The following is a 168009-nucleotide window of genomic DNA, read 5'->3' as shown; positions in this document are numbered from 1 at the left end:
CCAATCAAACTCGGAAATAGCTGGTTCTCCGCGAAATCTATTTAGGTAGAGCGTCGAGCGAATACCCCCGGGGGTAGAGCACTGGATGGGCTATGGGGACTCACCGTCTTACTGATCCTAACCAAACTCCGAATACCGGGGAGTACTACTCGGCAGACACACGGCGGGTGCTAACGTCCGTCGTGAAAAGGGCAACAACCCTAACCTCCAGCTAAGGTCCCCAAGTCATGGCTAAGTGGGAAAGGATGTGAGGATCCCAAAACAACCAGGATGTTGGCTTAGAAGCAGCCATCATTTAAAGAAAGCGTAACAGCTCACTGGTCTAAATAAGGGTCTTTGCGCCGAAAATGTAACGGGGCTGAAGCCATGCACCGAAGCTGAGGATTTGCAGTAATGCAAGTGGTAGCGGAGCGTTCCGTAAGCTGATGAAGGGAGACCCGTGAGGGCTCCTGGAGGTATCGGAAGTGCGAATGTTGACATGAGTAACGATAAAGAGGGTGAGAGACCCTCTCGCCGAAAGACCAAGGGTTCCTGCTTAAAGTTAATCTGAGCAGGGTTAGCCGGCCCCTAAGGCGAGGCAGAAATGCGTAGTCGATGGGAACCACGTTAATATTCGTGGGCCTGGTGGTAGTGACGGATTGCACAAGTTGTTCATTCTAATTGGATTGGATGGGCAGCGGAGCGGTTCCAGGAAATAGCTCCACCGTATAGACCGTACCCGAAACCGACACAGGTGGTCAGGTAGAGTATACCAAGGCGCTTGAGAGAACTATGTTGAAGGAACTCGGCAAATTGCACGCGTAACTTCGGAAGAAGCGTGACCCCATGCTAGGCAACTATTATGGGGTGGCACAGACCAGGGGGTAGCGACTGTTTATCAAAAACACAGGGCTCTGCGAAGTCGCAAGACGACGTATAGGGTCTGACGCCTGCCCGGTGCTGGAAGGTTAAGAGGAGAGGTGCAAGCTTTGAATCGAAGCCCCAGTAAACGGCGGCCGTAACTATAACGGTCCTAAGGTAGCGAAATTCCTTGTCGGGTAAGTTCCGACCTGCACGAATGGCGTAACGACTTCCCCGCTGTCTCCAACATAGACTCAGTGAAATTGAATTCCCCGTGAAGATGCGGGGTTCCTGCGGTCAGACGGAAAGACCCCGTGCACCTTTACTATAGCTTTACACTGGCATTCGTGTCGGCATGTGTAGGATAGGTGGTAGGCTTTGAAGCGGGGACGCCAGTTTCCGTGGAGCCATCCTTGAAATACCACCCTTATCGTCATGGATGTCTAACCGCGGCCCGTCATCCGGGTCCGGGACAGTGTATGGTGGGTAGTTTGACTGGGGCGGTCGCCTCCGAAAGAGTAACGGAGGCGCGCGATGGTGGGCTCAGACCGGTCGGAAATCGGTCGTCGAGTGCAATGGCATAAGCCCGCCTGACTGCGAGACTGACAAGTCGAGCAGAGACGAAAGTCGGTCATAGTGATCCGGTGGTCCCGCGTGGAAGGGCCATCGCTCAACGGATAAAAGGTACGCCGGGGATAACAGGCTGATGACCCCCAAGAGTCCATATCGACGGGGTTGTTTGGCACCTCGATGTCGGCTCATCGCATCCTGGGGCTGGAGCAGGTCCCAAGGGTTTGGCTGTTCGCCAATTAAAGCGGTACGTGAGCTGGGTTCAGAACGTCGTGAGACAGTTCGGTCCCTATCTGCCGTGGGTGTAGGAATATTGACAGGATCTGTCCCTAGTACGAGAGGACCGGGATGGACATATCTCTGGTGGACCTGTTGTCCTGCCAAGGGCATAGCAGGGTAGCTACATATGGACGGGATAACCGCTGAAGGCATCTAAGCGGGAAACCCACCTGAAAACGAGTATTCCCTATCAGAGCCGTGGAAGACGACCACGTTGATAGGCCGGGTGTGGAAGTGCGGCAACGCATGAAGCTTACCGGTACTAATAGCTCGATCGGCTTGATCGTTCTCATTGACTATGCTCATCTCAAGGCGACCGCAAAGCGGTCGTCCTGACAAGGCGAAGGCGCCAGCCTTTGCCCGGTCCCGGCGAACACGAAGTGTTCGTCCGGTTGGAGCTCTAAAACGTGTTCAAAAACGAAGTCATAGGACTTCACCAGCTTCTCAAAACAACAAAGTTGCGCTTTGCCGACCTGGTGGTTATGGCGGGGTGGCTGCACCCGTTCCCTTTCCGAACACGGCCGTGAAACGCCCCTGCGCCCATGGTACTTCGTCTTAAGACGCGGGAGAGTAGGTCGCTGCCAGGTCTGCAAAACGCAACTATGTAAAACAATCTTCTCATTCACAGCCAACGGCCCAAAGCCGAAACAAAGGGCCGCTCACAAAGCGGCCTTTCGTGTTATAATACCGAAGCAAATCTCAAAGATTTGCACATGGCGCGGGGTGGAGCAGCCCGGTAGCTCGTCAGGCTCATAACCTGAAGGCCGCAGGTTCAAATCCTGCCCCCGCAACCAGATACACAAAAGCCCGCCTCGTGCGGGCTTTGTCGTATCTCGTAACGGGTCGAGGATTTAACGCCTCTTCAGGGCCTGCAAGAAGGCGAAGCCGACGCAGCGGGACAGAAAACAACAAATCCTGCCCCCGCAACCCAATAGATACTCCCAAGCCCCTGTCATGCAGGGGCTTTTTGCGTTCCAGAAAACAGCAATATCGCTGGCGCGAAGACTTCATCTTCGCTGGCGATGGTAGCTCCTCGTCCTGCGGACCATAACCTGAAGGGTGAGCGGTCGATCGCGCCTGCCAGATAAAACAGTCCAGTGGACTGGTTTAAGACCCGAACGGGGCAAAGCCTGCCCGGCCCCCGCAACCAACGATACCTGCAAATTTGCCCATGCAAGTCGCTTGACAGAAAGCTCCTCGACATAACCCTTGATAAGCTTTTTACGTTTCTGCTGGGTGTCCAGCTCCCCGGACGCCAACTGGCCCGCCACGGACTTTCATCCGGCAGCGATGAGAGCCTCGGCGGTTTTTTACGCAAGATGGCGCGGTGCAACCGGCGGAAACGCGAGGCTTTCATCTTGCACAGCGAAACCACTCGTCTCAAAACGTCCTGAGCCCGGACACATCATAGCCAGCGATGACATAACTGCGACGGCATTGTATGAGGTGCGTCGCCGTTGTACCATGTAGTCTGACAAGTGCGCGCAGTGCTCATTGTATAGCCGGAGCCAAAGTCCGGTCGTGCGCTTCAACCCGATGAATAAGTAGCCGGGATCATGGAACTTATCGTCGCCCTTGGCCTGATCGTCTTGAAGGTCGCGTTGCTGATTGCGATCCTGCTGTTGCTACCCTTGCCGCTAACCTGGCTGGAACGCAAGATCGCCGGGCACATGCAGCAGCGGATGGGGCCGATGCGCGTGGGATGGCACGGGCTGTTGCAGCCGGTGGCGGACGGAATCAAGCTCCTGACCAAAGAGGATCACATCCCGGCCGAGGCCGACCGGTTCCTGTTCAAACTGGCGCCAATCCTGGCGCTCGCCCCGCCCTTTGTGGTGTTCGTCGCGATCCCCTTCGGCGAAACTGTCTCGGTCCTCGGCCACGAGATCACGCTCTACGTCTCCAACATGAATGTGGCGCTCCTTTTTGTTTTCTCGGTGATCGGGATCGAGGTTTATGGCGTCATCTTCGGCGGCTGGGCCTCCAACAGCAAATACGCTGTCCTAGGCAGCCTCAGGACCTGCGCGCAGATGATCAGCTACGAAATCCCGATGGGGTTCGCGGTCATCGGCGTGGTCATGCTGGCGCAATCCATGAGCCTTCTCGAGATCGTGCGGGCGCAGGCCGATGTCTGGAACATCGTCTACCAACCGGTCGGATTCTTCGTGTTCTTCGTCGCCGGATTGGCCGAAGCGCAGCGCATTCCCTTCGACCTGGCGGAAGCGGAAGGCGATCTAGGGGCCGGGTTCCACACCGAATACAGCGGTATCCGCTTTGCCTTCTTCATGGTCAGCGAATATGCCATCGTATTGCTTGTGTCGGTCCTGGTGGTGATACTGTTCTTCGGCGGTTGGAACGGAGTTCTGATTCCCTTGCCACCGCTCCTGTGGTTTGTGCTCAAGGTCGCGTTCTTCGTCTATGTGTTTATCTGGTTCCGCTTCACTTTCCCGCGCTACCGCTACGACCAATTGATGGCGATCGGATGGAAAGTCTTGCTTCCTCTTTCAATGGCGAACATAATTATAACCGGTGTAGTTTTAGGGGTCGTAGCGGCTCCGTAGCGAGGCGGCGATGTCGCGCGCGCAGGACAGAGTTGGAACATGGATTGGTTGGGCGTTCTTTGCCGATCTGGCGAGCGCCTTGGCTCTGACCTTCGGCTACATGTTCTCCAGATCCGTGACCATGCAGTATCCGGACAAGGAAAAGTGGCTGCCCTACTCCCGCTATCGCGGGCATCACTTCCTGACGCGTGATGAAGAGGGCGAGATCAAGTGCGTGGCCTGCGAACTCTGCGCGCGGATCTGTCCCTGCGACTGTATCGAAGTCGTCCCCTACGAGGACGAGAAGGGCAAGCGGCACCCGGCCAAATTCGAGATCGACACGGCCCGCTGCCTGTTCTGCGGGCTGTGCGAGGACGCCTGCCCGGCGGACGCGATCGCGCTTGGCCAACAATACGAATTCTCGAGTTTTTCCTCAGCTGACCTGGTGATCGGGCGCGATGATCTGCTCGCCAAGCCGGGTAAGGCGGCAACCGGCGGCGGCGTTGTTGCCGCGCGCCTGAATACGAAGAAGGACGTACTTGTCGAGACGAAAGAGACGCAGGGCTATAACTGGTGGCGGAATATCCGGCGAACATGAACGCGCGCCAGCTGTCAAACCGAAGCGCTCGGAAGGAGGCTCAGATGTTTGTCGGTGAAATCATGAAAAATAAGGGTGTCGGTGTCATCGCAGTTGCTCCCGATCAGACGATGGTGGAGGTACTGCGGCTGTTTCGAGACAACAATATCGGCTTCGTCGTCGTCAGGCGATCGAACGGCAAATACCTCGGTACGCTGTCGGAGCGGGACTGCTGCAAAGCGGTGGCGGAATACGGGGCCGAGGCGGCGGCAAAGCGGGTCGCGGACATCATGAACCGCAATGTGGCGACCTGTTCGACACAGGATTTGCTGCCCGTCGCGATGGGGATCATGACCCAGCGGCGTACGCGCCATGTGCTGGTCACGGATGGAGGCGACGTTGTCGGGGTGGTCAGCATCGGCGACGTGGTTAAACACAGGCTCGACGAAGCGCAGCGTACAGAGCAGGATCTGCAGGATTACATATGCGGGACCAGGTATCACTGACGTCGCCAACTCGATGTGAAGACGCCGGGGCGGGCAGCTTGCCGCGGAGCCTTGCGGTGCCCCGACCCCAAATCTTCAGACCCCACGCCAGATCCGGCCTGGGCGGTCGATCTCAAGAGTGGCATGCGCCTTCTGGACTTCCACCGCGCATGGATATTCGCCTCGCCGCAGCAGGCTGTTGAGACGCAAGGCTCTATAGTTTTCCGGAACGAAGACGAGGCCCTTGGGAAACCGCCTGTCGACCTTGAGCTGCGCCGTCAATTCGCCCTGGCCGGAACGCACGATTACCTGATCGCCATCCGAAAGGCCAAGCTCCGCGGTATCCTGCGCGCTCATCGCGACATAGGGATCGTTAGCGACCGTGTTCAGGATGTCCGACCGTTCGGAAAGATATCCGTTGTGGAACAGGCAGTCGCCGGTGATCAGCATGAGCCGGTCGGCTGCTGTTGGAACGGGCGGCGGCGCAAGGAACACGCCAGCTGGTAATGTTGGCACCGCCTTGGTGAATGCGCCGTCGGCGCCAAGCCCGTCCTGCGTCAACCCCTGATAGGCCGGAACCAGCCGGGCAATCTCGTCGAAAATTTCGGCTTGCGTCGATGGCCGCAGCGCCTGGTTGCGTAGCGCCGCGACGAAGTCGACAATCGCCAGATTGCCTCGCGCCTCGAAAACGGGCTCACGGAATTTGCGAACATTCTGGATCCGGCCCTCGTTGTTGGTGAACGTTCCGGATTCCTCGCCGTAGCCCGCCGCGGGCAAGACGACCTCGGCCATGCCCGCCGTATCCGTGAGGAACGCGTCCTGCACGATCAGGAGATCAGCGGCGCCAAGCGCCCGCGTCACAAAGTCCCGGTCGGGATAGGCAACCAGGGGGTCGGTTCCGACGATGTAGAGAGCGCCCATCCGCCCACCGACGCAGAGCTCCAGCATGGCGTCGAGATCCGCGCCGGGTTCAGACGGGATTTCGGCGCCCCAGTTTCGTGCAAGAGTTGCGCGCGCCGCGTCATCAGCGACCGCCCGCAGCCCCGGCAGAGCCGCCGGCAGGACCCCCATGTCCCAGGCGCCCATCTGGTTGGCACGGTCGAAGAGAAACTGCATCGCCGGGCCCTTGCCTAGCAGGCGGAGAACGTGCAGCAGGTTGTTGAGCTGCTGCAGCGTCGCACGCGCTTCGGGTGATCTCAGGAGGTCGACGCTGACAAGCACGGTGACGCTGCGGCCTTCCTTGAGCGCGGCGGCCAGGCGATCCGGCCCGTCACTGTCGGCGCCCGTCGCCGGCCTGCCGATTGCCGCGTCGATGTCCGCAAAAGCGCCGCCCGGCAAGGCCTGACCAGCTGCCGCTACGAGACCGGCGACCACCGCCGCAAGGCTCGCCGCTTCTCCGCCCGGAGGCACACGGACCACCACCCTGGCATCGGCGTCCAGACGCGATGGCCGCGCCGATAGCATGAGCAATCCGGTCTGCCGCCGCCGCGCGCCGTCCCGCAGCAGGTATTCGGTGACCGGGTTCTCCTCGGTTATATTGCCTCCGAGGACAAGCACGCAGTCGTTGCCGATTACGTCGTCCAGCGGCGTGCGGCTGTAGAAAGTTCCCAATAGCGGGCCGAGAGTATCGAAGGGCGCGGCCCAGCGTGACGAACAATCAATGTTGTTGGTCCGGAATCCTGTTCGCATCAGCTTCTGGAACTGATAAAGCACCTCGTTGGGCAGGCGAGGCGAGGCCAGCCCGCCGGCATCCTTGCTCTCGACGGCCAACAGTCGCCGGCGCAGATAGTCCCCCGCTTCGTCCCAGGAAACCGGAACCAGGGCGCCATCGTGACGGATCATTGGCTGCTTGATCCGGTCCCGGCTTGCAACGAAATCGAGGCCGAAGCGTCCTCGCACGCAGAGCGTTTCGTGGTTGACACCTTCGTCCCACTTCGAGCGCACCCGCATGAACTCGCCCTTGCGCGTGCCCACCGTCAGCTGGCAACCGGTGCCACAATGCGGGCAGACCGTGTCGGTCTCTACGAGATCCCAGGGGCGCGCCTTGTAGCGATAGGGGAAGCTCATCAGCGCGCCGACCGGGCAGACCTCGACGCAATTGCCGCACTGGTCGCAACTTGCCAGACTGCCCTCGAAGCCGGTGACGGCGGTATCCATGCCTTTTTCGACGGTGCCCAGCGCCACCGCGCCGACGACCTCCTCACACATCCGGACGCAGCGCTGGCACTGGATGCAGCGGTTGACGTTCATGATGATGACCGGGCTCAGACGAATGTCCTCGGAGTGGAACACACGTTTGTCATCGCGGAATTGGCTTTCGCGGGGCCCGTAGGCCATTACCATGTCCTGAAGCTCGCATTCGCCGCCCTTGTCGCAGATCGGGCAGTCGAGGGGGTGGTTGGCGAGCAGCATGTCGAGCATGGAAGAGCGCGTTTCCTCGATCTGAGGCGTGTTCGTCCGCACCACCATGCCGTCGGTGACCGTGGTGGCGCAGGACGGCTGCAACCGCCGCAGCCCCTCGATCTCGACCAGACACATGCGGCAGGAGGCCAGCGCCGGCAGGCGCTTCATATAGCAGAAGGTCGGGATATCGATACTCAAATGCTGGGCAGCCTGCAGCACCGTCGAACCGGGCTCGACTTCCAGTATTTGCCCATCGATCGTAACGCTAACCATACTTCCTCGCATCTGTGCCACGCAATCCTTCAGTGAAACGGGCACCTTCGTTCCTCAACATGGGCGACGAACTCTTCGCGGAAATGCTTAAGGGCTGCCCGCAATCCCATCGCGGCGCCATCACCCAAAGCACAAAACGTATTGCCGAAAATGCCTTTGCAGAGCATGTCCAACTGCTCCAGATCGCCGGGTGCGCCATCCCCGCTTTCAACCCGGCGCAGGACCTTCACGACCCAGTTCAATCCTTCCCGGCAGGGCGTGCACTTGCCGCAGGACTCATGGTGGAAGAACTCGATGATCCTGGTGGCGACCTTGACCATGCAGGTGCTATCGTCGATCACGATAACGCCAGCCGAACCGAGCATCGAGCCGGCGGCAGCCAGCGAGTCGAAATCCATACCCACGTCCAGCCCATGCTCCGGGATGACCGGTGCCGATACACCGCCGGGGATCACCGCTTTGATCTTGCGCCCCGGTGGAGGGCCGCCGGCGTGATCGACCAGTTCGCGCAGCGGTATGCCCATCGGCAACTCGTAGAGGCCGGGTTTGCGGACCTGCCCGCTGACGCAGTAGAGCTTCGGGCCGGGGCTCTTATCCGGGCCGATGTCCCGAAACCAGTCCGGCCCCCGCACAACGATATGCGGCACGCAGGCGAGCGTCTCGACATTGTTGATGACTGTGGGGCTGGCGTAGAGCCCGGCCACGGCCGGAAAGGGCGGCTTCAATCGCGGCTGCGCCCGCTTGCCCTCGAGGGACTCGAGCATCGCGGTCTCCTCGCCACAGATATAGGCGCCGGCGCCGCAGTGGATGTGGACGGTGAAATTGAAATCCGAGCCTAGAATGCGCGATCCCAGATAACCCTTCGCGTGAGCCTCGGCGATCGCCTCCTCAAGGTGACGGATCGCCGTCACATATTCTCCGCGGATGTAAACATAGGCGATTTCGGCCCCGATCGCGTAAGCGCTTACCGCCAGTCCCTCGATGAGCTGGTGCGGATCGCGCTCCATGAGGATCCGGTCCTTGAAGGTGCCTGGCTCGCCCTCATCGGCGTTGCAGCAGAGATATTTCGGCTTGCCCGACTGCTTCGGCACGAAACTCCATTTCATGCCCGTCGGGAATCCGGCACCGCCGCGACCGCGCAGGTTGGACTGTTTGACGAGGTTAACGACCTCGTCAGGCGTGTATTCGCGCAGCGCCTTCGCCAGTGCCTGGTAGCCGCCGCCAGCCTCGTAGGTCGACAGCAGGTGACTGTCCGGCACGGCGACATTCTTGAGGAGAACCGGCTCGAACATGGCGCTACTCTCCGGGCGGTGTGGCGGCGAGATCGACACCTGTCGCTTGCCCCGCCTCAGTCCGCAACCTGTCAAGAAGCGCGTCGATACTCGCGACATCAAGGGCGCCGTGGTAATCGTCGCCGACCTGCATCACCGGAGCCATCTCGCAGGCACCGAGGCACTCGACGGAGGAAAGCGTGAACAGCCCGTCCGGCGTGGTGTCGCCCTTGCTGATCGCCAGCGCCGTTTCCAGATGCTTCAGCAGGTCCTCGGCTCCGCACAGCATGCAGGAAACATTGTCGCAGAGTTGCAGGTGGAACATGCCCACCGGCTCGGTATGGAAGAGCGTATAAAAGGTCGCCAGCTCGTAGACCCAGATCCGTTCGACTCCGAGAGTGTCGGCGACTTCTTCCAGCACCTGACCAGGCAGATGGCCATGCTCCCTCTGCGCGATCAGAAGCGCGGGCATGATCGCAGAGCGCTGGTTGGGATACCGCGCCGCTGCCTCTTTTATCTTTTCGCGCATGGTCATTGCATTCAAATCCCTGCTACTTGTCCACCTCCGCCATCACCGGGTCGAGACTGCCGAGCACGGCGATCATGTCGGCCAGATAACGGGCGTTGGTCACCCCGAACAGTCCCTGAAGGTTGACGAACGAGGGTGCCCGCACCTTCATGCGGAATGGTTTTGGCGACCCGTCGCTGATGATGTAGAAGCCGAGCTCGCCCTTTGGCGCCTCGATCGCCGAATAGACCTCGCCCTTCTGCACCTTGAAGCCATAGGCCGACAGGTCGAAATGCTGGATCAGTGCTTCCATCGAGCAATGCACCTTGTCCTTGTCCACCGGAAAGGCGATTGTCGGCATGTCGATCTGGAACGGCCCTTCGGGCATCTGGTCGAGGCATTGCTCGATGATCCGGATGCTCTCGCGCATCTCCTCGACGCGGCATTGCCAGCGTGCATAGCAGTCGCCCTCGTCGCGGGTGATGACATTGAAGTCGAGCCGGTCGTAAATCTCATAGGGCTCGTCGCGGCGGATGTCCCAGTCGACGCCCGAGGCGCGCAGGTTCGGGCCGCTCAGTCCGAGATCGATGGCGTCCTCGGCGGAGATCACGCCGATCCCCTGCGTGCGCTTCAGGAATACCCGGTTGTTTTCGAGCAACCGCTCATAGTCGCGGATCCGGTTCGGGAAGATGTCGCAGAACTCCCTGATCTTGGGAAGGAAACCGTCAGGCAGGTCCTCGCGCACTCCGCCGACCCTGCAGAAGGACGTGTGCATGCGCGCACCGCTGATCATTTCCAGGAGATCCATGATCATTTCACGCTCCCGCATGGCGTAAAGCAAGGCGGTCATGGCGCCGAGGTCCATCGGCAGCGCGCCGGTGATCAAGACATGGCCGGAGATCCGCGCCAGCTCGGCCATCATCACGCGGATATATTGTGCGCGAATCGGTGCTTCTATGCCGAGGAGTTTCTCCACCGCCAGCGCGAAGGCGAGGTTGTTCGACGGTGGACAGAGGTAGTCGAGCCGGTCGGTGAGCGGAAAAATCTGGGTGTAGGTGAAGCTCTCCGCCAGTTTTTCGGTGCCGCGATGGAGGTAGCCGATGTGTGGATCCACGCGCTTGACGTACTCGCCGTCCAATTCCAGGACGAGCCGAAGAACCCCATGCGTGCTGGGGTGCTGGGGGCCGAGATTGAGAAGCACCTCCTTGGTGTCGAACGCTTCGCCTTGCGGGCTGATCAGTTCGGTGACTTCGGTCATTTTAAGTTCCCGGCGTGGAGCGGCCTCCCTTATGGAATGTTCTTGGTGGCGAGGTCGGGCTGCGTCGGCGGCGTGCCTTCGGCGCCAAACGGGTTCAGCTTGTCCTTGTAGCCACGGAGCGGAAAATCCTTGCGCTGCGGGAAGCCCTCGAACCCTTCCCACATGTAGATCCGGCGCAAATCGGGGTGGCCCTCGAACCTGATCCCGTACATGTCCCAGGCTTCGCGCTCATGCCAATTGGCGGTTCGCCAGACCCCCGTCACCGACGGGACCCGCGGCGGATCGGCGAGGCGGCATTTGATGCGAACGCGCCATTTGTTCGGTAGCGAATAGAGGTGGTACACCGTCTCGTAGCGTGGCATCTCAGGATAATGATCGACCCCGCAGATGTCCGACAGGAAGTTGAACCGCAACGCCGGGTGTTCCTTCAGAAACCGGCAAAGCTCGACGATCATGTCAGGCGGAGCGGCGAAGGCATGTACACCATGCGCGAAGCCAAGATCGTCGATTGCCTCGCCGAAACGCTCCGTGATCGTAGTGCGGATGAGGGGCGTCTCCACACTCATGACGCTGCAACCCGATCCAGAGGAGTCCCGGCCAGTGCTCGGGATTTTTTGATCTTCTCCTGAAGTAGCAGGAATCCATGCATCAGCGCCTCGGGCCGCGGCGGGCAGCCGGGCACATGCACGTCCACCGGCACGAAGGTCTCCGCTCCCTGCACCACCGCGTAGGTGTTGTAGACCCCGCCCGAGATAGCGCAGGTGCCCATGGCGATGACCCAGCGGGGCTCCGGCATCTGGTCATAGAGGCGGCGCACCACGGGCGCGAACTTCCGCGTTACTGTGCCGGCGATGATCATCACATCGGACTGGCGGGGCGATGGCCGGAACACCACGCCGAACCGGTCGAGATCATAGCGGGCGCACCCCGCCGAGATCATCTCGATGGCGCAGCAGGCAATTCCGAAAGTTTCGGGCCACAGCGCCGAGCTTCGGCTCCAGTTGATAACGCTCTCGGCCGTGGTGAACAGCACGCTGTCGCGGATCGCGTTGTTTACGCCTCCCATTCGAGTGCTCCCTTCAGCCAGGCGTAGGCGAAGCCCACAAGAAGCAGCAATATGAAGACGAACATCTCGACAAAGCCGACCAGCCCGATGTCTTTCAGGACGACGGCCCAGGGAAAGAGGAACATCGTCTCGACATCGAAGACGACCAGCAGGATCGCAAGGATAAAAAACGGCACTCTGAAGCGCCCCGCGGCGGCCTCACCCGCGGCGTCCATGCCGCACTCATAGGGCATGTTCTTTTCGGGATAGGGATTGGACGGACGCAGCAGCGAGGAGACAAAAAGCGTCGCCCCCGTCACCAGAACGACTCCGACGATCATAAAAAGAACCGGCAAGAATTCCATCGCAGCCATATCGCACTGCACCGGTTGCCCACTGAGAGCTTTCCTCAGGCCGCGACCGTCCTGTTCAGGACCGTAATGCGGTCGCCCCGGGAAGCAACTTGGGCAATCCTTTCTTGAGCTTTGAGTTTATTCCGTCGGACAGATCATTGCAAATTCAATCGGTCAGCCGCCAACACGGAATGCTGGGCAAGTCTTAAAAACCATGCGGGAAACAGGCCGATGCCGATGGTGCCGGCAGCAGTGAAGGCGAGCGTCGCGCGCACCAAGGGCGTCAGCGCCGGGTCGAACGTCCTTTCCGGCTCGCGCATGTAGATCACCATGACGATGCGGATATAAAAGTAGGCGGCAACAGCACTCAGCAGCACTGCGATCACCGCCAGCATGACGAACCCTCGCTCGACGAGCGCGACCAGCACGTAGAACTTGGCGAAGAACCCGGCCGTTGGCGGAATGCCGGCCAGCGAGAACAGATAGAGCAGCATCAGAAGTGCCAGCCCCGGATGCGACTTGGCGAGACCCGCATAGTCTTCGATAACCTCGCCGGAAAAATCGCCGCTCCGCATCAGGATGACGATGCCGAAAATGCCGAGATTCATGAGCGAGTAGATCAGCAGATAGATCATCACGCTGGCGATCCCGTCCGCCCCGCCGGCCACCACGCCGAAAAGAGCGAACCCGGCATGGGCGATGCTGGAATAGGCCAGCAGGCGCTTGAAATTATCCTGCACCAGTGCAACGAAACTCCCTAGCGCCATCGTCACCACAGCAATGACCGCGACGATGATCCAAACGTTGGAGGTTGCGACCAGAGGGTTGAGGAACACCCGCAGGATCACCGCGAACCCCGCCGCCTTGGGCCCCACGGACATGAAGGCGGTAATCGTCGTCGGCGCGCCTTCATAGACGTCCGGCACCCACATGTGGAACGGCACCGCGCCGACCTTGAAGACCAGCCCCGCGACGATGAAGACCACCGCCAGCAGCAAGCCGGGGTCGCGCGGAGCGCCGGTCACGGCCGCAGCCATACCGTCCAATTGCGTCGTGCCGGTGAGCCCGTAGACCAGCGAAACGCCGTAGAGGAAAATTCCGGTCGAGACCGCACCAAGGATTACGTATTTCAGCGCCGCTTCGTTCGATCGCCGCTCATGCCGCAGAAAGCCGGTCAGCACGTAGGTGCAAAGCACCATCAGCTCGAGGCCCACGTAGATCGACAGGAGATCGGTCGCCGAGGCCATGATCATCATTCCCGAAAGGGCAAAAAGCAGCAGGACATAATATTCGCTGCTCCCGATCCCTTCGATTTCGGCATATTTCCGCGAAAGCAGGAATGTCAGAATGGTGGCTATGTAGAACACGAACTTGAAGAAGACCGCGAAGCGGTCGGCGATGAACATGCCAGTATAGGCCGGCCGCACTTCTCCCGCCAGCAGCAGTGTCGCCAAGGCGGCAATCAGCACGACCGCGACGGAAGCCCAGACCAGGAAATACTTCTGCCCCTTGCGCAAAAACTGTCCCAGGATCAGCAGGATGCAGGCTCCAGTAATCACCACGATCTCGGGCAGGCTTGCGAGAGCCGACTGGAAAAGTGCGGCGACGATCATTGGCCGCTCCCCTTGGCATGCACCTGCACCAGCAGATGTTCCACCGAAGCGTCCATGATATTGAGAAAGGGCTTCGGATAGAGCCCGACCCACAGCACGAAGACGGCCAGCGGCAGGGTCGCTGCCAGCTCGCGGGCGTTCACGTCGCGTATCTTGAACCGGACGCCGACGCTGGCCGGACCAAGCGCGACTTTCCTATACATGCCAAGCAGATAGGCCGCGCCAAGCAACGCGCCCAAAACGGCGGCCGCGCCGATGGCCAGGTTGGCCGCAAACCCGCCCGACAGGACCAGCAACTCGCCGACGAACGAATTCGTTCCCGGCAGCGCCATCGACGACAGAGTAAACAGCGCAAGAAACGCGGTATAGACGGGTGCTGCCTTTATCAGCCCGCCATAATCAGCGATGCTGCGGGTATGGGTCCGCTCGTAAATCAAGCCGACGAACAGGAACAACGCGCCCGTCGTCACGCCGTGATTGAACATTTGCAGGATACCTCCTTGGAGCCCGCGGAGGTTCAGCGCAAAAATCCCCATGGTCACGAAGCCCATGTGGCTGATGCTGGAATAGGCCACCAGTTTCTTCAGATCGTCCTGTGCCAGCGCGAGCAACCCGCCATAGACGATCGCAAGCGCTGAAAGCGAAAGCATCAGTGTCGAATAATATACCGACGCCTCTGGCAGCATCGGCAGCGAGAACCGCAGGAATCCATAGGCGCCCATCTTCAGGAGTACGCCCGCGAGGATGATGCTGCCCGCGGTCGGCGCTTGTACATGGGCGTCCGGCAGCCAGGTATGGACCGGGACCATCGGCACCTTGACCGCGAAGGCGATCAGGAAGGCGAAAAACAGCCAGGATTGGTCCCGGAATGGCAAATCCTGTGCAGTGAGGGCGAGGATGTCGAAGGTCTCGCCGCCGTTGAAATAGAGCACGATGACACCGACCAGGAACAGGACACTGCCCGCCAGAGTGTAGAGGAAGAACTTGAACGCCGCATAGATCCGGCCGTCGCCGCCCCAGACGCCGATGATCAGGTACATCGGGATCAGCATCGCTTCCCAGAAAACGTAGAACAGGAACAGGTCGAGTGCGCAGAACACCCCCAGCATCAGCGCCTGCATGGAAAGCAGACTGACCATGAACGCCTTCACCTTGCGGTCGATCGCAACCCACGAGGCGAGCACACAGATCGAACCCAGCAACGCGGTCAGGAACACGAAGAGCGCGCTTATCCCGTCGATACCAAGCGCATAAGTGATTCCGAGCGCGGGCACCCAAGGGCGCTTCTCTGTGAACTGCATCTCGTGGGTCGTGGTGTCGAATCCGGCCAGCATGGCGATGCAGAGGGCGAGGTCGAGGATTGTGACACCCAGCGCTGTCCAGCGCACCGCATCGTCGCCGCGGAGAAACATCAGAACCGCTGCCCCGGCGACGGGCGTGAAAATTATGAAGCTCAGAAGCGGCAATCCCATCGCGCCCCCTACCGCCATACCACGGCGAAGACCACGGCGGCTGCGATCACACCAGCGATCATCGCCAGCGCGTAATGGGTCACGACGCCGGTCTGGAGCCGCCGGAGCCGCCCGCCGGCGCGCAGGATCGAGCGGGCGACGCCGTTCACGACGGCGTCCACGCCGGTGAGATCGATCCACAGTCCCGCCCGTGCCGTCCCATGCAGGAAGGGTAGCGCGGCTGTCTCGGACACGTTGCTTACCGCCTTCTCATAGCGCGCCAGCGGTTTTTCGGCGAACCACATGAAGAGCCGCCCGCCCTTGCGGTAGAACCAGTCGGTGTCGATGCTGATCGTGTTCTCGGGGTCGAGCGCCCTGAGGAACAGCACGAATCCCAGTGCGGTGAACATCAACAAGCTGAGGCTCTCGGTGAGATGGACGCCCGTATAGGGTTCGAAGTCGACCGGATAAGGAAGGAGAGCGTAAAGCGGCTGCGGGAATACCCCGATCGCAATGCAGAGCACCGCCGCCATGCCCATCGCAACCAGCATGTTGCGCGGCGGCTCCCGCGCCTCCAGTTTCCGGTCCACGCCGAAAAACATGTAATACGGGAGCTTCAGGCCCGTGTGCAGGAACGTCCCCGACGACGCCATCGTCAACGCCACCACCACCAGCGCCCGATGATCCTGTCCGGCGGCGGCAATCACCATCGATTTGGTGACAAAGCCTGAGAAGAACGGAAACGCCGAGATTGCGAAGGCGCCGACCATATAGAGCGCCACCGTTATCGGCATGGTCCTGTAGAGCCCGCCAAGTTCGGTGAGCTTGCGGCGGCCGGTCACGTGGATCACCGCTCCTGCGCCCATGAATAGCAGTGCCTTGTAGAGGATATGCGCGAAGGCGTGGCTGGAGGCGCCGTTCACTGCCATCTCGGTGCCGATGCCGATACCCGCCACCATGTAGCCCACTTGGCTGACGATATGATAGGCGAGCAGCCGCCGGCAGTCGTTCTCCAGCACCGCGTAGATGACACCGTAAAGCGCCATTGCAGTGCCGAGCCAAACCAGAAGCTCGGTCCCCGGAAACGTCCGCGCCAGGACATAGACGGCGGTCTTCGTGGTGAAGGCGCTCATAAACACCGCCCCGGTGACAGTCGCCTCCGGGTAAGCATCAGTCAGCCAAGCGTTAAGGGGCGGCACCGCGGCGTTGAGCATGAACCCGGCAAGGATCAGGTAGGCGCCGACGCCCATCCCCCCCGCGATCGGGCCGAGGAGCAGCGAACCCGTGGCGAGCCCGTGGAGAATGACGCCACCGAGCAGAACGACGCCGCCGGTGATGTGGACCATGAGATAGCGGAAACCGGCGGCAACCGCCTGCCGGTCGCCCTGGGCGAAAACCAGATAGGCAGAGGCAAACGCCATGCCTTCCCAGAACAGGTACAAGGTCAGGTAGTCGCCGGCGAAAACCACGCCAAGCGCGCTGCCGACATAAACGAACGCAGCGACATGCTGGCCGGGGCGCGTCAAGTGCAGAGCGTAGACCGTTCCGATCAGCGCCATAATGGTGAAGACCGTTGCGAAGACGATGCTCAGCTTGTCGACCTTCGCGATGAGGATTTCCTGCCCGATGAACGATGCCGCGCCGTAGCTGCCTGGCTGCATCGTGAGCATGGTGAGGATCGCAAGTATCGGGATCAGCAGCAGATAGGCCTTGCGGATCGACCCGTTCAGAAAGGGGATCGGCAGGGCACCGAGAATGAACAGCAGGGCGGGATGGACGAAGTCAGTCATAATAGTCCTCGCGCCGCATGAGCCCAGCCCGATGACCGAGGAACTTGGAAACGAAAATCAGCAGCACGCAGGATAAGAAGCCGTAGACGGCCGACCAGCCCGGCAGACGGTCCCACGGGTATTCGGCGTGTTCGCGCGGCACCAGGAAGTCGGCGATGACGATCAGGACGAGCACCAGATAGAAAAGCCGACGCCGTTCGGTCGCATACTTTCCGTCGCCAAAGAAATCGACCACGCGCTTTATCACCTGACAACTCCTTCCGCTAAGGCGACGAAATAGTCGGGGAAGATGCCCATCGCCACCGACAGGATGGCGGTCGCAACTAGCGGGATCGTCACCATCGGAATTTCACGGACCGTTGCCGGGCTCCCTTGCGCCTCCGTCCCGAAAAAGGCGACATAGCTGACCGGCAGGAAATAAGCGGCGTTGAGAACCGAACTCGCTAGGAGCACGATCAGGAACGCGATTTCCCCCGCCTCCACCGCGCCTCGCGCCAGATACCACTTGCTCACGAACCCCGCAGTCGGTGGCACGCCGATCATGCTGAGTGAGCCGACGAAGAACGCCCCCATCGTCCAGGGCAACCGGCGGCCGATACCAGCCATGTCGCTGATGTTGCGCTTGCCAGACGCGCAATAGATCGACCCGGCGCAGAAAAACAGTGTGATTTTTGAGAATGCATGCGCTGCGATGTGGATGATCCCACCGACCATCGCGACCGGCGAGAGCAGAACTGCCCCCAGCACGATGTAGGAGAGCTGGCTGACCGTCGAATAGGCGAGCCGCGCCTTCAGGTCGTCCCGCGTCAGGGCGTAGACCGACGCCATCAGAATCGTGAACGAGACCAGATAGGCCGTGGCGATGCCCAGTCCTAGCCCGTCCACCAGCCCCGTGCCGAACACATGGAACACCAACCGCAGCACGCAAAACACGCCCATCTTGACCACGGCCACGGCATGCAGGAGCGCACTCACCGGTGTCGGCGCCACCATCGCGGCAGGCAGCCATGCGTGCATCGGCATCACCGCAGCCTTGGCGAAGCCGAAGAGGTAGCAGAAATAGACGACTGTCAGCAGCGCCGCCGAAGCATCGCTCCCTGCCAGCAGACCCCCCGTGACAAAGTCGAGCGATCCCGCAATGTGGTAGGTCAGCGCCAGCGCGGCGAGAAGCACGCTCTTTGACGCTCCCATCAAATAGACCACGTACTTGCGGCTGCCCGCCCATCCCTCTTCGTCTTCGTGGTGGTAAACGAGCGGATAGGTCACGAGGGTGAGCATCTCGTAGAAGATCACCAGCGTGAACAGATTGGCGGCGAAGGCGCCTCCGACCGCTGCCGCGAGACTGGCGGCAAAGCAGGCGAAGAACCGGGTCTGCGCATGCTCGTTCAAGTGCCGCATGTAGCCGATGGAATAGATCGCCGCGACAATCCACAGCAGCGACGAGACGGTGGCAAACACCATGCCGAGCGCATCGACCCGGAAAGCCAAGTCAATCCCCGGCAGAACCTCAAACAGGCGCAATTCGACCGTCCCGCCCGCCAGCACCGTGGGCGCCATCGAGACGACAATTGCGAACATGGCGATTGCCGCCAATGGCGAGACGATATCGCGGAGTTTCTCGCGGTTGTTCAGGAGAAGAACTGCAAGGGCCGCCAGGCCCGCGACGGCGACGGCAAGTAGCGGCCGGATCGATATCACCGGGTCCAAGCCACTATCCTTTCATCATGGTCACGTCGTCGACCTTGAGGGTAGATTTGTTCCTCACGAGGGCGACCAGGATTCCGAGGGCGACGGCAACCTCCGCCGCGGTGATTGCGATGACGAAGATCGCGAAGATCTGACCGCGGAAATCGGCGTAGTAACGTCCGAAAGCGATGAAATTGATGTTGACCGAGTTGAGCAACAGCTCCAGCGACATCAGCACGACCAGAATGTTGCGCCTGAGCAGCACGCCCGCCGCTCCGATCACGAACAGCGCCACTCCGAGCAAAATATACCACCAGAGCGGAACCATCACCGCTGCTCCTTCTGCGCCAGCACGATGGCCCCGATCAGGGCGGCCAGCAGGATGACGGACGCAACTTCAAACGGCAGGAGATAGTCGGCGAACAGCGTTGTGCTGAGCTGCCTGACCTGATCGCCACCGCGCACGGTGACGGGCTGCGTGAGCGAAAAGCGGCCGCTCCAGAGCACCAGCGCAACCATCTCGATCCCAAGCAGGACGAGCAATACCAGAGCCGCCATGTTGCCGCCCGGCAAGAACCGTTGCAAGACCGCTTCGCGCACATCGATCATCATGATCACGAAGACGAACAGGACCATAATCGCGCCGACATAGACAAAGATCTGGATGACCGCGAGCAGCGGCGCCTCGAGCAAGACGAAGATTGCCGATATCTGCAGGAAGCACGCCATCAACGCCAATGCGCTGTGAACCGGATTGCGCGCCATGACCAGCGTCAAGGCGGTGATCACGGACACCGTAGCGAACAGAAGAAAGAACCCCTGATCCATCGACGCCGACCCTCCGACGCGAACTGCTACCCGGCGCGAGACGGCCGGATTTGAGATTGCGCCGCAACTTCCGATGCGTTCACAAATTGTGCCCTAAAATCGGATTTTTCACAAGATTATTGTCATTGGCGGCACATCAGCGGCTTATCCTGGTTAAGGCGTCGGTTCACGCCCCTTCAAGAGCATTAAACGGGCGGGCCTCGGCTGAGTCGTACCGATTTGCAACGATTGATTCGAGTCTTTCTCGCAACACCTGAGTGGGAACTGTCATCTTGGACGGATTTGGCTGGATTAGAGCGTTTCAGTTACGGTATCCGTAAGACTGCGAAGCGATTTGCGCGAGCGGGACAGCTAGAGACAGCACGTCCGCATCTCCTAAAGCAGGATCTTGATGAACGCGGATATGATAGCCGCCTGGGCGGTGGAAAATGGATTCCATGCGATGGATTCCCGGAATTATCGTCGCCATGACAATGCAGGCGTGATCACGATCGAGATAAAGAGGATGTCATTCCTCCTCATCGATGAGAGGCAAGGCTTGCAACCGCGCCTCATATCGCGGTTGTTCAAAGATATATCCCTCACAAGCGGGAGCGGCCGCTTGCAGGGTCTTCTTCGTGACCGCAATCCCAATCATTGAGCGCTCACGCCATCCCCCAGCCCAGCCAATTCAGGTGGCGGATCATGGCTGACGCCGATGAGCACCGTCGCAAACGTTCTACACTTTCAATATTTCTTCTTGCGAACGATCTTATTGCCGCGGGGTCCGCTCACGACAGGTGTTCGGTCGCGGTTTTCGGCAAGCAGGTTCCGCCAGCGTTCCAGGCGATCGGCGACCAGAGCACCGCTTGCGACAGCTGCCTGGACCGCGCACCCAGGTTCATGGGCATGCGTGCAATCGCGAAAGCGGCAAAGCGGCGCCAGTTCAGTTATTTCAGCAAATAGGGTGTCTATACCGTCGGCAACATCACTCACGTAAAGCGTTCTTATTCCCGGCGTATCGATGACCCAGCCGCCGCCTGAAATTGCATGCAGGGATCGCGCCGTGGTTGTGTGTCGGCCCTGCGCGTCATATTCTCGAATGGTGCCTGTCTTTTGCTTTGTGTCAGATTCAGGCCCGGTCATCGTGTTCACCAGCGTTGATTTTCCGACACCAGAAGATCCCACCAACGCAACCGTCTGGCCAACGCCGCACCAGGGCCTCAACAGGGAAACGGCATCCGCGGAGCGCCCATTCAAGGCAATGACAGGCAGATCGCGCTGCAAAGCCTCGGCTTGCGCCTGGAACATGCCGGCATCTTCCGCAGTGTCAGCCTTCGTCAGCACAATCACCGGATTGCTCCCGGCCTGGTTGGCCATGATCAGGTAACGTTCCAGCCGAGCAAGATTACAATCGGCATTGCACGAGGTCACGATCAACAGGGTGTCGATGTTGGCGGCAACAAGTTGCTGGCCACGCCCGCCTTCCGGGCGTCGTTGAAAGACGCTTTTTCGGTCGAGACGTCTGATAAGCATGTCAGTCAGTGCATCGGCAAGAACCCAGTCGCCCACCGCGTAATCACCAGTACTGGTATTGGATGGAAATTCGAGTCCGACCGGCCCGGTGACATCGATTGCCTCGATGCGTGCCCGGTGAACTGAAGCGATGCGTCGGGGAATCAAATCCGCTTCGCTGGGCTGGACCTGGTCCGCGAAGAATTCAGACCACCCAAGCAGTTCCAGCGGTGAAGAAAGTTGGGAGCTGGTCAAATCTTGTTCCACTTTCAGTAAGGCTGCCATAAAGGGTTTTTGAATGATCTTCAGCGGCGTTTCGCCTAGCTGCGTGGATGATCCCGTTTTGGCAACGAGGTTGCGTAAGCAGCAGCTTCGCCGGGGTAGGGGAAATCGTCCCCGAGCTGACGGTCGCCATCGTAGACTTTGAAGGCAGGCCCCTCAACTTCAACGATCTTATAGCCATTCACGTATTCGATCTTCGGTGTTTTCCAGCCCATCAAAAGCTCTCCAGTCCGGTCCGAGGGTTGTCTCTGAGGATGGTGCCACCTCATACACAGCGGTCTATGACCTATCAGGTGCTTCGCGATTAGCCAACGCCGCTTCGATCCCGTTCAAGACCACCTTTCCTCTGCAAGTTCGGCGAAGCGTCACCGCCAGGCTGGTTTAAAGGTGATCAATGGGCCACGAGTGGCGAGGACGATCGCCTAATCGACGTGGTCGAGCACGCCGGCTCAGGTACCTTTGCCGTCGACAAACTCGTCGGCAAGCAAGTAGCCTCGCCTGCGCCCGCATTTCCCTCGACCAGACGCGCGACTGGCCTTCAATCTCGCAAGGCGATCTATTCCGACCTGCAGTGGCAGCAGTATTGCTTAGGGAGAGCACCATGCACGCCGCCAATACGTGCTCGCTTGGGTTTTCACCGAACCAATCGCGCGGCCAAAAACCGGCAGCACAATAAGTCACCCGTTGACGCTCCGAGCAGTCGCAGCGCTACCGCCGCCGGCAGCCCGGCGCGTAGCGAGCGCCTTGGCCGAAAAGAGCGCGTAAATGATCAGCGGAAGACAGACGAGATAGGATGTCCGGATGCCAGCATGTTCGGCAATGAAACCGAGCAGCGGCGGCGCCAGGAAAAAGACGACAAAGCTCATCTGGCCAAGGGCGGCGACGTTGAGATACGCCGCGCGATCTGTGCGTTGGGCCGCTGCCGAAACGGCGAGAGGATAGACCGCGCTGCAGCCGGCGCCCATCAAGGCAAAGCCCGCCAGCGCGACATAGGGATGCGGCGCCCCCGACACGGCGCAGATGCCGATGGCCGAAAGAACAAGCAACATCGTGGCGACGGCCCGCGCGCCAAACCGATCGACCAGCGGATCGACGAACAGGCGTGCCAGCGCCATGCAGAAGGTAAAGAGCGTCAATCCCAGTCCGCCAATGAAGGGTTCGACCGAAAACACATCGCGCATATAGATCGCCGACCAGTCGATCCCGGCGCCTTCGACGAGGAAGGCCGCGATGCCGATCACGCAGAGCGGCATCAGACCCCAGGTGGGAAGCGCTACCAGCGGTGCCTTACCTTCATGCAACACGAGCCGCGCCGGCGCACTCCGCATGCCGGAAATCGCCCAGATGCCGATGACAAGTACCGCGACAAAGGTCACGGCGAGATGGAGTTCCATCGAAATGCCAGCTTGGCGGACGACTGAGGACACAAGCGCCGTGACGAAGAAGCCGAGGCTCCAGAAGCCATGCGCCCTGTTCATCACGCCGCGCCCCAGCTGCGCTTCGATGCGGTCGATCTCAACATTGAGATTGATCTCCAGCGCCCCGGCGAGCAGCCCTTCGACGAAGAGCACACAGAACACGACCGGCGCCGCACCGATCCACGGCACCAGCGATAGCAGCGCAGCCGTGCCGAGAACAGTAATGAACGCCGTCGTCCGCGCGCCGAGCCGGGCGATCAAGGGCGAAGATAAAGTCAACGAAATCAGGGCGCCGATCGCAGCCCCTATCAGCGTTAACCCAAGCTCGGACTTATTGACGCCAAGCGCAACCTGCAAATCCGGCATCCTCGACAGCAGCGCCCCCAGCGACACAGCGAAGAGAAAGAAGCAGACATAGATCCGCTGCTGCGGTGCGATTTTCATGATGCAACTCCGGGGATTGACGCGTCGAAGCAAAACACGCGCGCATGGACCGGTGATGTCTATCTCACAGGGCCTAAGATCGAAACTTGTTTCTGAGGGAATGTTTCGGAGAAGGTGATCTTGGGGACCGGCGCGATTTGCCTAGCCGCGGTGACGTGCGCGTGCCGTTTGACCAAGCTTGCAAACTACGCCGCCGCGATTCTGAACGCGAGCTTCCCTTCGCCGGCAGATACAGTTCCGTCACTTGAGATTACAGATCGCTTTCTGCATCAACAAGGTTGAACTCTGCGCCGCCGAGCCGCCAGCCCCAGAGAATCCACCAATGTCCCGTCGTCATTCCCATGGTGGTTTGCCGCGAACGCCAGGATCGCCTGCCTACCGCTCTTGAACCTTGCCTTCCCGTTCAACGCAATCTATATTCTGTTCAACACAGGGGAATCTTATGGGTACCCAACCACGAACTGCTGCGGAACGCGAAGCGAAAGTCGCGTTGGCCCGCAATAAGCTCGTACTCGAGCAAGCGAAGGCCGTCGGTCTCCTTGGCACGGCGAAGAATACCCGCTTGTCGGGGCGAGTGCCGTCGGAGTTGATCGAGGCAGCCAAGAAGCGTGCCCATGTTACCTCCGACACCGAACTGCTGGAATTGGCGCTTTCACGGCTGGCTCTCGAAGACGACTTTGGCGCGCGTCTGGTGGGTCGCAAGGGCCGCATCCCGACGGACATCGATGTTGGGATTTGATCTCTCTGAAACCCTCCGATCACTAAAGCCCCAGAAGCACGTCGGGACGCTCGAGCGCAGGCCCGACGAAGATCTTCCTTGGGTTGCTGACGAACCGGCAATCGGAGGACCTCTGTTCCTGGATACCAGCGTCTATCTGGATGTGCTTCAAGGGCGCTCGCCGGTGGAGGTCGATAGGCTGATTACGTATCGCCTATGCCACCATTCGGCGGTCTGCCTGTCTGAGTTGACCCATGCCTTCGGCCGACTGGACCCCAAGCACGCCTCTACAAAGGCGGTGCTCGAAACGGTCGCGGCGACGATCGAAGACATTCCGGAACACCGACTTCACGCCCCAGAGGCAGCCGTCTGGGGACATGCCGGCGTGTTGGCGGGTCTGCTCTTTCGCTTGAGCAACCTGCCAAAGGGGGAGGGACATGAGCGCCGCTTCGTCAATGACGCCATGGTTTTCTTGCAGGCACGGCAGCTGGGTGCGAGCGTGCTGACTGGCAATGTTCGCGACTTTGATTTCCTCTCACAGATCATACCGACCGGTCGGGTGATCCTCTATCGAGCCCCAGTGGAGGCGCGATCATCATGAACGCCGAACTCTCACCCTCGGTCGCCGGAGCGGACGATCAATCATCGCTCGCTTCAAGCTTGCCAGTTCCAGAGGGACATTCAATTCGCTTGGGAGCCGGGATCCTGTCAGCGAGCGCCGTAAAGCTGCCACTACGGCGATCGCAGCCTCCCGCACGGTCCGGGACGACCAGGAGGCCGCGAGCCGCGTTCTCAGTGCCTTCATGCGCGCAGGCTGCCGACTGCTGGCCTTCGCCAATTCCGAGGTAGGCACGCCGAGCCTGGCGGAGATTGGTATCGACGATCTGTGCCCGGAGGGATCATCGCCTTCAATCGCAAGAACCTCTCCTCCACCGAGCGATACTTCAACGAGAAGTTCGAGGAATACGATCTGACCGGCAACATCGCCTATAGCTGCGACGACACCTATTCGCTGGTGTCGCTGGTCTCGGCCGGGCTTGGCATCGGCTTTGCGCCGGAATAGACCGAGGGCTTGCCGAACCGGGCCTTCGATATCCTGATCATATTGGCCTATTTGCCTCCCATAAGACACACTTCGCCCGTCGATCCGATCAATTTCGGAAGACGAATGATGTTGTAGGCGGCAAGGGCGAAGATGAAGACCGCCTTCACCTTGTCCAATCCGCGCACCTTGAGCTGTGAGAGACCGCCGGTCGTCTTGACCCAGCCGAAGACTTCCTCGATCCGCTTGCGGCAGCGCAGGCTGATCGCATAGCCGGCGCTTTGCGCTACCTGCGGCGGCACCGCCGTCTTGCGTACCTTGCCTGTCTTGCTCACCGTGTCGTTGATCGCCACGTGCGGCACGATCTTGCGCGCCTTCAACGCTTCGACGAAGGCTTCCACGTCGTAGGCCTTGTCGGCACCCAACGTCACCCCTTCGCCGGGACCCTCGCTCAGTTTGGTGGCCGCCTCCCGCTCGCCCGTGCCGGTCGCATGCGTCATCGCACCGTCGACCACAAGTCCATTGCGGTTCTCCATCAACGCATGCCCCAGATAGGCCAGCCGGCTCTCCTGGCCCTTGCCCTTGCGGTAGAGCCGGGCATCCGGGTCGGTCGTCGAGGCGTGCGTCTCGTTCGAGCGCTTCTCCTTGCGGAAGTCACGCTCGCCATTGCGCCCGCCCTCCGGCGGCTCGCCGTCGTCGCCACCTGCGCCATCCTTGGCGCGAAAGCTCTTCATCGAGGCAAACGCCTTCAGCATCGTCCCGTCGACCGAGAAGTGCTCCGCACTCAAAAGCGTCTTCACCGCCGGCTGTGTAAGCAGCGCCGACAGGAAGCCTTGCGCCACCTCCGTCGTCAGAACCCGGTCGCGATTATGCGTGAACACTGTCGGATGCCACACCCCATCATCGATCCCAAGACCCACGAACCAGCGGAACAATAGGTCGAACTCAAGCCGTTCCATCAATTGCCGCTCGGAGCGGATCGAATACAGCATCTGCAGCAGCACCATCCGCAACAGCCGTTCCGGCGCGGTCGACGGCCGACCCGTCTTGGCATAGAGCCCGTCGAACGACCCATCCAGCGCCGCAAGCGATGCGTTCACCAACCGCAGCATCGCACGAAGCGGATGCCCTGCCGGAACCCGTGCCTCAAGGTCGACATATGAAAACAGCGATCCCGTCCGCTCATCCCCGCCACGCATGCAAATCAATGCCCGCTGTTGCAACCCCAGGGAATCATAGCGGCAACCCAAAAGTCCGAGGATTTTGCAGCAGCCTGCTAGATCTGCTGCCCGCGCGAATTTGCGACAGTTTGCGACAAATTCCCCATGCCGCGGCACAGTTGTGCGACAGCGATGAGCTATTCCTGGCGAGTAACCGCCGCGCCCAGACATGGTTTGAAAGTCCAGCAGGAGAGCACAAATGGCAGAGCAAAGTCCCGCAGATCCTCAAGGCGTTGGTGTGACTCGTCGAGCCGTCCTTGGCACGGGTGCCGGTGTGGCAGTCGCAACGATACTTCCACTGCAATCCGCTGCCGCCCAGGAGACTTCCGTTTCGAATGAAACGGGCACAACTCTCTTCGTTTCGACGACGGTGAATGGACGGGCCGTCGCTCTCGATATTGACTCACGCGCATCGCTTCTTGACCTGCTGCGCGAGCGCCTTGGCTTCTCGGGAACAAAAAAAGGCTGCGATCACGGCCAGTGCGGTGCATGCACGGTGCACCTCGACGGCCGAACGGTAGTGTCCTGTCTGACGCTTGCGGCGAAAGTGGCGGGGCGTCAGGTGACGACCATCGAAGGGCTGGCCGACGGGGATACACTTCATCCGATGCAGACCGCCTTCATCGATCACGATGCATTGCAGTGCGGATACTGCACGCCGGGCCAGATCATGTCCGCCGTCGCATGCGTTCGACATGGTCATGCAACGGACAAAGCCTCGATCCGCCAATTTATGAGTGGAAACATCTGTCGTTGCGGCGCGTATGCCGGGATCGTCGCTGCCATCGAAGATGTGGCAGCCAATTCGAAGGAGGGCTGAAGATGCGAGCTATCGATTACACCCGGGCGGACAGCCTCGAAGCAGCCGTCGAAGCCTTTGCTGCGGTTGGCCTGGACGCGCGCTACATCGCCGGCGGCACAACGCTCTATGATCTGATGAAGCTCGGCGTGGAGCGGCCAGCGCATCTTATCGACGTTACCGGCATCATGGGCCTCGACACGATCGACACCGACGGCGACATACTGCGGTTCGGTGCCTTGGCGCTAATGAGCGACGTTGCTTACACGCCGGCGGTGCAGGAAGGATATCCCATCCTGTCTGAGAGCCTGCTGAAAGCAGCCTCGCAGCAACTGCGCAATATGGCCACAGTTGGCGGCAACCTGCTTCAGCGAACCCGCTGTCCCTATTTCCGCAACGGCGCCGGGTCACTGTCTACGGTCGGCGTGTACCCCTGCAACAAGCGTGTCCCCGGTTCCGGTTGCGCGGCAATCGGCGGGTTGGACCGAGGCCATGCGATCCTTGGAGTGAGTGACGCTTGCATCGCGGTCTCACCGGGCGACTGGCCAGTGGCGTTGACGGCGATGGGCGCATCGGTCGAAATTCATGGACCCGCAGGAACGCGCACTGTTCCGATTTCGGACTTCTACAGGCTGCCCGGCAATACCCCACATCTGGAATTCAATATAGCCCCAGCCGAATTGATCACGGCCATTATCGTCCCGAAAGCGCCAAGCCGTTCCTCGACTTATCACAAGATTCGCGACCGGGAGAGTTTTGCGTTCGCGGTGGCATCCGCCGCAGTCGTGGTCGAAATGGAAGGAGCCGATGTCCGAACGGCGCGCATTGCACTTGGCGGGGTCGCAACGATCCCATGGCGAGCGCAGAGTGCCGAAGAGACGCTGCGCGGCAAGCAATTAACGCCCGAGCTCGCTCTTGAAGCTGGCCGGGCCGCATTCAAGGATGCGCGCCCGGGTCAGCACAATGCCTTCAAGTCCGATCTGGGAGCCCGGGTTGTTGCCGATGCCTTGATGATTGCCGCGGAAAGGAGAGCGTGATGCCGTCACAAACCTTCTCGGAAATCGCCCGCGTCGACGCCAGGGATAAGGTACAGGGCCGCACGAAGTACGCAGCCGATATCCGGCTGCCGGGTATGCTGCATGCGATGCTGGTCCCTGCCACCATCGCGAAAGGCAAGGTCACAAAAGTTGACGTCACCGCCGCGACCAAAATCCCCGGTGTCGTTCATGTCCTGTCCATCGGCGATTTTCCCTCACTTCGTCCACAAATATCGTTTCGCGGGCAGCCCATCGCACTGGTCGTCGCTGAGACGATCGAGGCCGCGATCGAGGGTGCTGAAGCCGTGTCTGCTGACTACGAAGCGGCGCCATTTCTGCCCTTGATGACCAGTCCCGGCGCACAACGCGTCCCGGCAGAAGGCTTTAATACAGGCGACGTCGACAAAGCGTTTGAAAATGCAGGCGTAATCGTCGAGGGCACTTTCGAGACGCCAACCCAGCACCATAACCCCATGGAATTGTTCGGGACGGTCGCGGAATGGTCTAACGGGCGACTGACGGTCCATGAGGGCTGCCAGAATATTGAAGCGGCGAAGGGCGCACTCGTTAAAGCGCTAGGCCTTACTCCGGGCCAGGTTGCGGTCAAATCCGAACATGTCGGAGGAGGGTTCGGGCAGAAGTCTCCTCCCAAGCTTCAATCCGCGTTGGTTGCCCATGCTGCCAGGCTCACAGGGCGGCCGGTTAAGCTGGTCACGCCTCGTGGGCAGCTTTTCCATATCGCCAACTACCGGCCGCGCAGTGTTCACAATATCCGTCTCGCCGCCGATGCGGAGGGCCGCCTGGACGCCATCCTCTATGATGTGGTGCAAGAAAATATCCCCGACGGCGGATTCCGCTCAAGCGGTTACCATGAGGATATCGCGCGTCTTTATGCCATCGAAAATTTTCGAGCGACGGCCGGCGATATCCATATCGACCGCCAGATGCCGCGACACACCCGCGGGACGCATCCGTTCCCTGCCGGGTTTGCGCTGGAGAGCCTGATCGACGAGATGGCCTACAAGCTCGGCAAAGATCCAGTTCAACTTCGTCTCGAGCATGAAGCAAAGAACGACATCATTGCTGGGCAGTCGCTGTCGCCGCATTTCCTGAATGACTGCCTGCGGGAAGGTGCAAGGCGCTTCGGCTGGAGCCGGCGAACACCTGAACCGGGATCGATGCGACTGGATGACGGCACGATGGTCGGATACGGTGTCGCATGCGGGATTTTCGGGGCGTCGGGGTCAGCTGCCGAGACGACACTGCGGGTACGTGCGGACGGCACGACACGGGTGATTTCGTCCGGACATGAAATGGGCCAGGGTATCCGGACTGCGGTCGCAAACACGATCATCCAAGGACTCGACATCAACCCCGATCGTCTGGAGATTTTGCTTGGGGATACGACTGTCGGTCCGCAGATGATGACTGTTGGTGAGCGGGGCACGGCCAGCATCATCCCTGTCACGGCGAAGGCTGTCAGGGCGTTGCGCGCCCGCTTTGATGAGCTTGCGGGACCGAACCCGCCGGCGGGCAATTTGCATGAGCAATTGGCGCGCCTGAAACGTCCCCAGATCGAAGTGGTGGTTTCGGAGCTCGCGCCCGGTCAGGACGCCTCCGCACTTGAAGCCTTTCGAACCGGGGGTCGTGCAGGTGCAGGCCCTGAATACCCGGGCTTTACATCAATGAGTTACATCGCTCAGTTCGTCGAAATTCATATCCAACCCAGAACGGGCCGCATCCGCATGCCGCGGGTGGTCAGCATTGCCGATGTCGGCCGGGTCGTCAGTCCGGTGACCGCTCGTGGACAGATGTATGGCGGCGTTGTCTGGGGTTTCAGCACGGCGCTTCGCGAGGAGACAGACGTCGATCCGCGTTTTGCCGGCTACCTCAACGCTGACTTGGCCGAATACCTCATGGCGGTTAACGCCGACATCGGTGACATCGACGTTGGCTTCATCGACAAACCGGACACGATGGTCAATTCGGTCGGCGTCAAGGGCATGGGCGAGCTCGTCATGCTTGGCACTGCTCCTGCGATAGCCAATGCGATTTATCACGCGACGGGCAAGCGCGTCAGAAAGCTGCCGATCCGCATCGAAGATGTCCTTTGAAGAAATCGGCCGCCAAGCGGTGCAAATGACTATTCTGTATTGGTCGACGGATCGCCTCTTGGCCGAACCGCTGTGAAACTTTGATACACTTTTTTCGATGCGAACCGCGCTCTCTTCTGTAAAAATAGCTCAAGAGGTTATGCAGATGCAGAATTCATCGCATGTCGTGGTTGTCGACGATCACAGCGATATCCGGGATCTGGTTCGACAGTATCTCGAGCAGCAAGGCTACAAGGTGAGCGTGGCAGAAAGCGGCGCGGCCCTTCGACGCCTGCTCGAACGCGAGCGCCAGGTGGTGGACCTGATCATTCTCGATGTCATGATGCCGGGCGAGGACGGATTGAGCGTGTGCCGTCAGGTGCGGGCCGCGACTGACATCCCGATCATTTTCCTGACCGCATTGGTCGAAGATACCGATCGTATCATCGGACTGGAACTTGGTGCTGACGACTACGTCGTGAAACCATTCAACCCCCGCGAACTCCTGGCTCGCATCAGAGCGGTGCTTCGGCGTGCGAGCAATCCGCTGACACAGCAGCGCATGACACAGCAGCAACGGGCCGTCCGTATCGGCCAGTGGCGCGTCAACATGGGACGTCAGGAAATTTCTGGTAGCGACGGCGTTGGAATACCCTTGAGCACTGCTGAATTCCGTCTGCTGAAAGTCTTCATCGAAAGGCCCGGCCTGATCCTGAGCCGCGAACAGCTGCTTGATCTGACCGTCGGCAGGACGGCCGACATCTTCGATCGCAGCATCGACAATCAGGTGAGCCGGCTGCGCAAGAAAATCGAAGAGAACCCTAAAAATCCGTCGATCATCAAGACGCATTGGGGCGGCGGCTACAGCTTGGCTGCCGAGGTGGCGTTCGAATGAACCACCTCTGGAACAGAAGCCTGGCAACGCAACTTATCGCGTTTACGCTTGCGGCTTTGATCATTTCCCAGGCGCTGACGTTTCTAATCTCCTGGAAGGAGCATTCCAAAGCTCTCGACGCTGCAGCCAAGAGCGAATTCCTCAGTCGAGCGCGCACGCTGACCCGACTGGTGGAAACCGTACCGCCCGAATATCAAAAGCAGGCTCTGCTGGCGAGCGAGACGAGGGACTCGCGCTTTTGGGTGACCGATCGTGAAGCGGAAGACCCCGCCGCCTGGCGCCTGACGGCTGCGGCCGAGTTTTCCCGACCTCTGGAAAACTTCGTGGACCTCGTCAGGATCTTTCAAGACGGTTCAGCCAAGACGCAGATCCCTGATGCGAAGAGAGTCGCAGCGTCAAACGCCGGTGAGGGGTGGCGCGTTCCAATGCAGAGCCTCTGGGCGCTCCCGCAGCCGATCAAATATGTCTATTTCGACGGCTCGCGGGGCTATGGCCTTGTCATCAAGGTCGATGAGAGGACCTGGCTGAACGCAGCCTTCTATATGCGACAGACTGGAGGCTGGTGGACCTCCACGTCGCTCGCCTCACTCAGCCTGACGGCACTCATCCTGGCTCTGCTCGGTGTGTTCTTCGCCAGCCGCATATCAAGGCCGTTGCGACATCTTGCGACCTCGGCCGAAGCCTTGGGGCGGGGAGAAAACCTGCCGCCGCTTTCGGAAGAAGGACCGGAAGAGGTCCGGCGCACCGCCGAAGCCTTTAACAAGATGCAAGGCCGGCTGCACCGTTTCCTTGAAGACAGAACGAAGATGCTGGCCGCGATCGGTCACGATCTGCGAACGCCCCTGACGACCTTGAGACTGAGGACCGAATTCGTGCAGGATCAGGAGATCCAGCGAAAAATGCTGTCGACGATCGATGAACTTCAGGGCATGACCGAGGCCGCGATTTCTTTTGCGCGTGGCGAATCGACGGAAGAGGAAACGCGCGACATCGATCTGGAAGCGCTGGTTGGAAGCATCTGTGATGACCAGTCCGATCTTGGCAAGCCTGTCAGTTTTGTCGAAGGCGTGAAAATGACCTATCGCTGCCGGCCAGATGGTCTCAGACGCGCGGTGCGAAATCTCGTTGAAAACGCCGTGCGCTATGGCGGAGAGGCACAGGTCTTCATCCGGCACACGGCTGCGACCATCGACATCGTCGTCGAAGACCGCGGTCCAGGCATTCCCGACCTTATGAAGGAAAAGGTGTTCACGCCGTTTTTCCGGCTCGAGGCTTCGCGCAACCGCGACACCGGCGGGATTGGACTTGGACTGTCGATTGCGCGTGCTGCAGCAAGGCAGCATGGCGGTGACATTTCCTTCCTAACAGGAGACGGCGGTATGCAAGCCGTTCTTTCTCTGCCACGCGATGGCCGTGTGGACACGCCTGCTGTCCCCAAGGGGCGCGACTGGAAATCCCTGCGCGGGTCGATTGGGCTCCGTGCCCCGAACCTTGCCGAGAAGCCGACAAAGCCGCGGACGCAACATTGATCTCGGCGCCGTTGCACCTCCATTGTCATCCTCGGCAGGCGGCAGCCACCATCCACGTTCATGCGTATCGATCGAAAGTGCACCTTTGACAGCTATTTTCGTAGCGGTCCCGCGGCCTCTGGGCTCATGCTGCGACACTTGATTACATTTTGACTCGTCTGCGGCAAAGCTCTGCGACAAGGCCGAACTAACCTTCCCCTCATCAAGCACAAGGCGCGAACAAGACGCGCGTCTTTCAATCGTCGCTTCGACGATCGTCGGTTGGCCGCCCTACGCTTCCAGCCGCCGATGGAGACCACGGGCCGATCGACCGACGCGCGATCAACATGGAAAGGAATGGTCATGGCAGATCAGAACAACAGCTACAGAGTCGAACAACACAGCATTTCGGCGATCGCCAGAGGAGTGTTGGCCGACATTATTCTGTTTGCCTCCCTCATCTCACTGACGGCCGCCATCAGCCTGGCCGGCAATTGATGGTGGTTGATACACTTGGTTACAGTTTTGGTCGCGTTCGGCACACCCGTGCGACAGAGCCGGCTTAATTTCCCGCCGATCGCGATCCTGGTGCGGCGCAAAAGGGCGCCGCCTCGCGTGAAGACCGTTCACAGCCGCGCAAAGGTGTTCGATGATGCGAGCCAAATGCTTTTCGACCGTCTATGTTGCCATGATTTTTTGCCTCCCAGCCTTGCTTTCAAGTTGCAACGCCGACGTGGCGGCACAGGAGCGGCCAGCTCGTTCGAAACCTGAAGTCAGCGCGCAGACCCTGCATCGCCAAGCAGTGACCCTGACGACAGAATTGGCGGGCCGTACCGGTGCACAGATGGTTTCGGAGGTCCGCCCTCGCGTATCCGGCATCATTCTCAAGCAAAGTTTTGAGGAGGGCGGCTTGGTGAAAGCCGGCGACATCCTTTACGAACTTGACCCGATGCCTTTTGAGGCCTCCTACCGCAATGCCGAGGCTGCTATGCAGCGAGCCGAAAGTGCCCTCCCGAGCGCTCGAGCGCGCTCGCAGCGCTATGAGAGCCTGAGTGCGAACAGTGTCGTCAGCCGCCAGGATTTCGACGAGGCACGAACACAGATGCTGCAGGCCGAGGCGGACGTCGCCGCTGCCAGGGCAGCTCTTGAAACCGCCCGCATCGAACTCGAATATACCAAGGTTCGCGCCCCAATCGGCGGGCGTGTCGACGCTTCAAATGTCACCGAGGGTGCGCTGGTTACCGAAGACCAGGCGTCTCCAATGACGACAATTCGCCAGACGGACATCATCAATGTCGACCTTGTGCGCTCGAGCGCCAGCCTTCTCGCGCTCAACAAGGCGCTCGCGTCGCAGGATATCAAGCCACAGGAAGGCACGGTGACTGTCGAACTCCGGCTCGAGGACGGCAGCAAATACGGCCATCCCGGAAAGTTGCAGTTCCGCAACGGCGCCGTATCGCAAACGACCGGCATGGTTCTGCTGCGCGCCGTCTTCCCCAATCCGGAAGGCGCGCTCCTGCCCGGGATGTATGTGCGGGCACTCGTTGAAGACGGCTATGTCGAAGATGGCGTGCTCATTCCGCAGCGCGCGGTCTCGCGCAATAGCCGCGGAGAGGCCACGGCGCGTTTCATCAGCGCCGACGGGAAGATCGAGGAACGTGTTCTGGCCGTCGAGCGCGGCATCGGCAACAATTGGTTGGTGACCGCAGGCGTCGGGGAGGGTGATCGTGTCGTCGTCGAGGGCCTCCAGAGGGCGGCGATCGGCGAAGAGGTCCAAGTCACCGCAGTGACCGTCGATAACGAGACGGGGGAGTTCGTTGCCGTCGCCGAGGCGGGTCGGCCACCTGCAGGAAAACCCGCAGAGGTTTCCGTGCGGTTGCCTGACGCCGTAACGCGGTGAGGCGGCGCCATGTCGCGTTTCTTCATCAGCCGCCCGATCTTCGCATGGGTGCTTGCAATCGCCGTCATGATGACAGGTGCGATCGCAATCACGACCTTGTCCATATCGCAGTATCCGCAGATTGCTCCCACATCGGTTCGCATCACCGCCAATTATCCGGGCGCCGACGCGAAGACCGTCGAGGACTCGGTGACTAAGGTGATCGAGCAGGGCATGACGGGCATCGAAAATCTGGACTATGTGTCCTCGAACTCGTCCTCCACCGGCGAGGCGTCGATCACATTGACCTTTACGAGCGCCGCCGACCCCGATGTCGCACAGATGCAGGTCCAGAACAATCTCCAGCTCGTCCAGGCACGTTTGCCGAGCGCGGTCCAGGACACGGGGCTGACGGTATCGAAGTCGACGTCCAGTTTCTTCCTGATCGCCTCCTTCCTGTCTGAGGACGACAGTCTGTCCGGAACGGATATCGCCGACTTTGTCGACAGCTCCCTCATGGACTCGTTGCGGCGCGTGCCAGGCATTGGCGAGGTGCAACTGCTTGGCTCCTCCCGCTATGCCATGCGCATCTGGCTTGACCCCGACCGGCTCGCCCAGCATGGGCTTATGGTCACTGATGTGACGCAAGCGATCAGAGCGCAAAACACGCAGGTGTCCGCCGGTCAATTCGGGGCTCTGCCGCAGCGGCGGGGCCAACAGCTCAATGCCACCGTGACTGCGGGAAGCCGTCTCCAGAGCAAGGAGCAGTTCGAGGCAATCATCCTCGCGCGCGCTTCCGATGGCTCGGTCGTGACATTGAATGACGTTGCTGAGGTCGAACTTGGCTCCGAGAGTTATACCACGAGCGGAACCTATAGCGGTCATCCCTCCGCAGGCGTCGGCTTCCGCCTGGCGGCCGGCGCAAATGCGCTTGAAGCTGCAGAGGCGGTGCGCGCCGAGATCGAAAGCTACAGAGGTAGCTTCCCTCCAGGCGTAGAGGTCAAATATCCCCTCGACACGTCTCCTTCCGTGCGCCTGTCGATCGAGAGCGTCGTGGTGACATTGATCGAGGCTGTCATCCTCGTCTTCATCGTCATGTTCGTTTTCCTGCAGAACCTGCGCGCGACGATCATCCCGACGCTTGCGGTACCTGTGGTGCTGTTGGGGACCTTTGCTGTCATGGCTGTGTTCGGTTACTCGATCAACACACTCACCATGTTCGGCATCGTTCTTGCGATCGGCCTTCTCGTTGATGACGCGATCGTCGTCGTCGAGAATGTCGAGCGGGTCATGGAAGAAGAGGGGCTCGGGCCGCGCGAGGCGACCTTGAAGTCCATGGGTGAAATCAGCGGCGCCCTGATCGGTATCACGACCGTGCTGTCGGCGGTTTTCATCCCCATGGCCTTCTTCTCTGGTTCTGTTGGGATCATCTACCGGCAGTTCTCGATCACTATCGTCTCGGCAATGGTGCTTTCCGTGCTGGTGGCCCTGGTTTTCACGCCGGCGCTCTGCGCCACGATCCTCAGACCGCCCGGATCCGGATCCGAAAAGGCCGCGCCGTTTCGCTGGTTCAATGCCGGCTTCCAGAGGTTTACCGCACTTTACCAGCGCGCCACGCTTTCGATCGTCCGCCGGATCGGCGTGGCGCTCGTCCTGTTTGCGGCGCTATCGGGCGCGACCGTCCTGCTTTTCGCGAGGTTGCCGACCGCTTTTCTGCCGGAGGAGGACCAAGGCAGACTGATGACCTCTATCCAGCTTCCGCCGGGAGCGACGGCTGACCGGACGCGGAGGGTGCTGGACCAGGTGCTCGAATACTACCTGACCAGCGAGGCAAGCTACGTCGACGGCGTATTCGGCGCTACCGGCTTCAGCTTCGGTGGCCAAGGTCAAAATGTTGCGACAGTGTTCGTCGCTTTGAAGGATTTCGATCAGCGCTCGGCACCCGAAGCCTCTGCGCAGGCGATTGCCGGACGTGCGATGGCAGCCTTCGGCGCAATTCGCGATGCGCGTGTCATTGCCTTGTCGCCACCCGCCCTGCCGGGCTTCGGAAACAATAGCGGCTTCGATTTCTTCCTGCGAGACACCGGTGGCGCCGGGCATGAGGCGCTGATGGCGGCTCGTAACCAATTTCTGAGGACAGCTGCGGCGAATGAGAGGTTGTCGGGGACCAGGCCGAACGGCCAGGAGGATACACCGCAATATTCCGTTTCGATCGATCGCGGGCGGGCGAGCGCGCTCGGCATTACGCTTTCCGATATCGATGCGACGCTGTCGACGGCTTGGGGAGGCAGCTATGTGAACGACTTCGTCGACCGCGGGCGGGTCAAACGTGTCTATGTTCAGTCGGATGCGTCTTTTCGCATGCAGCCTGCCGATTTCGACCGCTGGCATGTCCGCAACGATCGCGGGGAGATGGTGCCGATTTCGGTCTTCTCGACAGGACGGTGGGATTACGGCTCGCCGCGGCTTGAGCGATACAATGGCGTGTCAGCGGTACAGCTTCAGGGCGCGGCGGCCGTAGGAATAAGCTCAGGTCAGGCGATGGCGGAGATCGACCGTATGGTGGGAGAGCTGCCTGCGGGTTTTTCGCACCAATGGACGAGCCTTTCGGCTCAGGAACGGCTTTCCGGCAATCAGGCCGTCTACCTCTATGCCATTTCCGTCGTGGTCGTCTTCCTGGCGCTTGCGGCGCTCTACGAGAGCTGGACGGTGCCATTCTCCGTCATGCTTGCCATTCCCGTCGGGGTCTTCGGGGCACTGGTTGCGGCAAGTACTTTCGGACAGGCCAATGACGTCTATTTCAAGGTCGGGCTTTTGACGACGATCGGTCTTGCGGCGAAGAACGCCATCCTGATCGTGGAATTTGCCATTACCGAGGAAGCCGGCGGGAAGGGATTGGTGGAGGCGACGCTTGAGGCCGCGCGCCAGCGGTTGCGGCCGATCCTGATGACATCCTTCGCTTTCATCCTTGGCGTCCTCCCGCTCGCCATCGCCGACGGCGCGGGTTCCGGTTCCCAAAACTCGATCGGTATAGGTGTCATGGGCGGCATGATATCGGCGACGCTTCTCGGCATATTCTTCATCCCCATGCTCTTCATCGTGACCCGGCGATTGTTCAGCCGCGGACCGCATCCCAAGCCTTACGCGGATGCGGGAGTAAGCGCTCCCGCCGAATAGGAGAGCATATCGACCGTCGGCGAGCGGCGCCCGCGAAGCCGCACTCTTCGACTTTCTTGAATACGCTTCGCCAGATGAGGATCACGAACATGCAGATGGCATTTCTCCACGGCGCGGCACCGCAGTTGCTCAGCGTTTTGCGCATCATCGCCGCCACGTCATTCTTCACGCATGGAATGATGAAATTGTTCGGTTGGCCGGCGCCGTTCGAATATCCGCTGAATGCGCTGCTTCTGGCGGCCGGCTTTCTTGAAGTCATCGGTGGTGTGCTTCTGGTGATTGGTCTGTTTTCTCGCCAGGTCGCTTTCCTGCTCTCCGGCCAGATGGCCTTTGCTTATTTTATTGGACACGGCTCACAAGGCTTCTTTCCCGCCCTCAACGGAGGGGAGACCGCAATGTTGTTGTGCTTCCTCTTCCTCTACATCGCCGCCGCCGGCCCGGGACCATGGAGCCTCGACGAGGTGGCTTCGAAGGCGCCTCCCGTGCAGCAGGGAGGTCCGTCTAACTGACTTTTGCGGGCGAGGTGGCGCTTGATTTATGTCATCGACGGTCCGCTAAGGTTCTCCACGGGCGAGCGCGCCCTCCGCGGATGTGCGACAGATTGATACAAAGTGCGCGATCACTGACAAATCCATCAGACAAGTTCGCGCTAGATTTCGGTCGGACCGGTTCCTTCATCCCCCACAACCAAGGGACCGGGTTCCCCCGCATCGGCAGCCTGACCCCACGGTTGCCGATGCCCCTTCAAGACGAAGCAAACCTGCCGTTGCTCCGGACCTCGAGAGGATCTGATATGAACGAGATGGTAGCCATCACTCCGCTTCCTGCACCCGTCCAAGCGAGAATGTCGGACGATCCGTCAGAGATTTTGCGCTTTGCCCTTGAGTGCTTCGACCGAGGAGAGGTCGCGATCGCAACACTCGTCGACATTCGAGGCGGGGCAGCTCGTTCTCTGGGTTCGCTGGTTGCGGTCGCTGTTGACGGCAGCTACTGCGGCTATGTCTCCGGCGGCTGCGTGGAGGCTGCGGTTGCTTTCGACGCACTCCTTGCGATTGCCGCGGGTCGGGATCGGACTATGATGTTCGGCCAAGGCTCTCCCTTCTTCGACATAGCCCTGCCGTGCGGCGGCGGCATCACCGTTGCACTCCATGTCTTGCGCGACATTTCGGCGATCCGGCTTGTCCTCGAACGCCTGGAACGGAGGCAGCCGGTTGGCCTTCGTTATGTGCCGTCCAATCAGTCTCTCGTGGCAGTGGATCCGCCTGTTCAATCTGGTTGGTTTGAAGACGAGTTTCTGTCGATATTCCTTCCGCGAACCCGCATCCTGATCTCGGGTCGTTCGCTCGAGGCGCGGGCCACGGCGCGCTGTGCAACGATCCTGGGCTACGATGTGATCCGGATCGAGAACGGCAATCCCCACTATGTCGCGAAAATGATCGACGCCTTCACGGCCGTGGTGCTTTTGCATCATGATCTCGAGGCTGAAGCGCCGCTACTCGGACTGGCGCTCAGTTCGCCGGCATTCTACATCGGTGCCTTGGGCAGCATGAAAACGCACAGCAGGCGTGTCGAAATGCTGACGAGATCTGGTTTTGCCAGAACCGACATCGATCGAATCAAGGCACCGATCGGGCTGTTCGGCCCGGCGCGAGACTCGACCTCCCTTGCCCTTTCGGTGCTCGCCGACATTGCAGCGATGAGGCAAGGCATCCGTGAGTCGTGAGGCCATTGACATCGAACTCGCCCTTGCTCTCGCCGAAACACCTTATTTGCCCTGTTCGCCCGTCTGTCGGCATGGAAGCTCGCCCCGAAGAAAGTGCCGATAGTCAGATCTGCTGTTCCATCTCCATCATGCTGTTGGCTGTAGGCACGGACGAGGATGATCCCGGTCACGATTGCAGCCGGCCGACACGAACGACACCATGTGGTTGGAGTAGCGGCCGTCATAGATTGTCCAGCGGCACCCTTGGACGCCAGGGCATTACGACGCGGCAGCCCGCGCTGAGCGGGTAGCTCGGTTCTCGCAATGTCCACGTTTCAGGCTGAACTTGACCGCTTGTCGGCTAGTGATCAAGCAATGACAAGGAATCTCCTGTTTTTGTGCTGTCGCACGGATCTTGCGATCCCTCTCGAAAGTTCTTAGGTCACCCGAGGTCTTTGCATTCTGCAAATTCCGTGATCGAGAGACCGACATGATCCTCACCCTCGCAGGCGTCAGAAAATCCTATTCCACTGCCGAGGGCCGGATCGAAATCCTGAAGGGCATCGATCTGGAAGTCGCCGCGGGCGAAACTGTTGCGCTCACCGGAGAGTCCGGCAGTGGCAAAAGCACATTGCTGCATCTGGCAGGCGGGCTCGACCGTGCAGACAGCGGCTCGGTCGTGATGGATGGCAGCGATCTCGCGCTATTTGCAGAAACCGATCGGGCCCGATACCGGAGAACCAAGGTGGGCCTGGTTTTTCAACAGTTTAACCTCATCCCATCCCTGAGCGTTGCAGCCAACATTTCATTTCACGCCAAGCTTGCAGACCGGTACGATCACGCTTGGGAAAGGCAGTTGATCGAGGAACTGGGGCTGGAAGAATACACCGCCCGATATCCCGAGCAGCTTTCCGGAGGGCAACAGCAGCGCGTTGCAATCGGGAGAACCTTGGCTGCTCGACCCCCTCTCATCCTTGCGGACGAGCCAACCGGCAACCTGGATGAGCAGACGGGCGATGCCGTCCTCGATCTGATGCTCAATCTCGCCCGGACAGTGGGATCGGCTCTGCTTCTCGTCACTCACTCCACGAGGCTCGCTGCTCGTCTGGACCGAACGGTGGTCCTTCGCGGTGGGAAGATTGCCGAATGAACGTCGTTGCATTCGCAGCCCTGCTATCACACTGGCGTCGGAGACCTCTCCAGCTTCTCACACTGGTCATGGGGATTGCGCTTGCGACAGCGCTCTGGTCCGGTGTTCAGGCTATCAACGCCGAGGCGAGAGCGAGCTATACCCGGGCAGCATCAGTTCTGGAGCAAGGCAACCTCCGGCAGATCGTTGCCAAGGACGGTGACGGCATAGCGACTGAGGTCTATGGCAGCCTGCGTCGAGCGGGTCTGAATGTTTCGCCCGTGATTGAGGGCAGCTACCGCTTCGGAAGCATAAGGGTCCGTTTGGTCGGCATCGAGCCTCTGACGATGCCAAGGGACACCCAGAATGCGACGATCGCCAGCGGTTCAGATCTGTCCGGCTTCTTTTCAGCCAGCGGACAGTTGCTCGTGTCGAGCGCCACTGCCGAGCGGCTTCGTGGCGCCACGAACATGAGCATCAAAATCAATGGCAACGTTCCCGACGGCGCCGCCTTCGTCGATATAGCGGTCGCCGATCGATTGCTCGAGAAGCACGGGAAGATCGACCGACTGGTGGTCGCAGCCGATCAAAAGATCACCCCCGAAGCAATCGATCAGGCGAGATTGACGATCCGCGAACCGGCGGAACAACCAGACGTCGCTCGCCTCACCGACAGCTTTCACCTCAACCTGACAGCCTTCGGGTTCCTTTCATTCATCGTCGGGCTCTTCATCGTGTATTCCGCCACGGGCCTGAGCTTCGAACAGCGTCGAGGCACTTTTCGTACACTTCAATCGCTTGGCGTCTCTCTCCGAGCATTGACCACGATGCTCCTGATCGAGCTTTCGATGCTGGCGCTGATATCCGGCCTGATCGGCGTCATACTCGGCTACGTCATTGCGTGGCTCCTGATGCCGGGTGTCGCCGCGACCCTCAGGGGCCTCTATGGCGCGAGTGTGTCAGGCTCGCTTTCCATTCGGCCGGAATGGTGGTTGGCTGGACTGGCAATTGCTCTCGGAGGAACCGCTGTCTCGTCAGCTCAGAGCCTGTGGCGGGTTTGGAAGCTGCCGATTTTGGCTGCCGCCCAGCCGCGGGCGTGGGCGAGACAATCCGCCGGGTTCCTTGCCTATCAGGCGGGAACCGGCGGGTTTCTGCTGATCCTGGCGGCTGCCCTTGCGATAACTGCGTCCGGGCTGGTAGCGGGCTTTGCGGTTCTTGGCTGCCTGCTTCTGGGAACAGCTCTGATACTGCCTGGACTTCTTGCGGTCATCCTGACCGCAGCGCAGCGAACGGCGCGGAGCGCCCTCATGGAATGGTTCTGGGCAGACACCCGCATACAGCTTCCCGGCCTGTCGCTGGCTTTGATGGCTCTGCTACTGGCATTGTCGGCGAACATCGGCGTCGGCACGATGGTATCCAGTTTCCGGTTGACGTTCATCGGCTGGCTGGATCAACGGCTGGCCGCCGAGCTTTACGTGACGGCCAAGGACGAGGAGGAAGCTGCACGGCTCCGCGCTTGGCTTCCGCAACGCTCGACGGCAGTCCTGCCCATCTGGAGCGTCGATGGTGAGGTGCTTGGCGAACAGATCCAGATCTTTGGTGTCGCGGACGATCCAACTTACCGAGAGCACTGGCCCTTGATCGCTTCCGACAATGACGTTTGGGATAAGGTCGCTGCCGGTCAGGGCGCTCTCATCAACGAACAGATGTGGCGTCGTGGCGCAAGTAAGATCGGCCAGCCATTGGTCATGCCTGGAGGTTGGAGTGTAACCGTTGCCGGTGTGTACTCAGACTATGGGAACCCGAATGGGCAAGTGATCGTCGGGATCAATAACCTGGTCGATCATTACCCCGATGTCCCCAAACTTCGCTACGGTGTCCGTGTGGCTCCCGAGCGAGCTCAGGATCTCAAGCGCCAGTTGGTCGAGGAATTTGGTCTGTCGGATACCGCGATCGTTGACCAGGCTTCGCTCAAGCGACAATCGAGAGCGATCTTCGACCAGACATTCAAGGTGACGAGCGCGTTAAACGTCCTCACCCTTGCTGTGGCAGGATTTGCCATGTTCTCAAGTCTTCTGACACTGTCCGGTATTCGGCTTCCTCAGCTCGCGCCAGTGTGGGCCATGGGTGTACGGCGACGGGATCTAGCGCTTTATGAAGTTGCCCGGACACTTGCGCTCTGGTTCACAACATTTGTGGCGGCCGTCCCGGTCGGTCTTGCCCTGGCGTGGGTCCTGGTTGCGATTGTCAACGTGGAGGCCTTCGGTTGGAGATTGCCAATGACGGTGTTTCCAATGGATTGGCTTTGGCTGGGAGCAACCGCTTTCATAGCGGCATCGCTGTCGGTGCTGGTGCCGGTTCAGCGCCTGGCCTCGATCAATCCTGCGGACCTGCTGAGGATTTTCGCCAATGAACGTTAGCAAGTTGGCGTTCCTCCTGATGGCGGCAGCTATGATCTGCGTAAGCGGTCAGGCGTTCGCACAGGGCTTCGCCGGATTGGGATCGGATGCGCAAGGTTTCGCGATCCCGGAGCGTGGCAATGGTCTTTATTTCCCCGCCGACCATGGCGCTCATCCTGATTACCGCATTGAGTGGTGGTATGTGACCGCCAATCTCAACGGTGATGATGGCAAACAATATGGTGCGCAGTGGACGCTGTTTCGCTCTGCGCTGGCTCCGGGAAACAAGACAGGTTTCGCAGATCCGCAAGTCTGGATCGGGCATGCAGCGATCACCAGCCAGGGCCATCACTATGTAGCGGAGCGCTTGGGCCGGGGAGGCGTCGGGCAGGCGGGCGTTCAGGCAACGCCATTTCGCGCGTGGATAGACGACTGGCGGATGGAGGACACCGGGCAAAGCGGCTCGGACTCCTTTGGCAACCTTTCAGCCTTCGCCGGCGGGCCGGACTTCAGTTATACCTTAGACCTCAAGGCCAATGGGCCACTCGTTTTCCAAGGTGACAAAGGCTTTTCGGTAAAGTCGGCGAACGGACAGGCGAGCTACTACTACTCGCAGCCTTTCTATGAGGTGGCGGGGACGATCATGACGTCCGGATCGCCGGTTAAGGTCTCCGGCAAAGCTTGGCTGGACCGGGAGTGGTCGTCGCAGCCGCTTGCATCCAATCAGACGGGCTGGGACTGGTTCTCACTGCACCTGAATTCCGGCGAAAAACTGATGGCTTTCCGCCTTCGTGACGACAAGGACGGGTTCATCTCCGCGAACTGGATATCCGCGGACGGGAGAACGACACCTCTGTCGAAAGACGACATCCAACTGGAGCCAACTCGGAACGCAGCCGTCGATGGACGCCAAATGCCGGTAGAGTGGCGTATACGCGTGCCGGGTAAGTCGCTCGATATCACGACCAAACCGTTGAACGACCAGTCCTGGATGGCGACCTCGACGCCTTATTGGGAGGGGCCGATCAACTTCACTGGCTCTACGTCAGGTGTCGGATATCTTGAGATGACCGGGTACTAGAGCGGTTCAGCTTTTAACGGAAGCGAAGAACCGCTCTATCCTTTTGTTTTTACGCAATTCCAGGAAAACCGCTTCGCACTTTTCCTGGAATTGCTCTAGCTGTTACCTTTCACCGATAGGTATCAGCTCCTTCGTTGAAGGATGCAAGCTCGCCAGCCCTTCAGCAAATTCCTACAGGATCGATCGGCGTCTGGCCTATTCAGTAAGCGTCCGGTGGTGTGTTGATCAGCGGGCGGCCAAGCGTTGACGAAGGTCCTGAAGCGGTCGATGAGGCTCTTGTTCGCCGGCGTGTCGGCTCCCGACCTGCCAGGGACAGCGGCCAGCGACGGGCAACCGATGCCGGCCGGCCTTTGATGTAGCATGGCGGGCGGGACACGTAGTGGTCTTTGCTGAGGCCGATGCGGCGTGTCGGTATCGGCGAGCTGTTGTACGACGGCGAGCTCGTGCGAAGAGTATGATCGCAGCCGCCACTCGGCGCCTCATAGATTTTCTCTGGTGGCGCAGGTGTATTCGAAGGCATGGGCCTAGCGTTCGCCATTGGCGATCGCATCTTTGATCAGCGGCACAGCCGACCCTCCAGCGCCGGGCCTGATGAACTGTATCCCGTGAGCACGGTGTGGATCTTGTAGGCCGTCGATCATCTAAGAGCTCGGGATTTCAACCGTCGCGCGTCGTGCGGGAGAGATCATCAGCCGGATCACTTCTCGTTCAAAAAATGTTGCGATGCAAAATCCGGAGAGCCTCTTTTATCGGGTTCTCGCCACCCCTTATTGTGCGCGTGCGAACAGATCGCTTCTGCAACCCGCCGGATGAGAGATTTTCCCGCTCCGACGTCCGGCCAGAAAGAGGATCCGAATATGGGTGATCTCCTGAAAGGTATCTCCAGTTTTCGCGGCGCCGTATTCCCGACCCATTCGGCGCTTTACCGCAAACTCGCTCGCGAAGGTCAGCAGCCCCATGCCCTGATGATATCTTGCGCCGACAGCCGCGTGATGCCGGAAACGATAACGCAGTCCGGCCCCGGCGATCTCTTCGTCTGCCGCAATGCAGGCAATATCGTTCCCCCCTTCTCGACCCTCAATGGTGGGGTCTCTTCCGCGATCGAATATGCCATTCTGGCGCTCGGCGTCAGTGACATTGTCGTCTGCGGTCACTCCGATTGCGGGGCGATGAAAGGGCTGTGCCACCCACAAATGCTGGAACCAATGCCTAATGTCGCAGCCTGGCTGCGGCACAGCCACGCCGCCTATTCGATTGTTTGCCAAGCCTATCCCGACGACCTTTCCGACGCTGAGCGTGTGCGTGCGGTAGCGATGGAAAATGTTGTCGTACAGATTGACCACCTGAAGACCCATCCATCAGTGGCGGCAAAGCTCGCGACCAGCGAAATCACACTCCACGGCTGGTTCTTCGACATCGAGACGGGTGAGGTCCAGGTCTATGACGGAGCATTGGCAGCATTTACCGAGGTGAGGGAGAATGAGCCGCTGCCAGTCGCTGTTACGGGGCGTGATCGCCCGCATGTCATGCCGCGCGTCGCGGCTACGCTAGCCGGAGAATAGTGCCATGATAAACAACGGCTCTGCCTTGTCGCGCGACCTCGCTTCTTCCGTGGTCGTTTTTCTTGTCGCCATTCCACTTTGCCTGGGAATTGCGATCGCCTCCGGAGTGCCCGCAGCCATGGGCCTGATCTCCGGTATTGTCGGCGGCTTGGCCGTCGGCCTTCTTGCTGGCTCACCTCTTCAGGTCTCCGGGCCTGCCGCCGGTCTTGCCGTGATCGTCTTCGGCTTCGTCGAACAGCATGGCATTGCCATGCTCGGTCCTGTGCTGCTCGTTGTCGGACTTCTGCAGATCGCGGCGGGTTTCCTGAGAATCGGCTCCTGGTTCAGAGCGATTTCTCCGGCGGTGGTTCATGGGATGCTGGCCGGCATCGGCATTTTGATCATCCTGGGACAGATCCATGTTCTCATGGGTGCCAAGCCCGCAGCAGGCGGCATAGAGAACGTCACCGCCATCGACGAGAGCGTCAGCCGGTTAACGGGCACCAATGTCACCAACGAGGCCGTCGCACTGTTGGTCGGCCTCATCGCTCTTCTTGCGATGGTGTGTTGGGAGAAATTCCGCCCGAAATCACTGTCGCTGGTCCCGGGAGCTCTTGTCGGTGTTGCTGCCGCTACAATCTTGACAATCACGCTTGAACTCCCGATCGCCCGCGTGGACGTGCCCGCCTCTCTAGTTGACAGCATATCCTTTCCGACGGCCGGGAATTTCGCCCAGCTTGTGCAGCCGGGCATTATTTTAATGACGTTGATGATTGCCGTCATTGCAAGCGCCGAAACGCTTCTTTCCGCGGCCGCCGTCGACCGAATGCACGATGGAGAACGTACCCGCTTCAACAAGGAACTATTCGCCCAAGGCGTCGGTAACGGCCTTTGTGGATTGCTCGGGGCATTGCCGATCACGGGTGTCATTGTTCGATCATCGGCCAATATCCAGGCTGGAGCTCGCACGCGCACCTCGGCAATATTACATGGCGTTTGGATACTGGCGTTGGTGGCGCTTTTACCGGGCGTGTTGGGAATGGTGCCGTTGACGGCGCTTGCCGCCGTTCTGCTCGTCACTGGCTGGAGGCTGATCAGTCTCCACCATGTGCGTCACTTGTTCGAGCACCATGGTCTCGTACCGGTCGGAATCTGGGCAGTGACGGTGGCCATGGTCGTCCTGCAGGATTTGCTGGTCGGCGTGGCGCTCGGTCTTGCGCTGTCGATTCTGGAAATTCTCCCCTATCTGCGCCGAAAGCTTGTGATCAGGCATGCTGAGATCGACGACGAAATTCATGTCCGTTTGCGCGGGGCGGTCACCTGCAAAGACGTGCCGGCGTTACTCAGCACGTTCGAAGGGCTACCCGACGGCCGCAAAGTCAATATCATCGGCAAACATCTGTTTTACATGGATCACACCAGTGCGGAGACAATCAGCGACTGGCTCAGGCGCGAGACGAAATCTGGCCGAATCGTCGAGATCCACCCGCCCCGGTCCGCCCGACATCCCCGCCTGAAGCCGCTATTTGCACGGCTCTCCGCCGAAGCCGCCTGATCGTTTGCGGGAGAGCAATTCAATTGCTCTCCCGCCTCGCAGCCCCGATCGAGGGCTGAACTTGACGATCAATAACACCGTGCCCAGCGCGGATTCATTCCGCTCAAACGATGTCGACGTCCTGCGAGGCCGACTATTCGTTGAGAAACTGCGGATAGGGTTTTTGCGGCCAGCCGATCGGCGAAGCTGCCGTAGCTCTTTTGCGCGTTTCGGGATCGGCGTGCGCGGAGGCGAAGATCGAGCGAACGCCGAAGGCAGCGTACAATTCGACCGCCGCTTGGATGCCATCCGTGCGATCGGCCAGGCGGATGTCCATGATCGCAAGAGCGGGGGTTGCCTGCTGCTGCGATGGACATCGCCTCACCGGCCGTGGCCGCGATGCCAATGACTTCAAAACTCGCGTCGCGCGCAGGCGGTTTCCCAGCTCGAGCGCTATCAGATACTCATCCTCCACGATGAGAATGCGTGACGGCGTTTCAACACCTGCCCTTGCTTGCTCCTATCCACGGCTCTTGCGTCGGCGCCACGCGGGTCATGAAGCGAGGCCATATTTTGCTAATTTCTATGCCGTTAAATTCTATATTATTATCATATTGATAGACTAGGCTTGGCGGAACCGTTTGCCGGTATAATTGCCGGTTAGTTTCGCTGCCTTCAACCTGACGACGCGGCAAGTGCTGGAGGGGTGGTTGGATGCGCAAAGCTTCGAACCGGAGGTCGAGTATCTAAAGATTCCCCCGCAAAATGATGGTCGCAGTAGAACCTATGTCTCCGGCAGATTTTGCCCGGTCTCACGAATTCTTGAACGCGGCGCGGTTATCAAGGCCCGATGCTTGCCCCATATGCGCAGCGACGGAGGCGGACGGCACACGATGCTCAGATGAAGCCGGTGCGGCTCCGTCATTGAACCAGCGAGATGCCGCAATGTCATTCAAACCGCTACTTGGTGACGGACGGATTCGGAGCCAGGAGGAGAGGTCTGAGCCGCTGCAAACGGCGTCATGGGCCGGATCGTCGATCGTTTTCGACAATCGGCGGTGGGCGTGCCGGGAGGCGGAACTTCGCTGGACAGCTCCTCATCATCTGGTCGTCCTGACCGAGGAAGGGGGAACGTCTCAAACGTCTATCCGGCATGAGGCAAAATCCGTGTACGACGGACAGGATCGCCCAGGGGCCCTCACCTTCGTGCCCGCGGGTGCCGAGCGATTCGGCTTCTACCGGAACGTGGACCTCACCTACTCGGCCCTATGGATCGATCCCGACGCCAGGATTTCAGGATGTGAAAGCTTGGGGGATTTGCCGATCCTGGTGAACAAGAAAGACCCGGTCATCGCCACGCTCGTGGGCTCGCTTCACGACGAGATGGCGCTCGGCCATAAGCCGGACACCGCCTATGTCGAGCATCTGGCCGCCCTTGTTGGCCTCCGCGTGGCGACCTTGAACAAGGAGCACAACTCGGTTCAGGGTCACGGCTGCCTCAGCCGTCGGGCGCTTGGTCGCGTTCGGGACTATATCGAGGCACACATGAATTCCGACATTTCGCTGAGCGCACTGGCAGCCGTCGCAGACATGGCCGTCGACAGTTTCGCACGCCGCTTCAAAGCGACGACCGGCCTTGCGCCCTATGCATATGTGATCGAGGAACGTGTGTGGCGAGCTGAGACGCTGCTACGCGAAACAGGTTTGTCGATCGGCACGATTGCCTTTCGGCTCGGCTTTTCAAGTCAGAGCCACTTCACAACGACATTTCGGCGTCTGAGGGGCATGACCCCTCGGGTCTATCGGATGCATTTTTCTCCGGGATCCTGACATTGCTGCCGATTTCCTGAAAGAAAGCCGCCGCACGCCTCTCCACCTCCAGTATCGATGAGTAGCACCACCCGAGACGCACGCTATCGGGTCGGTTGCCGTCAACGTTTTTCATTGCGATTGGGAGATCATGCATGGCTGAAACAGACCACAGGAAGGGGCCGACGCGTCGAACAGTATTGCAAGGCGGAGTCGCGACCGGCTTGTTCCTGGCAACCGGGATGCCGGTTGCCGCCGAGCAGGCGGACACCGCCACGGCCGCCGCATCGCCCACGCCAACACCGACCACGCCGATGTCCTTGCGGATCAACGCGAAGGACTTTGCCGTTGAGCTCGACCCGCGCACGACGCTGCTCGACGCCTTGCGCAACCATCTCGGCCTCAGCGGCTCGAAGAAAGGCTGCGACCACGGCCAGTGCGGTGCATGCACGGTGCTTATTGATGGGCGCCGGATCAATTCCTGCCTGACGCTTGCCGCAATGCACCAGGGCGACGAGATAACCACCATCGAGGGCCTTGCCGAGGGCGATCAGCTGAACCCGGTCCAGGTCGCCTTCATCGCCCGCGATGGTTTCCAGTGCGGCTACTGCACGCCAGGCCAGATCTGTTCCGCGGTCGGCATGCTGAGTGAAGCCAAGGCAGGCTGGCCTAGCCATGCGAGCGCCGACGTGGCAGCGGCTTCCATCGCTCTCACCGATGCCGAGATCCGTGAGCGGATGAGCGGCAACATCTGCCGTTGCGCCGCTTATCCGAACATCGTCGCCGCGATCCGCGACGCGGCAGGGGAGGCGTGAGCAAATGCAATCTTTTACTTATCAACGCGCGGAAAGCGTCGAGCAGGCGGCCGCTGCGGTCGCGACCCGGCCGGACGCCAGGTTCATCAGCGGCGGCACCAACCTTCTCGACCTGATGAAGCTCGAGATCGAGCGGCCGGCACATCTCGTCGATATCAGCCGCTTGCCGCTCGATCGGATCGAGGAAACGGATGAGGGCGGGCTTCGGATCGGTGCCCAGGTCCGCAACAGCGATCTCGCGGCTGATCCGCGGGTAAGGTCACGCTATCCAATGCTCACACAAGCGCTGCTGGCGGGAGCTTCCGGCCAGATACGCAACAAGGCCTCGACCGCCGGCAATCTCCTGCAGCGCACGCGCTGCCCCTACTTCTACGACCGCAGCATGCCTTGCAACAAGCGCGAGCAGGGTTCGGGCTGTGCGGCGCTTCAGGGCTTCAATCGCATGCATGCGGTATTCGGCGCGAGCCAAGCCTGCATCGCGGTCCATCCCTCCGACATGGCGGTCGCCATGTCCGGGCTGGATGCCAGGATCGAAACCATATCGTCCGGCAACAAGACTCGCACGATCCCGATCGGCGATCTCCATCGATTGCCCGGTACGACGCCTGACGTGGAGACCGTGCTCGACCATGGCGAGATGATCGCCGCGGTTACCCTGCCGCCTCCACCACCTGGCCGTCAGGTCTACCGCAAGGTGCGCGACCGAGCGTCCTTCGCCTTCGCGCGGGTCTCGGTGGCTGCGATCGTCGAGAAAAGCGGCGACCGCATCCGAAGCGCCCGGATCATCCTGGGCGGCGTGGCAGGCAAGCCTTGGTGCGCAACGGGGGCCGAGCAAAGGCTTGCGGGAGCGGTGACGTCCGATGCCGCCATTACCGACGCGGCCGAGGCAGCACTCGCCGGAGCGGTCGGGCATGGCGGCAATGATTTCAAGATCCCGCTGGCCAAACGAACCGTGCGGCACACGCTCGCCGCCGCCATCGAACGTGCATGAGGTGATGCGATGACAGAGACGACGACCCCGAACGACTGTTCTCAGATGCAGGCGCCTAACAGGAGATCGGCATGAAACTTACGCGACGCGCCGTTGCCGCCTCGGGTGGCGCCCTTTTCGTCTCTGCCGCCGCAGCTTGGGGCGCCACATCTGATCCGGGAGCTCGACGCATGCTTGAGGCGGCCGTCGACGCCTTCTTTACCGGCTGGGCTTCCGGCGACTGGACGGCATTCCTCGATTGTTGCGATGAGACGATGACCTTCCAATTCCCTATCGGCGAACAACGAGGTCGACCACGGACCCCCCGAGGGCAAGCGGGCACTAATAGCCTGGACCGCCGCGCATCAAGCGCAGGGAAACAGGATCACGGAATCGACAGTCGATCTCAAGCTCTTCGCCGCCGACTGGGTCATCGTCTGCGATCGCGGCAGCGGGACAATTGGTGGCGCGCCGTACACTGGCCTGCATGCGATCTTCATGCGAGCCGACTCGACAGGGAAGCTGGTTGAGTTTCGCGAGTATTTCGGCGAAATCGCCGCGTGAGCCCGGCCACCGCGCGATGAACATGAAGGTGCGAGGATGAGGCATCGTCGCGGCCTCCATACCTTCGAACGCCAAAATGAAAAAGCTCAAGGTGACTTATGAACGAGACCAAACCTGGACTGCCTGCCGATTCGACCGGCTCCGCCACCCATTCAAGTGTGAAGCCTCGTCCCAATGCTGGCTTCATCGGCCGGTCAATCGACCGCGTCGACGGCCCGCTCAAGGTGACGGGGCGGGCCACCTACGCCTATGAGCACATGCTGGACGGCATGGCCTATGGCTATATTCTCGGCGCCGCCGTCGCCAAGGGCCGCATCGCCGAGATCGACACGGCCGAAGCCGAGCGGGCGCCGGGCGTGCTCCACGTCATGACGCACCGCAATGCGCCGGCCCAGCCGGATTTCGGGCCGGCCGCCACGTCGACCGTGCCGGAGGTCTTCACACGCGCCCGGCCAGCGCTCAACAGCGACCGGGTGCGGTACCATGACGAGCCAATCGCGCTGGTTGTCGCGGAGACCTTCGAGGCGGCACGTGCAGCGGCGGGCCTCATCGGAGTACGCTATGAGGAGGATCCGGGTCGATACGATTTCCGGACGCGTATCGCCAACGCCTATAGACCAAAACGGACCAACGCCGGCCTACAGACCGACAGCGTGATCGGCGACTTTGATAGCGCTTTTGCGGCGGCTCCGGTCACGATCGATGCAAGCTACCGAACACCGTTCGAACATCATAATCCGATGGAGCCCCATGCGACGCTCGCCGCCTGGTCGGGCAACGAGTTGACGATCTACACGTCGGCGCAGACCCTGGCGAACTTCCGGGCGGGCGTCGCCAGCACGCTCGGCATTGCGCCGGAGCGCGTGCGCATCGTCAGCCCCTTCATCGGCGGAGGCTTTGGCAGTAAGTTGATCGCCCATGCCGACACGATACTGGCCGCACTCGCGGCGCAGGCCCTGCAGCGTCCGGTGAAGATCGCGCTTACGCGACAACAGATGTTCGCCAATGCCGGGCACCGCGCGGAGATGATCCAGCAAGTGCGTCTTGGCGCGGACAATGACGGCCGGCTCGCCGGGATCGCACACGACGTTTGGTCCGCGACATCCAGCTTCGAGGAGTACTGCGAGCAAACGGCAGCCTTTACTCGCTCGCTCTATGCGGCGCCGAACCGTATCACTCGCCACCGGCTGGTTCCGCTGGATATCAACCGTGGTGAGTGGATGCGCTCGCCCGGTGAAGCGCCCGGCATGCTGGCTTTCGAATGCGCCATGGATGAGCTCTCCGAGCGGCTCGGCCTCGATCCGATCGAACTCAGGATCCGCAATGAACCGGCGCAGGATCCCGAACGCGGCGTGCCCTTCTCCACCCGCAACCTCGTCGCCTGCATGGAGGAAGGCGCGCGTCGCTTCGGCTGGCAGCGCAGAGACCCGACACCGGGCCGCGTCCTGGAGGACCGCAAGCTCATTGGCTACGGCATGGCGGCTGCGATCCGTCCGAACTACATCGGCGCGGCGACAGCGCGGGTCGCAATCGACCGGGACGGCCAGGTGACGGCTCGCCTCGACATGACCGACATCGGCACAGGCACCTATACGATCCTGACCCAGATTGCCGCGGAGAACCTCGGCCTACCGATCGCGTCGGTCAAGGTGAAGCTCGCGACAGCCGCTTCCCGCGCACCGCCGGCTCCGGCGGCTCCTGGGGTGCGGCAAGCGCGGGGTCAGCGCTGCATAACGCGTGCGACGCCCTCAAGCAGCGGATTCTGGAGGCGGCGCGGACGAGCGAAGCTTTACACACAGCGAATGCCACCGAGACAAGGTTTGTCGACGGCGAGGTCACGGTCGGCCAAAGGTCGGCAAGCCTGGTCGATCTCATCCGCAAGATCGCTCCCGACGGGTTCGAGGCCGAAGGCTCCGTGGCCGCGGGCGCTACCACCGAGTCATACAAGGCCTACTCCCAGCATTCCTATGGAGCCCATTTCGCCGAGGTTGAAGTCGATTGCGATACCGGCGAGATCCGTATGCGCCGCATGCTGGCTGTAATGGCCGCAGGCCGCATCCTCAACGCCAAGACCGCGCGCTCGCAAATCCTCGGCGGCATGACCTGGGGCATCGGCGCGGCGCTTATGGAAGAGACCGTGCTCGATCCGCGCTTCGGCCACTTCGTCAATCACGACCTTGCCGAGTATCACGTCCCGGTCAATGGCGACGTTACAGCGATGGAGGTCGTGTTCCTCGAAGAACATGACGACAAGGCCAACCCGCTCGGCGCAAAGGGCCTCGGCGAGCTCGGCGTCTGCGGTGCGGGCGCTGCCGTAGCCAACGCCGTCTACAATGCGACCGGGGTTCGGGTACGCGAATTTCCCATCACCTTGGACAAAGTGCTGCCTGCCTTGCCGTTGACTTCCATTTGATGCCGGAAAATCGATCTCGCCATCACCGCGCAGGTTGCCGTGACCTCATGAACAGCTTAGCCGATTGACGCTCCCCTTGGGAGCAGCACGTTGAAGATTGTGGTGGCTAGAACAGGATGATTTTAGGCCGGGTCGGCCTAAAATCTGAATCCTGTTCTACATTATATAGTTAGAGCATGATGTCGTCCGAAAACCGCTCACACTTTTCGGCATCATGCTCTAGACGCGGACGATTATCTGCGGCTGCGCTTGTCTGCCCGCGGGCATGTTATGCCGGTGTCCCCGGCCGGTTCCGTTACCCGCTCTACCAGGCTTCGACCGTCGCTGGAATTGTGAGGACTGGATGACAATTTATTTCTGAAGCGGTTCTTCAGGTTTCAATGAGTATTCAACCGTTCGAGATGGGCCGAGTTGGTCATTCGCTGCGAAGTTTGACCAAGGGATCAAGTGCGATCCTGCCGCCGCCGTACACCACAAGGGTCAGCGCCATGGCGGCCCATGGAAGATGGAAGTTGGCCCAGCCGTCCGGAATAGTGAGCTGGATCACTGCCGTCATCGCGAGCAGGCCAAGAGCCGCATAGCGGGTGAAAAGGCCCAGGACCAGCAGGACGGGCAGGGCAAGTTCGGCAATCCCGGCCGCGGCCGCCATCGCCAACGGCATAGGGTAGGAGAATTGGCTGCCGAAGATGTGCAGCTTGAATTCCTGTTCGAACAGAAATCTGGCGCCGGTCGAGAGGGTCAGGAAGCCGTCCCACTTCGTCAGCCCCGATTTGAAGAACGGGATTGCCAGGCCGATGCGCAGCGCCAGCAACGGCAGTGACTGTGGAATTAATGCGAGCAGGTGTTCGGCGCGATGGTGAAGCGAGACGAGTGCTACGCCGAGACCGCGGGAGGAAGCACGTTCGATGGTCATGGAAGTTCTCCTTCAACAGGTTCAAAGGCGCTGAATACGCCAAGGCCGATCAGACCGATCAAAGCCGATCCGAAATCGAAATCGGGCGCGGCGGCGAATGCCGTCTGCGCCGCCTCGCCGAGGGTCGCCCCCTCAAGGAGGGAGGCCGCAAACGCCGCGTCCCGTGGAGGTAGGACATGTACCTCGACGTGCATTGCCGGCCGCACGACCAGCACCGCTTCGGGATGCCACTCGGCTACCGTTGCCACGGTCTCGCTCTGGTGGGCGCTCCAGATGGCGCCGGCCGGAAAGTCCGACCGCACGAGCCGGGCCGAGGGATGCGGAACGAGCGCCATGTCGGAAATTCGTTCTGGCGCCACGCTGGCAAGTGCGGTGACGTCGAGCGGTAGGCTATCCGCCGCATGATAGGCCCGCGTCCAGGCAGCCTCGATCCGGGCGATATCGGGAAGGTAAGGGAGAGAAGCCGCGGGCGGAAACACTGCGACGAAATCCGGGAAATCATCGCCATAGTGCATGATCAGCGGTGAGGCCGGCTTATGATCTGCGGCATAGGCACGGGCCATGCCGGCGAAGAAGTCGGAGCCGACGAGCCGCTTCGTCACCGGAAAGCGCTGTCCGAGTGCCGTCGTCAGCCCGACATAGACATTGTTGCGGTAGACGGCGAAGCGCGATGAATCGGTCACGCCGCGGGCGGTAGTGATGCCTTGCGGAGGCGGCCAATCCGGATGCAGCAGGGCGGCCGCGAAGGCATCCTGGCTTTCGGTGAGACCCATGGTCATGCCGCCCGGGTGGCGCCGCGATCCAGGACCGCGGCGGCCAGCATGGCATCGGCGCGAACTGCTTCGGCGTGAAGGGTGGCAAAATCCGGGACGTCGTTGTCCCACTCGATCAATGTCGGCAGGGGGGCTCTCCGGGACAACGTGTGTCGGTAGAGCTCCACAACATCGGTTCTGACGGTGCTGCCATGGGCGTCGATCAGCAGCCGGTCACCCACGCTGTCGACGGTTTCGTCATAGCCGGCTAGGTGGATTTCACCAACCAGTTCGATCGGGAAACGGTTGATATAGGCGACCGGATCGAGATGGTGGTTTACAGCCGAAACCATGACATTGTTGACATCGAGCAGCAGCCCGCATTCGGTTCGGCTTACGATTTCGGCCAGGAAATCCACTTCGTCTATGGTGCTCTCGGAAAACAACAGGTAGGTCGAGGGGTTTTCGAGCAACATTTGCCGGCCGAGCCATTGTTGGGTCTCATCGACATGGTCGACGACCCGAGCCAAGGTTTCGGGCGTATAGGGCAACGGCAGGAGGTCGTTGAGGAATCCGGTCTCGTGGGTCGACCAGGCCAGATGTTCCGAAAAGCTCTGTGGCCGGTAACGGTCGATGAGGCCGCGAAGCCGCTTCAGATGTTCTCTGTCGAGGTCGCGCGCTGCACCGATCGACAGGCCTACGCCATGGAGCGAGAGCGGATAGAGATCGGCGACGGCCTCGAGATAGCGGTGCGGCGGCCCGCCAGCACCCATGTAGTTTTCGGCATGAATCTCGAAAAAGCCGACATCCGGCCTATTGGCGAGAATGGTTTCGTAATGCTCCGGCTTGAGGCTGAGGCCGGCGCGTGGCGGCAAGGCAGTGGCGCGGCTTGCGGAAGTGGTCATTGCTGTTCTCCCTGTATCGACGGATAAGTCGGAGGCCCGGCCAAACCGGGCCTCCGGGTCGGGGTCAACCCTTCATGGGCTCCAGCATGCCTTTATGGCCATTGACATTCATCGAGGTGCAGGTGCCGGCGGGGACGGCCTTCCAGGCATTTCCCTGATAGTCGACCGTCGAGGTGCCTGCGCAGGTGGTGCCGGGGCCGGCGGCGCAATCGTTCTGACCCTTCAGTGCGATGCCATAGCATTTCTCGTTGCCGACCATCTTTTCCGGCGCCAGCGGTGCGGCGAAGGAAACGGATGCGATTGCCGATGCGAGCGAGCCGGCGAGGGCGAGGGTGAGCGTGGAACGGTTCATGGATGATCTCCTCTTGAAGTCCGCAGGCCGGTGATCGGCTGCGTAACCACCTATTCGATGGTAAGAGCCCCGACGTTACGCTTTGCCGCGAACACAAGTTCGTGAGCGCTGGCGGCTTACGGGCTCGCAACCGGGTGAGGGAAGTTTCGCCGGTCCAAACCAGCTCTGCGCGTCATAGCGGACAGCAAAGGAAAGAGAGTTTAGTCCATAACACGTCGAGGGGGACGGGCATCGCGCCAGAGCGCCTTGGCCTTCCCTTCGCGTCATTCGTTGAGACCGCTTTCGGCGAAGCACCGTGGAACAGCAGCATATGGATCTGGATTACCGGACATTTTCCCGCCGCATCGTCGCCGATAGCAAAGCGCTGCTACGCCAGGAATGTATATCAAGGAGGGCCGGTTTTGTGGTCGCCCATCCCGGCGTAGAGCATCATGCGATGCAGCACCTCTTTAAGAGTGAACTTGCTCACAGACGATATTGCAAGTCTCCGTGCCATCAGGCCCCCGCAACCAAATTCCAAGATACACATACTCAAAAGCCCGCCTCGTGCGGGTTTTTTGCGTTGCCAAAAGTGGGTCGAGGCAGGCATCCAGGATACAGTAATCCGGATCCTTCAGTTCAATTCACTCCGGGCCAGGAATTCTGCTGCCTGTATTGTATCCAAGGCACTCGCTGTCTCCTTGAAGTAAGGCAGGGTTTCCCAGAGGCTGCGATCGCCGACGATATAGAGTGGAGAGAGGTTCAGTCGAAGAAGCCCGCATCCTCTTCCCTGAGATATCTCCTGGCCGCCTCGGCGTCGATATCGAGGCCCAACCCTGGCGCTTCCAATAGGTCCACCATGCTGTCCTTCACGATCTGCGGCGGCAAGCCGATTACCAAGTCCTCCCACCAGGGGTCGGAGGCGGTCGGATATTCGAAGGCGATGTAATTTGCCGGCAACGTGGCGCAGACATTGATCAATGCGCCGAGGCCCAGCAGGCCGTTAGCGGTGCCGTGCGGTGCCATCAGGATCGAGTGCATGTAGGCGTGCTCGGCGACCCATTTGAGCTCGGCAATGCCGCCAACATCGGCTGGATCGGGGCCGATGACGCGTACCGCCTGCGTCTCGATCAATTCCTTGAAATTGTGCCGCAGATAGATCTGCTCACCAGTGTGGATTGGCGTCGAGGTGGAAGTCGTCAGTTCCCGATAGGCCTGCGGATTGACCCACGGCACGTAGTCGCCAGTCAGCATGTCCTCGAGCCACATCAAATTGTACTTCTCGACCGCGCGAGCGAACTTGATCGCATCGGGCAGCATCCAGCCCGGGCCGCAGTCGAGCGCCAGGCTGACTTTGTCGCCCAGCACTTCTTTCATCGCGATCACGCAGTCGAGCATGTGATTGAAACCGCGCTCGCTGATCATGCCCTGATCCATGGCACCGTGATAGCCGGCCTTCTTCTGCGTCACGCCGTAGTGAAAGCCCTCGACGGTGTCCTTCATGTTGGAGTGGAACGAGATTCCTTGCTTGACCATGAAGAAGTTCTGCGGCTGCTCCATCATCCATTTGACGTCGGCGGCGTAATCCTCCGGCCGGTCGCCCGCACGTTTCTGGCGAATCGAACCATTGTAGACGCGCACCTTGTCCCGCACCTTGCCGCCGAGCAGCTTATAAGCGGGCACGCCCGCGGCCTTGCCAGCAATGTCCCACAGCGCATGCTCGATTGCGCTGACCGCCGCGCCGTACGGCTTGAAAGAGCCGCGTTGACGGATCTTCAACATTACTCTTTCGACGTCGGTCGGGTCCTCGCCGATCAGCGCCTCGCGGAAATGCAGCACCCAGGGCTTGAGGTAGGTCTTGGTGAATTCGACTTCGCCCAAGCCATAGAGGCCCTCGTCCGTGACGATGCGGACGATCGGATGTCTGCCGATGACGGCGCAGCGGAGATCGGTGATCTTCATCTTCGTTCCTTTTCGCCTCAGCTCCAGGTGCGATCCCAGGAATACTCATCGTCCCAGTGATCCGTAGGCAGCCAGATGCCGGTGATACCCGGCTGCAGATGCTCCGAGATCACCTCGTCGACGACGTCGTCAATCCCCAGGCCCGGCTTGTCCGAAACAGTGATGAAGCCGTCCTTCACCAGCGGCTTGGGAAGACCCGTGACGATATCGTCCCACCAGTCGACATCGGCGGAATGGTATTCGAGCGCCATGAAGTTTTCAGTCGCGGTCGCGATATGTGCCGCGGCCATTGCGGCGATTGGACTTTCTGCCATGTGGATGGCCATGGCGACACCATGGTCCTGCGCCATGTCGCCGATCTTCTTGGTCTCGAGGATGCCCCCGCTGGTGAGCAGGTCCGGGTGGATAACGGAGACGCCGCCGCTCTTGAGCAGAGGCTCGAAGCCTTCCTTGAGGTATATGTCCTCGCCAGTGCAGATGGGCACTGTGGTGGCGTCCTGCAGCTGTCGGTATTGATCGGTATACTGCCACGGGATCACATCCTCGATCCAGGCTGGCACGTATTTTTCAATTCGCCTGGCAAGGCGAATGCCGTTCTGCATCGAGATATGGCCGATATGGTCGATTGCGAGCGGCACATCCATGCCGATGACCTCACGAACCTCGGCAATGTATTGCTCAAGGAAGTCGAGGCCCTTATCGGAAAAGTGGAGCCCGGTAAACGGGTGTGGGACGTTATGCAAATCGTATGCAGCGTTGCGGACGCGCCGCTCTTCAATGGTCTTCAGCGGACCGCGGCCGGGGTGGTTGCGGTAGCCTTCAAGTGAGCCGGCAGGAGACACGACCGCCCCTGGCACATCCGCGATCTGCATCAGCCCCAGATCCATCTTGAGGAAGGTGAAGCCGAGCTCCATGCGCTGCTTGAGGCGCCTGCCGGTCTCGGTGCCGCTGGGCACGGTGGCATCGGTGTCGCAATAGACGCGCACTTTGTCCCGAAACCGGCCCCCGAGCATCTGGTAGATGGGGACGCCATAGGCTTTGCCGGCGAGATCCCACAACGCGATTTCGACCGCCGATACGCCGCCGCCTTGGCGGCCGTGCCCGCCGAATTGCTTGATCCGGCGAAACAGGCGGTCGATGTCACAAGGGTTCTCGCCAAGCAACCGGCTCTTCAACATCAGCGCGTAGGTGGCGCTGGCACCGTCGCGCACCTCGCCAAGCCCGACAATGCCCTGGTTGGTGTAAATCTTAAGCAGCACCGAGGTGAACGGCGCGCCGATAATTTCGGCTACCCGCATGTCGGTGATGCGAAGGTCGGACGGCCTGGAATGCGTGTTCACACGATCGAGCGCCTCATCGGCTCCATCTGCCTCTAGCATGATTCATCCTCGTTTTAGTCGGGGGGCTCGCCGTCGCACACGCTGGGACGGCGTAGGGCGCTAATCCAGCTCTATCTCGTGGCTTTGAAGGTAGTCGCGGTTCATTTCAACGCCGAGACCAGGCTTGGGCGTAAGCTTGAGGCTGCCGTTCGAAACATCGAGTGGGCTGTCGATGAGGTGATCGTATTTGCCCAAGTTCCACTCCGACGTTTCGAGTTTGTAGAAATTGGGAACGGTCATCATCACCTGCGCTCCCGCAACCACGTTGATTGGGCCTGCGGCGTCATGTGGCGAGACGGGGATGTAGTAGGCTTCGCATAGGGCAGAAATCTTCTTGAGTTCGGTAATGCCGCCGGTCCATGTGACATCAGGCATAATGTAATCAGCTAGTCTGTTCTCGAGCACCGCCACGAAATCCCATTTCGTATGGCCGCGCTCGCCCCACGAGATAGCGGCGCTGACCTTCTCACGGACCTGTCTAAGCGCATTGAGGCTCTCCGGTGGGCAGGGCTCCTCGAACCAGTCGATCTGACCGGCTTCCTCGAGGCTCCGACAAAGGCGAATGGCGGTGGGAACGTCGAACCGGCCATGCGCATCGATGAGGATGTCGACATCAGAGCCCGCCGTTTCGCGGATCAGAGCCGTGAGTTCGGCGGCTTCGCGCTCATCCTTGCGGGTCATGCTGCCATCGAGGTAGCCGTCTCGCTGTTCGCGAGGCTGTCCATCGGCGGCGCGGCCTTGTTGGGGGAAAGGATCGAACTTGAGCGCAGTGTGGCCGGATTCGACGATGTCTCGAATTTCGCGGACAACAGCCTCATTGCTGGTAAATTTAGCCTGATTGGGGTGGGTGTAGAGCGCAATTTCATCGCGTACCGGCCCGCCTAACAGCTCGTAAATCGGCTTACCCAAGACTTTGCCTTGGATGTCCCAGAGGGCTATGTCAATGGCGCTCACGCATTCGACCGCGGCCCCGCGACTGCCCATGTAGGTGAAGCTGCGGAATATCTTATGCCACAAATACTCGATACGCGCCGGGTCCTCGCCTGTCACAGCGGCACCGATCTGCCTCAGGATCGTGCAGAGGGCGCGATTGGCGAGCCTCGTCGTGGTGGTGATCTCTCCCCAGCCGCTCACCCCCTCATCGGTCGTTACTTCGACGAACAGAAACTCTCCCCAGTAAGAAGCATCGGACTTGATGAGCCACGGCCGAACGCTGGTGATTTTCATCTCACTGCCCTTATCTGAGGTGGTCGGTATAGCGATATTTCCGGCCAGGTATTCTATCCTGCCCGAGCGGCGTTACGCGCACGCATGTGTTCGAGGATGTGCCGGCCGGAGCCTTCGACATGGCGTGCAATGAGTTCGCCTGCCTCGTTCGCATTTCCTGCCTTTACATGCGCGATGAGCTCGCGATGCTCGCTCAGGATCGCGGCACGCCGGGCGAGCGTGAAGTTGAAACGCCGGCTCACGGCTCGAAGCACTTCGCGATGCTTCCACCAAAGCTCGGCGGCATGGCGGTTGTAGTGCCTTTGGTACATTACGGTGTGAAAGGCGGTGTCCAGTTCGCTGTGCCTCAACGTGTCGGCGAAGTTGTTCTCTTCGATCAAGCCTTGGATGCGTTCGAGTTCTGCAATGTCCTCGACGGTGGCCATGTTCACAAACCATCGCGTCAGGGCCGGCTCGATCAAGACCCCTATCTCGTAGATGTCCCGAACAAAATCCTGATCTATGGGCCGGACGCGCGCTCCGCGGTTGGGAAAGAAGGTGACAAAGCCCTCACCGCGCAACAGTTGCAAAGCCTCGCGCACGGGGTTGGTCGAGGTGCCGTGGCGCCGGGCGAGATCGGTGACCACAAGCCGCTCGTTGGCAGCGAGCCGCCCTTCGATGATGTCGTCCCTGATCAATTGATAAAGCGAGGCGCCCTCGCTGGAGGCCCCGATAGCGTCAATTCCTTCTGGTGGCTGCGCTTTAAATTCGCTTGTCTCGGCCAAGGCAATCCCCATTCAATACATACATTTCTCCGATATCACGCGAGATTTCTCTAAACAATGTACGATTTCTCTTATTGACAGGAAATCTGCTATCTGAAAACGTATGATGAGGTCAAAGGGATACATTGGGTGGAAAGTCCCGCGGCCGGGGAGCAAAGACCGCTCGCTTCGACGCAGAGCGGCATGGGAGAACCTGGAGGATACCCTATGACGAGGATTTCACTCGGCGGTGCCGTCCTGCGCGGCACTGTATCGACTGCTTTGATGGTATCACTGATGTCGGCGTCGGCGCTCGGCGCGCCGGTCGACTTGAGCAAGTGGTCGCCGCAATATGTGCGCTCCATTGCCGGTACAGAGAACTTTGACACGGCAGCTGATTGTGGCAAGGTCACTCCCCTCGACTACAAGGGGCGACTGACTTTCTGGTATCAGGGCGTGTTCGAGGGCGACCCCGACCTGCTGCGCCAGTATTACAAGGATTTCTTCGCGACCTTTCGCAAGACCTATCCAAACATCCAGCTTGAGGAGCAAGCCCTCACCTATAACGACCTCTTGGACAAGTTCCGCACCGCGCTGCTTGGCAATGCCGCGCCCATGGCGGTCCGCCTGCAAATCCTGGGCGGCACCGAGTTCGCCTCAAAGGGATATTTGGAGCCGCTCAAACCTGAGGATGTAGGGTATTCGACCGAGGATTTCTGGCCCGGCGCCATGAAGGCTGTAACCTGGGAGGATGTCACCTACGGCATTCCAACCAACAACGAGACGATGGCGTTCATCTGGAACGCCGACATCTTCAAGCGTGCAGGCCTTGATCCGGACAAGGCCCCAGCAACGTGGGAGGACGTCGTCAAGTATTCCAAGCAGATCCACGACAAGCTCGGCATTGCCGGTTACGGCCTCGTGGCTCGCAAAAATGCCGGCAATACGCCTTACCGCTTCATGCCGCAGCTGTGGGCCTATGGGGGCGGCGTCTTCGATGAGGCCACCGCCGATCCGACCTATAAGGAGGTCCAGCTCGATAGCCCGCAGAGCAAGGCGGCATTGCAAGCCTCCTACGATATGTACGTCCGCGACAAGTCGGTACCGGTTTCGGCGCTGACCAACCAGCAGGCCGACAACCAGCCCCTTTTCCTGGCTGGCCAGCTTGGCATGATGATTTCGCATCCGTCCGATTACGACGTTATGCTTGACCTGCAGAAAAAGGCGACGGACACCGACAAGGAGAAGGCGCAGACCGTTATCGACAATATGCGGTACGGCCTGATCCCGACCGGCCCTGACGGTAAGCGTGCCGTGGTATTTGGCGGCTCAAACATTCACATCCTCAAGCCCGAATATGTGGAGGGCGGCAAGGTAGACGAGCCGGCGGCAAAAGCTATCATCTGCATGTGGACGAGCCCCGAATGGTCCCTAAAGATGGCTTACGCCGGCTCGAACCCGGGAAACCTCAACGGCTTCAAGACGAAGTGGATGAAGGAACGTCTGGACAGCATCAAGTTCCTTGATGTCACGACCTCGATGCTGCCTTACGGCATCCCGTTCCCAGCATTGCCACAGGCCCCCGAGATCATGAACATCATCATCCCGGACATGCTCCAGAATGCTCTGACTGGGGCCATGACCGTCGACCAGGCAGCGGACGACGCGGCCAAGAAGGTCAAAGACCTGATGGACGGTGGGCTCTAGTCCAAGTCCGACGATCTGACCGGCTGCGCATCGATCGCAGCCGGTTTCGTTCCCAAGGATGAGGGCTCTGCACAGTGACGATCTTGACTGCGAAGGCCGAGGTTCCCCGACGACTGCAACCTCGTAGGTCTGGAGTGCTACGAAAAATCTGGGAGCATCGCGCTGACTACGCGTACGTGCTTCCTGCGATCGCCGTCATGCTCATCGTCATAGCCTACCCTATCTATTACACGATCGAGCTGTCGTTCTTCAATACGCCGCCTGGCCTGCAGCTTCGGGACAAGATTTTCGTCGGTTTCGACAACTACACATCCATCCTCAAAAGCCCGGTGTTCTGGACGGTTACCTCGAACACTCTTATCTGGACATTGGGATCGACCATCATCGCGTTTGTCCTGGGGTTCGGTTGCGCCCTCGCACTTCATCGTGACTTTGCCGGCCGCGCCATCCTGCGCGCCGTCCTGATCATTCCATGGGTCATCAGCGCGGTTGCCGCGTCCTATATCTGGAAGTGGATCTACCATTCGGACTTTGGGATCATTGGCGCAGTGTTGGTTGGCCTGGGATTGAGCGACCGGCCCCCGAATTTCATCGACAGCGTCAGTACCGTGCTGCCCTCGCTGATCGTCGTGAATATCTGGCGAGAGTTTCCGTTCGCCATGATCATGATGATGGCTGGCCTGCAGACGGTTCCCGACCAGTTGCTGCGCGCCGCAAAAGTCGATGGAGCCAATGCATGGCAGCGGTTCTGGCACGTCACCTTTCCGCACTTGAGAAACGTCTCGACGGTGACGATCCTTCTGCTGGCTGTGGCCAACTTCAACTCTTTCATCATCCCCTGGATCATGACCGGCGGCGGGCCGTCGAATGCATCGCATATCTGGATCACCCACATTTACGAACTCGCCTTCGGCCGCCAGCGCTGGGGAGTGGCATCGGCCTATTCGGTGCTGCTGTTCCTGATCCTGATGTCGCTCGGCTACTTCTACGTTCGTGCGCTGAGCGGCAATGACCAGAAGGGTGGGAGCGAATGAGCACGATTGCCGAGACTGCTTCTCGAGGCCAGGCCCGTCACCGTATGCGCATCGATGGGTGGCGGTGGGGCGGACGTATCTTCCTTGTGTTCATGCTGCTTTACACCGCATTGCCGATGATCTGGATGCTGATCACCTCGATCAAGTCCGGTTTCGCGGCCATGCAATTCCCGCCGCAATGGTGGCCGGACCAACCCACTCTTGCCAGCTACCAGAAGCTGCTCGATCCGCAAAACAGCGTCGGCCAGGACTTCCTTCGTTTCTTCTGGAACAGCCTTTTCGTCTCCACTGCCACGACCATCCTTTCGGTGATCGTGGCGGTTCCGGCGGCCTACGCGTTTTCGCGCTTCACCTTCCCGGGCCGGAACTTTCTGTTCTTCGCCGTCTTGCTTCGCAACATGTTCCCGGCGGTGATCTTTCTCGTGCCGCTCTTCATCCTGATGCGCGCAATCGGGCTGGTGAATACGCATGGGTCGCTCGTCCTCACCTACCTCACATTCGGACTGCCGCTGGCAATCTGGCTGCTCAAGGGCTTCTACGACAATATCCCGGTGCAACTCGAGCAGGCCGCGCGCATCGACGGCGCGACGCGGTTACAGGCCTTTCTCCTGATCGTGATGCCGCTCTCGGCGCCAGGAATCATCGCCACGGCGATCTATTCCTTCATCGGCGCGTGGAACGAGTACATCTACGCCTACACCTTCCTCTCCAAGAACGAGCAGCTGACACTGCCGGTCGGCATTCAGCGCTTCTTCTCAGAAAATACGACGGACTTTCCCGGCCTTATGGCGGCCAGCTTTATGATGAGCGTGCCCGTCGTGGTCCTGTTCCTCGTCCTGCAACGATACTTCGTACGCGCCCTCACTGAGGGCGCAGTCAAGCACTAGGGAGTTGCCGGTGGCCCACGTGGTCCTCAAAGATCTTGTCAAGACTTATGGCAGCTTCAAAGCTGTCAACGATGTTTCGCTGACGGTCAACGACGGCGAATTTGTTGCGCTCGTCGGTCCTTCAGGCTGCGGCAAAACAACCACGCTCAATCTTGTGGCGGGGCTCATCCCCATCACATCTGGCGACATCGTCATCGGCGACCGGGTGGTCAACGACCTCGACCCCAAGGACCGCGACATCGCAATGGTGTTCCAGAACTACGCGCTCTATCCGCAGAAATCTGTCTATAAAAATCTGGCTTTCCCGCTGCAGATGCGCAAACTGCCAAGGGACGAGATCGACAAGAAGGTCAAGGAAGCAGCGCGCGTGCTCGACATGACGCAGTTGCTCGAGCGCAAGCCGCGCGAACTTTCGGGCGGTCAGCAGCAGCGCGTGGCCCTGGGCCGTGCCCTGGTTCGCGATCCGGCGGTATTCCTGATGGACGAACCACTCTCCAACCTCGACGCGAAGTTGCGCGTGCAGATGCGGTCAGAGATCAAGCGCTTCCACCAGGACCTCAAGGCGACGATCATCTATGTGACGCACGACCAACTCGAAGCCGTGACCATGGCCGACAGGATGGCGGTGATGAACGGCGGCTACCTGCAGCAATACGATTCACCGGCGCAGGTCTTTGCCCATCCGGTGAACATGTTCGTCGCCAGCTTCGTCGGCAGCCCGGCAATGAGTCTTGTTCCGCTGGAGGCATCAACGGCCAGCGGCAACACTGTGTTGACGAGTGCGGAAGGCTGGCGCCTCGAGCTCTCGCCAGAAAACGCTCAGAAGGTCGCGAGGGCAACAACCAAGAAAGTCGTGCTCGGCGCACGTCACTCGACGATCAAGCTGCACAAGAGTGCGGTGCCAGGCAGCATTCCGGCCAAGGCCTATACGGTCGAGCCGACCGGAGACGTCACCTTCGTTCAGGCGTTTTTGTCTGGCGCCATCGTCAACGTCAGCGTGCCGCCCACCATTGCCGTCGCGCCCGACGAACAGATTTGGCTCGAGTTCGATCAGGAGCGGATGCATCTGTTCGACGGCGAAACAGAAATGGCCCTCAAGGCCCAATGAGACAGAGCCGATGCGTGCGAAATGAGGGCGTGAATGACGACGAAGCTTAAGATCACGGCAATCAAGCCCTATCCGGTATGGGTGGGAACGCGCAACCAGATGCTGGTCAAGGTCGAGACCGACAGCGGCATCTTCGGCTGGGGCGAGAGCGGATTGAGCGGTCGCGAGAAGGCCGTGGCCGGCGCGATCGAGCACTATCGCGAGTTTCTCATCGGCCGCGATCCGATGCAGATTGGTCGGATCTGGCAAGAAGTTTATCGCAGCCAATACTTCGAAGGCGGGCGCGTTCTGCAGGCGGCGATTTCCGCCATCGACATTGCCCTTCACGACATCAAGGGCAAGGCGCTGGGCGTGCCGGCCTACGAACTGTTGGGCGGTAAGCAGCGCGACCGAATTCCTACCTTCGCCTCGACCGGTGACGAGGCCGAGGGCGATGTTGCCATCGAACGAGCCCGCGAACTACGCGAACAAGGGTGGCAAGCGATCCGCTTCTTCCCCGTCGGGCAAAACAGCAAGGACATCTTTGAGCCGCGCCAGTCGATCGGCGCGACCGCAACGATGCTGAATAAGGCGCGCGAGGCACTGGGCGACGAGGTCGTCCTCGGCATCGACTATCATCATCGGCTGTCGGTGGCAGAGGCGGCGAGCTTCTGTAACAAGCTCGGCCGGGGCGTGCTTGATTTCCTCGAGGAGCCGATACGGGACGAGACACCCGAGGCCTACGAATCCCTGCGCACGATGACCGACATCCCCTTCGCCATCGGCGAGGAATTTGCCAGCAAGTGGCAATTCCTGCCCTATATCGAACGTGGCATCCATCAGTTCAACCGGCTCGATGTGTGCAATGTCGGCGGGCTCACCGAAGCGATGAAGGTCGCTGGTTGGAGCGAGGCGCACTATGTGGACCTGATGCCGCACAATCCCCTCGGCCCGGTCTGCACGGCCGCGACCATCCATCTCGCCGCCGCGGTGCCGAATTTCGCCTGGCTCGAGACCAGGGCTCCCGAAGCAAAGCTGGGCTTCGATAATTCCGACTTCTTCCCCGTGCAACCACGGCTCGACGGACCCGACTATCCGGTCAGCGATCTGCCGGGGCTCGGCGTCGAGGTCAACGAAGAGGCGGTCAAGGCGGAGAGCTTTCGTTTCTGGGAAGCGCCTCACCTAAAGCGCCGCGACGGTTCTGTCACGAACTGGTAGATTCATCCACCGGAGCCTAAAATGACGCATACGCCCGACATTACGCGACCGCCCAAACAGCTGATTGACGCACTGAAGGAAATCGGCGCCGCGACGGTTGCCGGCACGCTTGGCCACATGGGCTTCCGCAATCCGCACATGGTCGGTCCGGTCCCGCAGAATCGCGGGAAGTCGATCGTCGGGCCGGCCCTGACGCTTCAGTTCCTGCCGCAGCGGCCGGACCTCTTCACCGAGGGAGAATATGCCGATCCGGAGACGCAGTTGCACCGCCATGTCCTTTATCACGTGCAGGAGGGCGATGTGGTCGTGGTCGACGCGCGCGGAGATATGAGCTCAGGCGTCTTCGGCGATATGATGTCGACCTATTTCAGAGGCAGGGGCGGCGGCGGCATCGTGATCGATGGGTGCATGCGCGATCGGCCCAATGTCGAGAAGCTGGATCTCCCCCTATGGCTACGTGGCTGGACTCCCAACTACCATGTGCAGACCAGCATCTATCCGAATGCGGTCAACGTTCCGATTGCCTGCGGCGGTGTCACGGTAATCCCCGGCGACATCATCGTCGCCGACGATGACGGGGTGGTAGTGCTTCCAGTCGCAATGGCGGCGAAGGTAATCGAAGAGTCGCAAAAGCATCACGATTGGGAGGAGTTCTCGCGAGTGAAGCTCATGGAAGGCGGGTCGTTGCAGCGTTACTATCCGCTGCATGACGATGCCCGCGGAGAATACGAAGAGTGGCGCAAAACAAACCGCTTGGAGAACCGAAGTTAGCTCATTGATTATCCTCCGCGAGCCGCGAGCCGCGAGCCGCGAGCCGAGAACCTTCTGAGGTATCGCCGACGTCTACGCAAAAAATAGGGAGTCGAATTTCGCCGCAGCACGATCAACGGTTTGCTCCCGCCGTCTCCCGCCGTCCTGAGTATTTGCCACGCGAAACTCTGTTTCCAGACAATGTATTGTGCTTTACAACTATATAACATAGTTGCTACGTTACTAGCAATGGTGAGGCGAGCCTGCTGGTTGTTGGGCTGCCCCCTGATGAAAGGACGTTGCGACGATGTCTGGGACCTATGCTACTTTTTCCGACGATAGTTTTGCGGGCCGAACCGTCCTTATTACGGGCGCCGCGAGTGGAATGGGTCTTGAAACTGCAAGGGCCTTTGCCAGCAAGGGCGCGGAAGTCGTCATGGCCGATCGTGATGAGGCGGGGCTGAAGCGCTACGGTGCGGAACTGCGCAATGGCGGCGCGGCTGTTCACACCGTGACGGTAGATGTCAGCGATCAGGAAAGCATCGACAAGGCCTTCGATTATTGTGACGCCAACCTGGCGCGTCTCGATAACGTCGTGACGTGTGCAGCGATCATCACAGCCAAACGTATATTCGAGCAGGATCGGGCGCATTGGCATCGCGTGCTCGATGTCAATCTGCTCGGCAGCTTCTTCGTCGTGCAGGCGACGGTCAAACGCATGCTCGACAACACCGATGGCGGCAACATCGTCTGTATCGCCTCGGATGCCGGCGTGCATGGCGGCGGCGGGCTGATCGCCGATACCGCCTATGCGGCATCGAAAGCCGGGACCTTGTCGATGGTCAAATCGGTGGCGCGGGAACTTGCGGGCAAGAAGATCCGCATCAACGCGCTGAACCCCGGACCGACGGATTCCCCGATGCATTCCCATATCGATCAGTCGCTGAAGGACCGCATCGCCGGCAATCTGCCGATGCGGCGCATGGGACGGCCGGAGGACATGGCGGCGGCAATCATGTTCCTGTGCTCGGATGCAGCCAGCTTTACCTACGGCGCCGCGCTCGATGTCGATGGCGGATCGATGTTCCGCTAGACCGGGGAGGGGATACAGGCATGCAGCAGACAGCCCGCCGTTACGCCTATTCGGCCGATATTCCCGAACTCGATGATGTCGATGTGCTCGTCATCGGGGGCGGACCATCGGGATTATCGGCCGCGGTCGCGGCGGCACGTCTTGGCGTGCGGGTACGCCTTGTGGAGCGCTACGGCTTCCTCGGTGGCAACCTTACGGCGGGCCTCGTCGGCCCCTGCATGACCTCCTATTCGCTCGACGGCAGCCAGCAACTGATCCGCGGTATCTACGAAGAATTCGTTCAGCGGATGATGGCGCTCGGCGGCGCGCTGCATCCGAGTACGATCCCGGCAGGTTCGGCCTATTGCGGCTTCATCGTCTACGGCCACGACAAGGTGACACCTTTCCAGCCTGAGGCGGCGAAGGTCGCGGCGCAGCGCATGTGCGTCGAGGCGGGAGTGGAATTGTTGCTGCACACCATGGTCGTCGATGCCATCGTCGATGATCATGATGCGGACAATCCCCGGGTGCTCGGTGTTGTTTGCGCCGGCAAGGGCGGGCTGAGGAGCGTTCGTGCCAAGGTCGTCGTCGATTGCTCGGCCGACGGCGATGTCGCCCATTATGCCGGTGTCCATACCCGTCAGGGGCGGGAAAGCGACGGCCTTTCCCAGCCGCAGACACTGTTCTTCCGAGTGCAGAACGTCGATGACCAGGCGGTGGAGGATTACGTCCGCGCGCATCCGCAGGATTTTCGGCCATTCGCCTCGATCGTCGCCAAGGCGACGGCAGAGGGCCGCTTTCCCGCGCCTCGCCGTGGCATCGGCCTTTACAAAACCATGGAACCGGGCGTTTGGCGCATCAATACCGGCCGCGTCTTGCGCCGCAATGGGGCTGACGCCCTTGAACTCTCGCTTGCCGAGGTCGAAGGCCGGGAGCAGACCGTGGCGCTGCTCGATTTCTTCCGCGACAATCTGCCCGGCTTCGAACAGGTGGAACTACGGGACACGGCAACCCAGATCGGCGTACGGGAAACCCGACGGATCGATGGCGCCTACGAATTGACGCTGCAAGATTTGCATTCCGGCCGCGCCTTCGAAGATGTCGTGGCGTTGTGCGGCTATCCGCTCGATATTCACGACCCCACTGGCTCGGGCGGTGGTACCGGTGGCGAGGGGCTTGATGCGGCGAATATCTACCAGATCCCTTACCGGGTCATGCTGCCGCGCGTTCATGAGGGCCTGCTGGTGTCTGGCCGCGCGGTCTCGGCGACGCATGAGGCGCTCAGCGCCATTCGCGTCATGCCGCCCTGTTTTGCGCTCGGCCAGGCGGCCGGTGTTGCCGCAGCACTTTCGGTCGGCAACAGGGCAAGCCCCCGGCATGTCGACTACGCGGATTTGCGCAGGGAACTTCTGGCCCAGGGCGCTTATCTTGGCTGACGGAAGGAGAAAGCGGGAGCGATATACCCGTGTTTTCTCAAGTCAGGCCTTCAGATGAAGGGTCACCAGCACGGTGCATTCAGCGCCATCGGCAAATCGGGTTGCAACGCGCAGCCAATTGCCGAAGGCGTTGAGCCGGGCCACGGCAACGCCGTCCTGTTCGCCCGGCATGGCGAATTCCGTTCCTTCTCGAACCCAGTGCATGCCATCAGGCGAGATTTCCACCCAGCCCTTGGGTGCAGTGCCGACGGGAGGCTTCAATGCCCGAATGAAGAACACGGCTTCATGCGCCCAGCCGGCCTCATAGGGTTCGCTCGCGGCGTCACCGCTCCAGCGCTCATTGCGGGTTATCACCGCCGTAATGTTCTCGGGAAGCATCAAAAATCCCCTGAAATGCAGATGGAATCGACGTAGAGAAAGGCGCGTTTGGCGACATCCGTCTCGGCGAACAGGCAGAAGTTCAGCATGCACCAGAGGTTCTTCATCGCCGGAATCCGGATCGACTCGAAGCCGGATACATCGAAATTCCGGTCGTTGCATTGCAAGCCGGTCGCCTTCATCGAGGCGAGGTCGAAATCGAAGCGCAAATAGCTCCAGTTCACCTTTGTCGGGATCTCGTTGTAGCAGAGCCGTTGTTCACCATCCGGCAAGTCCAGCCAGCCTTCGGGCGCCAGGTGATAGTGGCTTACGGTCTTGTCTTCCCGGCCGATGGCGGTGAAGGGCGTGGTCTCACGTTTGTACTGCCATTTCTGCAAGTGCTTGCCGTCGAGTGCATTGAGAAAGCGTAGATGTGGCATAACCCGCTCGCCGTCTCCGTCGCGATCGCCGCATTGCAGGTCGAACAGGAAGCCGATCGATCGCACGTCGGTTTCCGATAGTTTCAGTTCCGTCGCCTCCGGCTTGAATGTGAAGAAAATCTCGAAGCGGATTGGCCCGCGCTTGCGGAAGGTATGGCGCTTGATTGCAACGTTCTGGGCACCCGCTTTTGCCTTTGTGGCGATCTTTAGCGCGTAGGACGAATCCATGCCGCCGTGGGATCCTGCATCCCAATGCCCGAGAGTTGAGAGCATGGCGCTCGAGTGCTGGGCAAAGCCGGGCAGCATGACGTCGAGTGTGTCCTCGTAATTGCCGACCAGTTGCGACCAGCCGCAATGCCCGCGCGAAAAGTCGTCAAACGACAGGATGCGCGGCAGAGGATCGAAACGGCTGAGCGCCGGATCTGCGCGAAGCATGGCGAGCCTCATGGCTTCCATTATGTCGGCTGTGGAAGAGGGGGCTAAAGTCGTCATTATGGCGTTGACCTCACTGCATGCGGAGCCGGCTGACGGCGTCCCAATCGATTTCGATGCCGAGACCCGGCCGTGTCGGCACGTCGAGCTGGCCATTCTTCTGGCGCAGGCAGCCGGGCGCCAGATCGGCAAGGTCGCGCTTGAAGGGGCTAAGATCGCATTCGCATTCCATCATCCGGAAATTCGGAAGGGCGGCCGCCAGATGCGCGCTGGCCGTCTCGCAGATAATGCCGGACATGCCAATATGCGGGGCGTAGCCCACATCATGCAGGGCGGCATAGTCGGCCATGCGCCGTGTTTCGGATATGCCGCCGGCACGGGCGACATCCGGCTGCAGGATTGAAAGGGTGCGGTTGGCGACGAGACGCTGCGCCTGATCGGCGGTAAAGTTGCTCTCTCCGGCTGCGAGCGGCACGTCGCAGCGTTTGCGAAGTTCTTCGTAGCCTTGCTCGTTTTCCGGCGCCAGCGGCTCCTCGAACCAGAAGTAACCGTTGGCCGAAAGTGCCCTGCCGACTTCGATCGCCTGGTCCAGATCATAGGCCCAGTTGGCGTCGACGCAGAGTTCGATATCGTCGCCAGCGCGCTTGCGCAGCCGTTCGATGCGCCGGCAGGCTTCTCTGACGGGATTGCCCATCTTGACTTTGATGCGCGGGAATCCCTCGCCGATATAGCGCTCCAGTTCCCGATCCGCCTCAGAGTCGTCGACCCAGTTTACGGCGGCGGCATAGACCTCGACCGTTTCCCGGCCGATGCCGCCAAGCAGCTTGGCGATCGGCATGCCCGCGGCCTTGCCCATGATGTCCCACAGCGCAATGTCGACGCCTGCGATCGCCTCAATCAGCATGCCGCCGGCGCGGCCTGACAGCGAGCGCCGCATGGATTGCCAGAGTGCGCCGATGTTGCGTGCGTCCTGTCCGATCAGCCGTGGTTTCAAAGAGCTTTCGATCAGTTCCGCATAGGCCTTGGGTGAAAACCGGGCCAGAACCTCACCGACGCCGACAATGCCGGCATCTGTGCGCACTTCGACGAGAACCATCGAGACCTTGTGATAGGTGCCCCAGGACGTGACGGTCGGTTTGGGCAGTGTCTGGCTGAGCGGGTGGGCGACGACTTCTGAAATGAGGATCGCCTGTCCGGTCGAACGTTGCACAGAATCCATCGGCTCTTTCGTTCCCAATGTTTTGCTCGCTGCTCTTGGTTTTGCTCGCTGCTTTGGGGCGTGTCTGTTATTCCTAGCTATATGTTGGCGACTTGGCAACTGATAAACCTAGTTGCTAAGTTAGAAGCTGCATGTTAGCTTTGTGAATATGAGGATTGAGATGAGTGAAATTCCCGAAAGAAAACCCGTTTTCACCGCCAAGCCGCCCAACCCTTCGCGGTTGGCGGATGGGGTGTCCGATGCGATTGCCGCCGCGCTCTTTGATGGGCGCATCTCGCCTGGCGAGCCGTTGCCGCCCGAAGGGGAGATCGCCAGGGAATTCGGCGTCTCGAAGCCGATCGCCCGTGAGGCGCTTCGTCAGTTGACGGCAGCCGGGCTGATCTTCACCCAACAAGGCAAGGTTGCCCGCGCCAAGGCGCTGAGCGGCGACTCGATGGACAAAATCTACGGCTACGCGGTCCGCTCCAGTCTCAAGCGGCTGCGCGAAGCCAATGAAATGCGCCGTGTCGTCGAGACGGGAATTGCCCGGCTCGCCGCCGAACGTCGCGATCCGGAAGGTTTGGAGATCATGCGGCAGGGCTTGGCAGGCATGCTGGCTTCCGTGAAGGAGCCTTCCGGCTTTACCGCCGCCGACATCCTGTTTCACCTGGGCCTTGCCGTGACGACGGGTAATTACATGATCCGCGTGCACATGGAGAGCATGCGTTCCGTGCAGCGCGAGGTGTCGGAATTGTTTTCACGTCGGGCCAATCGCAGCGACGCTGACTGGCGAGCAACGATTGACCGGCATCAGGCGATTTACGACGCAATTGCAGTTGGTGATGCCGATCTCGCCGAGCAAAAAATCAGGCAGCATTTCGAAGCTGCCGACATTGCCTCGCTCGAGGTGGCCGACAAGCTGAAGGATGCCGAGCGATGAGCGCCGCGCGCTTCTCACTGAAAGGCCGGCGCGCGCTGGTAACCGGTGCCAGTTCCGGCATCGGCCGGGCTGTTGCGCTTGGCCTTGCGGAGCATGGAGCGGAACTGATCCTGCATCATTTCGGTAATGAGACGGGCGCGAGCGAGGTGGCCCGGGCTACCGGCGGCACAGCGCCGGTACTGGAAGCAGACTTCACTGACGGGCGTGCGACGCAGGCTTTTGCCGATGAAGTGCTCGGAACATGCGGCCCGATCGATATCCTCATTGCCAATGCCGCCATCGAACATCGACGGCCCTGGCAGGAATTGGATGAGGCGCATGTCAACGCCCATGTGGCATCGAATTTCTCGGCGCTGCTGACGCTGACGGCAAAGCTGGTTCCGCCGATGGCCGAGCGGGGCTGGGGCAGGGTCGTCGCCACAGGCAGTATCATGGCGGTGCGACCGCGGGCGGAAACGGTTGTTTATGCGTCGCTCAAGGCGGCGCAGTTGACTGCGATCAGGTCGATTGCGCGCGAAATCGGCCATCGCGGCGTCACGCTGAATGTGGTTTCGCCGGGTGCGATCGAGATCGAGGCCAATGCCGCGCGCTACGGCGACCCGGCGTTCCGCAAAGCGGTAGCCGCCAAGATCCCTGCGGGCAGGCCGGGCCAGCCGCAGGACCTGGTTGGGGCGTTTGTTTTTTTGTGCAGCGATGCTGCCAGCTACATTTCGGGTGCAAATATCCCGGTCGACGGAGGATGGTCGATCGGAGACGCGCCCGGGAGCCTTCCGCACGCTGCCGGGTGAGCGGCTTGCGGCAAGGTTTTCGAGATCATACGGCGGAACCGTCCGCCGCAGCTTGCAGCCAAACGCCGGGCGAACGCCGTTTGCATTCAGTCGGTGAAGGCTGATTGCCGACGATCAAAAAGGGAGGAAACCATGAAGGCCGCATTAACAGGTATCGCAGCATCCGCGTTGACATTGTGCATATCGACGTCTGCCGTCTTCGCGACGGATCTCCGCATGACGGTCTGGACCGGGAACGAGGCTCATCTGAAGATGCTGAATGGCATTGCGGAGAGCTTTAAAGCCACACATCCCGACGTCAACGTGAAGTTCGAGACCGTGCCGGTCAACGACTACACGCAGAAACTGACCTTCCAGATCGCCGGCGGCAATGCTCCCGACATAGCCTGGATGATGGAGGATGCCGCTCCGGCTTTCGAAAACGCCAATCTTGTGAAGGATCTCGGCCCGACGCTCAAGTCGGCGGAAGGCTATGATTTCGACGATTTCTCAAAGCCGGCCATGGGCCTCTGGCAGAAGGACGAAACGGTCTACGGCATTCCGTTCTCCACCTCGCCTTTCATGATCTACTACAACAAGGACATGTTCGACAAAGCCGGGCTCGAAGACCCGCTGACGCTCGCCGCCAAGAGCGAATGGAACATGGACAAGTTCCAGGAAGTCTCCAAGAAGCTCGCGGAAACCAATCCCGGCAAATGGGGCTTCGAGTTCAAGGATGGCGAAGGCTATGCCTCTCGCATGACCCATGCCCTTCTGCCGCCAATCCGCGCGTATGGTGGCGATATCTGGTCGAACAAGGAATGCGGCTTCGACAAGCCCGAAGCCGTCAAGGCGGTCAAGCAGTTGCATGACATGGTCTTCAAGGACAAGTCCATCGTTCCGCCGGGCGAACAGGGCGATTACTTCTCCGGCAATTCGGCGATGACGGTCAACCAGATTTCCCGTGCTTCGAAGATGGCGGAAGCCGGCTTCAAGTGGGGCATCGCACCGTTGCCCACCGGCCCAGGTGGCGAGTCACCCGTTATCGGCCAGGCCGGTCTTGTTGTGTTCGCCCAAGGCAAGAATACGGAAATCGCCGCGGAATTCGTAGCCCATATGACCAACAAGGAAAATGTCGCCACCATGGCGCAGTTCTTCCCGCCGGCCCGCAAGAGCGTTCTGCAGGCCGATGCATTCATCAACGGCAACAAGCTCGTGCCGCGCGAGATGATGAAAAATGTGGCTGCCGCGATAGAAAAGGGCCGGGTGGTTTCGGCCAACGAAAAAGCGCCACAGATTCTTGCCGCTATGGCGCCTCGTGTCGATGCCCTGTGGAAGCCGGATGCCGATGTCGATGCCGCCATCAAGGGCATCTGTGCGGCAATCCAGCCGCTGCTTTGATCAGAACGAAGATGGCCGATACCGTTCATAACTCCATTCGAACCGGCCAAAAGACCTGGCTGACGTTGAAGATGAGAGAGATGATGGAGGCGTGGCTGTTCGTCAGCCCCACCTTCATCGGCTTCCTCATCTTCTTCCTCGGTCCGCTCTGCGCAGTGGTCTATTATTCAATGACCGAATGGAACCTGCTCAGCCAGCAGGCCACCTTCGTAGGCCTTGCCAATTTTCAGAATGCGTTGCTCGAAAACCCTGACTTTTGGCTTGTGGTACGCAATTCGGTTGTTTTCGCGATCGGTCTCGTGCCGCTCAACATGGCGCTCGCGCTCGCCTTGGCGCTCGCCCTTTCCCGGCCGTTCTTCGGGGTCGTGTTCTTTCGCACGGTGTTTTTCGCTCCCGTCATCACCTCGGCCATCGCCTGGGCGATCGTCTGGAAGTTTCTGCTGCAGGGAGAAGGCGGTTTCATCAACCAGGTACTGGCGCTGGTCGGGATCACCGGTCCAAACTGGCTGCGTGAACCGAACTGGGCCATGGCGGCGGTCATCGTCACCCGCGTCATCAAGATGGTCGGCCTCAACATGATCCTCTACATTGCGGCGCTGCAAGCGATCCCGCGGGACTATGAAGAGGCGGCGCGCCTGGAGGGCGCCTCACGCCGGCAGATTTTCAGCATGATCACCTGGCCGTTGCTGGCGCCGACCACGCTCGTCATCATGGTCATCACGACGATCGGCTCTTTCAAGGTGTTCGATCACATATATCAGATGACCGGTGGCGGCCCGGAAAACGGCACACTGGTGCTTGCCTTCTACATCTACCAGCAGGGCTTCAAGTTCTTCAATGTCGGCTATGCCTCGGCGCTCGCGATGATCATGTTCGTGATGATCATGGCGCTGACACTGGTGCAGGTGATGCTGCGGAGAAAGGGATCGGAGTGACCCAGCGCCAAATCCAGATGCTCTACCGCACCTGCTGGACGATCGCACTGCTGATCGCCGCCATTCCTTTTGTTTTCCCATTCGTTTGGATGGTGTCTGCCGGCTTCAAGAGCGTGACCGAGATATTCGGTGCGCCGACGCTTATTCCGCGCGTCTGGCGCTGGCAGAATTTCGTTGAAGTGTTCACATATCAGCCGTTCGCGCGGCAGTATTTCAACTCGCTTTACATCGCGATCGTGGTGACGGCGCTCACCCTCGCCATCTCGTCCCTGGCCGGCTATGCGCTGGCGCGCATGCGGTTTGCCGGTGCCGGGCTGCTGATGCTTTTTCTGATCTCGGCGCTCATGGTGCCGGAGGAAGTGACGATCATTCCGAACTTCTTCCTGATGCGTTGGTTTGGTTTGGTGGATACTCACTGGCCGCTGATCCTGCTGCCCACCTTCGGCCCTCATGGGGTGATGGCAACGTTCCTGATGCGCCAGTACTTCCTGGCCCTGCCCAAGGAACTGGAAGAAGCCGGCAAGATGGACGGCCTCTCACGCTTCGGCGTTTGGTGGAAGATAGCGCTGCCGATGGCGCGTCCAGCCCTGGCTGCGGTTTCCATCATCACCTTTCTGTTCTCGTGGAACCTGTTCCTGGAGCCGCTGATCTTTCTGAGCTCGCTCGACATGTTCACGCTGCCTTTGGCCCTGTCGAACTTCAACGATAGCTACGGCTTACCGTTGTGGAACCTGCAGCTTGCCGCTACCAGCCTTGCCGTGGTGCCGATCCTGATCGTCTATCTGATCGCCCAGCGGCAGATCATCGAAAGTTTTGCGCTATCAGGCGTGAAGGGATGAGGAATTTTCGTTCATGAGCAGTGTATCGCTTAAAGGCATCGAAAAACGCTTCGGCGCCGTCGAGGTCATCCGTGGTGTCGATCTCAGGATCGATCCGGGCGAGTTCGTCGTATTCGTCGGTCCGTCAGGCTGCGGCAAGTCAACGTTGCTGCGGCTGATTTCGGGGCTGGAATATCTCAGCGGCGGTGAACTTGCGATTGGCGGCCGGGTGGTCAACGAAGTGCCGGCTTCGAAACGCGGCGTTGCCATGGTCTTCCAATCCTATGCCCTTTATCCGCACCTGACCGTCCGGGACAATATGGGTTTCGGGCTGAAGGTCCGCAAAGTTCCGGCACAGGAGCGTCAGAAGCGTGTCGATGAAGCAAGCGCCACGCTGAAGCTCGAAGCATTGCTCGATCGCTACCCCCGCGAGCTTTCCGGCGGTCAGCGGCAGCGCGTCGCGATCGGCCGGGCCATCGTCGGAAATCCCGATGTCTTCCTGTTCGACGAACCGCTGTCGAACCTCGATGCAGAGTTGCGCGTGCACATGCGCTCTGAAATCGCCGCACTGCACAAGCGGCTCTCCACGACGATGATCTATGTAACGCATGACCAGATCGAAGCGATGACGCTCGCCGACAAGATCGTGGTTCTGCGCGACGGCCGTGTCGAGCAGGTCGGCTCCCCCCGGGAACTATACGAGCGGCCGGCAAATATCTTCGTGGCGCAATTCATCGGAAGCCCAAAAATGAATCTGCTCCCGGCAGATATCGCGCCTTTGCTGACAGGCGCAACGGTAGCGGATACCGCCGCCGAGACCATCGGGATAAGGCCGGAGCATCTGATCGTCGTGGAACCTCGAGAGGGGACGCTGCGCGGAACCGTCGGGCTTTGCGAATATACCGGGGCGGTAACGCTGCTCCACGTCAAGTTGCCGGCTGGGCACGATTGCCTCGTTCTGTACGACGGTGGTGACATGAAGGCGGGAAACCAAATCGGACTCACCGCCGATGTCTCGAAGGTGCACTTTTTCAATGGCAACGGGCAGACAATAAAGCGGACGGAACAAGGCCGGACTGCTTGAGCGTACCGCCGCTTTTGGCGCGGGCGCGACCCGCAGAAGTCTCTTAAGAGCCGGGTTCGTCTACTCGCCCTGGCGCAAGTTGCGAAGCCGGTCGAAAAGGACGGCGAGCACGATTGCGCCACCGATAAAGCAGCCCTGCCAGAACGCGTTGATGCCAAGCAGGCCAAGACTGTTCCGGATGATCTCGATGAGTGCGGCGCCGACCAAGGCTCCAAAGGCGGTGCCAACGCCGCCGGCCAGATTGGCGCCGCCGATAACCGCAGCGGCAATGACCTGAAGTTCCATCCCGGCGCCGATATTTGTGGTGACGGCGCCGAGCCAACCGGTTTGAATGATGCCGGCAACCCCCGCCGAGAGGGCCGAAATCATATAGACGATGACCTTGATCCTTGGCACGGGAACGCCCGTCAGTGTCGCGGCGTGCTCATTGCCGCCGATCGCAAAAACATAGCGGCCGAACTTGGTCCAGCGCAGCACGAAACCGGTAATGAGTGCCAGCACGACCATGTAAAGCACTGGATTGGCGATGCCAAAAACCCAGGCGCCGCCACCCAGCGCCAACAGTTTGTCGTGATCAGGTCCGAACTCAAAAACCACAGTGTTGTTGGATGCAACCATCGCAAGGCTGCGCGCAATCGACAACATGCCGAGTGTGACGACGAAAGGCGGGAAGCCGAGATAGGCAATCAAGACGCCGTTGAAAGCTCCGACCAGAAGAGCCGTACCGATCGAGGCCGCGATGCCGACTTCAATACTGTATCCCGCATGCATGACCACCGCCAGCACCATGCTGCACAGGCAAAGTACGGAGCCAACGGACAAATCGATGCCGCCGGTGATGATGACCAGCGTCATGCCCAGCGCGATAATGGCGACGAAGGTGACGTTGCGGGTGATGTTGTAGATGTTCTTCGCCGTCGCAAAGGAGTCCGTTGCCATCGACAGAAAAATGCAGGCTAGAATGACTGCAATCAGCACCCAGAATGTCTGACCGCTCATGATCGTTGCAAGCCAGCTCCGTTGCTTCTGTCCGATCGTTTGGTCAAGTGTAATCGCCATCGTCGACCTTCTTCCTTCCTGTTGCAACGGATAGCATCGATCACACCTGTTCGATGGCGCCGGTAATCAGTCCCGTCACTTCCTCCGGCGAACTTGCCGCAATCTGCTTGTCGGCTACTTTTCTGCCTCGCCGCATCACGATCACACGGTCGGCGACCGAAAAGACGTCGGGCATGCGGTGACTGATCAGGACAACGACAATGCCCCGGTCCCGCAATTGGCGGATCAGATTCAGAACCTCAGCGACCTGGCGCACGGAAATGGCTGCGGTCGGCTCGTCCATCAATACGATTTTCGCTTCCGACAGCATCGTGCGGCCGATAGCGACCGCTTGGCGCTGGCCGCCTGACATTTGCTTGACGAGATCGCGCGCCCGCGTCTCGGATTTGAGCTCGCGAAATATCTCGCCGGCGCGCTTGTACATGGCCTTGTGGTCGAGGATGCGAAGAGGCCATACGCCGCGGCGCAATTCTCGTCCGAGGAACACGTTCGCTGCCGCCGTCAGATTGTTGCAGAGCGCCAAATCCTGGTGAACGATCTCGATGCCATGCTGACGCGCTTCCTTCGGCCGATGAAGCACGAGATCGGCGCCGTCGAGCCGCATGGTTCCATGGCTCGGCCGGAAGTTGCCGGCGATCATCTTCACCAGTGTGGACTTGCCAGCCCCGTTGTCGCCCATCAGGCCGACAACCTGCCCCGCCTCGAGCGAAAACGAAACATCGTTGACCGCCTGGATGGCACCGAAATGTTTGGAAACATTGCTGAGCTCAAGAACCGCCACCAGCCTCCTCGCCTCCCAAAACCTGCGGGCTATCCATCGCACCGAACCCTGCTTGTCTTCGAGGCAAGGCTCCGGCGAGTTCGCTTTCCAGTATCCTCCCAGGAAAGCGATTGGGAGCATTTACGCAAAACCCTGCGACAGCGTCAACTCATTGTCCCGGCAATTGGCCTTATTGTCGCAAAAATCTGTTTTGTCAGACAAATATCATTTGACGAGAGTGGCGCGCAGATATTAGCTATCAATGGGGGAGAAACGGCATGCTGATCCTTGTGACCGGAGCGACGGGCAAGGTCGGGCGGCGCTTTATTGCTGGGCTGCTTGACGATCCGAGATTTTCCAAAGCCCGTATTCGTGCGCTTTGTCATAATCGTTTGTACGAGGCGACCGATCGTGTCGACGTCTTCCAAGGCTCGATCGCCGATCGCGATGTCGTAGCAGCGGCGCTGGATGACGTTACCCATGTCGTGCATCTCGCCACATGCAAGGAAACGCCTGAAGACATCATGGATGTTACGGTCAAAGGTCTCTTTTGGCTGCTCGAGGAGTTCCGTACGAGCGTGACGGCACGCCAATTCATCCTGATCGGTGGTGATGCGGGTGTGGGACATTTCCACTATCGCCACGACGGCCCGATCACCGAGAACGCTCGCCATTGTGCCTATCCGGGAAGCTATGCCCTCTCCAAAGTCCTGGAAGAGGTCATGCTGGAGCAGTTTGGCATTCAGTACGGCCTCAATGGCTGTTGTCTGCGCGCACCCTGGATCATGGAAAAGGACGATTTCAAGTATTCGCTGTCTTTTGGAGACGACGTCTTTGGTGGTCCGGACTGGAAGACGCTCGTTCCGGAAGACGCGGCACGGCGCTATGCGGCGATGGGTACTGTGCCGCTGCTCTTGGATGCCGACGGACGTGCACTGAAGCGCAATTTCGTCCATGTCGATGACCTTGTGTCGGCAATACTGGCAGCGATCGACAACCCGCGGGCAGAGCGGCAGCTCTTCAATATCTGCATGGATCGCCCCGTCGACTATGCTGAAGTCGCCGCCTATCTCTTGCGCACGCGCAATCTCGGCTCTGTCGACATACCGAGCCGCTTCCATTCCAATTGGATGGACAACAGCAAGGCGAAATACCTGCTGGATTGGCGGCCAAACTACGATCTCGAAATGCTTATCGACTCGGCTTGGCAATACGAGCGTTCAAAGGAGGAGCCTCGCATCGTCTGGTATCCGGGTTGATTTCGTGTGGCGGGCACGCGGTGTCCGTCTGTTTCAAGGGAGGAAACTATGAGGAAGGCACTACTACTTACAGCCGCAGTTTTAGCACTGACCGCCGGGCAAGCCCTGGCCAAGAAGCAACTCGTCATCGTCGTCAAGGGCCTCGACAATCCGTTCTTCGAAGCAATCAATCAAGGTTGCCAGAAGTGGAACAAGGAGAACCCAACTTCGGAATACGAATGCTTCTACACCGGTCCAGCATCGACATCCGATGAAGCCGGCGAAGCGCAGATCGTTCAGGATATGTTGGGCAAGGCAGACACGGCTGCAATTGCAATCTCGCCGTCAAATGCAAAGCTCATCGCCCAGACTTTGAAGACGGCCAATCCGACGGTTCCGGTGATGACGCTCGATGCCGATCTTGCCGCCGAGGATGCAGCGTTGCGCAAGACCTATCTCGGCACCGACAACTATCTGATGGGCGCCCGCATCGGCGAATACATCAAGAAGGGCAAGCCGAAGGGCGGCAAGATCTGCACGATCGAAGGCAATCCAGGAGCGGACAATATTCTACGCCGCGCACAAGGGATGCGCGACACGCTTACTGGTCAGAAAGGCTTGACCGAGCTGAAAGGCGAGGGTGGTTGGACCGAGGTCGCCGGCTGCCCGGTGTTCACCAATGACGACGGTGCCAAAGGCGTTCAGGCAATGACCGATATCCTCGCGGCCAATCCCGACTTGGACGCATTCGGTATTATGGGTGGCTGGCCATTGTTCGGCGCGCCGCAACCTTATCGCGACCTGTTCAAGCCGATGGCCGACAAGATCGCCAGCAACGATTTCGTCATTGGTGCCGCCGACACGATCGGCGACGAGGTCGCCATTGCGAAGGAAGGACTGGTGACGGCGCTCGTCGGCCAACGGCCGTTCGAGATGGGCTACAAGGCACCGTCGGTGATGATGGATCTGATTGCCGGCAAGCCGGTTGAAGATCCGGTCTTCACCGGGCTCGATGAGTGCACGAAGGATACAGTCGACACCTGCATTCAAAAGTAGCTTCACGGTTTGGCGCACCCAGTTCAAGGGTGCGCCGACTGTTCTCACGAGACGGATCGAGAGATCCGCTGGGCTTGACGCGCCCTGAATTCCGCGCTTTGTGCCAGCGTCAATCGCAGGCGACTTCCTCGTTATTACGATTGTTGTGATCATACGTGCAGACAGTCGAAAGAATGCTGAGGCAGTAGAAATAAATGCCTGACAAAAAATCGGGAAAGCCAACGGCTGCGCTCGAGGTGGTGATGGTTGACCGCTCGGCCACCACAAGGCGCCCAAATTCTCCCCGCATGACTGGGGCGAGTGTTCATGTGTCTTTGGCAGGCGAGATCGGTCTGCGAATCGTGCGCGGCGACTATCCGCCGGGCACGATCCTGCCTAATGAAGCAAAATGGTCGGAAGTCTTTGAGGTCAGCCGATCGGCGGTGCGCGAAGCGATCAAGATGTTGATGGCCAAGGGCCTGCTTTCTTCCCGCCCGAAAATCGGCAGCTGGGTCGAACCCAAGGAACGTTGGAACCTGCTGGATCGAGATGTCTTGGGCTGGTATGCGGCATCTCCTGATCGCGAATCCTTTCTGAGGGCCGTGCAAGAACTCAGGCATATGATCGAGCCGGAAGCGACCGCGCTTGCTGCGGAACGCCGAACTGACGAGCAAATGAACGCGATCAACCAGGCCCTGCATGACATGGATCAGGCGACATCGCTCCAGCAGCGAACAGAAGCCGATGCGCGATTTCATATCGCGATCTTACGCGCCTCGGGAAATGATCTGCTGGTGCCGCTCGGCGTATTGATCGAATCGGCGCTGAACCACCTCTTCGCCCATGTGACGCGGGAGGAAGACAATTTGCGATATGCGCTGAAACTTCATGAAAATATTGAGAAAAGCATTCGGCTGCAGCGACCGACCATGGCGCGCAACGCAGTCCGCAAGGCGTTGGCAAATACCGACGAAATCATCGCCCGGTGGTCACGATAGATTTTTGCATCCTCTCCGACTGGCGCGTTGCCGATAGCTTGATGCAGGGGAATTCAACCTCCTATAGTCCTCGATGCCTACCCAAAACCCGCGGCTTGTGCTACTTTCCTTGGCAACCTTCGGGGGCTGAGCCATGCGTGGGCTGCTTGCATCGGTGGCGTTGATTTTCACAGCGACGGTGGCCGCTGCGGAGAGCCCTTTGTTCGATGCCGTTGCCACTGGAAACACCGCCGTCGTCGAGCAGGTTCTGGCTACCGGTGCCGATGTCGACAGTCGGGCACGCGATCAGGCAACACCTCTTATCAACGCTGCGCTCGGAGCCCAGCTTGCCATAGCCGAATTGCTGATCGGCAAAGGGGCCGACGTCATGGCTCGGAACTCGGGCGGCTTTACGCCGCTTCATGCCGCGGCCTTTTCCGGCAGCGTGCCGATCAGCAAACTACTTCTCTCCCATGGCGCGACGCTCGACGATGCGGCCAATAAAGCAGGTGTGACACCGCTGATGGTCGCCGGTGAGGAAAACCACGTGGCTCTCGCCACGTTTCTTCTCGCTGAGGGGGCTGACGTCGGTCATGCGGAGGTTCACGGCTACACGCCAATCACGCGAGCAATCTGGAAGGGCAACTCGGACATCGTGCGGCTTTTTAAGCGGCATGGTGCGCCTTGCCCTCCGGCCAGCCGCATCGGCGAGAAAGAATACGCGAAGTGCATGGAAATCCATGATTGAATAGGAGGCACAGATGTATGCGGGGACCAGAAGCGGTGTGCGAGGAATTGCTATGGCGGTGTTCGTTGTGGCTTTGGTAGCTGCCGGTGGACCGCGGGCTTTCGCCGACGACTCGGTAAACACGGGGTATTTCGGCGGCGTGGCAATCATGGGATACGACCCCGTTGCCTATTTCACCGAAGGCAAAGCGGTGAAAGGCTCCGAGGAATTCTCCCACGAATGGCTGGGGACGCCGTGGCTTTTTGCCAATGCCAAACACCGTGAAATGTTCATCAGCGAGCCGATCAAATATGCGCCTCAATATGGCGGCTACTGCGCGGGCGAGGTGGCTCTCGGATCGGTGACGGTCAACGTCGATCCGGAAGCATTCAAGATCATCGAGGGCAAGCTTTACCTGATCTACGACAAGGGATCGGCAGAAGGGTTTGCCGCTCATGTGGCCGAAGCAGTGCCGAAAGCCGATAGAAACTGGCCGAAGGTCGCAGCCGATCTCGAACGCGATCAGTATCACTGACCGGTGGAGCGCGGCTATTTGACGGGCGAAAAATAGAAGACCTTCGTGGAGTTCACGTAAGCATAGCTGGTTTCAGCGGGCGAGTTTGCAGGTCTGTAGATCGGGCCGCAATCGGCTCGTCCAAATGCGTTTTCACTCTGCTCGCAAAGCATGTCGCCATTGACGAAAACCGTTCCGGTGACCATCTGCGTCGTCGAGCGGAAGGCCGCCTTGCCGTCGCGTTCGATTTGCATGAGTGCAGGGCTTCCTGAGGGCTCGGTCTTGCCCCGGAGGAGTTTGCCCATGACGATACTTGCGATTTCTTCACCGTGCAGGCGTTCGTGCTCGTTGCCCTTGAAACCGAACGGCCACTCCGGCAGGCCGGCCTCGCGCAGAGCATCGAGGATAAACGCCAAATCCCGCTCGTTGCGGAAATGGGCATTGCTGAGACGCCAGTCCGCCAGAGAATCGCGCCCAGCCAGTAAGCGAAGTCCCTCGGCGACAGTCGCACGGGCGTCGTCGAGGCGACCGGCACGGACATAGGCCATAGCGAGTGGGGTAACGAAATCGCCATTTCCCGGAGAACCATCGCGCGCGCGTTCGAAGCTGTCGATGGCCTTCGTGTAGTCGCGCTGCAAATAAAATACCAGGCCAGCAGTATATCGGTTGATGGCGGAGAGGTTCGGATCGTGCCTGAGCGCCGTGTCCACGGCCGCGCCGGCCTCGGCATGATTGCCGGAGAACAATTGAACGTATGCCAACGCCATATGAGCTTCGGCATCGGCAGACCCGAGCGAAACTGCCTGCTGCGCCGAGGTGACCGCCTGCTCGTAGCGGCGGTCCACGACTTGCATGACGGCAAGAACGGCGTATGGCGATGAAAGAGCCGAGTCGAGCGCCAGCGCGCGACTTGCCTTCTCGTAGGCCCTTTTTCGCGCCGGCGCGCTCTGGAGAACGTCGTCGTAAGCGCTTCGCCAGACATAGGCGGTCGCGTGCGCGTCGGCCGCGAAGGCCTCTGCAAAACCGGGGTCGAGCGCCTCCGCCTTGTCAAAGAGCGCCAGTGCCTCGAGCAGCCGGGAACGGCGGCCGGTACGCGTCGCCTGCTCGGCACGAAGGTAGTAGTCGTATGCCTCGAGATTGGCGGTCGGCGGACGGGTAATCCGTTCCGTCTCAGATTGAGTGAGTTTCAGGCCGAGCGCTTCGGCGATCTGCCGACTGAGCTCATCCTGCACAGCCATGACATCCGCCGCGGCGCGGTTAAATCGGTTGGCCCACAAGTGGTCGCCGCTTGCGGCATCGCTCAGTTGCGCATTGACGCGGATTTGATCGCCTATCCGTTGCACGCTGCCCTCAACGACAAACCGCACGCCGAGATCGCGTCCGATGTCGGCCAAAACGAGAGGCTTGCCTTTGTATGCAAACACCGAATTGTGACCGATGACGTCAAGGTCCGAAAGCATGGTCAGATCGGCAATCAGGCTGTCGGTAATGCCATCCGTGAAATAATCCTGGCCGGCGTCGCTACTCAAATTGGCGAAGGGAAGCACCGCTACCGACGGACGTTGGGGCACAGACGGCCATTGCCATACGAAGACAATCGCAGCGGCCGCAATCAACAGCGCTGCAAGTGTGGCCAGGATGATCGCCCGGCGGCGCGGCCGACGGGAGGCGACGACCTTGCCTGCCTCGGAGGGATCTAACAGAACACGATAGACGCGAACCGGATCGGCTATGTTCTTCAGTTGCTGCTCACCGAGAGAGGAGAAACCGACCTCAGCCTTGTGTACCGTGTGATCGAATGCGGTGCCGGATATGCAAATTCCGCCGGGCTGGGCAAGACTTTCCAGCCGCGCGGCTATGTTGACGCCGTCACCGTGAATGTCCTCTCCTTCGACGATGACATCGCCGAGATTGACGCCGATGCGAAAAAGCATCCGCTGTTCGGGCCGCAGGGCCGCGTTGCGTTCCGCCTTCTGTTGCTGGATTTTGACGGCGCAGCGCAAGGCATCCACCACGCTATGGAACTCAACCAGGATCCCGTCGCCCATCGTCTTGATCAGGCGGCCGTGGTGCGTGGCGATCTTCGGCTCGAAGAGTTCGTGGAGGTCGGTGTGGAAGCGGATACGCGTTCCCTCTTCGTCGATCTCGCTCATGCGGCTGTAACCGACCACATCCGCAATCAGGACTGCTGCAAGGCGGCGCTCCATACCAGCTCTTTCCGGGTGTCCGATCACCTGCCATTATCTTACAGCAGGTGCCGTGCCGTTGCTATCAGAGTTGCCCGAAGTGGCATCACGTTCGCTGGCCACATGCTCTCTTGGAGAGGGCGTAATCTGAGAGGCTGCTCGCGCGTCCATCCATAGAATGAGCAGTTCGCGATATCGGCTCGACAGCTGCTCCCCTCAGCGTAGACCAAGATCCGCTATTGTAAGTCCTGCCTTACGAAGTCCTTCCACGCGGCGGTCAAAGTCCTCCGGGTTTCGAAATGGAAGGACCCGCCGGCGGCGCTCGACAGAAAAATCGGGATTGATCCGGAGTGCCTTCTCCCAGGCCTGCCGGCTCTCCTCCGGCCGGCCGAGGTGCCCATAGCATGAGGCAAGCAGGGCGTAGGCGGTCTCCGACTGGGAGTTTTGTTGGAGCCGCTGCTCGATGGCGACAATCGCTTGTTCATATTCGCCGAGAGAAAAGCGCGCATCGGCGCGAAATTGGAAGAGAATGTCCGGATGGTGCGGGTCGAGCCGCATCGATGCATCGAGTGTTTCCAGGGCGCCTGCGGGATCGCCGGAGAATATCTGGATATGGGCCATCAGTAGCAGAAGCTCTGCGGAGTTGGGCTGCAGCGCGAGGCCCTGCTGCACCTCTGCCCGCGCCCGGTCCAGTTCCCGGTTCCACATGCAAGCCATGCCCAGTGCGAAGCGGCCGTTGGGCTGTTCCTCGGCCATCTCCACGGCCTGCTGCGCGAGATCCTTCCCGATCCGCAGCGAGCCTTCTGGATCGGTGCTCCAGGCGTTGACGTAGTCGAGCACGTGGGTGAAGGAAATGAGGGCCTGGGCGGCTGCATATTGCGGATCGATGGCGATGGCGTCGGCCGCCAGGCTGCGGGCGGCTCTGTTTCCGGTTCGGGTATGGGCCGACGCCTGCTCGCGGCCACGTAACAACAACTCGTAAGCGTTGACATTGAGTGCGCGCCCTTGGACTAATCGATCCTGGTCGCCATGCGTGAGGTTCAGCCTGAGCGCGGCCACGATCTCCTGGGTGAGCTCATCCTGAACCGCGAAAATGTCGGTGAGGTCGCGATCAAACCGGCTGGCCCAGATATGTCCGCCATTGCTGGCGTCGATCAATTGGGCGGTGACACGCACACGGTTGCCGGCCTTGCGCACGCTGCCCTCAAGGACATAGCGGACGCCGAGCGCCTTGGCCATATCAGGCACCGAGGCTGTTACATTCTTGTAGACGAAGGATGAGTTGCGGGCGATGACGTGCAATTCGCACAGCTTCGAGAGGTCGGTGATGATGTCCTCGCTGATACCGTCGGAGAAATACTCCTGTTCGGCATCGCCGCTCATGTTGTTGAACGCCAGTACGGCGATGGACGGCTTGTCGGGAACGACCGGAACTGACGGCATTTCGATTGCGGGCCGCACCTGTCGTGCCGGGTTCGGCTGCGGAGTTCCGATCTGGAGCGAATAGACCTGCATCGGTTCAGCGATATTCTTAAGCTCAATTTTGCCGAGATCTGTCACGGCAAGGTCAAGCCGTGCTTTCACCTGGCGGTAGGCGTCTTCGGAAAGACAAATGGCGCCCGGCTTGGCAATTCCCTCCAACCGCGCGGCGATATTGACGCCGTCGCCCATCAAGTCGCCGTCATTCTCCTCGACCACATCTCCCAGATGGATCCCGACCCGGAACTCGATGCGATGTTCAGGCGACACGCCGATATTGCGCTCGACCATGGCAGTCTGCACTTCGATCGCGCAGCGCACGGCGTCCACGACGCTGCGAAACTCGATGAGGCTTCCGTCACCGGTACGCTTGACGACCCGGCCATTGTGCACGGCAATGGTCGGATCGACCAGGTCGCTGCGCAACGTTCTCAGCCGCGCCAGGATGCGATCCTCATCCGCACCGGCGAGGCGGCTGTAGCCGACCACATCTGCGACCAGGATCGCCGCCAGTTTTCGCGTCACGTTCGTAGGTCCCAATTCCTCGTCGGATCAAAATAACACAGTGTGATCGGCAACGCCGCCAAATCCGATTGCCTTCGCTAAGAAGCGGTCCGTGGCGGGTTGCTTGGACTTGAAGATGGTCGGTGAAGCCTAAGCGATATCCGCGGCTAAGCTCCGTCTTTCAGAGAGAAGGCAAGGACGTAGTCGCCGACATCTTTCGAATAGGGCGCGCCGCCAACCGATATCAGCACATACTGCTTGCCTGTTTTCGGTGAGACGTAGGTCATGGGTATCGCGCTCGAGCCGACCGGCAGGGGATATTTCCAGAGCTCGGCACCGTTCTCGGCGTCATAGGCGCGGATATAATAGTCCTGGAAGCCGGCGAAGAAGACGATTCCGCCGGCGGTCGCCGAAGTGCCGGCATAGCTCGGCAGGCCCATCGGCATAGGCAGCTTGGTTTTGATCTTGAACGGCCCAAGTTCTTCGGCTGTGCCGGCCGGAACCTGCCACGCGATCTTGCGCGTCTTCAGATCGACTGCAGTGACGGTGCCGAAGGGCGGTTGGGTGCAGGGAACGCGGAGCCTCGATGTCCACATCTCGGTGGCCATGGCGTAAGGCGTACCGCGCTGCGGGGCGGAGGGGCCGTGAGCAGTCGTGGTGAGGGCAAAGTCGACATACTCCTCGCGAGGGATGAGTGCAAAGAGACTGGGGACGCGGATATCGTTCATGAAGACCCTGTTGTTGGGCAGATCGACCGATACGCTTCCCCAGTTGAGGCCACCCAGATTTCCCGGCTGCTGGATTGCATATTGCGTGCCGATCGGGGTGAAATCGCCGTCATAGCGCATTTTGCGGAAGGCGATGCGGCATGCCAGTTGATCGAACATCGTCAGGCCCCAGGCCGTCTGCTCCGTCACGCGCTCCGCACCGATTGTCGGCATGCCGACGGAATAGGGCTGCGTCGGGGAGAGTTTCTCTTCCGGCACGCTGCCTTGCTGCGGCACCGGCTTCTCCTGAACTTCGGCAAGCGGTGTGCCGGTTCGGCGGTCGAGGAGAAAAAGCTGCCCGCGTTTGGTGGTCTGCAGCAGAGCAGGCACGGTGGCGCCATTGCCGTCAGGCAGATCGACCAGGGCCGGTTGGGCCGGCAGATCATAGTCCCAGATGTCGTGATGCACGGTCTGGAATTTCCATTTCTCCCGACCCGTCGTCACATCGAGTGCCACCAATGTCGCATTGTATTGATCGGCGAAGGCAGGGCGATTGACGCCGTAATAATCCGGCGTGGTATTGCCGAGCGGTGCATAGATGAGGCCAAGCTTGTCGTCGAATGCGGCCGTCGTCCACATGTTGGGCGTGGCCCGCGTATAAGTCTGGCCCTCCGGCGGGAGTTTGGTGATCTCCGGGTTGCCGAGATCCCATGCCCATTCAAGCTCGCCGGTGACGACGTTGAACGCACGGATGACGCCAGAGGGTTCGCCGACCTCCTGATTGTCCGTGACCCAGCCTCCGACGACGATCAGGTTGCGGGCAATCAGCGGCGCCGATGTCTGGAAATAATAGCCCGTCTTGACTTCGCCCATGCCCTGGGAAAGCTGCACGGTGCCATGGTCTCCGAACTCCTTGCAGGGCGCGCCGGTCTTGCTGTCGATCGCCAGGAGACGGGCATCGATCGTCGTCTGCACCAGGCGCTCATCGCAAAGACCATCGGCAGACTGCGCTTCCGTCGGCATCTTGTAGTAACCGAGGCCGCGGCAGCGTTGCCAATAAGGCGCCGTCGCCTTGGGATCGAAAGTCCAGCGGGGTTTGCCGGTATCTGCATCGAGCGCTGCGATCACATCTGTCGGCGTGCAGGTGTAAACGGTATCGCCGATCTGCAGAGGCGTGTTCTGATCGGCGCCATCGCCTTTTCCGGTGCGATATGTCCAGGCGAGATCGAGCTTGGAAACATTGCCGCGGTTGATCTGATCGAATGGGGAATAACGATCTCCTGCCGTGGTGCGGCCATAGGATGTCCAGTCGGAGGGAGAGTTGTCGCCCTTGGCGGTTTTATAGGCGGTGATGTCGGCGGAGGGGTGGATGATCCCATGCGGCACGAAGCTGAGACCGAAACCCGCGACAAAAATGAGAGCGGTCACCGAGGCGCCGCCATAAAAGAGCTTCCGGTTGGCGGTCGGGGAAAGCGACGGTGCAAAGAGAAGGGCAAAGCCCGCCAGCGCGATGGGGGACATCAAGCGGGCAAACAGCGCCCAGAAATTGAGACCCGACTCCCATAGCGCCCAGGGAAAGGTGAACATGGCGACAAGCAGGACGATGAGCCCGCCTACCGTCTTCCGGCGCCACAGCAGAAGCGCTGCAACCAGATAGGCAAGCCCGACGATCGCGTAATAGGGCGAGCCGCCGAGGCGCAGCAACCAGGCGCCGCCTCCGGTCAGCCCCAATCCGATAAGGGCGAGAACAATACAGAACAGGGTGGCCAGAAATTTCATAGTCTCCTCATCCAATCCGCCGCCCGATCACCTGGATTCCAACTCCGACCGTCGCATGGCCCTCGGGAAGCACAGGGCCATGGGTTGATGGTCAGAGACGCGTCTTCGGGAGAGGGCTGCTCTCTCGTTCAATTTTTACCTGATGTACCTGTGGTCACTGACACGCGGCCCCGACCCGGCAATGATGCCGCTGCCGCTCTGCGGCAACGGCTTGCCATTCCAAATCGGGTCAATACTTCTGAAAGGGGCACAGATGGTTCTCGGCGAAAAGCTTGATCTAGCGAACGGGCGACCGACAGGATTCGACTATATGCGATTGCTGTTAGCCTTTTCAGTGCTTTGGATACACACGGCCCGTGTCACCTATGGCGACGACCTGTTTCTCTGGGAGTCACCCTTCCGCCCTGTCATCAAGTCAGTTCTGCCCATGTTCTTTGTCCTGAGCGGGTTTCTGGTGGCTGGCAGTCTCGAACGATCGAAGACATTGATCTCTTTTCTCGGCAATCGATTTATCCGGATCTATCCCGCTCTCGCGGTAGAGGTGTTGCTGGCTGCCTTTATACTCGGAGCGATCTATACAGAGTATGACCTGCGTGACTATTTCACCGATCCTCAGTTCTTTACATATCTGATGAATGTCACAGGGCACATTCACTTCAATCTACCCGGGGTATTCCTGGATAATCCTGACGCCGCAATGGTGAACGGGCAGCTCTGGACGGTGCCCTTCGAGCTTGAGTGCTATGCCGTGATCGCCGCACTCTTCCTGCTCGGCGTGGTCAGGCGGCGGGTGATTGCCCTTATCGCCACGCCGGCGTTGATCATAGCCTTCGGTATTGCAAGATATTGGAAACATGGAAGCGATTGGGCAACTATGCCGACGACCGCGTCCGGCAATCTCCTCATTTGTGCTTTTCTTGTGGGGGTGACCTTCTATCTCTACAAGGACAAGGTTCTTTGGGACATCCGAATTTTCCTCGCCTCTGTGGCAATGATTTTGTGGGCCTACTGGTTCACCTCCTTTGGGGACTTCATTGCCATTCCGGCCATGGGATATGTCACGGTCTTCCTTGGTCTCACCTCGCCCCGCAAGCTCGGCGTCCTGCGTGGGGCCGACTACTCCTACGGCGTGTTCCTCTATGGCTATCCGATCCAACAGGCGTTCGTAGCGCTCGGCCCCTGGGCGCATAACTGGTGGTTGAACGGCATCGTCTGCAGCATTGTTGCCGCTTGCTTTGCCGCCTTCTCGTGGAGATTCATCGAAAAGCCGGCGTTGAAATTGAGGAAACAAGTCACCTGGCTGGAAAACCTCAGTCTCCAACGCAGCGTAAAACGGCAACTGGCCGGCGCGGTCTCGAAATAGGTTTGTCGATATCTGCCTCGAGGCTGGCAATTCCATCGCAGGTGCTCAACCGGCAAGGACATCAGCAGGGCTCGCCATAGCGGCGGCCCTGTTTCGTTGTTGCCTGACCGATCGCCTCAGATAAATATCCGGGTCCATCGTAGGGGCCGAGTTTTCCGGAGGCTGCTGCGCAACCTTGATGCGATCGATGTTGCGCTTGCCGGACGAGCATAAGTTGCCAGCGCATATGCGCTCAAGCATAAGCCTATGGCCAAATTCATCTTTTCAGGGATATCAAATGAGCGTTCAGTTCGGCGAGAGAACGCCGCAGCTGCATTATCGGCTCCTGTATAAGCCTCAGATACCTAAATCTTTCTGACCGCAATACCCAGGGATTTCTTGGGTTTAATCGGTAGAACGGCCCCGCTGGATGAATAGTCGAATATTCTCCGGCGTTGTCCGTCGATTTGCTGGACTGCTATTAGCAATATTTTAACCACAATAGGTAAAATACTTTGATCGGACTTCGTTTCGACTTTGGGTTTTGTCATGTCATCGAGGGCTGACGGTGGCTTGAAGGAGGTGTGAAGAGAGGATCAGAATAATGCTGAAAAGCACGCTCGTCGTGGTTGCCGTCTCTATCGCCGCCGGAGCGACCATTCGCGCCTCGGCCTTTGCAATCTTTGCATTTCTGGTGGTCACGGCCCTGGGCGGCGTGATCCTGCTGAAAGGTTCCTCCTTGACGGAGGCGGTCGTTTCTTGCGTCGAAGTGCTTGTATTGATGGAGATATGCTATCTGGCGGGTCTATTCGCCTTCTCCTTGTGGCATATTCAAAAGCGCCGGAAAAAGAACTCCATTACTGAGCGCTCCCATCTCACTGGCAAGCGTCCTCATGGGTAATGACATGGCCGACGCGGCAGGATGCTCGGTTGCGCTATGTCAGGGTGTCTAAAGCGCATCGCAATATTTTAGGTTAGCTTGCCGCGCCTTGGTCTTTGGTTTGCGCATGTCGTTGTCGCAAAACCGCAACACAGTTTTACGCGACATGCTTTAGGAATCGACTTTGGGCAGCAACGCGTGCCGGGAAAGCAGCGCCGACAGCGTTTTTGCCATGATCACGAAATCCAGCCTGAGCGTCCATTTGGACAAATATTCGACGTCGAGGGAAATTCCATTCGGATAGCTGACGTCGTTGTGCCCGCTAGTTTGCCAATGGCCAGTCAGGCCGGGACGGACGGCCATATAGGCATAGGCATGTTCACCGTAACGCGGCAGCTCTTCCTTGGTAATGGCGCGAGGCCCGACGAGGCTCATTTGACCCAGCAACACGTTGATCAATTGCGGAAGCTTGTCGAGGCTCGATCGCCTCAAAATATCGCCGACGACCGTGACGTGCGCGTCGGTCGTTGTGCCGGATCCTGTCGTCCGAAACTTGAGGCAACCAAACTCTTTTCCCTTATAACCGATCTTGCGATGAGAATTGAAAACAGGGCCCCAATCACTTAGCGTGACGATGACTGCCGCCGACAGAAGGAGCGGCGACAGAAAGAATAAGAAACTTGCCGCAATGATAATGTCCAATGCGCGCTTCAGAATTCTGCTGATCAGACGGGGTTGTGACGAATTGAATGGACGCCTTTCCTGTCGAGCCCTGGCGAAATCCCGCCAACGTTCGGTTGGGTTGATGCCCTGATTTTTTCCCGCCACCCCTGTCTCCGTTAGATGAATTCCAGAAATCACAGCCAAAGCTTTGTTTTAATGCAAGTTTGATGTCTGTGACCGAGGTCATAATCATGAATAAATTCTTTATACTCTAAAGAAATTCTTGTGAATATTAAAGGTATTACCTTTGCTTTTGACTATACAGCAGAAATGTTATTTAGTTTTATTTTAAAATTTGGTGTTGTTGTTATAATTGTTAGATGTATTCTGCAGGTAGGCAATTGTCATAAAATGTATAAAAATCGTCATGCAGCCCCAAAGACTTGTATGCGATAGAATTCAATATGAATTTTATTATATATAAAGATGAGGATTGTTCATAATTATGTATAGATTAAACACGAATTTTTTATTTTATTATTGTTTGACTTTCTAATTTAACCTATTACGAATGTCGCTCAAGACAAATAAGACAATTATTCTGTGTGGAGTTGTGCGTATGGACGGGGCGATCAGCACTAGAGACAACAGACCTAGAGGAAACGCAGCGCGAATAAGCGAAGCGGTTACTTGCGGGTCTGCAGGTATTGTTTACGACGGCCGCGCGGATTTGGATCACGAGTTCCCGTTTTGCCGCTCGAGTGTTCGAAAGTTTCGCCGCGGTGAGATTATTGCCGGCGCCGGCGTCGTCCTCGACGTGTTCGCCCGCGTACAGCGCGGAATGGTAAGCGCAAGCACCCCGCTTGCCGATGGACGAGAGTTCATCGTGGAAATCGTTCCGAAAGGCGGCTTGATCGGCGAATTGGAGGTGCTCCGCAAGCAGTCTCTCAGCCTGGAATATCGGGCCTCATCGGATTGCGAACTGCATTACTTCGACGGTCGGTTGCTGCGGGACCTGTGTGCGAACGATCCGCAATTTCAGGTGAAGATCCTGTCGAAGGCGCTGGCGCGTGTTTCCGAACTCGAACTGCGGATCATTTCCAATGCCGGATCTAGTCTAAGGCAGAGACTTGCCCGAACGCTGCTGCGTCTTTCTGCCCTCTACAGAATGGATGCGCAAAATAGCGGCGACGAGCTGATCATCTCCCAGCACGAGCTGGCCGCGACACTGCCGGCGTCGCGTGAAAAGGTCAACCAATGCCTGCGGCGCTTGCGCGAGAGCAAAGTGGTTGACGGGACACAGGGCAAAATCCGCATTCTCAATCGGAAGGCGCTGGAGGCTTATGCCGAGGGGGCGGGTCTCGCCTGAGACGTTGCCGCGATAAAAAAACGGAACGGCAGAAAAGCCTCGACAGAATCCGCCGTCCGCGGGTTTTGATAGACAGACGAGGCAGGCTGAAAGATCAGGTTGGCGCTTGTCTTCATGCACGTCGTCCCAAAATCGCTGCGTATTTTGGCGCGGCATACTTAGACTTCGCTCTCGGAAGCATTCCTCCAGTATTTCCAGCCTTCACCCTGTATGAGCCCGTGATCGGACAGGTCCTTCCAGCTTCTGTAGGTGCCCGTATCGTCATAAACGAAGTCATCCATGTCCTTGCCTGAGGAGTATACGGTATATTCTTCCGTATGTTGGGACCGGTGTGCCGCATCGGCGACTTTGTGCACGAAGGTCGACAGGAACTTGAAATGCAGAAGGGCGCCGGATACGCCGAGTGCTCCGCGCATGTCGCCCAAATTCAGGGAGAGCGGCCAGACCTGGTGCGATGATTTGAGAAACAGACGTTCACCCGCCACATAGACGAGGGGTATCTTGTTGAGCGCGGGGCCGTCCCAGAGCCGGTCGTGGAAATAGACGCGCCCGCGAACGCCGCCCTTAATCCATATCGTCCAGTTGCGTTTGTCGAAATGCGCCACATAGCCGGAGCGGTCGAAGAGATTGCAGACCTCGAGCGGGTTGCGACCGGGTTCGCATATGTTTTCGAGAACGGGATGCGGGCTGTACATGTCGATCATGACCGAGCGGAGGGAATGGCCGCCCATGGAGGCGATATAGGAAGTCAATTGATCAATCGGCCGTGTGTCGCAATGCGGATAGACCAGGAACTCGTCTGCATCGACATACAGGACCCACTTCTCCCGGCAGTGGCGGTTGATGACTTCGTTGATCCAGTCGTTTCCGAATCTCGCCGCCTTGTAGGAACCATGAGCCGAAAGAAGGGAGACATCGTCGAAGCCGGACAGCAACTCGGCCGTGCCATCGGTCGAGCCGTTGTCGATACAAATGAAGTGCTCGAAGCCGAGATCGCGATAATACTGAAGGAAGAAGGCCAACCGGTGCCCCTCGTCACGGATGACGCAGATGACGACGTGGCGCGCTTGCTTGAGCCCGTTGCGCAGCAGGTCATAGCGAACCTGCCGAGCCTTGATCGACCGGCGCAGACGGGCTTTCACGTAATGCGAGATACTGACGGCGGAAGCCCTATAACTCATATTCTGTCCTGAAGATTATCCATTCCTGGATACTTTGCGCTTCCGTCTGCAAATCCACGGCTCGACCGGCGACGCTGAGTTCAGTCACGCGGACATTCAAGTCGGACCAACAATACATCATCATACGGCGTAGTCGCCAACCAGCAGGCTCTGGACCCTAGGGTTGGGTCCTTCTTTCTCAATTGCGTGCTCGATGCGCGCCCGTATCGACCGGTATTTATACAGCATCTTCCGATCGAAGGTTATTCCGCGATACAGCGAGTTGTAAATCGGATGTGCTTTGCGCAGGTCGACGTATACCTGGCTTTCCTTATCGGTCCACGGAAAGAAAGTTCCATGCCATGGCTTCGGATGCGCCATATAATGGACGATCGACAAGGAGGACATGTTCACCAGATGAAGGAATTGTTTGGGAAAGTTCCAGCGGTTCGATACCAGGATCAGCGATGAACCGCAGACGTAATTCAATGCACCCTGATCATGTTTGCCCTCGCAGGCCTCGGGATTTCTAGCAAAAAGCTCGAGCGCCTCCTGCCCGATCCAGCCGTTTCGATGGAATTTCAGGACGCCTGCGTTGAAATAGTGGCTGTCCCTTCCGGTGTCGAGGAAGTCATGGATCGCCGTATAATCGCGCGCCGCGAAAAACCTGCCCTCGGGCACAGTGGCACTTTCGAACGCGCCGAGATCGCTGACGATCTGGGTATCCCCATCGAGGTAGATGATCTGGGTATAGTTGGAAGGCAGGATCTCACAAAGGACCAGCTTGGCCATTGTGCTGACGCTGATGCGTCCCTGGAAATGCGAACTGTCGAGCTTGCCGAGCGAGTCCTGCAGCGCTTCGGTCGCATCGGTCAATATGACCCCACTCCTTGCGAGCAGGGCTTTCAGTTCTTCGAAATTGTCGAGATGTTCCGACATCAGAACGCAGACGTCGGTCGCAGGGCTTGCGAATTTGCGAGCCTGAAGCGCCGAGAGAATGGTCGGAAATGAATACTCGACATCCGTGACGTAGACGACGCACTGGTTGTTCATGTCATCACCTTTCCGATTGTGCGCAATACAAGTGAATCGGTATTGTCTTTGCGAGGCGAGGGACCAGTTGTGAATTGAGCCGACGGGTCTGTCATATGAAGGCCCTGTTCGGTATATATAGGCCAGCATCCAGTGCGCTGGTGCTGAATCGGTGTCTGGCTGTCGGCGGCTTTTGTATGTTTCATTGTTGAGATATTCACCATGAAGAGTGCCTTGCCTGTCATAAGGCTATGTTTCGACATGTTGTTTCGCGGTACGGCGATTGGTGCCGGGACCCTTGTCGGAATACAGAGGGAAGGGGGGGTGTCATGTTGATCACCGCACTCGGGGCAACCGTGATTTCGATCGCTGCCGGGGCTTCCATCCGCGCCTGGGCTTTCGCGATTTTTGCAGTCCTGGTGGCAATCGGCTTCGGCGGCGTGGCTTTTGCTGGCGGGTCGTCCGTGATCGCGGCCATGCTCTCCGGTATCGCCATCCTCGTGCTCATGGAAATCGGCTATCTGGCAGGCGTGTTCCTGTCGGGGCTTTTGCGGCGCAGTGCCAAGCTGCGCGAAAACAATTCCGTTGCAGATAGCGTCGCGACCACCAGCGAGCGCCCGCAAGGCTGATGTCGACATAAAACCTACAGCATAACCCTCCGCGACTGACCTCCGACGGCGTTTGTTCGATGGACTGCTTTTACAGGCGATCCTGGAAAGATGCAGTGCGGCCGGCCGGCTTCGGCCCAATGCGGGCACGCCGATGGCTCGACGAGATTGCCATCCCGCGCCCTGGCGGAGTTCCAAAGCGGGCGTCATCGTGTTGAAAACATCGGCGCTCTCATCAGAGATGTCGATGTCTCCAGCGGGGTTCGATTAGCGAGCGATCGGGTCGCGCGCCGGGGAGAGGTATTGGTTGCCAGGCAGCCGGCCGCCAGACCTGCCGTGGTGCTGAACAGCAAGCCGAGATCCGTGCCGCTCCCCGATATCGCCGCGGAGGCGACCTGCGCGATGGATGCCATAACCGCAGCGTTTCCGATCGCGTGCGTCTCCCGGTCGCCTGACATGCGCCGACCGGAGGCCCTTGCAAGGCTGTACAGGAAGGCGGCGAAGAGAAGAGTGCCGGTCAATCCGACATTGGAGAGCAACGCAGCGATAAAACTCGATGCCCGAACCGTGCCGAGCCCAGCGCCGAAGGTGGCGGTATCGATGAATGCGATCAATGCCAGTGTATTCCAGGCGGTGCGCTCTTCGCCGGATTGCGATTGGAGCTTGTCCGACAAGGTGGTGCTCATCAGGCCGGCGATGGAATTCCACGCATCGGGGACAAGGCTGAGCGCGACGATGGCGCAGGGAATCAAAAACAGCGTGATCACCAGGAAAGTCACATGCGGGGTCTTGGCAGGGCCGCTGATCAGTCGTTTCAGGCAAAACAGAACGAACATGCAGACAACGAAAATGCCGGCAATATAGGCAGTTGTCGATGTGCAGAGGACGATCGTCGGGCCGATGAAAAGCGTTGCAAGTCCTGCCATACGGCTTTGGACGCGCTCCAGCCAGAGCAGAAGCGTGAAGGAAAAATAGGCTAATGCGACCGCGCCATAGGTGCTTGCTTCGGGGAAGGGGCCGACGATGCGTTTGAAGCCGCTGATCGTCTCGGCCGTATGCATCGTATAGTTCGCGTTTCTGATGACATCGAGCAGGTAGGACTGGTCAGTCAGGAATGTTCCGATATCAATCAATGCCAGGGTAAAACATGCGATCGAGGCGACGATTAACTGCAGTGCGATGAAACGGGCATAGCCGAGCCTGGCAAGCCCCGAGACGACGGCAAAGCAGGCGAGGTCGCCGAGCAGATAGACAGACTGGCTGAGATTGGACGAACCCGGCGACAGGGGAGCGGCCACCGTCGACATCATGCCCGTGGTGTCTCGTGCAGAAGAGTAGACGAGGGTCGCGCCTGCAAAGATGCGGGGCAAAAAGAAAGATGATGCCACGGAAAACAGGATGTAGGCGGCAAACCAGAAACCGGGACCCGGATAGGCCATGCTGGCGAGCGTCGCCTGTGTTTGAGCCGGGCGCAGCAGGGCGGCTACCACGAGAAAAAGCACGAGAAGATGGCTTGGCTGGATGCTGCTGCCGCCGAGCGCGGGCAATTGCAGAGCCGCGGCCGCTCCGAGCAGCGTCGACAGGCAAAGGGTCGTGATCGCAAAACGGGCCCCGTTGACCATGCTGAGCAGGCCAAGCAGCAGAACGATGAAGCCGATCGGTTCTATCGACATGCTTCAGATCCCGATCCGGACGGAGAGCGGCGGAGGCATCGGGTTTGCCGAAAACCGGCATCCGCCTTCCGACGCAATGCCCGAGGCGAAAGCCGCCAGCTGTCGTTAGTGGTCACGACCGCCCCCTAATTCGATCCCGTCTGGGATATCCAGCCGGGAGCCGTCTGATTGTCGCCTGCGACATCAGACAGCGGGACTGCCGAGCTTTGCTGCTGCGGCGCGGACTGCAGCTGCAGCGGCGGCGTCTGGAGATCCGTGTCGATGCCGATTTCGACGACATCATGCGGCCGCAAGCTGGTCGTCTCGTCCGCCTCGATGTTGCGATAGGTGCCATCGTCGTTGCGACGCACGATCCTGTAGTTCTTTTGCGCTCTGCCAAGACCCGGCGTGTTCATATTCATCTGGGCGAGTTGCGCGCTGTAGCCAGCCTGTTCGCCCAGAAGCTGGGCCACCTGGATGTCGATCGCAGCCCTGCCGATCGCGAGATTGACCTGGTTGAGCAGCTCCTGGTTTTCGCTGTTCTGCCGGTTGACGATATTAATCTTCGAGCGATCGGCTTCGCTGAGCCCCTGGCGAGCCGTGGTCAGGGCGACCTCGAGATCGATCAGAGTGCCTTGTGCATCCGCAACGCCGCGGTCGACCGTGACCTGCCGGGAATTGCTGACCAGGCCTTTGCTCACCAGGCTATTGACATTATCCAGTTCCTTTTGCGCAAGGTCGATCTGCCGCTTTTGCGAATTGATCTTGGCCTCGAGTGATTGGACCTGCTGGCCGTAGAGACGGGCGAGGTCGCTCGCCGCGTCGATCTGGCTTTCGATATCGACGCGTCGCAGCCGCATCAGGTTCAATTCCTGCGCCTTCAGCTTGTCCACATCGGGTGTTCCGGCGAGTTCTCCAGGGATATCGAAACTCTGTTCGCCGGCGATCTCGGCGCGCAACCGCGCCTGGCGCATCAGAAGATCGCGCCGGTTGAGAATGGCCGTTCGGTAGGCGCCGGCAGCCTGGATCCGGTCGCGCTCGAAGACGGTATTCTCTTCGCGCTCCCGAAGGAAGCCGCCGGCGATGCTGACGGCCTTCATGACCGTCATATCGGCCTCAAAAGCATAGCGCCCGGGGGTCTGCACGGTCCCGGTCACGAAGATCGGCGCATGCTGGGCTATTTCCACGGCGATGAACGGCTTTCCCGGCAGTTCCGCCTTTTCGGAGAGCGCGGTGGCGATCGCATCGGAAACCTGCTCCGTCGTCTTGCCGATCGCCTGCACCTGGCCGGCGATCGGAATCGCCAGATTACCGGCATCGTCAACTGTATATGTTCCGCCGAGGGCTTCCCAGCTGGCATACCGGGAATCCGACGATCGCCATTCGACGACACGCAGTCTCACCTGATCTTCCGGCACGAGGGTATAGTTTTCCGCATGGGCGACGCTCCAGCCGGTCACGCCGGAAAATACCAGCAAGGCAAGGGCGACGGAGATGAGGCGACCGGACAAGGATGTGCGCTGCATTGTCTGCTATCTCCGTTTCGTTGCGATCGACGGCGAAGGCATTTCGCGCGGCACGGGATTGCCGAATTCCAGGATGCGGGACGGAGAGGCGCGGCCGACAAGAAGATCGGATAGCGCCAGAAAATTGCCGTTCAAGCGTCCCCATCGGTCGATCAGGCGGTCATTGAATAATAGACCCCGCGTATTCGCCAGGATGTTGCGGCCGATCTGTGCGACAGCACGGCCCTTCGACATCGTGCCCTTCCGGATCAGGTAGACAGGATTGGCAACCTGCGAATAGCCGAGTCTTTGGCCGGGCTGGCGCCCGGATCTGACGCCGAGATGCACGCCGCGAGCGCCTTCGACACGCACGGACCTGCCGTAGCGGGCGATGGACCGGCTGAAGTCGACATCTTCGAGCCAGCCGTAGAGCGGTAGCTGTTCATCGAAGGCCAGCGCGTGCTGGAGAACGGGTGAAAGACGAACCGCCATGTTGCATCCGTAGGCGTTATAGACCTCCGTCACCTGCTCGGCCCCTTCACCGGCTGTTTCAAGAACCTGCAGGGCCTTTGACATGTTGAGGCCGCCATCGAGGATGCCGTCGGCCAGGACTTCGCCAGTGGCGATCGCCACGTCGGGGTTTGCTGCAAAGACCGACGCCATCCGCGACAGGAAGGTCGCGGCGGGAATGAAGTCGTCATCCAGGAAGATCAGAATATCCGTGTCGGCGGCGGCAGCCTGGATGATCCTGTTGCGTTGGGAGGTCAGGCCACGGCTGCCGACGATGACTTCCACATCGAGGCGGTTGGCGAGGCCGGCGGCGTCGTCGATCACGGGCACGCAGACGATCAGCCGCTCGGCCTGGTCCGGCAGGGCGGTGAGATAATCGACGGTCTCCTTGAGTATCGAGGGGCGGCCTGCCGAAGCAATCCCCACAGCCAGTCGCAATGGGCGGCGCGCGCGGCCCGCCATGGCTTTAGCGCCGCAAGGAACAGGCGCCGGTCCAATCGGGCTGTCCTGCCGGGTTGCTTCTGCCGAAGGTGAAGTCATGACTCTATTCTTTTCGGTGCATGGTTGATGATCGCGCCGAGGATCTCCGCGCCGACATTCCGCAGGGTCTCGATGACGTGCATGGTATCGTCGATCGAAGTGTGCCCGTGCGACGTGACCACGAGGACACCGTCCAACTCCGGCGCGATCGCATTGGCATCCGGCGAAGCAGAGAATGCGGAAATGTCGACGAATATGGCGTCGAACTCCTTCTTCAGTTCGGCGAAGCTCAACTGCGTGCGGCGGGAACTGAGGCGAATGGCCGGCGACACCGCTGCGACTTTGCCGAGGGGTAGGAATTTCAGCGTCGGGGTGAGGGGCAGTGCCGCCGTCCGGATCAGTTCGCCATTGTCGAGAACATCGACGAGGCCTGTTGAACTATGGGGCGCGATCGATTTGCTCAGCGATGATTTCTGTGCAGCCGCATCGATCAGCAGCGTCTGCGCTCCTGATATCGACGAGAGCACCGCAAGTTCGCATGCGATGGTCGATGCCCCGCTGCCGGGATTGACAGCGACGATTCCGATGACGACCCGGCGTTTGCGCCGAAGACCAACGACCGTCGCGCTCAGCTCCGCCATGCCTGGGATAACAGGATAGGCGGCTGCGGTGCTGCTGCCGGTACCGGCAGCGAGGAAACGCGCAGAGTGACCATTCCTGGTCCTCGATGTCGCCAGCAAAGTGACAAAGGGCAGCCCACCGGCATCCGCGATCTGATTGGGCCGGACGATCCGGCGATCGCCGGCGTGCCTTATCAGGGCGAGTGCGAAGCCGACGCCAAGACCAACCGCCGCCGCAAAGGCGATGATGAGCGTGCTGCGTGGTCTGGCTTTCGAAAGAGGCAGGGTGGCCCGAGAGACGATCGTGGCATCCGACACCGGGTAGGTGATGCGCTGCTTGGCTTCCGTCAGCTGGTTCAAGGTATTTTCATAAAGGGTGCGGCGGGCGTCAGTCGCGCTCTGCAGCTCCGCAAGCTTGAACTGATCGCGCGGATTGCTCGTGAAGCTGGCCAGGGCGCTGGCAGCTTCGGCCAGTCCGCGCTGCTGCTCGCTTACGAATCTGGTCAGCCATTCGCTGTATTGCCGGGACGCGTTGGCCTTCATCGCGATATTCTTCTGGATATACTGCCTGGCCAGCGTGTCGGCGATGTCGACGGCCTGCTGCGGGGTCGACGCCGCAGCCGATATCTCGATGATCGTCGAACTCCCAATCCGGCGTACTCCCATCATGTTCAGCAGCGTGGCGACCGCCCGGTCATGGATCCGCCCGTCCTCGATCTGCTGTTGCGGCTGTGTGTCACGCGGTCCTGGGCCTGCCGCTTCCTGCGATGCCGTATCCGGTTCGGAAGAAGCGCCCATCAACCAGTTCTTTGCCCTATCCTGCAGCGAAGGCGTCTGATCGACAAAGTCAGGATCGGCATCGAGACCAAGTGCCGTTACCGTTCCACCGACGACATCGCTGGATTTGGCGATCTCCAACTGTCCCTCGATGAACGCGTCTTCCGCGAAAGCCCTCTGTGCTTCGGAGCCGCTGACCTGGGGGACGATCACAAGTTGCGTGTTGGCAACGAACGTCGGTTTGGCGGTCAGCACGTAGCTCCCTGCCAATACGAGGAAAGCGAAAGTCGTAGCCGCAATCCACAGCCAGCGCATTCTGAGAAAGAAGAGCATATCCCGCAAGGTGAGCGGCGAATTCCCGCCAGTGGCTGCGGGAGGCAGAGATATCGGAGAAACACCGCTGAAGATCGTGCTTGAGGTCATGTCGTCCTAATCCAGAATGGCGAGCTCACGGAGTAACCAGGTAATGGCAGCTTGGAGGGACGGGGAAGTAGCGTGTCTTCCGATTCCAGGCATGATCGGCGGCTCTCCCCATGAATGCTCAATACGAGCCGCGCTGCGAAAACAGAGCGGGAATGGTCTTGGCAATGATGATGAAGTCCCGGCCGAGCGACCAGTTGCTGAGATAGTGAACGTCGAGGGAAACCCGGTACTCGTAACTGACATCATTGCGCCCGCTGGTCTGCCAGTGACCGGTCAGGCCCGGGCGGACGGCCATGTAGGCCCATATATGCTCGCCGTAGCGCGGCAATTCCTCGGCCGTGATCGGCCGGGGGCCGACGAGGCTCATGTCGCCACGCACGATATTGATCAGTTGGGGAAGCTCGTCGATGCTCGACCGCCTGAGGATATCACCGACGGCCGTGATCCTCGGATCGTCCTTCAGCTTGCGTGTCTCTTCCCATTCGCTTCGCGCAGCCGGGTTGTTTTGCAGCAATTCGGCAAGCTGAGCACTCGCATTGGTCTTCATCGTGCGAAACTTCAAGCATCCGAACGGCGCTCCGCCGACGCCGATGCGCGTATGGGAATAAAAGACCGGGCCGCGGTCGCTCATCTTCACGATCATTGCGACGATCAACAGAAGCGGCGAAAGCAGGATCAGCGCCGTGACTGCGATCACAAGGTCTAGCGCGCGCTTCGACGATCTGCCTGCCGCACGAGGCCGGGACGAATGGAGATCGCCGTCTTTCGCGGACCGTCCGACACGCGACCAAGCCTCGAAACTATGTGCTTCCCATGTCATCGGTGGTCTCCAAAACATTCCGATTAAGAACCGTTCAAAGTTTGCTGCGCCGCACTCTGGTTGTCTGTTACCAAGGTCATAATCCTTAACAAATTCTTTATGCTACTAACAGGCAATCGAGAATTCGGATTACACCTTGATGGCCTTCTTTTCATATAAAACGACAATCTAATCTAATTCGTGGTGATTATCATCTGACGCTTATTTATCAGTTTTGATGTCATCACTTTGATTATTGCCGTTTTTTATTCAGTAAGCCATTTTAATAGGCAGTGATCTTCGATCGTGTGGCGGTTTTTTGGCTTCCTTGAGATTTTTGGTCCTTTTTACGGCGTATATTTTGTTTTGAAGTTAAATATATACTTTATCTTTACGTCATATCTCCGTGATGTTATTTGACTCTCATATTAAGACAATATAAATGATGCAGTGCAGCATTGCCTAGGTTATCGAGTGGAGTTATGCGCATGGATGGGGCGACACACGCATCAGATCGCAGGGCCGGCATCGGCGAGGCGGCGATATCGGCTAACGGCGGCATTCATCTGAACAGCCGCATCGTCATCGACGACGAATTCCTTTCCTGCCGGTCGAGCGTCCGGCGTTTCCGGCGCGGCGAGATCATCGCTGGGGCCGGCGTCCTCGTCGATACGTTCGCGCGCGTCCATTCGGGGGTGGTCAGCGCCAGCACGATGCTGCCCGACGGCCGGGAATTCATCGTCGAAATCATTCCGAAATCCGGCCTCATCGGCGAGCTCGAGGTTCTGCGCAGGCAGACATTGAGCCTCGAATACCGCGCCGGTTCCGCCTGCGAACTGCATTTCTTCGAAGGCCGGCTGTTGCGCGACATGTACGCCAGCGATCCCTGCTTTCGCGAAAAGGTCTTCTCCAGGGCGCTGGCGCGTATTTCAGAGCTCGAACTCCGGATCATTGCGAATGCGGCGTCGAGCCTGCAATCGAGGCTGGCCAGCACGCTGCTGCGGCTCTCCACTGTTTATGGAAAAGATGCGGCAAACAGCGGCGACGAACTGATCATCTCGCAAAATGATCTGGCCGCGACGCTGCCGGCGTCCCGCGAGAAGGTCAATCAATGCCTGCGGCGCCTGCGGGAAGGCAAGATTATCGACGGGGGCCAGGGCAAGATCCGCATCCTCAACCGCAAGGCGCTGGAGGCCTGTGCCAACGGCGCAGTTTCGGTGAAGTGATGCGCCCGTCGCTTCCCGAGGCCCTCCGATCCGCCGCAAACGTCGGCCGGTTTCCCGGCTCAGGCACGACAAAGATCGATCGCGTTGTCATCATCGACGACTATTCGGCGGCCAGAGGCGGTGCGACGGCGCTGGCGGTGTTGTCCGCCAAGCTTTTTCGGGGCCTCGACATCCCTGTGACTTATATTTGCGGAGATGACGCCGCCAATGCGGAGCTCGTCGCACTCGGGGTCTTAATGGTCGGGCTGAACAGCCGCGATCTGCTCAGCGCCGAGCGTGCGAAGGCTTTCGTGACCGGCATTCACAATGGCGCCGCCGTCCGCATGGTCGCGAACTGGATTGCCGCAAACGACACCGCCAACACCGTCTACCATGTGCATGGCTGGCACCAGATCCTGTCTCCGGCGATTTTCAGGGCATTGATGCCGGTCGCCAGACGATGTGTGGTGCACGCGCATGATTTCTTCACGGCCTGCCCCAACGGCGCTTTCTTCGACTATCAGGCTCAGGAAGTCTGCCTTCGACGCCCGCTCGGCGGAAGCTGCATTGCGACGGCCTGCGACAAGAGAAGTTATTCGCACAAATTGTGGCGGGTTGCCCGCGGCTCCAATATCCTCCGGCGGCTGAAGGATCAGGCCGATTTCGGCCGGATCATCCTGCTGCACGAGAAGATGGCAAGCTTCCTCGTCGGCGCCGGATATCGGCCCGAACGACTGACGACAATCCGCAATCCCGTCGCTCCGCTCTCCATCAAACGCATCGAGGCGGAGGCCAATGACGAGTTCGTCTTTATCGGGCGGCTCGATGAGGAGAAGGGCATAGAGGATGCCGTGGCCGCCACCCGCAAAGCGGGCGTCAGGCTCTGCGTGATCGGGGACGGGCCGCTGATGTCGATGGTTGCGGCTTCGGGAGATCACGTTAGGGCCGTTGGCTGGCAGTCGCATGCGGAGATCGGCCCGACCATCCGCAAGGCGCGTGCACTGTTGATGCCGTCTCGCTATCCCGAGCCATTCGGCCTCGTCGCTATCGAAGCGGCCAGGAGCGGTCTGCCGGTCATCATGTCGCGCAGCGCCTTTCTTGCCGAAGAAATGCAAAGAGCCGGCATGGCAATCGCCTGCGATACGGTTGACGAAAGCGCCTTTGCCGATACTTTGACGCGATTTAGCCAAATGCCGAGGCACGAGGTCCGCGCCATGAGCGAGCGGGCTTTCCTGAAGTCGCCGGATCTTGCGTCGACACACGAGGAATGGCGCGACGCGCTTCTTTCCGAATATCACAGCCTAATTTCGACGAATGCGGTTCCCCAGCTGACAGACGGTGTGGCGATACAAGGAGTACTGAGTTGACCCTTAAGGCAACAACCTCTCTTCCCGACGCGAGGGCATTTCTCGGCGATGCGCCTGTCATGGCGAAAAGACGTGTCACTGAGGCCGGAAGCGCGAGCGATACCAAGCAGCTTCGTGTCGCCATCGTGCATTATTGGCTCGTTTCGATGCGCGGCGGCGAGAAGGTCGTCGAAGAGCTGTGCCGCATGTTTCCGCAGGCCGACATCTTCACCCTCGTCTGCAACCGGGATCGGATCAGCGATTTTCTGAAGACGCGGAACATCCGCACATCCTTCCTGCAGAAGATCCCCGGTGCAAAGCGGCATTATACCAAGATGTTGCCGCTGATGCCTTTCGCGCTCGAGCAGTTCGATCTGCAGGATTACGATCTCGTGCTGTCGAGCGAATCCGGACCCGCAAAGGGCATCATCACGCGTGCCGACGCCCTGCATGTCTGCTACTGCCATTCGCCGATGCGCTACATCTGGGATCAGTTCCATGTCTACCGCCATGGCCTGCCTTGGGTGGGTCGCGCAATGATGTCGATCACTGCACCCATGCTGCGCGCCTGGGACGTGACGACCTCCTCGCGGGTCGACGTGTTCGTTGCCAATTCCGATTATGTTGCAAGCCGCATCCGCCGCTTCTACGACCGGGAATCCATCGTCATCCATCCGCCGGTTGCGACCGACGATTTTGCGGTGGGGAAGGGGAAGGGCGAGTTCTATCTCTATGCGGGACAGCTGACCACCTACAAGCGGCCGGATATCGCCGTTCGCGCCTGCACCGAGGCCGGCCGGAAACTGGTCGTGATCGGCGAGGGTGAACAACTGGCCTATCTGAAGTCGATCGCCGGACCGACCGTCCAGTTCCTCGGCCATCAGCCCTTCAACGTTCTGCGCGACCACCTGTCGCGATGCCGTGCCCTCTTGTTTCCGGGCACGGAGGATTTCGGCATCCTGCCGGTGGAAGCCATGGCATCAGGGCGGCCGGTCCTGGCTTTCGACGCCGGCGGCGCCAGGGAAACCGTTTCCTCGCCGCAGGTCGGTTTTCGCTTCGCTGAGCAGACCACGGAAGCTTTGTTGGAAACGATGGCGGCGTTCGAAGAGGTGGAGGACGATATCGATCCGAATGCCATCCGCGCGCACTCGCTGAAATTCTCTTCCACCGTGTTTCGCGACCGTCTGTCCAGCCTGATCGAGCAGCAACTGACCAGCCATGGCGACCGATCCGCCGAGGTCCTCAGAAGACGGGCGGGCTGAGAGCAAGGAACTGCCTGTCTTGCCGCTGCGACCGAAACCGTCGACGAGGAATAGAAAATAGATCATGTCAAGCGTATCTCAGAGGACGGCGACGGCGAGTATCTGGACCATCAGCGGAAAGTTCCTGGCGCGACTGCTCGATTTCGTCAGCCTCCTGATCCTCGCAAGGCTTTTGAGCCCGGCGGATTTCGGCCTTGTCGCCATCGCGACCTCGGTTCTGATCATCGTCGAGACAATCCTGGACCTGCCGTTGACTCAGGCGCTGATGCGCCAGCCGTCGCCTTCGGACGATATGTTTGCTACCGCCCTTACTCTAAGCCTGCTTCGAGGCGTGGCCATCAGCATGCTGATGATGTTCATCTCCTGGCCGATGGCTCTGATTTATGACGATCCCCGGCTTTTCTCCCTTGTCGCCGTGCTCTCGATTGCGCCTGCCATGCGCAGCGTGATCAGCCCGCGCATGGTTCTGTTCATGCAGCGGTTCGATTTCAAACGTGAATTCGCACTCGATCTCATTACCAAGGGGTCGACACTGCTGTTTGGTGTCGGGGTGGCGGTCGCGACCGGCAGCTATTGGGGACTGGCGATCGGCGCGGTTGCAGGCCCGACCGCCGCGGCGATCACCTCCTATATCTTCGCGCCGATGCGACCGAGGTTCAGCCTTTCCGAGTGGAAGCACTTTCAGGACATGATCAGCTGGAACACCGTGTCGCAGGTGCTGAGTTCGATCAATTGGCAACTGGACCGGCTGCTTTTGCCGCGCTTTACGGGCTTGTCGACGTTCGGCGCCTTCAGCGTCGCCGACAATATCGCCGCTATTCCATACCAGACCTTCGTCGGGCCATTGTTGCGTCCGCTGATGGCGGCATTCTCGACCGTCGATGACCGTCGTAATCTGATCGCTGCCTATCTCAAGGCGACGAACGCGATCACCTTCGTGGCAGCGCCCATCCTCATCTCGCTCGCCTTGCTTGCCGAGCCGGCCGTGCGGATCATCGTCGGCGAGAAATGGGCATCGGCCGCGCCGATTCTGCAGTGGTTGTGCATCGGCAGTCTGCTCGGTCTTCCGACGAACATGATGCCGCCATTGGCTATGGTGCTCAACAAAACCCGTTATCTCGCTCTCCGGATGTTTGCCGAGTTCGCTGTCAGGGTTCCGGTCACCATCCTGGGCATTGTCTATTTTCAGGTGGCGGGAGCACTGGGCGCGCGGATCGTGGCGGTGCTTGTCGCCTATGCAGCATCGCTCGTCATCACGCGGCAGCTGATCGGCGCGACATTTGCCGCGCAGTTGAACGCTTTTTTACGGCCTCTGGTCGCGAGCGTGCCGATGATGGTTTTCCTGCTCTGGGCAGAGCCGATGCTTGTTGCCATGCCTGTCGGCTTTCACCTTATCGTCGGCCTGGCGCTTTGCGGCGGGGTGTCCGTGGCGATCTTCTGGATCTTCGCGCTGCTCGTGTGGCAGATCGCCGGGAAGCCCGACGGCATCGAGACCATCGTCGTCCACAGGCTCATGCCGCGACGAAACAGGGTTCTCACTTCATAATCGAGACAAGTGCAGTCCAACGATGTTTGGCGTTTTCGGAGGAACAGAATGCGTTACGGAATATCTTCTAAGGCTCTGGGTTTGCTTATCGTTCTTGGTCTTGGCGCGTTGCCCGGCCAACCCAGCGTGGCTCAGGAACCACTTAATATCGATGCGTACCAGCTGACGTTCGAAGAGAGTTTCGACAGTCTCGACGTCTCGGCCTGGGGAGAGAAAACCTCCCGCTGGATCGCCCATACACCCTGGAACGGCGATTTCGGTGACGCTCGCTTCACAGATCCGGCTCCCGGCTTTCCGTTTACCACCGATCAGGGAATTCTGAAGATCGAAGCGCGCAAGGAGGCCGATGGAACTTGGCGCTCGGGCCTGCTGTCGTCGGTGAACCCGAAAGGCGAAGGGTTCTCGCAGCAGTTCGGCTATTTCGAAGCAAGGATGAAACTGCCGCCTGGCAAGGGCGTTTGGCCCGCATTCTGGCTGATCGGGCTCGACCGGTCGAAATACACCGCCGAGATCGACGTCCTGGAATATTACGGACGCGCGCCCTACGAATTCAGCATGGGCTTTCATATCTGGCGTCAGAGCCAGGGCGGCCAGAACAGCACCGGCGGCTATTGGCAAAAGGTCCAGGACGGAATTTTGAACAGCGAATATCACACCTACGGCGTCGATATCCAAGCCGACAAGACGAGCTTCTATTTCGACCGTAAGTTCATCTGGAGCTTCGACACGCCGAAGGAATTCCACATGCCGTTCTATCCGCTGGTGAACCTGGCGCTCGGCTCGGGTTGGCCGATCGATGAAACGCCGAATCCTTCCATTCTGCTCGTCGACTATATTCACGTCTACCAGCGCAAGCCTACTGACGCGGGGAATTGAACAGCCGACGGGGGATAGCCGTTCCGTCGCTAACGGCCGCAGCTGAGGCCGGTTTGCGGGTCGAAGAGATGCATTGCTTCCTCGTCGAAAAAGAGGGTGAGCTTTTCGTTGTTGCGGATCGGCGTGCGTGGCGGCAGGCAGGCCATCAGGCGCTGATTTCCGGCAAGGGCGGTGACGACGAGTTCCGGGCCAGTCAGCTCTGCGACCTCAAGGGTCACCTCGATCGGCGGGCTGGTGCCGTCCGTACGAAGCGCCTCGGGACGGATGCCGAGGATGAGGTCGCGACCATTGCCGGCCGTCTCGCGGAAGCGGGCGGGTAGGGGCAAGCTGGCATCGGAGCCTGAAAGCGCCAGGCGACCGTCTCGCGCCGTCACCTTCAGCAGGTTCATCGGCGGCGCGCCGACGAAGGTCGCGACATAGAGCGTTGCCGGATGGTTGTAGATCTCCTCCGGCGTGCCCAACTGCTCGATGCGACCGTCGCGCATGACGGCGATGCGGCTTGCAAGCGTCATAGCCTCGATCTGGTCATGGGTGACATAGACGACCGTGGTCTTCAGCATCTGATGCAGCCGCTTGATCTCGGTGCGCATCTCCATGCGCAGCTTGGCATCAAGGTTGGAGAGAGGCTCGTCGAAGAGGAAGACCTCCGGCTTGCGCACCAGCGCCCGGCCGATCGCGACGCGCTGGCGCTGGCCGCCGGAAAGCTGGCTCGGCTTGCGGTCGAGGAGGTTTTCGATCTGCAGAAGTTTGGCGGCATCGCGCACGGCCTTGTCGCGCTCGGGTGCTGCCACCTTGCGCATTTCCAGGCCGAAGCCGATGTTCCGGTGCACCGTCAGATTGGGATAGAGCGCATAGGATTGAAAGACCATGGCGATGTCGCGGTCTTTCGGATGCACGCCGAGCACCGAGCGGCCGCCGATCCTGACATCGCCGCTCGTTGCCTCGGCAAGGCCGGCGATGATGTTCAGCAGGGTGGATTTGCCGCAGCCGGAGGAGCCGAGCAGCACCAGGAATTCGCCGCTTTCCAATGAGATGTCGATGCCTTTCAGCGTCTCGATGTCGCCGTAGGCCTTGCGGATGTTCTGAATGTCGAGCGCGCTCATCGCAAGGGCTCCTGAAGAGATGTCGGGCCGCCATAGTTGCGGGGAAGAGTGGAGATGGCGCGCGAGGCAACCTCGGTTCCCGCCATCAGGCAGGAAACCAGCGGCTCACCGCTTGCGAGCGCGGCGAGAAAGGCGGCGTTGAAGACATCGCCGGCGCCGATCGTATCGATGACTTCGACAACGGGTGCTGCCACCGAAACCAGCAGGCCGTCAGGCCCGATCGCGATTGCGCCGTCCGGGCCGCGCTTGACGACGACGATCGCGCCCTCCGGCATATGCGACTGGATGCGACGGGCCGCCTCGATCGGATCGGCGATGCCGGCAAGTGTCGTCGATTCGACCTCGTTCAGCAGCGCGACACCGCTGCGGGAAAGCCAGGAGCGTGTCGCTCCGCAATTCTCGTCTGTCCAGCCGTCGAGTGGCCAGCCGGTATCGAGCGCAACGGTGATGCCATGGCTGTCGGCCCAATCGAAGAACTTGCCGTATTCTTCTGTCAGATCGTCGGTCAGGAACGAGCCGCAGAGAAGCGCGTAGCCGCCCTGCAGTCTTGCGCCCTCGATGACGGCGAAGACGTCTGCCAGGCTGAAACGCGGCAGGTGGCCTCTCGTCGTGAAGAAGGTGCGCTCGCCGTCCGGATGGGTGATGCCGACGGAGAGCGTCGTTTTCTCAGGACGTACCGGCCACTTGTCGGAACGGTGGCCGAAGGCTTCGCTCAGCCAGCGGCCGAACTGATCACTGCCGATATTGGCGGCGATCTCGAATTCGACGCCGAGCGCTTGCCAGGCGAGCGCGCTGTTGCCGGCGGCTCCGCCGACGCGCAACTCGTCATGATCGACGATGATTTCCGTCCCGGCCTTCGGCCAGGGGGCGGCCGGACCAAGGATCAGGTCGACATTGACGTTGCCGATGACTGCAAGCGGCCGCATTCATTCGCTCCGGGTGATTTTGGTGGATCGAACCGGGGTTCCCGCATTATCCACGCGGGCATCGGCAAAGGCGATCATCAGCCGCTGGGCGACCGGCAGCATGGCGAAGATCGCGGCAAGACTGGTTGCAGGCGCAAAGCGGATCGTCACTGCGCCAGCGACGGGCGCTTGCCCGGATGCGTCGAACAGGATGACCGGGGCGCCTGTCTCGACGGCGGATGTCGCCATTGCCGTCACCAGGCCAGCCGTCTCGTCCAAGCCGCGGAATAGCACGACGCCGATCTCCGGCCCCAGCATCTCCATCGGACCGTGGCGCAGCTGGCCGCCTTCGAGCGAGAAGCAGGGACGGCGCGACAGCTCGGTCAATCCGAGCGCGAGCGCCTCGGCGATACCCTGCAGCCGGCGGCCCGACGTGACAATGGTCGCGACGTTTTCCAGCGCCGAGAGCGCGGCGGCGATGTCATGATCTTCCGGCGCCCTGAGGGCGGCAAGGGCGGTGTCAGGATCTTCGCCGAGGGCGGAAAGGATTGCCAGATGCAGGGCGAAAGTCACCGTCAGGCTGCGGGTCGCGGCGAAGGCGAGCTCGGTGCCGCCGGTGCCGACCAGCGATGGGGCGGTTCTTGCGAGGAAGGAATTGCTTTCGAGTGTCAGACCGAAAGTCTCCTCCGTGCCGCCGGTCTCGTTGAACCAGCGCACGACTTCGGCGCTTTCGCCAGATTGCGAGGTGACGAAGATCGTCCTGCCGGCGATCGGCAGCGGCTGGCCGAGCTGTTCGGACAGTGGCAAGGCGACGGCATCGACGCCGAGGCCCCGGTAGAGCGGCTCGACGGCGCGGTTGACGGCATGCGAGCCTCCCATACCGATGAGCAGCAGCCTGCCGGTCTTTATCAGCGAGGCGGCGGCCCTGACGGCCATCAGCTTGGCCGCTTCATAGGAGGCGATCGCATCGGCATGCTGGCGCGCCATCTCGCGATCAATCGCGGCAAGTCCGGCCGGCCGGTTTCTTTCTTCTGTCATGTTCATCCCTTGACGCCGCCGCTGGTGAGCCCCGAAATCAGGGCGCGTTGCATGACGAGACCGATCAGCACCGGGGGCAGGGCGGCGAGCACGCCTGCCGTCGCAATCAGTCCATAATCGGAAACGCGGCCGCCGGCGAGATCGGCAATGGCGACGGTCAGCGTCTTGGCGCGCTGGTCCGAGGTGAAGAGCAGCGCATAGAAGAATTCATCCCAGGCAAGCAGGAAGGCAAAGAGGCTTGACGTCGCGACCACGGGGGCTGCCAGCGGCAGAGTGATGATCCTGAGCGTCTGGAACAGGCCGGCGCCGTCGATCATCGCGGCGGATTCGATTTCGCGCGGGATGGAATCGAAACCCGATTTCATCAGCCAGGTGGTGAAGGGCGCTAGGATGGTGAGATAGACGAGCGCGAGGCCGAAGACGTTGTTCAGCATGCCGAGGTGGGAAAGCCCCATATAAAGGGGCACGGCGAGCGCCACCGGCGGCAGCATGTAGGTGGCGATCACCATCGACAGCGACCAGCCGACCGAAGGCGTGCGCGACACAGCCCAGCCGGCCGGAATGGCGAGCGCGATGGCGGCGATCGTCGCCATGCCCGCCACTTCGATGCTGTTGCGCAGCGACGAGGTGAAGGCGGCGCCGGCGCTGTTTTCGATCGTCGAGAGCAGTACGCCGTAGCGCGAGAAATCCACCGTCTGCGGCCACCAGCGCAGCGGCTTTGCGGTAAGGTCGGCGGCCGGCGAGATGCTCATGATGAACAACCACAGGATCGGCGCCAGGATGGCGGCGGCAAGCAGCAGCGCACAGAGGTAAATGAAGGCGGAAAAGAGCGGGCTTTGGCGTTCCATCAAGCCGCACTCCCCGCCGTCTTGCGCACCAGAGCGGCGTAGCCAGCAGCAAGCAGTGTCACCAGCAGCGTGACGATCAATGCCAGCGATGCGCCGGAGCCTGCCCGCTGGAAGGAGAAGGCTTCCTGATAGACCAGGATCGACAGCGTGCGCGTGCTGTTGGCCGGGCCGCCGCGGGTCATGACCCAGATGATATCGAACACTTTGAAGGCCTCGATCGTGCGCAGCACCAGGGCCACCATCAATGGACCGGCGAGATAGGGCAGGATGACGAAGCGGAAGCGGGCGAAAGCGCCGGCGCCGTCGACCAGCGAGGCGGCGGTGATGTCGCGCGGCACGGCCTGGAGTGCGGCCAGCGCGATCAGCGCCACCAGCGGGAAATTCTTCCAGCAATCGGCGACGATGAGGGCCGCCAGCGCCGTGCCCGGTTCGCCGAGCCAGGAGCGGTAAGCCTCCAGCAGGCCGAGTTGAGTCAGCGCGGCGTTCAGCGCACCATATTCCGGATTGTAGATCAGCCGCCAGAGCGTGGCGTTCACAACGGTCGGCAGCGCCCAGGGCAGGATCATCAGAGCGCGAAGCGCGGTGCGGCCGCGAAACTGCTGGTTCAGCAGCAGGGCTGCCAGCACGCCGATCACCATTTCGGCGGCGACCGAGATGATCGCGAACCATGCGGTGGTAACAAGCGTGCGCTGGAAGTTCGAGCCGGAGATCATCTTCGCGTAATTGTCGATGCCGACGAAACTTCCTTCCGTGCCGACGAGCTTGGCATCGGTGAAGGAGAGGCCGACGGTATCGATCAGAGGCCAGCCAATGACTGATATCATGACCACGAGAAGCGGCAGCATCAAAAGCCACGCGCGGGTTGTCAGCCAAGTGCCCGACATCAAGGCGACCCTTCTTCCTTATAGGTGTTCGAGACCGGGCGACGGCAGGCGCCGCCCGGGTCTTCATGCTTGATCAGAGGCCGCTATTGTCGGCGGCCAACTTCAGCGCGTCCTCGGGAGAGGACTGGCCGAGCAGCGATTCCTGGATCGCCTGCTGGAGCGCGGTCGAGAGCTCCTGATATTTCGGCGTCGTCGGACGCGGATACATCGCAGCAAGGCCGATCTTGGCGGCGGAGATCAGCTCTTCCTGGCCCTTGGCGACCGCTGGGTCCTCATAGGACGACGCCCAGATCGGCAGGCTGAGCTTGGCATAGGCATTCTGCGTCGCCTGCGAGGTCATGAAGGTGATGTATTTCCAGGCCTCCTCGGGATGCTTGCTGGCCGAGGTGATGCCGAGGCCCATTGAGCCGTTGACGGCCGAAGCCTCGCTCTTGCCGGCAATACCCGGCGCCGGCACGACGCCGACCTTGCCCGCGACCTTGCTGTCCTTCGGATTGTTGGCCATGTTGTACATGTAGGTCCAGTTCAGCGCGAAGGCGGCATCGCCGTTTTCGAAGACCTTGCGGACGTCCTCTTCCAGGAATTCCTTGGAATTCGGATTGGTGAGGCCCGAGGAATAGCTGGAGACCATGTATTTCAGCGCATCGAGGCCGCCGCCGGTCTGGAAGGCCGGCTTGCCGTCCTTGAGGAAATCGCCGCCATAGGCGCTGACGAGCGTGGTGTAGTCGCAGATCGCGGCTTCGGCCTGCGACCAGCTCCAGGCGATCGGCGTGGCGAGAAGGCCCTTGTCCTTGATCGTCTTTGCCTGCTCGGTCAGCTCGTCCCAGGTTTTCGGCGGCGCCTTGATGCCGGCCTTTTCGAGGATTTCCTTGTTATAGAACAGATATTTAGTGTCGAGGATCCACGGCATGCCGTAATATTTGCCGTCATATTGCACGGTGGTCCAGGCACCCGGCAGCACGCCCTTCTTCATCTCGTCGGTGACGCGCGAGGAGACGTCGACCAGCACCTTGTTGGTGGCGTATTCGGCCGGCCAGATGACGTCGAAGAGGACGACGTCGTAGCCGCCGCCGGAACCCTGCGCCAGCACCGTCTTGTCGTGCAGGCCTTCATAGGGAACGAATTCGAGATTGACCTTGATATCGGGGTTCGCCTTGGCGAAGGCGTCGGTCATGGCGCGTACATCGGCCTCGCTATAGGCGGCCTGCGCCATGAAAAGCGCGTTCAGCGTCGTTTCGGCGAAAGCGTGCGGCGCAAGGGATGCGCCGATCAAGGCCGCACCCAGAAGCGTCTTGTTAAAGGATTTCAGCATTACAGCCTCCAGTTTTTGACATTTACGCATTGCCGAGGGCGGTCCTCCGCCATCGGTGTTCGAGAAGGCACGCACGGAAAGCGTGCCGGTTCGTCGTCTCGGAGCGTCGTCGGAGCCGTTGCCCGCCTCCTGCGTTCCCTGGAACTCTCCGGTTCCTCATTAAGTCAAGTGTCTTGACTTATTACTTCTTCAACATTCTATTGGAGTCAAGAGGGAATTGCACATGAATGACAGCCGCCCGATCCGGGCCAAGAGCGGCACCAATCACGAAGGCACCAGCGCGCATAACCGGCGCGTGATGATCGATGCCCTGAGGATCAACGGTGCGCTTTCACGCGCCGATCTGGCGCGGGCGACGCGGCTGACCAAGCAGACGGTGTCCAATATCATCGAGGAACTCGAGCGCGACGGTCTCGTCAGTTCGCAAGAGGCGGTGAGGAGGGGCAGAGGCCAGCCGTCGACACCCTATCGTCTCGTGCCCGAAGGCGCCTTTGCGATCGGCCTGCAGATCGACCGGCATGTGACGCGGGCGGTCGCCGTCGATCTCGTCGGCAGCGTTCTCGTGCGTGATGAGGCCGGGCTACCGCCCGGAGGTCCGTCGAACGGGACGAAGGTCATCCTCGATCTCGTCGCCGGCATACGCTCAAAGCTTGCCGGGATCGTCCAGCAGTCGGAAAAGCGGCTGGTCGGCCTCGGCGCCGCGATGCCCGGGCCTTTCGGGGTTGCCGGCAGCGGCGACGATCCGTGGATGATGGAGGCCTGGCAAAAATTTCCGTTGTTGGAAACGCTGACCGCCGGCACCGGGCTCGATGTCGGCCTGCAGAACGATGCGGCGGCGGCAGCGACCGCCGAGCGCATGGTGGGAGCCGCCCACGGCATCGACCATGCCGTCTGCCTCTTCGTCGGCTATGGCATCGGCGCCGGCCTCATTCTGAACGGCGAGCTCTATCGTGGCACCAACGGCAATGCCGGCGAGATCGGCATGGCGCTGCTGTTTGCCGACGGCAAATCGACGCCGCTCGAACATCGCGCCTCGCTCGCCTCGCTCTATCAGCATCTGTCGGTCGATCCCGCCGATCCCGGCCTTTATGCACGGATCAACGACCTTGCCTTGAGGGGCGATCAAAGCATCGACGCCTGGGTCGAGGCGGCCGCTGTGGACCTGCGTTGGAGCATCCATCTCATCGAGACACTGTTCGATCCGCAGACCGTGATCCTCTGCGGCAGCGCGCCGGAAGCGCTGGTGAACAGGTTGATTGCGGCAATCGGCCCGTTGCTGCCTTCGATCGCCGAACGTCGTGGCCGGACGCTGCCGCGCCTGCAGCCCGGCATGGCCGATCCCTGGTCTGTGGCGCTCGGGGCTGCCGCGGGACCGATCAGCCGTGCATTCGATCCGCGTTTTGCTGCAATTTTGAAGGATTCCCTTTGATTTTGAGGCTGAAACCGAGCGTTGCACAGCAGTGCAACGGCAAAATTCGGCTGTTTTTGCAAGTTTCGTTCCAGCTGGACGCACGAATAAAGGCGCTTTTTTCCAATATAATTAAACATTAAACGCCTTCTAAAATTGCGTTTATTTTAATGTAAGTATATAGTATTTCAAATACATTTAAGAGGACCGCTAAGTTCCTCTAAATATTTCTCGAGATGTTACGAATAATGATTGTATGACTGTTTTGTGACAACTAGAATTGGAACATTTCATGTCATGTAATATTCATTGGCGGCGGCAATTTGAACCAGCTAATAGGGCGTGCGCTGAAAGTGCGCGTCCTTTTACGTTCGAGGTTCTCATGCAAGCCAAGCTTCTCGGCGCCGTTGGCGCCCTTCTCGCTACAGCGTTTCTTGCTGGTCCCGCTGCCGCCGCCGATAAGACCAAGATTGACTTCTGGTTCGGCAATTCCGGTGACATCGCAAAGCGTGTCCAGGAGCAGTGCGATCGCTTCAACCAGTCGCAGGCCGACTACGAAGTCGTCTGCACCAGCCAGGGCAGCTACGACGCGTCCCTTCAGAACACCATTGCTGCCTTCCGCGCCGGCAAGCAGCCGACCATCGCCCAGGTCTCCGACGCCGGCACCCTCGACATCATGCTCTCCGGCGCCTACTACCCGGCCAACAAGCTGATGACCGACATGGGCTACACCGTCGACTGGAAGGACTACTTCTCCGGTATCTCCGGCTACTACGCGACATCGAAGGGCGAGATGTACTCCTTCCCCTTCAACTCCTCGACCGCTCTTCTCTATTGGAACAAGGACGCCTTCGCCAAGATCGGCAAGGATCATGCCCCGGCGACCTGGAAGGAAGCAGGCGAGGACCTCAAGGCTCTGAAGGATGCGGGCTATGCTTGCCCGCTCGGCTTTGACATCTCCAACAACGAAGTCTGGCAGTACATCGAGCAGTTCGAAGCCGTCAACGGCGAAGCGATCGCCACGAAGAAGAACGGCTTTGAAGGTCTCGACGCCGAGCTGGTGTTCAACAAGAACCCGCTTCTCGTCAGCTACATCAAGGACCTCAAGTCCTGGTACGACGACAAGCTGGTCGTCATCAAGAACAAGGCTGTCGGCCAGACCTTCGTCGAAGCCTTTGCCGCTGGCGATTGCCAGGTCATCCTGACCTCCGTCGGCGACCACGGCAACGTTGGCCGTACCGCCAAGCAAGGCATGAACTGGGACGTTGCCATGCTGCCGACCTACGGCGACGCAACCCGTCACAGCTCTTATGTCGGCGGCGCTTCGCTCTGGGTTCTGCAGGGTCACTCCGACGCCGAATACAAGGCTGCTGCCGCGTTCTTCAACTTCATCGCAAAGCCGGAAGAAGCTCTTACCTGGTCGACCGTTACCGGCTACATCCCGGTTCGCAACTCCGGTTTCGAATATCTGAATAAGCAGGGCTTCTACGGCAAGGCGCCTTATGCCGGCCGCGAACTCGCCATTCAGAGCCTGACCGCTTCGCCGGCTGGCGACGCGGCTCCGCAGGGCATCCGCCTCGGTGGCCTGCTGCAGGTCCGCACCGAAATCGCCAATGGTCTGCAGGCAATCTTCGTCAACAATGCCGATGTCCAGGCTTCGCTCGACAGTGCCGCCGAACGCGGCAATACGCTCCTGCGTCGCTTCCAGCAGACCTACAAGAACGTTCAGCTCCCCTGATCGGCTGATATGAGCCGCACCCGGCCCGCATTTTGCGCGCCGGGTGCGTCTTTGTAAGTTCTTTATTCGGCCGCGGATGCGAGCTCGCCGCCCGCGCCTAAAGCGCGCCGCAATCTTTCAGGTTCGCTCCTGGCGCTTTAGATCTATATTTTTACGCATGTCGCTACAGCAAAACTGCTGCACAGTTTTGCGCGACATGCTTTAAACCAAACCAGGACGAAAACGGCACTCATGGAAAAGCGCGTCACTTTCTCCTCGACGACGATCGGACTGCTCTTCGCATTTCCGATGCTGTTGCTGATCTTCGTCTTCTTCTACTGGCCGAGCGCGCAGGCGCTGTATTGGGCGTTCACGCTCGAGCAGCCATGGGGCGGTGGTAATGCCTGGGTCGGTTTCGACAATTTCAGACAGCTGCTCACCGATCCTGTTTATTGGGACTCGATCACCCGCAGCATGATTTTCGGCTTCAGCTCGACGGCCATCGCCATGGGGCTGGCGCTGATCCTGGCGCTTTTGACGGATCGTGAACTGCGCGGCCACAAAGTCTACCGCTCAGTCTTCATCTGGCCTTACGCAATTGCCGCCCCCGCTCTCGGCCTCGCCTTCCGCTTCATCCTGGCACCGGAGGCCGGCCTTCTGTCTGTTATCAACCACGTCTGGCCCGGCCTCTGGAACCCCGCGCTCGACGGCAAGGACGCGATGATCGCGGTCGTCGTGGCCTTCTCCTGGAAATATATCGGCTACAACTTCATCTTCTTCCTCTCAGCGCTGCAAGGCATTCCGCGCTCGCTGATCGAGGCCGCCGCAATGGACGGTTCGGGGCCGATGCGCCGGATCTGGGATATCCAGCTGCCCCTGCTGACGCCGACGCTGTTCTTCCTGCTCGTCATCAACATCACCGAGAGTTTCCAGGATTCCTTCGGTATCGTCGACGTCATGACGCAGGGCGGCCCGGCGCGTGCCACCGAGCTCATGGTCTACAAGATCTATTTCGACGGCTTCAGAGGTCTCGACTATTCGGGCGCTGCAGCGCAGTCCATCATCCTGATGGTGCTCGTTGTCCTGCTCACCATCTTCCAGTTCCGCTTCATCGAGCGGCGCGTGCACTACAAGTGAGGTCGCGGACATGATCGAACGCACGCCGATATTCAACTTCATCTGCTATACGCTTCTCGCGCTCGGCATGGTGATCGCGCTTCTGCCTTTCGCCATCGTCATCATCGCCTCGACGCTTGATCTGGAGACGGTCAATCGTGTGCCGCTGCCGCTGATGCCGGGCTCGCATTTCTGGGAAAACGCTGAGACCGCCTGGGTTCGCGCCGATCTCGGCAACAAGCTGTTTCACAGCGTCATCTTCGCCGCAACCGTCGGCGCCGGCAAGGTCATGCTGTCTTCCATGGCAGCCTTCTCGATCGTCTACTTCCGCTTCCGCGGCCGGTATGTGATTTTCTGGATCATCTTCATCACGCTGATGCTGCCGCTGGAAGTCCGCATCGTGCCGACCTATTCGATCGCGGCCAACGCGCTGCAGCCTTTCCAGACGATCCTCGACGTCACCGGCATAAGCTGGCTCGTCGCGCAGATCACCGGCGTCCAGATCAAGCTCCAATGGGGCCTGCTGAATTCCTATCCCGGTCTCGTTCTGCCGCTGGTCGCAACCGCGACCGGTACCTTCCTCTACCGGCAGTTCTACCTGACTGTTCCGGACGAACTTGCCGAGGCCTCGAAGATGGACGGATCAGGCCCGGTCCGGTTCTTCTGGGACATTCTGCTGCCGCTCTCCCGCCCAAATATGATCGCGCTCTTCACCATCATGTTCGTCTGGGCCTGGAACCAGTATCTCTGGCCGCTGCTGATCACCACCGATCCGAATTTCGGCATCGCCGTGACGCAGCTCAAGACCCTCATCCCGTCCGAATTCGGCCTGCCCGACTGGAATGTCGCCATGGCCGGAACCCTGATCATCATGTCGCCGCCATTGATCCTCGTCATTCTGATGCAGCGCTGGTTCGTACGCGGCCTTATCTCCACCGAGAAGTGAAGGAGTACTCCCTTGGCACCGATCTCCATTCGTGGCGTGAAGAAAAACTACGGCAAGACCCCCGTCGTTCACGGCGTCGATCTCGACATCCAGTCGGGCGAGTTCATCGTCATCCTCGGCCCATCCGGCTGCGGCAAGTCCACGCTGCTGCGCATGATCGCCGGCCTCGAGGAAATCACCGGCGGTGAAATCGCTATTGACGGCCGCGTCGTCAACCAGTTGGAGCCGCGCGAGCGCGGTTGCGCCATGGTGTTCCAGAACTATGCGCTTTATCCGCATATGAGTGTTGCCGAGAATATCGGCTATGCATTGAAGGTGGCCGGCGTCTCGAAGGCGGAGCGTCAGCGGCGCATCGGCGAGGTCGCCAAGGCGCTCAGCCTCGAACCCTTCCTCGACCGTCGGCCCGCCGCTCTTTCCGGCGGTCAGCGCCAGCGCGTCGCCATGGGCCGCGCGATGATCCGCGAACCGAAGGTGTTTCTCTTCGACGAGCCGCTGTCGAACCTCGACGCCAAGCTGCGTATCGCCATGCGCGCCGAAATCCGCCGCCTGCACCGCCGCCTCGGGGCCACTTCGATCTTCGTCACGCATGACCAGACCGAGGCGATGACGCTGGCCGACCGGCTGGTGGTGATGAACGGCGGCAGGGTGGAGCAGGTCGGCACGCCGGAAGAGGTCTATCATCATCCGGTCTCGCGCTTCGTCGCGGGTTTCGTCGGCACGCCGGCGATGAACCTGCTCGAGGGCACGATCAATGACGAGGGCGTTTTCGTCTACGATCAGAGCCGCAAGGTCGTACTGCCGCGCGAGCGCGCCGCACCGCTGAAAGGCAAACGCGTCGTGCTCGGCATGCGCGCCGAGGCTGCCCGGCTGGTGGCCCCTGATGCGCCGGGTGCCCTTGTCGCAACGGCCGATTTCATCGAAGAGCTCGGCGCAAGCCGCATCGTCCACGCCGATTTCGATGGGCTGCCCTTTGCCGTGGCGCTGACTGAGGCCGTGAAGGTGAAGTCGGGCGATCCGATCGGCATCGCGATCGATTACGACCAGATCCACCTCTATGCCGCCGATACCGGCCGGATCATCGAGAACCCTGTTATGAACAGCGCAGGCGCCGTCCACGCCTAAAGCGGTCTGCGACGATCCTTTGCGACGATCTTGGCAGAGCGTTCGGCGGCTGAGGATGTCAGCCACTTGCTCGACGGTGAATTGCTCTAACGGTGGATCGGGTCGATCCACGCGACGTCCTCCGGCTTTTCGACCGGCTCGATGTCGAGATTGACGACGACCGGTTCCTGGCCTGAGCGGAAGAGAACGCATTCCAGCGTCTCGTCGCGGCTGGCGTTGATCTCCTGATGCGGCACATAGGGCGGAACATAGATGAAGTCGCCGGGGCCGGCCTCGGCGGTATATTCAAGATGCTCGCCCCAGCGCATGCGGGCCTTGCCCTTGACCACGTAGATGATGCTTTCGAGATCGCCATGGTGATGGGCGCCGGTCTTGGCGTTGGCATGGATCGTCACCGTGCCGGCCCAGATCTTTTCGGCGCCGGCGCGCGCGTTGTTGATCGCGGTCGCGCGATTCATGCCTGGCGTCTGCGCGGTGTTCGGATCGAGCGAATTGCCGGGAATGACCTTGACGCCATGTTCCCGCCAGTCGACATGCTGATGCTCGTGGTCGTCGCTCATGCCTTGTCTCCAGCTTCGATCTCGTCAGTCTAAGCGGGAGCCGGGCGGCGGCCAAGCGGATTTGCCGCTGCGCAGCCGCATAACGTCTCGGCGACCCGATAGCTTTTGTGCGAAAAGGAAGAGCAAGCCGATGAGCCACCTCCCGCAAATCGACTACGACACCGCTTCGGAAGAGGTTCGTGCGGCGCATGACGAAGAAGTCAGGCTACGTGGGCGGATGACCAACATGAAGCGCACGCTGCTGCATTCGCCCGCCGCCCACCGCATCTATGCCGAATGGTTCACGCTGCGGGCCGAACTCGATCCTGCCGTCAGCGACCGGGCGATCTGGATCTTCTCGCATGCGATCTCGAAGGCAGCCAAATCGAAGATAGCCATCACCTTTTTTCGCCGGGCGCTGATCAACAAGGGTTTCAATCCCGATGCACTGGAGTTTTCCGACGAGGAAGCGCTGCTCGACGCCTTCGGCAAGGCCATCGTCGCCGATTCCAACGCTGTTCCCGCCGAACTCTGGGCGAAGCTGAAACAGCGCTACGAGACCAAGGTGCTCGTCGATCTCGTCGCCTTTGCCGGCATCATGCTGGCCACCGCCGTCTTCAACAATGTCGTCGAGGTCGACTTCGACCCCGAGCTTGAAGCCTTTGTCGAAGGCGCCAGTTCATCCGCATCCTGAAGTTTCAGCTATCGAGCGGCAGGATCAGCACATCGCGCGGCGGCACCTCGATGCCACTATTGCCGATATGATCGATCGGCCAGACTGCCTGGCTTTGCGCAAGTGCTCCTCGGGCGAGCGTCACCTCGGTCTTCTGCGCCGTTCTCGTCGGATTGACGAGCCAGAGGAAGCTGCCCTTTTCTCCCTCGTGGATACGGGCGAAGAGTGCGGCATTCGACAGCGTCACATGGCGCTTCTTCCCGCTCCATCTCAATAGCTCAGCGAAGAAAGCGCCGTTCGCCTTCCCCTGCGTGCGGTAATAGGTCACGGAAGGATTGGTGCCGATCAGCAGCGTGCGGCCCTTGCCATAGGCATTTTCGACGACGGCAAGACGGCCGTCGGTGAAGTGGCCGCGTCCCGTTCCGCCGGTCAGCCGATAAGACTGAAGGAAGCCGCCACCGTCGACCGCCGCGCCGTCGAGATCGAAATGGATGCGGTCGCCGATATCGGGCATGAATTCGACTTCCTCCTCGCGCGCGCCGAAGATCTCGTCGAGGCCCATGTTCGGCTGGACGGTGCCGACCTGACCACGATCGCCGAAATAGCCGGGGCATGCTTCGGCAATCAGCGTGCCGCCGTTTTCGACCCAGGCTTTCAGGCTCTTTGCCTGTTCTGATGTGAACATGATCGGGTAGGGGAAATAGAGGAAATCGTAGGCCGCGATGTCGTCGATATGCACCCAGTCCGGCTGCACGCCATTTTCGAGGAAGGCCCGATACGCCCCCCACATGGCTTCGGGATAGGGTTTCTCCTTGCGGTCGTGGTTCAGGAGGTAATCGAACTCCTGGGTTTCGCGAACGACAAGGATGCCGACTTCGCCGCGCACCGGCTTTGCCTCCCAGAGGGCACTTTGCGCCTTGTCGTTTGCCCATTTCGCCATGGCGCTTGCCATGTCGGAGCGCGGCGTGCGCGAGCCGTCCATGCCGTAGGAGCCGAAGGCGCCGAAGAGCGGACCGTCGAGCAGCGGGCGCCAGCGCAGATTGATCACGCCGCGGGCGCCGCCGGCAAGCGAGGTCATGCTCCAGAGACGGATGTCCTCGGGCTCGGCGACGCGGCCGTCTTCCTTGTCGCGGCCGATCACCTGCGGCTGCAGCCAGAGCGGCCCGCCCTGGCGTTCGGCATGCCAGAACGGTTTGCCGCGGGCGGCGGCACGGTTGATGTCGACGCCGTACCAGTTCTTCCAGGCTTCCGACCCTTTGCGGGCCTGGATCCAGGTGAAGCCGTAAACCTCGACCTTGGATGCGGCGAGCCAGTCGTCGCAGCCGTTGGCCGCCATGTTGGGAATTGCGCCGGATATGCCGTGGGCAACGATGGTGTTCTTCTGGTCGACGGCGCGGATGGTGTCGATGCGCCATTGCATCTGGTCGTAGAAATTGTCGCGCTTGAACTGCAGCCAATCGATACATTCGGGGTAGGGCGCCATGTGCACCGGCGGCTCGATATCGTCCCATTCGGCAAAGCTGTAGCGGTACCAGGCTTTCGCCAGGATCTTCAGGCTGCCGTACTTCTTCTCCAGCCATTTGCGAAAGGCTGATTTGGCATAGGGGCTGTAATCGACATCGGCGGAATAGTTGCACTCGTTCCAGACGTCATAGCCATAGATCGCCGGATGATCCTTGTAGCGGGTGGCGAGCGCGGTCAAGAACTTGCCGGCGGCTTCCTTCACTTCGGGGCAGTTCAGCGTCAGGGCGCCGGCGCCGCCACCATTGTTGGAGAAGCCGCCGGTCGCCGACGAGACGCCCATATAGGAACCGAGTTTGGTGCCGTCGGCATTGACCTGCAGCGCATGAGCATATTTGCGCACTGCCCAGTCCGGCACGGCATGGATCAATTCGGCGATGACGGTCTTGATGCCGTTTGCAGCGGCAAGGTCCATCTGACGGTCGTATTCCTCCCAATCGTAGACGCCGGGGGCGGTTTCGATCGCGCTCCACATGAACCAGTGGCGGAAGATGTTGAGGCCGTCCTGCCCGGCGGTGGCGTAGTCGCGTTCCCAATCTTCGCGGGGCGGGTTGGACTTGCGGAAATAGACGGCGCCGTAGGGCAGCTGGATATCTTTGTTGAGCATTTTCCTGTCCTTCTCTATCGATGACCGGACATGGCTTCGCCGTCCGGAAAGAAGGCTCCGGCAGTCGGCAATCGAAGATGTCGTCCGGTTGTTCTAAAAAGCGTTGATCTAGCGCGGCCCTCCGGCGAGGAGTTCCAGGGTGCGGATGAGGGCGGAATGGTCGCGTTCGCCGTCGCCATTGGCGATGGCGGCATTCATCAGCTGCTGCGTGGCGGCCGTGTTCGGCAGCGACAGATCGAGTGCGCGGGCGGCATCGACGGCAAGCGTCATGTCCTTGCGGTGCAAGCGGATGCGGAAGCCGGGCTCGAAGGTCTCCTTGACCATGCGCTCGCCATGCACTTCGAGGATGCGCGAGGAGGCAAAGCCGCCCATCAGCGCGGTGCGCACCTTGGCCGGATCGGCGCCGGCACGCTTGGCAAACAGCAGCGCTTCGGCAACCGCCTCGATCGTCAGACCGACGATGATCTGGTTGGCGACCTTCGCCGTCTGGCCGTCGCCGCTACCGCCGACATGGGTGATGTTCTTACCCATCTTTTCGAAAAGCGGCTTGGCGCGCTCGAAAACCTGCTCCTTGCCGCCAACCATGATCGTCAGCGTGGCGGCCTTGGCGCCGACCTCACCGCCGGAAACCGGGGCATCCAGATAATCGCAGCCGAGCGCCTCGATGCGTTTGGCGAAAGTCTTGGTGGCGACCGGCGAGATCGAGCTCATGTCGATAACCAGCTTGCCCTGGGAAAGGCCGGCGGCGACGCCGTCTTCGCCGAACAGAACCGCCTCGACATCTGGTGTATCCGGCAGCATCAGGATGACGATGTCGGAAGCGTGCGCCACCGCCCTGGCGCTTGTTGCGGCTTTGCCGCCCTTGTCGACAAGATGCTGCGAGGTTTCCTTCACGCGGCTCAGATGCAGCGTGTGGCCGGCGTCGATCAGGTGTTCCGCCATCGGGCGGCCCATGACGCCCAGTCCGATAAATCCGATGTTCATGCTGTCCTCGCTGACTTCAGATAGGGTTTCATCCAGCCGAGGCCTTCGCTGGTGCCGGATTTCGGCTTGTACTCGCAGCCGACCCAGCCGTCGTAGCCGAGGCGGTCGAGTTCGGAGAGGATGAAACCGTAATTGATCTCGCCGGTGCCGGGTTCGTTGCGGCCGGGATTGTCGGCGATCTGCACATGGGCGATCTTCTCCTTCAGTCGGATGAAGGTGGAGACCAGGTCGCCCTGCATGATCTGCATGTGGTAGAAATCATACTGGATGTAGAGATTGTCCGAGCCGACCCGGTCGAGTATGCGTTCGGCATCAGCGGTGGTCGACAGGAAGAAGCCGGGAATATCGCGCAGGTTGATCGGCTCGACCAGCAGCTTGACGCCGACGTCGGCACAACGCTTTGCTGCATATTTCAGATTGTCGACCAGCACCGTTTCCAGCGTTTGAAGGTCTGCACCCTTCGGCACCAGCCCGGAGATGACATTCACCTGCCTGCAATCGAGCGCTGCGGCATAATCGAGCGCCTGCGCGATGCCGTTGCGGAACTCCTCTACGCGGTCCGGCAGGCAGGCGATGCCACGCTCGCCGCCGGCCCAGTCGCCTGATGGCACGTTGAAGAGCGCCTGTTTCATGCCGCTCGCCTCCAGCGCCTCGGCGACCTTCTCCTTGGGTTCGGCATAGGGGCCGAGATATTCGAGGGCGCCGAAGCCGTCCTCTGCGGCTGCCGTGAAGCGGTCGAGAAAGGGCAGGTCCTGGTAGAGGAAGGAAAGGTTGGCGGAAAATTTCGGCACGGGATCGTCCTTAAATATTGGCAGGCGCGACGAAACGATGCCGGTGCAGCATGCGCTTGTCGCGAGGGTCGGGATTGGGAACGGCGGAGATGAGGCTCTTCGTATAGGCCTCTTCGGGAGCGGTGCAGATCTGTCCGGCCTCGCCAAGTTCGACGATTTTGCCGCGATGCATGACAGCGACGCGATCGCAGAAATAACGCACGACCGAAATGTCGTGGGAGATGAAGATGAAGCTCAGGTTTAGCCGCTGACGGATATCGAGGAGCAGATCGAGGATCTGGCTGCGGATCGAGACGTCGAGTGCCGACGTTGCCTCGTCGGCGATGATGATGCGCGGATCGAGCGCAAGGGCGCGGGCGATGCCGATGCGCTGGCGCTGGCCGCCGGAGAAGGCATGCGGATAACGCTCCATGCCCATCGGGTCGAGGCCGACCAGGCGCATCAGTTCGGCGACGCGGTCCTCCAGCGCCTTGCCCTTGGCCAGCCCGTTGACAACAAGCGGATCGCCGATCACCTCCTTGACGGTCATGCGCGGATTGAGCGAGGCGAAAGGATCCTGGAAGACCAGGCGGACTTCGCGGTGGAAGGTGCGGAGTTCGCGCTTGGTGAGTTTCGTGACGTCGATCTCGCTACCGTCCTTGCCGCGATAGCTGATGCTGCCCGATGTCGGCTCGACGGTGCGCAGGATGAGCCGGCCGAGCGTCGTCTTGCCGGAGCCGCTTTCGCCGACGATGCCGAGGTTTTCGCCGGGATAAAGATCGAAGCTGGCGTCGTCGACGGCGCGCAGCGTATTGGTCTTGCCGTGCCAACCGTAGATCTTGCCGAGATTGCGGACGGACAGGATCGGCTGCGGCGCCTCCGGCGACAGCGCCACGGCGGGCAGCCTGCCTTCGACATGGTGGGTGAGCTTGACCGTCGAGGCCAGCAGTTGGCGGGTATAGGGATGCTCGGCGGCGTGGTAGATCGCATCGACCGGTCCGCGCTCGACGATGCGGCCGAAGCGCATGACGGCAACATCATCGGCCACTTCGGCGACGATCCCCATGTCATGGGTGATCAGCAGCATGGCCATGCCGCGTTCGACCTGCAGCCGCTTGATCAGGTCAAGGATTTCGGCCTGGGTGGTGACGTCGAGCGCCGTCGTCGGCTCGTCGGCGATGAGAATATCGGGATTGCCGGCAAGCGCCATGGCGATCATCGCGCGCTGGCGCATGCCGCCGGAGAATTCGAAGGTGTAGCGGTCGGCCATCTTGTCCGGCTTCGGAATTTCGACCTGGCGCAGCAGTTCGACGGTCCTTTCGCGGGCGGCGCGCTGATCGAGATTGCTGTGCAGGCGCACCGCTTCGATGATCTGCGAACCAATGGTGTGAACCGGCGACAGCGAGCTCATCGGCTCCTGGAAGATCAGGCCGATGCGGCGGCCGCGGATGGCGCGCGTCGCCCGGTCGGACGGCTTCAAGGCGGCAATGTCGGTGACCCCGGTGACCCCGTCGCCATTGCTGAGCAGGATGCGGCCGGAAACGATGCTGCCGGGGCTGTCGACGATCTGCAGCAGCGAGCGGGCGGTGACGCTCTTGCCGGAGCCGCTTTCACCGACGAGGCACAGCGTCTCACCGCGCTTCAGCTCGAAGCTGACATTTTCGACGGCGTGCAGGATGTGGGTGCGCAGCCTGAAATCGATCGAGAGGTTTTCGACGGAGAGAACGACGTCGTCTGAAAGATCAGTCATAGTTTCCTCCTCAATTGTCATAAGGGTCGGCGGCATCGCGCAGGCCGTCGCCGAAGAAATTGAAGGACAGGACGGCGACGACGACCGCGAGCGACGGCCAGATCAACAGCCACGGCGCAGTCGCGACGGTGCGGATGTTCTGGGCGTCCTGCAGCAGCACGCCCCAACTGACGACCGGCGGCTTGAGGCCGATGCCAAGGAAGGAAAGCGAGGTCTCGGCGACGATCATGGTCGGCACGGCCAGTGTCACGACCGCAAGGATGTGGCTCGTCAGCGACGGCAGGATGTGGCGGAAGATCAGCCGCGCTTCGCTCGATCCGTCGAGCCGGGCGGCGACGACGAAATCCTCACTGCGCAGCGCCAGGAACCGGCCGCGCACCTCCCGCGCCAAGCTGGTCCAGCCGAGCAGCGAGACGATGATCGTGATGACGAAATAGACATTGACCGGCGACCATGTCAGCGGGATCGCCGCCGCCAGACCGAGCCATAGCGGGATGGTCGGCATGGCGCTGACGACCTCGATGACGCGCTGGATCAGCGTATCCACCCAGCCGCCGTAGAAGCCGGAGATCGAGCCGAGCACGACGCCCAGGATCAGCGACATGGCGACGCCGACGAGGCCGATCGACATGGATACGCGGGTGCCGTAGACGAGGCGCGAGAAGACGTCGCGGCCGAGCCGGTCGGCACCGAGCAGATACATCGGATCGTTCTGGTTGAGGGGGCCGATCAGGTGGCGGTTCATCGGGATCAGGCCCCAGAGATCGTAGGCCGCGCCTTTGACGAAGAAGCCGATCGGGACGACCTTGGTGTCGTCGACGACGAAGGTGCGGCGCAGCGCCACCTTGTCGATCTCGACCTTGTAGCCCTTCACATGGAAGTTGAACTCCGAGCTGCCGTCCGGCTTTTCGACGAAGAAGCTGAAGCCCTGTGGCGGGGCATAGGTATATTGCGGCCGCGAGGTCATCGGCAAAGCCGGCGCCAGGAATTCGGCAAAGAGGCCGACCAGATAGAGGAAGAGGATGATGGCACCGGCCACCATCGCCACCTTCTGACGGATCAGTTTGCCGGCGACCAGCCGCCAGGGGCCGATCGCGGCCGTCGAGACGGTCTTGCCCTGTTTCAGCGGGCTGATCGAGGGGCCGTCGGCAACGGTGTGGAGCGGACCAACATGGGCTCCGAAGGTTTCGTGCGTGCTCATCGCATTCCCCTCAATTGAACCGGATGCGCGGATCGAGCAGCGCCAGCAGCAGATCCGACAGCAGCATGCCGACAAGGGTCAGCGCGCTCAAAAGCAGGATGAAACTGCCGGCGAGATACATGTCCTGCGAGATCAGCGCGCGGAAAAGCAGCGGGCCGGCTGTCGGAAGATTCAGCACGATGGCGGTGATCGTCACGCCCGAGACGAGATGCGGCAGCACCCAGCCGATCGCCGAGACGAAGGGATTGAGCGCGATTCTGACCGGATATTTGAGGATCACCTTGTATTCCGGCAGTCCCTTGGCGCGGGCGGTGACGACATAGGGCTTGTGCAGCTCGTCGGTCAGGTTGGCGCGCAGGATGCGGATCATCGCTGCCGTTCCGGATGCGCCGATGATGATGATCGGGATCCAGAGATGGGCGAGGAAATCGCCGACCTTGGCGAGGCTCCAGGGCGCCTCGGCATACTCAGGCGAGATCAGCCCGCCGACGCTCTGGCCGAGATATTTATAGGCGACGTACATCAGCGTCAGCGCCAGGATGAAGTTCGGCACGGCAAGGCCGATGAAGCCGAGAAAGGTGAAAACGTGATCGCCGACGGAGTGGCGGCGGACGGCGGAATAGATGCCGATTGGCAAAGCGACGATCCAGACGAAGAGCAGGCTCAAGAGCGAAATCACCAGCGTCGAGCCCATGCGGCCCCAGATCAGCCCGGAGACCGGCTGGCCCCATTCGAACGAGTAGCCGAAGTCGCCGCGGCTGACGATGCCCCAGATCCATTTCAGATATTGGACATAGAAGGGGTCGTCGAAGCCGTAGATTTCCTTCAGCCGCTCGATCTGCGCGGGATCGACGGTCTGGCCGCTGTCGCTCATCGTGGCGATCATCGACGTCAGATAGTCACCCGGCGGCAGCTGGATGATCAGGAACGAGATCAGCGACATGCCAAACAAGGTCGGGATCATGTAGAGCACGCGCTTGAAGATATAGCCAAGCATCGAAACGTTTCTCCTCCCGTCGGGAACGCTGTGACGCGCTTCCCCCGGATATCCACCCGCTTTCGGCCCCTAGGCCGAAAGCGCTCCTCCGTCGCGTGTCACCTCATTTCCAGGTGAGATGCAGGACCTCCAGCCGATCGATGCCAGGCACCTCCACCTGCGCGCGTCCATCCTTCACACTGAAGCTTGCCGCGCGGTCGGCAATGACCAGCCATGTCTTCGCCACCGACTTGCCCTCCGGAATTTCCACCGAAACGGTCTGCGCTGCCAGAGGGTAATTGTCGCGGATCGGGCCTTTCATCATCATCGGGTTGGTGAGGTTGAAGAGGCTGAGCGCCAGGCCCTCACCGTTTTCGCGCAGCGCCAGATCAATGACGCCCTGGCCCTTGACGGTGACACGCGGCGTCTTGCCGAGTGCCCAATGGACAGCGTTGGCGATGAGCCGCGCATGATCGACGGCAAAGACCTCCCAGAAGATCTCGCCGATATTCCAGGGGATGTAGACCGTGCGTCCGCCCTTGCCAGTCTCGCGGGCGATGACGGCAGCACCTTTCGGCTCTTCACGCGAATAGACCTCTTCCATCGGCAGATCGGGAAAGTCAGGGATATAAAGGAAGGGAGTCTTCGCATCGGCCGAGGGTTCGGCGTGGATCAGGCGGGTGCCGCCCATGATGCGCTCGGCGCCGTCGAAACCGCGATTGATCGGGTGATCGCCGGAAAGGGCGACATAGGTGTTCTTGACGATGCCGCGCGGGCCCGAGACGTATCTGGCGCCGAGTACGTCGGTCAGACCGAACTCGTCACGCGTCTTGCCGAATTCGTCCCGCAACGACGTCTCGTAGGAGGCAATCACGCTGCCGCCGCGATCGACATAGGCGCGGATCGAGGTGTTCTGGGCATCCGAAAGGCACGAGGCATTGGCGAGAATGATCAGCTTGAAGCGGTCGAGGTTTTCCTCGGTCAGCACCTGGTCTGAGAGCAGCTCGAAGGGCAGCCGGGCTTCGACAAGGGCGTGATAGAGACCGAGGTCGGGTTTCTCGGCGGAATGCCGCTCTTCCGGCGCCCAATGGCGCAGCGTCGTCGAGGGATCGATGACGGCGATTTCGGCGGTCGGCTTCATGCTTTCCAGTACCGGCTCGACGGCTGCCTGCAGGCCGAATGCGTCGGCTACAGGATCGACCCAGCGTTTGTCGGGCACGACACCGTTGAATTTGGTGAACCAGGCATAGAGACCGTGGGCGGTGCCGTCATTGATCCAGAGCTGCATCTCCTCGCCCGAGGTGACGGCATCCTTCCAGCGATATTCCTCCTCCGGGCCGATCGAGGTGATCAGCACGACCGGGCGGTCGGGGAAGGTGGCGCGGATACGCTTGCCGTTGCGCCCAGCCGACCAGCCGAGCTCCAGACCCTTGCGGCCCTGATGGTCGACGACGAGGAAGGGGCAGTGCCTGGCGATGACCGAGAGATCGAATTCCATCAGCGAAGCGCCGCCCATGTTGGGAATGAAGCTCGCATGCGGGCGGATCGCTTTGACGGCATCGTCCCATTGCGCGATCATGTCGGTGAGCACGCGGCGGCGCCATTGCACCCAGGCCTGCCAGGCAGGATCCTCGGCATCGGGTTTTACAGGCAAGGCGTGGCCGGACATGTCCTTGAAGCGGCGGGCGCTGTCTTCGCTATAATCGACGCCGTGGCCCTGCCAGCGATTGGCGAAGACCGCATCGATATCGTATTTGCGGACGATCTCCTTGACCACCTCAGGCATGAAGACGCTGTTGTAGTCGCCATAGGCATTGGTCACCCAGACATCGGGATAGGCCCAGTGGCGGCGCGGCGTGCCGTCGGCATTGATCATCACCCATTCCGGATGGGCTTTGGCGGCATCGTCATGGATCGCATGCGGGTCGACGCGGGCCATGACATGCATGTCGAGCTTGCGGGCGGCATCGACGAGCGCGCCGAAGATATCCTTATCGCTGAGATATTTGCTCACATAGTGGTAAGGCACGTCGCTCGGATAATAGGCGATATAGCCGCCGGCGCTGAGGCAGACCGCGTTCGATTTCGTGCGTTTGAAGACATCGATCCAGAAGGCCGGGTCGTATTTCTCCGGGTCGTCTTCCACGAAGGTCAGCTGGGTCCAGCGGGTCGCGGTCTTGAACCAGTCCGGCGTCCTCAGCGTATTGGTGTTCTGTTTTCTGGCATCGAGCATCGTCTTCATCCAATCATTGGCAAAAGAAGGGCCTCGGCGCCAACCGGCAGGGGCCGGCGCCTAACGAGGCTCCTGGGATAAAAGGTCTTCAGACCTTGTAGAACTGCTCCGGCATGGTCGGAGCGGGCGTCGGCCAGCCGAAGGAGTTCGGCATGATCTTCGTGATGTTCTTCATGTTGTTCTTGACGATGCCGTAGCCATCGGGCGGCAGCGAGATGCCGAAGACATAGAAATTGTCGGCGGCGCCTTGCAGGATCTGCTTCATCACCTCGCGCTGGCCTGATGCGTCGGAAGTGGCCTTCAGCTTGTCGTAGAGCGCAAGCTGGCTCTTCGTGCTTTCCGGCGGTTCCTCGGCATTGGCATTGGCGCGGTCGCGATACCAGAGTTGCCAGGCCGGGGCATACATGGCGTTGGCATCGGTCGGCACGTAATAGCGCGGGTCGAGCATGGCGGCGACGCCACCATTTGCGCCGAACTGGTGGGCGGTCGCATCGAAATCGCGGCCCTGGCGGACGCGCGTCTCCCAGAGCGAACGGTCCATCGAGCGCATCTGCGCATCGATGCCGACCGCCTGGAACATCGGGATCACCAGCTGGAAGAGATCGAGGAAGACGGCTCGCGCCTGGTCGATCTCGAAGATGATCGTCAGGCGGCGGCCCTTTTCGTCGAGGCGAAAGTTCTGGTCGTCGCGCTTCGGCAGGATCTGGTCGAGCATGGCATTCGCCTTGTCGACGTCATAGGCCGTGAACTGCGTGGCGAGCTGCTCGTTGTAAAGCGGGTCTTCCTTCTTGATCGATGCCTGGGCAGGTGCCCCCTGGCCGACGAGCACCGCATCGATCAGCGACTGCCGGTCGAGTGCTGTCGAAAGTGCCGCACGGAAATCCTTGTTCCGGAAGAGCTTCCGCTTGGTCTCGTCATTGTGGTTCAGGTTGAAGATGAAATTCATCACATTGGCTTCGGTCGAAGTCAGTGTGTAGAAATCATAGCCGCCCTGCTCACGCGCATCGTAGAGAACCGACTTGTTGTTCGGCGTGGCGATATACTGGTCCATCAGGTCGACTTCGCCCTGCATGGCCTTCAGCAGCAGAACCTGCGGGTCGGCGACCATCTGGTAGACGATACGGTCCATATAGGGCAGCTGGTTGCCCTCGGTGTCGACCTTCCAATAGTAGGGATTGCGTTCGGCAACGGCGCGTTCGGTGTTTTCGCCGGGCGCTATCGTGAACATCCAGGCATGCACGCAGGGTTTCTTCGAGGAGTTCAGGAAGAAGGCGTTGTCGTCCTGGAAACCGGCGGCCGCCTGGAAGGAGGCGATCCAGCTTTCGAAGCCGCGTTGCTTGGCGAGTTCATCGGCTTTCGGATTGAAGTCGATGTGGAACTGCTCGAGATAATGTTTCGGTGTGCGCGTCGTCTGGTCGTTGTTTGCCCAGGCGACCTGCAGCGGGAACAGGCCGTTCGGCTTGTCGAAGGTGACCTTGAAGGTCTGCTCGTCGACGATCTCCAGCTTGGCCGGCTTGCCGCCGGACTTCCAATGATCCTGACCGACAAAGGCTACGCGCTTGTCGGTGAAAACGGTGTCGTACCAGAACTTGATGTCGGCGGTGGTGTAGGGATGGCCGTCCGACCATTTCATGCCCTTGCGCAGGCGGATCGTATAGACCTTGGAGTCGGCGTCGCCCTCGAAGGACTCGGCGACATTCAGCGTCACGCCAGACCAGTCGGGCGTATAGCGCAACAGCGGCTCGTAGGCCTGGTAGCGGAACAGCATCGACAGCGACCCGCCGCCAACCAGCGCCATGTTCCAGTCGCCGCCGTATTTGCCGACGCTTTCGACCGGTTTGACGACGAGCGGATTTTCAGGAAGCCGGTCCTTCAGGGCCGGCAGGCCGCCGCTCGACACCTTCGTTTTCAGGATATCCGCTTCCTTGAAGTCAGCGGCGAAAACCGGCAGGGCCGGCAATATCAGGGCGGCCGACGTCCCGGCCAGAAACGCACGTCGTTTCAGCTTGATCATAGGGATCTCCTCCAAAAATCCGCGCCCTTATCATTATTTTTGCTGTCGGGCTGGGATGAGGAAAAGATTACATTTGGATATTGTTAGGTAAAGCGTTATGTTTCCGTTAGTGTATAAATTTGCTTTACCGGCGCGATTGCTATAGCCAGCGCGCATCAATCGAACGCTGAGGTGCCACGTGGGAAGCAGGGGCCGGGTTACGTTGCAGACGATCGCGCGGGAGGTCGGCCTGTCGAAATATGCGGTGTCGCGGTCGCTTGCCGGCAAGAGCGGCGTCAGCGAGGAAACGCGCGCGCTGATCCGCGAGACGGCGCAGCGCCTCGGCTATACAAAGCCCGTCGGGCAGGGTGCTGCGGGTGAGATCGCTGTCGTCTTTCACGATCTCGATGCCGTCAACAGTGAACTCTATATGCAGGTGCAGAACGGTGTGCAGCGCGAAGCGCACCGGCTTGGCATGGCGCTGCGTGTCCGCTGGACCCATGATTCCGCTCAGTTGGAAGAATTGGCGCGCAGCTGCGACGGGCTGATGCTCGTCGGTCCGCATGCCCGCGAGGCGGTGGCGGCGGCGAGCGCCACCGGCGTTCCGATCGTGCGATTCGGCTGGGTCGATGCGCTCGAACAGATCGACCATGTCGGCGGCACCGACCATGAGGCGGGGCAGGCGGTGGTGGAGTATCTGGTCGGGCTCGGCCATCGATCCATCGTTTACGTCTATGGCATGCCAGGCCTGCGCGGACGCCAAGAGCGGCACTACGGCGCCCGCGAAGTCGCCGAACGTTATCCTGACGTTTCGCTTCATGTTATGCAGTTCGACGAAGAGAATGGCTTCAGCGCGGCCTTCCGGGCGCTCGTGGAAAAAGGCATCCGGCCGACGGCTTTTTTCTGCGCCCATGACGGGCTGGCACTGACCGTGGTTTCCGAGTTGCTCGGTCAGGGATACCGCATTCCCGACGATATTTCGGTCGTCGGGTTCGGCGACTACTCGCCGGCAACGCAGATCTCACCGGCGCTGACGACGGTGAGGATGGAGGGGCAGGAATGTGGGGCGGTCGGCCTGCGGCTTTTGCTCGAGCGCATCGAAAATCCGCGCCTGCCGGGCATGCCGGCGCGGCGCATCATGATTGCCTCGCGCATTATCGAGCGCCGCTCGGCCGGACCCTGCAAGGCGGCGGCAAGCGTCGATGCCGCCGAGGTTTAACCGCCGAGCGAAGCAATCGCGGCCTTGACCGCGTCCGCGCCGGGCCTGGTCGGCCGGTATTCCAGACCGACGGCGCCGTCGTAACCGTTGGCAAAGATCCAGCCGAGGCGTCGGGCAAGGTCGATATCGCCGGAGCCCGGTTCGTTGCGGCCGGGATGATCGGCGACATGGACATGGATGATACGGTCGAGACGGCCGTTCAATACCTCCTCGGTGCGCTCGTCCATCACGGCGGAATGGTAGATATCGTAGACGATACCGATCTCGGGGCGAGCGACGTCATCGATGATGTCGAGACCTTCGCGGGTCGAATCGAGGAAATAGCCGACATGGTCGATGCGGATGTTGAGCGGCTCGACGCCGAGGCGGACACCGCTGCCTTTGAGGATATCGGCGCCGGCTCTCAGCGTTTCGGTAAGCGCCCGGCGCTGTTCTTGGCGGGTCACGCCTGGGAGATCGTTGCCCGCCTGGGCAATCAGCACCGGCGCGCCGAGACGCTTGGCGACAGCGACGGAATCGGCAAGGCCTTTCAGCCAGGCCTGCCGGTTGGCGGCGTCGGTCAGCGCGATCATCGGTTCGGCGACGAGGCTGGTGACGGCAAGACCGGTTTCCTTCAGCGCCGCTTCGATCGCATCCAGATCCTTGCCGGTCCAGCGCCAGAATTCGATCGCCGTCAGGCCGGCCGCATGGGCGCGGCGGATGCGATCGGGAAAGCTGTCGCCCTCTTCGGCAAACAGCCATTCTATGCAGGCTGAATAACGTCGCATGAAAACTCCTCCCATCTGTTGATGCAGGCATGCGACAGATCGGCGCCTGCCGCAAGAGGAGTGTGGGCGCTTGACGCCCGGGGCTCATTGGCGGAACACTCAGCACATCAGGCCGGGATCTCCGGCCGTTTGCGGAGGAAGACATGGATCTCGGATTGAAGGGAAAGACTGCCGTCATAACAGGTGCGTCGGTCGGCATCGGGCTGGCGATCGCCGAGGGACTGGCGGCTGAGGGCGCCGACCTTGTGCTGGCAGCCCGTGGCGGCGAACGGCTCGAGGCGGAAGCCGCCCGTATCGCCGAGAAGTACGGCGTCAGCGCCGCCGCTGTCGCGGCCGATGTGGCGACGGTTGCGGGAACCGAGGCGATTATCGCGGCGGCGGCCGAAAAAGGCGGCGCCGATATCCTCATCAACAATGCCGGCACCGGATCGAACGAGACGGTGATGGAGGCGCCCGACGAGAAGTGGCAGGACTATTGGGACCTGCATGTGATGGCCGCCGTGCGGCTGGCGCGCGGCATCGCGCCGCAGATGAAGCAACGCGGCGGCGGGGTGATCCTGCACAATGCCTCGATCTGCGCCGTTCAGCCGCTCTGGTACGAGCCGATCTACAATGTCAGCAAGTCGGCGCTGATGATGTTTTCGAAGACGCTCTCGACCGAGCTCATCAAGGACAATATCCGCGTCAACTGCGTCAATGCCGGTCTGATCCTGACGCCCGACTGGATCAAGACCGCCAAGCAATTGACGGCGGAAACCGGCGGCAACTGGGAAGGCTACCTACAGAGCGTCGCCAACGAGCACGCCGCCTCCAAACGCTTCGGCACACCAGAGGAGCTGGCAAACGTCTTCGTCTTCCTGAGTTCGGAGCGCGCGAGCTATTGCATCGGCTCGACCTATTTCGTCGATGGCGGCATGCTGAAGACGATCTGACCGAGGCTGCAGGCAGGGCGCGCGGCGGCCGGTCTTTCTCGAGGCTGCCGGGCGTTTCTGTGGACGTTGCCGATACAAGCTATAAATAATAGCTATTTTGTTGTATGTTCACGCTTTTGACGCTATTTGCCTGCTATTGGCAGGATAAATACTGCGATTTCTACAAGGCGACGACGATGCTGACGAAAAAGGGAAAATACGGGCTGAAGGCGCTGGTCGACCTGGCGCGGCTGGCGCCGGGTGAGACCGCCTTCATCAACGACATCGCGGCCCGCAACAATATCCCGAAGAAGTTTCTCGATACGATCCTGCTCGAACTGCGCAATGTCGGCATCCTGCGCTCGAAGAAGGGACCGGGCGGCGGCTATTCCCTGTCGCGGCCGGCAACCGAAATCCGCATCGGCCATGTCATCCGCACGCTCGACGGGCCCTTAGCGCCGATACGCTGCGCCAGCCGTACGGCTTACGAGGCCTGCGACGACTGTGCCGATCCGGAAACCTGTCAGGTGCGGCGCTCGATGACCGATGTTCGGGACGCGATCGCCGCCATTCTCGACAATATGACCCTCGAGCAATTCGTCGCCGATGGCGGCCGTATCGACGGCCCCAAGGAAGAATTCCCGATCTCCGCCGCCAGCTGAATTAGGCTCTCCCGGGCTCCGACATATATTCGCCTGCGGTATGCACCAATCTATCCCGCGCCAGCGATAGCGCGTGAATGCGGGCATTGCGCCAATGGCGGTCGAGATTGAGGCCGATGCCCGCCGATGTTTCCCCTGCAAGTTCGAACAGCGCATTTGCGGTGTCGAGCGCCGTTTCCCCGGCAAGGATCGCGGCCGCCGAGGCGGAGAAATGCGCGTCCGCCATCGCGGCCTCCACAGGATTGACTTGGGCAATGTCGAGTTTACGGCCAGCCCGTTCCAAGGCTGCCGCCGTTGCTTCGATGCGGATGGCGCGTTCGCCGATCTGGGGAAGGACGGTCGTGCTGCGATCGCCAATTGCGGTCATCAGGTCGCTCCATGCGGCCCGGGCGACGCCCAGGCTGACGCCCGCCTTGAGCAGCAGACCGAGCGAGATGCCGGTCGAATGTCCGGACGAGGGGGCAGGCGCAATCGCATCGGCATTGACATGAAGCGTTCCGACGATCGCCGTCGCCGATCCATTGGTGCGCTGGCCGAAGCCGTCCCAATCATCGACCACCTGCACGCCTTCTTCACCGCGTGTGAGGTAGAGTGTCACCGGGCGGCTGGGAGGAGCGGTGGCGGCAGCGGCGATCCAGTCGGCGAATAGAATACCGGGCGCCTGCCGCGTGCGCCCGCTCAGACGGTAGCCTGGACCTTCGGCGGTCAGTTCGGTCCCGTCGGTGAAGGCGGCGCCCGCGAAGCGGTCGCCGAGCAGCACACGGGCAAACAGCGATGCCTTCAAATCCTTGGCAGCCTGAATGCGGAGCGTTTCCAGCGCAGAAAAATGACTTTCCAGCGCCTCGCCGATCGATGCATCGCCCTCGGCGATGATCGCAACGATTTCGGCGAGCAGGGCGTTCGACACGTCGAGCCCTTCATGGTCTGGCGGAACAGTGATTGCCGTCAGCCCCGATACAGACAGCGCATCTAGCTCGGCAAAGGGCAGGATGCGGTTGATATCACGCTCGCTCGCCTGATGCCGGAATGCGGCGGCGAGGTCGCGGGCCGTGGATATCGCCTCCTCTTCGCTTTCGATGCGATGCGCGGGAGGCCTCAGGCTCTCATGAAACTGCGATACCGTTCCCATCGGTCACTCTTTTCTCGACGGATACAGGAGTGAGGGATTGCCCCTCGAATGATAAGGCCGGTTTTTCTACAAAACCCGTGTGCTTTGAATTTTCTTACCAGCTTGATTGCCCTGTTCTCCACGCTACTTACGGTGAAGTGGGGCTTCCCTGATCGAGAAATATGATGAGCGACTCTCGTGCTCGCAACAGCGAGGTTTCGAAAATGGCACGCCAGCCGAGACCGCGCCTGACGCTGGATATTGCCGCGATCCCAACCTATGCGATCGGCGACATTCACGGTCGGTACGATCTGCTTGTGAAAGCCGAGGAGGCGATCCTGCGTGATGGCGCGCGGCTGCCCGGGCGAAAGCTGATCGTAACGCTCGGCGACTATGTCGACCGCGGCCCTGAATCGGCACAGGTCATCACCCATCTGATGGAGCCTCCGCCTGATGGATTCGACCGCATCTGCCTTGCCGGCAATCACGAAGTCGCCATGCTCGACTATATCGATGGCTGGATCTCCTATGACGATTGGATGCAGATGGGGTCGGCGGAGTCGCTCAAATCCTACGGCCTCGATCCGGAGCATCTACCGCTGGTCTTTCCCTCCGGCGCGAAGCTCGATGCCTTCATCCGCCAGTCGCTGCCGCGTACGCATATCGATTTCATGCGGGCGATGCCTGTCGTGCTGGAGACCCCGAGCGTGATTTTCGTGCATGCCGGCATCAATCCGAAGCTGCGGCTCAGTGAGCAGACGGACGAGGATCTGGTCCTCATTCGCCAACGGTTTCTCGAAAGCCGGGTGCCGTTGCTGAAACTCGTCGTTCACGGTCATACGCCGAACGATGAACCCGACATACGGCCGAAGCGGCTCAATATCGATACGCGCGCCTATCGCAGCGGCAAACTCACCGTCGCCCGCTTGTGGCAAGGCCGAGTGCATCTGTTTTCGACCTGACTTCCGTTTCCTCAGCCGCTAGAGCCTTTCCGGTTTAGATTGAAGCATTCTGTTGGCTCAAACGGAGTCGGATGGTCGACCGGCCGGCGCGTGTCGTAGCCAAGCTCTACGGCCAAGCCGGCCGGTCGATCAGCCGGCCCGTTTCAGCCAACCCGAAGGGCCGGGCATCTTTCCGCCAGGATCAAAGGCGATCGGCTCGGACGTACCTTGGGGTATGCCCGTCGCCAATCGCCTCTGCCCTGACGAAAACCTGCTCCGGCAGAATGCTGCAATCTAACCCGGAAAGGCTCTAGGATCGTCTCAGACGACCTCTTCCTCGACCGGCTCTGTCTTCGCTGGTTCTACAGTGGCCGGCCGTTTACGGCGCCAGCCGCGTAGCACGACGTAGAAGACCGGCGTCAGGAACAGGCCGAAGATCGTCACGCCGAGCATGCCCGAGAAGACGGCGGTGCCAAGCGACTGGCGCATTTCGGCGCCGGGGCCGGTGGCGATGGCAAGCGGCAGAACACCGAAGATGAAGGCGAATGCCGTCATCAGGATCGGGCGCAGGCGAAGATGGCTGGCCTCGATGGCCGCCTCCACCGGTGACTTGCCCTCGTCTTCCGCCTGCCTGGCGAACTCGACGATCAGAATGGCGTTTTTGGCCGCAAGGCCGATCAGGACGATCAGGCCGATCTGGGTCAGGACGTTGTTGTCCATTCCCCTCAGCGAGACCCCGATCAGCGCCGCAAGCACCGCAAGCGGGACGATGAGAATGATCGCGAGCGGCAGAACCCAGCTTTCATATTGTGCCGCCAGCGCCAGGAAGACGAAGACGACGGACAGGGCGAAGATGTAGATGGCGGTGTTGCCGGTGTGGGTCTCCTGATAGGCGAGTTCCGTCCATTCGAAGGTCGTCCCCTGCGGCAGGATCTTCGCCGCTAAGGCCTCCATCTTGGCGATGGCATCGCCCGTCGACGTGCCAGGCGTCGGATTGCCCTGAAGCGGCACCGAGACGTACATGTTGTAGCGCTGGACAAGCGCCGGGCCGCTGGCATCCTGGATGTCCATCAAGGTTCCAAGCGGAACCAGTGCGCCGGTCGCCGAGCGGACTTTCAGGGCGAGGATGTCTTCCCGGTCCATGCGATATTGCCGGTCGGCCTGGGCGCGAACCTGGTAGACGCGGCCGAAGGCATTGAAATCGTTGACGTAGGCGACGCCGAGATTGATGGAAAGGGCGTTGAAGATATTGGGGATCGGCACATTCAGGAAACGCGCCTTGTCGCGGTCGATCGCCAGGAAGTATTGCGGGCTGGCATCCGAAAATGTCGTAAAGACGCCGGTCAGCCCCTCGGTCGTTGCCGCTGCACCCATCATTTGCCGGGCGAGGCCGAGGACGCGGGTCATATCGGCGTTTTCGAGATCGGAAATCTGCATCTTGAAGCCGCCGGAGTTGCCGACGCCCCGCACGGATGGCGGCGGGATGGCGATGATGAAGGCTTCCTGGATGCTTTGCAGCTTGCCGAAAAGCTCCCCGATGATCTTGTTAGCGTTTTCGCCGCCTTCTTCACGTTCGGCAAAGGACTTGAAAGGGACGAAGACGACGCCGGCATTCGAGGCATTGGTGAATGTCGCCCCGCTGAAGCCGGCAAATTGCACGGCATTGCCGACGCCGGGCACGGTGCGGGCGATTTCGCCCACCTGTTTGACGACGGCGTCGGTACGCGCAAGCGAGGCGCCGTCCGGAAGCTGGATGACGATGATCGCGTAACCCTGGTCCATGGTCGGGATGAAGCCCGCGGGAACTTTCGTGCCCATGTACCAAGTCGCTCCGAGCAGGCAGACGAAGGTGACCATCGCGGCTGTCAACCCAATCCAGCTGCTGACCAGATGCCGAACGGTCCATGAATAGCCGGAACTCAGCCGATCGAATCCATGATTGAAGCCGTCTGCCAGCCCTCTTCCCAGACGGGATGCGACATTCGTGCGCTTGGTTTCATGGTCATGGGTTTTCAGCAATATGCCTGCAAGCGCGGGCGACAAGGTGAGCGAATTCAATGCGGAAATTGCAGTGGTGACGGAGATCGTGACCGCGAACTGCCTGTAGAACTGTCCTGAGATGCCTGGAATGAAGGCTGTCGGCACGAACACGGCGATCAGCACCAGCGAGATGGCGACGACGGCGGTTCCGACTTCGTCCATCGTGACATGGGACGCCTGCTTCGGCGTCATCCCGCGCGCCAGATTGCGCTCGACGTTTTCGACCACCACGATCGCGTCGTCGACGACGATACCGATCGCCAGCACGAGACCGAACAGCGTGAGCATATTGAGCGAGAAGCCGAAGGCGAGCAGGACGGCGAAGGTGCCGATCAGCGATACCGGGATGGCAATAATCGGAATGATCGCGGTTCGCCAGGATTGCAGGAAGACAAGAACGACGATTGCTACCAGGATGGCCGCTTCTGCAATGGTTCTGTAGACCTCATTGATCGAATCCGAGATGAATTCGGTCGTGTCGTAGACGATACGATATTCCAGACCCGGCGGGAAATTCTGGGATATGTCCTTCATGAGCGTCTGGACTTGATGGGCCGTGTCCAGGGCGTTGGTTCCCGGCCGGGCGAAGATGCCGAGAGCAACTGCGGGATCGTTGTTGAGATAACTGTTAGTGACGTAATCCTGTGCGCCGAGTTCTATCCGGGCGACATCCTGCAACTGCACGAGCCGGCCCGATGTTGTCGATTTCACAATGACATATCGGAATTCGCGCACGTCGGAGAAGCGTCCGTCCGTTCGCACCGTATATTCGAACGCATTCTTGCCGGTGACGGGTGGGGCCCCGATCTTGCCGCCTGAAACCTGGACATTCTGATCTCTCAGCGCAGCGACGACGTCGTCGGATGTCATCCCGTAGGCGGAGAGCTTTTCCGGGTCCAGCCAGATTCGCATCGAATACTGGCGCTCGCCGAAGAGCTGCACGTCGCCGACGCCGTCAAGGCGAACGAGAACGTCGCGAATGCGGTTGCGGGCATAGTTCGAGACGTAAAGCTGGTCATAGCGATGCGACGGCGACAGCAGGTGCACCACCATCATCAGATCAGGCGAGCTTTTGTCGGTGGTGACGCCAAGCCGCTGGACTTCCTCGGGAAGACGGGGAAGGGCGATGGAAACGCGGTTCTGGACAAGCACCTGGACCTTGTCGAGATCGGTGCCGAGCTTGAAGGTGATCGTCAGCGACATGGCGCCGTCGGCGCTGGAGTAGGATGACATGTAAAGCATGTCTTCGACGCCGTTGATCTGTTGTTCAAGCGGCGTCGAAACGGTATCTGCGATCGTCTGCGGGTCGGCACCCGGATAAGAGGTGCGCACGACGATGGTCGGGGGTGCGATCTCGGGATACTGCGATACCGGCAATTGCGTATAGGCAATGCTGCCGACGACGAGAAAAAGGATCGAGATGACCGCCGCAAAGATCGGCCGGTCTACGAAAAAATGAGCAAATCTCATTGTCCGTTCTCCGCGCCGGCGGTTTCGGGCGCAGTGTCCTGCCGTTCCGGCGGCAGTTCGGTCATCTGAGGCGTGATCTTTGCACCCGGCCGGGCGCGCATCAGGCCGTTGACGATGATCGTCTCGGTGCCGTCGAGGCCCTCGCGTATGACGCGGTAGCCATAGAGCCGCGGTCCGGGCCTTACGGGCTTGGTCGACACCGTGCCGTCTTCGGCGACGACATAGACGACGCGCTCATTCTGGTCCGAGCCGATGGCCTCGTCGGGGACGAGAATGGCCTGGTAGGTGTTGGAGGCTTCGACCTGTATGCGACCGAAGAGGCCGGGCTGAAGGACGAGATCGGGGTTGGGGAAGCGGGCACGCAGACGAATGGTGCCGCTCTCATTGTCGACCCGGTTCTCAGCGAAATCGAGCTTTCCCTTGAATGGTTTGGCAGTGGGATCCGAGATCGTGACGGATACATCCAGGCCGCCGCCACCCTGCTGAAGATCCTTGCCCAGTTTGCGCGCCGTGTCGGCGAAATTCAGCAGGCGGCGCTCATCGACGTCGAAATAGAAATCGATCGGGTCGAGCGAAACAATCGTCGTCAGCACGGTCTGATCGGTCTGCACGAGGTTGCCGGCCGAGATCAGCCGGCGGTCGATGCGGCCGCTGAGGGGCGCCTTGATCTCGGTATATTCCATGTCGAGAGACGCGCGATCGGCTGCGGCCTGTGCGCCGCGGACATTGGCTTCGGCCGAATCGAATTCGCGGCGGCGATCATCCAGCGTCTGCGCCGACTGGCTGCCGCTCGAAGCAAGAGATTGCGTGCGCTTATACTGCGCATCGGCAAAGACCAGGGTGGATTGCGCCGATTCGAGTGTCGCCTTTGCCTGATTGAGCGCGGTTACGAACGGCCGCTGATCGATGACGAAGAGCAGGTCGCCCTGCTTGACCAATGCGCCGTCCTGAAAATGGATTTCCTGCAGGTAACCACCGACGCGCGAACGAACGGAGACTTCGTCGACCGGCTCGAACCGGCCGATGAACTCGTCGCTATCGATGACATCGCGAACGACCGGCTTGGCGACGGTGACGGGTGGGGGCGGCGGGGCGCTCTGGGCCAGCGCGGGGAGGGGCATGAATGCGGCGATACAGCCAAGCACCACCATCTGTCGAAGCGCGAAAGTCATGCCGATCCTCCAATCACGACAGCGATTGATTGCCGCCGAACCTAAATCAGTGATGCTATTTCATTGTCTTGCTGCTTGAACGAGGGCACCGGCCCCCGCGACTTTCCCGGCTTTCGATCCTTTGAAAAAGGCAAACCGGCACGCAATGCACATCGGAAAAATCGTAACCCTATGGAATTGGACTATAAACGGCAGCGGCGAAAAATTGCAAATGCCAATTGGTAACGATTCCGGAATCCATCAAAACGTCACAGAGGGCATCAGCTCTCGACGATCTCGTCTCTGCCGGGTTGCAGAGCGGCGAGTTCGGCCCAGTCGAGTTCCTGTTCCAGCATGTGAAAGACATCATCGTCGATCTCGTCGGCGCGGCGCATCGCTGCCAATCTTCGGCGTTTCGCGACGATGACGTTGCGGCGCTGCTTGTCGAGCCTGCTGACCTCGCGCGGGTGTTTTCCGTCAGCGGCGATTTGGCGCTCGGAGGTGTAGACGTCGCGCAGGATGCGGGTGGATTTGTCCTCGCCGCCGGCGAGTTCGGCAAGGGCCGCATCGATCAACGTGACGCGGGCTCTGGCGAGGTCGCGGTCCAGGGAGGTGTCCGGGTCGAATTTCAGGTAACGGATCAGTGGCCCGAGCGTCAGGCCCTGGACGATGAGCGTGCCGAGAACGACGGCGAGCGCGCTGAGCAGGATGATATCGCGATCGGGAAAATCGATCGGCAAAGCGAGCGCAGTTGCCAGCGTGACGAGGCCGCGCATGCCGCACCAGCCGGCAAGCAGGCTGGTGGCGAAGGTCGGAACGGCTTGTGTCGTGCGTCCGCGCGCGGCGAGAAAGTTGATGACGCGGTTATAGAAGAGCACCCAGGCCAGGCGGACGACGATGACGGTGACGAAGACCATGGCGGCGAAGGTGATCGCGAAATTCAGGCGGCCGGGATCGAGGTCGAGGACGATCTGGCGGGCCTGCAGGCCCATCAGCAGGAAAGCGAGGACGTTGAGCAGAAAGACCGCGGCTTCCCAGACCGAATAGGAATGAATGCGGTGGCGGGCCGTCTGCCGCTCGGGCATGTAACGGGCGATCACCATCGCATAGACGACGATCGCCAGAATTGCCGAAAGATGCAGCCGCTCGGCGATGATCCACGTGCCGAAAGTGGCGACGAATTCGAGCAAAGTGCCGCCGAGCGTGCCGGCGAGCCTCAGGCCGACGACCATGTAGAGACGGCCCAGGAGATAACCGAGGATGATCCCGCCAGGCACGGCGAGCGCCAGCTCCGCCAGGGCGCCGGCGAAGAAGGTGGGGCTTGCGACGGCTGCCACCGCGGCGCTGAAGATCAGCAGCGCGACGGCGTCGTTCAGGAGGCTTTCACCCTTCAGGATCACATAGGTCTGGCGCGGCAGGGTGAAGCGGTCGAGCATGGCGGTGGCGGCCGCCGCATCCGGCGGCGCGACGATGGCGCCGAGTGCGACGGCTGCGGCAAGCGGCAGGCCGGCCATCGTCACGCTGACGGTAGCGACGGCTGCGGCCGTCACGATCACGGCGATGGCGGCGAGCGAGAACAGCGGCAGCCAGTTGCGTCTCAATGTCCTCGGCGGCAAATCATAGGCGGCGTCGAAGAGCACGGGCGCGATCAGCAGCGCCAGCGCAAGTTCGGGATCGATCGCGACTTCGGGCGCCCAGGGCACGGCCGCAACGATGACGCCAGCGATCGCCAGCATTGTCGGATAGGGAATCCGGAACTTCCTGGAGAATTGCAGAAAGACGATCGCCACCAGCAGCAGCGTCAGCATGCTTTCGAAGAACGCCATCGAGCTCCCCAATGCGCGCCTCCGGCGGAGGCTGTTCCTGCCACAGAATTAGGGCGGAGCTGGGCTGCGGCTACCGACTGGTGCTCGTAAACGGCGAAAGGAGAAACTGCGGATATGCTTGACCCGGTCTGCGGCATTTTAGCCGCCATTGCTGAATCCGCCGTCCATGCCCTTGTGCAGTGCACATGCTCAATATATCTGCCGATATTATAAGGGTGCTTATAAATAACGGTTACAGGTTTTCATGAACGCCACTCCGACCCTCGGTTTCCTTCTCCACGACGTCGCACGGCTGCTGCGCAAGCGGTTCGAGCAGCGTGCGAAGTGCCTTGGGCTGACCCGGTCGCAATGGCAGACGCTTGCCTATCTCTCGAATAACGAAGGTATCCATCAGGGCGGCCTTGCCGAAATCCTCGAAGTCGAGCCGATCACGCTGGTGCGCATTCTCGACAAGCTCGCCGAACGCGGGCTGATCGAGCGCCGCCAGCACCCGACCGACCGGCGTATCTGGTTGCTTTATATGCGCGATGAGGCGCACCCGCTGCTTGCCGAAATGCGCGAGCTCGGCGACACCACCCGCGCGGAAGCGCTGCAAAGTGTTTCGGCCGAGCAGCGCGAGCAGCTTTTCCACATCCTATCCGTAATGAAGACGAACCTGGTTCAGGCATGCCGGAGCCCGGTTGACGAGAATGAGACGAACGATGGCTGATCAATCCCCCCTCCGCGTCGTTGCCGACGCCAATGCGAAGACCGAGACTCCTGTCGAAGACAATGAAGCGAAACAGCAGGAAACGGTAGCCGAAGCGCCTTCATCCAATTCAGCGCCGGCTGCCGCCGTGGCTGCGCCTGGCGGCAACAAGGTCCGCCGCCGGCGCAGTCTCACGCGGCCCGTCCTGTTTGCCTTGCTGCCGGTGGCGCTCGTCGTCGGTGGTTATTATTACGTCAATGGCGGCCAGGTGATGTCGACCGACAACGCCTATATCCAGGCCGACATGGTCGGGCTGACCACCGATGTCTCGGGCATCGTCGACCAGATCAACGTCCATGAGAACGAGGCGGTCAAGGCGGGACAGGTGCTCTTCAGCCTGCGGTCGGATTCTTTCAAGATCGCGCTTGATGGCGCCAAGGCGCAGCTCGGCGCGCAGCGCAACCAGATCATGAATCTCAAGGCCAGCTATCAGCAGTCGCTTGCCGAGATCACGCAGGCGCAAGCCGATCTGCCCTATTATCAGGATCAGTTTGACCGGCAGCAGAACCTCGTCAACAACGGCAGCGCGACGCAGTCGGCCTATGACGAAGCCAAGCACAATCTGGAAGCCGCGCAGCAGAAGGTTGCCGTCGCCAAGGCGGAAGCCGCAACGACGTTCGCCCAGCTCGGCGGCAATGCCGACCAGCCGGCCGAGGAAAACCCGCTCTACCTGCAGGCCAAGTCGCAGGTCGACAATGCCCAGCGCGAACTCGACCACAGCGTCGTCAAGGCGCCGTTCGACGGCATCGTCACCAATGTCAACGCGCTGCAGGTCGGTTCCTACCTGCAGGCTTCGCAGCAGGCCTTCTCGCTCGTTGCCACCGACCATCTGTGGATCGCCGCCAGCCCGAAGGAAACCGAGCTCACCTATGTCAAGCCCGGTCAGACGGCCGATATCTCCGTCGACACCTATCCGGGTGTGGTCTGGAAGGGCAAGGTCGAGAGCATCAGCCCGGCCTCCGGCTCCAGCTTTTCGCTGCTGCCGGCGCAGAACACCACGGGCAACTGGGTGAAGGTCGTCCAACGCATTCCGATGCGCGTCAGCATCGAGGACGCCGACGGCAAGCCGCCGCTGCGCGTCGGCATGAGTACGGTGGTCGATGTCGAGACCGGTCATGCCCGCGGCCTGCCTGATTTCGTCAACAAGCTTCTGGGCCGGCCTCAGGGCAAGGATCATGAGTAACGCTTCCGCTTCTCCGGCGACGCCGATTGCCAATCGCGGTGCGATCACGGCCTGCGTCATTCTCGCCGTCATCATGCAGGCGCTGGACACGACGATCGCCAACGTGGCGCTGCCCTATATCCAGGGCAGCGTGTCGGCCTCTGCCGACCAGATCAACTGGGTGCTGACCTCCTATATCGTCGCGGCGGCAATCATGACGCCGCCGTCGGGCTTTCTTGCCGCCAAGTTCGGCCGCAAACGCGTGCTGCTCGTCGCCATTGCCGGCTTTGTGGCCGCCTCCGTTCTCTGCGGCCTGGCGCAATCGCTGAACCAGATCGTCGCCTTCCGCCTGTTGCAAGGCCTGTTCGGCGCGTCGCTGGTGCCGCTTTCCCAGGGCATCCTCCTCGACATCTATACGGTCGAGGAGCGCGGCTCGGCGATGGCCCTTTTCGGCGTCTCGGTCATGGTCGGGCCGGTGCTTGGGCCTGTCATCGGCGGCTGGCTGACCGACAATATCAGCTGGCGCTGGGTGTTTTATATCAACGTGCCGATCGGCGCGCTCGCCTTCATGGGCATCGTCGTCTTCGTCACCGAGACCAAGAGGGATCTGCTGGCCAAACTGGACTGGTTCGGCTTCGGGATGATGAGCCTCGGCATCGCCGCGCTGCAGCTCTTCCTCGACCGCGGCGAGCAGCTCGACTGGTTCTCTTCCGGTGAGATTATGCTCGAGGCGTTGATCTGCGCCTCAGCCTTCTATCTGCTGATCGTGCATACGCTGACGGCCGAGAAATCCTTCGTGAACCCGAAGCTGTTCCTCGACCAGAACTTCTCGATCAGCATGATCTTCATCTTCGTGGTCGGCATTACCTATCTCGCCTCGCTGGCGCTGATGACGCCCTATCTGCAGACGCTGATGGGCTATCCCGTCATCACTGCCGGCATCGTCATGGGGCCGCGCGGGCTTGGCACCATGCTCTGCATGTTCATCGTCGGGCGGCTGGTCGGCAAGGTCGATACGCGCGCGTTGCTGGCGCTCGGCTTGGGGCTCACGGCATGGGCGATGTACGACATGACGGGCTGGACACCCGACGTCTCGCAATGGACAATCGTCTCGGTCGGCTTCATCCAGGGCGCCGGCCTCGGCTTTCTGTTCGTGCCGCTGACGACGATCGCTTTTTCCACGCTGCCCGCCCATATGCGCGGCGACGGCACCGGTCTCTACAACCTGTCGCGAAACATCGGCTCGGCGGTCGGCATCTCGATCGTCTCGGCGCTGATCGTCGAGAACACGCAGAGCAATCATGAATCGATCGCGGCCTATGTGACGCCGTTCAACCACGCCTTCAATGCGGTGGCTGCGCAGGGGCTCAGCCCGGTGACGGCGGCCGGCCGCGCCTCGCTCAACGAGATCATAACGCTGCAAGCGACGATCATCGCCTATATGGACGATTTCAAGCTGCTGATGCTGATGTCGCTTGCAGTCATTCCGCTGGTGCTCTTGCTGCGCAAACCGAAGGCAGCACCCGCCGTCGACCACAGCGCCGTCATGGAATGAACTCGAGATTCGTGCAATTCCGGACGAAAAACCGCTTCGCACTTTTCTTGGAATTACTTTAGCGGAACGGCTTGCTGAGATAACGCGATCCCTGAATGCCGAAGCGCCATGGTGCTTCGGCATTTTTCGTGATGCCGATGCGTTTTCCGGAGACGATCGGCACCGGTGCGGACGGCGTGATCGCATAGGGCGGGCGATCGAGCAGCCTGTCATTGATCTCGATATCGATGCCGAGTGCCTGGCAGAGCTTGCCGGGGCCGCTGCAGAGCGACGTCAGCGTATCGGTGCCGCGCCGCTCCATCATCTGAGGGATTCCCGTTTCCGGCTCCAGGGCGCGGATGAGTGCAGCCGAGCCCGGATGGCAGACGAAATTCAGGCACCAGTACATGCCGTAGATGCGGTAGATATAGACGTTGCCCGGCTTGCCGTACATGGCGCCGTTGCGCTTGGTCGGGCCGCGGAAGCTGTGCGAGGCCTCATCATCGGGAAAATAGGCTTCGGTCTCGGTGATGCGTCCGCCGACGCCGTCCACGGTGAGATGGCAGCCGAGCAGGTCGCGAGAGACGACGATCGCATCGCGCTCAAAAAACGTCCTGAGGCTTTCGCCGGTGAGCGTGCCGGTGCCGATCGCACCTGATATCGTTCCACCATCGGTCATGGCCGACGCAGATAACATTCAGCGTGCTCGCCGTCATCCCGAAACCGCGTCATGTTTTTCGGCCGGAGACATCAGCGGCCGGCATTCGGATCGCGCATCGGGATCGAGGATGATGTGACCGAAACCGGGTCGCTCGCCGGGAAGGAATCTTCCAGGCCCTCTTCCAGCTCTTCTTCGAGCAAAGCGGGATCCTTGCGGCGCGCGCCGTCGCCATGGGCAGGTTCGATTGCTGCGGCAAGCAGGGCCTTGGCCCGCAAGACGGCATTTTCCGACGTCAGCTCAGGCGTGCTCCGCAGCGTCACGGCAATGCTGTCTTCGCCTTCGCCGCCGAATTCGACGACGAAGCCGTCTTCCGTCTGGTAGACGGTGATATCGTTGAGTGCCATGGCCGTTCTCCGAGGGCGCTCACATTAGCAATATGCATTTTAGTGAGATGCATTTTAGTGAAGCGCGTTTTCGGAATTTTGTCGAGCGAAGACCTTCACCAGCCAGTCGATGAAGACGCGCACGCGTGGCGAAAGCTGGCGGTTGCGGGGGTAGAGCAGGGAAACCGGTGTCGGGGTCAGCGGAAAATCCTGCAGTATCTGGACCAGCGTTCCTGCGGCTAGGTCTTCTTCGGCGTGATAGCGCGGGATCTGGATCATGCCGAGGCCCATCCTCGCCGCTGAAATATAGCTTTCGGCGGCGTTGACGGCGACGGTGGCGGGAATGGTGATGTCACGCACCGTGCCGCGGACGGTGAATTCGAGCGGCAGCAGGCTGCCGGTTCCGCTGGAGTGGAAGCCGACCATGCGATGGCCGGCAAGCCGGTCGGGATGTTGCGGCAGGCCGTGGCGAGCGATGTAGGCAGGAGAGGCGACAGTCACCTCATCGAGCATGGCGACGCGCCGGGCGACCATGTCGCTATCTCCAGGCGTGCCGACGCGCAGCACGCAATCAATGCCCTCACGCACAAGATCGACCAGCCGATCGCCCTCGCTCATGTAGAATTCGATCTCAGGATAGGTCTCCAGGAAGGACGGTAGGCTCGGCAGCACGAAATGGCGGGCGAGCGTGCCGTGCACGTCGACACGCAGCATGCCCTTCGGCTTGGCGCCGGCAAAGGCGCCTTCGGCTTCCTCGATATCGGCAAGGATCGACAGGCAGCGTTGGTAATAGGCTTCGCCATCAAGCGTCGGACTGACGTGGCGCGTCGTGCGCTGGAGCAGGCGCACGCCAAGACGGGCTTCCAGCCCCTTGACCGCATCGGTGACAGTCGAGCGCGGCAGGCCGGTGTCCTCGGAGGCAAGCGTGAAGCTGCGGCGTTCCACGACACGGCAAAACACGCGCATGGCGTCAAATCTGTCCATCTGTTTGTTCGTCGTTCCCGGATAGTGATGCCGAAGAATGCCAGATTATCCGCAAAATGAAAAGGCGCATTTTCTCCTTATCGAAAATGCGCTGCGGCGCAGATGAAGGAGAAGGACAATGGCTTCCAACAAAAACAAGGTCGCATTGGTGACCGGCTCGTCCCGCGGCATCGGCGCAGCGGTCGCCGAGCGTCTCGCCAAGGACGGTTTCACCGTCGTCATCAATTACTCCGGCAATGCCGCCCCGGCCGAGGAGCTGGCAAAGAAGATCGAGCAGGCCGGCGGCAAGGCGCTGACGGCGAAAGCCGATGTCAGCGATGCCGAAGCCGTCCGCCGCATGTTCGATGCCGCGGAAACCGCCTTCGGCGGCGTCGATGTGCTCGTCAACAATGCCGGCATCATGATGCTCTCTTCGCTTGCCGAGGCCGACGATGCCAATTTCGACCGCCAGATCGGCGTCAATCTGAAGGGCACCTTCAATACGTTGCGCGAGGCAGCCAAGCGTCTGCGCGACGGCGGCCGGGTCGTCAACTTCTCGACCTCAGTCGTCGGCCTGAAGCTCGAAACCTACGGCGTCTATGCCGCTACCAAGGCAGCCGTGGAAACGCTGACGGCGATCATGGCCAAGGAGATGCGCGGCCGCAACATCACCGTCAACGCCGTCGCGCCGGGTCCAGTCGCCACCGAGCTTTTCCTTAACGGCAAGTCGGACGAACTCATCGCCCGCACGGCGAAAATGAACCCGCTGGAGCGCCTCGGCACACCGGAAGACATCGCTTCTGCGGTTGCCTTCCTCGCCGGCCCTGATGGTGGCTGGATCAACGGCCAGACGCTACGCGCCAATGGCGGCGTGATCTGACGAAGCCGGCGGCTTTATGGCCGCCGCTCGTTCAGAGCTTTCCATTTGCCAAGCAACCCCAATCGGAAGGAATACGATCATGAGCAAGCAAGTCATCGTCATCACAGGCGCTTCCAGCGGTTTCGGCGCTCTTACCGCCCGCGCCCTCGCAAAGGCCGGCCATACCGTCTATGCCGGCATGCGCGCCACCAAACGCCGCAACGCTCCGGCCGTCGCCGATGCTGCTGAATTCGCCAGGGAAAACAACGTCGATCTGCGTTCGGTCGAACTCGACGTCGCTTCCGACGCTTCAGTGGAGGCCGGCGTCGCCGGGATCATCGCCGATGCGGGCCGCCTTGATGTCATCGTGCACAATGCCGGCCATATGTCCTTCGGCCCGGCCGAAGCCTTCACGCCGGAACAGTTCGCCGAGCTTTTCGACATCAACGTGCTCTCCACCCAGCGCGTCAACCGAGCAGCACTTCCGCATCTCCGCAAGCAGGACAGGGGCCTGGTGGTCTGGATATCGTCGTCGAGCAGCCGCGGCGGCACGCCTCCCTATCTCTCACCCTACTTTGCCGCCAAGGCGGCGATGGATTCACTTGCCGTCTCCTATGCCGGCGAGCTGACCCGCTGGGGCATCGAGACCTCGATCATCGTGCCCGGCGCCTTCACCAAGGGCACCAACCATTTCGCCCATTCCGGCTCGCCTGATGATACGGCCCGCGCCGCAGAATACAATGAAGGACCCTACAAGGGCGTGCCGGAACAGGCGCTGCAGGGCCTGGCAGCGCTCGAACCTGCGGACGCCGATGCCGGCGCGGTTGCCGCGGCCATCGTCGATGTCGTCGGCAAGCCGTTTGGCACCCGGCCATTCCGCGTCCATATCGATCCGTCCGAGGACGGCGCGGAGATCGTCAACGGCGTCGCCGACCGTGTCCGGGCGGAATTGTTCCGCCGCATCGGTCTGGAGGACTTGCTGAAGCCGGCCGTCGGGAATTGACACCCGGTCCGCCACCGCGCGGGACGATCGCGCGGGAACATGGGAGCCGAGCCGTCATCGCAAATATGTGAACGCGATTGCGGAATTTTCCCTTATAATCCTGCGGGGAGTGCGTATATCTGCTCTATCGCGAGAGAGCGGAATTCCCTGCCGCTCTCTTTGCGAACCTCCAGCGCCTGCCGCGCCCTTGCTACGGTGCGACAGGCTTGATGTTCAAAGTTGCAGATTGCGGCCCGTCGAAGGTTTCCCCCGCCTTCCGGGCCGTATTTGTCTTGGCGCTCAACCGTCGTTCAGTCTCGCCTCGACCAGAAGTTTCACCAGCCAGTCGACGAAGACGCGAACCTTGTTGCTGAGGTGGCGGTTCGGCGGATAGACGACATAGAGCGGCAGCGGATCGCGGCGCCAGTCCGGCAGCACGCGGACGAGTTCGCCCCGTGCCATCGGCTCGCGCGCCATGAAGATCGGCACCTGCGCGATGCCGAGGCCCGTCAGCGCAGCCGTCAGATAGGTGCGGCTATCGTTGACCGAGGCGATGTAACGCGGACTGGTCTCGATCACCTCGTTGTGCCGGCGGAATTCGAAAGGCAGCGTCCGGTTGTTCTGGGCGCGAAAATAGTTGACGGTGTAATGTTCCGCCTCCAGATCCTCGGGCCGCTCGGGCATGCCGAATTTCTGGATGTAGTCCGGAGAAGCGCAGGTGATCATCTCGACTTCGGAGACGCGCCGCGCAATCAGCGACTGGTCGGTCGGCGTGCCGGCGCGTAGCGCGCAATCGACATTTTCTGCAAGATAATCGACCGTGCGGTCGCCGACACCGAGGTCGATGCGGATGTCCGGATAACGCTGATAGAAATCGCAAAGTGCCGGAACGACGATCCAATCGGCGAAAGCGCCGGCCATCTCGACACGCAGCCGTCCGCTCGGCAAGCTCTGCGAGTTGGAGAGGCTGCCATCGAGCTCCTCCAGTTCCGAAATGATCTGGGCGGCGCGTTCGTAATAAAGCGCGCCGTCAGTGGTCACCATGACCCGGCGCGTGGTCCGATTCAAAAGCTTGGTGCGCAGATGCGCTTCCAGGCCCTGGATGAGATTGGTCACCGTCGCCTTGGGCATGGCGAGCATGTCGGCGGCGCGGGTGAAATTGCCCGTCTCCACAACACGAATGAAGACGCGCATTGCCGAGAGCTGATCCATCGGTTTCAAATCCGCAGTTTGCGTTGCACCATTGTTCGAGATCTGGAACAGTGTTATCGCGTTATAGCTTCTTATTCCTTGGTTGGAATAACAATATCTTTTTTTTGCAAAATGCAAGCGGTGGACGTTGTCTGTTTGTCGCCGATACAGAAGAGACCGGAAGCATGACGGTGGAATGGAAAGATATGATGCTGGATAAGGTGGCCATCGGCCCCGTTTCCGCACGCATCTACCAGGGCGCCGATTACGGCAAGGGTCCGCCGATCGTGCTTTACCTGCATGGCGGCGCGTTTCTGGATAGCGACAAACACGTCGACCGACCGGTGGCGATGAGCCTCGCCAAGGCCGGCGCCATCGTCGTTGCCGCCGACTACAGCAGCCTTTCCGGCAATCTGTTTCCAAAGGCGCTGGAAGTCTCCTTCTCCGTTTTCACCTATCTCGCCAACAAACGCGCCGGTCTCGGCGACCGCAAGTCGCTGCTCTTCGTCGCCGGCGAGGAGGCGGGCGGCAATGTTGCCGCCGGCGTGGCGCTGAAGGCGCGCGACCAGATGCCGGACGCGCTCGACGGCCAGGTTCTGATTTCGCCGCTGCTCGATCCCTTCATGGGCACGTCCTCGATCCGCAAGGCTGAAGCCATCGGCATGCGCCAGCGCTGGACGGAAGGTTGGAGCCACTATCTGAGCGGCGGCGGTTGCCACCCTTATGCGGCGCCTTGCCTCTGTTCGCGTATTTCAGGCGTCGCGCCGGCGCTGATATTTACCGCGGAGGATGATCCTCTGCACGACGAAACGATTGGTTACGGTGTCCGCCTGAAACAGGCCGGCGTCGGTGTGCGCCAGCATGTCCTTCCCGCCGGGACGGGCTGGCCCTCGATTTATGGTGGGAAATCCGAGGGTGTGCCGGACTGGCAGGAAAACGTCAGCCGCCATTTCGGAAGCTTCCTTCGGGAGGTAAGCGTCCAACCGCAATTGCATTGAAGAAGACCTGATATTTCGGCGGCTTAGAGCCGCAAGGAGAGTACTGATGACGTCCAGAAGTAAGCGCTGGGCCCTGATGGGCGCCGGCATAGCCCTTATTGCGTCCATTTCCGGCGCTGCATTGTTTTTCGAATTGCCGATGAGCACGACCGCTACGGCTGCTTCCGCCCCCGCGCAGGCTCCCGCTGTGCCGGTGACGGTTGCCGTCGTCGCGGCGCGCGACGTGACGGCCTGGGAAAGTTTCTCCGGCCGTCTCGAAGCGGTCGACCGGGTGCAGGTGCGTTCCCGTGTCGCCGGCGCCATCCTTTCGGTGGCCTTCCGCGAAGGGGCGTTGGTCAAGCAGGGCGACCTGCTCTTCACCATCGATCCGGCTCCCTACCAGGCGAGCGTGGCGCAGGCGCAAGGCCAGGTCGCTTCGGCCGAAGCCAAAGTCAGCCTGGCGCAGACCGAGCTCGATCGCGGCCGCAGGCTTTCCGACAACCGCACCATCTCCCAGAGTGATCTCGATCAGCGCCAGAGCGCGCTGGCCGAGGCTCAGGCGGGGCTGCGTTCGGCGCAGGCCGCGCTGCAGTCGGCTCAGCTCGATCTCGATTACACTCAGGTGCGGGCTCCGGTGTCCGGCCGCATCGGCAAGATCGAGGTGACCGCCGGTAACCTTGTTGCGGCCGGGTCGGCCTCGCCGGCGCTGACGACGCTCGTTTCGGTCGATCCGATCTATGCGAGCTTCAATGCCAGCGAAGAGATGGTGACGCGGGCGCTTGCCCAGCTTCCGCAGACGGACAGCGCCCTGCCTGCCGTCGAGCAGATCCCTGTCGAGGTCGGCACTCTGACCGACAGCGGCACGCCGATCAAGGGCAAGCTGCAACTGATCGACAACGAGGTCGATGCATCAAGCGGCACGATCGGCGTTCGCGCCGTCTTCGATAATCCGGGCGGGCGTCTCATCCCCGGCCAGTTCGTGCGGGTGCGCATGGGCCAGCCGAAGGCCGAGAACAAGATCGTCATCAGTGACCGCGCCGTCGGCACGGACCAGGACAAGAAGTTCGTCTTCGTTGTCGATGGCGAGAACAAGGTCGCCTATCGGCAGGTCCAGCTCGGCACGGTGGCTGACGGTCAGCGGGTGGTCGAAAGCGGCCTGAACGTCGGCGAGAAGATTGTCGTCAACGGTCTGCAGCGCATCCGTCCAGGCGCAGTCGTCGTGCCTCAGATGGAAGAGAAGGTCGCGACCGCGCAGTAAAGACTTTCGCCTTCCCCTGAGGGGGAGGGCCAATACTCGAAATGATACGACCCGCCGGCGGCTCCCAAACCGCCGGAGAGGGACTTTGCATCCATGTTCACCCCGGAGAGGGCTTTGATATGAACATCTCCAGATTCTTTGTCGACCGCCCGGTCTTTGCCGGCGTTCTTTCGGTCCTCATCCTGGTTGCCGGCCTGATCGGCCTGCGCGCGCTGCCGATTTCCGAATATCCGGAGGTCGTGCCGCCGTCGATCGTCGTGCGCGCTACCTATCCCGGCGCCAACCCAAGCGTCATCGCCGAAACGGTGGCGACGCCGCTCGAAGAGCAGATCAACGGCGTCGAAGGCATGCTGTATATGGCCAGCCAGGCGACATCGGACGGCGTGCTCAACGTCACCGTTACCTTCAAGCTCGGCACCGACCCCGACAAAGCGCAGCAGCTCGTGCAGAACCGCGTTTCACAGGCCGAACCGCGCCTGCCGGCGGAAGTCCGTTCGCTCGGCATCACTACAGTCAAGAGCTCACCCAACTTCATCATGGTCGTCAATCTCGTCTCCGACGGGAACAATCACGACATCACCTATCTTCGCAATTACGCGACCCTGAACGTCAAGGATCGGCTCGCCCGCATTGCAGGCGTCGGGCAGGTGCAGGTCTTCGGCGCCGGCGACTATTCCATGCGTGTCTGGATCGACCCGCAGAAGGCCGCCGAGCACAATCTTGCCGCCAGCGACATTAGCAGCGCGATCAGTTCCCAGAACATCCAGGCCGCCGCCGGTATCATCGGCGCATCGCCGAGCCAGCCGGGTGTGGACCTGCAGCTCAACGTCAATGCCCAAGGCCGCCTGCGCACTCCCGAGGAGTTCGGCAGCATCATCGTCAAGACGGGCGCCAGTGGCGAGATCACCCGTCTTCGCGATGTCGCCCGCATCGAGCTCGGTGCTGCGGACTACACCCTGCGTTCGCTGCTCGACGGCAAGCCGGCCGTCGCCGTTGCTGTCCTGCAGGCGCCGGGTTCGAACGCGATCGAAATCGCGGACAATGTGAACGCGACCATGGATCAGCTGCAGCTCGCCATGCCTGAGGGCGTCAAATACGAGATCGTCTACGATACGACGAAATTCGTGCGTGCCTCGATCGAGAAGGTCATCGACACTCTGCTCGAGGCCATTGCGCTCGTTGTTCTCGTCGTCATCCTGTTCCTGCAGACGTGGCGCGCTTCGATCATCCCGCTGATCGCGGTTCCCGTATCGATCATCGGCACTTTCGCGGTCATGTATGTCTGCGGCTTCTCGATCAACGCGCTCAGTCTGTTCGGGCTGGTGCTTGCGATCGGCATCGTCGTCGACGACGCGATCGTGGTGGTCGAAAACGTCGAGCGCAATATCGAGCATGGCCTGTCGCCGCGGGCTGCCACCTACAAGGCGATGAAGGAAGTCTCCGGTCCGATCGTCGCGATCGCGCTGGTCCTCGTCGCGGTCTTCGTGCCGCTCGCTTTCATCTCCGGTCTGTCGGGTCAGTTCTACCGCCAGTTCGCGCTCACGATCGCAATCTCGACCGTCATCTCGGCCTTCAACTCACTCACCCTGTCTCCGGCGCTGGCAGCCCTTCTCCTGAAGGGCCATGATCAGCCGAAGGACTGGCTGACGCGGTTCATGGACGCCATCTTCGGTTGGTTCTTCCGCGGCTTCAACCGTGTCTTCGGCGCGGGCTCGAATGCCTACGGCAAGGGCGTTGGCGGGCTGTTGTCGCGCAAGAGCATCGTTATGGTGATCTATCTGGCGTTGGTCGGTGCGACCTACAGCCTGTTCAGCACGGTCCCCGGCGGCTTCGTGCCGTCACAGGACAAGCAGTATCTGATCGGCTTTGCCCAGTTGCCGGATGCCGCAAGCCTCGACCGCACGGAAGACGTCATCAAGCGCATGACCGACATCGCGCTGGCGCAGCCGGGCGTTGCCAATGCGATTGCCTTCCCGGGCCTGTCGATCAACGGCTTCACCAACTCCTCGAATGCCGGCATCGTCTTCGTGACGCTGAAGGACTTCGAAGAGCGCAAGACGCCTGATCTCTCGGGCGGCGCAATCGCCATGGCGCTGAACCAGAAGTTCGGCGTCATCCAGGATGCCTTCATCGCCATGTTCCCGCCGCCGCCGGTCAATGGTCTCGGCACGACGGGCGGTTTCAAGTTGCAGATCGAGGATCGTGCCGGCCTCGGTAACCAGGCGCTTGACGAGGCGACCAAGGCCGTCCTTGCAAAAGCCTATCAGGCGCCTGAGCTCGCCGGACTGTTCTCCAGCTTCCAGATCAACGTGCCGCAGCTCTATGCCGATCTCGACCGTGCCAAGGCCGAGCAGCTCGGGGTTTCCGTCACCGACGTCTTCCAGACGCTGCAGATCTATCTCGGTTCGCTCTATGTGAACGACTTCAACGCCTTCGGCCGCACCTACAGCGTCCGTGTGCAAGCCGATGCGAAATTCCGTGCCCAGCCGGAAGATATCGGCCAGTTGAAGGTCCGGTCGGCATCGGGTGAGATGATCCCGCTTTCAGCCCTCTTGAAGGTGGAACCGAGCACCGGTCCGGAGCGCGCGAACCGCTACAATGGCTTCCTCGCCGCTGATATCAACGGCGGTCCGGCACCGGGCTTCTCGTCGGGTCAGGCGCAAGCGGCAATCGAGAAGATCCTTCACGAGACCCTGCCTGCGGGCATCGATTTCGAATGGACGGATCTGACCTATCAGCAGATCCTGGCCGGCAATTCGAGCATCGTTGTCTTCCCCCTGGCACTGCTGCTCGTCTTCCTCGTATTGGCCGCCCAGTATGAAAGCCTGACGCTGCCGCTTGCGATCATCATGATTGTGCCGATGGGCGTGCTGGCCGCGCTGACCGGCGTCTGGCTCACCGGTGGAGACAACAACATCTTCACCCAGATCGGTCTTGTGGTGCTTGTCGGTCTATCGGCGAAGAACGCCATCCTTATCGTGGAATTCGCCCGCGAACTGGAATTCGAGGGAAGGACACCGCGGGAGGCTGCGATCGAGGCCAGCCGCCTTCGCCTTCGCCCGATCCTCATGACCTCGCTTGCCTTCATCATGGGTGTCGTGCCGCTCGTCGTCTCCACCGGCGCCGGCGCGGAAATGCGCGCGGCCATGGGTGTCGCGGTCTTCTCGGGCATGATCGGCGTGACCTTCTTCGGCATCTTCATGACGCCGGTGTTCTATGTGCTGTTGCGGCGGCTGACGGGCAACCGTCCGCTCATCCAGCACAAGCCGGACGAACACAAGGAAGAAGAGGCGGAGGTTATCCGGCTCGCCGCGGAATAAACGGAATTCAACCTTCCTTTGTCGAGTAAATCGGGCGGGAACTTCGGTTCTCGCCCGTATCGTTTTCAGGGAGTGCGCGCGGCCTTCCGACAAACCCCTCCAGGGCATGTGACAAAAATGCGTTACGCCCGTCAAAACGGTTTGCAACGATGGGCGAGGGGACTATCAAAGACGGACAACAGTTGGGAGGACTGAATGACGAATTCGAGAGACGGTCATGACGGCAGGCGGATCGCCTTTCTTGGCACCGGCCTGATGGGCGCACCGATGGCTCGCCGGCTGCTTGGCGCGGGCTTTGCCGTCACCGTCTGGAATCGCGATTCCGGCAAGGCCGAACCGCTTGCGGGAGACGGTGCGGTCTGCGCTAAAACGCCTGATGATGCCGTTTCCGGCGCCGACGTCGTCATCACCATGCTCACCAACGCCGAGGCGGTGAAGGACGTGTTGTTCGACCGCGGAGCGGTCGATGCGATGACGCCTGGCACAACCGTCATCGACATGAGTTCGATCGCCCCGCATTTCGCCCGCGACCATTCGGCGAGGCTTGCCGACCGCGACATCCATCATGTCGATTCGCCGGTATCTGGCGGCGTCGTCGGCGCGGAAGCGGGTACGCTCGCGATCATGGCGGGCGGCGACAAGGACGTGGTCGACGGGCTTGCAGATGTCTTTGCGCCGATGGGGCGCGTGACCCGCGTCGGTCCAAGCGGAGCGGGTCAGCTTGCCAAGCTTGCCAACCAGCAGATCGTCGCGGTAACGATCGGCGCCGTCGCCGAAGCGATGATGCTGATCGAAGCGGGCGGCGGCTCGCAGGCAGCCTTTCGGGACGCCATTCGCGGCGGCTTTGCCGAGAGCCGTATCCTTGAGCTGCACGGCAAGCGCATGGTCGAGCGGCAGTTTACGCCAGGCGGTTCGTCCAGCAACCAGCTCAAGGATCTGAACGCCGCCATGGAGACGGCCAAGACCCTGTCGTTGACGCTACCGCTGACTGCGGCGGTACATGCCGAATTCAGCGAATTCGTCGCCAATGGCAATGGCGAAAAGGATCACAGCGGCCTGCTCCTCCATCTCGAAGAGAAGAATGCCCGGCCGGGAGGAAAGAAGTGATGGACAGCCATTCGCCAAAGCGGCGCCTGCGTTCGCAGGACTGGTTCGACAATCCCGATCATATCGACATGGCAGCGCTCTATCTCGAGCGCTTCATGAATTACGGCATCACGCCGGAAGAGCTGCGCTCCGGCAAGCCGATCATCGGGATTGCCCAGAGCGGCAGCGATCTTACGCCCTGCAACAGGGTGCATATTGAGCTTGCCAAGCGCGTGCGCGACGGCATTCGCGATGCCGGGGGTATCCCGATCGAGTTTCCGACACATCCGATCTTCGAGAATTGCAAGCGCCCGACAGCCGCACTCGACCGCAATCTCGCCTATCTCGGCCTCGTCGAAATCCTCTACGGCTATCCGCTCGACGGCGTCGTGCTGACCACCGGCTGCGACAAGACCACGCCTTCGGCGATCATGGCGGCTTCGACGGTCGATATCCCGGCGATCGTGCTCTCCGGCGGCCCGATGCTCGACGGCTGGCATGAGGGCGAGCTGGCGGGCTCCGGCACGGTGATCTGGCGGATGCGGCGGAAATATGCGGCAGGCGAGATCGATCGGGAAGAGTTCCTGCAGGCAGCGCTCGATTCTGCGCCTTCCGTCGGCCACTGCAATACGATGGGCACCGCTTCGACGATGAATGCGCTGGCCGAGGCGCTCGGCCTTTCGCTGACCGGCTGCGGAGCGATTCCGGCCGCCTACCGCGAGCGCGGCCAGATGGCCTACCGCACCGGGCGGCGCGCCGTCGAAATCGTCTTCGAGGATCTGAAGCCGTCGGACATCCTGACGCGCGAGGCTTTCCTGAATGCGATCCGCACCAATTCGGCGATCGGCGGTTCGACCAACGCGCAGCCGCATCTGGCCGCGATGGCGAAGCACGCCGGCGTCGAACTCTATCCCGACGACTGGCAGGTGCACGGTTTCGATATCCCGCTGCTGGCCAATGTCCAGCCGGCGGGCGCCTATCTCGGCGAGCGCTTTCATCGTGCCGGCGGCACGCCGGCGATCATGTGGGAACTGCTGCAGGCCGGAAAGCTCGATGGCAACTGTCGCACGGTGACGGGCAGGACGATGGCCGAGAACCTGGAGGGCAAGGAAGCGCGCGACCGCGAGGTCATCACGCCGTTCGCTGAGCCGCTGAAGGAGCGGGCGGGTTTCCTGGTTCTCAAGGGCAATCTCTTCGATTTCGCGATCATGAAGATGAGCGTGGTCTCGGAGGATTTCCGTCGGCGCTATCTTGAGGAACCCGGGCACGAGGGCGTCTTCAAAGGCAAGGCGGTGGTCTTCGACGGTTCCGAGGACTATCATAAGCGCATCAACGACCCCGAACTCAACATCGACGAAAATACCATCCTCGTCATCCGAGGCGCCGGGCCGATCGGCTGGCCGGGTTCGGCTGAGGTCGTCAACATGCAGCCGCCGGATCATCTCCTGAAGCGCGGCATCCGCAGCCTGCCGACGATCGGCGACGGCCGCCAATCGGGCACGGCGGACAGTCCCTCGATCCTCAACGCCTCGCCGGAAAGCGCCGCTGGCGGCGGCCTTGCCTGGCTTCGTACCGGCGATATCATCCGCATCGACTTTAACCACGGGCGCTGCGACATGTTGGTCGAGGACGCCGAGATCGAACGGCGCAAGGGCGATGGCATCCCGCCAGTGCCGGCGGATGCGACGCCATGGCAGCAGATCTACCGCCGCTCGGTGACGCAATTGTCGGACGGCGCGGTGCTGGAGGGAGCGACCGAATTCCGCCAGATCGCAAAGAACCCGCCGCGGCACAACCACTGATCTTGATGCTGCCGCAGACTGCAAGTCCTTTGATCCAAAAGGGGAAAGTCGTAACGAACAGTTCACCTAGTCACTAGTTCGGTCATCGGGACAAGGCTTCATTAATGCCGGCTTGAGACCATATTGCCGTTATGCAAGCTTCTAAGGCTGGGACCGCGTTGCCAGAGAAAAAAGCCACACGATCCGAACACGAGTTTCAGGATCTTCTGCGTCGGCTCGAACTCGCTCTCGATGCATCCCGGATCGGTGTCTGGGAGCACAGCATCGAGCAGGACGGGATCTTGTGGGATGCGCAGATGCATCGTCTCTACGAGACCGGCGAGACCTGCCGGCTGGTGACGGCATCGCTTTGGTCGAACGCCATCCATCCCGATGATCGCGAGCGGGCCGAACGCGACTTCGAGCAGGCGATCGCGACGCGCGGCGCCTATAACTCACAATTCCGGATCGTATTGCCGAGCGGCGAAATCCGCCACCTGCGTTCGCGCGCCCATTTCTATGTCGATGCGGAAGGTCTTCCCTCCTTCATCGGCGCCGAATGGGATGTGACGGCCGACGTAATGCTCAACGCGGAACTCGCGCGGCAGAAGGTGGTGGCCGAGGCGAGGGCGCTGGCACTGGAAGAAAGCAATGCGCGCATCGAGCATGTCGCCGATCACGACTATCTCACCGGCTTGCCGAACCGGCGCCTTCTCGACAAGCGGCTGGCGGAACTGCCGGCCGACAAAAGCATCACGACGCTTGGCGTGCTGCATCTCGACCTCGACCAGTTCAAGCAGATCAACGACAGCCACGGTCATGCGGCAGGCGATGCCGT

At 60.5% G+C, this 168009-nt stretch carries 141 protein-coding genes, 1 tRNA gene, 2 rRNA genes and 2 pseudogenes (2 of these 146 only partly in view); 78 read left to right on the top strand and 68 right to left on the bottom strand.

Annotated features, from left to right (window positions below; genetic code table 11):
• The 6 genes from RlegSU303_RS18610 to RlegSU303_RS18585 all read left to right on the top strand — a co-directional run.
• A 23S ribosomal RNA gene (locus tag RlegSU303_RS18610) occupies positions 1-1976 on the top strand (it extends 966 nt beyond the left edge of the window).
• Positions 1977-2161: 185 nt separating this feature from the next.
• Positions 2162-2276, top strand: a 5S ribosomal RNA gene (gene rrf, locus RlegSU303_RS18605).
• A 130-nt stretch (positions 2277-2406) separates the two neighbouring features.
• Positions 2407-2483 (top strand) — tRNA-Met (locus RlegSU303_RS18600).
• 762 nt (positions 2484-3245) lie between these two features.
• Positions 3246-4247 carry an NADH-quinone oxidoreductase subunit NuoH gene (gene nuoH / locus RlegSU303_RS18595; RefSeq protein ID WP_017961925.1) on the top strand — a complete coding sequence of 334 codons (1002 nt, stop codon included), beginning with the start codon at positions 3246-3248 and terminating at the stop codon, positions 4245-4247.
• Positions 4248-4257: 10 nt separating this feature from the next.
• A complete protein-coding gene (locus RlegSU303_RS18590; RefSeq protein ID WP_017961924.1) occupies positions 4258-4824 on the top strand; it encodes an NADH-quinone oxidoreductase subunit I in 567 nt (188 codons plus the stop codon).
• Between the two features lie 44 nt (positions 4825-4868).
• Positions 4869-5309, top strand: coding sequence for a CBS domain-containing protein (locus tag RlegSU303_RS18585; RefSeq protein ID WP_026158852.1), 441 nt, complete (start codon positions 4869-4871; stop codon positions 5307-5309).
• Positions 5310-5384: 75 nt separating this feature from the next.
• Here RlegSU303_RS18585 and nuoG read toward each other — a convergent pair whose 3' ends face one another.
• From nuoG to RlegSU303_RS18515, 14 genes are all read right to left on the bottom strand, one after another.
• The gene (nuoG, locus tag RlegSU303_RS18580) at positions 5385-7964 is read right to left on the bottom strand and encodes an NADH-quinone oxidoreductase subunit NuoG (protein ID WP_168279733.1); all 2580 of its coding nucleotides are present in this window, start codon (positions 7962-7964) and stop codon (positions 5385-5387) included.
• Positions 7965-7993: 29 nt separating this feature from the next.
• Positions 7994-9256 (bottom strand): NADH-quinone oxidoreductase subunit NuoF, encoded by a 1263-nt coding sequence (nuoF, locus tag RlegSU303_RS18575; protein WP_131630011.1) that lies wholly within the window; start codon positions 9254-9256, stop codon positions 7994-7996.
• 4 nt (positions 9257-9260) lie between these two features.
• A complete protein-coding gene (nuoE, locus tag RlegSU303_RS18570; protein WP_168279732.1) occupies positions 9261-9770 on the bottom strand; it encodes an NADH-quinone oxidoreductase subunit NuoE in 510 nt (169 codons plus the stop codon).
• A gap of 16 nt (positions 9771-9786) precedes the next feature.
• Complete coding sequence (gene nuoD, locus RlegSU303_RS18565) at positions 9787-11001, bottom strand: NADH dehydrogenase (quinone) subunit D (protein ID WP_072637296.1); 1215 nt, start codon at positions 10999-11001, stop codon at positions 9787-9789.
• Positions 11002-11030: 29 nt separating this feature from the next.
• Positions 11031-11567, bottom strand: a complete 537-nt coding sequence (locus RlegSU303_RS18560; protein WP_017961918.1) for an NADH-quinone oxidoreductase subunit C — start codon at positions 11565-11567, stop codon at positions 11031-11033.
• A complete protein-coding gene (locus RlegSU303_RS18555; protein ID WP_017961917.1) occupies positions 11564-12067 on the bottom strand; it encodes a NuoB/complex I 20 kDa subunit family protein in 504 nt (167 codons plus the stop codon). Before RlegSU303_RS18555 ends, RlegSU303_RS18560 begins: the two co-directional genes overlap by 4 nt.
• Positions 12055-12420: an NADH-quinone oxidoreductase subunit A gene (locus tag RlegSU303_RS18550; protein WP_017961916.1), complete on the bottom strand. Its 366-nt coding sequence runs from the start codon at positions 12418-12420 to the stop codon at positions 12055-12057. Before RlegSU303_RS18550 ends, RlegSU303_RS18555 begins: the two co-directional genes overlap by 13 nt.
• A gap of 134 nt (positions 12421-12554) precedes the next feature.
• Positions 12555-14012 (bottom strand): NADH-quinone oxidoreductase subunit N, encoded by a 1458-nt coding sequence (locus RlegSU303_RS18545; RefSeq protein ID WP_131719249.1) that lies wholly within the window; start codon positions 14010-14012, stop codon positions 12555-12557.
• The gene (locus RlegSU303_RS18540) at positions 14009-15484 is read right to left on the bottom strand and encodes an NADH-quinone oxidoreductase subunit M (protein WP_017961914.1); all 1476 of its coding nucleotides are present in this window, start codon (positions 15482-15484) and stop codon (positions 14009-14011) included. The genes RlegSU303_RS18545 and RlegSU303_RS18540 overlap by 4 nt, the downstream gene beginning before the upstream one ends.
• A gap of 8 nt (positions 15485-15492) precedes the next feature.
• Positions 15493-17253 carry a Na(+)/H(+) antiporter subunit D gene (locus RlegSU303_RS18535; RefSeq protein WP_231283250.1) on the bottom strand — a complete coding sequence of 587 codons (1761 nt, stop codon included), beginning with the start codon at positions 17251-17253 and terminating at the stop codon, positions 15493-15495.
• Positions 17246-17500: a hypothetical protein gene (locus tag RlegSU303_RS18530; RefSeq protein WP_017961912.1), complete on the bottom strand. Its 255-nt coding sequence runs from the start codon at positions 17498-17500 to the stop codon at positions 17246-17248. Before RlegSU303_RS18530 ends, RlegSU303_RS18535 begins: the two co-directional genes overlap by 8 nt.
• Positions 17497-18960 (bottom strand): monovalent cation/H+ antiporter subunit D family protein, encoded by a 1464-nt coding sequence (locus RlegSU303_RS18525; RefSeq protein WP_017961911.1) that lies wholly within the window; start codon positions 18958-18960, stop codon positions 17497-17499. Before RlegSU303_RS18525 ends, RlegSU303_RS18530 begins: the two co-directional genes overlap by 4 nt.
• A 4-nt stretch (positions 18961-18964) precedes the next feature.
• Entirely contained in the window at positions 18965-19267 is a 303-nt protein-coding gene (gene nuoK / locus RlegSU303_RS18520) for an NADH-quinone oxidoreductase subunit NuoK (RefSeq protein WP_017961910.1), read from the bottom strand.
• Positions 19267-19767: an NADH-quinone oxidoreductase subunit J family protein gene (locus RlegSU303_RS18515; protein ID WP_017961909.1), complete on the bottom strand. Its 501-nt coding sequence runs from the start codon at positions 19765-19767 to the stop codon at positions 19267-19269. Before RlegSU303_RS18515 ends, nuoK begins: the two co-directional genes overlap by 1 nt.
• A 391-nt stretch (positions 19768-20158) precedes the next feature.
• On the opposite strand from RlegSU303_RS18515, the gene RlegSU303_RS18510 reads away from it, so the two are divergent.
• Positions 20159-20407: a hypothetical protein gene (locus RlegSU303_RS18510; protein WP_017961908.1), complete on the top strand. Its 249-nt coding sequence runs from the start codon at positions 20159-20161 to the stop codon at positions 20405-20407.
• Positions 20408-20493: 86 nt separating this feature from the next.
• On the opposite strand, the gene rsgA is transcribed toward RlegSU303_RS18510, so the two are convergent.
• The 3 genes from rsgA to RlegSU303_RS18495 form a co-directional block, all read right to left on the bottom strand.
• A complete protein-coding gene (gene rsgA / locus RlegSU303_RS18505; RefSeq protein WP_231283248.1) occupies positions 20494-21546 on the bottom strand; it encodes a ribosome small subunit-dependent GTPase A in 1053 nt (350 codons plus the stop codon).
• A 35-nt stretch (positions 21547-21581) separates the two neighbouring features.
• Positions 21582-21758 carry a hypothetical protein gene (locus tag RlegSU303_RS18500; RefSeq protein WP_003549623.1) on the bottom strand — a complete coding sequence of 59 codons (177 nt, stop codon included), beginning with the start codon at positions 21756-21758 and terminating at the stop codon, positions 21582-21584.
• A gap of 462 nt (positions 21759-22220) precedes the next feature.
• A complete protein-coding gene (locus RlegSU303_RS18495; protein WP_131719247.1) occupies positions 22221-23405 on the bottom strand; it encodes an MFS transporter in 1185 nt (394 codons plus the stop codon).
• Between the two features lie 442 nt (positions 23406-23847).
• Here RlegSU303_RS18495 and RlegSU303_RS18490 point away from each other — a divergent pair, with 442 nt between their 5' ends.
• From RlegSU303_RS18490 to RlegSU303_RS18475, 3 genes and pseudogenes are all read left to right on the top strand, one after another.
• Positions 23848-24144, top strand: coding sequence for a hypothetical protein (locus tag RlegSU303_RS18490; protein ID WP_027663749.1), 297 nt, complete (start codon positions 23848-23850; stop codon positions 24142-24144).
• Complete coding sequence (locus RlegSU303_RS18485) at positions 24134-24724, top strand: type II toxin-antitoxin system VapC family toxin (RefSeq protein ID WP_131710031.1); 591 nt, start codon at positions 24134-24136, stop codon at positions 24722-24724. Before RlegSU303_RS18490 ends, RlegSU303_RS18485 begins: the two co-directional genes overlap by 11 nt.
• A gap of 262 nt (positions 24725-24986) precedes the next feature.
• Positions 24987-25183, top strand: a pseudogene (locus RlegSU303_RS18475) (LysR family transcriptional regulator substrate-binding protein); the annotation flags it as partial.
• Between the two features lie 50 nt (positions 25184-25233).
• On the opposite strand, the gene RlegSU303_RS18470 reads toward RlegSU303_RS18475, so the two are convergent.
• On the bottom strand, positions 25234-26364 hold the full coding sequence (locus RlegSU303_RS18470; protein ID WP_131719246.1) for an IS5 family transposase: 1131 nt from the start codon (positions 26362-26364) through the stop codon (positions 25234-25236).
• A gap of 220 nt (positions 26365-26584) precedes the next feature.
• Between RlegSU303_RS18470 and RlegSU303_RS18465 the strand changes: the two genes are divergently transcribed.
• From RlegSU303_RS18465 to RlegSU303_RS18400, 15 genes are all read left to right on the top strand, one after another.
• Entirely contained in the window at positions 26585-27205 is a 621-nt protein-coding gene (locus RlegSU303_RS18465) for a (2Fe-2S)-binding protein (protein ID WP_131709978.1), read from the top strand.
• Positions 27206-27207: 2 nt separating this feature from the next.
• Entirely contained in the window at positions 27208-28221 is a 1014-nt protein-coding gene (locus tag RlegSU303_RS18460; RefSeq protein WP_131719245.1) for an FAD binding domain-containing protein, read from the top strand.
• Positions 28221-30335 carry a xanthine dehydrogenase family protein molybdopterin-binding subunit gene (locus RlegSU303_RS18455; RefSeq protein WP_131719244.1) on the top strand — a complete coding sequence of 705 codons (2115 nt, stop codon included), beginning with the start codon at positions 28221-28223 and terminating at the stop codon, positions 30333-30335. The genes RlegSU303_RS18460 and RlegSU303_RS18455 overlap by 1 nt, the downstream gene beginning before the upstream one ends.
• A 145-nt stretch (positions 30336-30480) precedes the next feature.
• Entirely contained in the window at positions 30481-31209 is a 729-nt protein-coding gene (locus RlegSU303_RS18450; RefSeq protein ID WP_026158848.1) for a response regulator, read from the top strand.
• Positions 31206-32738, top strand: coding sequence for an ATP-binding protein (locus RlegSU303_RS18445; RefSeq protein WP_131719243.1), 1533 nt, complete (start codon positions 31206-31208; stop codon positions 32736-32738). Before RlegSU303_RS18450 ends, RlegSU303_RS18445 begins: the two co-directional genes overlap by 4 nt.
• Positions 32739-33080: 342 nt before the next feature.
• Positions 33081-33215: a hypothetical protein gene (locus RlegSU303_RS34245; RefSeq protein WP_261338009.1), complete on the top strand. Its 135-nt coding sequence runs from the start codon at positions 33081-33083 to the stop codon at positions 33213-33215.
• 151 nt (positions 33216-33366) lie between these two features.
• The gene (locus RlegSU303_RS18440) at positions 33367-34617 is read left to right on the top strand and encodes an efflux RND transporter periplasmic adaptor subunit (RefSeq protein ID WP_131719241.1); all 1251 of its coding nucleotides are present in this window, start codon (positions 33367-33369) and stop codon (positions 34615-34617) included.
• 9 nt (positions 34618-34626) lie between these two features.
• Positions 34627-37773: an efflux RND transporter permease subunit gene (locus tag RlegSU303_RS18435; RefSeq protein WP_168279729.1), complete on the top strand. Its 3147-nt coding sequence runs from the start codon at positions 34627-34629 to the stop codon at positions 37771-37773.
• A gap of 89 nt (positions 37774-37862) precedes the next feature.
• Entirely contained in the window at positions 37863-38282 is a 420-nt protein-coding gene (locus RlegSU303_RS18430; RefSeq protein WP_131719239.1) for a DoxX family protein, read from the top strand.
• A gap of 284 nt (positions 38283-38566) precedes the next feature.
• A complete protein-coding gene (locus RlegSU303_RS18425) occupies positions 38567-39496 on the top strand; it encodes an XdhC family protein (RefSeq protein WP_131719238.1) in 930 nt (309 codons plus the stop codon).
• Between the two features lie 469 nt (positions 39497-39965).
• Positions 39966-40625, top strand: a complete 660-nt coding sequence (locus RlegSU303_RS18420) for an ABC transporter ATP-binding protein (protein WP_131719237.1) — start codon at positions 39966-39968, stop codon at positions 40623-40625.
• Positions 40622-43024 carry an ABC transporter permease gene (locus tag RlegSU303_RS18415; protein WP_131719236.1) on the top strand — a complete coding sequence of 801 codons (2403 nt, stop codon included), beginning with the start codon at positions 40622-40624 and terminating at the stop codon, positions 43022-43024. Before RlegSU303_RS18420 ends, RlegSU303_RS18415 begins: the two co-directional genes overlap by 4 nt.
• Positions 43014-44084 (top strand): lipocalin-like domain-containing protein, encoded by a 1071-nt coding sequence (locus RlegSU303_RS18410; protein WP_131719235.1) that lies wholly within the window; start codon positions 43014-43016, stop codon positions 44082-44084. The genes RlegSU303_RS18415 and RlegSU303_RS18410 overlap by 11 nt, the downstream gene beginning before the upstream one ends.
• Before the next feature lie 857 nt (positions 44085-44941).
• A complete protein-coding gene (locus RlegSU303_RS18405) occupies positions 44942-45646 on the top strand; it encodes a carbonic anhydrase (protein ID WP_131630029.1) in 705 nt (234 codons plus the stop codon).
• Positions 45647-45650: 4 nt separating this feature from the next.
• Positions 45651-47180, top strand: a complete 1530-nt coding sequence (locus RlegSU303_RS18400) for a SulP family inorganic anion transporter (RefSeq protein ID WP_131719234.1) — start codon at positions 45651-45653, stop codon at positions 47178-47180.
• 133 nt (positions 47181-47313) lie between these two features.
• Here RlegSU303_RS18400 and RlegSU303_RS18395 read toward each other — a convergent pair whose 3' ends face one another.
• Positions 47314-47496 carry a response regulator gene (locus RlegSU303_RS18395; RefSeq protein WP_165507524.1) on the bottom strand — a complete coding sequence of 61 codons (183 nt, stop codon included), beginning with the start codon at positions 47494-47496 and terminating at the stop codon, positions 47314-47316.
• 830 nt (positions 47497-48326) lie between these two features.
• Here RlegSU303_RS18395 and RlegSU303_RS18390 point away from each other — a divergent pair.
• The 3 genes from RlegSU303_RS18390 to RlegSU303_RS18380 all read left to right on the top strand — a co-directional run bounded on the left by RlegSU303_RS18390 (position 48327) and on the right by RlegSU303_RS18380 (position 50774).
• Entirely contained in the window at positions 48327-48989 is a 663-nt protein-coding gene (locus tag RlegSU303_RS18390; protein ID WP_231283244.1) for a helix-turn-helix domain-containing protein, read from the top strand.
• A gap of 134 nt (positions 48990-49123) precedes the next feature.
• A complete protein-coding gene (locus RlegSU303_RS18385; RefSeq protein WP_094087522.1) occupies positions 49124-49783 on the top strand; it encodes a 2Fe-2S iron-sulfur cluster-binding protein in 660 nt (219 codons plus the stop codon).
• 4 nt (positions 49784-49787) lie between these two features.
• A complete protein-coding gene (locus tag RlegSU303_RS18380) occupies positions 49788-50774 on the top strand; it encodes an FAD binding domain-containing protein (RefSeq protein ID WP_231283243.1) in 987 nt (328 codons plus the stop codon).
• 321 nt (positions 50775-51095) lie between these two features.
• On the opposite strand, the gene RlegSU303_RS18375 is transcribed toward RlegSU303_RS18380, so the two are convergent.
• Entirely contained in the window at positions 51096-51407 is a 312-nt protein-coding gene (locus tag RlegSU303_RS18375) for a hypothetical protein (RefSeq protein WP_165507523.1), read from the bottom strand.
• A gap of 8 nt (positions 51408-51415) precedes the next feature.
• Between RlegSU303_RS18375 and RlegSU303_RS18370 the strand changes: the two are divergent.
• Positions 51416-53730: pseudogene (locus tag RlegSU303_RS18370) on the top strand (xanthine dehydrogenase family protein molybdopterin-binding subunit).
• A gap of 415 nt (positions 53731-54145) precedes the next feature.
• On the opposite strand, the gene RlegSU303_RS18365 reads toward RlegSU303_RS18370, so the two are convergent.
• The 8 genes from RlegSU303_RS18365 to RlegSU303_RS18330 form a co-directional block, all read right to left on the bottom strand.
• Positions 54146-54643, bottom strand: a complete 498-nt coding sequence (locus RlegSU303_RS18365) for a DoxX family protein (RefSeq protein WP_017961874.1) — start codon at positions 54641-54643, stop codon at positions 54146-54148.
• Positions 54640-55422: an HvfC/BufC N-terminal domain-containing protein gene (locus tag RlegSU303_RS18360; protein WP_094087525.1), complete on the bottom strand. Its 783-nt coding sequence runs from the start codon at positions 55420-55422 to the stop codon at positions 54640-54642. The genes RlegSU303_RS18365 and RlegSU303_RS18360 overlap by 4 nt, the downstream gene beginning before the upstream one ends.
• On the bottom strand, positions 55419-56300 hold the full coding sequence (bufB, locus tag RlegSU303_RS18355; protein WP_094087526.1) for an MNIO family bufferin maturase: 882 nt from the start codon (positions 56298-56300) through the stop codon (positions 55419-55421). The genes RlegSU303_RS18360 and bufB overlap by 4 nt, the downstream gene beginning before the upstream one ends.
• Before the next feature lie 64 nt (positions 56301-56364).
• The gene (locus tag RlegSU303_RS18350; RefSeq protein ID WP_017961871.1) at positions 56365-56652 is read right to left on the bottom strand and encodes a BufA1 family periplasmic bufferin-type metallophore; all 288 of its coding nucleotides are present in this window, start codon (positions 56650-56652) and stop codon (positions 56365-56367) included.
• 741 nt (positions 56653-57393) lie between these two features.
• On the bottom strand, positions 57394-58593 hold the full coding sequence (locus RlegSU303_RS18345) for a mandelate racemase/muconate lactonizing enzyme family protein (RefSeq protein ID WP_017961870.1): 1200 nt from the start codon (positions 58591-58593) through the stop codon (positions 57394-57396).
• 17 nt (positions 58594-58610) lie between these two features.
• On the bottom strand, positions 58611-59972 hold the full coding sequence (locus RlegSU303_RS18340; protein ID WP_094087528.1) for a mandelate racemase/muconate lactonizing enzyme family protein: 1362 nt from the start codon (positions 59970-59972) through the stop codon (positions 58611-58613).
• A 60-nt stretch (positions 59973-60032) separates the two neighbouring features.
• Positions 60033-61199: a mandelate racemase/muconate lactonizing enzyme family protein gene (locus RlegSU303_RS18335; RefSeq protein WP_017961868.1), complete on the bottom strand. Its 1167-nt coding sequence runs from the start codon at positions 61197-61199 to the stop codon at positions 60033-60035.
• 53 nt (positions 61200-61252) lie between these two features.
• Positions 61253-61963 (bottom strand): GntR family transcriptional regulator, encoded by a 711-nt coding sequence (locus RlegSU303_RS18330; RefSeq protein ID WP_026158846.1) that lies wholly within the window; start codon positions 61961-61963, stop codon positions 61253-61255.
• Positions 61964-62170: 207 nt separating this feature from the next.
• Between RlegSU303_RS18330 and RlegSU303_RS18325 the strand changes: the two genes are divergently transcribed.
• The 8 genes from RlegSU303_RS18325 to RlegSU303_RS18290 all read left to right on the top strand — a co-directional run bounded on the left by RlegSU303_RS18325 (position 62171) and on the right by RlegSU303_RS18290 (position 71133).
• Complete coding sequence (locus RlegSU303_RS18325; RefSeq protein WP_131719232.1) at positions 62171-63649, top strand: ABC transporter substrate-binding protein; 1479 nt, start codon at positions 62171-62173, stop codon at positions 63647-63649.
• 74 nt (positions 63650-63723) lie between these two features.
• Positions 63724-64683, top strand: a complete 960-nt coding sequence (locus RlegSU303_RS18320; RefSeq protein WP_092584152.1) for a carbohydrate ABC transporter permease — start codon at positions 63724-63726, stop codon at positions 64681-64683.
• Positions 64680-65570, top strand: a complete 891-nt coding sequence (locus RlegSU303_RS18315; RefSeq protein WP_131645200.1) for a carbohydrate ABC transporter permease — start codon at positions 64680-64682, stop codon at positions 65568-65570. Before RlegSU303_RS18320 ends, RlegSU303_RS18315 begins: the two co-directional genes overlap by 4 nt.
• Before the next feature lie 10 nt (positions 65571-65580).
• Positions 65581-66678, top strand: a complete 1098-nt coding sequence (locus tag RlegSU303_RS18310; RefSeq protein WP_131719231.1) for an ABC transporter ATP-binding protein — start codon at positions 65581-65583, stop codon at positions 66676-66678.
• 33 nt (positions 66679-66711) lie between these two features.
• Positions 66712-67875 carry a mandelate racemase/muconate lactonizing enzyme family protein gene (locus RlegSU303_RS18305; protein WP_131719230.1) on the top strand — a complete coding sequence of 388 codons (1164 nt, stop codon included), beginning with the start codon at positions 66712-66714 and terminating at the stop codon, positions 67873-67875.
• A 21-nt stretch (positions 67876-67896) separates the two neighbouring features.
• Positions 67897-68646 (top strand): ribonuclease activity regulator RraA, encoded by a 750-nt coding sequence (locus RlegSU303_RS18300; protein WP_131719229.1) that lies wholly within the window; start codon positions 67897-67899, stop codon positions 68644-68646.
• Positions 68647-69010: 364 nt separating this feature from the next.
• A complete protein-coding gene (locus tag RlegSU303_RS18295; RefSeq protein ID WP_231283241.1) occupies positions 69011-69718 on the top strand; it encodes an SDR family NAD(P)-dependent oxidoreductase in 708 nt (235 codons plus the stop codon).
• Between the two features lie 20 nt (positions 69719-69738).
• Positions 69739-71133, top strand: coding sequence for an FAD-dependent oxidoreductase (locus tag RlegSU303_RS18290; protein ID WP_131719227.1), 1395 nt, complete (start codon positions 69739-69741; stop codon positions 71131-71133).
• A 42-nt stretch (positions 71134-71175) separates the two neighbouring features.
• On the opposite strand, the gene RlegSU303_RS18285 is transcribed toward RlegSU303_RS18290, so the two are convergent.
• Genes RlegSU303_RS18285 through RlegSU303_RS18275 form a run of 3 tightly spaced genes read right to left on the bottom strand, consistent with a single transcriptional unit; the run spans position 71176 to position 73581 of the window.
• On the bottom strand, positions 71176-71511 hold the full coding sequence (locus RlegSU303_RS18285; RefSeq protein ID WP_017961851.1) for a hypothetical protein: 336 nt from the start codon (positions 71509-71511) through the stop codon (positions 71176-71178).
• Positions 71511-72377, bottom strand: coding sequence for a DUF6772 family protein (locus RlegSU303_RS18280; protein WP_131645215.1), 867 nt, complete (start codon positions 72375-72377; stop codon positions 71511-71513). The genes RlegSU303_RS18285 and RlegSU303_RS18280 overlap by 1 nt, the downstream gene beginning before the upstream one ends.
• A gap of 58 nt (positions 72378-72435) precedes the next feature.
• The gene (locus RlegSU303_RS18275; RefSeq protein ID WP_131719226.1) at positions 72436-73581 is read right to left on the bottom strand and encodes a mandelate racemase/muconate lactonizing enzyme family protein; all 1146 of its coding nucleotides are present in this window, start codon (positions 73579-73581) and stop codon (positions 72436-72438) included.
• A gap of 160 nt (positions 73582-73741) precedes the next feature.
• On the opposite strand from RlegSU303_RS18275, the gene RlegSU303_RS18270 reads away from it, so the two are divergent.
• The 6 genes from RlegSU303_RS18270 (at position 73742) to RlegSU303_RS18245 (ending at position 79505) form a co-directional block, all read left to right on the top strand.
• On the top strand, positions 73742-74500 hold the full coding sequence (locus RlegSU303_RS18270) for a FadR/GntR family transcriptional regulator (RefSeq protein WP_017961848.1): 759 nt from the start codon (positions 73742-73744) through the stop codon (positions 74498-74500).
• Entirely contained in the window at positions 74497-75288 is a 792-nt protein-coding gene (locus RlegSU303_RS18265) for an SDR family NAD(P)-dependent oxidoreductase (RefSeq protein WP_131719225.1), read from the top strand. Before RlegSU303_RS18270 ends, RlegSU303_RS18265 begins: the two co-directional genes overlap by 4 nt.
• A 132-nt stretch (positions 75289-75420) precedes the next feature.
• On the top strand, positions 75421-76668 hold the full coding sequence (locus tag RlegSU303_RS18260; protein ID WP_131719224.1) for an ABC transporter substrate-binding protein: 1248 nt from the start codon (positions 75421-75423) through the stop codon (positions 76666-76668).
• Between the two features lie 11 nt (positions 76669-76679).
• On the top strand, positions 76680-77603 hold the full coding sequence (locus tag RlegSU303_RS18255) for a carbohydrate ABC transporter permease (RefSeq protein WP_017961845.1): 924 nt from the start codon (positions 76680-76682) through the stop codon (positions 77601-77603).
• On the top strand, positions 77600-78442 hold the full coding sequence (locus tag RlegSU303_RS18250; RefSeq protein WP_017961844.1) for a carbohydrate ABC transporter permease: 843 nt from the start codon (positions 77600-77602) through the stop codon (positions 78440-78442). Before RlegSU303_RS18255 ends, RlegSU303_RS18250 begins: the two co-directional genes overlap by 4 nt.
• Positions 78443-78455: 13 nt before the next feature.
• Positions 78456-79505, top strand: a complete 1050-nt coding sequence (locus RlegSU303_RS18245) for an ABC transporter ATP-binding protein (RefSeq protein WP_131622835.1) — start codon at positions 78456-78458, stop codon at positions 79503-79505.
• A 60-nt stretch (positions 79506-79565) separates the two neighbouring features.
• On the opposite strand, the gene RlegSU303_RS18240 is transcribed toward RlegSU303_RS18245, so the two are convergent.
• On the bottom strand, positions 79566-80564 hold the full coding sequence (locus RlegSU303_RS18240) for an ABC transporter permease (RefSeq protein WP_017961842.1): 999 nt from the start codon (positions 80562-80564) through the stop codon (positions 79566-79568).
• Positions 80565-80604: 40 nt separating this feature from the next.
• Positions 80605-81345 (bottom strand): ATP-binding cassette domain-containing protein, encoded by a 741-nt coding sequence (locus tag RlegSU303_RS18235; protein ID WP_017961841.1) that lies wholly within the window; start codon positions 81343-81345, stop codon positions 80605-80607.
• A gap of 257 nt (positions 81346-81602) precedes the next feature.
• Between RlegSU303_RS18235 and RlegSU303_RS18230 the strand changes: the two genes are divergently transcribed.
• The 5 genes from RlegSU303_RS18230 to RlegSU303_RS18210 all read left to right on the top strand — a co-directional run bounded on the left by RlegSU303_RS18230 (position 81603) and on the right by RlegSU303_RS18210 (position 85836).
• On the top strand, positions 81603-82583 hold the full coding sequence (locus tag RlegSU303_RS18230) for an NAD-dependent epimerase/dehydratase family protein (protein ID WP_017961840.1): 981 nt from the start codon (positions 81603-81605) through the stop codon (positions 82581-82583).
• Positions 82584-82631: 48 nt separating this feature from the next.
• A complete protein-coding gene (locus tag RlegSU303_RS18225; protein ID WP_017961839.1) occupies positions 82632-83618 on the top strand; it encodes a substrate-binding domain-containing protein in 987 nt (328 codons plus the stop codon).
• A gap of 194 nt (positions 83619-83812) precedes the next feature.
• The gene (locus tag RlegSU303_RS18220; RefSeq protein ID WP_017961838.1) at positions 83813-84595 is read left to right on the top strand and encodes a FadR/GntR family transcriptional regulator; all 783 of its coding nucleotides are present in this window, start codon (positions 83813-83815) and stop codon (positions 84593-84595) included.
• Positions 84596-84728: 133 nt separating this feature from the next.
• The gene (locus RlegSU303_RS18215) at positions 84729-85322 is read left to right on the top strand and encodes an ankyrin repeat domain-containing protein (protein ID WP_026158841.1); all 594 of its coding nucleotides are present in this window, start codon (positions 84729-84731) and stop codon (positions 85320-85322) included.
• Between the two features lie 13 nt (positions 85323-85335).
• Positions 85336-85836, top strand: a complete 501-nt coding sequence (locus RlegSU303_RS18210) for a YHS domain-containing (seleno)protein (protein ID WP_026158840.1) — start codon at positions 85336-85338, stop codon at positions 85834-85836.
• A 14-nt stretch (positions 85837-85850) separates the two neighbouring features.
• Here RlegSU303_RS18210 and RlegSU303_RS18205 read toward each other — a convergent pair whose 3' ends face one another.
• From RlegSU303_RS18205 to RlegSU303_RS18195, 3 genes are all read right to left on the bottom strand, one after another.
• A complete protein-coding gene (locus tag RlegSU303_RS18205) occupies positions 85851-88022 on the bottom strand; it encodes an adenylate/guanylate cyclase domain-containing protein (RefSeq protein ID WP_165507522.1) in 2172 nt (723 codons plus the stop codon).
• A 195-nt stretch (positions 88023-88217) separates the two neighbouring features.
• Entirely contained in the window at positions 88218-90005 is a 1788-nt protein-coding gene (locus RlegSU303_RS18200) for a tetratricopeptide repeat protein (protein ID WP_131622841.1), read from the bottom strand.
• Between the two features lie 146 nt (positions 90006-90151).
• Complete coding sequence (locus RlegSU303_RS18195; RefSeq protein WP_131719222.1) at positions 90152-92470, bottom strand: membrane-bound PQQ-dependent dehydrogenase, glucose/quinate/shikimate family; 2319 nt, start codon at positions 92468-92470, stop codon at positions 90152-90154.
• Positions 92471-92612: 142 nt separating this feature from the next.
• On the opposite strand from RlegSU303_RS18195, the gene RlegSU303_RS18190 reads away from it, so the two are divergent.
• Together RlegSU303_RS18190 and RlegSU303_RS18185 are read left to right on the top strand one after the other, a co-directional pair.
• Positions 92613-93833: an acyltransferase family protein gene (locus RlegSU303_RS18190; protein WP_205928062.1), complete on the top strand. Its 1221-nt coding sequence runs from the start codon at positions 92613-92615 to the stop codon at positions 93831-93833.
• A gap of 583 nt (positions 93834-94416) precedes the next feature.
• Entirely contained in the window at positions 94417-94713 is a 297-nt protein-coding gene (locus RlegSU303_RS18185; protein ID WP_011653268.1) for a hypothetical protein, read from the top strand.
• 150 nt (positions 94714-94863) lie between these two features.
• Here the strand turns inward: RlegSU303_RS18185 and RlegSU303_RS18180 are convergent, their stop codons facing one another.
• Positions 94864-95520, bottom strand: coding sequence for a sugar transferase (locus RlegSU303_RS18180; protein WP_131719221.1), 657 nt, complete (start codon positions 95518-95520; stop codon positions 94864-94866).
• Between the two features lie 454 nt (positions 95521-95974).
• Between RlegSU303_RS18180 and RlegSU303_RS18175 the strand changes: the two genes are divergently transcribed.
• A complete protein-coding gene (locus tag RlegSU303_RS18175) occupies positions 95975-96724 on the top strand; it encodes a Crp/Fnr family transcriptional regulator (RefSeq protein ID WP_026158838.1) in 750 nt (249 codons plus the stop codon).
• 158 nt (positions 96725-96882) lie between these two features.
• Here RlegSU303_RS18175 and RlegSU303_RS18170 read toward each other — a convergent pair whose 3' ends face one another.
• Both RlegSU303_RS18170 and RlegSU303_RS18165 read right to left on the bottom strand, forming a co-directional pair.
• A complete protein-coding gene (locus RlegSU303_RS18170; protein ID WP_131719220.1) occupies positions 96883-97905 on the bottom strand; it encodes a glycosyltransferase family 2 protein in 1023 nt (340 codons plus the stop codon).
• 120 nt (positions 97906-98025) lie between these two features.
• On the bottom strand, positions 98026-98937 hold the full coding sequence (locus RlegSU303_RS18165; protein WP_072637349.1) for a glycosyltransferase family 8 protein: 912 nt from the start codon (positions 98935-98937) through the stop codon (positions 98026-98028).
• Positions 98938-99245: 308 nt separating this feature from the next.
• Between RlegSU303_RS18165 and RlegSU303_RS18160 the strand changes: the two genes are divergently transcribed.
• A complete protein-coding gene (locus tag RlegSU303_RS18160) occupies positions 99246-99545 on the top strand; it encodes a hypothetical protein (protein WP_131719219.1) in 300 nt (99 codons plus the stop codon).
• Positions 99546-99730: 185 nt separating this feature from the next.
• Here the strand turns inward: RlegSU303_RS18160 and RlegSU303_RS18155 are convergent, their stop codons facing one another.
• From RlegSU303_RS18155 to RlegSU303_RS18135, 5 genes are all read right to left on the bottom strand, one after another.
• Entirely contained in the window at positions 99731-101197 is a 1467-nt protein-coding gene (locus tag RlegSU303_RS18155) for a hypothetical protein (RefSeq protein WP_131622851.1), read from the bottom strand.
• Positions 101198-101322: 125 nt separating this feature from the next.
• Positions 101323-102702, bottom strand: coding sequence for a polysaccharide biosynthesis/export family protein (locus RlegSU303_RS18150; protein WP_017961824.1), 1380 nt, complete (start codon positions 102700-102702; stop codon positions 101323-101325).
• 6 nt (positions 102703-102708) lie between these two features.
• Positions 102709-103731 carry a glycosyltransferase family 2 protein gene (locus tag RlegSU303_RS18145; protein WP_205928060.1) on the bottom strand — a complete coding sequence of 341 codons (1023 nt, stop codon included), beginning with the start codon at positions 103729-103731 and terminating at the stop codon, positions 102709-102711.
• Entirely contained in the window at positions 103728-105491 is a 1764-nt protein-coding gene (locus tag RlegSU303_RS18140; RefSeq protein ID WP_017961822.1) for a polysaccharide biosynthesis tyrosine autokinase, read from the bottom strand. The genes RlegSU303_RS18145 and RlegSU303_RS18140 overlap by 4 nt, the downstream gene beginning before the upstream one ends.
• Before the next feature lie 118 nt (positions 105492-105609).
• Complete coding sequence (locus tag RlegSU303_RS18135; RefSeq protein WP_017961821.1) at positions 105610-106311, bottom strand: sugar transferase; 702 nt, start codon at positions 106309-106311, stop codon at positions 105610-105612.
• 467 nt (positions 106312-106778) lie between these two features.
• Here RlegSU303_RS18135 and RlegSU303_RS18130 point away from each other — a divergent pair, with 467 nt between their 5' ends.
• From RlegSU303_RS18130 to RlegSU303_RS18110, 5 genes are all read left to right on the top strand, one after another.
• On the top strand, positions 106779-107516 hold the full coding sequence (locus RlegSU303_RS18130) for a Crp/Fnr family transcriptional regulator (protein ID WP_026158836.1): 738 nt from the start codon (positions 106779-106781) through the stop codon (positions 107514-107516).
• The gene (locus tag RlegSU303_RS18125) at positions 107513-108862 is read left to right on the top strand and encodes a glycosyltransferase family 4 protein (protein WP_205928059.1); all 1350 of its coding nucleotides are present in this window, start codon (positions 107513-107515) and stop codon (positions 108860-108862) included. Before RlegSU303_RS18130 ends, RlegSU303_RS18125 begins: the two co-directional genes overlap by 4 nt.
• Complete coding sequence (locus tag RlegSU303_RS18120; protein WP_131719217.1) at positions 108859-110103, top strand: glycosyltransferase family 4 protein; 1245 nt, start codon at positions 108859-108861, stop codon at positions 110101-110103. The genes RlegSU303_RS18125 and RlegSU303_RS18120 overlap by 4 nt, the downstream gene beginning before the upstream one ends.
• A 64-nt stretch (positions 110104-110167) precedes the next feature.
• Positions 110168-111649: a lipopolysaccharide biosynthesis protein gene (locus RlegSU303_RS18115; RefSeq protein WP_017961817.1), complete on the top strand. Its 1482-nt coding sequence runs from the start codon at positions 110168-110170 to the stop codon at positions 111647-111649.
• 48 nt (positions 111650-111697) lie between these two features.
• Positions 111698-112525: a glycoside hydrolase family 16 protein gene (locus RlegSU303_RS18110; RefSeq protein WP_017961816.1), complete on the top strand. Its 828-nt coding sequence runs from the start codon at positions 111698-111700 to the stop codon at positions 112523-112525.
• Positions 112526-112554: 29 nt separating this feature from the next.
• On the opposite strand, the gene RlegSU303_RS18105 is transcribed toward RlegSU303_RS18110, so the two are convergent.
• The 6 genes from RlegSU303_RS18105 to RlegSU303_RS18080 all read right to left on the bottom strand — a co-directional run bounded on the left by RlegSU303_RS18105 (position 112555) and on the right by RlegSU303_RS18080 (position 118615).
• Positions 112555-113628, bottom strand: a complete 1074-nt coding sequence (locus RlegSU303_RS18105; protein ID WP_017961815.1) for an ABC transporter ATP-binding protein — start codon at positions 113626-113628, stop codon at positions 112555-112557.
• Positions 113625-114554, bottom strand: a complete 930-nt coding sequence (locus RlegSU303_RS18100) for a PfkB family carbohydrate kinase (protein ID WP_131719215.1) — start codon at positions 114552-114554, stop codon at positions 113625-113627. Before RlegSU303_RS18100 ends, RlegSU303_RS18105 begins: the two co-directional genes overlap by 4 nt.
• Positions 114555-115577 (bottom strand): SIS domain-containing protein, encoded by a 1023-nt coding sequence (locus RlegSU303_RS18095; RefSeq protein WP_131719214.1) that lies wholly within the window; start codon positions 115575-115577, stop codon positions 114555-114557.
• On the bottom strand, positions 115574-116419 hold the full coding sequence (locus RlegSU303_RS18090) for a carbohydrate ABC transporter permease (RefSeq protein ID WP_131719213.1): 846 nt from the start codon (positions 116417-116419) through the stop codon (positions 115574-115576). The genes RlegSU303_RS18095 and RlegSU303_RS18090 overlap by 4 nt, the downstream gene beginning before the upstream one ends.
• Positions 116419-117303, bottom strand: a complete 885-nt coding sequence (locus tag RlegSU303_RS18085) for a carbohydrate ABC transporter permease (RefSeq protein WP_029872481.1) — start codon at positions 117301-117303, stop codon at positions 116419-116421. The genes RlegSU303_RS18090 and RlegSU303_RS18085 overlap by 1 nt, the downstream gene beginning before the upstream one ends.
• A gap of 73 nt (positions 117304-117376) precedes the next feature.
• Entirely contained in the window at positions 117377-118615 is a 1239-nt protein-coding gene (locus RlegSU303_RS18080) for an extracellular solute-binding protein (protein WP_131719212.1), read from the bottom strand.
• Between the two features lie 223 nt (positions 118616-118838).
• Here RlegSU303_RS18080 and RlegSU303_RS18075 point away from each other — a divergent pair, with 223 nt between their 5' ends.
• From RlegSU303_RS18075 to RlegSU303_RS18055, 5 genes are all read left to right on the top strand, one after another.
• On the top strand, positions 118839-120044 hold the full coding sequence (locus RlegSU303_RS18075; RefSeq protein ID WP_131719211.1) for an ROK family transcriptional regulator: 1206 nt from the start codon (positions 118839-118841) through the stop codon (positions 120042-120044).
• Positions 120045-120405: 361 nt separating this feature from the next.
• On the top strand, positions 120406-121761 hold the full coding sequence (locus tag RlegSU303_RS18070) for an extracellular solute-binding protein (RefSeq protein ID WP_003542468.1): 1356 nt from the start codon (positions 120406-120408) through the stop codon (positions 121759-121761).
• 231 nt (positions 121762-121992) lie between these two features.
• Positions 121993-122877 carry a carbohydrate ABC transporter permease gene (locus tag RlegSU303_RS18065; RefSeq protein ID WP_003542466.1) on the top strand — a complete coding sequence of 295 codons (885 nt, stop codon included), beginning with the start codon at positions 121993-121995 and terminating at the stop codon, positions 122875-122877.
• 10 nt (positions 122878-122887) lie between these two features.
• On the top strand, positions 122888-123802 hold the full coding sequence (locus RlegSU303_RS18060; RefSeq protein WP_029872478.1) for an ABC transporter permease subunit: 915 nt from the start codon (positions 122888-122890) through the stop codon (positions 123800-123802).
• A gap of 12 nt (positions 123803-123814) precedes the next feature.
• On the top strand, positions 123815-124924 hold the full coding sequence (locus tag RlegSU303_RS18055; protein ID WP_131719210.1) for a sn-glycerol-3-phosphate import ATP-binding protein UgpC: 1110 nt from the start codon (positions 123815-123817) through the stop codon (positions 124922-124924).
• 86 nt (positions 124925-125010) lie between these two features.
• Here the strand turns inward: RlegSU303_RS18055 and RlegSU303_RS18050 are convergent, their stop codons facing one another.
• Positions 125011-125484, bottom strand: a complete 474-nt coding sequence (locus tag RlegSU303_RS18050) for a cupin domain-containing protein (protein ID WP_131719209.1) — start codon at positions 125482-125484, stop codon at positions 125011-125013.
• Positions 125485-125614: 130 nt separating this feature from the next.
• On the opposite strand from RlegSU303_RS18050, the gene RlegSU303_RS18045 reads away from it, so the two are divergent.
• Positions 125615-126157: a hypothetical protein gene (locus RlegSU303_RS18045; RefSeq protein WP_131719208.1), complete on the top strand. Its 543-nt coding sequence runs from the start codon at positions 125615-125617 to the stop codon at positions 126155-126157.
• A gap of 4 nt (positions 126158-126161) precedes the next feature.
• On the opposite strand, the gene RlegSU303_RS18040 is transcribed toward RlegSU303_RS18045, so the two are convergent.
• The 8 genes from RlegSU303_RS18040 to RlegSU303_RS18005 all read right to left on the bottom strand — a co-directional run bounded on the left by RlegSU303_RS18040 (position 126162) and on the right by RlegSU303_RS18005 (position 138192).
• The gene (locus RlegSU303_RS18040; protein ID WP_131719207.1) at positions 126162-128264 is read right to left on the bottom strand and encodes a beta-galactosidase; all 2103 of its coding nucleotides are present in this window, start codon (positions 128262-128264) and stop codon (positions 126162-126164) included.
• Positions 128265-128372: 108 nt separating this feature from the next.
• Positions 128373-129248, bottom strand: a complete 876-nt coding sequence (locus tag RlegSU303_RS18035; protein WP_131719206.1) for a 2-hydroxy-3-oxopropionate reductase — start codon at positions 129246-129248, stop codon at positions 128373-128375.
• Positions 129245-130039, bottom strand: coding sequence for a 2-oxo-tetronate isomerase (otnI, locus tag RlegSU303_RS18030; RefSeq protein ID WP_131719205.1), 795 nt, complete (start codon positions 130037-130039; stop codon positions 129245-129247). The genes RlegSU303_RS18035 and otnI overlap by 4 nt, the downstream gene beginning before the upstream one ends.
• 10 nt (positions 130040-130049) lie before the next feature.
• A complete protein-coding gene (locus RlegSU303_RS18025; protein ID WP_231283240.1) occupies positions 130050-131768 on the bottom strand; it encodes an ABC transporter ATP-binding protein in 1719 nt (572 codons plus the stop codon).
• A gap of 10 nt (positions 131769-131778) precedes the next feature.
• Positions 131779-132969 carry an ABC transporter permease gene (locus tag RlegSU303_RS18020; RefSeq protein WP_131719203.1) on the bottom strand — a complete coding sequence of 397 codons (1191 nt, stop codon included), beginning with the start codon at positions 132967-132969 and terminating at the stop codon, positions 131779-131781.
• A 10-nt stretch (positions 132970-132979) separates the two neighbouring features.
• Positions 132980-133966 carry an ABC transporter permease gene (locus RlegSU303_RS18015; protein ID WP_131719202.1) on the bottom strand — a complete coding sequence of 329 codons (987 nt, stop codon included), beginning with the start codon at positions 133964-133966 and terminating at the stop codon, positions 132980-132982.
• 103 nt (positions 133967-134069) lie between these two features.
• Entirely contained in the window at positions 134070-136178 is a 2109-nt protein-coding gene (locus tag RlegSU303_RS18010; RefSeq protein ID WP_131719201.1) for a family 10 glycosylhydrolase, read from the bottom strand.
• Between the two features lie 88 nt (positions 136179-136266).
• Entirely contained in the window at positions 136267-138192 is a 1926-nt protein-coding gene (locus RlegSU303_RS18005) for an ABC transporter substrate-binding protein (protein WP_131622885.1), read from the bottom strand.
• Between the two features lie 178 nt (positions 138193-138370).
• On the opposite strand from RlegSU303_RS18005, the gene RlegSU303_RS18000 reads away from it, so the two are divergent.
• Positions 138371-139390, top strand: a complete 1020-nt coding sequence (locus RlegSU303_RS18000) for a LacI family DNA-binding transcriptional regulator (protein WP_131630064.1) — start codon at positions 138371-138373, stop codon at positions 139388-139390.
• On the opposite strand, the gene RlegSU303_RS17995 is transcribed toward RlegSU303_RS18000, so the two are convergent.
• A complete protein-coding gene (locus RlegSU303_RS17995) occupies positions 139387-140157 on the bottom strand; it encodes a TIM barrel protein (RefSeq protein ID WP_131630065.1) in 771 nt (256 codons plus the stop codon). The two genes, RlegSU303_RS18000 and RlegSU303_RS17995, sit on opposite strands and share 4 nt — an antisense overlap.
• 143 nt (positions 140158-140300) lie before the next feature.
• Here RlegSU303_RS17995 and RlegSU303_RS17990 point away from each other — a divergent pair, with 143 nt between their 5' ends.
• On the top strand, positions 140301-141089 hold the full coding sequence (locus RlegSU303_RS17990; protein WP_025395731.1) for an SDR family NAD(P)-dependent oxidoreductase: 789 nt from the start codon (positions 140301-140303) through the stop codon (positions 141087-141089).
• A 176-nt stretch (positions 141090-141265) separates the two neighbouring features.
• Positions 141266-141730, top strand: a complete 465-nt coding sequence (locus tag RlegSU303_RS17985; protein ID WP_026158834.1) for an RrF2 family transcriptional regulator — start codon at positions 141266-141268, stop codon at positions 141728-141730.
• 1 nt (position 141731) lies between these two features.
• Here the strand turns inward: RlegSU303_RS17985 and RlegSU303_RS17980 are convergent, their stop codons facing one another.
• Positions 141732-142859 (bottom strand): monooxygenase, encoded by a 1128-nt coding sequence (locus RlegSU303_RS17980; RefSeq protein ID WP_131719200.1) that lies wholly within the window; start codon positions 142857-142859, stop codon positions 141732-141734.
• Between the two features lie 164 nt (positions 142860-143023).
• Here RlegSU303_RS17980 and RlegSU303_RS17975 point away from each other — a divergent pair, with 164 nt between their 5' ends.
• Positions 143024-143800: a metallophosphoesterase family protein gene (locus tag RlegSU303_RS17975; protein WP_205928058.1), complete on the top strand. Its 777-nt coding sequence runs from the start codon at positions 143024-143026 to the stop codon at positions 143798-143800.
• 300 nt (positions 143801-144100) lie between these two features.
• Here the strand turns inward: RlegSU303_RS17975 and RlegSU303_RS17970 are convergent, their stop codons facing one another.
• From RlegSU303_RS17970 to RlegSU303_RS17960, 3 genes are all read right to left on the bottom strand, one after another.
• Positions 144101-147289, bottom strand: a complete 3189-nt coding sequence (locus RlegSU303_RS17970; RefSeq protein WP_131719199.1) for an efflux RND transporter permease subunit — start codon at positions 147287-147289, stop codon at positions 144101-144103.
• Positions 147286-148461 carry an efflux RND transporter periplasmic adaptor subunit gene (locus RlegSU303_RS17965; protein WP_131719198.1) on the bottom strand — a complete coding sequence of 392 codons (1176 nt, stop codon included), beginning with the start codon at positions 148459-148461 and terminating at the stop codon, positions 147286-147288. The genes RlegSU303_RS17970 and RlegSU303_RS17965 overlap by 4 nt, the downstream gene beginning before the upstream one ends.
• Positions 148462-148721: 260 nt before the next feature.
• On the bottom strand, positions 148722-150266 hold the full coding sequence (locus RlegSU303_RS17960; RefSeq protein WP_131719197.1) for a cation:proton antiporter: 1545 nt from the start codon (positions 150264-150266) through the stop codon (positions 148722-148724).
• Between the two features lie 244 nt (positions 150267-150510).
• On the opposite strand from RlegSU303_RS17960, the gene RlegSU303_RS17955 reads away from it, so the two are divergent.
• The 3 genes from RlegSU303_RS17955 to RlegSU303_RS17945 are packed head-to-tail and all read left to right on the top strand — an operon-like array spanning position 150511 to position 153731.
• Positions 150511-150975: a MarR family winged helix-turn-helix transcriptional regulator gene (locus tag RlegSU303_RS17955; protein ID WP_018073683.1), complete on the top strand. Its 465-nt coding sequence runs from the start codon at positions 150511-150513 to the stop codon at positions 150973-150975.
• Positions 150968-152197 (top strand): HlyD family secretion protein, encoded by a 1230-nt coding sequence (locus RlegSU303_RS17950; protein ID WP_131719196.1) that lies wholly within the window; start codon positions 150968-150970, stop codon positions 152195-152197. Before RlegSU303_RS17955 ends, RlegSU303_RS17950 begins: the two co-directional genes overlap by 8 nt.
• On the top strand, positions 152190-153731 hold the full coding sequence (locus RlegSU303_RS17945) for a DHA2 family efflux MFS transporter permease subunit (RefSeq protein WP_065281050.1): 1542 nt from the start codon (positions 152190-152192) through the stop codon (positions 153729-153731). Before RlegSU303_RS17950 ends, RlegSU303_RS17945 begins: the two co-directional genes overlap by 8 nt.
• A gap of 58 nt (positions 153732-153789) precedes the next feature.
• Here RlegSU303_RS17945 and RlegSU303_RS17940 read toward each other — a convergent pair whose 3' ends face one another.
• Genes RlegSU303_RS17940 through RlegSU303_RS17930 form a run of 3 tightly spaced genes read right to left on the bottom strand, consistent with a single transcriptional unit; the run spans position 153790 to position 155738 of the window.
• Entirely contained in the window at positions 153790-154407 is a 618-nt protein-coding gene (locus RlegSU303_RS17940) for a DNA-3-methyladenine glycosylase (RefSeq protein WP_131719195.1), read from the bottom strand.
• 53 nt (positions 154408-154460) lie between these two features.
• Positions 154461-154775: a hypothetical protein gene (locus tag RlegSU303_RS17935; protein ID WP_131719194.1), complete on the bottom strand. Its 315-nt coding sequence runs from the start codon at positions 154773-154775 to the stop codon at positions 154461-154463.
• 54 nt (positions 154776-154829) lie between these two features.
• Positions 154830-155738, bottom strand: a complete 909-nt coding sequence (locus RlegSU303_RS17930) for a LysR family transcriptional regulator (RefSeq protein ID WP_131719193.1) — start codon at positions 155736-155738, stop codon at positions 154830-154832.
• A 118-nt stretch (positions 155739-155856) separates the two neighbouring features.
• On the opposite strand from RlegSU303_RS17930, the gene RlegSU303_RS17925 reads away from it, so the two are divergent.
• Positions 155857-156597 carry an SDR family oxidoreductase gene (locus RlegSU303_RS17925; protein ID WP_131719192.1) on the top strand — a complete coding sequence of 247 codons (741 nt, stop codon included), beginning with the start codon at positions 155857-155859 and terminating at the stop codon, positions 156595-156597.
• 79 nt (positions 156598-156676) lie between these two features.
• Positions 156677-157579, top strand: coding sequence for an SDR family oxidoreductase (locus RlegSU303_RS17920; protein WP_131719191.1), 903 nt, complete (start codon positions 156677-156679; stop codon positions 157577-157579).
• A gap of 279 nt (positions 157580-157858) precedes the next feature.
• On the opposite strand, the gene RlegSU303_RS17915 is transcribed toward RlegSU303_RS17920, so the two are convergent.
• Positions 157859-158770 (bottom strand): LysR family transcriptional regulator, encoded by a 912-nt coding sequence (locus tag RlegSU303_RS17915; RefSeq protein ID WP_017961777.1) that lies wholly within the window; start codon positions 158768-158770, stop codon positions 157859-157861.
• Positions 158771-158934: 164 nt separating this feature from the next.
• Here RlegSU303_RS17915 and RlegSU303_RS17910 point away from each other — a divergent pair, with 164 nt between their 5' ends.
• The 6 genes from RlegSU303_RS17910 to RlegSU303_RS17885 all read left to right on the top strand — a co-directional run.
• Positions 158935-159747: an alpha/beta hydrolase fold domain-containing protein gene (locus tag RlegSU303_RS17910; protein ID WP_026158832.1), complete on the top strand. Its 813-nt coding sequence runs from the start codon at positions 158935-158937 to the stop codon at positions 159745-159747.
• Positions 159748-159793: 46 nt separating this feature from the next.
• Positions 159794-160984, top strand: a complete 1191-nt coding sequence (locus RlegSU303_RS17905; RefSeq protein ID WP_131719190.1) for an efflux RND transporter periplasmic adaptor subunit — start codon at positions 159794-159796, stop codon at positions 160982-160984.
• Between the two features lie 119 nt (positions 160985-161103).
• Complete coding sequence (locus RlegSU303_RS17900) at positions 161104-164304, top strand: efflux RND transporter permease subunit (protein WP_131707813.1); 3201 nt, start codon at positions 161104-161106, stop codon at positions 164302-164304.
• Positions 164305-164499: 195 nt separating this feature from the next.
• Positions 164500-165411, top strand: coding sequence for an NAD(P)-dependent oxidoreductase (locus RlegSU303_RS17895; protein ID WP_131719189.1), 912 nt, complete (start codon positions 164500-164502; stop codon positions 165409-165411).
• Complete coding sequence (locus RlegSU303_RS17890; RefSeq protein WP_131719188.1) at positions 165411-167192, top strand: IlvD/Edd family dehydratase; 1782 nt, start codon at positions 165411-165413, stop codon at positions 167190-167192. Before RlegSU303_RS17895 ends, RlegSU303_RS17890 begins: the two co-directional genes overlap by 1 nt.
• Before the next feature lie 131 nt (positions 167193-167323).
• Positions 167324-168009, top strand: partial view of a putative bifunctional diguanylate cyclase/phosphodiesterase gene (locus tag RlegSU303_RS17885; RefSeq protein WP_231283239.1) — the 5' end (the start) only. Its footprint extends 1132 nt past the window's final position; 686 of the gene's 1818 nt are visible here — the first part of the coding sequence; the start codon lies at positions 167324-167326; its stop codon lies beyond the right edge, outside the window.

Source organism: Rhizobium sp. SU303, from assembly GCF_021052345.1.
GTDB classification, from domain to species: Bacteria; Pseudomonadota; Alphaproteobacteria; order Rhizobiales; family Rhizobiaceae; genus Rhizobium; species Rhizobium laguerreae.
The sequence above is the reverse complement of the archived record's forward strand: the minus strand, read 5'-3'. Positions and strand labels throughout refer to the sequence as shown.

Bases quoted from the DNA above. Each gene is read 5' to 3' on its own strand.
- nuoH (WP_017961925.1), top strand. From the start codon at position 3,246: ATGGAACTTATCGTCGCCCTTGGCCTGATCGTCTTGAAGGTCGCGTTG.
- RlegSU303_RS18590 (WP_017961924.1), top strand. From the start codon at position 4,258: ATGTCGCGCGCGCAGGACAGAGTTGGAACATGGATTGGTTGGGCGTTC.
- RlegSU303_RS18585 (WP_026158852.1), top strand. From the start codon at position 4,869: ATGTTTGTCGGTGAAATCATGAAAAATAAGGGTGTCGGTGTCATCGCA.
- nuoG (WP_168279733.1), bottom strand. From the start codon at position 7,964: ATGGTTAGCGTTACGATCGATGGGCAAATACTGGAAGTCGAGCCCGGT.
- nuoF (WP_131630011.1), bottom strand. From the start codon at position 9,256: ATGTTCGAGCCGGTTCTCCTCAAGAATGTCGCCGTGCCGGACAGTCAC.
- nuoE (WP_168279732.1), bottom strand. From the start codon at position 9,770: ATGACCATGCGCGAAAAGATAAAAGAGGCAGCGGCGCGGTATCCCAAC.
- nuoD (WP_072637296.1), bottom strand. From the start codon at position 11,001: ATGACCGAAGTCACCGAACTGATCAGCCCGCAAGGCGAAGCGTTCGAC.
- RlegSU303_RS18560 (WP_017961918.1), bottom strand. From the start codon at position 11,567: ATGAGTGTGGAGACGCCCCTCATCCGCACTACGATCACGGAGCGTTTC.
- RlegSU303_RS18555 (WP_017961917.1), bottom strand. From the start codon at position 12,067: ATGGGAGGCGTAAACAACGCGATCCGCGACAGCGTGCTGTTCACCACG.
- RlegSU303_RS18550 (WP_017961916.1), bottom strand. From the start codon at position 12,420: ATGGCTGCGATGGAATTCTTGCCGGTTCTTTTTATGATCGTCGGAGTC.
- RlegSU303_RS18545 (WP_131719249.1), bottom strand. From the start codon at position 14,012: ATGATCGTCGCCGCACTTTTCCAGTCGGCTCTCGCAAGCCTGCCCGAG.
- RlegSU303_RS18540 (WP_017961914.1), bottom strand. From the start codon at position 15,484: ATGGGATTGCCGCTTCTGAGCTTCATAATTTTCACGCCCGTCGCCGGG.
- RlegSU303_RS18535 (WP_231283250.1), bottom strand. From the start codon at position 17,253: ATGACTGACTTCGTCCATCCCGCCCTGCTGTTCATTCTCGGTGCCCTG.
- nuoK (WP_017961910.1), bottom strand. From the start codon at position 19,267: ATGGTTCCGCTCTGGTGGTATATTTTGCTCGGAGTGGCGCTGTTCGTG.
- RlegSU303_RS18515 (WP_017961909.1), bottom strand. From the start codon at position 19,767: ATGGATCAGGGGTTCTTTCTTCTGTTCGCTACGGTGTCCGTGATCACC.
- RlegSU303_RS18510 (WP_017961908.1), top strand. From the start codon at position 20,159: ATGAACGCGGATATGATAGCCGCCTGGGCGGTGGAAAATGGATTCCAT.
- rsgA (WP_231283248.1), bottom strand. From the start codon at position 21,546: ATGGCAGCCTTACTGAAAGTGGAACAAGATTTGACCAGCTCCCAACTT.
- RlegSU303_RS18500 (WP_003549623.1), bottom strand. From the start codon at position 21,758: ATGGGCTGGAAAACACCGAAGATCGAATACGTGAATGGCTATAAGATC.
- RlegSU303_RS18495 (WP_131719247.1), bottom strand. From the start codon at position 23,405: ATGAAAATCGCACCGCAGCAGCGGATCTATGTCTGCTTCTTTCTCTTC.
- RlegSU303_RS18490 (WP_027663749.1), top strand. From the start codon at position 23,848: ATGGGTACCCAACCACGAACTGCTGCGGAACGCGAAGCGAAAGTCGCG.
- RlegSU303_RS18470 (WP_131719246.1), bottom strand. From the start codon at position 26,364: ATGCGTGGCGGGGATGAGCGGACGGGATCGCTGTTTTCATATGTCGAC.
- RlegSU303_RS18465 (WP_131709978.1), top strand. From the start codon at position 26,585: ATGGCAGAGCAAAGTCCCGCAGATCCTCAAGGCGTTGGTGTGACTCGT.
- RlegSU303_RS18460 (WP_131719245.1), top strand. From the start codon at position 27,208: ATGCGAGCTATCGATTACACCCGGGCGGACAGCCTCGAAGCAGCCGTC.
- RlegSU303_RS18455 (WP_131719244.1), top strand. From the start codon at position 28,221: ATGCCGTCACAAACCTTCTCGGAAATCGCCCGCGTCGACGCCAGGGAT.
- RlegSU303_RS18450 (WP_026158848.1), top strand. From the start codon at position 30,481: ATGCAGAATTCATCGCATGTCGTGGTTGTCGACGATCACAGCGATATC.
- RlegSU303_RS18445 (WP_131719243.1), top strand. From the start codon at position 31,206: ATGAACCACCTCTGGAACAGAAGCCTGGCAACGCAACTTATCGCGTTT.
- RlegSU303_RS34245 (WP_261338009.1), top strand. From the start codon at position 33,081: ATGGCAGATCAGAACAACAGCTACAGAGTCGAACAACACAGCATTTCG.
- RlegSU303_RS18440 (WP_131719241.1), top strand. From the start codon at position 33,367: ATGATGCGAGCCAAATGCTTTTCGACCGTCTATGTTGCCATGATTTTT.
- RlegSU303_RS18435 (WP_168279729.1), top strand. From the start codon at position 34,627: ATGTCGCGTTTCTTCATCAGCCGCCCGATCTTCGCATGGGTGCTTGCA.
- RlegSU303_RS18430 (WP_131719239.1), top strand. From the start codon at position 37,863: ATGCAGATGGCATTTCTCCACGGCGCGGCACCGCAGTTGCTCAGCGTT.
- RlegSU303_RS18425 (WP_131719238.1), top strand. From the start codon at position 38,567: ATGAACGAGATGGTAGCCATCACTCCGCTTCCTGCACCCGTCCAAGCG.
- RlegSU303_RS18420 (WP_131719237.1), top strand. From the start codon at position 39,966: ATGATCCTCACCCTCGCAGGCGTCAGAAAATCCTATTCCACTGCCGAG.
- RlegSU303_RS18415 (WP_131719236.1), top strand. From the start codon at position 40,622: ATGAACGTCGTTGCATTCGCAGCCCTGCTATCACACTGGCGTCGGAGA.
- RlegSU303_RS18410 (WP_131719235.1), top strand. From the start codon at position 43,014: ATGAACGTTAGCAAGTTGGCGTTCCTCCTGATGGCGGCAGCTATGATC.
- RlegSU303_RS18405 (WP_131630029.1), top strand. From the start codon at position 44,942: ATGGGTGATCTCCTGAAAGGTATCTCCAGTTTTCGCGGCGCCGTATTC.
- RlegSU303_RS18400 (WP_131719234.1), top strand. From the start codon at position 45,651: ATGATAAACAACGGCTCTGCCTTGTCGCGCGACCTCGCTTCTTCCGTG.
- RlegSU303_RS18395 (WP_165507524.1), bottom strand. From the start codon at position 47,496: ATGGACATCCGCCTGGCCGATCGCACGGATGGCATCCAAGCGGCGGTC.
- RlegSU303_RS18385 (WP_094087522.1), top strand. From the start codon at position 49,124: ATGGCTGAAACAGACCACAGGAAGGGGCCGACGCGTCGAACAGTATTG.
- RlegSU303_RS18380 (WP_231283243.1), top strand. From the start codon at position 49,788: ATGCAATCTTTTACTTATCAACGCGCGGAAAGCGTCGAGCAGGCGGCC.
- RlegSU303_RS18365 (WP_017961874.1), bottom strand. From the start codon at position 54,643: ATGACCATCGAACGTGCTTCCTCCCGCGGTCTCGGCGTAGCACTCGTC.
- RlegSU303_RS18360 (WP_094087525.1), bottom strand. From the start codon at position 55,422: ATGACCATGGGTCTCACCGAAAGCCAGGATGCCTTCGCGGCCGCCCTG.
- bufB (WP_094087526.1), bottom strand. From the start codon at position 56,300: ATGACCACTTCCGCAAGCCGCGCCACTGCCTTGCCGCCACGCGCCGGC.
- RlegSU303_RS18350 (WP_017961871.1), bottom strand. From the start codon at position 56,652: ATGAACCGTTCCACGCTCACCCTCGCCCTCGCCGGCTCGCTCGCATCG.
- RlegSU303_RS18345 (WP_017961870.1), bottom strand. From the start codon at position 58,593: ATGAAGATCACCGATCTCCGCTGCGCCGTCATCGGCAGACATCCGATC.
- RlegSU303_RS18340 (WP_094087528.1), bottom strand. From the start codon at position 59,972: ATGCTAGAGGCAGATGGAGCCGATGAGGCGCTCGATCGTGTGAACACG.
- RlegSU303_RS18335 (WP_017961868.1), bottom strand. From the start codon at position 61,199: ATGAAAATCACCAGCGTTCGGCCGTGGCTCATCAAGTCCGATGCTTCT.
- RlegSU303_RS18325 (WP_131719232.1), top strand. From the start codon at position 62,171: ATGACGAGGATTTCACTCGGCGGTGCCGTCCTGCGCGGCACTGTATCG.
- RlegSU303_RS18315 (WP_131645200.1), top strand. From the start codon at position 64,680: ATGAGCACGATTGCCGAGACTGCTTCTCGAGGCCAGGCCCGTCACCGT.
- RlegSU303_RS18305 (WP_131719230.1), top strand. From the start codon at position 66,712: ATGACGACGAAGCTTAAGATCACGGCAATCAAGCCCTATCCGGTATGG.
- RlegSU303_RS18300 (WP_131719229.1), top strand. From the start codon at position 67,897: ATGACGCATACGCCCGACATTACGCGACCGCCCAAACAGCTGATTGAC.
- RlegSU303_RS18295 (WP_231283241.1), top strand. From the start codon at position 69,011: ATGGGTCTTGAAACTGCAAGGGCCTTTGCCAGCAAGGGCGCGGAAGTC.
- RlegSU303_RS18290 (WP_131719227.1), top strand. From the start codon at position 69,739: ATGCAGCAGACAGCCCGCCGTTACGCCTATTCGGCCGATATTCCCGAA.
- RlegSU303_RS18285 (WP_017961851.1), bottom strand. From the start codon at position 71,511: ATGCTTCCCGAGAACATTACGGCGGTGATAACCCGCAATGAGCGCTGG.
- RlegSU303_RS18280 (WP_131645215.1), bottom strand. From the start codon at position 72,377: ATGAGGCTCGCCATGCTTCGCGCAGATCCGGCGCTCAGCCGTTTCGAT.
- RlegSU303_RS18275 (WP_131719226.1), bottom strand. From the start codon at position 73,581: ATGGATTCTGTGCAACGTTCGACCGGACAGGCGATCCTCATTTCAGAA.
- RlegSU303_RS18270 (WP_017961848.1), top strand. From the start codon at position 73,742: ATGAGTGAAATTCCCGAAAGAAAACCCGTTTTCACCGCCAAGCCGCCC.
- RlegSU303_RS18265 (WP_131719225.1), top strand. From the start codon at position 74,497: ATGAGCGCCGCGCGCTTCTCACTGAAAGGCCGGCGCGCGCTGGTAACC.
- RlegSU303_RS18260 (WP_131719224.1), top strand. From the start codon at position 75,421: ATGAAGGCCGCATTAACAGGTATCGCAGCATCCGCGTTGACATTGTGC.
- RlegSU303_RS18255 (WP_017961845.1), top strand. From the start codon at position 76,680: ATGGCCGATACCGTTCATAACTCCATTCGAACCGGCCAAAAGACCTGG.
- RlegSU303_RS18245 (WP_131622835.1), top strand. From the start codon at position 78,456: ATGAGCAGTGTATCGCTTAAAGGCATCGAAAAACGCTTCGGCGCCGTC.
- RlegSU303_RS18240 (WP_017961842.1), bottom strand. From the start codon at position 80,564: ATGGCGATTACACTTGACCAAACGATCGGACAGAAGCAACGGAGCTGG.
- RlegSU303_RS18230 (WP_017961840.1), top strand. From the start codon at position 81,603: ATGCTGATCCTTGTGACCGGAGCGACGGGCAAGGTCGGGCGGCGCTTT.
- RlegSU303_RS18225 (WP_017961839.1), top strand. From the start codon at position 82,632: ATGAGGAAGGCACTACTACTTACAGCCGCAGTTTTAGCACTGACCGCC.
- RlegSU303_RS18220 (WP_017961838.1), top strand. From the start codon at position 83,813: ATGCCTGACAAAAAATCGGGAAAGCCAACGGCTGCGCTCGAGGTGGTG.
- RlegSU303_RS18215 (WP_026158841.1), top strand. From the start codon at position 84,729: ATGCGTGGGCTGCTTGCATCGGTGGCGTTGATTTTCACAGCGACGGTG.
- RlegSU303_RS18210 (WP_026158840.1), top strand. From the start codon at position 85,336: ATGTATGCGGGGACCAGAAGCGGTGTGCGAGGAATTGCTATGGCGGTG.
- RlegSU303_RS18205 (WP_165507522.1), bottom strand. From the start codon at position 88,022: ATGGAGCGCCGCCTTGCAGCAGTCCTGATTGCGGATGTGGTCGGTTAC.
- RlegSU303_RS18195 (WP_131719222.1), bottom strand. From the start codon at position 92,470: ATGAAATTTCTGGCCACCCTGTTCTGTATTGTTCTCGCCCTTATCGGA.
- RlegSU303_RS18190 (WP_205928062.1), top strand. From the start codon at position 92,613: ATGTACCTGTGGTCACTGACACGCGGCCCCGACCCGGCAATGATGCCG.
- RlegSU303_RS18185 (WP_011653268.1), top strand. From the start codon at position 94,417: ATGCTGAAAAGCACGCTCGTCGTGGTTGCCGTCTCTATCGCCGCCGGA.
- RlegSU303_RS18175 (WP_026158838.1), top strand. From the start codon at position 95,975: ATGGACGGGGCGATCAGCACTAGAGACAACAGACCTAGAGGAAACGCA.
- RlegSU303_RS18170 (WP_131719220.1), bottom strand. From the start codon at position 97,905: ATGAGTTATAGGGCTTCCGCCGTCAGTATCTCGCATTACGTGAAAGCC.
- RlegSU303_RS18165 (WP_072637349.1), bottom strand. From the start codon at position 98,937: ATGAACAACCAGTGCGTCGTCTACGTCACGGATGTCGAGTATTCATTT.
- RlegSU303_RS18160 (WP_131719219.1), top strand. From the start codon at position 99,246: ATGTTGATCACCGCACTCGGGGCAACCGTGATTTCGATCGCTGCCGGG.
- RlegSU303_RS18155 (WP_131622851.1), bottom strand. From the start codon at position 101,197: ATGTCGATAGAACCGATCGGCTTCATCGTTCTGCTGCTTGGCCTGCTC.
- RlegSU303_RS18150 (WP_017961824.1), bottom strand. From the start codon at position 102,702: ATGCAGCGCACATCCTTGTCCGGTCGCCTCATCTCCGTCGCCCTTGCC.
- RlegSU303_RS18145 (WP_205928060.1), bottom strand. From the start codon at position 103,731: ATGACTTCACCTTCGGCAGAAGCAACCCGGCAGGACAGCCCGATTGGA.
- RlegSU303_RS18140 (WP_017961822.1), bottom strand. From the start codon at position 105,491: ATGACCTCAAGCACGATCTTCAGCGGTGTTTCTCCGATATCTCTGCCT.
- RlegSU303_RS18135 (WP_017961821.1), bottom strand. From the start codon at position 106,311: ATGACATGGGAAGCACATAGTTTCGAGGCTTGGTCGCGTGTCGGACGG.
- RlegSU303_RS18130 (WP_026158836.1), top strand. From the start codon at position 106,779: ATGGATGGGGCGACACACGCATCAGATCGCAGGGCCGGCATCGGCGAG.
- RlegSU303_RS18115 (WP_017961817.1), top strand. From the start codon at position 110,168: ATGTCAAGCGTATCTCAGAGGACGGCGACGGCGAGTATCTGGACCATC.
- RlegSU303_RS18110 (WP_017961816.1), top strand. From the start codon at position 111,698: ATGCGTTACGGAATATCTTCTAAGGCTCTGGGTTTGCTTATCGTTCTT.
- RlegSU303_RS18105 (WP_017961815.1), bottom strand. From the start codon at position 113,628: ATGAGCGCGCTCGACATTCAGAACATCCGCAAGGCCTACGGCGACATC.
- RlegSU303_RS18100 (WP_131719215.1), bottom strand. From the start codon at position 114,554: ATGCGGCCGCTTGCAGTCATCGGCAACGTCAATGTCGACCTGATCCTT.
- RlegSU303_RS18095 (WP_131719214.1), bottom strand. From the start codon at position 115,577: ATGAACATGACAGAAGAAAGAAACCGGCCGGCCGGACTTGCCGCGATT.
- RlegSU303_RS18090 (WP_131719213.1), bottom strand. From the start codon at position 116,419: ATGGAACGCCAAAGCCCGCTCTTTTCCGCCTTCATTTACCTCTGTGCG.
- RlegSU303_RS18085 (WP_029872481.1), bottom strand. From the start codon at position 117,303: ATGTCGGGCACTTGGCTGACAACCCGCGCGTGGCTTTTGATGCTGCCG.
- RlegSU303_RS18080 (WP_131719212.1), bottom strand. From the start codon at position 118,615: ATGCTGAAATCCTTTAACAAGACGCTTCTGGGTGCGGCCTTGATCGGC.
- RlegSU303_RS18075 (WP_131719211.1), top strand. From the start codon at position 118,839: ATGAATGACAGCCGCCCGATCCGGGCCAAGAGCGGCACCAATCACGAA.
- RlegSU303_RS18070 (WP_003542468.1), top strand. From the start codon at position 120,406: ATGCAAGCCAAGCTTCTCGGCGCCGTTGGCGCCCTTCTCGCTACAGCG.
- RlegSU303_RS18065 (WP_003542466.1), top strand. From the start codon at position 121,993: ATGGAAAAGCGCGTCACTTTCTCCTCGACGACGATCGGACTGCTCTTC.
- RlegSU303_RS18060 (WP_029872478.1), top strand. From the start codon at position 122,888: ATGATCGAACGCACGCCGATATTCAACTTCATCTGCTATACGCTTCTC.
- RlegSU303_RS18050 (WP_131719209.1), bottom strand. From the start codon at position 125,484: ATGAGCGACGACCACGAGCATCAGCATGTCGACTGGCGGGAACATGGC.
- RlegSU303_RS18045 (WP_131719208.1), top strand. From the start codon at position 125,615: ATGAGCCACCTCCCGCAAATCGACTACGACACCGCTTCGGAAGAGGTT.
- RlegSU303_RS18040 (WP_131719207.1), bottom strand. From the start codon at position 128,264: ATGCTCAACAAAGATATCCAGCTGCCCTACGGCGCCGTCTATTTCCGC.
- RlegSU303_RS18035 (WP_131719206.1), bottom strand. From the start codon at position 129,248: ATGAACATCGGATTTATCGGACTGGGCGTCATGGGCCGCCCGATGGCG.
- RlegSU303_RS18025 (WP_231283240.1), bottom strand. From the start codon at position 131,768: ATGACTGATCTTTCAGACGACGTCGTTCTCTCCGTCGAAAACCTCTCG.
- RlegSU303_RS18020 (WP_131719203.1), bottom strand. From the start codon at position 132,969: ATGAGCACGCACGAAACCTTCGGAGCCCATGTTGGTCCGCTCCACACC.
- RlegSU303_RS18015 (WP_131719202.1), bottom strand. From the start codon at position 133,966: ATGCTTGGCTATATCTTCAAGCGCGTGCTCTACATGATCCCGACCTTG.
- RlegSU303_RS18010 (WP_131719201.1), bottom strand. From the start codon at position 136,178: ATGCTCGATGCCAGAAAACAGAACACCAATACGCTGAGGACGCCGGAC.
- RlegSU303_RS18005 (WP_131622885.1), bottom strand. From the start codon at position 138,192: ATGATCAAGCTGAAACGACGTGCGTTTCTGGCCGGGACGTCGGCCGCC.
- RlegSU303_RS17995 (WP_131630065.1), bottom strand. From the start codon at position 140,157: ATGCGACGTTATTCAGCCTGCATAGAATGGCTGTTTGCCGAAGAGGGC.
- RlegSU303_RS17990 (WP_025395731.1), top strand. From the start codon at position 140,301: ATGGATCTCGGATTGAAGGGAAAGACTGCCGTCATAACAGGTGCGTCG.
- RlegSU303_RS17985 (WP_026158834.1), top strand. From the start codon at position 141,266: ATGCTGACGAAAAAGGGAAAATACGGGCTGAAGGCGCTGGTCGACCTG.
- RlegSU303_RS17980 (WP_131719200.1), bottom strand. From the start codon at position 142,859: ATGGGAACGGTATCGCAGTTTCATGAGAGCCTGAGGCCTCCCGCGCAT.
- RlegSU303_RS17975 (WP_205928058.1), top strand. From the start codon at position 143,024: ATGAGCGACTCTCGTGCTCGCAACAGCGAGGTTTCGAAAATGGCACGC.
- RlegSU303_RS17970 (WP_131719199.1), bottom strand. From the start codon at position 147,289: ATGAGATTTGCTCATTTTTTCGTAGACCGGCCGATCTTTGCGGCGGTC.
- RlegSU303_RS17965 (WP_131719198.1), bottom strand. From the start codon at position 148,461: ATGACTTTCGCGCTTCGACAGATGGTGGTGCTTGGCTGTATCGCCGCA.
- RlegSU303_RS17960 (WP_131719197.1), bottom strand. From the start codon at position 150,266: ATGGCGTTCTTCGAAAGCATGCTGACGCTGCTGCTGGTGGCGATCGTC.
- RlegSU303_RS17955 (WP_018073683.1), top strand. From the start codon at position 150,511: ATGAACGCCACTCCGACCCTCGGTTTCCTTCTCCACGACGTCGCACGG.
- RlegSU303_RS17950 (WP_131719196.1), top strand. From the start codon at position 150,968: ATGGCTGATCAATCCCCCCTCCGCGTCGTTGCCGACGCCAATGCGAAG.
- RlegSU303_RS17945 (WP_065281050.1), top strand. From the start codon at position 152,190: ATGAGTAACGCTTCCGCTTCTCCGGCGACGCCGATTGCCAATCGCGGT.
- RlegSU303_RS17940 (WP_131719195.1), bottom strand. From the start codon at position 154,407: ATGTTATCTGCGTCGGCCATGACCGATGGTGGAACGATATCAGGTGCG.
- RlegSU303_RS17935 (WP_131719194.1), bottom strand. From the start codon at position 154,775: ATGGCACTCAACGATATCACCGTCTACCAGACGGAAGACGGCTTCGTC.
- RlegSU303_RS17930 (WP_131719193.1), bottom strand. From the start codon at position 155,738: ATGGACAGATTTGACGCCATGCGCGTGTTTTGCCGTGTCGTGGAACGC.
- RlegSU303_RS17925 (WP_131719192.1), top strand. From the start codon at position 155,857: ATGGCTTCCAACAAAAACAAGGTCGCATTGGTGACCGGCTCGTCCCGC.
- RlegSU303_RS17920 (WP_131719191.1), top strand. From the start codon at position 156,677: ATGAGCAAGCAAGTCATCGTCATCACAGGCGCTTCCAGCGGTTTCGGC.
- RlegSU303_RS17915 (WP_017961777.1), bottom strand. From the start codon at position 158,770: ATGGATCAGCTCTCGGCAATGCGCGTCTTCATTCGTGTTGTGGAGACG.
- RlegSU303_RS17910 (WP_026158832.1), top strand. From the start codon at position 158,935: ATGACGGTGGAATGGAAAGATATGATGCTGGATAAGGTGGCCATCGGC.
- RlegSU303_RS17905 (WP_131719190.1), top strand. From the start codon at position 159,794: ATGACGTCCAGAAGTAAGCGCTGGGCCCTGATGGGCGCCGGCATAGCC.
- RlegSU303_RS17900 (WP_131707813.1), top strand. From the start codon at position 161,104: ATGAACATCTCCAGATTCTTTGTCGACCGCCCGGTCTTTGCCGGCGTT.
- RlegSU303_RS17895 (WP_131719189.1), top strand. From the start codon at position 164,500: ATGACGAATTCGAGAGACGGTCATGACGGCAGGCGGATCGCCTTTCTT.
- RlegSU303_RS17890 (WP_131719188.1), top strand. From the start codon at position 165,411: ATGGACAGCCATTCGCCAAAGCGGCGCCTGCGTTCGCAGGACTGGTTC.